169 protein-coding genes, 2 tRNA genes and 19 pseudogenes (2 of these 190 cut by a window edge) are annotated in these 230,686 nt (G+C 71.8%); 117 read left to right on the top strand and 73 right to left on the bottom strand.

All coding sequences use genetic code 11. From position 1 onward, the window contains the following. The 3 genes and pseudogenes from Q3Y56_RS06070 to Q3Y56_RS06060 all read right to left on the bottom strand — a co-directional run. Positions 1 to 755, bottom strand: partial view of an acyl-CoA dehydrogenase family protein gene (locus Q3Y56_RS06070; RefSeq protein ID WP_304460928.1) — the 5' portion only. The gene continues 460 nt to the left of window position 1, outside the view; only the first 755 of its 1,215 coding nucleotides appear in the window; the start codon lies at positions 753 to 755; its stop codon lies off the left edge, out of view. Positions 756 to 761: 6 nt separating this feature from the next. Continuing rightward, positions 762 to 1,783 (bottom strand): annotated as a pseudogene (locus tag Q3Y56_RS06065) (phosphotransferase family protein). An 83-nt stretch (positions 1,784 to 1,866) separates the two neighbouring features. Further along, positions 1,867 to 2,316: a MarR family winged helix-turn-helix transcriptional regulator gene (locus tag Q3Y56_RS06060; RefSeq protein ID WP_304460927.1), complete on the bottom strand. Its 450-nt coding sequence runs from the start codon at positions 2,314 to 2,316 to the stop codon at positions 1,867 to 1,869. A gap of 145 nt (positions 2,317 to 2,461) precedes the next feature. Between Q3Y56_RS06060 and Q3Y56_RS06055 the strand changes: the two genes are divergently transcribed. Beyond that, a complete protein-coding gene (locus Q3Y56_RS06055; RefSeq protein WP_304460926.1) occupies positions 2,462 to 3,964 on the top strand; it encodes an MFS transporter in 1,503 nt (500 codons plus the stop codon). 25 nt (positions 3,965 to 3,989) lie between these two features. On the opposite strand, the gene Q3Y56_RS06050 is transcribed toward Q3Y56_RS06055, so the two are convergent. The 3 genes from Q3Y56_RS06050 to Q3Y56_RS06040 form a co-directional block, all read right to left on the bottom strand. Then, complete coding sequence (locus tag Q3Y56_RS06050) at positions 3,990 to 4,301, bottom strand: DUF202 domain-containing protein (RefSeq protein WP_304460925.1); 312 nt, start codon at positions 4,299 to 4,301, stop codon at positions 3,990 to 3,992. Further along, a complete protein-coding gene (locus Q3Y56_RS06045) occupies positions 4,301 to 4,672 on the bottom strand; it encodes a YidH family protein (RefSeq protein WP_304465488.1) in 372 nt (123 codons plus the stop codon). The genes Q3Y56_RS06050 and Q3Y56_RS06045 overlap by 1 nt, the downstream gene beginning before the upstream one ends. Positions 4,673 to 4,829: 157 nt before the next feature. After that, the gene (locus Q3Y56_RS06040; protein ID WP_304460924.1) at positions 4,830 to 5,357 is read right to left on the bottom strand and encodes an NUDIX domain-containing protein; all 528 of its coding nucleotides are present in this window, start codon (positions 5,355 to 5,357) and stop codon (positions 4,830 to 4,832) included. A 74-nt stretch (positions 5,358 to 5,431) separates the two neighbouring features. Here Q3Y56_RS06040 and Q3Y56_RS06035 point away from each other — a divergent pair, with 74 nt between their 5' ends. Continuing rightward, positions 5,432 to 7,087 carry an FAD-binding dehydrogenase gene (locus Q3Y56_RS06035; protein ID WP_304460923.1) on the top strand — a complete coding sequence of 552 codons (1,656 nt, stop codon included), beginning with the start codon at positions 5,432 to 5,434 and terminating at the stop codon, positions 7,085 to 7,087. Between the two features lie 31 nt (positions 7,088 to 7,118). On the opposite strand, the gene Q3Y56_RS06030 is transcribed toward Q3Y56_RS06035, so the two are convergent. The 3 genes from Q3Y56_RS06030 to Q3Y56_RS06020 form a co-directional block, all read right to left on the bottom strand. Further along, the gene (locus Q3Y56_RS06030; protein WP_369696716.1) at positions 7,119 to 7,502 is read right to left on the bottom strand and encodes a (2Fe-2S) ferredoxin domain-containing protein; all 384 of its coding nucleotides are present in this window, start codon (positions 7,500 to 7,502) and stop codon (positions 7,119 to 7,121) included. 119 nt (positions 7,503 to 7,621) lie between these two features. Continuing rightward, complete coding sequence (locus Q3Y56_RS06025; RefSeq protein ID WP_304460922.1) at positions 7,622 to 7,969, bottom strand: chaplin; 348 nt, start codon at positions 7,967 to 7,969, stop codon at positions 7,622 to 7,624. Between the two features lie 145 nt (positions 7,970 to 8,114). After that, complete coding sequence (locus Q3Y56_RS06020; protein ID WP_304460921.1) at positions 8,115 to 9,992, bottom strand: glycosyltransferase family 2 protein; 1,878 nt, start codon at positions 9,990 to 9,992, stop codon at positions 8,115 to 8,117. A 614-nt stretch (positions 9,993 to 10,606) separates the two neighbouring features. Between Q3Y56_RS06020 and Q3Y56_RS06015 the strand changes: the two genes are divergently transcribed. The 6 genes from Q3Y56_RS06015 (at position 10,607) to Q3Y56_RS05990 (ending at position 27,901) form a co-directional block, all read left to right on the top strand. After that, the gene (locus Q3Y56_RS06015) at positions 10,607 to 12,130 is read left to right on the top strand and encodes an exopolysaccharide biosynthesis polyprenyl glycosylphosphotransferase (RefSeq protein WP_304460920.1); all 1,524 of its coding nucleotides are present in this window, start codon (positions 10,607 to 10,609) and stop codon (positions 12,128 to 12,130) included. Positions 12,131 to 12,402: 272 nt separating this feature from the next. After that, positions 12,403 to 13,596, top strand: coding sequence for a glycosyltransferase (locus tag Q3Y56_RS06010; RefSeq protein WP_304460919.1), 1,194 nt, complete (start codon positions 12,403 to 12,405; stop codon positions 13,594 to 13,596). A gap of 363 nt (positions 13,597 to 13,959) precedes the next feature. Then, a complete protein-coding gene (locus Q3Y56_RS06005; RefSeq protein ID WP_304460918.1) occupies positions 13,960 to 23,400 on the top strand; it encodes a non-ribosomal peptide synthetase/type I polyketide synthase in 9,441 nt (3,146 codons plus the stop codon). After that, on the top strand, positions 23,390 to 25,057 hold the full coding sequence (locus Q3Y56_RS06000; protein ID WP_304460917.1) for an NAD(P)/FAD-dependent oxidoreductase: 1,668 nt from the start codon (positions 23,390 to 23,392) through the stop codon (positions 25,055 to 25,057). The genes Q3Y56_RS06005 and Q3Y56_RS06000 overlap by 11 nt, the downstream gene beginning before the upstream one ends. A 65-nt stretch (positions 25,058 to 25,122) precedes the next feature. Beyond that, on the top strand, positions 25,123 to 26,814 hold the full coding sequence (locus tag Q3Y56_RS05995) for an NAD(P)/FAD-dependent oxidoreductase (protein WP_304460916.1): 1,692 nt from the start codon (positions 25,123 to 25,125) through the stop codon (positions 26,812 to 26,814). Between the two features lie 28 nt (positions 26,815 to 26,842). After that, the gene (locus tag Q3Y56_RS05990; protein WP_304460915.1) at positions 26,843 to 27,901 is read left to right on the top strand and encodes an NADP-dependent oxidoreductase; all 1,059 of its coding nucleotides are present in this window, start codon (positions 26,843 to 26,845) and stop codon (positions 27,899 to 27,901) included. Between the two features lie 73 nt (positions 27,902 to 27,974). Here the strand turns inward: Q3Y56_RS05990 and Q3Y56_RS05985 are convergent, their stop codons facing one another. After that, positions 27,975 to 28,541: a TetR/AcrR family transcriptional regulator gene (locus tag Q3Y56_RS05985; RefSeq protein ID WP_304460914.1), complete on the bottom strand. Its 567-nt coding sequence runs from the start codon at positions 28,539 to 28,541 to the stop codon at positions 27,975 to 27,977. 130 nt (positions 28,542 to 28,671) lie between these two features. On the opposite strand from Q3Y56_RS05985, the gene Q3Y56_RS05980 reads away from it, so the two are divergent. Then, positions 28,672 to 29,082, top strand: a complete 411-nt coding sequence (locus tag Q3Y56_RS05980; protein WP_304460913.1) for a DUF3995 domain-containing protein — start codon at positions 28,672 to 28,674, stop codon at positions 29,080 to 29,082. Positions 29,083 to 29,177: 95 nt separating this feature from the next. On the opposite strand, the gene Q3Y56_RS05975 is transcribed toward Q3Y56_RS05980, so the two are convergent. From Q3Y56_RS05975 to Q3Y56_RS05965, 3 genes are all read right to left on the bottom strand, one after another. Continuing rightward, complete coding sequence (locus tag Q3Y56_RS05975) at positions 29,178 to 31,253, bottom strand: helicase-associated domain-containing protein (RefSeq protein ID WP_304460912.1); 2,076 nt, start codon at positions 31,251 to 31,253, stop codon at positions 29,178 to 29,180. Between the two features lie 190 nt (positions 31,254 to 31,443). After that, the gene (locus Q3Y56_RS05970; protein WP_304460911.1) at positions 31,444 to 31,875 is read right to left on the bottom strand and encodes a protein phosphatase; all 432 of its coding nucleotides are present in this window, start codon (positions 31,873 to 31,875) and stop codon (positions 31,444 to 31,446) included. Between the two features lie 117 nt (positions 31,876 to 31,992). Continuing rightward, a complete protein-coding gene (locus tag Q3Y56_RS05965) occupies positions 31,993 to 33,012 on the bottom strand; it encodes an NAD(P)/FAD-dependent oxidoreductase (protein ID WP_304460910.1) in 1,020 nt (339 codons plus the stop codon). Positions 33,013 to 33,244: 232 nt separating this feature from the next. Here Q3Y56_RS05965 and Q3Y56_RS05960 point away from each other — a divergent pair, with 232 nt between their 5' ends. The 6 genes from Q3Y56_RS05960 to Q3Y56_RS05935 all read left to right on the top strand — a co-directional run bounded on the left by Q3Y56_RS05960 (position 33,245) and on the right by Q3Y56_RS05935 (position 40,526). Continuing rightward, positions 33,245 to 34,174, top strand: a complete 930-nt coding sequence (locus tag Q3Y56_RS05960; protein WP_304460909.1) for a UbiA family prenyltransferase — start codon at positions 33,245 to 33,247, stop codon at positions 34,172 to 34,174. A gap of 92 nt (positions 34,175 to 34,266) precedes the next feature. Then, positions 34,267 to 35,349, top strand: a complete 1,083-nt coding sequence (locus Q3Y56_RS05955) for a type III polyketide synthase (RefSeq protein ID WP_304460908.1) — start codon at positions 34,267 to 34,269, stop codon at positions 35,347 to 35,349. Between the two features lie 7 nt (positions 35,350 to 35,356). Beyond that, the gene (locus Q3Y56_RS05950; protein ID WP_304460907.1) at positions 35,357 to 35,878 is read left to right on the top strand and encodes an isoprenylcysteine carboxyl methyltransferase family protein; all 522 of its coding nucleotides are present in this window, start codon (positions 35,357 to 35,359) and stop codon (positions 35,876 to 35,878) included. Continuing rightward, positions 35,875 to 36,711: an SAM-dependent methyltransferase gene (locus Q3Y56_RS05945; RefSeq protein WP_304460906.1), complete on the top strand. Its 837-nt coding sequence runs from the start codon at positions 35,875 to 35,877 to the stop codon at positions 36,709 to 36,711. Before Q3Y56_RS05950 ends, Q3Y56_RS05945 begins: the two co-directional genes overlap by 4 nt. A gap of 475 nt (positions 36,712 to 37,186) precedes the next feature. Further along, entirely contained in the window at positions 37,187 to 40,147 is a 2,961-nt protein-coding gene (locus Q3Y56_RS05940; protein WP_304460905.1) for a BTAD domain-containing putative transcriptional regulator, read from the top strand. Positions 40,148 to 40,343: 196 nt separating this feature from the next. Further along, complete coding sequence (locus Q3Y56_RS05935; protein ID WP_304460904.1) at positions 40,344 to 40,526, top strand: hypothetical protein; 183 nt, start codon at positions 40,344 to 40,346, stop codon at positions 40,524 to 40,526. Between the two features lie 109 nt (positions 40,527 to 40,635). Here the strand turns inward: Q3Y56_RS05935 and Q3Y56_RS05930 are convergent, their stop codons facing one another. The 3 genes from Q3Y56_RS05930 to Q3Y56_RS05920 are packed head-to-tail and all read right to left on the bottom strand — an operon-like array spanning position 40,636 to position 43,210. Next, the gene (locus tag Q3Y56_RS05930; RefSeq protein WP_304460903.1) at positions 40,636 to 41,409 is read right to left on the bottom strand and encodes a thioesterase II family protein; all 774 of its coding nucleotides are present in this window, start codon (positions 41,407 to 41,409) and stop codon (positions 40,636 to 40,638) included. Between the two features lie 5 nt (positions 41,410 to 41,414). Next, a complete protein-coding gene (locus Q3Y56_RS05925; protein ID WP_304460902.1) occupies positions 41,415 to 42,209 on the bottom strand; it encodes an ABC transporter permease in 795 nt (264 codons plus the stop codon). Then, on the bottom strand, positions 42,206 to 43,210 hold the full coding sequence (locus tag Q3Y56_RS05920; RefSeq protein ID WP_304460901.1) for an ATP-binding cassette domain-containing protein: 1,005 nt from the start codon (positions 43,208 to 43,210) through the stop codon (positions 42,206 to 42,208). Before Q3Y56_RS05920 ends, Q3Y56_RS05925 begins: the two co-directional genes overlap by 4 nt. A gap of 182 nt (positions 43,211 to 43,392) precedes the next feature. On the opposite strand from Q3Y56_RS05920, the gene Q3Y56_RS05915 reads away from it, so the two are divergent. The 13 genes and pseudogenes from Q3Y56_RS05915 to Q3Y56_RS05855 all read left to right on the top strand — a co-directional run bounded on the left by Q3Y56_RS05915 (position 43,393) and on the right by Q3Y56_RS05855 (position 68,700). Further along, the gene (locus Q3Y56_RS05915; RefSeq protein WP_304460900.1) at positions 43,393 to 45,336 is read left to right on the top strand and encodes a non-ribosomal peptide synthetase; all 1,944 of its coding nucleotides are present in this window, start codon (positions 43,393 to 43,395) and stop codon (positions 45,334 to 45,336) included. Further along, positions 45,249 to 48,161 (top strand): annotated as a pseudogene (locus Q3Y56_RS05910) (amino acid adenylation domain-containing protein); the annotation flags it as partial. The gene Q3Y56_RS05915 and the pseudogene Q3Y56_RS05910, both read left to right, overlap by 88 nt. A 23-nt stretch (positions 48,162 to 48,184) precedes the next feature. After that, the gene (locus Q3Y56_RS05905; protein WP_304465486.1) at positions 48,185 to 51,526 is read left to right on the top strand and encodes an amino acid adenylation domain-containing protein; all 3,342 of its coding nucleotides are present in this window, start codon (positions 48,185 to 48,187) and stop codon (positions 51,524 to 51,526) included. After that, entirely contained in the window at positions 51,523 to 53,976 is a 2,454-nt protein-coding gene (locus Q3Y56_RS05900) for a condensation domain-containing protein (RefSeq protein WP_304460899.1), read from the top strand. Before Q3Y56_RS05905 ends, Q3Y56_RS05900 begins: the two co-directional genes overlap by 4 nt. After that, complete coding sequence (locus tag Q3Y56_RS05895) at positions 53,928 to 56,156, top strand: condensation domain-containing protein (RefSeq protein ID WP_304460898.1); 2,229 nt, start codon at positions 53,928 to 53,930, stop codon at positions 56,154 to 56,156. The genes Q3Y56_RS05900 and Q3Y56_RS05895 overlap by 49 nt, the downstream gene beginning before the upstream one ends. Next, on the top strand, positions 56,069 to 59,311 hold the full coding sequence (locus Q3Y56_RS05890) for an amino acid adenylation domain-containing protein (protein ID WP_369696847.1): 3,243 nt from the start codon (positions 56,069 to 56,071) through the stop codon (positions 59,309 to 59,311). Before Q3Y56_RS05895 ends, Q3Y56_RS05890 begins: the two co-directional genes overlap by 88 nt. Then, on the top strand, positions 59,308 to 60,846 hold the full coding sequence (locus Q3Y56_RS05885) for a condensation domain-containing protein (RefSeq protein ID WP_304460897.1): 1,539 nt from the start codon (positions 59,308 to 59,310) through the stop codon (positions 60,844 to 60,846). The genes Q3Y56_RS05890 and Q3Y56_RS05885 overlap by 4 nt, the downstream gene beginning before the upstream one ends. Then, positions 60,750 to 61,406 (top strand): annotated as a pseudogene (locus Q3Y56_RS05880) (condensation domain-containing protein); the annotation flags it as partial. The gene Q3Y56_RS05885 and the pseudogene Q3Y56_RS05880, both read left to right, overlap by 97 nt. Positions 61,407 to 61,483: 77 nt before the next feature. Continuing rightward, positions 61,484 to 63,775, top strand: a pseudogene (locus Q3Y56_RS05875) (amino acid adenylation domain-containing protein); the annotation flags it as partial. A gap of 182 nt (positions 63,776 to 63,957) precedes the next feature. Then, a pseudogene (locus Q3Y56_RS05870) lies at positions 63,958 to 64,038 on the top strand (hypothetical protein); the annotation flags it as partial. Between the two features lie 156 nt (positions 64,039 to 64,194). After that, on the top strand, positions 64,195 to 64,914 hold the full coding sequence (locus Q3Y56_RS05865; protein WP_304465484.1) for a thioesterase domain-containing protein: 720 nt from the start codon (positions 64,195 to 64,197) through the stop codon (positions 64,912 to 64,914). 178 nt (positions 64,915 to 65,092) lie between these two features. Further along, the gene (locus tag Q3Y56_RS05860) at positions 65,093 to 67,636 is read left to right on the top strand and encodes a non-ribosomal peptide synthetase (protein ID WP_304460896.1); all 2,544 of its coding nucleotides are present in this window, start codon (positions 65,093 to 65,095) and stop codon (positions 67,634 to 67,636) included. Positions 67,637 to 67,713: 77 nt separating this feature from the next. Beyond that, entirely contained in the window at positions 67,714 to 68,700 is a 987-nt protein-coding gene (locus Q3Y56_RS05855) for a TauD/TfdA family dioxygenase (protein ID WP_304460895.1), read from the top strand. Positions 68,701 to 68,740: 40 nt separating this feature from the next. Here the strand turns inward: Q3Y56_RS05855 and Q3Y56_RS05850 are convergent, their stop codons facing one another. Beyond that, entirely contained in the window at positions 68,741 to 69,943 is a 1,203-nt protein-coding gene (locus Q3Y56_RS05850) for an IS110 family transposase (protein ID WP_304460894.1), read from the bottom strand. A gap of 207 nt (positions 69,944 to 70,150) precedes the next feature. Between Q3Y56_RS05850 and sbnB the strand changes: the two genes are divergently transcribed. The 8 genes and pseudogenes from sbnB (at position 70,151) to Q3Y56_RS05810 (ending at position 76,606) form a co-directional block, all read left to right on the top strand. Next, on the top strand, positions 70,151 to 71,188 hold the full coding sequence (sbnB, locus tag Q3Y56_RS05845; RefSeq protein WP_304460893.1) for a 2,3-diaminopropionate biosynthesis protein SbnB: 1,038 nt from the start codon (positions 70,151 to 70,153) through the stop codon (positions 71,186 to 71,188). Between the two features lie 40 nt (positions 71,189 to 71,228). Next, a complete protein-coding gene (sbnA, locus tag Q3Y56_RS05840) occupies positions 71,229 to 72,248 on the top strand; it encodes a 2,3-diaminopropionate biosynthesis protein SbnA (protein ID WP_304460892.1) in 1,020 nt (339 codons plus the stop codon). Positions 72,249 to 72,309: 61 nt separating this feature from the next. Continuing rightward, the gene (locus Q3Y56_RS05835) at positions 72,310 to 72,525 is read left to right on the top strand and encodes an MbtH family protein (protein WP_304460891.1); all 216 of its coding nucleotides are present in this window, start codon (positions 72,310 to 72,312) and stop codon (positions 72,523 to 72,525) included. A 37-nt stretch (positions 72,526 to 72,562) separates the two neighbouring features. Then, on the top strand, positions 72,563 to 73,555 hold the full coding sequence (locus Q3Y56_RS05830; RefSeq protein WP_304460890.1) for a clavaminate synthase family protein: 993 nt from the start codon (positions 72,563 to 72,565) through the stop codon (positions 73,553 to 73,555). Positions 73,556 to 73,620: 65 nt separating this feature from the next. After that, positions 73,621 to 74,130 (top strand): annotated as a pseudogene (locus Q3Y56_RS05825) (anthranilate synthase component I family protein); the annotation flags it as partial. A gap of 176 nt (positions 74,131 to 74,306) precedes the next feature. Next, complete coding sequence (locus Q3Y56_RS05820) at positions 74,307 to 75,134, top strand: anthranilate synthase component I family protein (protein ID WP_304460889.1); 828 nt, start codon at positions 74,307 to 74,309, stop codon at positions 75,132 to 75,134. Beyond that, on the top strand, positions 75,131 to 75,739 hold the full coding sequence (locus tag Q3Y56_RS05815) for an aminodeoxychorismate/anthranilate synthase component II (RefSeq protein WP_304460888.1): 609 nt from the start codon (positions 75,131 to 75,133) through the stop codon (positions 75,737 to 75,739). The genes Q3Y56_RS05820 and Q3Y56_RS05815 overlap by 4 nt, the downstream gene beginning before the upstream one ends. An 84-nt stretch (positions 75,740 to 75,823) precedes the next feature. Further along, complete coding sequence (locus tag Q3Y56_RS05810; protein ID WP_304460887.1) at positions 75,824 to 76,606, top strand: response regulator transcription factor; 783 nt, start codon at positions 75,824 to 75,826, stop codon at positions 76,604 to 76,606. A 111-nt stretch (positions 76,607 to 76,717) separates the two neighbouring features. On the opposite strand, the gene Q3Y56_RS05805 is transcribed toward Q3Y56_RS05810, so the two are convergent. The 5 genes from Q3Y56_RS05805 to Q3Y56_RS05785 form a co-directional block, all read right to left on the bottom strand. Beyond that, positions 76,718 to 77,215: a hypothetical protein gene (locus Q3Y56_RS05805; protein WP_304460886.1), complete on the bottom strand. Its 498-nt coding sequence runs from the start codon at positions 77,213 to 77,215 to the stop codon at positions 76,718 to 76,720. Positions 77,216 to 77,424: 209 nt separating this feature from the next. Next, a complete protein-coding gene (locus Q3Y56_RS05800) occupies positions 77,425 to 77,730 on the bottom strand; it encodes a chorismate mutase (protein WP_304460885.1) in 306 nt (101 codons plus the stop codon). Between the two features lies 1 nt (position 77,731). After that, the gene (locus tag Q3Y56_RS05795) at positions 77,732 to 79,105 is read right to left on the bottom strand and encodes a cation:proton antiporter (RefSeq protein WP_304460884.1); all 1,374 of its coding nucleotides are present in this window, start codon (positions 79,103 to 79,105) and stop codon (positions 77,732 to 77,734) included. Then, the gene (locus Q3Y56_RS05790) at positions 79,102 to 79,623 is read right to left on the bottom strand and encodes a flavin reductase family protein (RefSeq protein WP_304460883.1); all 522 of its coding nucleotides are present in this window, start codon (positions 79,621 to 79,623) and stop codon (positions 79,102 to 79,104) included. Before Q3Y56_RS05790 ends, Q3Y56_RS05795 begins: the two co-directional genes overlap by 4 nt. A 113-nt stretch (positions 79,624 to 79,736) precedes the next feature. After that, complete coding sequence (locus Q3Y56_RS05785) at positions 79,737 to 81,278, bottom strand: tryptophan halogenase family protein (protein ID WP_304460882.1); 1,542 nt, start codon at positions 81,276 to 81,278, stop codon at positions 79,737 to 79,739. A gap of 319 nt (positions 81,279 to 81,597) precedes the next feature. Here Q3Y56_RS05785 and Q3Y56_RS05780 point away from each other — a divergent pair, with 319 nt between their 5' ends. Together Q3Y56_RS05780 and trpD are read left to right on the top strand one after the other, a co-directional pair. Continuing rightward, positions 81,598 to 81,810 (top strand): hypothetical protein, encoded by a 213-nt coding sequence (locus tag Q3Y56_RS05780; RefSeq protein ID WP_304460881.1) that lies wholly within the window; start codon positions 81,598 to 81,600, stop codon positions 81,808 to 81,810. A gap of 2 nt (positions 81,811 to 81,812) precedes the next feature. Continuing rightward, complete coding sequence (gene trpD / locus Q3Y56_RS05775; RefSeq protein WP_304460880.1) at positions 81,813 to 82,931, top strand: anthranilate phosphoribosyltransferase; 1,119 nt, start codon at positions 81,813 to 81,815, stop codon at positions 82,929 to 82,931. Positions 82,932 to 83,076: 145 nt separating this feature from the next. Here the strand turns inward: trpD and Q3Y56_RS05770 are convergent, their stop codons facing one another. Beyond that, a complete protein-coding gene (locus Q3Y56_RS05770) occupies positions 83,077 to 83,709 on the bottom strand; it encodes a DUF6875 domain-containing protein (RefSeq protein WP_369696715.1) in 633 nt (210 codons plus the stop codon). 172 nt (positions 83,710 to 83,881) lie between these two features. After that, the gene (locus Q3Y56_RS05765; RefSeq protein WP_304460878.1) at positions 83,882 to 84,154 is read right to left on the bottom strand and encodes a hypothetical protein; all 273 of its coding nucleotides are present in this window, start codon (positions 84,152 to 84,154) and stop codon (positions 83,882 to 83,884) included. Positions 84,155 to 84,369: 215 nt separating this feature from the next. Here Q3Y56_RS05765 and Q3Y56_RS05760 point away from each other — a divergent pair, with 215 nt between their 5' ends. Then, positions 84,370 to 85,806, top strand: a complete 1,437-nt coding sequence (locus Q3Y56_RS05760; RefSeq protein ID WP_304460877.1) for a VCBS repeat-containing protein — start codon at positions 84,370 to 84,372, stop codon at positions 85,804 to 85,806. Positions 85,807 to 85,893: 87 nt separating this feature from the next. Beyond that, positions 85,894 to 86,460, top strand: a complete 567-nt coding sequence (locus tag Q3Y56_RS05755) for an O-methyltransferase (RefSeq protein ID WP_304460876.1) — start codon at positions 85,894 to 85,896, stop codon at positions 86,458 to 86,460. A gap of 108 nt (positions 86,461 to 86,568) precedes the next feature. On the opposite strand, the gene Q3Y56_RS05750 is transcribed toward Q3Y56_RS05755, so the two are convergent. Both Q3Y56_RS05750 and Q3Y56_RS05745 read right to left on the bottom strand, forming a co-directional pair. Then, positions 86,569 to 87,993: an FG-GAP repeat protein gene (locus Q3Y56_RS05750; protein ID WP_304460875.1), complete on the bottom strand. Its 1,425-nt coding sequence runs from the start codon at positions 87,991 to 87,993 to the stop codon at positions 86,569 to 86,571. A gap of 286 nt (positions 87,994 to 88,279) precedes the next feature. Then, complete coding sequence (locus tag Q3Y56_RS05745) at positions 88,280 to 88,831, bottom strand: dirigent protein (RefSeq protein ID WP_304460874.1); 552 nt, start codon at positions 88,829 to 88,831, stop codon at positions 88,280 to 88,282. Between the two features lie 426 nt (positions 88,832 to 89,257). Here Q3Y56_RS05745 and Q3Y56_RS05740 point away from each other — a divergent pair, with 426 nt between their 5' ends. The 14 genes and pseudogenes from Q3Y56_RS05740 (at position 89,258) to Q3Y56_RS05675 (ending at position 110,909) form a co-directional block, all read left to right on the top strand. Further along, positions 89,258 to 90,049, top strand: coding sequence for a 2,3-dihydro-2,3-dihydroxybenzoate dehydrogenase (locus tag Q3Y56_RS05740; RefSeq protein WP_304460873.1), 792 nt, complete (start codon positions 89,258 to 89,260; stop codon positions 90,047 to 90,049). Positions 90,050 to 90,065: 16 nt separating this feature from the next. Continuing rightward, complete coding sequence (locus Q3Y56_RS05735; RefSeq protein WP_304460872.1) at positions 90,066 to 91,262, top strand: isochorismate synthase; 1,197 nt, start codon at positions 90,066 to 90,068, stop codon at positions 91,260 to 91,262. Further along, entirely contained in the window at positions 91,259 to 92,866 is a 1,608-nt protein-coding gene (locus Q3Y56_RS05730) for a (2,3-dihydroxybenzoyl)adenylate synthase (protein WP_304460871.1), read from the top strand. The genes Q3Y56_RS05735 and Q3Y56_RS05730 overlap by 4 nt, the downstream gene beginning before the upstream one ends. Before the next feature lie 5 nt (positions 92,867 to 92,871). Then, positions 92,872 to 93,540 carry an isochorismatase family protein gene (locus Q3Y56_RS05725; RefSeq protein ID WP_304465483.1) on the top strand — a complete coding sequence of 223 codons (669 nt, stop codon included), beginning with the start codon at positions 92,872 to 92,874 and terminating at the stop codon, positions 93,538 to 93,540. Beyond that, entirely contained in the window at positions 93,537 to 93,776 is a 240-nt protein-coding gene (locus tag Q3Y56_RS05720) for a phosphopantetheine-binding protein (protein ID WP_304460870.1), read from the top strand. The genes Q3Y56_RS05725 and Q3Y56_RS05720 overlap by 4 nt, the downstream gene beginning before the upstream one ends. After that, on the top strand, positions 93,773 to 94,624 hold the full coding sequence (locus Q3Y56_RS05715) for a siderophore-interacting protein (protein WP_304460869.1): 852 nt from the start codon (positions 93,773 to 93,775) through the stop codon (positions 94,622 to 94,624). Before Q3Y56_RS05720 ends, Q3Y56_RS05715 begins: the two co-directional genes overlap by 4 nt. 97 nt (positions 94,625 to 94,721) lie before the next feature. Beyond that, positions 94,722 to 95,713 (top strand): annotated as a pseudogene (locus tag Q3Y56_RS05710) (ABC transporter substrate-binding protein). Beyond that, positions 95,710 to 96,732, top strand: coding sequence for an iron chelate uptake ABC transporter family permease subunit (locus Q3Y56_RS05705; RefSeq protein WP_304460868.1), 1,023 nt, complete (start codon positions 95,710 to 95,712; stop codon positions 96,730 to 96,732). Before Q3Y56_RS05710 ends, Q3Y56_RS05705 begins: the two are co-directional and overlap by 4 nt. Positions 96,733 to 96,764: 32 nt before the next feature. After that, positions 96,765 to 97,724: an iron chelate uptake ABC transporter family permease subunit gene (locus Q3Y56_RS05700; RefSeq protein ID WP_304465482.1), complete on the top strand. Its 960-nt coding sequence runs from the start codon at positions 96,765 to 96,767 to the stop codon at positions 97,722 to 97,724. Then, positions 97,721 to 98,506, top strand: coding sequence for an ABC transporter ATP-binding protein (locus tag Q3Y56_RS05695; RefSeq protein ID WP_304460867.1), 786 nt, complete (start codon positions 97,721 to 97,723; stop codon positions 98,504 to 98,506). The genes Q3Y56_RS05700 and Q3Y56_RS05695 overlap by 4 nt, the downstream gene beginning before the upstream one ends. Position 98,507: 1 nt before the next feature. Beyond that, positions 98,508 to 105,161 carry a non-ribosomal peptide synthetase gene (locus tag Q3Y56_RS05690; protein WP_304460866.1) on the top strand — a complete coding sequence of 2,218 codons (6,654 nt, stop codon included), beginning with the start codon at positions 98,508 to 98,510 and terminating at the stop codon, positions 105,159 to 105,161. After that, positions 105,158 to 108,505 (top strand): condensation domain-containing protein, encoded by a 3,348-nt coding sequence (locus Q3Y56_RS05685; protein ID WP_304460865.1) that lies wholly within the window; start codon positions 105,158 to 105,160, stop codon positions 108,503 to 108,505. The genes Q3Y56_RS05690 and Q3Y56_RS05685 overlap by 4 nt, the downstream gene beginning before the upstream one ends. Then, positions 108,502 to 109,902, top strand: a complete 1,401-nt coding sequence (locus Q3Y56_RS05680; protein WP_304460864.1) for an MDR family MFS transporter — start codon at positions 108,502 to 108,504, stop codon at positions 109,900 to 109,902. The genes Q3Y56_RS05685 and Q3Y56_RS05680 overlap by 4 nt, the downstream gene beginning before the upstream one ends. Further along, entirely contained in the window at positions 109,899 to 110,909 is a 1,011-nt protein-coding gene (locus tag Q3Y56_RS05675; RefSeq protein WP_304460863.1) for a 3-deoxy-7-phosphoheptulonate synthase, read from the top strand. The genes Q3Y56_RS05680 and Q3Y56_RS05675 overlap by 4 nt, the downstream gene beginning before the upstream one ends. A 165-nt stretch (positions 110,910 to 111,074) precedes the next feature. Here Q3Y56_RS05675 and Q3Y56_RS05670 read toward each other — a convergent pair whose 3' ends face one another. After that, a complete protein-coding gene (locus tag Q3Y56_RS05670; RefSeq protein WP_304460862.1) occupies positions 111,075 to 112,022 on the bottom strand; it encodes a methionyl-tRNA formyltransferase in 948 nt (315 codons plus the stop codon). A 245-nt stretch (positions 112,023 to 112,267) separates the two neighbouring features. On the opposite strand from Q3Y56_RS05670, the gene Q3Y56_RS05665 reads away from it, so the two are divergent. Further along, the gene (locus Q3Y56_RS05665; RefSeq protein WP_304460861.1) at positions 112,268 to 113,620 is read left to right on the top strand and encodes a lysine N(6)-hydroxylase/L-ornithine N(5)-oxygenase family protein; all 1,353 of its coding nucleotides are present in this window, start codon (positions 112,268 to 112,270) and stop codon (positions 113,618 to 113,620) included. A gap of 109 nt (positions 113,621 to 113,729) precedes the next feature. Beyond that, positions 113,730 to 115,310 (top strand): amidohydrolase, encoded by a 1,581-nt coding sequence (locus Q3Y56_RS05660; RefSeq protein ID WP_304460860.1) that lies wholly within the window; start codon positions 113,730 to 113,732, stop codon positions 115,308 to 115,310. Between the two features lie 73 nt (positions 115,311 to 115,383). On the opposite strand, the gene Q3Y56_RS05655 is transcribed toward Q3Y56_RS05660, so the two are convergent. Then, positions 115,384 to 115,468 (bottom strand) — tRNA-Leu (locus tag Q3Y56_RS05655). 224 nt (positions 115,469 to 115,692) lie between these two features. Between Q3Y56_RS05655 and Q3Y56_RS05650 the strand changes: the two genes are divergently transcribed. From Q3Y56_RS05650 to Q3Y56_RS05640, 3 genes and pseudogenes are all read left to right on the top strand, one after another. Beyond that, complete coding sequence (locus Q3Y56_RS05650) at positions 115,693 to 117,030, top strand: M20/M25/M40 family metallo-hydrolase (protein WP_304460859.1); 1,338 nt, start codon at positions 115,693 to 115,695, stop codon at positions 117,028 to 117,030. Between the two features lie 151 nt (positions 117,031 to 117,181). Then, a pseudogene (locus Q3Y56_RS05645) lies at positions 117,182 to 117,286 on the top strand (chaplin); the annotation flags it as partial. 165 nt (positions 117,287 to 117,451) lie between these two features. Beyond that, positions 117,452 to 118,273, top strand: a complete 822-nt coding sequence (locus Q3Y56_RS05640) for a chaplin (RefSeq protein WP_369696714.1) — start codon at positions 117,452 to 117,454, stop codon at positions 118,271 to 118,273. Positions 118,274 to 118,514: 241 nt separating this feature from the next. Here the strand turns inward: Q3Y56_RS05640 and Q3Y56_RS05635 are convergent, their stop codons facing one another. Beyond that, complete coding sequence (locus Q3Y56_RS05635) at positions 118,515 to 118,703, bottom strand: DUF5703 family protein (RefSeq protein WP_018537156.1); 189 nt, start codon at positions 118,701 to 118,703, stop codon at positions 118,515 to 118,517. Positions 118,704 to 118,750: 47 nt separating this feature from the next. On the opposite strand from Q3Y56_RS05635, the pseudogene Q3Y56_RS05630 reads away from it, so the two are divergent. Further along, positions 118,751 to 119,439, top strand: a pseudogene (locus tag Q3Y56_RS05630) (hypothetical protein). A 333-nt stretch (positions 119,440 to 119,772) separates the two neighbouring features. On the opposite strand, the gene Q3Y56_RS05625 reads toward Q3Y56_RS05630, so the two are convergent. Both Q3Y56_RS05625 and Q3Y56_RS05620 read right to left on the bottom strand, forming a co-directional pair. Next, on the bottom strand, positions 119,773 to 122,595 hold the full coding sequence (locus Q3Y56_RS05625) for a helix-hairpin-helix domain-containing protein (RefSeq protein WP_304460857.1): 2,823 nt from the start codon (positions 122,593 to 122,595) through the stop codon (positions 119,773 to 119,775). After that, positions 122,592 to 123,575, bottom strand: coding sequence for an aldo/keto reductase (locus Q3Y56_RS05620; RefSeq protein ID WP_304460856.1), 984 nt, complete (start codon positions 123,573 to 123,575; stop codon positions 122,592 to 122,594). The genes Q3Y56_RS05625 and Q3Y56_RS05620 overlap by 4 nt, the downstream gene beginning before the upstream one ends. 127 nt (positions 123,576 to 123,702) lie before the next feature. On the opposite strand from Q3Y56_RS05620, the gene Q3Y56_RS05615 reads away from it, so the two are divergent. Beyond that, a complete protein-coding gene (locus tag Q3Y56_RS05615; RefSeq protein ID WP_304460855.1) occupies positions 123,703 to 124,752 on the top strand; it encodes an LLM class F420-dependent oxidoreductase in 1,050 nt (349 codons plus the stop codon). 305 nt (positions 124,753 to 125,057) lie between these two features. Further along, the gene (locus Q3Y56_RS05610; protein ID WP_304460854.1) at positions 125,058 to 125,846 is read left to right on the top strand and encodes a ferritin-like domain-containing protein; all 789 of its coding nucleotides are present in this window, start codon (positions 125,058 to 125,060) and stop codon (positions 125,844 to 125,846) included. Positions 125,847 to 125,875: 29 nt separating this feature from the next. Here Q3Y56_RS05610 and Q3Y56_RS05605 read toward each other — a convergent pair whose 3' ends face one another. Further along, positions 125,876 to 126,868: a magnesium and cobalt transport protein CorA gene (locus Q3Y56_RS05605; protein WP_304465481.1), complete on the bottom strand. Its 993-nt coding sequence runs from the start codon at positions 126,866 to 126,868 to the stop codon at positions 125,876 to 125,878. Between the two features lie 101 nt (positions 126,869 to 126,969). Here Q3Y56_RS05605 and Q3Y56_RS05600 point away from each other — a divergent pair, with 101 nt between their 5' ends. From Q3Y56_RS05600 to mshC, 4 genes are all read left to right on the top strand, one after another. Beyond that, positions 126,970 to 127,680 (top strand): histidine phosphatase family protein, encoded by a 711-nt coding sequence (locus Q3Y56_RS05600; RefSeq protein ID WP_304460853.1) that lies wholly within the window; start codon positions 126,970 to 126,972, stop codon positions 127,678 to 127,680. Between the two features lie 102 nt (positions 127,681 to 127,782). After that, positions 127,783 to 128,367: a DUF3090 domain-containing protein gene (locus tag Q3Y56_RS05595; protein WP_304460852.1), complete on the top strand. Its 585-nt coding sequence runs from the start codon at positions 127,783 to 127,785 to the stop codon at positions 128,365 to 128,367. Then, positions 128,337 to 129,233, top strand: coding sequence for an SCO1664 family protein (locus Q3Y56_RS05590; RefSeq protein WP_304460851.1), 897 nt, complete (start codon positions 128,337 to 128,339; stop codon positions 129,231 to 129,233). Before Q3Y56_RS05595 ends, Q3Y56_RS05590 begins: the two co-directional genes overlap by 31 nt. A gap of 137 nt (positions 129,234 to 129,370) precedes the next feature. After that, entirely contained in the window at positions 129,371 to 130,600 is a 1,230-nt protein-coding gene (gene mshC / locus Q3Y56_RS05585; RefSeq protein ID WP_304460850.1) for a cysteine--1-D-myo-inosityl 2-amino-2-deoxy-alpha-D-glucopyranoside ligase, read from the top strand. A 216-nt stretch (positions 130,601 to 130,816) separates the two neighbouring features. On the opposite strand, the gene Q3Y56_RS05580 is transcribed toward mshC, so the two are convergent. The 8 genes from Q3Y56_RS05580 to Q3Y56_RS05545 form a co-directional block, all read right to left on the bottom strand. Next, complete coding sequence (locus Q3Y56_RS05580) at positions 130,817 to 131,911, bottom strand: PAC2 family protein (protein ID WP_304460849.1); 1,095 nt, start codon at positions 131,909 to 131,911, stop codon at positions 130,817 to 130,819. A 260-nt stretch (positions 131,912 to 132,171) separates the two neighbouring features. After that, positions 132,172 to 132,843: a FadR/GntR family transcriptional regulator gene (locus Q3Y56_RS05575; RefSeq protein ID WP_304460848.1), complete on the bottom strand. Its 672-nt coding sequence runs from the start codon at positions 132,841 to 132,843 to the stop codon at positions 132,172 to 132,174. Between the two features lie 39 nt (positions 132,844 to 132,882). Beyond that, on the bottom strand, positions 132,883 to 133,038 hold the full coding sequence (locus Q3Y56_RS05570; protein ID WP_304460847.1) for a hypothetical protein: 156 nt from the start codon (positions 133,036 to 133,038) through the stop codon (positions 132,883 to 132,885). Between the two features lie 32 nt (positions 133,039 to 133,070). Further along, entirely contained in the window at positions 133,071 to 134,618 is a 1,548-nt protein-coding gene (locus tag Q3Y56_RS05565; protein ID WP_304460846.1) for a PLP-dependent cysteine synthase family protein, read from the bottom strand. Positions 134,619 to 134,777: 159 nt separating this feature from the next. After that, positions 134,778 to 136,391 (bottom strand): glycerol-3-phosphate dehydrogenase/oxidase, encoded by a 1,614-nt coding sequence (locus Q3Y56_RS05560; RefSeq protein WP_304460845.1) that lies wholly within the window; start codon positions 136,389 to 136,391, stop codon positions 134,778 to 134,780. A 4-nt stretch (positions 136,392 to 136,395) separates the two neighbouring features. Then, positions 136,396 to 137,943: a glycerol kinase GlpK gene (gene glpK / locus Q3Y56_RS05555; protein WP_304460844.1), complete on the bottom strand. Its 1,548-nt coding sequence runs from the start codon at positions 137,941 to 137,943 to the stop codon at positions 136,396 to 136,398. Between the two features lie 46 nt (positions 137,944 to 137,989). Continuing rightward, complete coding sequence (locus Q3Y56_RS05550) at positions 137,990 to 138,784, bottom strand: MIP/aquaporin family protein (RefSeq protein WP_304460843.1); 795 nt, start codon at positions 138,782 to 138,784, stop codon at positions 137,990 to 137,992. Between the two features lie 279 nt (positions 138,785 to 139,063). Next, complete coding sequence (locus Q3Y56_RS05545) at positions 139,064 to 139,828, bottom strand: IclR family transcriptional regulator (RefSeq protein WP_304460842.1); 765 nt, start codon at positions 139,826 to 139,828, stop codon at positions 139,064 to 139,066. 244 nt (positions 139,829 to 140,072) lie between these two features. Between Q3Y56_RS05545 and metH the strand changes: the two genes are divergently transcribed. From metH to Q3Y56_RS05530, 3 genes are all read left to right on the top strand, one after another. Then, on the top strand, positions 140,073 to 143,579 hold the full coding sequence (gene metH / locus Q3Y56_RS05540) for a methionine synthase (RefSeq protein ID WP_304460841.1): 3,507 nt from the start codon (positions 140,073 to 140,075) through the stop codon (positions 143,577 to 143,579). Between the two features lie 140 nt (positions 143,580 to 143,719). After that, entirely contained in the window at positions 143,720 to 144,421 is a 702-nt protein-coding gene (locus tag Q3Y56_RS05535) for an HAD family phosphatase (RefSeq protein ID WP_304460840.1), read from the top strand. A gap of 335 nt (positions 144,422 to 144,756) precedes the next feature. Beyond that, entirely contained in the window at positions 144,757 to 146,361 is a 1,605-nt protein-coding gene (locus tag Q3Y56_RS05530; RefSeq protein WP_304460839.1) for an ABC transporter substrate-binding protein, read from the top strand. A 153-nt stretch (positions 146,362 to 146,514) separates the two neighbouring features. Here Q3Y56_RS05530 and Q3Y56_RS05525 read toward each other — a convergent pair whose 3' ends face one another. Together Q3Y56_RS05525 and Q3Y56_RS05520 are read right to left on the bottom strand one after the other, a co-directional pair. Next, a complete protein-coding gene (locus Q3Y56_RS05525) occupies positions 146,515 to 147,186 on the bottom strand; it encodes a response regulator transcription factor (RefSeq protein WP_304460838.1) in 672 nt (223 codons plus the stop codon). Between the two features lie 13 nt (positions 147,187 to 147,199). Beyond that, the gene (locus Q3Y56_RS05520) at positions 147,200 to 148,174 is read right to left on the bottom strand and encodes a RecB family exonuclease (RefSeq protein WP_304465480.1); all 975 of its coding nucleotides are present in this window, start codon (positions 148,172 to 148,174) and stop codon (positions 147,200 to 147,202) included. A gap of 81 nt (positions 148,175 to 148,255) precedes the next feature. Between Q3Y56_RS05520 and Q3Y56_RS05515 the strand changes: the two are divergent. The 3 genes and pseudogenes from Q3Y56_RS05515 (at position 148,256) to Q3Y56_RS33365 (ending at position 151,324) form a co-directional block, all read left to right on the top strand. After that, a pseudogene (locus Q3Y56_RS05515) lies at positions 148,256 to 149,505 on the top strand (site-2 protease family protein). A 28-nt stretch (positions 149,506 to 149,533) separates the two neighbouring features. After that, on the top strand, positions 149,534 to 150,520 hold the full coding sequence (locus Q3Y56_RS05510; protein ID WP_304460837.1) for a tRNA (adenine-N1)-methyltransferase: 987 nt from the start codon (positions 149,534 to 149,536) through the stop codon (positions 150,518 to 150,520). A gap of 456 nt (positions 150,521 to 150,976) precedes the next feature. Further along, entirely contained in the window at positions 150,977 to 151,324 is a 348-nt protein-coding gene (locus Q3Y56_RS33365; protein ID WP_369696713.1) for a hypothetical protein, read from the top strand. A gap of 24 nt (positions 151,325 to 151,348) precedes the next feature. On the opposite strand, the gene Q3Y56_RS05500 is transcribed toward Q3Y56_RS33365, so the two are convergent. Continuing rightward, positions 151,349 to 151,663, bottom strand: coding sequence for a ferredoxin (locus tag Q3Y56_RS05500; protein WP_304465479.1), 315 nt, complete (start codon positions 151,661 to 151,663; stop codon positions 151,349 to 151,351). Between the two features lie 252 nt (positions 151,664 to 151,915). Between Q3Y56_RS05500 and arc the strand changes: the two genes are divergently transcribed. The 5 genes from arc (at position 151,916) to prcA (ending at position 157,642) form a co-directional block, all read left to right on the top strand. Next, positions 151,916 to 153,682 carry a proteasome ATPase gene (gene arc, locus Q3Y56_RS05495; protein ID WP_304460836.1) on the top strand — a complete coding sequence of 589 codons (1,767 nt, stop codon included), beginning with the start codon at positions 151,916 to 151,918 and terminating at the stop codon, positions 153,680 to 153,682. A gap of 291 nt (positions 153,683 to 153,973) precedes the next feature. Continuing rightward, a complete protein-coding gene (gene dop / locus Q3Y56_RS05490) occupies positions 153,974 to 155,485 on the top strand; it encodes a depupylase/deamidase Dop (RefSeq protein WP_304460835.1) in 1,512 nt (503 codons plus the stop codon). 131 nt (positions 155,486 to 155,616) lie between these two features. Beyond that, a complete protein-coding gene (locus tag Q3Y56_RS05485; RefSeq protein ID WP_304460834.1) occupies positions 155,617 to 155,832 on the top strand; it encodes a ubiquitin-like protein Pup in 216 nt (71 codons plus the stop codon). 146 nt (positions 155,833 to 155,978) lie between these two features. Next, the gene (gene prcB, locus Q3Y56_RS05475; RefSeq protein WP_369696712.1) at positions 155,979 to 156,824 is read left to right on the top strand and encodes a proteasome subunit beta; all 846 of its coding nucleotides are present in this window, start codon (positions 155,979 to 155,981) and stop codon (positions 156,822 to 156,824) included. 59 nt (positions 156,825 to 156,883) lie between these two features. Continuing rightward, a complete protein-coding gene (prcA, locus tag Q3Y56_RS05470) occupies positions 156,884 to 157,642 on the top strand; it encodes a proteasome subunit alpha (protein WP_304460833.1) in 759 nt (252 codons plus the stop codon). 135 nt (positions 157,643 to 157,777) lie between these two features. Here prcA and Q3Y56_RS05465 read toward each other — a convergent pair whose 3' ends face one another. Then, on the bottom strand, positions 157,778 to 158,842 hold the full coding sequence (locus Q3Y56_RS05465) for a LacI family DNA-binding transcriptional regulator (RefSeq protein ID WP_304465477.1): 1,065 nt from the start codon (positions 158,840 to 158,842) through the stop codon (positions 157,778 to 157,780). 117 nt (positions 158,843 to 158,959) lie between these two features. Here Q3Y56_RS05465 and Q3Y56_RS05460 point away from each other — a divergent pair, with 117 nt between their 5' ends. From Q3Y56_RS05460 to Q3Y56_RS05405, 12 genes are all read left to right on the top strand, one after another. Further along, positions 158,960 to 160,231, top strand: coding sequence for an MFS transporter (locus Q3Y56_RS05460; protein WP_304460832.1), 1,272 nt, complete (start codon positions 158,960 to 158,962; stop codon positions 160,229 to 160,231). 9 nt (positions 160,232 to 160,240) lie between these two features. After that, a complete protein-coding gene (gene pafA / locus Q3Y56_RS05455; RefSeq protein ID WP_304460831.1) occupies positions 160,241 to 161,602 on the top strand; it encodes a Pup--protein ligase in 1,362 nt (453 codons plus the stop codon). 115 nt (positions 161,603 to 161,717) lie between these two features. Continuing rightward, positions 161,718 to 162,701 carry an FKBP-type peptidyl-prolyl cis-trans isomerase gene (locus Q3Y56_RS05450; RefSeq protein ID WP_304460830.1) on the top strand — a complete coding sequence of 328 codons (984 nt, stop codon included), beginning with the start codon at positions 161,718 to 161,720 and terminating at the stop codon, positions 162,699 to 162,701. Positions 162,702 to 162,757: 56 nt separating this feature from the next. After that, positions 162,758 to 163,129: an FKBP-type peptidyl-prolyl cis-trans isomerase gene (locus tag Q3Y56_RS05445; RefSeq protein ID WP_304460829.1), complete on the top strand. Its 372-nt coding sequence runs from the start codon at positions 162,758 to 162,760 to the stop codon at positions 163,127 to 163,129. A 135-nt stretch (positions 163,130 to 163,264) separates the two neighbouring features. Next, complete coding sequence (locus tag Q3Y56_RS05440) at positions 163,265 to 164,224, top strand: YafY family protein (protein WP_304460828.1); 960 nt, start codon at positions 163,265 to 163,267, stop codon at positions 164,222 to 164,224. 20 nt (positions 164,225 to 164,244) lie between these two features. Further along, entirely contained in the window at positions 164,245 to 165,207 is a 963-nt protein-coding gene (locus tag Q3Y56_RS05435; protein ID WP_304460827.1) for a YafY family protein, read from the top strand. A 13-nt stretch (positions 165,208 to 165,220) separates the two neighbouring features. After that, positions 165,221 to 165,487: a hypothetical protein gene (locus Q3Y56_RS05430; protein WP_304460826.1), complete on the top strand. Its 267-nt coding sequence runs from the start codon at positions 165,221 to 165,223 to the stop codon at positions 165,485 to 165,487. Between the two features lie 56 nt (positions 165,488 to 165,543). Next, on the top strand, positions 165,544 to 165,747 hold the full coding sequence (locus tag Q3Y56_RS05425) for a hypothetical protein (RefSeq protein ID WP_304460825.1): 204 nt from the start codon (positions 165,544 to 165,546) through the stop codon (positions 165,745 to 165,747). A gap of 266 nt (positions 165,748 to 166,013) precedes the next feature. Then, complete coding sequence (tatA, locus tag Q3Y56_RS05420; RefSeq protein WP_304460824.1) at positions 166,014 to 166,298, top strand: Sec-independent protein translocase subunit TatA; 285 nt, start codon at positions 166,014 to 166,016, stop codon at positions 166,296 to 166,298. 77 nt (positions 166,299 to 166,375) lie between these two features. Then, positions 166,376 to 167,314 (top strand): twin-arginine translocase subunit TatC, encoded by a 939-nt coding sequence (gene tatC, locus Q3Y56_RS05415; RefSeq protein WP_304460823.1) that lies wholly within the window; start codon positions 166,376 to 166,378, stop codon positions 167,312 to 167,314. 36 nt (positions 167,315 to 167,350) lie between these two features. Beyond that, entirely contained in the window at positions 167,351 to 168,241 is an 891-nt protein-coding gene (locus Q3Y56_RS05410; protein ID WP_304460822.1) for a diacylglycerol kinase, read from the top strand. 90 nt (positions 168,242 to 168,331) lie between these two features. Continuing rightward, the gene (locus tag Q3Y56_RS05405) at positions 168,332 to 171,163 is read left to right on the top strand and encodes an RNA helicase (protein WP_304460821.1); all 2,832 of its coding nucleotides are present in this window, start codon (positions 168,332 to 168,334) and stop codon (positions 171,161 to 171,163) included. Between the two features lie 51 nt (positions 171,164 to 171,214). Here Q3Y56_RS05405 and Q3Y56_RS05400 read toward each other — a convergent pair whose 3' ends face one another. Both Q3Y56_RS05400 and Q3Y56_RS05395 read right to left on the bottom strand, forming a co-directional pair. Beyond that, positions 171,215 to 172,069, bottom strand: coding sequence for a siderophore-interacting protein (locus tag Q3Y56_RS05400; RefSeq protein WP_304460820.1), 855 nt, complete (start codon positions 172,067 to 172,069; stop codon positions 171,215 to 171,217). A 39-nt stretch (positions 172,070 to 172,108) separates the two neighbouring features. Next, complete coding sequence (locus tag Q3Y56_RS05395) at positions 172,109 to 173,041, bottom strand: 5'-3' exonuclease (protein WP_304460819.1); 933 nt, start codon at positions 173,039 to 173,041, stop codon at positions 172,109 to 172,111. Positions 173,042 to 173,098: 57 nt separating this feature from the next. Here Q3Y56_RS05395 and Q3Y56_RS05390 point away from each other — a divergent pair, with 57 nt between their 5' ends. Then, entirely contained in the window at positions 173,099 to 173,836 is a 738-nt protein-coding gene (locus tag Q3Y56_RS05390) for a helical backbone metal receptor (protein ID WP_304460818.1), read from the top strand. Here the strand turns inward: Q3Y56_RS05390 and Q3Y56_RS05385 are convergent. Beyond that, a complete protein-coding gene (locus Q3Y56_RS05385) occupies positions 173,808 to 175,082 on the bottom strand; it encodes a TDT family transporter (RefSeq protein ID WP_304460817.1) in 1,275 nt (424 codons plus the stop codon). The two genes, Q3Y56_RS05390 and Q3Y56_RS05385, sit on opposite strands and share 29 nt — an antisense overlap. 146 nt (positions 175,083 to 175,228) lie before the next feature. Here Q3Y56_RS05385 and Q3Y56_RS05380 point away from each other — a divergent pair, with 146 nt between their 5' ends. Continuing rightward, positions 175,229 to 176,131 (top strand): LysR family transcriptional regulator, encoded by a 903-nt coding sequence (locus tag Q3Y56_RS05380; RefSeq protein ID WP_304465476.1) that lies wholly within the window; start codon positions 175,229 to 175,231, stop codon positions 176,129 to 176,131. A 149-nt stretch (positions 176,132 to 176,280) separates the two neighbouring features. Here the strand turns inward: Q3Y56_RS05380 and Q3Y56_RS05375 are convergent, their stop codons facing one another. Further along, positions 176,281 to 179,499, bottom strand: coding sequence for an amidohydrolase family protein (locus Q3Y56_RS05375; protein WP_304460816.1), 3,219 nt, complete (start codon positions 179,497 to 179,499; stop codon positions 176,281 to 176,283). Positions 179,500 to 179,769: 270 nt separating this feature from the next. Here Q3Y56_RS05375 and Q3Y56_RS05370 point away from each other — a divergent pair, with 270 nt between their 5' ends. After that, positions 179,770 to 180,705: an alpha/beta hydrolase gene (locus tag Q3Y56_RS05370; protein WP_304460815.1), complete on the top strand. Its 936-nt coding sequence runs from the start codon at positions 179,770 to 179,772 to the stop codon at positions 180,703 to 180,705. 144 nt (positions 180,706 to 180,849) lie between these two features. Continuing rightward, positions 180,850 to 181,206 (top strand): MmcQ/YjbR family DNA-binding protein, encoded by a 357-nt coding sequence (locus tag Q3Y56_RS05365; protein WP_304460814.1) that lies wholly within the window; start codon positions 180,850 to 180,852, stop codon positions 181,204 to 181,206. 140 nt (positions 181,207 to 181,346) lie between these two features. Here Q3Y56_RS05365 and Q3Y56_RS05360 read toward each other — a convergent pair whose 3' ends face one another. Both Q3Y56_RS05360 and Q3Y56_RS05355 read right to left on the bottom strand, forming a co-directional pair. Continuing rightward, positions 181,347 to 182,273 carry a transketolase family protein gene (locus Q3Y56_RS05360; protein ID WP_304460813.1) on the bottom strand — a complete coding sequence of 309 codons (927 nt, stop codon included), beginning with the start codon at positions 182,271 to 182,273 and terminating at the stop codon, positions 181,347 to 181,349. Between the two features lie 107 nt (positions 182,274 to 182,380). Then, complete coding sequence (locus Q3Y56_RS05355; protein ID WP_304460812.1) at positions 182,381 to 183,097, bottom strand: transketolase; 717 nt, start codon at positions 183,095 to 183,097, stop codon at positions 182,381 to 182,383. A 55-nt stretch (positions 183,098 to 183,152) separates the two neighbouring features. Between Q3Y56_RS05355 and soxR the strand changes: the two genes are divergently transcribed. Beyond that, positions 183,153 to 183,614, top strand: a complete 462-nt coding sequence (soxR, locus tag Q3Y56_RS05350; protein ID WP_304460811.1) for a redox-sensitive transcriptional activator SoxR — start codon at positions 183,153 to 183,155, stop codon at positions 183,612 to 183,614. Between the two features lie 60 nt (positions 183,615 to 183,674). Here soxR and Q3Y56_RS05345 read toward each other — a convergent pair whose 3' ends face one another. Continuing rightward, on the bottom strand, positions 183,675 to 183,968 hold the full coding sequence (locus Q3Y56_RS05345; protein WP_304460810.1) for a YiaA/YiaB family inner membrane protein: 294 nt from the start codon (positions 183,966 to 183,968) through the stop codon (positions 183,675 to 183,677). A gap of 247 nt (positions 183,969 to 184,215) precedes the next feature. Between Q3Y56_RS05345 and Q3Y56_RS05340 the strand changes: the two genes are divergently transcribed. Next, a tRNA-Pro gene (locus Q3Y56_RS05340) sits at positions 184,216 to 184,289 on the top strand. Between the two features lie 73 nt (positions 184,290 to 184,362). Here Q3Y56_RS05340 and Q3Y56_RS05335 read toward each other — a convergent pair. Then, the gene (locus Q3Y56_RS05335) at positions 184,363 to 185,601 is read right to left on the bottom strand and encodes a site-specific integrase (RefSeq protein WP_304460809.1); all 1,239 of its coding nucleotides are present in this window, start codon (positions 185,599 to 185,601) and stop codon (positions 184,363 to 184,365) included. Then, positions 185,601 to 185,855, bottom strand: coding sequence for a helix-turn-helix domain-containing protein (locus tag Q3Y56_RS05330; RefSeq protein WP_304460808.1), 255 nt, complete (start codon positions 185,853 to 185,855; stop codon positions 185,601 to 185,603). Before Q3Y56_RS05330 ends, Q3Y56_RS05335 begins: the two co-directional genes overlap by 1 nt. Before the next feature lie 531 nt (positions 185,856 to 186,386). On the opposite strand from Q3Y56_RS05330, the gene Q3Y56_RS05325 reads away from it, so the two are divergent. The 3 genes from Q3Y56_RS05325 (at position 186,387) to Q3Y56_RS05315 (ending at position 187,641) form a co-directional block, all read left to right on the top strand. Further along, positions 186,387 to 186,947, top strand: coding sequence for a hypothetical protein (locus Q3Y56_RS05325; protein WP_304460807.1), 561 nt, complete (start codon positions 186,387 to 186,389; stop codon positions 186,945 to 186,947). Positions 186,948 to 186,984: 37 nt separating this feature from the next. Continuing rightward, positions 186,985 to 187,167: a hypothetical protein gene (locus tag Q3Y56_RS05320; RefSeq protein WP_304460806.1), complete on the top strand. Its 183-nt coding sequence runs from the start codon at positions 186,985 to 186,987 to the stop codon at positions 187,165 to 187,167. 264 nt (positions 187,168 to 187,431) lie between these two features. Further along, the gene (locus Q3Y56_RS05315) at positions 187,432 to 187,641 is read left to right on the top strand and encodes a type II toxin-antitoxin system prevent-host-death family antitoxin (protein ID WP_304460805.1); all 210 of its coding nucleotides are present in this window, start codon (positions 187,432 to 187,434) and stop codon (positions 187,639 to 187,641) included. Positions 187,642 to 188,978: 1,337 nt separating this feature from the next. Here the strand turns inward: Q3Y56_RS05315 and Q3Y56_RS05310 are convergent. Beyond that, a complete protein-coding gene (locus Q3Y56_RS05310) occupies positions 188,979 to 189,512 on the bottom strand; it encodes a tyrosine-type recombinase/integrase (protein WP_304460804.1) in 534 nt (177 codons plus the stop codon). 181 nt (positions 189,513 to 189,693) lie between these two features. Between Q3Y56_RS05310 and Q3Y56_RS05305 the strand changes: the two are divergent. Continuing rightward, positions 189,694 to 189,947, top strand: a pseudogene (locus Q3Y56_RS05305) (transporter); the annotation flags it as partial. A 63-nt stretch (positions 189,948 to 190,010) separates the two neighbouring features. Here the strand turns inward: Q3Y56_RS05305 and Q3Y56_RS05300 are convergent. The 5 genes from Q3Y56_RS05300 to Q3Y56_RS05280 are packed head-to-tail and all read right to left on the bottom strand — an operon-like array spanning position 190,011 to position 194,805. Further along, positions 190,011 to 190,817 carry a hypothetical protein gene (locus Q3Y56_RS05300; RefSeq protein WP_369696711.1) on the bottom strand — a complete coding sequence of 269 codons (807 nt, stop codon included), beginning with the start codon at positions 190,815 to 190,817 and terminating at the stop codon, positions 190,011 to 190,013. Next, positions 190,715 to 191,119 carry a hypothetical protein gene (locus Q3Y56_RS05295; RefSeq protein WP_304460802.1) on the bottom strand — a complete coding sequence of 135 codons (405 nt, stop codon included), beginning with the start codon at positions 191,117 to 191,119 and terminating at the stop codon, positions 190,715 to 190,717. Before Q3Y56_RS05295 ends, Q3Y56_RS05300 begins: the two co-directional genes overlap by 103 nt. Further along, positions 191,116 to 192,096, bottom strand: coding sequence for a site-specific integrase (locus Q3Y56_RS05290; RefSeq protein ID WP_304460801.1), 981 nt, complete (start codon positions 192,094 to 192,096; stop codon positions 191,116 to 191,118). Before Q3Y56_RS05290 ends, Q3Y56_RS05295 begins: the two co-directional genes overlap by 4 nt. Beyond that, complete coding sequence (locus tag Q3Y56_RS05285) at positions 191,999 to 193,597, bottom strand: hypothetical protein (RefSeq protein WP_304460800.1); 1,599 nt, start codon at positions 193,595 to 193,597, stop codon at positions 191,999 to 192,001. Before Q3Y56_RS05285 ends, Q3Y56_RS05290 begins: the two co-directional genes overlap by 98 nt. Next, positions 193,594 to 194,805: a site-specific integrase gene (locus Q3Y56_RS05280; RefSeq protein ID WP_304460799.1), complete on the bottom strand. Its 1,212-nt coding sequence runs from the start codon at positions 194,803 to 194,805 to the stop codon at positions 193,594 to 193,596. Before Q3Y56_RS05280 ends, Q3Y56_RS05285 begins: the two co-directional genes overlap by 4 nt. Before the next feature lie 822 nt (positions 194,806 to 195,627). Here Q3Y56_RS05280 and drmD point away from each other — a divergent pair. From drmD to Q3Y56_RS05235, 8 genes are all read left to right on the top strand, one after another. Beyond that, complete coding sequence (gene drmD, locus Q3Y56_RS05270) at positions 195,628 to 198,645, top strand: DISARM system SNF2-like helicase DrmD (RefSeq protein WP_304460798.1); 3,018 nt, start codon at positions 195,628 to 195,630, stop codon at positions 198,643 to 198,645. Further along, positions 198,642 to 202,661 carry a DNA methyltransferase gene (locus Q3Y56_RS05265; protein WP_304460797.1) on the top strand — a complete coding sequence of 1,340 codons (4,020 nt, stop codon included), beginning with the start codon at positions 198,642 to 198,644 and terminating at the stop codon, positions 202,659 to 202,661. Before drmD ends, Q3Y56_RS05265 begins: the two co-directional genes overlap by 4 nt. After that, positions 202,658 to 203,059: a hypothetical protein gene (locus tag Q3Y56_RS05260; protein WP_304460796.1), complete on the top strand. Its 402-nt coding sequence runs from the start codon at positions 202,658 to 202,660 to the stop codon at positions 203,057 to 203,059. Before Q3Y56_RS05265 ends, Q3Y56_RS05260 begins: the two co-directional genes overlap by 4 nt. Then, complete coding sequence (drmA, locus tag Q3Y56_RS05255; protein WP_304460795.1) at positions 202,978 to 206,415, top strand: DISARM system helicase DrmA; 3,438 nt, start codon at positions 202,978 to 202,980, stop codon at positions 206,413 to 206,415. Before Q3Y56_RS05260 ends, drmA begins: the two co-directional genes overlap by 82 nt. Further along, positions 206,412 to 208,445: a DUF1998 domain-containing protein gene (gene drmB / locus Q3Y56_RS05250; protein WP_304460794.1), complete on the top strand. Its 2,034-nt coding sequence runs from the start codon at positions 206,412 to 206,414 to the stop codon at positions 208,443 to 208,445. The genes drmA and drmB overlap by 4 nt, the downstream gene beginning before the upstream one ends. Next, positions 208,438 to 209,172 carry a DISARM system phospholipase D-like protein DrmC gene (drmC, locus tag Q3Y56_RS05245; RefSeq protein WP_304460793.1) on the top strand — a complete coding sequence of 245 codons (735 nt, stop codon included), beginning with the start codon at positions 208,438 to 208,440 and terminating at the stop codon, positions 209,170 to 209,172. Before drmB ends, drmC begins: the two co-directional genes overlap by 8 nt. Before the next feature lie 1,348 nt (positions 209,173 to 210,520). Continuing rightward, positions 210,521 to 210,778 (top strand): aminoglycoside phosphotransferase family protein, encoded by a 258-nt coding sequence (locus Q3Y56_RS05240; RefSeq protein ID WP_304460792.1) that lies wholly within the window; start codon positions 210,521 to 210,523, stop codon positions 210,776 to 210,778. Positions 210,779 to 211,210: 432 nt separating this feature from the next. Beyond that, the gene (locus Q3Y56_RS05235; protein WP_304460791.1) at positions 211,211 to 211,555 is read left to right on the top strand and encodes a DUF4333 domain-containing protein; all 345 of its coding nucleotides are present in this window, start codon (positions 211,211 to 211,213) and stop codon (positions 211,553 to 211,555) included. Positions 211,556 to 212,023: 468 nt separating this feature from the next. Here Q3Y56_RS05235 and Q3Y56_RS05230 read toward each other — a convergent pair whose 3' ends face one another. Continuing rightward, positions 212,024 to 212,737: a hypothetical protein gene (locus Q3Y56_RS05230; protein WP_304460790.1), complete on the bottom strand. Its 714-nt coding sequence runs from the start codon at positions 212,735 to 212,737 to the stop codon at positions 212,024 to 212,026. A gap of 184 nt (positions 212,738 to 212,921) precedes the next feature. Between Q3Y56_RS05230 and Q3Y56_RS05225 the strand changes: the two are divergent. The 3 pseudogenes from Q3Y56_RS05225 to Q3Y56_RS33360 form a co-directional block, all read left to right on the top strand. Continuing rightward, positions 212,922 to 213,176, top strand: a pseudogene (locus tag Q3Y56_RS05225) (transposase); the annotation flags it as partial. A gap of 586 nt (positions 213,177 to 213,762) precedes the next feature. Then, a pseudogene (locus Q3Y56_RS05220) lies at positions 213,763 to 214,808 on the top strand (LLM class flavin-dependent oxidoreductase). After that, positions 214,759 to 215,115: pseudogene (locus Q3Y56_RS33360) on the top strand (DUF4158 domain-containing protein); the annotation flags it as partial. The pseudogenes Q3Y56_RS05220 and Q3Y56_RS33360, both read left to right, overlap by 50 nt. A gap of 281 nt (positions 215,116 to 215,396) precedes the next feature. Here the strand turns inward: Q3Y56_RS33360 and Q3Y56_RS05215 are convergent. The 5 genes and pseudogenes from Q3Y56_RS05215 to Q3Y56_RS05195 all read right to left on the bottom strand — a co-directional run bounded on the left by Q3Y56_RS05215 (position 215,397) and on the right by Q3Y56_RS05195 (position 218,485). Then, on the bottom strand, positions 215,397 to 215,537 hold the full coding sequence (locus tag Q3Y56_RS05215; protein WP_304460789.1) for a hypothetical protein: 141 nt from the start codon (positions 215,535 to 215,537) through the stop codon (positions 215,397 to 215,399). 121 nt (positions 215,538 to 215,658) lie between these two features. After that, the gene (locus Q3Y56_RS05210; protein ID WP_304460788.1) at positions 215,659 to 216,285 is read right to left on the bottom strand and encodes a hypothetical protein; all 627 of its coding nucleotides are present in this window, start codon (positions 216,283 to 216,285) and stop codon (positions 215,659 to 215,661) included. After that, complete coding sequence (locus Q3Y56_RS05205) at positions 216,282 to 216,596, bottom strand: sigma-70 family RNA polymerase sigma factor (RefSeq protein ID WP_304460787.1); 315 nt, start codon at positions 216,594 to 216,596, stop codon at positions 216,282 to 216,284. Before Q3Y56_RS05205 ends, Q3Y56_RS05210 begins: the two co-directional genes overlap by 4 nt. A 169-nt stretch (positions 216,597 to 216,765) precedes the next feature. After that, the gene (gene gcvH / locus Q3Y56_RS05200) at positions 216,766 to 217,149 is read right to left on the bottom strand and encodes a glycine cleavage system protein GcvH (RefSeq protein ID WP_304460786.1); all 384 of its coding nucleotides are present in this window, start codon (positions 217,147 to 217,149) and stop codon (positions 216,766 to 216,768) included. A gap of 99 nt (positions 217,150 to 217,248) precedes the next feature. Then, positions 217,249 to 218,485: pseudogene (locus tag Q3Y56_RS05195) on the bottom strand (IS110 family transposase). Between the two features lie 386 nt (positions 218,486 to 218,871). On the opposite strand from Q3Y56_RS05195, the pseudogene Q3Y56_RS05190 reads away from it, so the two are divergent. Together Q3Y56_RS05190 and Q3Y56_RS05185 are read left to right on the top strand one after the other, a co-directional pair. Then, a pseudogene (locus tag Q3Y56_RS05190) lies at positions 218,872 to 219,117 on the top strand (VOC family protein); the annotation flags it as partial. Positions 219,118 to 219,150: 33 nt separating this feature from the next. Continuing rightward, complete coding sequence (locus tag Q3Y56_RS05185) at positions 219,151 to 220,089, top strand: pyridoxamine 5'-phosphate oxidase family protein (RefSeq protein ID WP_304460785.1); 939 nt, start codon at positions 219,151 to 219,153, stop codon at positions 220,087 to 220,089. Positions 220,090 to 220,147: 58 nt separating this feature from the next. Here Q3Y56_RS05185 and Q3Y56_RS05180 read toward each other — a convergent pair whose 3' ends face one another. The 3 genes from Q3Y56_RS05180 to Q3Y56_RS05170 form a co-directional block, all read right to left on the bottom strand. Then, the gene (locus Q3Y56_RS05180) at positions 220,148 to 220,429 is read right to left on the bottom strand and encodes a metal-sensitive transcriptional regulator (protein ID WP_304460784.1); all 282 of its coding nucleotides are present in this window, start codon (positions 220,427 to 220,429) and stop codon (positions 220,148 to 220,150) included. Between the two features lie 108 nt (positions 220,430 to 220,537). Next, the gene (locus tag Q3Y56_RS05175; RefSeq protein ID WP_304460783.1) at positions 220,538 to 222,805 is read right to left on the bottom strand and encodes a cation-translocating P-type ATPase; all 2,268 of its coding nucleotides are present in this window, start codon (positions 222,803 to 222,805) and stop codon (positions 220,538 to 220,540) included. A 104-nt stretch (positions 222,806 to 222,909) separates the two neighbouring features. Next, complete coding sequence (locus tag Q3Y56_RS05170) at positions 222,910 to 223,245, bottom strand: heavy-metal-associated domain-containing protein (protein WP_304460782.1); 336 nt, start codon at positions 223,243 to 223,245, stop codon at positions 222,910 to 222,912. A gap of 181 nt (positions 223,246 to 223,426) precedes the next feature. Here Q3Y56_RS05170 and Q3Y56_RS05165 point away from each other — a divergent pair, with 181 nt between their 5' ends. Beyond that, entirely contained in the window at positions 223,427 to 224,428 is a 1,002-nt protein-coding gene (locus tag Q3Y56_RS05165) for a hypothetical protein (RefSeq protein ID WP_304460781.1), read from the top strand. A gap of 91 nt (positions 224,429 to 224,519) precedes the next feature. On the opposite strand, the gene Q3Y56_RS05160 is transcribed toward Q3Y56_RS05165, so the two are convergent. Beyond that, on the bottom strand, positions 224,520 to 224,927 hold the full coding sequence (locus Q3Y56_RS05160) for a heavy metal-responsive transcriptional regulator (protein ID WP_304460780.1): 408 nt from the start codon (positions 224,925 to 224,927) through the stop codon (positions 224,520 to 224,522). A 77-nt stretch (positions 224,928 to 225,004) separates the two neighbouring features. Between Q3Y56_RS05160 and Q3Y56_RS05155 the strand changes: the two genes are divergently transcribed. The 3 genes and pseudogenes from Q3Y56_RS05155 to Q3Y56_RS05145 all read left to right on the top strand — a co-directional run bounded on the left by Q3Y56_RS05155 (position 225,005) and on the right by Q3Y56_RS05145 (position 227,736). Further along, entirely contained in the window at positions 225,005 to 225,736 is a 732-nt protein-coding gene (locus tag Q3Y56_RS05155) for a tRNA-dependent cyclodipeptide synthase (protein WP_304460779.1), read from the top strand. Positions 225,737 to 225,756: 20 nt separating this feature from the next. Beyond that, positions 225,757 to 227,039, top strand: a pseudogene (locus Q3Y56_RS05150) (heavy metal translocating P-type ATPase); the annotation flags it as partial. 10 nt (positions 227,040 to 227,049) lie between these two features. After that, positions 227,050 to 227,736, top strand: coding sequence for a DUF6177 family protein (locus Q3Y56_RS05145; RefSeq protein ID WP_304460778.1), 687 nt, complete (start codon positions 227,050 to 227,052; stop codon positions 227,734 to 227,736). 171 nt (positions 227,737 to 227,907) lie between these two features. Here the strand turns inward: Q3Y56_RS05145 and Q3Y56_RS05140 are convergent, their stop codons facing one another. Further along, on the bottom strand, positions 227,908 to 228,312 hold the full coding sequence (locus tag Q3Y56_RS05140; RefSeq protein ID WP_304460777.1) for a hypothetical protein: 405 nt from the start codon (positions 228,310 to 228,312) through the stop codon (positions 227,908 to 227,910). A 177-nt stretch (positions 228,313 to 228,489) separates the two neighbouring features. Here Q3Y56_RS05140 and Q3Y56_RS05135 point away from each other — a divergent pair. Continuing rightward, positions 228,490 to 228,630: pseudogene (locus tag Q3Y56_RS05135) on the top strand (ADP-ribosylglycohydrolase family protein); the annotation flags it as partial. Positions 228,631 to 228,731: 101 nt separating this feature from the next. Here Q3Y56_RS05135 and Q3Y56_RS05130 read toward each other — a convergent pair. The 3 genes and pseudogenes from Q3Y56_RS05130 to Q3Y56_RS05120 all read right to left on the bottom strand — a co-directional run. Beyond that, the gene (locus tag Q3Y56_RS05130) at positions 228,732 to 229,172 is read right to left on the bottom strand and encodes a DUF6086 family protein (protein ID WP_304460776.1); all 441 of its coding nucleotides are present in this window, start codon (positions 229,170 to 229,172) and stop codon (positions 228,732 to 228,734) included. 53 nt (positions 229,173 to 229,225) lie between these two features. Further along, positions 229,226 to 229,708, bottom strand: coding sequence for a hypothetical protein (locus tag Q3Y56_RS05125; RefSeq protein ID WP_304460775.1), 483 nt, complete (start codon positions 229,706 to 229,708; stop codon positions 229,226 to 229,228). An 891-nt stretch (positions 229,709 to 230,599) separates the two neighbouring features. Next, positions 230,600 to 230,686, bottom strand: a pseudogene (locus tag Q3Y56_RS05120) (FAD-dependent oxidoreductase) (its annotated part continues 264 nt past the right edge of the window); the annotation flags it as partial.

The raw sequence follows: 230,686 nt of genomic DNA, 5'->3' as shown, positions 1-230,686 counted from the left end.
AAGCCGCCGCCCTCCTCGCCGATGAGGTTGGTCACCGGGACCCGCACCCGGTCGAAGACGACCTCCGCGTGGCCGCCGTGGTAGTGGTCCTCGTAGCCGAAGACCCGCATGGCGCGGCGTACTTCGAGCCCCGGCGTGTCCCGCGGGACCAGCACCATCGACTGCTGCCGGCGGATGTCGGCGCCGTCGGGGTCGGTCTTGCCCATCACGATGAAGATCGCGCAGTCGGGGTTCATCGCGCCGGAGATGTACCACTTGCGGCCGGTGATGACGTAGTCGTCGCCGTCGCGTTCGATCCGGGTCTCGATGTTGGTGGCGTCGGACGAGGCGACGTCCGGCTCGGTCATCGCGAACGCGGAGCGGATCTCGCCCGCGAGCAGCGGCTCCAGCCACTGCTTCCGCTGCCGCGCGGATCCGAACTGGGCCAGGACCTCCATGTTGCCGGTGTCCGGCGCGGCGCAGTTCAGCGCGGTCGGGGCCAGCTGCGGGCTGCGGCCGGTGATCTCGGCGAGCGGCGCGTACTGAGCGTTGGTCAGCCCGGCACCGTACTCGCTGTCGGGGAGGAAGAGGTTCCACAGGCCCCGCTTGCGGGCCTCGGCCTTGAGCTCCTCGACCACCGGCGGGGTGTCCCACGGGGAGGCCAGCGCCGCCCGCTGCTGTTCGGCGACCGCCTCGGCCGGGTGGACGTGCTCCTCCATGAAGGAGAGCAGGGCGGCCCTCAGTTCCTCGGTTCGGGCGTCGTATGCGAAGTCCATGGGGCGTCAGCTCTCCTGGAGGGTGGTGAGGCCGTTACGGATGAACACCGGGACGAGCTCGCCGATGCGGTCGAAGCCGGCGCCGACGGTCTGGCCGAGCGTGAAGCGGTAGTGGATGCCTTCGAGGATCACGGCGAGCTTGAACCAGGCGAAGGCCGTGTACCAGGCGATGTCCGAGACGTCGCGGCCGGACCCGGCCGCGTACCGCTCGATCAGCTCGGCCGGCTCGGGGTGGCCGGGCGCGCCCGCGGTGGTGCTGACCGGTGAGTCGGACAGGTCCAGCGGCCGGCTGTACATCACCAGCAGCCCGAGATCGGTCAGCGGATCGCCGAGGGTGGACATCTCCCAGTCGAGGATCGCGGTGATCCGGTCGTCGGCGTCCACCAGCACGTTGTCCAGGCGGTAGTCGCCGTGGACGACGGTGGGCGCGGGGAGCGGGGCAGCGCCTTGGCCAGTGCCTCGTGGAGGGCGTCGATGCCGGGCAGCTCGCGGTCGCGGGACGCCGCCAACTGCTTGCCCCAGCGGCGCAGCTGCCGCTCCAGGAAGCCCTCGGGCCGTCCGAAGTCGGCCAGCCCGGCGGCGCCGGGGTCGACGGCGTGCAGGGCGACCAGGGTGTCCACCAGGCCCAGGATCACCTCGCGGGTGCGCCCCGGTCCGAGGGCGGTCAGCTGCCCGGCGGTACGGTACGGGGTGCCGTCGACCAACTCCATGACGTAGAAGGGCGATCCGATGACGCTCGCGTCCTCGCACAGCAGCACCGGCTCCGGCACGGGCACGGCCGTCGGGTGCAGCGCGCTGATCACCCGGTGTTCGCGCGCCATGTCGTGAGCGGTCGCCAGGACGTGCCCGAGCGGTGGCCGGCGGACCACCCAGCGGGCGCTGCCGTCGGTGACCCGGTAGGTGAGGTTGGACCGCCCGCCCTCGATCAGCTCGGCGCTCAGCGGCCCGTGCGCCAGCCCGGGGCGCTCGCGGTCCAGATGCGCGCGCAGGCGCTCCAGGTCGAGTCCTGGGGGAGTTCCTTGGCTCATGAGAGCCATCATGCCGACCGGTCGGTATGGAGTCCAGGGCGCGCGGGCATCCGGCCGGGGGTCGGCCGGGGTCGCGCGAGGTGTCAGATCGACCGCTCCATGCTGGGGCGCAACCGGTCCAGCAGGGCGTAGAGCGTCGCGCTCTCCTCGGTGTCGAGGGTGTCCAGCGCGCTGTGGGTGGCCTGCATCTCGGCGCGCACCCGGCGGATCGTCTCCAGGCCCTCGTCGGTGATCGTGACGTTCTTCACGCGGCGGTCGGTGGCCGACGGCTCGCGGCGCACCAGGCCGTGGTCCTCCAGCCGGTCCACGATGCCGGTGATGTTGGAGGCGTCGCAGATCAGCCGCTCGGCGAGGCCGCGCATCGGCAGCGGGTCGCTCCGCAGGTGGTCGAGCACCTTGGCCTGGTTCCCGGTGAGGCCGTGGCGCGCGGCGGCGGCGGCGAAGTCCCGCCACTGGGCGGTGCCGATCGCCGCCAGGAGCTCCAGGAGCTCGATCTTCGTGGGGGCTTGCGGGGTGCTGGCGCTGGCGCTCATGCACCGACTGTAACTGAAGGTAATTAAGAATTTCAACCATTAACTTGACCACCTCAATCATTGAGGTCTACCTTTTCCAAGTTGCTTGATGACTTCAAGCATCCGTGTCACCAAGTAACGAGTCGTGAAGGAACGAGAAGGACCCATGAGCCACGCACCAGCCACCGACGCGGCCGAAGGGCGGCGCAGCGAGACGGTGATCGTCTTCGCGCTCAGCCTGGCCGCCATGGTCGTGTCGATGATGCAGACCCTGGTGGTGCCGATCCTCGGCCGCATCCAGACCGACCTCGACGTCACCTCGGCCCAGGTCAGCTGGGTCACCACCGCCACCCTGCTGTCCGCGGCCGTCTTCACTCCGCTGCTGGGCCGCTTCGGCGACCAGCACGGCAAGAAGTCCACCCTGGTCGGCGTGCTGATCGTCATGGTCGCGGGCTCCGTGCTCGCCGCCACCACCCACTCCCTGGCCTGGCTGCTCGTCGGCCGGGTGCTCCAGGGCGCCGCCACGGCGATCTTCCCGCTCGCGCTGTCCGTGCTGCGCGAGGAGGTCCGTCCCGCGAAGCTCCCCGGAGCGATGGCCCTGGTCAGCGGCACCCTCGCGTTCGGCAGCGGCCTCGCCCTGGTCGCCACCGGCCTGCTCACCTCCGGTGACGACGCCGACTACCGCAGCGCCTTCTGGCTGGCCACCGGGCTCGCCGTCACCGCCCTCCTCGCCGTCGTCTTCCTGGTGCCCGCCACCCGCGAGACCACCGGTGGCCGCACGGACGTGCTCGGCGCCCTGACTCTCGGCGCGACCCTCGTCCTCCTGCTGCTCCCGATCACCCAGGGTCACGAGTGGGGCTGGACCAGCGCCCGTACGCTCGGCGGCTTCGCCGGAGCGGTGGTCATGGCCGCCGTCTGGGTCGTCGTCGAGCGCAAGGTGCGCGAGCCGCTCGTCGACATGCGCATGTTCGCGCACCCCCCGGTGCTGTTCGCCAACATCGCCGGTCTGCTCGTCGGCTTCGGGATGTTCGCCCTGTTCATCGGGGTCTCGTACCTGGCGCAGATGCCGTCCGCGCTCGTCGGGTACGGCTTCGACGCCTCCGTGCTCCGCGCCTCCGTGCAGTTCCTGCTGCCCAGCACGATCGTCTCGCTGCTGTCCGCCCCGCTCGGCGGCCAGCTCGTACGGCGCCACGGGCCGCGCCTGGTGCTGATCCTCGCCTCGGTCGTCGGCACCGCCGGATTCGCGTGGATCTCCCTGGACCACTCCCACGCCGCCTCGGTCATCGGCGCGGGCCTGCTGGTCGGCGCGGGCATCAGCCTCGGCTACGCGGCCATGCCCGCGGTGATCGTCGCCAGCGTCCCGCCGCGGCAGACCGGCATCGCCAACGGCATCAACTCCATCGCCCGGTCCACCGGCAGCGCGATCGGCAGCGCCATGATCACCACGGTGCTCGCCTCCAAGGCCGCGGAGAACCTGCCGCCCGGCGCCCCGCAGCTGCCCGCCGAGTCGCAGTTCACCCTGAGCTTCGTCCTCGCCGGAGCCGCGTTCGCCCTGGTCGCCGTGGTCGCGGCCGTGGGGCTGCGCACGATCCGCACCCACGCGGCCGAGGGCGGCTCCGCCGCCGACGAGGCGGGCGCGGAGCGGACCGCCGAACGGGCGGGGGTCTGAGCGTCCGGGCCCAAAGCCCCGCCCGTCACACCAGCACGGTCGCGCCGAGCACCGCCAGCGCGACCGCGCACCCCGCCGCGACCACGGCCGCCCGCGCGGACAGCGCGGGCGGCCGCGGCGCGGCCATCGCCCGGATACGCCGGTGCGCCGCGCCCAGGAATCCCAGCCAGACCAGCGCGATCAGCGCCGTGGCGAGCAGCGGCACCGGGCCCGGCGCGGCCCGCAGCGCGTGCCGCACGCCGAGCACGCACACCACCGCGTACGCCAAGGTCGTACGCCGCCAGGCCAGCCGGGTGCGCTCCGGCTGGAGCCCCGGATCCCGCGCCGCCCCCGCCATCAGCGGGCCCAGCCGAACGCCGCGACCAGCACCATCCCCACCGCGAGCAGACCGACCGTCACCCCCAGCACGGCCGGGAACCGGGAGGCCGGCAGATCCTCGCCGCGCCGCATCGCCCGCTCGCAGCGCACCCAGTGGTTGACGGCCCGTACGGCGCAGACCGCACCGCCCGCCAGCAGGACGGCGGCCAGCGTCAGCCGCCACGGCCGGGCCATGTCGGGCAGGAACTGGTCCACCGCGATGCCGCCGCCCACCAGCGCCAGCGAGGTCCGCAGCCAGGCCAGGAAGGTGCGCTCGTTGGCCAGCGAGAAGCGGTAGTCGGGGGTGGCGCCCTCCGCCCGCACCCGGGTGGGCGCGAACCACAGCCGCACCCCCGCGACGGCGGCGGCGAGCCCGCCGCGGACGGCACCGGACCGATCGCCGGACCGGGTGCCTGACCGATCGCCTGACCGGTCGCCGGATCGGGTGCCTGACCGGTCGCCGGACCGGGGGACGCGGATCATAGGACGAGCTTACGCGCGCGTCCGGTCAGCGGCGGTGCGCCAGCAGCCGCCGGTACGCCTCCATGCCGTCCGGCACCCACTCCCATTCGGCCAGCCGCCGGGCCAGCTCCTCCTCGGTCAGAAAGGCGTGCCACGCCACCTCTTCGGCCTGCGGCGCCACCGGCAGGTCGCAGCGCACCTCGTAGACCCGGCTGAACCAGGTGTGCTCCGGCGTCTCGTACAGAAAGGTGAACAGCGGTGCGGGCGCGGGCAGCCCGCAGACCCCCAGTTCCTCCTCCGCCTCGCGCAGCGCCGCCTCGTCGTAGGACTCGCCCGCGCCGACGACCCCGCCCACGAACACGTCGTACAGGGACGGGAAGACCAGCTTCTGCGCGGTGCGGCGGTGCACGAAGATCCGGCCCGCCGCGTCCCGGGCCAGGACGAACACGCAGCGGTGCCGCAGCCGCCGGGCCATCGCCTCGCCGCGCCGCGCCTGGCCCACCACCTGGTCCCGCTCGTCCACGATGTCCAGGAGTTCATCGGCGGAGCGCGGCTGCTGCTGTGATGCGGACATGGCGCCATACAAGCAGATCACGCGGACACCGCCGGAAGGTTGACGCCCTACCGGGCGGTATGCAGGATCGCTCCATGGCGTACGACGCGGATGTGATCGTGGTGGGTGCGGGGCTCGCGGGGCTCGCGGCCACCGCCGAACTGGCCGAGGCCGGGCGCAGCGTGATCCTGCTCGACCAGGAGCCGGAGCAGTCCCTCGGCGGCCAGGCGCACTGGTCCTTCGGCGGCCTGTTCCTGGTCGACTCGCCCGAGCAGCGCCGGATGCGCATCCGCGACAGCCGCGAACTGGCCTGGCAGGACTGGCTGGGCACAGCGGGGTTCGACCGCCCCGAGGACCACTGGCCGCGCCGCTGGGCCGAGGGTTACGTCGACTTCGCGGCGGGCGAGAAGCGGTCGTGGCTGCACCGCCAGGGCGTACGCCTGTTCCCCGTCGTCGGCTGGGCCGAGCGCGGCGGCTACGACGCCACCGGGCACGGCAACTCCGTACCCCGCTTCCACATCACCTGGGGCACCGGGCCCGGCCTGGTCGCCCCGTTCGAGCGGCGGGTGCGCGCCGGGGCCGCCCGCGGACTGGTCAGCCTGCGCTTCCGCCACCGGGTCACCCGGCTGTCGCGCACCGCGGGCGACGTGGACACCGTCAGCGGCGAGATCCTGGAACCCAGCGACGCGAAGCGGGGCACGCCCACCAGCCGCGAGGTCTCCGGCGCCTTCGAGCTGCGCGCCCAGGCGGTGATCATCACCTCAGGCGGCATCGGCGGCAACCACGACCTGGTGCGCCGCAACTGGCCGCGGCGGCTCGGCACGCCGCCCGAGACCATGATCTCCGGCGTGCCCGCGCACGTGGACGGGGCGATGCTCGGCGTCGCCGAGGCGGCCGGCGCGCGGCTGATCAACCGCGACCGGATGTGGCACTACACCGAGGGCGTGCAGAACTGGAACCCCATCTGGCCGCAGCACGGCATTCGTATTCTCAGCGGCCCGTCGCCGCTGTGGTTCGACGCCCGCGGCAGGCGCCTGCCGGTGCCGCTCTTCCCCGGCTTCGACACCCTCGGCACCCTCGAACACATCATGCACACCGGCCATGACCACACCTGGTTCGTGCTCACCCGCAAGATGATCGAAAAGGAGTTCACGCTCTCGGGCTCCGAGCAGAACCCCGACCTGACGGGAAAGAGCTGGCGCGAGGTGCTGGGGCGCGCGCGATCCGGCATCCCCGGTCCGGTCAAGGCGTTCATGGACCGCGGCGCGGACTTCGTCGTGGAGCGGTCGCTGACCGCCCTGGTGCGCCGGATGAACGAACTCACCAAGGAACCGCTCATCGACGAGGCCGAGTTGCGCCGGCAGATCGCCGCGCGCGACCGCGAGATCGCCAACCCCTACACCAAGGACCTCCAGGTCACGGCGTTGCGCGGCGCCCGCAGATACCTCGGCGACCGGCTGATCCGCACCGCGGCCCCGCATCGCGTCCTCGACCCCGCGGCGGGCCCGCTGATCGCCGTACGGCTGCACATCCTCACCCGCAAGACGCTCGGCGGGCTGGAGACCGACCTGTCCGCGCGGGTGCTCGCCGACGGCGGCACACCGCTGCCCGGCGTCTACGCCGCCGGTGAGGCGGCCGGGTTCGGGGGCGGCGGCATGCACGGCTACCGCTCCTTGGAGGGCACCTTCCTCGGCGGCTGCCTGTTCTCGGGGCGGACGGCGGGCCGCGCGGCGGCGAAGGCCGTGGGCTGAGAACGGGTCGCCGCGGCAGGCTGACGCCGCGTCAGTCCTCCACCGCGGCGCGCACCCGGCGCGAGACGGTGATGGTGTAGAGGTCGAGCACGCCGGGCGGTTCGGCGATCCCGGGGCCGCCCGCGCGGAGCCAGGCCGCGATGTCGTCCAGCGCGTCGTCGTCGTTGACCAGGCCCAGCCAGACGGGCCGCCCGCCGGCCGCCCTGCCCGCCGCCGACGGCTGGACCACCACGACGTTGGCCTGGTCGCAGACGTCCAGGCACTCCGAGGCGCGGACCCGCGCGGCGTCCCCGAGGGCGGCGCGCAGCCGCGGTATCTGGGCCAAGTGGTCGACGCCGGGAATCTTGCGCGGGTCGCCGCAGCAGCAGCCGCGGCAGACCGTCACTCGGCAGGGGGTGGTGGAATCGCTGGTCACCGGCGTGATCCTAGATCCCTGCCCCGAGCCTGTCCGAACCCGGGCCCGCACATCGGGCCGGATGACGGACCGGGCCGCCGGAGAGTGCTCCGGCGGCCCGGTCGCGATGGGGTGTCAGGTCACTTGTTGATGCACTTGCCGGAATGCGCGAAGTTGAGCAGCGCGATGACGGGGACCTGGTTGCCGCACGCGTTGATCGGAACGTTGATCGGCACCTGGATGACGTTGCCGCTCAGGAAGCCAGGCGAGCCCACGGCCACGCCGCTGGCGGAGGCCCCCTTCCCGTGGTCGTGGTGGTGGTGACGCTTCTTGGCCTTCGTCGGGACCTTCTTGTACGTGACGACGTACTTGCCCTCCGCCGCACGGACCTGGCCCTCGTCCGGGGTTGCCGCGGCGACACCTGCGCCAGTGACGACCAGGGCACAGCTGGCAGCCGTCATGCCCGCCGCCTTGACGAATCGCTTCATCGCCATATTCCTCTCACTTGCCGTGAATGGGGCAATCTTCTCAACGAACGGAATCGTCCATGGATGCGCGTTATCACCCGATCGCATCATCGAAGGTGGTGGGTGTCCCGCGGGGGAGCTCGGGCAGGTGCCCGGTGACGCTCGTTCAGATCCGGCACAGCGGGTCCTCTTCCGAGGCCCACGGCGGAGCGGGTCGGGGATCGCCCGGCGGGGCGGCGGGCGGCTCCGGCACGGTGCCCCGTACACCGGCCGTGTCGCTCCGCGCGGTCGGTACGGCTAACGCCGTGGCCCGCACGCGGCCCTTGCGCAGGCCGACCACCCAGACCGCGACCGGCGCCAGCGACAGCACCACGGCGAGCAGCGCCCACACGATCATGGTCGTGTGGGTGTGGCCCAGGACGAAGGAGGCGATGACCGACCCGCCGAAGACGGTGCACCACAGGAGGTGGATGCGGAAGGTGGCCAGGCGGTCCGGGCTCGCGGAGTTCCCCTTGGGTGTCACCACGAACCGGCTCTTGCGCCGCAGCACCGCGTCGTACAGCGACTTGGCGTAGATCGGCGCGGAGAGCGCGGAGAGCACCATCCCGGCCGCTCCCGAGGAGCCCTCCGGTTCATGGGGGCTGACGTTGTGCCGCCGGTTCCACACGTAGAGCCCGATCTGGAGCGCGGCCGCGTCGCCGTAGAGCATCAGCCACACCTCGGGGGAGATGCGCACACCGGCGGCGCCGACGGCGAGGAAGAGCGTGCAGGACAGCGCCGAGAGCAGCCAGTTGAGCGCCGTCATCGGGTAGTAGGCGACCATCAGCCCGTAATTGAGGAACTTGCCGGGCGGCAGTCGCCACGCGCCCTTCCAGAACTGCTTGAGCACCGTCTCGTACGTGCCGCGCGACCAGCGGAGCTGCTGGGTGAAGAAGTCCGTCCAGGACGACGGGCCCTCACCGACGGCGAGGACGTCGGGGGTGTAGACCGAGGACCACTTACGGCCGGTCGCGGGGTTGCGGTGGCGGTGCAGCTCGAAGCCGGTGGCCATGTCCTCGGTGATCGAGTCGTAGAGCCCGCCGATCCCCTTGAGCGCACTGACCCGTACGGCGTTGTTGGTGCCGACGAACATCGCGCCGCCGTAGGCGTTCCCGGCCCGCTGGATCAGGGCGTGGAAGAGGAACTGCTGGCTCTCGGCGGCCTTGGTCACGGGCGCGTCGTAGTTGCCGTAGACCTGGGGACCCACGACGAACGCGACATCGGGGTCGCGGAAGTAGCCGAGCATGCGCTCCAGGAAGTTGGGCAGCGGGACGTGGTCGGTGTCCACGCAGGCCATGAAGTCGTAGCCGTCGCCGTGCGCGTCCAGCCAGGCGTTGTAGTTGCCGTGCTTGGTCTTCGCCCGGAACGCGCCCGACGGCTGGTTCCACTTCGCCACCCCTTTGCGGGAGAAGTGGCGCACCCCCAGCCGCGCGCACAGCTCCTTGGCGGCCGGATCGTCACCCTCGTCCAGCAGCCAGACGTGGACGGTGCCCTGGTGCCGCAGCCGTACCGCGCCCTCCAGCGTGGCCCGGACCATCGACAGCGGCTCCTTGCCGGGCACGAAGCTGGTCAGGAAGGCCACCCGGGTACCGGGCTCGGCGGGCACCGGCACCGGGTCGCGGGCCATGAGCGTGGCGTGGGCGTTGGAGATGACGGTGAACAGGCGGAAGAACTCGATCAGGCCGATCGAGATGACCATCACCAGATCCGCCGCCCGCTCCCAGCCGGGCACGTCCGGGCGCTGCACCCAGTGCGCGGGCTGGAGCAGCCACAGGAGCAGCACCCCCGAGCACAGCGGCGCGGCGCACAGCAGCAGTGCCGCGCGTAAGCGGTGCGGCTGCTTCGCCAGCAGGCTCCGGTAGCGCACGCGGTACGGCCGGCCCGGCTCCGGGTCCACGAGCGGCCCGGCCAGTTTGCTGTATCGGTCGTATGCGTACGCCGGTCTGTCCGGCGCGTCCTCCACGCCCGCCGCGCCGTCGGCACGGACTGGGCTCGGCGATGTCATCAGGCCACTCCCGCAGGGCTGTCAGGGTCGGAACCGCCCGGGTGACCGACGTGACGGCGCTCGTGGTGACGCACGAGCCGACGCACGCGATGTCGCACGGGCGATAAGCCGGACGGGCGATACCATCCGCTGATCGCCCAAGACGAGAATTTAACAATCACAACGGGCTTATCTGCGTAAATCGGACTTGTGGCGCGCCCTGTGACGGTGGCGAACGGGTGATCACTCCGGCGGTCCTGCGGGCGCGTCCTGCCCGATTTACATCTCTGCACATGTAACGATCTAGGGCAATTTGGCGTGCGGAATTCGGAGGACAGTGATGCGTGATTCCTTCCGGGCCGCGCCCGGGGCACGGTTCTCGGCCGACCGCCGCCACCTCGAACGGACGCTGACGATGCCGCGCGTCAGCCGGTCCCAGGGGGTGGCACCGGTCCGCTGATCACCGGCCTGGTGCGCGCCCAGTCGGCCGATGGCCCACGCCGTGTCGCCGCCCGCCCATGGGCCGCCCGACCACGTGCCGGCGCCCTCCCGGCGGCTGCCGTCCGACCGCGTGCCGGCGCCCTCCCGTACGCCGTCGGGCGCCCCCGCTCCGATCGAGGGGAGGCCGACGCGCCATGACCACCGACAACGCGGGCGCGCCCCCGCCCGGGCAGCTCCGCTCGCCGCAGGCGACGGCGCCCCGGCAGGCCGCCGCCGTGCACGCCCCACGGCGCCCCGACTCCGAACCCGGCCCCGCCCCCGCCCGGCGCACCGCGCCCACCCGGGTGGTGCGCGCCACCGCCCGGCTCGTCACCGTCGACTGCGCGGCCGCCGTCGCCGCCGCCGCGCCGCTGCTCGGCGACCCCCGCAGGGCCGCCGTCGCGCTCGGCCCGGCCCTGGCCGCCGCCGTCTGCCTGGCCGCACGCGGCGGCCTCCACCGGCCCGGACGCCAGCTCTCCGCACTGGACGAGGCGCCGCGCCTGCTGCGCCACTGCGCGCTCGCATGGCTGCTGGCGGGCGCCGCCGTCGCGACGATCGATCCGGCCCGAACCCTCCGATGGCCGCTCCTGGCCATCCTCGTGACCAGCCATTGGCTGCTGGTCTGCGTCGGGCGCGGCGTGGTCTACCGGGCGCTGCGCCGCGACCGCCGCCGCCATCCGCGGCCCACGCTGATCGTCGGCTCGGGACCGGCCGCGTGGCGGCTGGCCGAGGCCCTGCACGGACTACCCGAGTACGGCATGCGGCCGGTCGCCCTCATCGCCACCGGTCCGGCCGGTCCGGGCGGAGCGGCCGGACCGGGCGGTCAGGTCGGCCCCGCCGCCGGGCCGGAGTCGGCCCCGTACCCGCTGCCCGTCCTGGACTCGGCCGAGGACATCGCCCGCACGGTCACCCGCAACGCCGTACGGCACGCGGTGTTCACCCGCGGCCCCGAGAGCGCCCCCTCCCGCGCCGCCCTCGTCCGCCTGCTCACCGGGCAGGGCTGCACCGTCTGGCTGCCGGGCGGCGGATCCGACCACATCTGGGGCTACACCTACCGCCGTCTGGACCCGCCGCGCCCCCGCCGCCTGGCCGTCCTCGGCAAACGCGCCCTGGACATCGCCATCGCCCTGCCCCTGCTGCCGATCGCGCTGCCCCTGATGCTGCTGTGCGCCGTCGCCGTACGGTTCTCCGTCGGACGCGGCGTGGTCTTCCGCCAGGAACGGGTCGGCCGCCACGGCCGCACCTTCACCATGCTCAAGTTCCGCACCCTGCCCGCCGGCACCGACGCCGACACCGACGCCGAGGCGTCCGCGACCGTGTGGAACGCCGCCGCCGACCAGCGGGTCGGCGCTGTCGGGCGCCTGCTGCGCCGCACCTGGCTGGACGACCTCCCGCAGCTGTGGAACGTGCTGCGCGGCGACATGAGCCTGGTCGGCCCCCGTCCCGAGCGCCCGCACTTCGTACGGCAGTTCAGCCAGGCGCACCCCGGTTACGCGTTCCGGCACCGGATGCCGGTCGGCATCACCGGCCTGGCCCAGCTGCACGGGCTGCGCGGCGACACCTCCATCGAGGACCGGGCGCGCTTCGACAACCACTACATCGACACCTGGACGCTCTGGGGCGACGTGCGCATCCTGCTGCGCACCGCGCGCTTCGTGCTCCGGCGCGGCAGGAGCTGACATGGCGGCCACCGAACCCCTCCGCGAGCCGGTGTCGGCCGCCGTACCCGGGCGTCGGCCCAGGGCACCACCCCGGACCACCGCAAGGGTCTGATGATGAGGCGCGTCGACGACCGGCGCCGCCGCCCGCTCGGCGGATACACCAGGCGGAGGCGCCGGTAATGAGCACAGGGGACCCGGCGTACGGATGACGCGACGGATGCACTTTGCACGGGATGCACCGCCGCTGTCCGTACGCCGGGTGGCCACACCGAACCGACCGGAGCGCCCGGATGCGAGTCCTGCACATCATCACCGGCCTCGGCGCGGGCGGCGCCGAGCAGCAACTGCGGCTCCTGCTGCGCCACCTGCCCGTACGCTGCGACGTCGTCACCCTCACCGACCCCGGCGCGGTCGCCCACGGGATCCGCGCCGACGGCACGCCCGTCACCCACCTGGGCATGGGCGGCGACCGCGATCTGACCGCCCTGCCCCGCCTGGTGCGGACGATCCGGGCCGGTGGCTACGACCTGGTGCACACCCACCTGACCCGCGCCTGCATTTACGGCCGCATCGCCGCCCGCCTCGCGGGCGTGACCGCCGTCGTCGCCACCGAGCACTCCCTGGGCGGCACCCGTGGCGCGAGCCGCCCGCCGACCGCCGCCCGAGGTCTGTACCTCGCCACCGAGCGGCTGGGCTCGGCCACCGTGGCGGTCTCCGCGACCGTCGCCGACCGGCTGCGCGCATGGGGGGTGCCCAGCAGCCGGATCCACCTCATCCCGCACGGCATCGACGCCCGCCACTTCCGCTTCGAACCCGCGGCCCGCGCCGCCGCCCGCGCCCGGCTCGGGCTCCGGCCGGACCACTTCGTCGTCGGCGCGGTAGGCCGCCTGGTGCCCCGCAAGCGCTACGACCTGCTGCTGCGCGCGGTCGCCGACGTGCCCGGGGCGCGGCTGCTGCTCGTCGGCGACGGACCCGAACGCCACCGGCTGCGCGCCCTGGCCGTACGGCTCGGCGCCACCGACCGGGTGCGGCTGCTCGGCGAACGCGACGGAGCGGTCGAGACCGCGGGGGACCCGCCCGCCGACATCCCCGGCCTCCTGGCCGCCATGGACGTCTTCGTCTCGCCCTCCTCGGCGGAGGCGTTCGGGCTCGCCGTGGTCGAGGCCCTCGCCGCCGGGCTGCCCGTCCTGTACACCGCCTGCCCCGCCGTCGACGAGCTGCCGCCCGAGGCCGCGCCCGGCGCCCGCCGGATCGCCGCCGACCCGGCCCCGCTCGCCGCCGCCCTGCGGGAACACGCCGCCGCGGGACCGCGCCGGCTCCCCGTCCCCCCGGCGGTCGAGCGCTACGCGATCCGGCGCACCGCCCACCGCCTCATGGCGCTGTACGACCGCACGGCCGCCCACGGGCCGGCGGGCTGCGGCAACGGGCCGGTGCCCGCCGCACCGCAGCGGCCGTTCCCCGCCCTGTCCGATCCGAGGAGATGACCGTTCCCCCGGGCCGGTTTCCCGAAGGGGCGACCGTTTCCGCATAGGCCGCTGGCAGGTTCCTGTAGTGGCCGTTGCAGGCGGTCGGCGGCCTGGATAGACATGACGCGGAATCGGATGGCGCACCTCACCCCGCGACGCCGGTTCCCTTCGGCGTGCCCTGACCCCAGCGGGACCGCCGAATGGCGGAGGTCCGGCGCCCATCCCCAGCCGTGCCGGATCTCCGTCCAAACGGAAGTCCGTCCGCCGTTCATTTTGAGTGCCTCTCAAGTCGCTGCGGCTATCAATTGCCACGCAGGACAAAGCACTTGGCGATCGCCATCCCATGCTTCGCGCCGCAGCGCCAGATTCGAGGACTTGACGGTGACGGACCCACGCAATGCCGCATCTCGCGACAAGATAGCGATCATCGGCATCGGCTGCCGACTGCCCGGAAACGCATCGGACTACCGGACGTTCTGGCAGAACCTGATCGATGGCAAGGACTGCATCACCCCGGCACCCGCCGACCGCTACGACGTGGCGACGCTGGGCAGCCGGGACAAGGCCAAGCCCGGCCGGTTCGTCGGCGGCCGCGGCGGCTACATCGACGGATTCGACGAGTTCGACCCGGCCTTCTTCGGCATCAGCCCGCGCGAGGCCCACCACATGGACCCGCAGCAGCGCAAGCTGCTGGAGGTGGCCTGGGAGGCGCTGGAGGACGGCGGGCAGATCCCCGCCGAGCTGGCGGGCGGCGACATCGGCGTCTACGTCGGCGCGTTCACCCTCGACTACAAGATCCTGCAGTTCTCCGACCTCAGCTTCGACACCCTCGCCGCCCACACCGCCACCGGCACCATGATGACGATGGTGTCGAACCGCATCTCGTACTGCTTCGACTTCCGCGGCCCCAGCCTCTCCGTCGACACCGCGTGCAGTTCCTCCCTGGTGGCCGTGCACCTCGCCTGCCAGGCCCTGGCCCGCGGCGAGATCGGTCTCGCGCTCGCGGGCGGCACGCTGCTGCACATGGCGCCGCAGTACACCATCGCGGAGACCAAGGGCGGGTTCCTCTCACCGGACGGCCGGTCGCGCACCTTCGACGCCGCCGCCGACGGCTATGTGCGCGCCGAGGGGGTCGGCGTCGTCGCGCTCAAACGGCTGGACGACGCACTGCGCGACGGCGACCCCGTCCACGCCGTGATCATCGGCAGCGGCGTCAACCAGGACGGGCACACAGCCGGCATCACCGTGCCCAGCGCCGACGCCCAGGTCTCCCTCATCGAGCGGGTCTGCGCCGAAGCCGGCATCGCGCCCGGCAGCCTCCAGTACGTCGAGGCGCACGGCACCTCCACCCCCGTCGGCGACCCGATCGAGGCGGCCGCGCTCGGCAGAGCCCTGTCCATCGGCCGCACCCCGGGCAGCACGACCTACGTCGGCTCGGTCAAGACGAACATCGGGCACACCGAATCCGCCGCCGGCATCGCCGGGCTGATCAAGACCGCCCTGTCCCTCAAGCACCGTACGATCCCGCCGCACATCAACCTGGACCGGATCAACCCGGAGATCGACCTCGACGCGCTGCCGTACCGGATCCCCACCCGGCCCACCGCATGGCCCGACCACGAGGGGCCCGCGCGCGCGGGCGTGAACTCCTTCGGCTTCGGCGGCACCAACGCTCATGTCCTGCTGGAAGAGGCCCCGCCGACGCGCACCCCCCAGCCGTCGTGGGCGGCCGGGGCGGCGGAGCGCACCGGGCTGTCCATCCTCCCGCTGACCGCGCGCGACCCGGCCGTCCTGCCCGAACTCGTCCGCGGCATCCGCCGGGAGCTGGCCGGCGCCCACGGCGCGCCCCCCGTGCCGCTGGCCGACCTCGGCCACACGCTCGCCCACCGCCGCCAGCACCACGAGGCCCGCCTGTCGGTGGTGTACGGATCGCGCACCGGCCTCGACGAGGCCCTGGCCGCCTACGAGCGCGGCGAGACCCACCCCCAGGTGGTCCTCGGTCAGACCCTGGCTCCGGCGCGCCGCCGCCTGGCCTGGGTCTTCACCGGGATGGGCCCGCAGTGGTGGGCCATGGGCCGCGGGCTGTTCGCCAGCGAACCGGTGTACCGCGAGACGGTCGAGCGCATCGACCGGGAGATGGGCAAGCTCACCGGCTGGTCCCTCATCGAGGAGATGCACGCCGAGGAGGCGGACTCCAAGATGAGCCAGACCTGGCTGGCCCAGCCCGCCAACTTCGCCGTCCAGGCCGGACTCGCCGCCCTGTGGAGGTCGTACGGCGTGACGCCCGACGCCGTCGTCGGACACAGCACCGGCGAGGCCGCCGCCTTCTACGAGGCCGGGGTCTACAGCCTCCAGGACGCGGTCACGGTCGTCGTCCACCGCAGCAGGCTCCAGCAGAAGCTCGTCGACACCGGCACCATGCTCGCCGTCAGCCTGACCGAGGAGGAGGCGGCAGCGCGGGTCGCGCCTTACGGGGACGCGGTCTCCGTAGCCGCCGTCAACAGCCCGACCGCGATCACCCTCGCCGGTGACCAGGACGCCCTCGCCCACCTGGCCGCCGAGCTCCAGGCCGAGCAGGTCTTCGCCAAGTTCCTCCAGGTCCGCGTGCCGTACCACAGCGCCCGCATGGACATGATCAAGGACGAACTGCTGTCCTCCCTCGCCGACATCCAGCCCCGGCCCGCCCGGCTGCCGCTGTATCTCACCGGCACGCGGGCCGACGCGCACGGCACCGAGCTGGACGCCGCCTACTGGTGGAAGAACGTCCGCGACAGCGTCCACTTCCGCGCCGCCGTCGACCGCCTCGCCGACGACGGCCACCGCCTCTTCCTGGAGATCGGACCGCACCCCGTCCTCGGTCACTCCATCCAGGAATGCTTCGCGGCCCGCGGCGGCGCACCCGACGAGGCCGTGACGCTGCCCTCGATCCGCCGCCAGGAGGACGAGACCGCCCGATTCACCCTGTCGCTGGCCACCCTGCACAACGCAGGCGTCGACATCGCGTGGGACGTCCTGCACCCCGCGGGCCGCCCCGTGCCGCTGCCGCGCTACCCGTTCAAACGCGACCGCTACTGGGTCGAGCCCGCCCCCGTACGGCAGATCCGGCTCGGCGAGCAGGACCACCCGCTGCTCGGCCGCCGCACCGCCAACGCCGAACCCACCTGGGAAGCCCGGCTCGACGTCGAGACGATGCCCTACCTCGACGACCACCGCATCCAGGGCAACGCCCTCTTCCCGGCCGCCGGCTACCTGGAGATGGCGACCCAGGCCGTACGCGCCATGACCGGTGGCACCCAGGCGGCGCTCGCCGACATCGAGCTGCGCAAGGCCCTGTTCCTCCCCGACGGCGAGGCCAGGACCGTCCAGCTGTCTTTCTCCACCGAAGGCGCCGCGTTCACCATCGCCACCGTCACCGGCGACCCGGACGACCGCACGGTGCACGCGGGCGGCGTCGTACGGGCCGGGCAGCGCCGCCGCGACACCGCCCCGCTGGAGCCCGACGCCATCCGCGAGCGCGCCGACCGCCACCTGGAGGGCCCCGGCGTCTACGCCGCCCTCGCCTCCCTGGGCTACCACTACGGACCGGCGTTCCAGGGCATCGAGGAGGTGTGGATCGGCGCGGACGAGGCACTGGCCAGAATCCGCCCCACCGCGCCCATCGGCGACGACGCCGGCCGCCACCACGTCCACCCTGTCCTGATGGACGCCTGCTTCCAGTCCCTGCTGACCCCGCAGATCCTGCGGGCGGACACCGGCGGCACCGGCATCCGGCTGCCGCTGTCCATCGGCGAGGTCCGCCTCGACCCCGTCGGGGACCAGCCGCTGTGGGCGCACGCCACCCTCACCCACCGGGACGGCGACGAACTCCTCGGCGACATCGCCGTGTACGCCGACGACGGCACGCCACTGGGCCGGATCAGCGGATTCCGCGCCGCCGACGTCGAGAAGGCGTCCACCACCGTCGCCCGCGGCACCATCGACAAGTGGCTCACCGAAGTCGCCTGGACCGAGCGGCCCCTGGCCACCGCGGCCGCCGCGACCGGACCCGCCGACGTCCCGCGCATCGCCGAACCGCCCGCGCGCGGCGGAGGCGGCTGGCTGATCCTCGCCGACGCCCAGGGCATTGCCGACGAACTGGCGGCCCAGATCACCGCGGACGGCGGCCGCTGCCACCTCGTACGCCCCGGCACCGGCTACCACCTCGGCGACGACCGGCGCCACTCCACCGTCGAACCGGGCTCGGCGGCCGACCTCACACGGCTGCTGACCGACCTCGGCGCCGCCGCCGACGGCCCGCCCGGCGGCGCCCCGTTCGACACCGTCGTCCATCTGTGGAACCTCGACCTGCCGCCCCTCGACGCGACCGACCACGCCGCCCTCGCCGCCCACAACGGCACCGGCACCTACTCCCTGATCGCCCTCGCCCAGGCCATGGCGGCCACCGGGGCCGGCGGCCGGCTGCACATCGTCACCCGCGGCGCCCAGGCCGTCCGCCCCGACGACACCGTCGCCCCGCTCGCCGCCCCGGCCTGGGGCGTCGGCCGGGTGCTGTGGTACCAGGAGCTGACCGGCCACCGCGGCACCCTGATCGACCTCGACCCCGCCCACGGCGCGGACCCCGAGGCCCGCCGCGCCGAGGCCCAGGACCTACTGCGCGAGATCGCCGAGGGCGGCGAGGACGAGATCGCCCTGCGCGGCGGCCGCCGCTACACCAGCCGGCTCGCGCAGGCCACCGGCCTCACCCACCCGCTGCCGCTGCGGCTGCGCCCCGACGGCAGCTATCTCGTCACCGGCGCGTTCGGCGCCCTCGGCCGACTGCTGTGCCGCACCCTCGTCACACGCGGCGCCCGCCGGCTCATCCTCGTAGGACGGACCGCCCTGCCACCGCGCGACCAGTGGCGGCACACCGACCCCGACACCGCCGTCGGCCGGAACGTACGCTTCCTCAAGGAACTGGAAGCGCTGGGCGCGCAGCCGATCCCGGCGCCGCTCGACATCACCGACGAGGCGGCCCTGACCGCCTGGCTGGCGGAGTACCGGCGCACCGACGCCCCGCCGATCCGCGGCGTCTTCCACCTCGCCGGCCAGGTCCGCGACACGCTGCTGCCGGAGATGGACCGCAAGGTCTTCGACGCCGTACACGACCCGAAGGTCGTCGGCGCCTATCTGCTCCACCGCCACCTGAGCGAGGAACCACTCGACCACTTCGTCCTCTTCGCCTCCATCGCCTCCCTGCTCACCACCGCGGGCCAGACCAACTACGCCGCCGGAAACGCGTTCCTGGACGCCCTCGCGCACCACCGGCGCGCCCATGGCCTGCCCGCGCTGAGCCTGGACTGGGGCCCCTGGGCCACCGGCATGATCGAGGAACTCGGGCTCATCGACCACTACCGCAACAGCCGCGGCATGAGCTCGCTGTCCCCCGACGCCGGCATGGCCGTACTAGAGCGCGTCATCGGCCAGGACCGGGCCCAGCTGATGGTCGCCACGGTCGTGGACTGGCCCGTCTTCCTCTCCTGGTACGCCTCGCCGCCGCCGCTGGTCGCCGACCTGGCCACCGCGGGGGAGAGCACCGAGGCGGGCGAGACCAGCAGCTTCCTCGACGCCTTCCGCGACGCGGACGAGGAGCAGCGCCAGGCCCTCCTCACCGAGCACTTCACCGGCCTCGTCGCGGGCGTCATGAGCGTCACCCGCGAACAGGTCGACCCCGCCGTCGGACTGGGCGCCCTCGGCCTGGACTCCCTGCTGGCGATGGAGCTGCGGGCCCGCATCCACACCGAACTGGGCGTCGCGCTCCCGGTGGTGGCCCTGCTCGGCAACGCCCCCGTCCACGAGCTGACCGCCCAGCTCCGCGACCAGCTGACGGAACTGGTCGCGGCCGGCGGCGACGGCGGCGCCGACACGGGGGCCGTCGAGGTGTTCACCGACGAGCAGCGCTATCCGCTCACCCAGAACCAGAAGGCCCTGTGGTTCCTCAAACAGCTCAACCCGGACGGCTTCGCCTACAACATCGGCGGCGCCGTGGAGGTACGGGTCGAACTCGACCCGGAGCTGATGTTCCAGGCGGTGCGCACCGTCATCGAGCGGCACCCCAGCCTGCGCGCCAACTTCGTCCTCGACACGGGCCAGGCGGTGCAGAAGATCTCGTCCGCCACCGAGCCGGACCTCGCCCTGTTCGACGTCCAGGACCACGCGTGGGACGACATCCACCAGATGATCATCCGCGAGTACCGCAAGCCCTACGACCTGGAGCGGGACCCGCTGGTGCGGTTCCGCCTGTTCAAACGGGCCAAGGACCGCTGGATCATCATGAAGGCCGTCCACCACATCGTCTCCGACGCCATCTCGACCTTCACCTTCATCGAGGAGCTCCTCGCCGTCTACGAGGGCCTGCGCCAGGGACGGCAGGCCGAACTGTCCCCCGTGACCGCCCGCTACCTGGACTTCCTCAACTGGCAGAACCAGTTCCTCGCCGGACGCGACGCCCGCAGGATGCTCGACTACTGGACATCCCACCTGCCCGCCGAGGTGCCGGTCCTCAGCCTGCCCACCGACAAGCCCCGCCCCGCCGTGCAGACCCACAACGGCGCGTCCGAGTTCTTCGTCCTCGACACCGACCTCAGCGCCCGCGTCCACGCCCTGGCCCGCGAGCACAACGTCACCGTGTTCATGGTCCTGCTCAGCGCCTACTACGTGCTGCTGCACCGGTATTCCGGACAGGACGACATCATCGTCGGCAGCCCCGTCACCGGCCGCACCCAGGAGGAGTTCGCCGGCGTCTACGGCTACTTCGTCAACCCGCTGCCGCTGCACGTGAACCTGGCGGGCACGCCCACCGTCGCCGAGCTGCTCCAGCAGGTCCGCGAGACCGTCCTCGGCGGCCTGGACAACCAGGAGTACCCGTTCGTGCTGCTCGTGGAGAAGCTCGGCCTCCAGCACGACCCCAGCCGCTCGGCCGTCTTCCAGGCGATGTTCATCCTGCTCACCCACAAGGTGGCCACCGAGAAGTACGGCTACCGCCTGGAGTACATCGAACTCCCTGAAGAAGAGGGCCAGTTCGACCTCACGCTGTCCGCCTACGAGGACGAGGCCGAGCGGCGCTTCCACTGCGTCTTCAAGTACAACACCGACCTGTTCCTGCCCGCGACCATGCGGCGCCTGGTCGCGCACTACGTCAACGTCCTCGACGAGCTGACCCGGGCCACCGGGGACCGGCCCGTCCGGCAGCTCGACATGCTCGCCCACGAGGAGCGCGCGCACATCCTCGGCACCTGGAGCGGCGCCGGGCACACGGTCGATCACGGCACCCCCGTCCACCAGCTCATCAGCCGGGCCGCGGCCGAACACCCCGAGGCCATCGCGGTCTCCGCGCCCGCCGAGTCCGGCGCCACCCGGCGCATGGCCTACGCCGAACTGGAGCGGCGCGCCCGCCATGTGGCCGGGCGGCTGCGCGAGCGCGGCATCCGCGACGGCGCGGTGGTGGCGCTGTGCCTGGACAAGTCGCCCGAACTCATCGTCACCCTGCTGGCCGTGCTCAAGGCGGGCGGCGTCTACCTCCCGCTGGACCCCGACCACCCGGCCGACCGGCTCGCCGACATGATCCAAGGCGCCGGCGCCGCGCTCGTCGTGGCCGACGACTCCGCACGCGACCGGCTGACCGGGCTGACCACCGACGTCGCGTCGCTCACCGAACTGCACCGGCCGCAGGACGCGGCCACCGAGGCGCCCGACCTCCCGGTCACCACCGGCCCGGACGACCCGGCGTACGTCATCCACACCTCCGGCTCCACCGGCCGGCCCAAAGCCGTCCAGGTCAGCCACCGCAACCTGGCCTCGGCCTACGCCGCCTGGCGCCGGGAGTACGGCCTGGACCGCGCCCCCGGTGTCCACCTCCAGATGGCCGGCTTCTCCTTCGACGTCTTCACCGGCGACCTGGTCCGGGCCCTGTGCTCCGGCGGCACCCTGGTCCTCGTCGGCCGCGAACTGCTCTTCAACACGGTCAGGCTGTACGAGACCATGCTCGCCGAGCGGGTCGACTGCGCCGAGTTCGTGCCCGCCGTCGTCCGCGGCCTGATGGCCCACTGCGCCCGCGAGGACAAGCGCCTGGACTTCATGCGGCTGCTGATCGTCGGCTCCGACGCCTGGAAGGTCGAGGAGTACCAGCGGCTGCGCGACCTGTGCGGGCCCGGCACCCGCGTGATCAACTCCTACGGGCTCAGCGAGGCCACCATCGACAGCACCTACTTCGAAGGCCCGGCCGACCATCTGGAGCCGAGCCGCATGGTGCCCATCGGACGGCCCTTCCCCAACAGCACCCTGTACATCCTCGACGAACAGCGCCGGCCGGTCGCCCCCGGCGTGCCCGGCGAACTGTGGATCGGCGGCGAGGGCGTCGCACTCGGCTACGCCGGCGACCCGGAGCAGACCGCGGAGCGCTTCGTCACCCTGGCACCCGCCGCCGACTCCGCGGCCTTACGCCTGTACCGCACCGGCGACCTCGCCCGCTGGGACGCCGAAGGCGGCGTGGAACTGCTGGGCCGCGCCGACAGCCAGGTCAAGGTACGCGGCCACCGCGTCGAGCTCGGCGAGATCGAATCGCAGCTGGCGCTGTGGCCGGCGCTCGCCGAGGCCGTCGTCACCGTGACGCGGGACGTCGTCGGCGAGACCGCGCTGTGCGCCTACTGCGTCCCGGCCGCGGGGGAGACCCTCGACCGGCGCGCGCTGCGCCGGCACCTGGCCGGGTACCTGCCGACGCATCTCATCCCGACCCACTTCGTGGAGCTGCCCGCGCTGCCGCTCACCCCGAACGGCAAGGTCGACGCCGCCGCGCTGCCCGCTCCGCGGACCGACGCCGACGACCAGGCCCACGAACCACCGGTGACCTTGTACGAGGTCCGGATGGCCGAGCACTGGAAGGCGCTGCTCGACCTGGAGCAGGTCGGCCTCGGCCATGACTTCTTCGAGATCGGCGGCAGCTCCATCAAGCTGATCGAGCTGATCTACAACCTCCAGCGCGAGTTCGCCATCACCATCCCGGTCAGCCACCTGTTCAAGGTGACGACCCTGCACGGCATGGCCAAGACCGTCGAGCACATCATCACCGGCAGGATCGCCGGGGCCCAGCCCTACCTGAGGTTCAACGCCACGCAGCAGCGGGACGGCGACACCCGGACCATCTTCGGGTTCCCGCCGGCCGGCGGACACGGCCTGGTCTACCGCCAGTTCGCCGCCCACCTGCCGGAGTTCGACTTCGTCGCGTTCAACTACCTCGACGGCGACGCCAAGGTGACCCGCTACGCCGACCTCGTCGAGTCCCTCCAGCCGGACGGCTCCTGCGTCCTGTTCGGCTACTCGCTCGGCGGCAACCTCGCCTTCGAGGTCGCCAAGGAGCTGGAGGGGCGCGGCCGGCACGTGCCAGGCGTCGTCATCATGGACTCGTACCGCATCGCCGAGGCGTTCGAGCTGGGCAGCGAGCACTTCGCGGCCTTCGAGCAGGAGCTCGGCGAGCACCTGCGCAAGCACACCGGCTCGGACATCGTCGCCAAGGAGACCCTCGACCAGGCCAGGGAGTACATCTACTTCTGCAGCCGCACCCCCAACCTGGGCGCGGTCAGCGCCCCGGTCAGCGTCATCTCCGACCAGGAGAAGGCGGCGTTCTACGCGGCGGGCGAGCGCGGCACCTGGCACGGCAGCTCCACCACGTCCACCGCGGTGCTCCAGGGCTTCGGCCGCCACGCCGACATGCTCGACCCGGAGCACATAGCGCACAACGCCGACCTTCTCCGCGACGCCCTCACGGGAGGTGACACGCGTGCCGCGTGACAACGGACCGGTCTGGAGCCGCCGGGACCGCGCCCCCGGAGCCAAGCCCAGGGTCCTCATCATCGGAGCCGGCATCAGCGGCATGGCCACCGGCTGCTACTCCCAGATGAGCGGGATGGAGACCCGCATCCTCGAAAAGCACGTCCTGCCCGGCGGCTGCTGCACCGCCTGGGCGCGCGACGGCTACATCTTCGACTACTGCATCGAGTGGCTGACCGGCACCGGAGCGAACAACGACGCTGCCCGGATCTGGCGCGAGCTCGGCGCCCTCGACGGCAAGACGATCGCGAACTTCGAGATGTTCAACACCGTCGTCGGGGAGGACGGCCGCTCGGTGACGTTCTACAACGACCCCGACCGGCTGGAGCGCCACCTGCTGGAGATCTCGCCCGTGGACGCGCCGCTGATCCGCGGCTTCTGCCGGGACCTGCGGCGCTTCATCAACGTCAACCTCTACCCGTTCCTCACACCGCCGCCGCTGCGGACGGCGCGCGAGAAGCTCAGCATGCTGCGCACCGTGCTCCCGGCCTTCCGGCTGTTCTGGCGCACCGCCGCCACCTCCATGGAGAAGTGGTGCGGCAAGTTCCAGGACCCCCTGCTGCGCAAGGCGTTCCCCAACATCTTCTACCAGGACCACGAGGTCTTCCCGCTGCTGCCGTACCTGTTCAACATGGCCAGCGCGTACCACGGCAACGCCGGCTTCCCGCAGGGCGGATCGCTGGGCCTGGCCCGGTCCATCGAGGAGCGGTACACCTCGCTGGGCGGCCGCGTCGACTACCGCGCGCGCGTCGCCAACATTCTCGTCGAGGACGGCCGCGCGATCGGTGTGGAACTCAAGAACGGCACCCGGCACTACGCCGACCACGTCATCTCGGCCTGCGACGGATACACCACGATCTACGGCATGCTGGGCGGGCGATACACCAGCCCCACGATCGACACGCTCTACAACGAGATGCTCCACGAACCGGACATCCTGTATCCGGGGGTGGTCTCCGCGTTCGTGGGCCTGGACGGCGACGTCGACCCCGACGCCCGGCACGCCACCACCTATCTGCTGTCCGAGGAGGACAGCAAGGAACTCCCGGCCGTGATGCAGAACAGCATCGTGGTGCAGCTGCGCTCGCGCTACTCCGACGGGTTCGCCCCGCCCGGCAAGTCGGTGATCCACTGCACCTACTTCAGCGACTTCGACTACTGGAAGACGCTGCGCAGCACCGACCGCAAGGAGTACTGGGCCCGCAAGCGGCAGGTCGTCGACTTCGTACGGACATTCCTGGAGCGGCACCATCCGGGGATCGGCGACCGCATCGAGACGGTCGACGTGGCCTCACCGGCCACCACCCTGCGCTACACCGGCAACTTCAACGGGTCCATCCTCGCCTGGAAGTCGTTCACCAAAGCGGAGGACCTGGCGAACAAGCTGGTCAACAAGGACCGGATGCGCCTGCCGGGGCTGCGGGGCTTCTCCATGACCGGGCAGTGGATCGGCGGTGGCAGCCTGATCCGCACCGCCTCCGCGGGCCGCTACGTCACCCAGTACGTCTGCGAGGAGCTGGGGCTCGGATTCCGGGCGTGGGAGAGCCCCGGCGGCGAACCCTGGCACCGCGACAAGCTCGGCTATCTGCCGCAACTGGACACGTGGCCCGTCGGCTAGCCGACCACCAGAAGGACCCGAGGAGGTCTTGGGCAATGTCGCGGACGCGACGGAACAGAGAAACAATGATCATCATCGGCGGCGGCATCGGCGGACTCTCCACCGGCGCCTACGCGCAGATGAACGGGTACCGGACCCAGATCTTCGAGATGCACGAGATACCGGGGGGCTGCTGCACCGCCTGGGACCGCGGCGACTTCACCTTCGACTGCTGCATCAGCTGGCTGCTCGGCAGCGGCCCCGGCAACAGCGAGATGCACCAGATCTGGCTGGAACTCGGTGCGCTCCAGGGCAAGCAGATGCGCCATTTCGACGTCTTCAACATCGTGCGCGCCACGGACGGCAGGGCGGTCTACTTCTACTCCGACCCGGACCGGTTGCAGGCCCACCTGACCGCGATCTCGCCCGCCGACGGCAAGCTGATCCGGCAGTTCTGCGACAGCCTGCGCGCTTTCCGCAGGTGCATGACCGCCTATCCGTTCCTCAAACCGGTCGGCCTGATGGGCCGGTTCGAGCGCTACCGGATGCTGGCGTCCTTCCTCCCGTACGTCAACGTCCTGCGCAAATCCATGGCGACGATGATGTCGGACTTCTCGGCGAGGTTCCGGGAGCCGCTGCTGCGGGAGGCGTTCAACTTCATCCTCTACGAGAAGCACCCCGGCTTCCCGCTGCTGCCGTTCTATTTCCAGCTCGCCTCGCACGCCAACCATTCGGCCGGGGTTCCCGAGGGCGGCTCGCTCGGCCTCTCCCGGTCCGTCGAGCAGCGCTACCTGCGGCTGGGCGGCAAGGTGACGTACAACGCCAAGGTCGAGGAGGTCCTCGTCGAGAACGACCGGGCGGTGGGCGTGCGGCTCAGCGACGGCAGCGAGCACCGCGCCGACATCGTGGTGTCGGCGTGCGACGGCTACACCGCCACGACGAAGCTCCTCAAGGGCTGCTACCTCCAAGGGGAGTACGAGGACCTGTTCACGCACACCATCAAGGAACCGGGCCAGGTCTTCCCCGGCTACGTCATGCTGTTCCTCGGCCTGAGGCAGCCTTTCCCGCAGGGCGAGCCGTGCACGACGTTCCTGCTGGACCAGGTGCAGGCGGCGAAGCTGACCGGTCTCCGCCATCCGAGCGTCAACGTCCAGTTCCGCAGCGTGCACTACCCGGAGCTGTCGCCGCGCGAGACGACGGTCGTCTACGCCACGTACTTCTCCGAGACCGCCCCCTGGCGGGCCGTGAACGAAGGACGCCCGGAGCAGAACACCCGAAGGCACCGGGGAGAGACCGTGCACACCCTCCCGCTGCGGCACGGGCGCGGCTATTACGCGGCCAAGCACCAGGTGCGCGATGCGCTGGTGGAGTTCCTGGACGAGCGGTTCCCGGGGTTGCGGGAATCCATCGCGGTACGCGATCTGGCGACCCCCCTCACCCAGGTCCGGTACACCGGGAATTACGACGGGTCCATCGCGGGCTGGCTTCCCTTCGGCGAAAGCAGCGAGGCGCTGGAGGAACTCACCAAGAAGCACGGGCCGAAGCTGCCCGGACTGGAGAACTTCTACATCTCCGGTGTCTGGGCCACCACGGGCGGCCTCATCAGGGCCGCGGCCGCCGGACGGCAGGTCATGCAGTTCGTCTGCCGGGACGACGGCAAGGAGTTCACGGCCACCATCGACGACAGCGCGCCTCCGCCGACCCATGTCGTCATTCCCGTAGGAGGGCAGACACCCTCCCCGCACCACCGCGAGCCGATCCCGTCCACCGCACGCTGATCCGTCCACCGGGCACGGAAAGGACAGAATGAAGATCGAGAAATGGGTGGTCCGCAAGCACGTCGAGGGCGTACCTGACGTCGACGACGTCTACGAGAAGGTGGTGGAGGAGGTCGACGTCCGGCTGCGCGACGACGAGATGCTCCTCAAGACCCGGTACGTCTCGCTCGACCCCTATCTGAACGGCCTCGCCCAGATGACGCCGATCGGTGACTGGGCGCGAGGGCTGTCGATCATGGATGTGCTGGACGCGGGGCCTCGCGCCCCCTTCCGCCCCGGCGACGTGGTGGAGGGGTTCGGCGGCTGGCGCAGCCACGTCGTCAGCGACGGCAAGGCGTATGTGTGGGAGCCCAACGACTTCTTCCGGTTCGACGTCACACCGATGCGCAAGCTGGACCCGGCGGCCTACGACGAGACGCTGCCGATCACGACGGCGCTGGGTGTCCTGGGCGTGGCGGGGCTGACCGCCTGGGGCGCGATGACGAAGTTCTTCACCGTCCGGCCCGGTGACACGGTCGTGGTCAGCGGCGCGTCCGGCGCCATCGGAAGCCTCGTCGGCCAACTGGCCAAGCGCGCCGGCGCCCGCGTCGTCGGCACCACGGGCACCCCGCAGAAGGCGGCGTACCTCACCGGCCTGGGCTTCGACGCGGTCGTCCACTACCAGCAGGGCGACGACGTCGAGAAGGTCCTCCCCGCGCTGCGGGACGCGGCCCCGAACGGTGTCGACAAGTACTTCGACAACATGGGCGGCGGCATCACGGACGCGGTGTTCACCATGCTCAACCGGTACAGCCAGGTCGCGGTGTCCTGGCAGTGGGACACCACCGTCGGCGGCGACCGGTACGGCCCGCGCCTGCTGGAGTACATCCTGCGCCCGCGCACCACCATCCGCGGCATCTACGCCCAGGACTGGTACACGGAGGCGGACTTCGCGGCGCTCCACGCCGAGGTGGGCGACCTGGTCCGCCGGGGTGAGATCGCCTACCACCAGACCGTCCACCAGGGGTTCGACGCGATCCCCGGCGCCTATCGGAGCCTGTATGTGGACCGTGCGTCGACCCGGGGGAAGGTGATCGTCCAGCTCTAGCGCGGGCGCGTACCCCCGCGGTTCCGTCCGCGGGGGCGCCGCCCCGCGGTCAGGCCCCGGCCGGCGGGACTGCTCAGCGCGGAGAGTCGAGCAACCACCTCGTTGTCAGTTCCTGGACGTCGGCACGGCTGCGATCGCCGTTGTCGGCGAAGATGAACCGGTCGGCGATGTACAGCGAGAAGGTGATCAGGCAGCGTGCCTCGACTTCGTCCTCGTCGGCGCAGAAGGCGCGGAACAGCGAACGCAGGTAGTCCATGTGGCGGTTGTCGACGCGCCGAACGCGTTCGGCGACCGCCGGATCGCGCCGGGCCCAGTCGCGAATCGCCAGGTCGGTCGTGATGTCCGTGTCGAGCCCGTCACCGGTGTCGACGATCGCGAACAGGTGGCGCAGCCGGGCTTTCGCGTCGCCGCCTTCCTTCTCGACGCGTGCTTCCAGGTCGTCGGTGATCTCGCGTTCCCAGCGGTCGAGCATCTCCTCAAGGAGGGCGCGCCGGTCCGAGAAGTATCCGTAGAAGCCGCCCTTGGACACGCCCAGAGCCTTCGCCAGCGCCTCGATCTGGACGGCATCCGGGCCGCCTGCCGCGAGCGCACGCAGTCCTTCGTCGATCCACTTGTGACGCGGGGTGCGAGCCACCGCCATGATCTGCTCCGTTCTGCTTCGATCACCCATCTGTACGGCATCGTATAGATGGGTGCTAGGCTCTCATTTATACGATGCCGTATAGATGAGGGAGTCGGAGGCGCTGAGTATGGTCCGCACGGTGGTCCCTATGGTGTTGGCACTTGTCCTCATGGCAATCGGCTTGTTGCACTTCATCTGGGCGTTCTCCCCCTGGCCGATGAAGGATGCGATGACGTTCACCAAGACGATCGGCGGCAGCGACGATGGCAGGATGCCGTCGGCGCCGAGCACCGTTCTGGTGGGCCTGGCGCTGATCGGTGGCGCTGTGCTCACCCTCATGGTGAACGAGTCCATCCCGGCAATCGGCCCGGAATGGCTGCGATTGGTGGGCATGTACGGCTTGACGGCGGTGCTGCTCGCCCGTGGCCTGGGTGGTTACTTCATGAACTCCGGAGCGGCCGGCGAATTCCAGCGGTTGAACTCTGTCCTGTACTCGCCACTGTGTGTGGCACTTGCCGCCCTGGGCGGCATTGTCGCGGTATCCGCGAGCAGGCGTTAGCCTCGGGCCTTCATGCGAGGGGCGCCTTCCGGGGGATCACGTAAGCAGAAATCACCTCTGACTCCCCGTCCCCCGCCGGGTCGCCGCCCGCGCTGTCAGTCCGGGGCCGCGAGCAAGCGGGTGGCCAGCTCGGCGAGTTCGGGGGCGGGCGGCCGGGGTGCGCGACCGCCCGCGCGGGCCGCGGCGTCGCGGCGCGGGCGCGGGACCGCGGCAGGCTTCGCGCTCGCGGGGCCCGCGCGCCGCGGCTCCGGGCGCTCGGTGTGGAGACTTCCGTCGGCCTCCTCGCCGACCGGCGCGTATCCCTCGGCGCGCAGGACCGCGAGGGTCTCCTCCAGCGGCACGGGGGAGAGCAGCACCGTCGGGGTCAGCGGGCGCAGCCCGAGCCCGGCCAGTCGGCGGTGAGCGGCGACCTCGGCCAGCAGCTCGGGCTCCACGCCGTGGATGACGCAGCCCGCCCTGGCGACCCGGATGCGACCGTGGCGGCGGGCGGTGTCGGCGATCAGATACGTCAGGGGCTGGGGGAGTTCGCCCGTCGCGATGGCGGCCAGATCGGCGGTGATGGCCTGCGCGTCGCGGTGCTCGTCCAGCGCCCTGCGGACGGAGGCCGCGCTGAACCGCCAGACCGAGGCCGTCCCGCGCGCCTCCCGCGTGGCGACCGCGTCCAGGACGGCGGCCAGGTGAGCCGAGGGGACGCCGGGGACCACCGCTGTCAGGTCCGCACCGATCCGGGCGCGGTCGACGGCCGCGGGCAGCAGGCGCCGCGCGCAGGCCGACAGGTCCTCCGGTGCGCCGTCCCTCACGGTGTCATCCGCACCCTCCGCGTGCAGGGCGGCGCCGAGCGGGGAGAGCCCGCCGTGCGCCAGCACGCCGAGGAGTCCGGCCTCGCGCACCAGCGCGGCGAACGGCGCCGCTTCCTGCGGACGCGCCGGAGCGAGCGGATGATGCCAGGCCAGCACCCTCCCCCAGGCGGCCGGGTCCCGGACGCCGCAGGTGGCGGGAAGGCGCGCCGCCGCCGCGAGCAGGCCGCGGCGGAGCCGGGCGCACGCCGCGACGGGCGGTGCGGTGTCCAGCGCGGGCAGCGGCCTGCCGTCCGCGTCGTGGGCGCGCGTCGGCTCGCGGCCGAGGGCCCACCAGGCGCGCAGCAAATGGACGTACTGCTCGGCCGGTTCCCGCGCGGCCCACGCGTCGTACGCTGCGGTGACCGGCACCGCCTCCCCGTCGCGGGCCACCAGGCCGCCCGCGTACGCGCACGCCAGCACCAGCCGCACCACCGGCTCCGGGCACTGCGCCGCCCCGCCCAGCCTGGCCAGCTCGCGGGCACCGATTCCGCCGCCGCGCAGCTGAGCCGGGGGCCGGCGCGCGCACACGGCGAGCAGCGCGGCGGCGTGCCCGGTCAACTCCGCGGCGAGGGCAGCCGCCTCGCGCGCCACGTCGGCGGGGTCCAGCGGGCGCAGGTCGGGCTTGGGCGGCAGCGGGTCGAACGGCGCGTGCCAGCCGGGGCCGCGCAGGGCCAGTGCGACCTCGGCGGGCATGACGGCCTGCGACCCGAAGCGCGGGCGCACCAGCAGGGCGCGGTCGGTGGCCCACCGCTCGTCGCCGTACCGCGGCCCATGGGACGCGAGGCCCTCGGGCCCGCCCTCGCAGCGCTCGTACAGCAGCTTCCGCGTCCCGTCCGGCGCCGTGTCCACCAGCGCCCTGACCCGCTCGGGATCGCGGTGGTGCTCCAGGACCTGTTCGAGGCGCTCGGCCTTGGCCTTCGCGGGGGCGCGGCCCAACACCTCGGCGATCTGGCGCAGTTCCTCGGAGCTCCGGTCGGACAGCAGCGCGCCGAGCCGGGCCTGGAGTCCGAGCGGGGCCGGCCACCGCTGGTGCAGCGCGGGTGCCATACGCAGCCGCCCATCGGCCGAGGCCCACACCAGTGCGTGGTCGCCCAGGGTGCGCAGCGCCGCCGCCAGCGGCCCCTTGTCGCAGGGTGCGCCCAGCAGCTTCTCAAGCGCGCTGCCGGATACGGGAGTTCCCAGCGCGGCCAGCGCCTCGGCGGTCTGCAGCACGGGCAGCGGCAGCAGCGGGACGACCCGCGCCACGGCGGCGGGCCGCAGCAACCGCTCGGCCAGTTCGCCCAGCGACCGCGGCCGCGGCCCGCCCACGGCATCGGGGCGCGCGGCCAGCACCCGGCACAGCCGCTCGGCGCCGAGCGTCCGCAGCCAGGCGGCGAGCGCCGGACCGGGAGACGTGCTGATGGGGGATCACCACCTCAACCTGCCGAAGCGCCGTGACGGATGAGGCGCCCACCGTAACGGCTCCGTCGGACGGCCACCTCACGGATCAGCGAACTCGTCCACGGCGGTCGCGCGATGCCGGCTACGGGTGGAAGCGGGAGACGAAACGGCGCTGCCAGGGCGTCTCGACGGCGCGCGGGGCGTAGTGCTCCCGGACGTAGGCGACCGCCCGGTCGCCCGGCACCCCGTCGAGTACGGCGATGCAGGCCAGCGCGGTGCCGGTGCGTCCGTGCCCGCCCGCGCAGGCGATCTCGACGCGCTCGGCCTCGGCGCGCGCCCATGCTTCGCGTAGCGCGTCGGCGGCCGTACCGCGGTCGGACGGCAGCCAGAAGTCGGGCCAGCGCACCCATCGGTGCTCCCATGCCACGGCGGGGGGCCGGTGACCCAGCAGGTAGAGCGCGAACGCGGGCCGCGGGCCCTGCGGAAACGGGTGCCTCAGGCCGCGGCCCCGGATGAGCCGGCCCGAGGGCAGTCGCAGCACACCGGCCGCCGAGGACTCCCATGTCGAGGACATGGTGTGAGCGTAGCCCCCACTGTCGGGGCCATGGTGCGAGCGTAGCCCCCCCGCCGACGCACACCTGGCTCGTGTCCCCGCTCGGATTCTGCGCTCCGCTCAGGTTCTGTGCTCCGCTCAGGCGAGCGCGCCGACGGCCCGGCGGAAGGCTGCGGGCCAGCGGGCCGCCGCGGGAACGATGCGAGGAGCCAGCAGCGGGTGGTGGCGGGCCCGCAAGAGGGCCGCGGTCAGGAGGCGGTGGCGGCGCGAGGCCCGGCGCCACGCCGCCTCGTACGCCTCGGGGCGGTCGCGGCGCACACAGTCCACCAGGGCGGCGGCACCGGCGAGGGCGAGCGCGATGCCCTCGCCGGTGAGCGCGTCGACGTAGCCGGCGGCGTCGCCGACCAGCAGCACCCGGCCCGCGACCCGGCGCCGGGCGCTCTGCCGCATCGGGCCGGCCCCGCGCACCTGGCCGGGCGCCCCCGCGGCGAGCCGGCGGACCAGGTGCGGGAAGCGGGCGAGCTGCTCGTCGAAACCGCCACGACGGGTGGTCAGGAGCGCGACACCGACCAGTTCCCGGCCGACCGGCGTGATGTACGCCTCCGCGTCCGGGCCCCAGTGGACCTCGACGCAACTGCTCCACGGCGCGACCTCGTAGTGCCGGCGGAGCCCGTACCGGGCGGGGGAGGGCGCCGCGGCCTGGAGGCCGAGCGCGCGGCGCACGGGCGAGTGCAGGCCGTCGGCGGCGGCCAGGTAGCGGGCGGCGATCCCGGCCGCCGTGACCCGGTCGCCGCGCTGGACGACGGGGCCCGCGGGCCGGGGCAGGACGGGGATGCCGAGGGCGGCGGCGCGGGCGGCGAGCGCGCCGTGCAGGACGGTGCGCCGCACGCCGAGCCCCGGGCCGGTGGCGGCCGGGAACGCCGCTTCGGCGGTGTGCCTGCCGTCGAGGTAGCGGATGCCGCGCAGCGGCCGACCGGCGGCCGCCACGCCGAGGGCGCGCAGGGCGTGGACGGCGCCGGGCATCAGGCCCTCACCGCAGGCCTTGTCGATCGGCGCGGGACGCGGTTCGAGGACCGCGACGTCCAGCCCGGCGCGCGCGGCTCCGATCGCACAGGCCAGCCCGGCCGGGCCGCCGCCGGCGACAAGCAGGTCGATCACGACCGCCGACTCTAGGGGCTGTACCGCCCGATTCCCTAAGACATGTGCCATTCGGGGTACTTCGCCATCCGGCCGGGTCCGGCGGCGCGCCGTTCCCGGCCACGTGGACGTGTCGTTCCGTACGCTCCGCCGGATGGAGACCGGGAACCGGGACGGGGGCTGTGAGGGGGGCCGGACGGGTGCTGTGAGGGGGACCCGGGCGGAGGCGCGGAGGGAGGCTGGGGCGGGTGCTGTGAGGGGGGTCGGGGCGGAGGCACGGAGGGAGGCCGGGACGGGGGCCGCCGCGCGTGCGTGTCTCACCAGGCCGCGTCCCGCCGCCGTCCAGGGCCTGCTGGGCGCCTGCCACCCCCTGCCCGCCCTCGCCGTGACGGTGATGGCCACCGCCCTGGGCATCGCATGCGGCCACTCCTGGCAGACCTGCGCGCTGGTCGGCCTGGCCGTCCTGTCCGGCCAGTTGTCGATCGGCTGGAGCAACGACTGGTTGGACGCGCGCCGGGACCTCGCCACCGGCAGAGCGGACAAGCCCGTCGTGACCGGGCGTGTGGGCCCGCGCGCGGTCGGGTGCGCCTCCGCCGCGGCTCTGACCGCCTGCGTCCCGCTGTCCCTGGCCGCCGGTCTCCCGGCCGCCGCGGCGCACCTGTTCGGCGTCACGGGAGGCTGGCTCTACAACCTCGGCCTGAAACGGACCGTGTGGTCGTGGCTGGGCTACGCGATGGGCTTCGGCTCGCTGCCGGCGTTCGTCGTCCTCGCGCTGCCCGGCCACCCCCGGCCCACCTGGTGGACCTTGGCGGTCGGCGCCCTGCTGGGAGTCGGGGCGCACATCGCCAACGTCCTGCCCGACATCCCGGACGACCTGGCCACCGGCGTACGGGGCCTTCCGCAGCGCCTGGGCGCCACCGGCGCACGCCTGCTCGCCCCGCTGCCCCTCCTGGCGGGCATCGCCGTCCTCGCCTTCGCGCCGCCGGGCCCCGCGGGCGCCGCAGGCTGGTTCGCCCTCGCCGCCGGAACCGTGCTCACCGCCGCCGGGATCGTCCACCCGGCCCGCGGCAGCCGCAGCCGCGCCCCCTTCCTCACCGCGATCGCTGTGGCCGCGATCGCGGTCGCCCTGGCGTTCTCCCGTGCCGCGTCGATGACATGTCCGCATGCCCCATCGGTGACATGACCCCCTGCCACCCGGACGCGGGTGGAGATCCCACCGGAACGGCCGCCGGCGCTCTAGGCTGCGGATCTTCGACACGTCAGAAGAGGCCCCGCATGCTCCCCCCGACCTCAGCGTCCCCGCGCCTCGCCGCGGTGGGCACCGCCCTCCCTCCACGCGTGTACCGACAGGAGGACATCACCGCCAGATTCGTCGAGCACTGCCTGCCCGCCGGGCATCCCGGCCGCCGGACCATGGCTCGCATCGCGGACAACTCGGGCGTGCGTACCCGCCACTTCACCCTGCCTCTGGAGCGCTACCCCCATCTCGACGACTTCACCGAGAGCAACGACATCTGGATCGCGAACGCCCTCGACCTCGGCGAGCGGGCGTTGCGCGGCGCGCTGGGCGCCGCGGGTGTCGACGCCGACGAGGTCGACCTGATCGTGACCACGACCGTCACCGGCCTTGCCGTGCCGTCCCTGGACGCCCGCCTGGCGCGGCGGGTCGGCCTGCGCGAGGACGTCAAGCGCCTGCCGCTGTTCGGCCTCGGCTGCGTCGCGGGCGCCGCGGGCGTCGCCCGCCTCAACGACTACCTCCGGGCGTGGCCGGACCAGGTGGCCGTGCTCCTCTCCGTCGAGCTGTGCTCGCTGACCTTCCAGCCCCGCGACACCACGATCGCGAACTACGTCGCCACCAGCCTCTTCGGCGACGGGGCCGCCGCCGTCGTGGCCGTCGGCGCCGACCGCGCGGCCGATGTCCGAGGGCCGCGGGTGCTCGCCACCCGCAGCCGCCTGTATCCCGACAGCGAGCACGTGATGGGCTGGCACATCGGCGCGAACGGGTTCCGCGTCGTCCTGTCCTCCGACGTCCCCGCCATCGTCGGGAACTTCCTCCCCAAGGAGGTGCACGCCTTCCTCGACGACCACGGCCTGGCGCCCGGCGACGTCGTGACCTGGCTGTGCCACCCGGGCGGGCCGAAGGTCATCGACGCCATCACCTCCTGCCTGGACCTGCCCGCCGGCGCGCTCGACCGCACGCGCGCGTCCCTGGCCCGGGTCGGCAACCTGTCGTCCGCCTCGGTCCTGCACGTCCTGCGCGACGCGATGGCCCACCAGCCGCCGCCTCCGGGCAGCCCCGCGCTGATGATGGCCATGGGCCCCGGCTTCAGCTCCGAACTCGTCCTCCTGCGGTGGTGAGATCCCCGTGACCAGCCAGCTGTGGTTCACCCTGCTCACCGCCGCCGTCGCGGCCGAACGCCTCGCCGAGCTCGCGGTCGCCACCCGTCACACCCGCTGGGCCCGCGCCCGCGGCGGCGTCGAGCACGGCCCCGGCCACTACCCCGTGATGGTCGCCGTCCACACCGGACTGCTCGTCGGCATGCTCGCCGAAGTCCACCTGGCGCACCGGCCCTTCCTGCCGTACGCGGGGTGGGCGGCGCTGGCCCTCGCGGTCGGCGCCCAGGCGCTGCGCTGGTGGTGCGTCGCCACCCTCGGCAAGCGCTGGAACACCCGCGTCATCGTCGTCCCCGATCTGCCCCTCGTCGCGAGCGGGCCGTACCGTCTGCTGCGCCACCCCAACTACCTCGCCGTCGCCGTGGAGGGCGCCGCCCTGCCCATGGTCCACACCGCGTGGCTGACGGCCGCCGCCTTCACCGCGGCCAACGCCGCCGTGCTCGCGGTACGCCTGCGCGTCGAGAACACCGCCCTCGGGCTGGCCTCGCCATGACGCTCGATCCGGTGGCCCGTACCGCCCGGCTCACCGCCGCCGCGCGGGCCCGGGAGTCGGCCCGTGACGACCGGCTGTTCGACGACCCGCTCGCCGCCGTTCTGGCCGGGGACACCGGTCGCGCGCTGCTCGCACCGCTCGGCGACGCGTCGGTGATCGCCGTGCGGACCCGGTTCTTCGACGACGCGGTCACCCGGCTGTTCCGCACCGGCACGGACACGGGCACCGACCTACGCCAACTGGTCCTGCTCGCCGCCGGCATGGACACCCGCGCATACCGGCTCGACCTGCCCGCCGACACGGTCCTCTTCGAGTTGGACCGGCCGGAGTTGCTTGACCTCAAGGCGCGCCTGCTCGCCGGGGTCCCGGCTCCCGCTCCCGTCCCGCGCTGCATCCGGCGGACGGTCGGCGTCGATCTGGCCGACGACTGGCCGGCCGCGCTCGCAGCCGCCGGCTTCCACCCGCACCGGCCCACCTGCTGGCTCGCCGAGGGGCTGACTCCGTATCTGGAGGAGAGCGCCGTCCACCGGCTACTGGACCGGATCACCGCTCTCTCCGCGCCGGGCAGTCATCTGCTCACCGACTTCGTCGGCCGGTCGCTCCTGGAAAGCCCCCGGGCCCGCCCGATGCTGGAAGCGCTCGCCCGGTCCGGCGCCGCCTGGCACTTCGGTACGGAGGAACCGGAGCTGCTGCTGGGCGACCGGAACTGGCGCGCCGAGGTGACCCGCGTGGCCGTGGCAGGCCGGGCGATGGGCCGCCGGCCGGACTCCGTCGACGCCGAACGCACAGCACCGGACGCGCCCCAGGGCTATTTCGTCCATGGGAGCCGATGACCGTCCGGCGGCACCAGCCAAAGGCCGCGCGGGCTGATGCCGAGCGCCTGGCGCGGAATCGACGCCTCCGCGCTCCTTTACCCGAAGTGCCCGTCCGCTCGTTGGAAACTCAGGGGTGGAAACCAGCCATCCTGACTCGGCTGAGGGAACTGCTCGCAGCCGATATCGGCCAAGAGTGTCCGGGCTCCCGCACCGGGCGGCGCCGGCGCACGACGACCGCAGGTCCGTGTATACGTCATGCTTCTATGCGCCCTTGACTGCCTTGCGCTCTGCATGCTTCGCGGCAGTCGCGTGCCGGTGGGTCGTCGACCCGGAATCGGTGGCGGTGACCATGCGGTCCCGACGGAAACGCGAGCAGCGACAACCGATCGAACTACAGAACGGGATGACTCGTTCCGCCCTTCCGGCCCCCGATCCTGACCGGAAGCATGCGTCATGATCTACGAGAGTTGATCCGTAGGGCGGGGGAGATCCTGTGGGGGCACGACTCGGATTCAGAGTTCTCGGACCATTAGCCGTAACGGCGGAAGGGCGGAGCGTCCCGGTGGGAGGGGCCCGGCAGCGGGTCATTCTCGCCTTGCTGATCCTCAGCCCGGGACGGGTGGTTCCGGTTGACACCCTGGTCGACGTCGTCTGGAACGGCAGACCGCCGGCGACCGCCCGCACCCAGGTCGCCATCTGCATCGCCGCGCTGCGCAAGGCGTTCAAGGCGCAGGGCGTCGAGGACGACGTGATCGTCACAGCCCACCCCGGCTATGTGCTCAACACCGAGGGGCACGACGTCGACTGGGTCGACTTCGCCACCCGCGTCGGGGAGGCCGAGCAGGAGGCCAAGGAGGGGCGGCTGCTCGAAGCGGCGCAGCACTACGCGCAGGCGCTCGCCCTGTGGCGCGGCCCGGCGCTCTCCGGGGTGGTGGGCCAGCCGGTGGAGGACGAGGCCGCCCGTCTGGAGGAGTACCGGCTCAACGCCCTCGACGACGCGACCGCCGTACGGCTGGACCTGGGCCAGCACCAGGAGATCGTCCCGGAGCTGGCCGCCGTCGTACGGGAGCAGCCGCTGCGCGAACGCACGCTCAGGCACCTGATGCTGGCCCTGTACCGGTCGGGACGGCGGGCGGAGGCCATGGAGGCCTTCCGCAATGCGCGCAAGCAGTTCATCGACGAGCTGGGCCTCGAGCCGGGGCCCGACCTGCAGCAGCTGCACGACGCGATCCTGCGCGACGACAGCTCCCTCGACGCGCCCGGCACCGCGCCCGCCGCGCCCACCCAGACCGAGTCGACGGTGGTGCCTTCCGAACTTCCGCCCGACATCCCGGGGTTCATCGGCCGGGACGCCGAGCTCGCCGGTCTCGACTCCCTGGTCTCCGACGGCGGGGGCGGCCACGGGCCCAGGGTCGGCCTGATCACCGGGGCGGCGGGGATCGGCAAGACAGGACTGGCGGTGCGCTGGGCCCACCGGGTCCACGAGCGCTTCCCCGACGGCCGGCTCTACGCCGAGATGCGGGGCTACGACGGGCACCACACGCCCACGGGGGCGGGCGACGTGCTCAGCCGCTTCCTGCGGTCGTTCGGGGTGCCGAGCGACCAGATCCCGTCCGGTCTGGAGGAGCGGACCGCGCTCTACCGGTCGCTGCTCGCGCACCGCAAGGTCCTCATCGTCCTCGACAACGTGCGCAGTTACGCGCAGATCAAGGACCTGCTGCCCGGGGTCGGCGAGTGCTGCGTCGTCATCACCAGCAGGGAGCAGATGGAGGAGCTGGTCACCTGGCCGCCGCGGGCCAGGGTGCACCTGGGCCTGCTGGCCGAGCCGGAGGCGGTCGGGCTGCTCGCCGCCATCGTCGGTGAGCCGCGGATCGCGGGCGCCCCGGCCGACGCGGCCACGCTCGCGGGGCTGTGCGACCGGCTGCCGCTGGCCCTGAGGATCGTCGCGGCCAGGCTGGCCTCCAAGCCGCACTGGACGGTACGGCACATGGTGACCCGGCTCCGCGACGAGCAGCGCCGGCTCGACGAACTCAGCCAGGGCGAGTCCCAGGTGCGGGCGAGCCTCGAACTGAGCTACCGCTACCTCTCCGACGGCGCGGCCAGCCTGTACCGCAGGCTCGGGCTGCTGACCGCCCCGGACTTCGCCGCCTGGTCCGCGTCCGCCCTCCTCGACATCGAGGCGCTGGAGGCCGAGCGGCTCATCGAGCAGCTCGTCGACGCCCAGTTCCTGGAGGTGGTCGGGGTCGACGCGACCGGCCACATGCGCTACCGGTTCCAGAACCTGCTGCGGCTGTACGCCGGCGAGCGCGCGGCGCAGGAGGAGACCGCCGAGCAGCGGTGGGCCGCCCGCGACCGGCTTTTCCGTACGTACCTGACCCTCGCGGAGGACGCCCACCGCCGGGAGTACGGCGGCGACTTCAGCGTGCTCCACGGCACGGTGGAGCGCTGTCCGCTGGACGCCGAGCTGACCGACGAGCTCCTGGTCGCGCCCCTGGAGTGGTTCGAGGCCGAGCGGCTCTCGCTGCGTGCCGTCATCGACCAGGCGGCCGAGCTCGGCATGGACGAGCTCGCCTGGGACCTGGCGATCTCGATGGCGGTGCTCTTCGAGACCCGCAACTACATCGAGGACTGGCGGCTGTGCGCCGAGCGCGCCCTTGCGGCCACCCGCGCCGCGGGGAACCCGCGCGGGGAGGCCGCGATGCTGACCGACCTCGGCGCCGTCGAGCTGCGGCTGCGCAACCTCCCGCAGGCCGCCGCGTACCTGACGGAGGCGCTGGCCCTGCACGTGCGGGTCGGTGAACGCCACGGCGAGGCGCTGACCCTGCGGCACCTGGCGATCCACGACCGGATGCAGGGCGACCTGGACACCGCGATGCGGCGCCTCCTCACGGCCCTGGGCGTCTTCCAGGCGGTGGGCGACCGGTCGTCCGAGGCGCACGCGATGAACAACATGGCGCAGATCGAGCTGGACCTCGGCAGGCCGGAGGCCGCCATCCGGCTCGGCCTGGAGGCGGTCCGGCTGTCGGAGAGCATCGGCCGGGGCGGGGCCCGGGGCGTGGCGCAGAGCACGCACCGGCTCGGCTGGGCGTACCTGGCGCAGGGGCGTCCGGACCAGGCGGAGGAGGCGTTCCTGCGTGTGGTGCACATCGTCAAGGAGAAGTCCGACATCGTCGGCCTCGCGTACGCGCTGTTGGGCCTCGGCGAGACCCGGCTCGCCGCCGGCGCCGGGCAGCAGGCGCTCGACACCCTGACGGACGCCCTGGACATCGCCTCGCGGATCGACAGCCCGCTGGTGGAGGGGCAGATCAACCTGGCCATCGGCGGCGCGCTGCGCGCCCTGGACCGGCCCGGCGGCGAGGAGTACCTGCGGGCAGCGCAGGCCATCTTCGACCGGATCGGCGCCCGGCCGTGGCAGGAACGGGCCGCGCAGGCGCTCAACTCGGCGGCATGCTGAGCGAGGCGGCGGCCGGCCCGGGACGAATGGCTCCGGCCGCCGCTCTCCTGCCGCCGCTCCGGACTGGAGGTTTTCCCCCATGTTCGGGGATGCCCGGCACCGGTAGCGTTCGTCCCGTCACACTTGGTTCATGACGGGGGCAGGGGAGGGGTGAGCGATGGATGCCACGGCTGGGGCCGTCATCACAGCTGCTGTCATGCTCAGCTGCACGATGTTCATCGTGGCGGCGCTGTTCTGGTTCTCCACGGGGCACACGCGTCGGCGGTACGCGGCCGTCGAGCGGCTCGCCGTGGAGCAGAAGGATCTGCGGAACGAGCTGGCCGAGGTCTCCGGCCGCATACGGGCCATCCAGCGGCTGCTCGAGGACCCGGTCGACTAGCGCGGTGACCGGGCAGGCCCCGCTGGCCGAGCGCTGAGAGGAAACCCGTACCGGCCGCGGGGGATCGGCCGGTACGGGTGGTATGGGTGGTACGGGGGAGTAGCGGGGGTCAGACGGCGGTCAGGGCCGCGAGTCGCGCGCCGATGTCGCCGACCAGGTCGGCGGCGTGCTCCACGAGGTAGAAGTGGCCGCCGCCCGCGAAGCCGCGCGCGGTGAAGGCGCCGGGGCTGGTGCCGGCCCAGGCCAGGACGGACTCGGCGGGCACGTCCGGGTCGGCCTCGCCATAGAACGCGGCCACCGGGACGCCGACTTCGCACAGCTCGGCCTCGGCCGCGTAAGCGTCCAGGAGCCGGTAGTCGGCGCGGATCGCCGGCAGCACGAGGTCGAGCAGCTCGGGGTGGTCGAGCGCGGCGGCCAGCGGCCCGCCGCGCCGTCTGACGTCGGCGACCAGGGCCTCGTCGTCGGCGAGAGGGAACGCGCGGAGCCGGTGCGGTGCGGCGCGCCCGGAGACCATCAGCAGGTCCGGAACGCCCGACGTCCGCATGCGCAGCGCCACTTCGTACGCCACCGAGGCACCCATGCTGTGGCCGAAGAACGCCGTGGGCAGTGCGGGCAGCCCGCCGAGCGCCGCGGCGACCGAGTCGGCGAGCTCCGCCATGCCGGACGCCGGTTCGTCGAGGATCCGGTCCTCGCGGCCCGGGTAGCGCACCGCGAGCAGTTCGATGTCGGGAGCGAGCCACCGCGGCCAGTCGCGGAAGAAGCCGGCCGCGCCGCCGGCGTGCGGGAAGCAGACGAGGCGGACGCGGGGCCGGCCCGCGGCGTGCAGCGTACGCAGCCAACGGGAGCTCAGGGAGCCGGGGGAGGGAGGCGGGGCGGTGGTCATCCCGGTCACCTCCGCCTGCGGAACCGGCGGGCGGACAGCGGAGCCAGGACCGCGATCATGCCGAGGCTCCAGGCCAGCGCGGCGATCACGTGCTCGCCCGCCGGGCCGCCGGTCATCAGGGCGCGGGAGGAGTCGACCACCGAGCTCATCGGGTTGTGGGTGACCAGATAGCCCAGCCAGCCGGGCATCGTGTCCGGCGCGACGAAGATGGAGCTGCCGAACTGCAGGGGCACCATCGCCAGCATGCCCACGCTCTGCACGGTCTCGATGGTGCGTGCCGTGAGCCCGATCAGGGCGTGCAGCCAGGCCAGCGCGATCCCGTACAGGAGGATCAGGGCGATCGCCGCCGCCGCCTGGAGCGGTCCGGTCCGCACCCGGAAGCCGATCAGCAGGGCGAACGCGAACACCACGAGCAGGCTGACCAGCATCCGCAGCGCGTCCGCGAGGATCCGGCCCGCGAGGACCGCCGAGGGGGCCATCGGCAGGGTGCGGAACCGGTCCATGACGCCGTTGTTGAAGTCGACGTTGAGGCTGATGCCGGAGGTGCGGGACGCGATGGTGGTGGTCAGCGCCATGATGCCGGGCATCACGTACTGGCGGTAGGCGCCGCTGCTGCCGGAGATCGCCCCGCCGAAGATGTAGACGAAGATCAGGGCGAAGACGACCGGCATCAGCGTGGCGTCCAGGACCTGGCCCGGACTGCTCAGCACCTTGCGCAGATTGCGCCGCGTGATGGCCAGCGTATGGCTGGCGGCCCGGCGGGCGCCCGGGATGCCGCCGGTGGCGAGGGCCGTGCTCATGCCGCGCTCCTGGCGGTCTCGGCGCCGGTCCGGCCGGCGGCGGTCAGGGACGTGACCGGGGCGGCGCCGGTCAGCGTGAGGAACACGTCGTCGAGGCTGGGGACCTGGGTATCGATCCGGGCCACCGGGATCCCGGACGCGCCGAGCACCCGGACCGTCTCGGTGACCAGCCGACCCTCCCGGTCCAGCGGCAGCCGGACCAGGCCCTCCGCCTCGTCCACCCCGACCGGGCCGATCCCGGCCAGCTCCAGGGCGCGGCGCATCTCGGCGAGGTCGCCGCGCCGCTGCGGGGTGATGTGCAGCACCGGTCCGCCGATGCGCTCACGCAGTTCGGACGCGGTGCCGGAGGCGATGACCTCGCCCTGGTCGATGACGACGATCGCGTCGGCGAGGGCCTCGGCCTCCTCCATGTACTGCGTGGTGAGCAGCACCGTGGTGCCCTTCGCGGCGAGGCCGCGCACCTCGTCCCACAACTCGTTGCGGCTGCGCGGGTCGAGCCCGGTGGTGGGCTCGTCGAGGAAAAGGACTTTCGGGTCGCCGAGGAGGCTCGCGGCGAGGTCGAGCCGCCGCCGCATTCCACCGGAATAGCCTTTCACGGGGCGCCCGCCCGCCTCGGTGAGACGGAATCGCTCCAGCATCTCGTCGGCGCACGAACGGGCCTTGGCGCGGCCCATGCTGAGCAGCCGGCCGATCAGATAGAGGTTCTCCCAGCCGGAGATGTCCTCGTCCACGGCGGCGTACTGCCCGGTCATCCCGATCAGGCAGCGCACCTCGCGGGCCTGCCGTGCCACGTCGTAGCCGTGGATGAGCGCCTTCCCGGAATCCGGCTTGACCAGGGTGGACAGCATGCGGACGGTCGTCGTCTTGCCGGCTCCGTTGGGGCCGAGAAGACCCAGGACGGTGCCCTCGGGCACCTCGAAGGACACCCCCCGCACGGCGCGGGTGCCCCCGTATGTCTTGGCCAGGTCTTCTACGCGTATGGCAGGGGTCGTGATCGTCATCGGATCCTCTCGGTGTCCGCGGGAACAGCGGCGATGGGAGGCTAGGACGTTCTTCTATCGATGGCTTATCGAAAGGGCTCGACGCGGCGGCGCGGCAGTCGGAAACGTTCTTGATAACGCCATGAAAGGGCGGCTTCTTAACGTCCACCGACATGTGGAACGCGAATTGAGGAGTCGGATCCATGTCTGGTGTGGCGATACGGGACCTGGGGCCGTCCGAGCCGGTCGGGGCGCGGACCGGTCTGCTGCGACGGCTCGCGGAACACGCGGCCCGCACTCCCGACGGCATCGCGGTGTCGGGGGCTCGAGCGCGCTGGAGTTACCGCGAGTTCGAACGGGAGACCGCGCGGCTCGCCGACCGGCTGCGGCACGCGGGGATCGGGGCCGGGGACACGGTCGCGATCCACGCGCGGCGCACGCCGGCCCTGGCCCTGGCGCTGGTGGCGGTCGCGCGCAGCGGCGCGGCGTTCGTGGTGTGCGACGCCGCGCACCCGGCCGGGCGGCTCCGCCTCCAGGCCGAGCAGGCCGCGGTGCGGGCCTGGATCGCCTGCGACCCGCGGGGGATCCCGGACGGGCTCGCGGACGGGCTGCCGGTACTCCTGGCGGCGGGCGCCGGAACGCCCGCCTCGGACGGCGAAACGTCCGCCGGGGGCGTCGAAACGGCCGCCGCGCGCGGCGAAACGGCCGCCCGGCGCGGTGAGTCGGCGGCCGCCCCGCTCGGTGGCGCCGCCTACGTCGCCTTCACCTCCGGTACCACCGGGCGGCCGCGCGGCGTCATCGGCGACTGGGAACCGGTCGAGCACTTCATCGAGTGGTACGTCGCCACGTACGCGCTCGACCGGACCGTGCGCGGCGCCGTGCTCTCCGGACTCGGCCACGACCCCCTGCTGCGGGATGTGTTCGTGCCGCTGTGGACCGGCGGGACGGTCGTGTTCCCCGAAGCCGACGTACGCGAGGCCCGGGCGGTCGCCCAGTGGCTCGCCGACGAGCGGATCACCCTCGTCCACCTGACGCCCGGCCTCGGCGACGCGCTCGCCGACAGCGCGCCCGAGGGCGGCTGGCCGAGCCTCCACCTGGCCGGATTCGGCGGTGAGCCGCTCACCTGGCGCACCGTCGACGCCTGGACGGGACACGCGCCGAAGGCCCGCGTCCTCAACCTCTACGGCACCACCGAGACCCCGCAGGCCGTCTCGGTGTACGCCGCCGCCGACCCCGGCCGCCCCGCCCCGGCGCGGCAGGGCTCCCGCGTGCCGCTCGGACCCGGCATCGACGGGGTCGAGCTCATGGCCGACGGCGGCGAACTGGTCGTCCGCACCGCCTACCTGGCGCGCTACGCCGACGACACCGCTCCCGAGGGCTTCGGCGACAGCTACCGCACCGGCGACCTGGTGCGCCCGCTGCCCGGCGGCGCCTGGGAGTTCGCGGGCCGCCGCGACCAGCAGACCAAGATCCGCGGCCACCGGGTGGAGCCCGCCGAGACCGAAGCCGTCCTCCTCGCCGCGCCCGGCGTCGCCCAGGCCGTCGTCACCGTGAGTGGCGAGGCCCTGGTCGCCCATGTGGTGGCCACGCCCGGTCGCGACGTACCGGCGGACGAGGCCCGGCGGTTCGCGGCCGACGACGTACGGCGGTTCGCGGCCGAGCGGCTGCCCGAGTACGCGGTGCCCGCCCGGGTCGTCGTCCACGACGCGCTGCCGCTCACCCCCAACGGCAAGGTCGACCGGGCCGCGCTCGCCGCGCCCCAGGCGGACACCACCGGCGGGCGGGCCCCGGCGAACCCGCGCGAGGAGGCCCTGTGCGCCCTGTTCGCCGAGGTGCTCGGCGTCCCCCGGGTCGGCCCGGACGACGACTTCTTCGCCCTCGGCGGCCACTCGCTCAAGGCCAACCGCCTCGTCAACAAGGTGCGCCGGCTCCTCGGCGCGGCCCTCCCGGTCGGCGCGGTCTTCGACGCGCCCACCCCCGCCCGGCTCGCCCGCGGGCTCGACGCGGCCACCGGCGGTCAGACGGTCCTGGCCCCGCGGCCCGCCCGGAGCGGCTCCCGCTGTCCAGCGCCCAGCGCAGGCTCTGGTTCCTCCAGCAACTGGACGCCGACGACACCTCGTACAACATCGCCCTCACCCTCAAGCTGACCGGCCCACTCGACCGGCGGGCGCTCGCCGCCGCGCTCGGCGACCTCACCGACCGGCACGAGGTGCTGCGCACCGTCTACCGCCAGTACGGCGGCGAACCCCGCCAGGTCGTGCTCCCCGCCGCGCGGCCCGAACTGCACACGGTGGACACCACCGAGGCCGAGCTGCCCGCCGAACTCACCCGCCAGGCCCGGCACCGCTTCGACCTGGCCGCCCAGCCGCCGCTGCGGACCGTGCTGCTGTCCACGGGGCCCGAGCGCCACGCCCTGCTCGTCCTGGTCCACCACATCGCCGCCGACGGCGCCTCCTTCGGCCCGCTCGGCCAGGACCTCTCCGCGGCCTACACCGCCCGGCTCGCCGGACACGCCCCCGACTGGGACCGGCTCCCCGTCCAGTACGCCGACTTCACCCTGTGGCAGCGCGCCGTCGAGCGCCCCGAGGACGACCTCGCCTACTGGGCGGGCCGCCTCGCCGGGCTGCCCGACGTCCTGGAGCTGCCCACCGACCGGCCGCGGCCCGCCGTGGCGTCCGGGCGCGGCGGGCAGGTGCGGTTCACCGTGGCGGCGGACCTGCACACCCGGCTCACCGACCTCGCCCGGGCCACCGGCACCACCGTGTTCATGACCGTACGGGCGGGCCTGGCCGCGCTGCTCACCCGGCTCGGCGCCGGCACCGACGTCCCCGTCGGCACCGCCACCATCGGCCGCGCCGACGACCTCCTCGACGGGCTGATCGGCTGCTTCGCCAACACGGTGTGCCTGCGCACCGACACCTCCGGCGACCCGAGCTTCCGCGAACTGCTCGGCCGGGTCCGCGCGGGCGATCTCGCCGACCTCTCCCACCAGGACCTGCCGCTCGACCGCGTCGTGGAGCACCTCAACCCGGCCCGCTCTCTCGCCTACCACCCGCTGTTCCAGACCATGCTGACCTTCCAGGGCGCCGAGCACACCCGCTTCGCGCTGCCGGGCCTGGAGGTGGCCACCGACACCGCCGACCGCCGCGCCGCCAAGGTCGACCTGTCCTTCCTCTTCGAAGAGGAAGGCGACGCCCTCGCCGGCACCCTGGAGTACGCCACCGACCTCTTCGACCACGAGACCGCCGAGCACCTCGCGGCCCGCCTGGTGCGCCTCCTCGGCGCCGCCACCGCCCGGCCCGAACTCCCCATCGGCGACCTGGAGATCCTCGACGCCGCCGAGCGCGACCGGCTCCTGGTGGACTGGAACGACACCGCGCACCCGGTCGCCGCGGCCACCCTGCCCGAGCTGTTCGAGGACCAGGTGCGGCGCACCCCGGACGCGATCGCCGCCGAGTACGCCGGAGTGGGCCTGACGTACCGGGAGCTCAACGAGCGCGCCAACCGGATCGCCCGCCGCCTCATCGGCCTGGGCGCGGGCCCCGAGACGTACGTGGCGGTCGCCCTGGAGCGCTCCCTCGACCTCGTCGCCGCGCTGCTCGGCATCGTCAAGGCGGGCGCCGCCTACCTGCCCCTGGACACCACCCACCCGGCCGACCGGATCGCCTTCGTCCTCGACGACATCCAGCCGGTCGCCGTCATCACCACCACGGCCGTGTCGGCACAGCTGCCCATGGACGCGGAGCAGGTGCTGCTGGACGCCGCCGGCACCCAGGCGGACCTGCGGGCGACGGCCGCCACCGACGTCACCGACGCCGAGCGCACCGCCCCCTCGCCCCCGCCCACCCCGCCTACGTCATCTTCACCTCCGGTTCCACCGGCCGCCCCAAGGGCGTCGTGGTCGAGCACCGGTCGCTGGGCGCCTACCTGGCCTGGGCCCGGCACGCGTACGACAGCGCCGGCGGGCGGGCCCTGGTGCACTCGCCGGTCTCCTTCGACCTCACGGTCACCGGGCTCTTCGCCCCGCTCACCGCGGGCGGCACGGTCCAGCTCGTCGAACTCGACGGCCGCGCACGGGCCCAGGCCCCTCGCACCCAGCCGGACTTCGTGAAGGCCACCCCCAGCCATCTGCCGCTCCTGATCGAGCTGGACGGCGGCTTCTCACCGGCCCGCCAGCTCGTCCTGGGCGGCGAGTCGCTGATGGGCGAGGTGCTCGACCAGTGGCGGGCCCGGCACCCCGAGGCGACCGTGATCAACGAGTACGGGCCGACCGAGACCACCGTCGGCTGCACCGAGTACCGCATCCGCCCCGGCGAGCGCGTGCCGACCGGAGTGGTCACCATCGGCCGCCCGGTCTGGAACACCAGGATGTACGTCCTGGACGCCCGGCTGCGCCCGGTCCCCGCCGGGGTGCCCGGCGAGCTGTACATCGCGGGCGACCTGGTCACCCGCGGCTACCACGGGCGCCCCGGGCTCACCGCGGCCCGCTTCGTCGCGGACCCGTTCGGGCCCCCCGGCGCCCGGATGTACCGCTCCGGCGACCTGGCGCGCTGGAACCGGGGCGGCCTGCTGGAGTTCATCAGCCGGGTGGACCACCAGGTCAAGGTGCGCGGCTTCCGCATCGAGCCGGGAGAGATCGAGGCCGTGCTCGGTGCCCACCCCGCCGTACGGCAGGCGGCCGTCGTGGTGCGCGAGGACCGGCCGGGCGACAAGCGGATCGTCGCCTACGCCGTGCCGGAGAGCCCCGCGTCGCAGAGCCCCGCCCCGGACGACCTGCGCGCCTGGGCCGCCGAGCGGCTGCCCGAGTACATGGTCCCGGCGGCCGTCGTCCTCCTCGACGCGTTCCCCGCCACCGCCAACGGGAAGCTGGACCGCGCCGCCCTGCCCGCGCCCGAGGACCGGCCCGCCGCACCCGGCGGTCCCGCGCCCCGCACGGCCCGCGAGGAGATCCTGTGCGGACTCTTCGCCGAGGTGATCGGCGCCGACGAGGTCGGCGTGGACGCCAACTTCTTCGACCTGGGCGGCCATTCGCTGCTCGCGACCCGGCTGATCGGCCGCATCCGGGTGGTCTTCGGAGCCGAGGTCTCCCTCCGTACGCTCTTCGAGGCGCCCACGGTGCGCGAGATGGCGGCCCGCATCGACACCGCCGAACGCGCCCGTACCCCGCTGCTGCCGCAGCCGCGCCCCGAGCGCCTCCCGCTCTCCCCCGCACAGCGCCGCCTGTGGTTCCTGGGCCGGCTGGAGGGCCCGAGCGCGACCTACAACGTGCCGCTGGTGCTGCGCCTCGACGGCTCACTGGACGCGGCGGCGCTGCGCGCTGCCCTCGGCGACGTCGTGGCCCGCCACGAGAGCCTGCGCACGCTGCTCCCCGAGGACGGGGGAGTGCCCCGGCAGGAGATCCTGCCCGCCGGCCGCGCGGGCGTGGCGCTCCCCGTCGAGGAGGGCACCCCCGAGGAGCTGGACGCGGCGCTCGCCCGGGCGGCCCGGCACGCCTTCGCGCTGGACGCCGAACTCCCCCTCCGCGCGACCCTCTTCCGGTACGGGACGCGGCGGCACGCCCTGCTGCTCCTGATCCACCACACCGCCGCGGACGGCTGGTCGACGGGACCGCTGCTGCGGGACCTGTCGCAGGCGTACGCGGCCCGCCTCGACGGGCACCCCCCGCGGTGGGACGCACTCGACGTGCAGTACGCCGACTACGCGCTGTGGCAGCAGGAGGCGCTGGGGTCCGAGGACGACCCGGACAGCCCGCTCTCCCGCCAGATCGCCTACTGGACCCACCAGTTGGCGGGCATGCCGGAGCTGATCGAGCTGCCGCTGGACCGGCCCCGCCCGGCCGCCGCCTCCCATCGCGGCGAACTGGTGCCCTTCCACGTCGGAGCCGACACGCACCGCGCGCTCACGTCCCTGGCCCGTACCACCGGCACCACCGTGTTCATGGTGTTCCACGCGGCCCTCGCGGCGCTGCTCACCCGCCTCGGCGCGGGCACCGACGTGCCGGTGGGCACGGCGGTCGCCGGGCGCTCGGACCAGGCTCTCGACGAGCTCGTCGGGTTCTTCGTGAACACGCTGGTGCTGCGTACGGACACCTCCGGCGACCCGTCCTTCCGCGAACTCCTCGAACGCGTCCGGGAGGTCGACCTCGCGGCCTTCGCGCACCAGGACGTGCCGTTCGAGCGTCTCGTCGAGGTCGTCAACCCGGTCCGCTCCCTCGCCCACCACCCCCTGTTCCAGGTGATGCTCGTCCAGCAGGAGGACGCGGAAGGGCAGCTGGCGCTGCCGGGCGCCACCGGCCGGGTCGAGGACCTGAACGCGGGCGTCGCCAAGTTCGACCTGATCCTCAGCATCCAGGAGGACAGCGGCACCGGCGGCATCGGCGGGAACCTCGGCTTCGCCACCGACCTCTTCGACCGCCCCACCGCCGCCGCCCTCGGCGACCGCCTGGTACGGATCCTGGAGACGGCCGCGGCCGACCCGGACCAGCGCGTGAGCGACCTCCGCGTCGTCACCGAGGAGGAGCGCCGCACCCTGCTGCACGCCTGGAACGACACCGCGCGGGACATCCCGGCGGGCTCCCTGCCCCGGCTCTTCGCCGCGCAGGCCGCCCGGACCCCCCACGCGACCGCCCTGCGGCTCGGCCCGGACACCCTCACGTACGCCGAACTCGACCGCCGCGCCAACCGGTTCGCCCATCGGCTCATCGCCGAGGGCGTGGGCCCCGAATCCCGGGTGGCGCTCTTCCTGGAGCGCTCCTTCGACGCGGTCGTCGCGATGATCGGGATCCTCAAGGCCGGCGGCATGTACGTGCCCCTCGACGTGCGCTACCCGGCCTCCAGGCTCCGCGTCATCCTCGACCAGGCCGCCAGCACGCTGGTCGTCACCGACCGCACCGACCTCGAACTGCCCGCAGACGTACGCGTATTGGCCCCGTCGGCCGACGGGCAGCCCGACCACGACCCGGCCGTGCCGGTCCACCCCGGGCAGCTCGCCTACGCGATGTTCACCTCCGGATCCACCGGCACCCCCAAGGGAGTCGCGGTCGCCCACGCGAACATCGTGGCGCTCGCCGCCGAGGGCTCCTTCCACGGCGGCGCCCACCAGCGCGTCCTGCTGCACTCGCCGCTCGCCTTCGACGCGTCGACGTACGAGCTGTGGGCGCCGCTGCTCGCGGGCGGGGAGGTCGTCATCGCGCCGCCGGGCGAGGTGGACGTCGACGCCCTGAAGAGGCTGCTGACCGGCGAGACCGGAGAGCCGCTGACGGCGGCCTTCTTCACCACCGCGCTGTTCAACCTGCTCGCCGAGGAGGAGGGCGACCCGCTCGCCGGGCTGCGCGAGGTGTGGACCGGAGGCGAGGCCGGCTCGGTCACGGCCATGCGCCGCGCCGTCGACCGGTGCTCCGGCACCCAGGTCGTGCACGTGTACGGGCCCACCGAGTCCACCACGTTCGCCACCCGGCACCTGGTCCGCCGGCCCTACGACTACCGGGCCACCCCGCCCATCGGCGGCCCCATGGACAACACCACCGCCCACGTCCTCGACGATCGGCTGCGGCCGGTGCCGGTGGGGGTGCCGGGCGAGCTGTACATCGGTGGCGCTGGGTTGGCGCGCGGTTATCTGGGGCGTGCGGCGCTGACGGCGGGCCGGTTCGTGGCCAGTCCGTACGGGCCGCCGGGGGCGCGGATGTACCGCACGGGCGACGTCGTGCGGTGGCGAGCCGACGGCCAGTTGGAGTTCGTCGGCCGGGCCGACCACCAGGTGAAGGTGCGGGGTTTCCGTATCGAGCTGGGGGAGATCGAGTCGGTGCTCGCGGCGCTGCCGGGCGTGGTGCAGGTGACGGTCGTGGTGCGGGAGGACCGGCCTGGTGACAAGCGGATCGTGGCCTATGTGGTCGGCGACGCGGAGTCGGACGCGTTGCGTGCCGGGTCGGTGGAGCGGCTGCCGGAGTACATGGTGCCGTCCGCCTTCGTACGGCTCGACGCGCTGCCGCTGACGCCCAACGGCAAGCTCGACCACAAGGCGCTGCCCGCCCCGGAGTACGGGACTGCGGGCCCCGGCCGGGCCCCGCGCACCGCGCAGGAGGAGATCCTGTGCGGCCTGTTCGCCGAGGTCCTGGGGCTTGAGCAGGTCGACCCGGAGGCCAACTTCTTCCAGGTCGGCGGCCATTCGCTGCTCGCCACCCGCCTGATCAGCCGCATCCGCTCGGTCTTCGACGCCGAGGTCACCATTCGCACCCTGTTCGAGAACCCGACGGTGGAGACCCTCGTGGGCCGCCTCGCGGGTGCCGAGAAAGCCCGGCCCAAGCTGCGGCCGATGAAGAGGTCTAAGGAGACGTCATGATTCCGCTCTCTTACGCACAGCGGCGGCTGTGGTTCCTGTACCGCCTGGAGGGCCCGAGTGCGACGTACAACGTGCCGCTGGCGCTGCGTCTCGACGGGCCTCTGGACGCCGAGGCGATGAGCGCGGCAGTCGTCGACGTGGTGGCGCGGCACGAGAGCCTGCGGACGGTCTTCCCGGCCGTCGACGGGGTGCCCCGACAGGACATCCGGCCCGCCGAGCGGGTCACCGGGCTGCTGAACACCGTGGCGGTCGCGGCCGCCGACCTGGAGGCCGCTCTGGAGGAAGCCGCCCGGTACGCCTTCGCGCTGGAGACCGAACTCCCCTTCCGGGCGACCCTGTTCCGGGTCGACGGGGAGCGGGACGTGCTGCTGCTCGTTCTGCACCACATCGTGGCGGACGGCTGGTCGGCGGGTCCGATGCTGCGGGACCTGTCGCAGGCCTATGCGGCCCGTCTCGGCGGGTGCGCCCCAGGGTGGGACGCACTCGATGTGCAGTACGCGGACTACGCGCTGTGGGAGCGGGAGGTGCTGGGTTCGGAGGACGACCCGGACAGCCTGCTCTCCCGGCAGGTCGCCTACTGGCGGGAGCAGCTGGCGGGTGTGCCGGAGCTGGTCGAGTTGCCGCTGGATCGGCCGCGTCCGGCGGTGGCGTCCCACGCCGGTGACGAGATCGACTTCTTGATCCCTGCCGGTGTGCATCGGTCGCTGTCGGGGCTTGCTGCGGAGTCCGGGTCGACGATGTTCATGGTGTTGCACGCGGCGTTGGCGGCGTTGTTGACGCGGCATGGTGCGGGGACGGATGTGCCGGTGGGGACGGTGGTCGCCGGGCGTTCGGATGAGGCTCTGGAGGATCTGGTCGGGTTCTTCGTGAACACGCTGGTGCTGCGTACGGACACCTCGGGTGATCCGTCGTTCCGTGAACTCCTCGAACGTGTCCGGGAGGTCGACCTCGCGGCCTTCGCGCACCAGGACGTGCCGTTCGAGCGTCTCGTCGAGGTCGTCAACCCGGTCCGGTCCCTCGCCCACCACCCGCTGTTCCAGGTCATGCTTGTCCTGCAGAACAACGCCGAAGGGCAGCTGGCGCTGCCGGGCGTCACCGGCCGGGTCGAGGACCTCGCCGTCGGCACGGCCAAGTTCGACCTCACCTTCACCCTCCACGAGCGGCACACCGCCGACGGCACCCCCGACGGACTGGCCGGATCGCTCACCTACGCCACGGATGTGTTCGACCGGGGTTCGGTCGAGGTGTTGGTGGGGCGTCTGGTGCGGTTGCTGGAGTCGGTGGCGGGTGATCCCGGGCGTCCGGTGGGTGAGTGGGATGTGCTGGCTCCGGGGGAGCGGGCGCGGCTGCTGGAGGAGTGGAACGACACCGGCTGTGAGGTTCCGGCCGGGTCGCTGGTGGAGTTGTTCGAGGAGCGGGTGCGGTGTGCTCCGGGTGCGGTGGCGGTGGAGTTCGGTGAGCTGGCGCTGTCGTATGGGGAGGTGAACGCGCGGGCGAACCGGCTCGCCCGCTGTCTGGTGGGTGTCGGGGTCGGTCCCGAGCGGCGGGTGGCGGTGGCGTTGCCGCGGTCGGTGGATTGGCTGGTGGCGGTGCTGGCGGTGATGAAGGCGGGTGGTGCGTATGTGCCGGTGGATCCGGACTATCCGCGGGACCGGATCGGGTACATGCTGGCGGACGCGGAACCCGTCTGCACGCTGGCGACGGCGGCGACTGCCGGGGTGCTGCCGGAGGGCGTGAGCCCGATCCTGGTGGAGGGCCTGGAGCTGGGTGGGTTCGATGCGGCGGATCTGTCGGATGCCGAGCGCCTCGCGCCGCTGCTGGTGGGCTCTCCGGCGTACGTGATCTACACCTCCGGATCGACCGGGCGCCCCAAGGGCGTCGTCGTCACCCACGCCGGCATCGCCGACTTCGCGTACTCACAGATCCGCTCCTGTGACGTCACCGAGGACAGCCGGGTGCTGAAGTTCGCCTCGCCGAGCTTCGACGCCACCGTGTGGGAACTGGTCCTGGCGCTGCTTTCGGGGGCGCGGCTGGTGCTGGCGCCGGCGGAGGAGCTGCTGCCGGGCGAGCCGCTGGCCGGGGTGCTCGCCCGGCACGGGGTGACGCACGCGCTGCTGCCCCCGGCGGCCCTCGCGGTGCTGCCGGACGACGGGCTCCCGGACGGGATGACGCTGGTCGTGGGCGGCGAGGCGTGCCCGCCGGCGATGGTGGGCAAGTGGTCGCGAGGCCGCCGCATGATCAACGCGTACGGCCCGACCGAGGCCACCGTGGTCGCCACCATGAGCGGCCCGCTGTCCGGGGCCGTCACGCCACCCATCGGCACCCCGCTCCCCAACTCCAGTGCGTACGTGCTGGATTCGGGGCTGCGGCCGGTGCCGGTGGGGTGCCGGGTGAGTTGTACGTGGCGGGTCCCGGGTTGGCGCGCGGGTATCTGGGGCGTGCGGCGCTGACGGCGGGCCGGTTCGTGGCCAGTCCGTACGGGCCGCCGGGGACGCGGATGTACCGCACGGGCGACGTCGTGCGGTGGCGAGCCGACGGCCAGTTGGAGTTCGTCGGCCGGGCCGATCACCAGGTGAAGGTACGCGGATTCCGCATCGAGCTGGGTGAGATCGAGTCGGTGCTCGCGGCGCTGCCAGGAGTGGCGCAGGCGGTGGCCGTGGTGCGGGAGGACCGGCCTGGTGACAAGCGGATCGTGGCCTACGTGGTCGGCGACGCCGAGTCGGACGCGTTGCGTGCCGGGTCGGTGGAGCGGCTGCCGGAGTACATGGTGCCGTCCGCCTTCGTACGGCTCGAGGCGCTGCCGTTGACGCCCAACGGGAAGTTGGACCACAAGGCGCTGCCTGCCCCGGAGTACGGGACTGCGGGCCCCGGCCGGGCCCCGCGCACCGCGCAGGAGGAGATCCTGTGCGGTCTCTTCGCCGAGGTCCTCGGCCTCGAACACGTCGACCCGGAGGCCGACTTCTTCCAGCTCGGCGGCCATTCGCTGCTCGCCACCCGCCTGATCAGCCGCATCCGCTCGACCTTCGGTGTGGAACTGATGGTCCGCGCCCTCTTCGAGGCGCCCTCGGCGGCGTCGCTGGCCCGGCGCCTGGACGGCGCCGACCGCGCCCGCTCGGCACCCACGGCGCGGCCGCGGCCGGAGGAGGTACCACTGTCCTTCGCGCAGCGGCGGCTGTGGGTGCTCGACCAGGTCGAGGGCGGCGGAGTGACGTACAACGTGCCGCTGGCGCTGCGTCTCGACGGGCCTCTGGACGCCGAGGCGATGAGCGCGGCAGTCGTCGACGTGGTGGCGCGGCACGAGAGCCTGCGGACGGTCTTCCCGGCCGTCGACGGGGTGCCCCGGCAGGACATCCGGCCCGCGGACCAGGCGGTTCCCGCGCTCGACGTCGTCGAGACCGCACCGGACGGCCTGGACGCGACCCTGGACGAGGCAGCCCGCCACGCTTTCGCGCTGGGCTCCGAGCTGCCCTTCCGGGCGACCCTGTTCCGGGCGGGCGCCGAACGGCACGTACTGCTGCTGGTCCTGCACCACATCGTGGCGGACGGCTGGTCGGCGGGTCCGCTGCTGCGGGACCTGTCGCAGGCCTATGCGGCCCGTGCCGAGGGCCGGGCCCCGCAGTGGGACGAGCTGCGCGTCCAGTACGCGGACTACGCGCTGTGGCAGCGGGAGAGCCTCGGCTCGGAAGACAGCCGCGACAGCGTGATCTCGCAACAGCTGGCCTACTGGAAGGACCAGCTGGCGGGTGTGCCGGAGCTGGTCGAGTTGCCGCTGGACCGGCCGCGTCCGGCTGTCGCCACCCACACCGGTGAGGACATCGATTTCTTGATCCCTGCCGGTGTGCATTCGTCGCTTTCGGCGCTTGCGGCGGAGGCGGGGTCGACGATGTTCATGGTGTTGCACGCGGCGTTGGCGGCGTTGTTGACGCGGCATGGTGCGGGGACGGATGTGCCGGTGGGGACGGTGGTCGCCGGGCGTTCGGATGAGGCTTTGGAGGATCTGGTCGGGTTCTTCGTGAACACGCTGGTGCTGCGTACGGACACCTCGGGCGATCCGACCTTCCGTGAACTCCTTGAACGTGTCCGGGAGGTGGACCTGGCGGCGTTCGCGCATCAGGATGTGCCGTTCGAGCGTCTGGTGGAGGTCGTCAACCCGGTCCGGTCCCTCGCCCACCACCCGCTGTTCCAGGTCATGCTCACCCTCCAGTCGCAGGAACCCGCCACCCTTCGGCTGCCCGGGTTGCGCACCGAGGTGTCCGGGCTCGACGTCGGGGCCGCCAAGTTCGACCTCGCGTTCAGCCTCAGCGAACAGCGGGGCGAGTCGGGTGACCTCGCCGGCATCAGCGGCAGCGTCGTGTACGCCACGGATGTGTTCGACCGGGGTTCGGTCGAGGTGTTGGTGGGGCGTTTGGTGCGGTTGCTGGAGTCGGTGGCGGGTGATCCCGGGCGTCCGGTGGGTGAGTGGGATGTGCTGGCTCCGGGGAGCGGGCGCGGCTGCTGGAGGAGTGGAACGACACCGGCTGTGAGGTTCCGGCCGGGTCGCTGGTGGAGTTGTTCGAGGAGCGGGTGCGGTGTGTGCCGGACGCGGTGGCGGTGGAGTTCGGTGAGCTGGCGCTGTCGTATGGGGAGGTGAACGCGCGGGCGAACCGGCTCGCCCGGTATCTGGTGGGCGTCGGGGTCGGTCCCGAGCGGCGGGTGGCGGTGGCGTTGCCGCGGTCGGTGGATTGGCTGGTGGCGGTGCTGGCGGTGATGAAGGCGGGTGGTGCGTATGTGCCGGTGGATCCGGACTATCCGCGGGACCGGATCGGGTACATGCTGGCGGACGCGGAACCCGTCTGCACGCTGGCGACGGCGGAGACCGCCGGGGTGCTGCCGGAGGGCGTGACCCCGATCCTGGTGGAGGGCCTGGAGCTTGGCGGGTTCGACGCGGCGGATCTGGCGGATGCCGAGCGTGTCGCGCCGCTGCTGGTGGGCTCTCCGGCGTACGTGATCTACACCTCCGGATCGACCGGGCGCCCCAAGGGCGTCGTCGTCACCCACGCCGGCATCGCCGGCCTGGCCACCGGTCAGATCGAACGTTTCGGGGTCGCGGCCGACAGCCGGGTGCTCCAGTTCGCCTCGCCCAGCTTCGACGCGGCGGTCTCCGAGGCCTGCATGGCCCTGCTCTCGGGGGCGCGGCTGGTGCTGGCGCCGGCGGAGGAGCTGCTGCCGGGCGAGCCGCTGGCCGGGGTGCTCGCCCGGCACGGGGTCACGCACGCGACGCTGCCCCCGGCGGCCCTCGCGGTGCTCCCGGACGGTGCGCTGCCCGACGGCATGACGCTGGTCGTGGCGGGCGAGGCGTGCCCGCCGGCGATGGTGGGCAAGTGGTCCCGGGGCCGTCGCATGATCAACGCGTACGGCCCGACCGAGACCACCGTCTGCGCCACCATGAGCGCCCCGCTGTCCGGCGCCGTCACCCCGCCCATCGGCACCCCGATCGTCAACGCCCGTGTCTGGGTCCTCGACGATCGGCTGCGGCCGGTGCCGGTCGGGGTGCCGGGTGAGCTGTACGTGACGGGCCCCGGGCTGGCGCGCGGGTATCTGGGGCGTGCGGCGCTGACGGCGGGCCGGTTCGTGGCCAGTCCGTACGGGCCGCCGGGGGCGCGGATGTATCGCACGGGCGACGTGGTGCGGTGGCGCGCCGACGGTCAGTTGGAGTTCGTCGGCCGGGCCGACCACCAGGTGAAGGTGCGGGGTTTCCGTATCGAGCTGGGGGAGATCGAGTCGGTGCTCGCGGCGCTGCCAGGAGTGGCGCAGGCGGTGGCCGTGGTGCGCGAGGACCGGCCCGGCGACAAGCGGATCGTGGCCTACGTGGTCGGCGAGGCGGCGGTGGATGCGTTGCGGGCGGCGGCGGTGGAGCGGCTGCCGGAGTACATGGTGCCGTCCGCCTTCGTACGGCTCGACACGCTGCCGTTGACGCCCAACGGGAAGTTGGACCACAAGGCGCTGCCCGCCCCGGAGTACGGGCCTGCGGGCCCCGGCCGGGCCCCGCGCACCGCGCAGGAGGAGATCCTGTGCGGTCTCTTCGCCGAGGTCCTCGGCCTCGAACACGTCGACCCCGACGTCGACTTCTTCCAGCTCGGCGGGGACAGCATCCTCGCCATCCAGCTGGTCAGCCGCGCCCGCCGCGCGGGCCTGGTGTTCTCCGCCCGCGACGTGTTCGGGCACCAGTCGGCCGCCAAGCTGGCCACGGTCGCCCAGGCCGCGCCCCAGGCCGGTGCCGACACCGCCGCGGACGACGGCGTCGGCGAGGTCGTCGCCACGCCGATCATGCACTGGCTGCATGAGCTCGGCGGCGCCTGGACCGGGTTCAACCAGTCGATGACCGTCCAGGTGCCCGCGGGCGCCGACGGGCAGCGGCTCGCCGAGGTCCTCCAGGCCCTGCTCGACCGGCACGACGCCCTGCGTCTGCGGGCCGGGCGGGACGGCGGCGGCTGGCGCCTCGACGTGCGGGAGGCCGGCGAGGTAAGCGCGGCGGACCTGCTGCGCCGCGTCGACGCCGGCGCGTTCGACGGCCGGTCCGGCGCCACCGAACACGACCGCCAGGTCGACGCGCACGGGCCCGACGGCCCGGACCTGGCCGACCTGATGGCGGCCGAAGGAGAGGCCGCCCGGCTGCTGCTCGACCCCGAGCGGGGCGCGGTGATCCGCTTCGTCTGGTTCGACCGGGGCGCGGACCGCCCCGGCCTGCTGCTGATCCTCGCCCACCACCTGGTGGTGGACGGAGTGTCCTGGCGGATCCTGCTGGCCGACCTGGCGGCGGCCTGGCGCGGCGAGGAACTCGCCCCGGTGCCGGTCTCCTTCCGGCGCTGGGCCCGGACGCTGGCTGGCACGGCCGCCGGGCGGCGCGGTGAACTCCCACTCTGGCAGGACGTCATGGCCACCCCGGACCCGCTGCTCGGCACCCGGCCCCTCGACCCGGCACGGGACACCGCGGTCACCGCCCGCTCGGTCTCCCTGACCCTGCCCGCCGAGGTCACCGGCCCGCTGCTCACCACCGTCCCGGCGGCCGTGCACGGCGGGGTGAACGACGTCCTGCTCACCGGCCTCGGTATCGCCGTACGCGACCACCGCCGGGCGCGGGGCGTGGACGCGCCGGCGCTCCTGGTGGACCTGGAGGGGCACGGCCGCGAGGAGATCGCGGAAGGCGTCGACCTCTCCCGCACCGTCGGCTGGTTCACGTCGCTCTACCCGGTGCGGGTCGAACCGGGCGACGCACCCCCCGCCGGCGCGCTGAAGCGGGTCAAGGAGCAACTGCACGCCCTGCCCGACCACGGCATCGGCCACGGCATGCTCCGCCACCTCGACGCGGACGCGGCGGCCGCCCTGTCCGGACGGCCCGCACCGCAGATCGGCTTCAACTACCTGGGCCGGTTCCCCGCGGCCGCGCCCGCCGGCGGGGCCGGGGACACCGCCGGGGCCGGGGACTGGGCACCCGTGTCCGGGCTGCCCTCGCCGTCCCCCCGCGACCCGGACATGCCGGTCGCCCACGCACTGGAGATCAACGCCGTCACCCGGGACCTGCCCGGCGGGCCCGAACTGACGGCCACCTGGACCTGGCCGCACGAGCTGTTCGACGAGGCCGAGGTGCGCGCCCTGGCCACTGGCTGGTTCGACGCCCTGCGCGCTCTCGCCGACAGCGCGCGGGACCCCGACGCGGGTGGATTCACCCCGTCCGACCTGGCCCTGGTGAGCCTGAGCCAGGACGAAATCGACGACCTGGAAGCAGAATTGAGGGACATCGCATGAAGACATCGGGCCTCGAGGACGTCCTGCCGCTCTCGCCGCTGCAGGAGGGCCTCCTCTTCCACGCCCTGGCCGAGGAGCCGGAGACCGACTCCGCCGGCGCCGACATCTACACCACCCAGCTGGTCCTCGACCTGACGGGACCGCTGGACGCGCCACGCCTGCGCGCCGCCGCCGCGGCCCTGCTGCGCCGCCACGCCAACCTGCGGGCCGGCTTCCGCCAGCGGGCCAACGGCCAGCCGATCCAGGTGGTGCACCGGGAGGTCCCGCTGCCCTGGCAGGAGACCGACCTCACCCGCCTCCCGGCCGGCGAGCGCGACGACGTCCTGCGGGCGATCCTCGCCGACGAGCGGGCGCACCGCTTCGACCTGGCGGCCCCGCCGGCGCTGCGCTTCCGGCTCGTCCGCCGCGAGGAGCGGCTCCACTCCCTCGTCCTGACCAACCACCACATCCTGTGGGACGGCTGGTCGGCGCCGGTACTCCAGCGCGAGCTGCTCACCCTGTACGCCGGCCACGGCGACCCGGCCGCGCTGCCGCCCGTCAGCCCCTACCGCACCTACCTCGCCTGGCTCGCCCGCCAGGACCGCGCCGCCTCCGAGGAGGCATGGCGGCGGGCGCTCGACGGACTCGCCGAGCCGACCCTCGTCGCCCCCGGCCCGGAGCGGAAGCCGGTCCAGCCGGAGTACCGCACCGTCGAGCTGCCCGAGGAGCTCACCGCCCGGCTCGTCGCCGGCGCGCGGGCCGACGGGCTGACCCTGAACACCCTCCTGCAGGGCGTATGGGCCATGGTGCTCCGCGAGCTGACGGGACGTACGGACGTGGTGTTCGGGTCGGTGGTGTCCGGGCGGCCGCCGGAGATCTCCGGCATCGAGACCATGGTGGGACTGTTCATCAACACCGTCCCGGTCCGCGTCCGGCTCGACCCCGACCTCCCGCTCACCGAGGCACTCGGCCGGCTCCAGGACGAGCAGGCGCTGCTCCTGGACCACCAGCAGCTGCGCCTCGGCGACGTGCAGCGCATCGCCGGCGCCGGGGACCTGTTCGACACCGTGCTGACCGTCGAGAACTACCCGGGTGGCGAGGCCGCCCCGCCGTCCTACGACGGAATACGGGTCGCGCAGGTGTCCGGCCAGGACGCCGCGCACTACCCGCTGCGGCTGATCGCCGGCCTGGTGGGCGGACGGCTCCTGGTGCGACTGGAGTACCGGCCCGACCTCTACGAGCCGGCCGCGGCCGAGGCCGTGCTCGACCACGTGGTGCGGCTCGTCGAGGCCGTCGCCGACCGGTCCGGGCTCACCGTCTCCCAACTGCCCCGGCTCTCCGACGACGCACGGGCACTGCTGCCCGGCCGCGCCGCGCCCGCCCCGAGGACACACCCGCCGACGCCCCGGCCGCGCCGCGGCGGGCCGGCGGGGCAGCGGGCCCCACCCCGCAGCAGGAGATCCTGTGCGGCCTGTTCGCCGAGGTCCTCGGGCACCGGGACTTCGCCGCCGACGACAACTTCTTCGACCGGGGCGGGCATTCGCTCTCCGCGCTGAAACTGCTCGGCCGGGTCCGCGCCGTCTTCAGCGCCTCGCTCCCCGTACGCGTCCTGTTCGAGGCACCCACCCCGGCCCTGCTCGCCGACCGCATCCGGCAGGCCGCCGGCGAACCGGCCCGCTCCGAACCGGTCGCGGGCCCGCGGCCCGAGCGGATCCCGCTCTCCTTCGCCCAGCAGCGGCTGTGGTTCCTGCACCGCGTGGAAGGCCCCGGCGCCGCCTACAACGTGCCGATGCCGCTGCGGCTCACCGGCGACCTCGACCTGCCCGCGCTCACCGCCGCCCTCGGCGACCTGGCCGAGCGCCACGAGAGCCTGCGGACCGTCTTCCCCGACGACGCGGGCGTCCCCCACCAGCTCGTCCTCGACGGGGCGAAGCCGCCGGTCGAGGTCGTCGAGACCACCGCCGAGGACGCCGCCGACGTGCTCACCGAGGCCGCCCGGTACGCCTTCGACCTCACCACGGAGATCCCGCTGCGCGCCACCGTGCTGCGCCTGTCGGAGCGCGAGCACATCCTGCTGCTGCTCGTCCACCACATCGCGGCGGACGGCGGCTCGGTCGCCCCGCTCCTCGGGGACCTCGCCGCGGCCTACACCGCCCGGCACGCGGGACGGCGCCCGCATGGCGGCCGCTGCCCGTGCAGTACGCGGACTACACGCTCTGGCAGCGCGACCTGCTCGGCGGCGAGGACGACCCGGACAGCCTGCTCGCCCGCCAACTGGACTTCTGGCGCGCCGCGTTGCAGGGGGCGCCCCTCCAGCTCGACCTGCCCGCCGACCGGCCCCGGCCCGCCACCGCCGACCACCGGGGCGGCATGGTCGAGTTCGCCCTCGGCGCCGACGCCCACCAGGGTCTTGTGGAGCTGGCGCGGTCCTGCGGCTGCACCGTGTTCATGGTGGTGCAGGCCGGACTCGCCGCCCTGCTCAGCCGGATGGGCGCCGGTGACGACATCCCGCTCGGCACCGCCGTGGCGGGGCGCGGTGCCCCGGCCCTCGACGGACTCGCCGGCTTCTTCGTCAACACCCTCGTCCTGCGCACCGACACCTCCGGCGACCCCGCCTTCCGGGAACTGGTGCGCCGGGTCCGCGAGGCCGACCTCGCCGCCTACGCGCATCAGGACCTGCCCTTCGAGCGGCTCGTGGAAGCGGTGAACCCGGTGCGGTCCGCCGCCGTCCACCCCCTCTTCCAGGTGATGCTGGCCTTCCAGAACAACGCCGGGCCGAGCATGGAGCTGCCCGGTCTCACCGTCGGATTCGAGGGCGTCGGCACCGGCACCGCCCGCTGCGACCTGTCGTTCAGCGTCGCCGAGACCCAGTCGGCCGACGGCGCCCCGGGCGGGATGCGCGGCATCGTCGAGTACGCCTCGGCGCTGTTCGACGCGGAGACCGCCCAGTCCCTCGGCGACCGGCTCGCCAGGCTGCTCGCCTCCGCCGCCGAGGACCCCGGCCGTCCGCTCAGCCGGCTCGCCCTGCTCTCCGCCGAGGAGGAGCGGCAACTGCGCATCGGATGGGAGGAGTCCGCGGCCGTCGTGGACCCCGACACCCTGCCCGCGCTGTTCGAGCGGCAGACGGCGAAGTCCCCCGACGCGCCCGCGGTCCAGTGCGGCGCCGCCACCCTCAGCTACGCCGAACTCGACGCCCGCGCCAACCGGCTGGCCCACCGCCTCGTCGACCTCGGGGCCGGCCCCGAGCGGTTCGTCGCGCTCGCCCTGCCCGCCTCGGTCGACCTGGCCGTCGCGATCCTCGCGGTCGCCAAGTCCGGCGCCGCCTACGTGCCGCTCGACCCCGACTACCCGGCGCAGCGGCTCACCCTGATGCTCGCCGACACCGCCCCCCGGGCCGTGCTCACCACGGCGGAACTCGCGGAGCGGCTGCCCACGACCGAGGCCCCGGTGGTGCTCATGGGCGACGACGCCGCCCACCCCGCGACCGCGCCGCGGCCCGCCCTGCGGCCCGAACACCCGGCGTACGTCATCTACACCTCGGGCTCCACCGGCACCCCCAAGGGGGTCGTGGTCACCCACGCCGGGCTCGCCGGGCTCGGCGCGAGCAGCCGCAGCGACCACGGGGCGGGGGAGGGCAGCCGGATCCTGCAGTTCGTGTCGCCCAGCTTCGACGTGTCGGTGGCCGAGCTGTGCATGGCGCTGCTCACCGGGGCCTGCCTGGTCATCCCCGAACAGCGGCCGGTGGGCGCCGAACTGGCCGCCTTCCTCGCCGAGCAGCGCATCACCCACGCCCACCTGCCGCCCGCCGTGCTCGCCGGGCTGCCGGAGACCGAGCTGCCCGACCTCGCCACCCTGATGTCCGGCGGGGAGGCCTGCACCCCGCAACTGGTGGCCCGCTGGGCGCCCGGCCGCCGTATGGTCAACGCCTATGGCCCCACCGAGGCCACCGTGGAGGTGACGTACGCCCTCCAGGACCCCGACGACCCCGCGTCGGCCCGCTCCATCGGCCGCCCCGTCCCGGGCATGCGGACCTACGTCCTCGACCGGGCGCTGCAGCCGGTGCCGCCCGGCGCCCCCGGCGAGCTGTACATCGCCGGGCCCGGCGTCGCCCGCGGCTACCTGAACCGCTCCGTGCTCACCGCCGGCCGCTTCGTCGCCGACCCCTGCGGCCCGCCCGGCGGTCGCATGTACCGCACCGGAGACCTGGTGCGGCGCACCCGGGACGGCCGGCTCGACTTCATCGGCCGCACCGACGGCCAGCTCAAGCTGCGCGGCTTCCGCATCGAGCGCGGCGAGATCGAGGCCGCGCTGCTCGAGGCCCCAGGCGTCACCCGCGCCGCCGTCGTGATCCGGGAGGACCGGCCCGGCGACCCGCGCCTGGTCGCCTACGTGGTGCCCGGGCCCTCCCCCAGCGCGACCGCCGGGGGTGCCCCCAGGGCCGACACCGCCGACGTACTCGGCGCGCTCCGCGGCCGACTCCCCGACCACATGGTGCCGTCCACCGTCGTCACCCTGGACACGCTGCCGCTGACGCCCAACGGAAAGCTGGACGAACGCGCCCTGCCCGCCCCGGTGGCGGAGACCGGCACCGGCCGCCCCCGCGCACCGCCCGCGAGGACCTGCTGTGCCGGCTCTTCGCCGAGGTGCTCGGCGTGGAGCGGGTCGGCATGGACGACAGCTTCTTCGAGCGCGGCGGCCACTCCCTGCTCGCCGCCCGGCTGGCCGGGCTCATGGGCCAGGTGCTCGGCGCCGAACCGTCCGTCCGGGAGATCTTCGAGGCGCCCACGCCGGCCCTGCTGCTGCGGCGGGTCGACGGCGAGGGCGGCGGCGCGGGCAACGGCTTCGCCCCTCTGCTGCCGCTGCGCACCACCGGCACGCGCACCCCGCTGTTCTGCGTGCACCCGGTGGGCGGGCTCAGCTGGTGCTACTCGGGGCTGCTGCGCACCCTCGACCCCGAACAGCCCGTGTACGGAATCCAGTCCGCGGGCCTCGACGGCACCCGGCCCGCCGCCCGCTCGCTGCCGGAGATGATCGACGGCATCATCGAGCAGATGCGCACCGTCCAGCCCCACGGCCCCTACCGGCTGCTCGGCTGGTCCCTCGGCGGCACGCTCGCGCACCTGGTCGCCGCCGAGCTCCAGCAGCGCGGCGAGGAGGTCGACCGGGTGGTGCTCCTGGACGCCTTCCCGGTCGAGGAGCACCGGCGGCACGAGATGGACGTGGCGCAGGTGCTGCACGACCTGTGCCAGGCGTACGCCAAGCTGCACGGCGACGACCCGGACGACGTGCCGGACGAGCCCGCCGCGGTGCGCGCCCGCATCGTGGGCTACATGGGGCGCAGCGAAAGCGAGCTGCGGCACCTCGACGACGGGCAGCGGGCCGCGGTCCTGGACGTCCTGGTGAACAACGTGTGCCTGATCTCGCCCGCCGAACCGCCGCTCTTCAAGGGCGACCTGCTCCTGGTGGCGGCCACGGAGAACGTCCGCGCATGGGCGGACCAGAGCGCCTGGGAGCCGTATCTGACCGGTGTCATCGACCGTGTCGAGGTCGCCGCGACCCACGAAGGCCTCGCCGCCCCGGCCCCCGCCGCCGAAACAGGCCGCATCCTCTCCACGCGTCTGTAGATTCCGTACGCCTCAGCCCGGTGGTGGCGGTCGGTTCAACCGGCCGCCACCACCGGGCTTTTCCGTGCGCAATGGCCGGAACAGGACCGATATTCCACCGATAAGGCGGCTCAATATCGTCGAATTCACCGACGTGGCGCCGGGGGATTCGGCCCACACGAAACGGCTGGCATTCCCGATGGAGGCGACACTCGTGGTGAACGGGGACGGGGCGGACGAGGTCGGCGGCGCGGCCGCCCGGGAGTACTGGCGCGATGCCGTCCGCGCCGGGGGATTCACGCCTATGCCGGGCTGGGCCGCCGAGCCCGGGGACTCCGGCACGGGCGAGATCTGGACGGAGCTGGACGGCGTCGAAGGCGGCGAGGGCGACGGCATCGGCGGGACCGCGGACGTCACCGCGCCGCTGCTGCTCGCCGCCCACGCCAAGGTCGTCGCCGCGCTCACCGGCGACCGGGAGACCATCACCGGATTCCAGCCCGCGGGCGGCAGCGCCCTGATGGCCCGGGTGACGGTCGACGACGGCAGCTGGCACGAGCTCACCGAGACCGCCGCCGCCACCCTGCGCGCGATCCGCGGCTTCGCCGCACACGCCCCGCACACCCCGCTGCCGCTGTTCGAGGCGCTCGCCGCGGAGCGGGCGGCCGACCTGCCGGTCGAGCTGCCCCGCGGCGTCGTGCTCGGGGTGGCCGTCGACGGGGCACGGCTGCTCGTCCGGCACCGCGCCGACGTCCTCGACGCCACGGCGGCCCGGCGCGTCGCCGGGTACTACGCGACAGCGCTGCGGCGGGCCGTCACCGAGCCGGACGCCCCGCACCACGCGCGACACCTGCTCGGCGAGGAGGAGCTCCGCTTCCAGTGGGAGCGGCTCGCCGGCCCCGAACGGCCGCTGCCCGACCGGCGCTTCCACGAGCTGTTCGAGGAGCAGGCCCGGCTGCGCCCCGACGCCGTCGCGGTGGTGCACGGCACGCGCTCACTGACGTACGGCGAACTCAACCGGCAGGCCAACCGCGTCGCCTGGCAGCTGCGCCACGAGGGGCTGTGGAACGAGGACGTGGTCGCGGTCGTCACCGAGCGCGACCTGGACTGGGCGGCTGCCGTGATCGGCGTGTTCAAGGCGGGCGGAGCCTATCTGCCCGTCGAACCCCACTTCCCCGCCTCCCGCGTCGAGGCCATGCTGCGGCGCAGCGGCTGCCGGCTCGTCCTGACCGCGGGAGAGGTCTCCCCGACGCTCACCGAGGCCGTCGCGGCGATCGGCGACCGCGGCGACGCCCCCGCCGTCCTGCGGATCGACGAGCTGCCCGACCGACTCGCCGACCACGACCCGCGGTTCCCGGTCGCCGCCGACGCGCTCGCCTACATCTACTTCACCTCCGGCTCCACCGGCGAGCCCAAGGGCGCGATGTGCGAGCACGCCGGATTCGTCAACCACCTCCTCGCCAAGATCGAGGACCTGGAGATCACCGCGGACACCACGGTCGCGCAGACCGCACCCCAGTGCTTCGACATCTCCCTGTGGCAGCTGGTGTCGGCGCTCGCCGTCGGCGGACGCACCCACATCATCGAGCAGGAGGCCGTCCTGGAGATCGGCCGGTTCACCGACATCCTGCGGTCCGGGCGCATTCACGTGGTCCAGCTCGTGCCCTCCTACCTGGAGGTCCTGCTCACCTACCTGGAGGGGCGGACCGGCCCGCTGCCGGACCTGCGGATGGTCTCGGCGACCGGCGAGGCGCTCAAGAAGGAGCTCGTCGAGCGGTGGTTCGCGGCGTTCCCGCAGGTGCCCCTGACCAACGCCTACGGCCTCACCGAGACCAGCGACGACACCAACCACGAGGTGATGCGCAAGCCACCCGAGGGACCGTCGGTGCCGCTCGGCCGGCCCGTGCGCAACGTCCGCGTCCAGGTGGTCGACGAGCGGCTGCGACCGGTGCCCGCCGGCGCCCCCGGCGAGATCGTCTTCCACGGCGTCTGCGTGGGCCGCGGCTACGTCAACGACGAGGAGCGCACCCGGGCCGCCTTCCTGCCGGACCCGGCCGCGCCGGGCCACCGCGTCTACCGCTCGGGCGACTTCGGGCGATGGGCGCCGGACGGGCGCCTGGAGTTCCACGGCCGCCGGGACGCCCAGATGAAGATCCGGGGCTTCCGCATCGAGATCGGCGAGATCGAGGACCGCATGATGCGGGCGGACGGCGTGCGCGACGCGGCGGTGGTCGCCGTCGGCAGCGGCGACGAGCGCTTCCTCGTCGGCCACTACACCACGGCCGACGGGGGCGAGACGGCCGGGCTGCGCGACCACCTCGCCGCCGCGCTGCCGTCGTACATGGTGCCCGCGCGCCTGGTCCGCGTGGACGCGATGCCGCTCACGGCCAACGGGAAGATCGACAAGAAGGAGCTGGCCCGCCGGGCCGCCGGACCGGACGCCGCCGCGCCGGGCACCCCCGCCGCCGGGCCCGAGCTGCCCGCGACGGACACCGAGCGCCGCCTGGCCGAGCTGTGGAGCGCGGTACTGAAGGTGCCGGCCCACCGCATCGCCCGCGACGCGCACTTCTTCGAACTCGGCGGCACCTCCCTGACCGCGGTACGGCTCGCCATCGGCCTCGACCGGCTCGTCACCGTCGCCGAACTGGCCGCCCGACCCGTCCTCGCCGACCTCGCGGAGCTGGTCGACGCGCGCGCCGCCGAGCCGTCCCGACGCGCCGGCGGTGCCCTGCCGGCCGCGGTCTGACACCGGCCGCGTCCTGCTGCCGCGCATCCGCTCCGCGTACCCGTATCGCGTATCCGCATCGAGAGAGAGACCGGAAGATGACGTCCGTCCTTGACCTCACGGCCTCCGTACCGGCCGCCCTCCCCGGCCGGCTGCCGGTGATGACCGCCGACGGAGCCGACACCCCGCCCGCCTGGGCCGCGGCCCACCGCGGCGCCGTGCGCGCCGCGGTCGACGAGCACGGGGCGGTGGTGGTGCGCGGCCTGCGCCCCCGTACCCCCGAGGCCGTCGCGGAGATCGCGGCCGCGTTCGGCATCGAGGCGATGCCGGAGCGCGAGGCGTTCGCGCCGCGCCGCACCCTCGCGCCGGGCGTCCTGTCCTCCTCCGAGTGGCCGCCCGACGAGCCGATGTGCATGCACCACGAGCTGAGTTACGCCGCACAGGTGCCCTCCCTCGCCCTGTTCGCCTGCCTCACCGCGCCCGGCGACGGCGGCGCCACCGCCGTCGCGGACTCCACTGCCGTGCTGCGCGCCCTCCCGCCCGAGCTCGTCGAGCGGTTCGACCGCGTCGGCTGGCGGCTGACCCGCACCTACCGCGAGGTCGGCGTCGCCTGGACCGAGGCGTTCGGCACCGACGACCCCGGCCAGGTGGACGCCTACTGCGCCCAGGAGGGCATCGCCCACGAGTGGCTGCCCGATGGGGCGCTGCGCACCCGACAGCGGCGCGCCGCGGTGGTCACGCACCCGGGCAGCGGGCGGCCCGTCTGGTTCAACCAGGCGGCCTTCCTCAACGAGCTGACCCTCGACCCGATGGTCCGCGAGTACCTGACCGACGTGTACGGGCCCGACTCGCTGCCGTTCAACACGGCGTACGGCGACGGGGAACCCATCCCGGCCGAGGCGGTCGACACCATCAACCGGGCCTACCAGGACGCCACGTGCCGCGAACCGTGGCGCACCGGCGACGTCCTGCTCGTGGACAACCTGCGCATGGCGCACAGCCGCGAGCCCTACGAGGGCGACCGCGAGATCGCCGTGGTCCTCGGCAACCCGGTCCGCCTGCCCGGCCATGTGCTCGCGCCCTGACCGGCCCCACCACACCCAACGGAGAATCTCAATGATCGTGTCAAGCCGTCTGCGTGATCGGCGGGGCGGAGGTGAACAGCCTCTTGTCACGCAGCATCGCCCAGAGCACGTCGACCCGACGGCGGGCAAGTGCGAGCAGGGCCTGGGTGTGCAGCAGCCCCTCGCCACGCTTCTTGAGGTAGTAGTCCCGCGACGGGCCCGGCCGCATCATGGCGGACTGCGCGGACATGTAGAACAACCAGCGCAGGCGCCGGTTGTAGCGTTTGGGCCGGTGGTAGTTGCCGGTGCGGCGGCCGGAGTCGCGAGGCACCGGGGCCAGGCCGGCATGCGAGGCCAGGCGCCCAGCGTCGCGGTAGCCGGACAGGTCGCCGACGATCGCGACGAACTCGGCTCCGAGGATGGGGCCCATGCCGGGCATGGACTCGATGATCTCGGCGCGGTCGTCGGCGCGGAAGGTCTCACGGATCTCCCGGTCGTTGTCCTTGATCCGCTCGTCCAGGGCCAGGAGCTGGTGGGCCAGGTCGCAGACCAGCTTGGCGGCCCGCTTCTCGCCGGGCAGGACGGTCATCTGCGACTGGGCCGCTTCCACCGCCTTGGTGGCGACGGCCTGGGCGCTGCGGACCTTGCGGCGTTCCAGCCAGGTAGTCAGCCGCTTGACGCCGATCCGGCGCAGGGCGGCCGGAGTCTGGTACTCGGTCAGCATCACGACCGGGCCCTTGGCCGCGGAGTAGTCGAAGGCCCGCTCCAGGGCCGGGCAGATGCCCACCAGCAGGTCACGGAGCCGATTGACCAGCCGGACGCGGTCGGCGATCAGATCCGCCCGGTAGTGAGTGAGCACCTGGAGGGTGGTGACCAGCTCCGGGGGCGTGTCCAGTGGGGCGAAGTCCCGTCGCATGCGGGCCTGGTCGGCGATGACCCGGGCGTCCTTGGCGTCGGTCTTGCCCTCGCCCCGGTAGGCGCCGGTCATCCGGTTGACAGTGCGGCCGGGCACGTAGACCACCTGCTGCCCGTGGGCAACCAGCAGAGCCAGCAGCAGCGTGGACGCACGGCCGGAGATATCCACCGCCCACCGCACCTCATCCGCCCGCTCGCGGGCCGTCTCGATGAGCGTGAGGATCTGCGCTTCGTCGTTGATCACTTTTGTCGAGAACAACGTCTGACCGTCGGCGTCGACAGCGGCCGCCCAGTGGTGCCCTTTGCCTGCGTCGATGCCGACCCATATGCGCGCGTGAGGCGTGCTCAACGTTGCTCCGTTCCTCCATGACCAGCACTCCCATGGCCCGGAGAACACTCCGCCGACAGGTCCCTAACCAGCGATGACCGCAGTTCTCAATCAGCAGTCGGAGCGTCCCGGAGGACCGGGCGGCCATTCTCCGGAAGCCATCAACGGCAAACACCCATCAGCCACACCCGGTCCTCCCGGACCGCCTCACATTCTTAGGGAACACCCATGTCCTCACCCACCGCGGCACCGCCCGACTTCGCCGTGATCTCCGGTGCCCAGGTCGACCGCGTGCTCGGCGGCCGGCACCGGGAGGTCACCGGCATCATCGAAGCGGCCTACCGCGCCCACGGCGCCGGCGACACCGTCAACCCGCCCTCGTACTTCCTGCGCTTCCCCGACCGGCCGAGCTCCCGCATCATCGCGCTGCCCGCCTCCGTCGGCGGCGGCATCGGGGTCGACGGGCTCAAGTGGATCTCCAGCTTCCCCGAGAACGTCGCGGCGGGGCTGCCGCGCGCCTCGGCCGTGCTGATCCTCAACGACCCCGCCACCGGCTACCCGCTGGCCTGCCTGGAGAGCTCCATCATCAGCGCCGCGCGCACCGCGGCCTCGGCCGCGCTCGCCGCGGACCGGCTCTCCGCGGGCCGGGCGCGCCCCCGCCGCGTCGGCTTCTTCGGCGTCGGACTGATCGCCCGCTTCATCCACGCCTTCCTGGCCGGCACCGGCTGGGAGTTCGACGAGACGGGCGTGTACGACCTGAGCCGAGAGCACTCCGAGGGGTTCGCCGGCTACCTGGAGCGCTCCGGCGCCCCCGGCACCGTCACCGTGCACGAGAGCGCCGAAGCGCTCATCCGCTCCAGCGACCTCGTCGTCTTCGCCACCGTCGCGGGCGAGCCGCACGTCGAGGACCCCGCGTGGTTCGATCACCATCCGCTGGTCCTGCACGTCTCGCTGCGCGACCTGGCGCCCGAGGTGGTCCTCGCCGCGACCAACGTGGTGGACGACGTCGAGCACTGCCTGAAGGCGAACACCTCCCTGCACCTGGCCGAACAGCGCACCGGCCACCGCGACTTCGTGCACGGGACCCTGTACGACGTGCTGGACGGCACCCTCCGACCCCCCGCCGACCGGCCGGTGATCTTCTCGCCGTTCGGCCTCGGGATCCTCGACCTCGCGCTCGGCAAGCACGTGTACGACACCGTGCGCGAGGCGGGCGAACTCTCCGTCGTCGACGGCTTCTTCCACGAGATGCGCCGCTACGGCTGACCGCCCGCCCTTCTTGGCCACACCTGACGCGGGAGGACCCATGCCGATCATCTCGGCCCCGCAGGAATTCAACGAAGACGATCTCTACGTCGATCTCCGGCCGGTACTCGGCTCGTCGATCTACCTCAAATGCGAGGGCTTCAATTTCAGCGGATCCATCAAACAGAAGGCCGCGCTCTCGATGATCGAGGCGGCCGAGCAGAGCGGGGTGCTCAAAGAGGACTCGATCCTGGTCGAGTCCTCCTCCGGCAACCTCGGCGTCGCACTGAGCATGATCGCGGCCAGCAAGGGCCACCGCTTCCTGTGCGTCACCGACTCCCGCTGCAACCTCGCGGCCCGGCGCCTGATGGAGGCGCTCGGCGCGGAGGTCCGCATCGTCACCGACCCCGACCCCGAAGGAGGCTTCCTCGGCGCGCGGCTCGCCCTGGTCCGCCGGCTGTGCGCCACCGACCCCCGGCACGTCTGGCTCAACCAGTACCGCAACGCCGACAACTGGCGCGCCCACTACCGCTGGACCGCGCCGCCGATCGCCCAGCGCTTCCCCGGCGTCGACGTGCTCTTCATCGGCGCCGGCACCACCGGCACGCTGATGGGCTGCGCCCGCTGGTTCAAGGAGCACCGGCCCGACGTGCGCATCGTCGCGGTGGACAGCGTCGGCTCGGTCACCTTCGGCCGGCCGCCGGGGCCCCGGATGATCCCGGGGCTCGGCGCGGGCGTACGGCCCGCGCTGCTCGACGAGTCGTTCGTCGACGACGTGGTGATCGTCCCCGAGTCCGAGACGGTCCGCATGTGCCACCGGCTCGCCGCCCGCGGCTTCCTCTTCGGCGGCTCCACCGGGACCGTCGCGGCGGGCGCGTCCCAGTGGCTCGCCCGGCAGGACGCGGACCGCACCGGCCTGGTCTCCGTGGCGATCTCCCCGGACCTGGGAGAGCGCTATCTCGACACCCTCTACCAGACCAACTGGGTGCAGGGGGTGTACGGCGACGAGGTGGCCGGAGTCGGCGCGAAGCCGGGCGTCGAGACCGTCGGCACCGCCGAAGCCGTCGAGTCGGCGGCCTGACACCACATCGATACCCGCCATCCGATGTCCACGACATTCCGAAAGTCCGAAAGGAACAGCCATGAGCAACCCGTTCGACGACCCCGAGGGCCGTTACCACGTGCTGGTCAACGACGAGGGCCAGTACTCCCTGTGGCCGGCCTTCGCCGACGTCCCCGCCGGCTGGCAGGCGGTCCTGGAGGACGCCGGCCACGACGAGAGCCAGGCGTACGTCGCCGCCCACTGGACCGACATGCGCCCGCGCTCCGTCGCCGAGGCGATGGCCCATGCCGGTTGAGCCCACGACCGTTCGGCAGCTCAGAAAGCGATAGGACATGACACTCGCACTCGACTCCTCCACCGTCGGCGCACCGGCCCGGACCCTGACCGTCGGGCCGGGCGACGCCGACTGGATCACCGGCCTGGCCCGGCGCCTCGCCCCGGTCGCCGCCGGACGCATCGACACCCCCGAGTGGGTCGCCGCCGCCCGCGACGCCTGGTGCGACCTGCCCGCCGGCCTCCGCCGCGGGCTGCGCGCCTTCCGCCGCGACTCCGGCCCCTCCGGCGCCCTCCTCGTCCGCGGCCTCCCGGTCGACGAGCCCGCGCTGCCCGACACCCCCACCGGCCGCGGCTCGGTGCAGCACACGGCCACGGTGCCCGCCGCCGTCCTGCTGACGGTGGCCGCCGGCCTCGGCGACCCGGCCGCCTTCCGCCCCGAGAAGTCCGGCGCGCTGGTCCAGGACGTCGTCCCGGTGCCCGGGCAGGAGGAGTTCCAGGGCAACGCCGGATCCGTGCTGCTCTCCTTCCACACCGAGAACGCCTTCCACCCGCACCGCCCCGACTTCGTGATGCTGCTGTGCCTGCGCGCCGACCACGAGGGCGTCGCCGGGCTGCGCACCGCCTGCGTACGCCAGGCGCTGCCGCTGCTGAGCGAGGCGGGCCGGACGGCGCTGCGGAGCAAGGAGTTCGTCACCGCGGCCCCGCCCTCCTTCGGCACGGTGGCCGGCGCGAGCACGCCGCACGCGGTGCTGACCGGAGCGCCCGACGACCCCGACGTACGGGTCGACTTCGCCGCCACCCGCGCCACCACCCCCCGCGCGGCGCGCGCCCTGGACGAGCTGAACGAGCTGTTCGACCTGACGGCGCAGACCGTCCGGCTCACCCCCGGTGACCTGGCGATCGTCGACAACCGGGTCACCGTCCACGGCCGCACCCCCTTCCGGCCCCGCTACGACGGCCGGGACCGCTGGCTCCAGCGCAGCTTCGTCCTGACCGACCTGCGCCGCTCCCGCGGACTGCGGGCCCGCGACGGCTACGTACTCGACTGACGACCGGTCCGTCCGACGACGCGCCCTGACCGTCCGACGACGCGCCACGACCGAATGGGACGCCCGTGACCACACTGCTCGAACCACCGACCCCGACCGCGGAACCGGGGCCCGCGGCCATCGACGTACACGTCGAGGAGACGCCGCTGCCGCACCACGAACCGCTCGGTCTGTACACGGCCCTGTGCGAGCGGTTCGGGAAGGAGGACGTCTATCTCCTGGAGAGCCTCGAGGGACCGGTGCAGGACCGCGGATCGGCCGTGGTCGGGTACGGCAGGCTCGCCGAGATCGAGGTCCACGCGTCCCATGTGCTGGTGCGCGGCGGCGACCGCCTGGCCCGCGCGCTGCTCGACGCGGCCGACGTACTGGGGATGACCTCCCTCGCGCCGGCCGCGCGCGGGTTCACCCGCCCCGGCCAGGTGTGGGAGCTCCTCCGCGCCACCCAGCGGCTCTTCCGCGTCCACACCCAGGCGCCGCCCGCCACCTTCGCGTTCGGCTTCCTCGCCACGCTCGGGTACGGGGCCGCCTGGCACATGGAGGAACTGCCCGAGCGGAGCACCGGCACCGACGGCCCGGACTGCGTGTTCACGCTCTTCCGCGACACGGTCCACTACGACCTCGCCACGAACGAGGTGCGCCATCTGCGGGCGCACGCCGCCGAGTTCCCGCCCCCGACCCGTACGACATCGCGGCGGCCGCCCGCAGACCGCCCGCCGACGCGGCCGTCCCCGAGGCGCCCGAGCCGCGCTCGGTGCGCGACAGCACCGACAAGGAGACCTTCCTGGCCCGGGTCGAGCGCTGCCTTCGCCACATCGGCGTCGGCGACGTCTACCAGATCCAGATCGGCCACAGCATCGAGGTCGCCACCGACCTCGAACCGCTCCAGGTCTACCGTCGGCTGCGTGCCCGCAACCCGTCGCCGTACATGTACCTGGTGCCCAGAGCCGGCACCACCCTGATCGGGGCCAGCCCCGAGGTGCTCCTCGCCGACGACGGCGAGCGCCTCGTGATGCGGCCCATCGCCGGCACCGCCCCGCGCAGCGGCGACCCGGAGACCGACGAGCGGCGCGTCGCCGCCCTCCGCGCCGACGAGAAGGAACGCGCCGAGCACATCATGCTCGTCGACCTGTGCCGCAACGACATCGGACGCGTCTGCCTGCCGCGGACCCTGGAGACCGAGCGGCTGATGACGGTCGAGACGTACTCCCACGTCTTCCACCTCGTCTCCACCGTCTCCGGCCGGCGCGACCCGGCACACGACACCTGGTCCGCGCTGCGCGCCTCCTTCCCCGCCGGCACCGTCACCGGGGCGCCGAAGATCCGCGCCATGGAGCTGATCCAGGGCCTGGAGGACGGGCCGCGCGGGATGTACGCGGGCGCGGTCGGCCTCGTCGACCTGCGCGGCTGGAGCCGGTTCGCCCTGTGCATCAGGACCGTGGTGCACGACGGCACCGGCTACCGCACCCAGAGCTGCGCGGGCATCGTCGCCGACTCGACCCCCGAGGGCGAGTGGCGCGAGACGCTGCACAAGATGGCCGCCGCCCACTGGGCGCTGACCGGAAAGGAACTGCTGCCGTGAGGGTCCTGGTGGTCGACGCGTACGACAGCTTCACCCACATCATCGACCAGTACCTGCGCGGCCTCGGCGCCGACACCGAGGTGGTGCGGTCCGGCACCCGGTCCACCGAGGCCCTCGTCTCGCGCGCCCCGGACGCCGTGGTGCTCGGCCCCGGCCCGGGCCATCCCGCGGACAGCGGCCATGTCGAGCTCGTCCACGCCTTCGCGGGGCGGGTGCCGCTGCTCGGCATCTGCCTGGGCCACCAGGCGATCGGCCTGGCCTACGGGGGCCGGGTGGTGGTCGCGGACCGGGTCCGGCACGGCAAGACCAGCACCGTACGACACGACGGCACCGGCCTGTACGAGGGCCTCGGCACGGAGATGACCGCGGCCCGCTACCACTCGCTGATCGTCGCCGAACCGCTGCCCGAGGCGCTCGAAGCCACCGGGCACGCCGCGGACGACGGCTGCGTGATGTCCCTGGTCCACCGCCGACTGCCCGTCTGGGGGATCCAGTTCCATCCGGAGAGCGTGGCCACCTCGGGCGGGTCGCGGCTCCTGGAGAACTTTCTGACTGCCGCCCGAGAGCACACCGCCGCCCGAGAGCACGCCTCGCTGCACGTGTGAGGCACCGTCCCGCACTGCTCCAACCGGTCCCACCCACGATCGCCCCGCGCCCCGACCAGGCGCGGGGCGAAGGAAGTGATCCCTATGCGCATTGTGATCGCCGAAGCCTCCACGGTCCTGCGGGCCGGCCTGGCCCAGGTGCTGGACGGCGGCGGCCACCGGGTCGCCGCCGCCGCGCCCGGCACAGCCGAGCTGCCCGCCCTCGTCGCCCGGCACCGGCCCGACGCCGTCGTCGTCGGCGTCCGGCCCGCCGGCCCCTTCGGCGGCGACCACTCGGTGGAGGACGTGCTCACCGCGCGCCGGACACGGCCCGGCACGGCCGCGCTGCTGTACAGCGCGGCTCCCGAACCCGGCCTTGCCGCCCGGCTGTTCGCTTGCGGGCGGGAGCGGACCGGCCTTGTGCTGCGGGATCACATCACCGAGTCGGAGGCGCTGTTCGCCGCCCTCGGCAGGATCGCCGCCGGCGGCTCGGTCGTCGACCCGAGGGCCGTCGCCCCTGGGGACGTCGGCGCGCCCGCGCCGCCGCCGGACCCGGCCGGGCCGGCCGCCCGCGCCGACCTGGCCGCGCTGAGCGCCCGGGAGCTGGACGTCCTGCGCCTCATGGCCCAGGGCCGGACCAACAGCGCCATCGCCGACGAGCTGTGTGTCTCCGCCGGCACCGTGGAGAAGCGGGCCGCCGCGGTCTTCGGCAAGCTGGGCCTGCCGGGCGGCGATCGCGACAACCGCCGGGTCCTGGCGGTCCTGCGCTTCCTCGACGCCCAGCGCTCCCGGACCCCCGCGTTCGTCGACGCGCCCGCCCGGGCGACCCCCTTCCTCGTCCGGCGCGCGGCCGCCCGCCCCGTCTCCCGGGCCAGGGCGGCGGCGTAGCGGTCCGCGTACACCTGTGCCCCCGGCGGACAGCTCCCGTCGGGGGCACAGCTGTGGGGGTACGAGCGGGGGGCGAGGCAGCGGGGCTCAGAGGCCTTCGCCGAGGTCTGGTCAGACGCTTTCGCCGAGGTGCCGGCGGACCATGGCGCACTGCCACCGGGTGATGTGGATGACGACCCACGGCAGCACGAAGAAGGCCACCACGCCGGACGCGAAGTGCAGCGCCACCGCTCCGGCCGGGGTCGGGCCGCCCCACGCGTCGGTCGGGTAGGACTCCCAGCCCCAGATCGGGTACGTCAGGTTGCGCGCGGAGACGATGATCCAGCCGACCGCGGCAGCGAACGACAGGGCGGTCAGCACCAGGTTCACGAAGAAGAAGACAGCGCCGTTCCGCAGCCGTCCCGTCCTGCGCCGCAGGACGGTCTCGCCGAAGAAGACCCGCAGCCGCATCCGCTCGAACGCCGGCCCGGCCACCGCGACCGCGCCGAGCGCGCCCAGCAGGATCAACGGGCCGAGCGCCTTGTGCCCGCTGTCGTACGCGGCCTTCATGAGGACCTGGAGCCCGAGGATCAGGGCGAGGGGGAGCGGCAGGAACAGGGCGAACAGCATGTGCCGCCATGTGCCGCGCCGGAACGGAAGCGATAACAGGCCACCGCGCTCCGATCGGGAAGCCGCTGCGGACTGCCCGGCCGGGGGGTGGAGCGGGTGAGGTACGGCACGGTGGATTTCCTCTCCTGGAACGGGAAAAGGTGCCCCGGCCCACGAGGGCGGAGGCACGCCCGAAGGGGCCGGCGGCCGCCGGCCCCTTCGGGCTGGGGTCAGGCAGCGGCGCGAGCCATCTGCGGGGCGGGCTCGGAGCGGACGGCTCCGGCGCGCTCGGCGCGGGCCAGCGCCAGCAGCTCCAGGGCGATCGAGGTGCCCGGTCGGCCGAGGGCCTCTTGGTACCGGCTGAGCACCTCGTTCTCGTCGGCCAGTTGGAACTCGCGCAGCCCCGCGAGCCGGCGCAGCGTGCGCAACTGCTCGACGACGGCGCCGCGTTCGCGTACCAGGTCGATGATCTCCTGGTCGAGGGAGGCCAGGCGCGCCTTCCGCTCGGCCATCCGCCCGGAGTCGATCGGTGACATGTCAGACCTCCACAGGAGTGCTGTCGACAGGGAGACAAGCTACGGGAGTCGGCGAGGCCGCCGAAGCGGTCGGCGGAACCAGGGACTTGGGCTCGGCGGACGTGGGCTCAGGGGTACTGGGGGCAGGGATCGTGGACTTCGCCGCGGTCGCGCCCAGAGCCGACAGGAGCGGCCCGGTCATCGCGGTGGTGACCAGCGCCATCAGGACGAGGGTGGTCAGGCCCGCGGAGCTGATCAGACCCGCCTGCCAGCCGATGCCGGCGACCACCAGCTCGGTGACGCCGCGGCAGTTCATCAGTGCGCCGAACTGCAGAGCCTCGGCGCGGGGGAGACCGATCAGCCACGCCGCGCCGCCGGCTCCGATGAACTTGCCCGCGGCAGCGGCGAGTACGACACCCACCAGCACCAGCCAGTGCCAGGCGCTGAACCCGAGCTCGCCGACGGACACGCTGAGCCCGACCCCGGCGAAGAACAGCGGGAGCAGCAGCGCCTGGGTGAAGCCCTGCAACTGCTGGTGCATCCGGGCGGCGGCCGCGGAGCCGCGCGGCACCGCCATGCCGAACAGGAACGCGCCGATCACCGGATGCAGCCCGATGATCTCGGTCAGACTGGCGTAGCCCAGCGCCCCTGCGAGCAGCAGCGGCAGCACCAGGCGCTCGACGCGCTCGTTCCCCTCGGCGCGTGAGAGGAAGGCCGCGAGCAGCGGACGGACCAACAGCCGGGTGGAGGCGACGAGGGCAAGCACCAGGGCGGCGGTGACCGCCACGTCCCCGGTGCCCCCGGTGCCGCTGAGCGCCAGCACCGCGGTCAGCACCAGCCAGGCGATGCCGTCCCCGAACGCCGCCGTGACCAGGGCGAACGAGCCGATCCTGGTGGTGTCCAGGCCCATGTCGACCAGGATCCGGGCGAGGACCGGAAGTGCCGTGACCGACAGGGCGAGCCCGAAGAACAGCAGGTAGCCGGTGTGCTGCCCGTCGTCGCCGCGTAGCACGTCCGGTGCCGCCGCCGCGATGCCCACCCCCATGAGGAACGGCAGGCCCATGCCGCCGATGACCGCGGCCCCCACCGCCGACCTGCCCGCCCGCACCCGTTCCAGGCGGAGCTCGCAGCCGAGCAGGAACATGAAGGTGACCAGGCCCAGTTGCGCGGTGGTGGTCAGCGTCGTCGTGACCTCCTTCGGCAGCAGCCACTCCTTCGCCTCCGGCCACACCCAGCCGAGCGCGGAGGGACCGAGCAGCAGGCCGCCGAGGATCTCCCCGATGACCGGGGCCTGGCCGAGCCGGCCGAGCAGCGAGCCGAGCAGGTGGCTGATGAGGACGACCACGGCGGCCGCGAGCAGAAAGCGCGCCAGCGGATCCGCGTGCAGACTCGTCATGACGCCACCCCCTCCCGAGCCGGCACCGGCCCCGGCACCTCGCCGCCGGGCCAGACGGCGAATCCGCGCGCGCCGTAGAGCAGCGGCGCGCCCGACTCCTGGACGACGGCGGTCACCTCGCCCATGACGACTGTATGGTCGCCGACTTCCGCCCATTCCGACACGTGGCAGTCGGCCACCGCGAACGCGTCGCGGGTCAGCCACGGCAGCCCGGCGTCGGGCGAGGGGCACCACTCGACCTCGGCGAACCGGTTCGCGGCCGGTCGGGCGAACACCTCCGCCGCGCGCTGCCCGCCGTGGTGCAGCAGGTTGACCGCGAAGGCGCCGTACGCGCGCAGCGCCCGTAGCGTCTCGCCGCGCGTGGTCAGGCACACCGACAGGGTCGGCGGGTCGGCCGTGACGCTCGCGAGCGACGAACACGTCAGCCCGCGCGGCCGTCCGTCGGCGCCGTACGTCGTGACGACGGCGACGCCGGTCGGGAAGGCGCTCATCAGTGCCCGGAAGTCGGCCACGGGCACGGGTGGAGCCTTCCACGGGTGGGGCCGGGGCACCGCGTGCGGCTGGGCGCCGACCGGTACCGGGGAGAGCCTGGACATACTCTGTCGCCCTTCGTGAGGTCAGGGGTTGGGCCTCAGTGGATCGAGGAGAGGTACTCGCGGCAGCTGGGCAGCGCCTGTACCAGGCGGCGCGCGTCGGTCTGCACCGCGGCCAGTTCCGCGCGGGCCCGGGCCGGGTCGATGTGGGCGAGGGCGGGCCGCGCGGCGGCCGGCTCGTGGCCGAGGCCGAGCAGCATCGTGATCCACGAGTACTGCTCGAAGCCGTGGTAGTGCGGGTAGATGGTGTGCTCGTCGAGCAGGTGCGAGGAGGCCAGCTGAAGCTTCTCCGCCAGGCCGTCCGGCTGCCGGCGGATCTTCGCCTCCTTCCAGTACGGCGTGTCGTCGCGCGTCGCGGCCGCGTAGTGCAGCACGAGGAACTCCTTGACGCCGTCCAGGACATGGGAGACCCGGCTGTTGTAGTCGGCGGCCAGCTGCGGGTCCCAGTTCTCGTCCGGGAAGTGCTTCACCAGCTGCTCGATGCCGTGCTGGATGAAGAAGATGCCGGTCGACTCAAGGGGCTCCACGAAGGCGCTGGACAGCCCGATGGCGACGCAGTTGTTCACCCAGGAGCGCTCGTTGCGGCCGATGCGCATCCGGATGTGGTTGGCCTCCAGATCGTCCTGCCCGGGCGCGGCGAACGCGCGCAGGGTGCGCTCCGCCTCCTCCGGGCTGCAGAACTCGTCGGAGTACACATAGCCGGTGCCGTTCCGGCCGAAGAGCGGGATCGTCCAGATCCAGCCGGCGTCCATGGCGGTCGCCGTGGTGTACGGGTTCATGCCCCGCTCGGCCTGGTCCGGCTGCGGCACCCGCAGCGCCACGGCCCGGTTGTTGGGCAGGACGTCCTGGAAGGAGACGAACGGCTCCGCCAGCTTCTGGTTGATCAGCAGGCCGCGGAAGCCGGTGCAGTCGATGAACAGGTCGCCGGCCAGCGCGCCGTGCTCACGCGTCATCACCTGCGTGATCCAGCCGCGCTCGTCCGCCTGCACGTCCACCACGTCGTCGATCACATGGCGCACGCCGCGCTCGGTGCCGTACCGGCTGAGGAACTGCGCGAGCAGACCCGCGTCGAAGTGGTACGCGTACGGGAACTGGGCGCGCTGCTCCTCCAGGGTGGAGCGGCCGAGCGAGCCGTCGAGCCCCTGCGCGAACAGCGAGCCGTCGAGCATCCGCGGCGAGCGCTGCGCCTCGCAGAGCGCGGGCGTGACGAAGCACGCCTGGTCGAACGGGACGTCGCGGTCGCCCTCCGCCAGCCACCAGTCCGCGAGGGTGAAGCCGTCGGACGTCCGCAGCCGCTCGAACGGGTGGTAGAAGTGGTCGCCCGCCTTCCGCCAGTTCTCGAACCGGATGGCCAGCTTGTACGAGGCCGCGCAGTGCGGCATCCAGTCGCGCTCGTCGAGGCCGAGATAGTCGAAGAAATGCCGGACGGTGCTGAAAGTCGCCTCGCCGACACCAATGCTCGACACCCGGTCCGATTCGACCAGGGTGACGTCGACACGATCTCCGAACGCCGCCTTGAGATAAGTGGCGCTCATCCAACCGGCGGTGCCGCCGCCCACAATGACAACTGACCTGATCACGCTGCATCTCCTGTTCGGGAAGTCCGGTAGTCCACAACGATGCGGTGAAGCTATCGACGTGCGCTTTCCTTTCGTTATCGCGTCCTTTCGGTCGGGGCTTCGGCGCCCGGACGCCCGTTCGGTGGCAGGTCGGCACAGGTCGGGACGGGCGGGGGCGGGCGCGGACCGGCCGTTATCGCCCCCGGCGCGGCTCCCGAAGCGGGGACGATAACGACGTGAAGCCGGGCCTTCCTAACGTCTTCCTCGTACCGCGGAGGCCGCCGCCGCGAAAAGGGGCGACCCGCCGCAGAAAGCTTTTTTCACGAGGGGGATCCACGTCATGAAGTTCACTCGGAGCAATCGCATTCGGAATTCCGCGGGCCTGCTCGTCGGCGGAGCAGCGATCCTCGCCACCCTGCAGGTCGGCACCGCCGGTGCCGGGCTCGCCGCAGGTGACGGCGCGGACCGGGGGTTCGCGTCCTCCGCCACGGCCCTCGACGCGGCGGCAGCCGCGCACAACGGCTCCGGCCCCGGCAGCGAGGACTGGGGCTGACGATGACCGCGGGACGTGACGGCCGGTCGCCGGCCGAGGACCGGTCGCCGGCCGGCCGCGGGAGCCGGTCCTGGCCCCGCCTCCTCGGGAGCGTGCTGCGCGGCCAGGACCTCGCCGAGGCCGACACCCTCTGGCTGATGGACACCGTGATGCGCGGGGAGGCGACCCCCGCGCAGATCGCCGGACTCCTGGTCGCGCTGCGCGCCAAGGGCGAGACGGTGAGCGAGTTGGAGGGGCTGGCGAACGGCATGCTGGCCCACGCTGTCCCGCTCCGGGTGGCCGGGGACACGGTCGACGTCGTCGGCACGGGCGGCGACGGCGCCTGCACCGTCAACGTCTCCACGATGTCCGCGATCGTCGCGGCCGGCGCCGGCGCCCGGGTCGTCAAGCACGGCAACCGGGCCGCCAGCTCCCGCTCCGGCTCCGCCGACGTCCTGGAGGAGCTCGGGGTGACGCTGCGGCTGCCCGTGGACCGGGTCGCCGAACTCGCCGAGTCCGTCGGCATCACCTTCTGCTTCGCGCCGGACTTCCACCCGGCGATGCGGCACGCCGCGGCGCCCCGCCGCGAACTGGGGATACCCACGATCTTCAACGCCCTGGGCCCGCTGACCAATCCGGCGCGGCCCCGTGCGCTGGCCGTCGGCGTCGCGGACGCCCGCCTGGCGCCGCTGATCGCCGGGGTCCTGGCCCGGCGCGGCGTCACCGCCCTGGTCTTCCGGGGCGACGACGGCCTGGACGAGCTCACCGTGACCACGACCTCGCGGGTGTGGTCCGTGGCCCACGGACAGGTCCGCGAGGAGCGCTTCGACCCCCGGGAGATCGGTGTGCCGCTCGCCCCGGCCGAGGCGCTCCGCGGCGCCGACGCGGCCTACAACGCGGAGGTGGCGCGGCGGGTCCTCGCCGGGGAGCGGGGCCCGGTCCGCGATGCGGTGCTGCTCTCGGCGGCGGCGGCACTGGCCGCGGCCACCCCGGACGACAGGCCGCTCGCCGACCGGCTGGCTCCCGCCCTCGCGGCGGCCGCCCGGTCCGTCGACTCGGGCGCGGCGCGGGCCGTCCTGGACCGCTGGGCCGCGGCAAGCGGGACGGCCGTGGCGGGCGAGGGGTACGCCGCGGCGGCGTAGTACGGAGAACATGGCTGTGGGCGGGGCAGGAGCCCCGCCCACAGCCATGCCGTCGTGTCATGAAGGAACAGGTCCGCGGGAAAACCAGTCGGCGCACCCGCCGCAAGGGCCAGGTGCGCCGACAGAGGCCGCGCCGTACGGCTCCTCAGGCCGCGGCCGACTCCAACTCCCGCAGCTCGTGAAGCACGTCGGCCTCGGCGGCTTCGAGCTGCTCGGTCCAGTAGTCGTTGAGCTGCCCTTCGAAGATGTTCCGGAAGACGCGCAGACACCACAGCCGATCGGCGGGCACCCGCTCGTGCTTCACGAAGAAGAACAGGTCGGCAGGGACGATGTGACGCATCCCGAGCAGCGGCAAGGGGCTGGTGAACGGGCGGAAGTCGTCGTTGTGCAGCCCTATGGTCTCGTGCTCCGGCCAGAAGTCACCGAGCATGTAGCCGGCCTCCACCCATTCCGGCTTGAGCGCGGCATGCACCCGGCCCACCATCGCCTTCAGCTCGTCGGCCGGCAGCCCGTACGGCACCACCATGTTCACCAGGTAGATCCGGTCGGACCCCACCCCCTCGGCCCGCTCCCGCAACTCACCCAGCAACTCGCGGGCCAGCGCCATCAGCGCCTCGTCGCCCTCGGCGGCGTCGAACTCGACCATGTGAACGTAGTCGCGGCGCAGGGCCTTCACCATGTACGGGCATACGACACCGCTCCTGCCGAGGTCAGGATGGGGGGCGGGAGCGTATGCCGTGAGCCAGTCACGAGCCTCGGTTGTCAGGTCACCGGACATGTGCCCTCATTTCCGTCGTCGGCATGATTCGGATTGGCTGCCAGGCTAGGTTTTGCCGATATCCACCCGGCATCGCCCGCCTTTCACAGCGGCCGGGGAACTGGTCCCGCCGCCATCTCGCCAAAAGACATGCCGTCACGACGTGAGGGCGCCATGACGCGGCGAACGCGCCTCAGTGGTCGGTCACGAGGCAGTAGACGGTGGGGCCGAGGGGAAGTCCGGCGACGTTGATATGGGGCATTCTCTTTCCGGGGTGGCAGGCGCGGCCGATGTCCGGGATGTTGCTGATGATGGTTCCGAGCCCGTCCGCCGACGCCGGTGCGGCCGTGGCGAAGAGGGTGGCGACGAGGACGGCAGCCAGGCCCACGCCGCGGCGTGCCCGCCGGGTGCGGCGGGTGCGGCGGGCAGAGCGTGCGGGGTGTGCAGGGCGTACGAGAAGCGTCATCAGGCACTCCGAAACGATCTGTGCGGGGGGTTCGAGGCCTGACAACGACGTGATCGGCCGGAGGACACGTGCCGTTCCGCCATCCTGGCGCCCCGTACCGCCGGTCGTGGGCGCGGCCGCACACCCGGCCTACGTCCGGCGGCCCGGTCCCGACCGAGACAGGGCCTTGCCCCGGCCGTTACGGGTTCGTGAGTTGCGGTTCGCAGACTTGCGCCATGCACCGCCACCCCCGCCGCCTCGTCGCCGCCCTGGTCTGCCTCTGCGTGACCACCCCGCTGTTCACGGCCTGCTCGGGCGGCGGCGGCAAGGCGGCGCAATCGTCTCCATCCCCCTCGAAGCAGGACAAAAGCGGAACCAACCGGGACGATGTCAACGGCGACGGGCACGCCGACGTGGTCGTCAACGGCTGGTACCGGGCGCGGAAGACCGGGTTCGGAGGGTGGGACCGCAACTGCGTCGTCGCCCTCGCCGCACCCGGTGGCCTGGAACCGGGCGCGGCATTCCGCGTCACGGAGCGCTTGCCCGAGCTCGACCCCAGGATCACCAACGGACCGATCGGGTACGACAGCTCAACCCAGTTCACCGGGGATCTGGATGACGACGGCTACGCCGACGTCGTGGCGAGCGACATGGTGCCCGACCCCAGCGGGGAGTACGCGCCCGAGCAGCGCATTGTCTGGGGCGGTCCCGACAGCCCCAGGGGCACCACCGAACTGCCCGCCGACGTGGACCGCGCCACCGCCGCCGGTGACTTCGACGGCGACGGCGCCCTCGACCTGCTGACTCTCGCGGAGCCCAACGACAGCGAGTCCGCCCCGACCAAGCCGCAGCCCGCCACGGTCCTGCACGGCCCGCTCAGCGGCGACGGCGCGGCCCGCACCACCTCGACCACCGACGTGGGTTACAAGGGCTGGGCGCCGGTGGCCCACACGGTCGTCGGCGACTTCGACGGCGACGGCAGGGACGACCTGGTGACGAAGGCCGAGTATGACGAGGAGGACGCGCGCCTGGAGGAGGGCCTGCCGGAAGACGTCATCGACGCCACGTTCTACCGGGGAACGGCCAAAGGGCTGAAGCCCGCCGGGTCCGTCCCCGGCATCACGAACGGCTCCATCCCCGTCGCCACGGGGGACTTCGACGGCGACGACAAGCAGGACATCCTCGCGAGAGGCCAGGACGACGATCAGGCCGTCGCCGTCTACGGCAGCGACAAGGGCCCCGGCCGGGCCAAGGCCCGCGCCGCCGGGCTCGGGAAGCTGAAGGTGGGCTACGACCTCGCGGTAGGCGACATCAACGGCGACGGCCACGACGACATCGCGACCGAGACCCGTGCCAAGGACCCCCGCATCGGCGAGGTGACGGTGGTGCTCGGCGGCAAGGACGGCCTCAGCGCGGCCCGCACCATCACCATCGACCGGCACGCGATCGGCCTCGGCGGCTCCCCACGGAGCAAGGGTGACCGCGACGACTTCGGCTGGGACCTGTACCTCGCCGACCTCGACACCGACGGCCGCGACGAGCTCCTCATCGGCACGTTCGGTTTCCGCAAGCCCCGCAAGGACGCCGGCTACTGGATCCTGCGCGGAACGGAGAACGGCCCGTCGAAGACGGACCGCCGCTTCGTCAAGACCAAGGACTTCGGCAGGAGCTGACCACAGGAGCCCGTTCCCTTTCGCGCCGAACTCCGTGCGGACGCCCCTGCCGGCGGGTAGCGTCATGTTCACGGTGAAGGGGGGATCATGGCAGAACGTGCGGTTCCGCCTGGCGTGGTGGCCGCGGAGCGTGTCGCGTCCGAGGCGGGATTCAAGAAGAGTTGCATCCCCGAGGTGGGCAGGTTGCTCAGGCTGGCCGCTGCTGCGAAGCCCCACGGCACCATCGCGGAGAGCGGCACCGGCTCGGGAGTGGGCACCGCCTGGCTGCACAGCGGCCTTGGCGCCGGTGCACGCCTGGTTACCGTAGAACGTGACGAGGAGCTGACCCGTCGAGCGGCCGGCGTCTTCGCGGACGACAAGCGCGTCACCATTCTCACCGGGGACTGGCGACTGCTTGAGCAGCATGCCCCCTTCGATGTCTTCTTCTGCGACGGCGGGGGCAAACGCGACGATCCTCAGGGGGTCGTCGAGCTGCTTGCTCCCGGTGGCCTTCTCATCCTGGACGACTTCACCCCCTCGCCCCATTGGCCGCCTCGTTTCGGCGGCGAAGTGGATGAGCTCCGCCTGTTCTACCTCACTCATCCAGCCCTGGACGCCACCGAAGTACTCACCACACCAGCCAGTTCAGCGGTCGTCGCGGCACGCCGCCTCTAGCCAAGAGGGCTTCACGCAGGGGCGGCTCTGCCTACGGCTTCCACGCCACCGTCACCACAGTCACGATCCGACCCTGGCTCAGAGCACGATCCGTCGGACAGGACAGACCTAGCGGTTGATCGTCCCGCCGAACTCGACCGCTCCGCGCAGTCCCAGGCTGCCTGGCGTCACCGAGAGGATCGGGAGCGGGTCGCCCTCCTCGCGGGACTGGAAGTCCCAGACACCGCCCGAGCTCGCGTTCTCGCCGGGCGCGCCCACGGTGATGTCGAGGTAGTTGTCGCCGTTGTAGTCGCCGCTGGCGACGGCCCCGCCGAAGCGGTCGCCCGCCTCCGCCGTACCGGGCACCCGCTCGGTGCTCTGGGTGCGGGGCGAGCCGACCGGCGTGCCGTCCTGGAGGATGGAGAGGGAGTACCAGGCGCCTGCCTTCGCCTGCGTGCCGACCCCCTCGTGGCTGACGCCGACGACCAGCTCGTCGTGGCCACTCCGGTCGACGTCGGCGACGGCGAGCGCCGCGCCGAAGTTGTCCTCGGCCTCGGCGGTACCGCCGACGGCCCGGGAGGACTGCGTGGCGCACGTGGCGATGCCGCCGAGGGTGGTACCCGGCTTACCCAGGATCACGGCCACCGCGCCGCCGAGGCGGTCCTCGCAGAGCGTGCTGTCGGCCTCCGGGTTGGCCTGGACGAGACCGATGGCGAGGTCCGTCCTCTGGTCGCCGTTGAGGTCACCGGCGACGAGGGCGGAACCGTGGTCGCCGGTGGACCAGATCCCCTTCCAGTCGCCCGATGCCTTGCTGAGGACATGTGTGCCGGCCATCTCCATGCCGTCGTACGTCACCGCGAGGTCGTCGCTGCCGTCGCCGTCGAAGTCACCCGTGGTGACGGCCTGGGGAGCGGCGAACTGGTACCCCTCGATGAGGGACGTGGTGGTGGACGAGTCCGCGGTGAACGGCCCCCGGCGCAGCTGCATCGCGCCGCCCTCCTCGCCGGCCGTGCTCAGAGCGAGGTCCTTGTGGCCGTCGTGGTCGTAGTCGCCCACCGTCAGCAGCCTGCCGAGCCGGCCGTCGGCCTCGCCCTTGGCGGCGGTGAGCCCGCTGTTGAAGCCGGTCGCCGAGCCCCACAGGACGGTGGCGGTGCCCTCGCGGTTGGTTCCGGTGCCGGTGAGCTGTTCGCCCGGCGCGGTGACGGTCAGGTCGCTGTAGCCGTCGCCGTTGAGGTCGGCGGCGGCGACCGCCGTACCGAACAGGTCGCCCGCCTCGGCGGTGCCCGGAACCCCGGTGGTGTCCTGGCTGATGGTGGTGGAGCCCTTCCCGCCGAGGCCCTTCGGGCTGCCCCACACCACGTTGACGAAGCCGGCCTTGGCCTTGCCGCCGACGGCCGCCTTCGGCATGCCGACCGCCAGGTCCGCATACCCGTCGCCGTTGAAGTCGCCCTTGAGACCGGACGGGGCCGCGGAGGCGGTGCCCGCGCTCAGGCCGGATATGGCGAGGACGGCGGTCGAGCAGAAGATGGCCGCCGAGAAAGTCTTTCTGCGCAAGTGGATCTCCATGAATCCGTGAGGGGGGTGCGTGGGTCTGCGTGTGTGGGGCGGGCAGCTCTGTGCAGTGAAGCGGGATTTCTGGTGTGTGACACGCGAGCCGTACGCACGGTTGTACGCGGGTGTCGCCGAAGTGAACGAGACGTAGATCGCGCCTATCGGCATGCCGACGCCCCAGGGGCCCAGACGGAATGCCCCAGTCCGAACATTGCAGGCTGGATGCCCCGGACCGATCGCGGTCCGGGGCATCCGGTTGGTGAATCGGGTCGGCCTCCTGGTGGTCCGGTCAGTGGCCGGTCACATGGAACGTGAGATCCCAGGTCGCCGGGGTCAGGACTCTCAGCCTCATCTCGCCGTGCGCCTCGCGGAACTCCTCGGTGCCTCCGGTGATGGCGTTGGTGACCGGACTGGGCGTCGGGATTCCGGCCTGCTCGCCCTGGACGGTGATCTGTCCTCGTCGGAACACCGCGGAGATCGAGCACTGTCCGGCATTGCGCTCCAGGTCGGTGATGACGCAGAACCCGCCGAAGCGGCCGACGACGCGACCTGCCGGTCTCTCGGTCGACAGCAGGTTCCCGCTGAAGACGAACTGGTCTCCGACGCTACGGCCCGGCGCACCCAGATCGACCTCTTCGCCGACCAGCAGATTGGCCTCCACATGGATGACGCGGGCGCCTGTCGCCGGGGAGGGGTTGACGGGGCGGGGCGCGGGCGGCCGGCCCCGGCTGCCGTCCTGTTCGACCCCGGGAGGCACGAAGCCACTGATCGTCAGCGACGCCAGAACGGCAGCGCCCGTGGTCAGAGCGGCATACCGGATCCGCCGCTTGCCGATGCTCATAGTGTTCTCCTGCTCCCCGGAAGTGCCTCCACTCCGCGTGCGGCTTCTTCCGCTCTGGTCAGGTGGATCCCGTTGGGAAATGCCGATTTTCACCGTAGTGCGACATGAGCAGGCGTGCCGCCGGACGCGGCTGTTCGGGTGGGCGCTCCCACAGCTGAAGAACGCCGGCCCGGCGCGGCTGAAGCCGACGGCCGGCGAGCACCGGGCCGGCAAGTTCGGGCAGGTCAGGTCGTCAAGTGCACCGCCGTGCTCCGCTTGAGGCCGATCGCGTAGGGCAGCGCAGCGATATGACGCAGGGGCATACGACACACCGTCACATGACGGGACGTCATGTGATGCGAGGTCGCGCGGCACGTAGATCGCTTGCACACACCCCACATTGTTAATTAGGTTAGCCTTACCTAGCAAAATGGGGGAGGGGAGAGCATGCCGACTGGGAATGCGGGGGTCGCGGGCTCGGTCGCCCTGGTTACCGGGGCGGCCAGAGGGATCGGCGCGGCCGTGGTCGACGGACTGGTCCGCGAGGGCGCCACCGTCGCCGCCGTCGACATCGACGCGGACGGTCTGGCGGATCTCGCGGACCGGTTACACGGGCGGGTCGTGCCCTTCACCGCCGACGTGGCAGACGCTTCCGCGGTCGCCGATGTCGTCGACAGGACCGAGCACGACATCGGGCCGATCGGCATCGGGGTGTCTGTGGCGGGCATTCTGCGGCCGGGACCGCTGTGCGAGACCACGGACGAGGACTGGGCGGACACCTTCTCCGTGAACACCACCGGGGTGTTCGTCGTCCTGCGCGAACTGGCCCGCCGGATGGTGCCCCGCGGGCGCGGCTCGCTGGTGACCGTCACGTCCAACGCCTCGGGCGTGCCGCGCACGGGTATGGGCGCGTACGCCGCCTCCAAGGCCGCGGCCACCATGCTCACTCGCTGCCTCGGGCTCGAGGTGGCCCGTCACGGCATCCGGTGCAACGTGGTCTCGCCCGGCTCGACCGATACCCCGATGCAGCGTCAGCTGTGGACGGACGAGACGGAGGGGGCCGATCTCGGGCGCGTGATCGCGGGCACCCCCGAGCAGTACCGGGTGGGCATTCCGCTGGGTCGCATCGCCGACCCCACCGACATCGCCGACGCCGTGCTGTTCCTGGTCTCCGACCGCGCCCGGCACATCACCATGCAGAACCTGTTCGTCGACGGCGGCGCGACCTTGCGCGCCTGAGGAAGGAATCGCTGACGTGTCCATACCCGCGCTGGTGCGCCCCAGACCCGTGTACCGAGCGGCCGACCTGCTGGCCGCCTACCTGCCCGGCTCGTTCTACTTCTCCTCTGCAGGGGGGACGCTGCTCGCCGACGGCGTGCACGCTCGGGTCCGGCCCGAGGGCGGGGAGCATGCCCTGGCCGCGGCCGAGGCGCTCCGTGCGGCCGCGGCGGCGGGGGTGTCCGAGCCCGTGGTCGCCGGGGCGGTCGGGTTCCGGCCGGAGGCGGAGGCGGGCCTGGTGGTGCCCGCCGTGGTGCGGCGTGCGGGCGCCCCCGTGGGCGTGCGGGCCCCCGACGCCGAGTCCGGGACGGCGTGGACGGTCGCCCCGCGCCCCGAGCCCGCGGCCTACGTCGACGGCGTCCGCCGGGCACTGGAGCTGATCGACCGTGGCGACCTGCGCAAGGTCGTGCTGGCCCGCTGCCTGGAGCTGACCGCCGACGCCCCTGTGTGGGTGCCCGCGCTGCTGGCCCGGCTGGTGCGGGCGGACCCGGCAGCCTACGCCTTCGCCGTCGACGTCACCGCGCCCGGCGACTCCGCCCCGCGCACGCTGGTCGGGGCCAGTCCCGAGCTGCTGGTGTCCCGGCGCGGCGCGACCGTGGTGGCCAACCCGCTGGCCGGGTCGGCCCCCCGGTCGGGCGACGAGGCGCTCGACCGTGAGCGGGTCGCGCGGCTGCGTGACTCGGCCAAGGACCTCGGCGAACACGCCCACACCACCGCGCAGGTGGCCGAGGTACTCGGCCGGTTCTGCGTCGACCTGGAAGTGCCCGCACGGCCCGAGGTGATCGGCACGCCGACGATGTGGCACCTGTCCACCCGGATCACCGGACGGCTGGCGGACCCGACCGACCCTGCCTGCTCGGCGCTGGGACTGGCAGAGGCGCTGCACCCGACCCCCGCGGTATGCGGCGTGCCCGAGGCCGGGGCACGCGCGGCCATCGCGGACCTGGAACCGGAGGACCGCGGCTACTACGCGGGGATGGTCGGCTGGACCGGTCTCGACGGCGACGGCGAGTGGGCGGTGACGATCCGCAGCGCCGAGGTGTGCGACCGGACGGTCCGCCTGTTCGCCGGGGCCGGGATCGTCGCGGGCTCGGACCCCACGGCCGAACTGGCAGAGACCGGTGCGAAGTTCCGCACGCTGCTGCGTGCCCTCGGCCTGGAGGATGTGGCGTGACCGCGGACCACGTGCCCTGGCCGTCGGAGGTCGCCGCGCGCTACCGGGCCGCGGGCCACTGGCGCGGACAGACCTTCGGAGCGCTGCTGACGTCGCTGGCCACCGCGTACGCCGAACGGACCGCCGTCGTGGGTGGGGACAGCCGGTGGACGTTCGCCGAGCTGGACGAGCGGGCACACCGGATCGCGGCGGGCTTAGTGGAGTCCGGGCTCGCGCCCGGCGACCGGGTCGTGCTGCAACTGCCCAACATCCCGGAGTTCCTGCCGGTGGTGTTCGGGATGTGGCGTGCGGGCGTGCTGCCGGTGTTCGCACTGCCCGCGCACCGGCACAGCGAGTTGCGGCACTTCGCCGCGCACAGCGAGGCCGCCGCCATCGTCACCGTCGGCGAGCACGAGCGACACGACCACGCGGCGACCGCCCGTGCCGTCGCGTCCGAAGTGGACTCCGTACGGCGGGTTCTGGTGGTCGGGTCGGAGGAGTTCGACGGGCTGGCCGCGACGGCGCCGCGCGAGCTGCCCGACCCCGACCCGGAGGGTGTGGCGTTCCTTCAGCTCTCCGGTGGGAGCACCGGGTTGCCGAAGCTGATCCCGCGCACCCACGACGACTACCTCTACAGCGTCCGCGAGAGCGCCCGGATCTGCGCACTGCGCCCGGACAGCGTCTACCTGGCCACGCTGCCCGTGTCGCACAACTATCCGCTCAGCTCGCCGGGGGTGCTGGGCGCACTGTACGCGGGCGCGGCCACGGTCATGGCACCGCGGCCGGACGCGGACACCGCGTTCCGGCTGATCGAAGCCGAGCGGGTCACGATCACCGGGGTGGTGCCGCCGCTGGCCGCCGCGTGGGTGCAGGCCGCGGCCCGCACCGACCGTGACCTGTCCTCTCTGGAGGTGCTGCTGGTCGGCGGCGCCAAGTGCGGGCGCGAGTTGGCCGAGCGGATCGGCCCCGCGCTGGGCTGCCGGCTGCAGCAGGTGTTCGGGATGGCGGAGGGCCTGGTCTGCTACACCCGCCTGGACGACCCCGAGGAGATCGTGCTCGGCACGCAGGGCCGCCCCATCTCGCCCGACGACGAGATCCGCGTCGTCGACCCGGACACCGACGCCGACGTGGCGCCGGGGGAGACGGGTGCGCTGCTGACCCGCGGCCCCTATACGATCCGCGGCTACTACCGGGCCGAGGAGCACAACACCACCGCGTTCACCCCGGACGGCTTCTACCGGACCGGCGACCTGGTGCGCCGCACGCCCTCCGGGCAGCTGGAAGTCGTCGGCCGGGCCAAGGAGCAGATCAACCGGGGCGGGGAGAAGGTCGCGGCCGAGGAGGTCGAGAACCACCTGATGGCCCACCCGGACGTGCTCGACGCCGCCGTCGTCGCGGTGCCGGACCCGTACCTGGGCGAGCGGACCTGCGCCTACGTCGTGCCCGCCGCGGGCGCGTCGCCCACCGGGCCGGAGCTGCGCAGGTTCGTGCGCGAGCGCGGGGTGGCCGCGTTCAAGGTGCCGGACCTGGTCCAGGTCGTCGAGCAGTTCCCGGTGACCGGCGTCGGCAAGACCAGCAAGCGCGAGCTGAGGGCGGCCCTGGCCGCGCTCGCGACGAAGGAGTGATGAGTGTGTCCCTGCCCGAGATCCGGCCCTATCCGCTGCCCGCGGCCGCCGAGCTGCCCGCGGGGCGGGTGGGATGGCGGCCTGATCCGGCCCGCGCGGCCCTGCTGGTCCACGACATGCAGCGCTACTTCCTGGCGCCGTACGCCGGTGCGCCGGTGCCCGAGATGACCGCGAACATCGCGCGGTTGACCGAGGCCGCCCGTGAGCGGGGGATTCCGGTCTTCTACACGGCGCAGCCCGGCAGGCAGGCCGCCGCGGACCGTGGGCTGCTCACCGAGTTCTGGGGCGACGGCATCGGCGCGGTGATCGACTCCGACCCGGAGGCCGTGGACATCGTCGCCGCGCTCGCCCCGGCCGAGGCCGACACCGTACTGGTCAAGTGGCGCTACAGCGCGTTCCAGCGCAGCACGTTCGCCGAGCAGCTGGCCGCGCTGGGCCGTGACCAGCTGCTGATCACCGGCGTCTACGCGCACATCGGCTGCCAGGCCACCGCTGTGGAGGCGTTCATGCGCGACGTCCAGCCGTTCCTGGTAGCCGACGCGGTCGCCGACTTCTCCCGCGAACGCCACGACCAGGCGTGCGAGTACGTCGCCCAGCGCTGTGGCGTCGTGACCACCACCGCCGACGCGCTGACCGCGCTGTCGGAGCCGATCCCCGCAGGAGCCACCCGATGAACCAGAACCTGTCGCCCGAGCGGGTCCGCGCCGACGTCGCGGAGCTGCTGGACTGCGACCCCGCCGAGATCGCGCCCGAGGAGGACCTCTTCGACCGCGGCCTGGACTCGGTGCGGATCATGACCCTGGTCGAGCGCTGGCGTGCCGAAGGGGCGGCCACACTGGAGTTTGCCGACCTGGCCGAGCGGCCCGAACTGGGGCACTGGACGGCGCTGCTGACCGGTGGGGCCGCATGAGCCGGGTCGACCACCGGCACCGGCACCTGGACCGGATCGCGGAGGTCCGGGCCGGCCTCCACGCCGAGAAGGTGGGCTACCCGATCCGCATCCGGGAGACCGAGGTCGTACGCACCGCCATGGTCGGCGCCGGCCTGCTGCGGGTGACCCTGGGCGGAGCGGGCACCAAGGGGTTCGAGGCCCACTCGCCGGATGAGCACGTGAAACTGATCTTCCCGGAGCCGGACGGCTCGCTGCGTCTGCCCGAGCCGAACGGGACGATGCTGCGCTGGCCGCGGCCGGCGCCCACCTCACGGGAGTACACCGTGCGCCGCTACGACCCGGTCGCGGGCGAGATCGACATCGATATCGCCCCGCACGACGGCGGCCTCGCGTCGGACTGGGCGAGTGCGGTCCAGCCGGGCGCTGTCGTGCACGTCGCCGGGCCGCCCGGCGGGCTGATCGTCCCGCACGCCTACGACCGCTACCTGCTCGCGGGCGACATCACGGCGCTGCCCGCGATCGCGCGCCGGCTGGAGGAACTGCCCAGGGGCGCGAGGGGCTGGGCGTTCGTCGAGGTCGCCGACGCCGCCCAGGAGATCGAGCTGTCCGCGCCCGAGGGCGTCGAGGTGCGCTGGCTGCACCGCGGCGACCGCCCGGCGGGCACCGGCGACGCGCTGGCGCGGGCCGTGACCGCCGTGGCCGTGCCCGAGGGCGAGCGGGTGTACGTGTGGGCCGCGGGCGAGGCGGGGCAGATCAAGCCGCTGCGTCGCTGGGTCCGCGACGAGTTGCGGCTGGAGAAGGCCGACCACGACATCACCGGCTACTGGAAGCGTGGCGTCGCCGACTTCGACGACGACGACCACTGACCGCCCGGCGCGTCGGCCGGGGACAGACGTCGTACCCCTGCGCGGTCGCCCCACCCGAAAGGCCGTCAGGCCTCACCTGAGCAACAAGGAGCTTCGCATGTTCATACGTAGATCGTCGGGCCTGGTCGGTGCCCTGGCCCTCGCCCTGGCCCTGACCGGGTGCGGGTCGGGGGCGGGGCGGACGCCTCCGCGAAGGGCAAGACCCGGGTCTTCGCCGCGGACAACGGCAAGATCACCATCCCCGCCGACCCCAAGCGCGTGGTGGCCACCGGCTATGCCGTGCCCGCCCTGATCGAGGCCGACGCGCCGCTGGTCGGGATCTCGTCATGGAAGCGCGGGGAGCCGATGATGAGCAAGGAGGACCTGGCCACCTACAAGAAGCTCCCCAAGGTGGCGGGCGAGCAGGCGGCCGAGACCAACTACGAGGCCGTCGCCGAGGCCGACCCCGACCTGATCGTCATCGGCGTGCCCGCACCGGTGCTCGGCGACATCGACGTCAAGCGGCTGGAGTCCATCGCCCCGGTCGTGGCGATCGGCCCGACCGCGCCGTCCGCGTGGCGCGAGCTGTCCCACAAGCAGGCCGACGCCGCCGGCGCGCTCCAGCAGTTCGACGCCACACAGGCCGAGTACAAGGCCAAGGCCGCCAAGCTGGCCAAGAAGTACAAGGCGGTGCTGCCCCAGCTCAAGCTGGGCCACGTGGGCTCGTACGGCGAGGTCGCCAAGGGCACCTTCCAGCGCGAGTTCGGCGGTTCGTGGGGCACCAACGTCGCCGAGGACATCGGCGCGAAGTACTACGGCAAGGTCAAGAAGTCCGGCCCCGGTTCGCGCTCGGTCAGCGAGTACCCGTCCATCGAGGAGCTCCCGGCCTCGCTCCGCGAGGCGGACGTCATCACCTACTCGGTCAAGGCCGACGGCAGCGTCCCCGAGGCGGTGCGGTACGCCATGGACTCGAAGCTGTGGAAGAACCTGCCCGCCGTCAAGGCCGGGAAGACCTTCCCGATCCGCTACACCGAGGCCGCGACCTACGGGCAGGCCATGCAGACCCTGGACGCGATCGACACGTCGTTCGCGCCGCTGCTGAAGCGGTGACCGTCGCAGGCCGCGCGTCCGAGGCGGCGGGAACCAGGCGGGCCGTGTCCCAGGTCGGGCTGCTCGTCGGCGGACTGGTGCTGCTGGCGGCGGTCGCCGTGCTCAGCATCGGCGTCGGCGCCCGCTCGGTCCCGCCCGCCGAGGTCGTGCGCGCGCTGCTGGACTTCCAGGGCACCGACGACCACGTGATCGTGCGGGACGTCCGGGCGCCCCGCGCGCTGCTGGCCATCGCGGTGGGCGCCGCGCTGGCGGTGGCGGGCGCGCTGATCCAGACGCTGGCCCGCAACCCGCTGGCCGAGCCCGGCATCCTCGGGGTCACCGCGGGCGCCGGGTTCGCCATCACCCTCGGCTCGGGGCTCGGCCTGGCCACCGGGCAGGCGGGCGAGCTGGGCTGCGCGATCACCGGCTCGGTGCTCGCGGCGCTGCTGGTCGCCGCGGTCGGGCGACTCTCGCCGCTGCGCCTGGTGCTCACCGGCGTGGCCCTGACCGCGGTGCTGAGCGGCGTCGCGATGGGCATGCGGCTGATGCACCCGGACCTCTTCGACACGTACCGGTTCTGGTCGGTCGGGTCCCTGGCGGCCCGCGAACAGGCGCCGCTGGCCCTGCCGTTGACCGCGATCGGGGTGTCCCTGCTCGGCGCGCTGCTGCTGAGCCGGGCGCTCAACGCCCTGGCGCTGGGCGAGAGCGTGGCGCATACGCTGGGTGCGGGCGTGGCCCGGGTACGGGCCGCCGCGCTGGTGCTGATCACCGTGCTCAGCGGGGCGGCGACGGCGGTGGCCGGGCCGATCCTGTTCGTCGGGCTGATCGTGCCGCACCTGGCCCGCAGGCCCGCGGCGGGCTCGGTGCCGTGGCTGATGCTCTACACGATGGTGCTGGGTCCGATCCTGCTGCTGGTCGCCGACATCGGGTCGCGGGTGCTGCTGCCCACCGGCGAGGTGCCGGTGGCCATCGTGACCGCGTTCCTCGGCGGCCCCATGCTGATCTGGGCCGTTCGCCGCTACGGGGCGGGATCGCTGTGACCGCGCTCGGACTGCGGGCCGAACGCCGCACGGTGGTGCTCGTCGCGGTGCTGGTCGCCCTGGTGCTGGGCCTGGGCCTGCTCGGGCTGTGCTACGGCGCGTCCTGGTCCACCCCCGGCGAGGTGTTCGCCGTACTGACCGGGGCCGAGCCCTCCGTGGTCATCTGGGACTGGCGGCTGCCGCGGGTGCTGGCCGCCCTGGTCTTCGGCGCCGCGCTCGGTGTGGCCGGGGCGGTCTTCCAGAACCTCACGCGCAACCCGATGGGCAGCCCGGACGTGATCGGCCTCGACGCGGGCGCCTACACCGGCGCCCTGGTCGCCATCACCGTGCTGTCGGGCACGTCCGCGCAACTGGCCGCCGGCTCGGTGATCGGCGGACTGGTCGTCGCGGCCGTGATCTACCTGCTGTCGTTCGACCGGGGCTTCTCCGGGCTGCGGCTGGTGGTGATCGGCATCGCGGTCAACGCGATGGTGACCGCGATCAACTCGTGGATCGTGCTGCGCGCCGAGCTGGAGGTGGCGATCGCCGCGGTCGGCTGGAGCGCGGGCTCACTCAACGGCGTGGGCTGGGACGATCTGGGGATTCCGTTCTCGGTGATCGCCGTGCTGCTGACCCTGATGGCCACGCGGGCGCACGCCATGCACCAGGCCGCGCTCGGCGACGCGATCGCGGTGACCACCGGGGTCGGGCTCGACCGGCTGCGGCTGCTGATGGTGCTGGTCGGCGTCGGCTGCACGGCCACGGTGACCGCGGTCGCCGGGCCGATCGCGTTCATCGCCCTGGCCGCCCCCCAGATCGGCCGCAGGCTCGCGGGCGCGGCCGGAGTGCCGCTGCTTCCGGCCGCGCTGACCGGGGCGGTGCTGCTCCAAGGCGCCGATCTGCTCGCCCAGATGCTGCTGGCGCCCGTCGCGCTGCCGGTGGGCGTGGTGAGCACCGCGATCGGCGGTTGCTACCTGATCTGGCTGCTGACCAAGGAGGTGAGGCGAGCGTGACCGCACGCCTGACCGCGCGGGAGATCACCCTGCGCTACGGAGACCGGGTGGTGTCCACACGGCTGAGCCTCGACGTCCCCGACGGCGCGTTCACCGCCATCGTGGGGCCCAACGGCTGTGGGAAGTCAACCCTGTTGCGCGCGTTCGTCCGGCTGCTGCGCCCCGACAGCGGGCACGTGGAGCTCGACGGCCGCGAGGTCGGCGGCTACCCGGCCAAGGCCCTGGCCAAGCAGCTCGGCTTCCTGCCGCAGGACCCGCAGGCCCCCGACGACATCAAGGTCCGTCAACTCGTGGGCCGGGGACGATTCCCGTACCAGTCGCTCCTCGCCCTGTGGTCGAAGGAGGACGAGAAGGCCGTCACCGACGCGATGGCCGCCGCGGGTGTCACCGAGCTGGCGGACCGGCCGGTGCAGGAGCTGTCCGGCGGACAGCGGCAGCGGGTGTGGATGGCCATGGTGCTCGCCCAGGAGACGCCCTACCTGCTGCTCGACGAACCGACGTCGTTCCTGGACATCACCCACCAGTACCAACTGCTCGGCCTGCTGGCCAGGTTGCGCGACCAGGGCCGCACGGTCATCGCCGTCCTGCACGACATCAACCAGGCCTGCCGGTTCGCCGACCATCTGGTCGCCATGAAGGACGGCCGGGTGGTCGCCGAGGGAGACCCCACGGACATCGTGGACGCCGGGCTGATCAAGGACGTCTTCGACCTGCCGAGCGTCATCATCCCCGACCCGGTGACGGACACGCCGATGGTCGTCCCCACCCTGCAAGGAGAGTGAGTTGAGCACCCCAAGCGTGTCCCCGGACGGACCGCTCGCCCTGACCAGCGCCCAGTTGGGCATCTGGAACGCGCAGCGCCTCGAGCCGGACTCGCCGTACTACCTGGTCGGCGACGTGGTGGAGATATCCGGCGGCGAGCCGGTCGACGTGGACGCGCTGGTCGAAGCGGTGCGGGCGACCACCGAGGAGGCCGAGACCCTGCGGCTGCGGGTGTACGACACCCCGGAGGGGCCGCGCCAGGCGGTCGGCGACGAGCCGGTCGAGCCGCCCCGGGTGGTCGACGTCAGCGGCGAGGCCGATCCCGTCGCCGCGGCGGGCGCGCTCGTCGACGCCGAGCGGGTGCGGGTGGCCGCGGAGTGCCGGGGGATGGTGGACCGGCCCCTGTACGCGCGCACCGTCATCCGGCTGTCCGACCGCGAGGTCTGGTACACCCAGCTCGGCCACCACCTGGTCTTCGACGGCTACACCGCCGCGATGCTCGCCCGCCGCACCGCCGCCCGCTACACCGCCCTGGTACGCGGGACCGAGCCGCCGAAGTCGACCTTCGGCGCCTTCGCCGCCCTCGTCGCCGCCGACCGGGCCTACCGGGACAGCGACCGGTTCGCCGAGGACCGCGCGTACTGGGTCGACCGGTTCACTCCGCTGCCCGACCTCGGGGATGTCGACGCCGCCGCGGGGCCGCCCGACCGCACCCTGACGACCCGCGCCGTCGTCACGCCCGACGAGACGGCCCGGCTGCGCGAGTTCGCCGACCAGGAGGGCGTCACCTGGGGCGAAGCCCTGATCGCCGGCTACGCCGCCTTCCTGCACCGCATGCTGGGCCGCACCGACGTGGTGTTCGCGCTGCCGCTGATGTGCCGGGCGGGCTCGACCGAGCTGCGCACCCCCGCCATGGCGGTCAACGTGCTGCCGCTGCGGGTGACCGTCCGCGGCGGGGACAGGCTCGGGGAGCTGAGCAGGCGGGTCGCCTCCGCCATGCGCGAGATGCGCGACCACCAGCGGTACCGGGGAGAGGACCTGCCGCGGGACCTCGGCGTGCCCGGCGCGGGCGCGCTGCTGCACGGACGCGGGATCAACCTCAAGGCATTCGACCTGGCGATCGACTTCTCCGGGGCCACCGGGGTGATGCGCAACGTCGCGGGCGGTCCGCCGGAGGACATGGGTCTGAGCGTCCTGCCGACCCGCGACGGCGGGCTGCTGCTCGGCTTCGAAGTCGACGCCAGGACCGGCGACCAGGCCGCGGTCGACAGCAAGCTGTCCGGGCTGCGGGCCCTGCTGGCCGGGCTCACCGACGGCCTGCCCGTGGGACAGATACCCCTGGCCGACGACGTGGAGCGGCTCCTCGCGGACTGGGCGCCGCCCGCCCTGCCCGGCACGCCGCTGGACGTGCCGACCGCCTTCGACGCGATGGTCGCCGCCGATCCCGGGCACACCGCCCTGGTGTGCGGCGAGGACCGGTTGTCCGCCACGGACCTGGCGGGCCGGGTGCACCGGCTGGCCCGTGCGCTGCGGGCCCGCGGGATCGGGCCTGACGACATCGTGGCACTGGCGCTGCCGCGCTCGGCCGACTCGGTCGTCGCCCTGCTGGCGGTGCTGGACGCGGGCGCCGCGTTCCTGCCCCTGGACGCCACCCACCCGCCCGAGCGGCTGCGCGAGCTGATCGACGACACCCGCCCCGCGCTCGTGCTGACCGCCGGCGCGGTCGACGGGCTGCCGTGGAACACCCTGCTCGTCGAGGCCGCCGGTCTGTCCGGCGCACCGCTGACGGCCGATGAACTGGCCGCGCCCCGGCACCCCGAGCACCTCGCCTACGTGATCCACACCTCCGGGTCGACCGGACGCCCCAAGGGCGTGCTCGGCCGGGTCGGCGGCCTGGCGGGGCTGCTGCACCACCAGCGGTCGACGGTCGTCGCGGAGGCCGAGCGGGCCGCGGGCAGGCGGCTGCGCGCCGCCCACACCTACTCGTTCGCCTTCGACTCCGCGTTCGACCACCTGGTGTGGCTGCTGTGCGGGCACGAACTGCACGTCTACGACACCGAGACCACCCGCGACGCCGACGCCCTGCTCTCCGCGTACGCCCGCGACGGCATCGACATCGTGGACACCACGCCGTCGATGGCCGCGCCACTGGTCGACGGCGGCCTGCTGGACCGGCGGCCGACGCTGCTCGTCCTCGGCGGGGAAGCCACCCCGCCCGCGCTGTGGCGGCGGGTCGCCGAGTCGGGGATCACCGCGCGCAACATGTACGGGCCGACCGAGGCGACCGTGGACAGCACCACCGCTCGGATCGACGGCGACGAGCCGACGATCGGCCACCCGCTCGCGGGCACCCGGGTCCTCGTACTCGACAACGCCATGCAGCCGGTGCCGCACGGCACGGCGGGCGAGCTGTACCTGGCCGGGCCGCATCTGGCCCGCGGCTACCTCGGCGCGCCCGGGGCGACCGCCGAGCGCTTCGTCGCCGACCCGTTCGGCGCGCCGGGCGAGCGCATGTACCGCACGGGCGACCTGGCCCGGTGGGTGCCCGGCCGGGGCCTGGAGTACCTGGGCCGGGGCGACGGGCAGGTCAAGATCCGCGGCCACCGGGTGGAGACCGGCGAGGTGGAGGCCGCGCTCGGCGCGGTGCCCGGGGTCACGGCGGCGGCCGCCACGGTGCGTTCGGGCCGGCTGATCGGCTACGTCGTGTCCCCCTCCGTCACCGGGGACGCGGTCCGCGCCCACCTGGCCGAGCGGCTGCCCGAGCACATGGTGCCCGCGGCGGTCGTGGTCCTCGATGAACTGCCGGTCACCTCCAACGGCAAGCTCGACCGCGCCGCCCTGCCCGCGCCCGCCACCTCCGGCGGCGGTCGAGAGGCAAGCACCGAGCGGGAGAAGCTGCTGTGTGCGGTCCTCGCCGAGGCGTTCGAGGTCGAGCGGGTCGGTGTGGACGACGACTTCTTCGCTCTCGGTGGGGACAGCATCACCGCGATCACCATCAGCAGCAGACTGCGGGCGATGGGCGTCGAGCTGCGGCCACGGGATCTGCTGGCGCGCCGCAGCTTCGCCGCTCTGGCCGCCTCCGCCGAAGTGGTGGAGGACACCGCCCAGCCCATCGACGACCCGACCGGGCCCGTGCCCGCGCCGCCGATCGTGCGCGCCCTGCTCGACCCGCACCCGGACGTGGACACCGTCGCCGGATACGCGCAGTGGACCGCGCTGCGCGTCGACGAACTCGCCCACGACGACCTGGCCATGGGCGTCCAGGCCGTGCTCGACCACCACGACGCGCTGCGGCTGCGCGCGGGCGACGGCCTGGAGGTGCTGCCCCGCGGTTCGGTGCGCGCCGTCGTCAACGAGGTGCACGGCGAGGAGGTGACCGCGCTGGCCGAGCGCCTCGCCGGTGAACTCGACCCGCGCGCGGGCGACTTGCTGCGTGCCACCCTGGTGAGGACCGGCGACGGCACCCCGGACCGGCTGGTCGTCGTCGTCCACCACCTCGCCATGGACGGCGTCTCCTGGCGTGTCCTGCTGCCCGACCTGCACACCGCCTGCACCGGCGGCACGCTCGACCCCGTCGGCGCGTCCTGGCGGCGGCACGCGCTGCTCCTCGCCGAGCAGGGTGTTTCCGGCGCGCGACAGGACGAACTCCCCTACTGGCGGGCCGCGCTCGACTCCGCGTCCCGCCTGGGCGCCCGCCCCCTCGACCAGACGCGGGACACCGTGTCCACCGCCCACCGGTCGGTCACCGTGGCCTCGCCCGAGGTCACCGAGGCGCTGCTGACCACCCTGCCCGCCGCCTACCGCGCCGGCGTCGACGAGGTGCTGCTCGCCGCGCTCGTGCTCGCCCTGCGGGAGTGGGGCGTGAGCGGCGACGCGACGACCGTCGCGATGGAGGGCCACGGCCGCGAACACCTCGACCTGGCTCGCACGGTCGGCTGGTTCACCAGCGAGTACCCGGTGCGCGTACCCGCCGTCGGCGACGTGGGGCGGGTGCTGCGCGCGGCCAAGGAGGCGCGGCGCGGCGTCCCCGACGGCGGCATCGGCTACGGCGTACTGCGCTCCCTCGACCCGGCGGTCGACGCCGAGTTCACGTCGGCCCCTCCGCCGGACGTACTCCTGAACTACCTGGGCCGGTTCGCCGCGCTGCCCGCTGCGGGCTGGCGCCTGCCGGAGCGCGACGCCTTCTCGGTCGTCGAGCCCGACGCCAAGGCCCTCGAACAGGTCCTCGCCCTCAACTGCTTCGTCCACGAGGAAGGCGCCCCGCAGCTCGCCGTCGAGTGGACGGCCGCGACGCTGGTGCTCGGCACCGACGTCGTGGCGGCCCTGCAGACCGCCTGGGCCGAGGCCCTGGAAGCGCTGGCCGAGCACGCGCGCCACACCACCGGCGGACTCACCCCGTCGGACCTGCCGCTGGTCGACCTCGACCAGAGTGCGATCGACGCCCTCGAACGCACGGGCCGCATCGCCGACGTCCTGCCCGCGACCCCGCTCCAGGTCGGGCTCTCCTTCCACACCCTGGTCCGCGACGACCAGGACACCGACGTGTACGTCGTCCAGGCCGTGACGACCCTCGTCGGCGAGCTGGACCCGGACCGGATGGCCGAGGCCGCGCGCGAACTGCTGCGGCGCCATTCCGCGCTGCGCGTGTACCTGGGCACGGCCGGGGACGAGGTCGTGCAGGTGATCCCCGCCGACGTCGCTCTGGACTGGCGCCAGGACGACCGGTTCGAGGAGGCCGCCCGCGAGGAGCTGGAGCGGCCGTTCGACCCGGCGAACCCGCCCCTGATCCGCTTCCTGCTGTCCCGTATCGGCCCCGACGAGCACAAGCTGGTGATCACCAACCACCACGCCCTGCTGGACGGTTGGTCGATGCCGCTGGTCGGCCGCACCCTGCTCGCCATCTACGCCGAGCTGGGCGGCGGCCCCGCCGCTCCCGCCGCCCCTCCGCTGTCGGAGTACTTCCGCCGGCTGGCGGGCCGGGACCGTGAGGCGTCGCTGGCCGCGTGGCGGGACGCCCTTGCCGGCGTCGACGACGCGACGCGCCTTGCCCCCGCGAGCACCGGGACCGGCGTCGAGCGGCCCGGCCGCGTGACCGTCGGGCTGGGCCGCGCGTTCAGCGACCGGCTGCGCGCCTTCGCCCGCGAGCAGGGCGTCACCCTGACCACGGTGCTCCAGACGGCGTGGGGCCTGCTGCTGGGCAGGCTCACCGGACGCCGTGACGTGGTGTTCGGCTGCCCGGTGTCCGGGCGGCCCGCCGAAGTCGACGGCGTGGAGTCGATGATCGGCCAGCTCGGCACCACGATCCCGGTGCGCGTTCGGCACACCCAGGACCAGACCGCGCGGGATCTGATGGCGCACGTGCACGCCGAGAGCGTCGCCCTGACCGAGCACCACCACGTCGGTCTGCCCGAGATCCAGCGGGCGATGGGCGTCGGTGAGCTGTTCGACACGATGCTGGTGATGGAGAACTTCCCGCTGTCCAGCCGGAAGCGTACTCCGCTCGCCCCCGGGCTCGACCTGGCCGGGGTGGACATCACCGACGCCACGCACTACGCGCTGACCGTGATCGTGATTCCCGACGACGAGATCACGATCGGCCTCGGCTACCAGCCGCACGCCTTCGCCGAGGCGACCGTACGCGACTACGGCCGCTGGCTGCACAACCTCCTGCGGGAGATCGTCGACGACCCGGCACGGCCCGCGATCCGGCTGCCCGCACTCGCTCCCGACGAGCGGGAGCGGATGCTGCGTACCGGCACCGAGGTCGTCCCCGCCAAGGCCCGCGGCCACTGGCTGGACGAGTTCGCCGCCTGGGTGCGCCACAAGCCCGACGCCGAGGCCCTGGTCTGCCGCGACCGCAGCCTCAGCTACGCCGAGCTCGACCGGCAGGCCAACCGCGTGGCCCACGCGCTGATCGAGCGCGGGGTACGGCCCCAGGACCCCGTCGCGGTCCTGCTCGGACGTGACGTCGAGATGACCGTGGCACTGTTCGGCGTGGCCAAGGCGGGCGCGGTGTACGTACCGATGGACGCGAGCTACCCACGGGACCGGCTGGCGTACATGCTCGACGACAGCGCCCCGGCTGCCGCCGTGACGACCGGCGCCGAACTGCCCGCCGAATGCGGGATCCCGGTCCTGCGGCTCGACGACCCGGCCACGCTCGCGTCCGCACCGGACACCGACCCGGTCGAGGCGCGCGCGAAGCTCACCGACGACGCCCTCGCGTACGTCATCTACACCTCCGGCACCACCGGGCGGCCCAAGGGCGTCGGCATCACCCACCGCGGCGTACCCGACCTGATCGCCCTCCAAGAGGAGGTCGTCGGGATCACCGAGCACGACCGGTACCTGCACTTCGCCTCGACCAGCTTCGACGTCGCGTTCTGGCAGACCATGGTGCCGCTGCTGTCCGGCGGCACGTCCGTGATCGCACCCGAGGAGGTGCGCGTCCCCGGCGACGAACTGATCGACTACATCGCCGAGCACCGCGTGACCGGCGTCAACCTGCTGCCGTCGTTCCTGGCCGCGATGCCCGACGACCGCACCGTCGACCCCGACGTGTTCTTCATGGTCGGCGCCGAGCGGCTCGACCCCGCGCTGGCCCACCGCTGGGGAGGGGGCGCAAGGCGCTGTTCAACGCCTACGGGCCCACCGAGGTCACCATCAACTCCGTGACCTGGCACTACGACCCGGACGACGCCGGGCCGCTGCCGATCGGCCGCCCCGACCCCAACGTCCGGGCCTACGTCCTGGACGGCGGGCTCCAGCCCGTCGGCGTCGGCGTCACGGGTGAGCTCTACCTCGGCGGGCCCAGCGTGGCCCGCGGCTACCTCGGCCGCCCCGGGCTGACGTCCGAGCGCTTCGTCGCCGACCCGTTCGGCGCGCCGGATGGGCCCCTCCTGCCCGAGGGAGGGCAAGGAGGGAGGATGTACCGCACGGGTGACCTCGTGCGGTGGCGGCCCGACGGGCAGCTGGTGTTCCTCGGCCGCGTCGACCACCAGGTCAAGATCCGCGGCTTCCGGGTCGAGCTGGGCGAGATCGAGTCCACGCTGACCCGCCACCCCGACGTCCGCGCCAGCGCGGTCATCGTGCGCGAGGACCGGCTCGTCGGCTACGTCATCCCGACCGACGGCGCCGACCTGGACATCGCGCAGGTGCGCGAGTACCTGGCCGGCGAGCTGCCCGACCATATGGTGCCGACGGCGTTCGTGGAGATCGACCGGCTGCCGCTGACCCCCGGCGGCAAGCTCGACCCCGCCGCTCTGCCCGCCCCCGAGACCGCGGCCGCCGCGCGCCGCGAGCCCGCGACCGAGGCCGAGGCGGTTCTGCTCGGCGTGTTCCAGGACGTCCTGGGCACCGACGACATCGGCCCCGACGACGACTTCTTCGCCATCGGCGGCGACAGCATCGTGTCGCTGCAAGTGGTCTCACGGGCCCGGCGCCAAGGCCTCGGCCTGACCGCGCGGGACGTGTTCGAAGGAGAGACGGTCGCCGGCATCGCGGCGCGCGCCCGCGCCCTGGACGGCGATACGGCACCCGCGACCGGGGACGCGCCGCTGACCCCGATCATGCGGGACCTGCTGCGCCGCGCCGGGTCCGCCGCGGACGGGTTCTGCCAGTGGGTGGAGATCTGTGTCCCGCCGGGCGGCGACGAGACGACCTGGCGGGCCGTGCTCGACGCGCTCCTGGCCCGGCACGACGCGCTGCGGGCCCACCTGGTCGACGACGCTCTGCGCGTCACGCCGGTCGGCGCCGTGACCGGCGCCGAGGTGCTGACCCGCGTACAGGCGACGGACGGCCTGCGCGACCTGATCGCCTCCCACGTCGCCGCGGCCCGCGCGTCGATGGACCCGCGCACCGGTCCGCTGCTGCGCGCGGTGTGGGTGGACGCCGGGCCCGACCGTCCGGGCAGGCTCGTCCTGATCGCCCACCACCTGGTCGTCGACGGCGTGTCCTGGCGCGTCCTGCTCGACGATGTGGAACACGCCTACTCCGGTGGAGCGCTGGCCCGGCACGGCCAGTCGTTCCTCGGCTGGGCGCGTTCGCTGCGCGACGCCGACCGGCGGGCCGAACTGCCGCACTGGCAGCGGATGACCGCCACCCCGGCGCTCACCCGGCCGCTCGACCCCGCCCGGGACACCGCGGCCACCGCGGCGCACCACGAGATCTGGCTCGACGCCGACGCGACCCGCGCCCTGATCACGACCCTGCCCGCCGCCTACCGCACCACCCCGGACGCCGTGCTGCTCACGGCACTTGCCCAGGCGATAGGGGCCTGGCGCGGAACGCCGGAGCTGCTGGTCGCGCTGGAGAGCCACGGCCGCCCGACGCAGGTCGACCTGTCCCAGACCGTCGGCTGGTTCACCGCCGTCCACCCCGTACGGCTCGACGCGGGCGACGACGTACGGGCAGTTAGGGAGCGGCTGCGCGCCCAGGGCGACGGCCTCGGCTACGGCATCCTCACCGCGGCGGGTCTGCTGGACCCCGTGGAGCCGGAGGTCGCCTGGAACTACCTCGGTCAGTTCCCCGGCGCCCCGACCGACGAGACGCCGTGGCAGCCGGCCCCGGACGCCGACCCGCTCGGCTCCGGCGGCACCGACGAACTGCCCCTGCCGCACAGCCTGATGGTCAACGCCCTGGTACGCGACGACGCACTCGGGATCCGGATCACCTGGCCGTCCGCGCTGTTCACCCCCGCCGAGATCGAGGACCTGGCCGAGCACCTGCGGACCGCGGCCCTGAACACCGCCGCCGCACCGGAGATCAGGGCGCTCGACCGCGATCGCCCGGTCGCCGAGGTGCAGCCGCTCACCCCGCTCCAGGAGGTGATGCTGCGGCACTCGCGCACCGAGCGCCCCGACCCGTACACGGTGCAGTCGACGTTCTCGCTCGCCGGTCCGCTCGACATCGAGGCCCTGCGGGCCGCGGGTGCGGACCTGCTGGCCCGCCACCCGAATCTGGGCGCGGTGTTCCCCGCCGACCTGGCGGTGATCCCCAAGGAGCCCCGGCCGGACTTCCGGGTGTCCGACGGGCCCGCCGATGAGGTGATGGCGGCCGACCTGGCCGAGCCGTTCGACCTCGCCGAAGGCCCGCTCCTCCGCCTGACCGTGATCCGCTGCGGCCCCGAGCGCGCCGACCTGGTCCTGACCAGCCATCACGTGCTCTCCGACGGCTGGTCGGCCCCGCGCATCCTCACCGAGCTGTTCGTCCTCTACACCGCACGCGTCCAGGGCCGGGAGCTGGACCTGCCCGCACCGGTGCCGTTCGCCGACTACCTGCGCTGGCGCGCCGACCATGAGCCCGATCTCGGCGCCTGGGCCGCCGAGCTGGACGGCCTGCCCGAGGGCGACTACCTGGTGGCCGCCGCCGAACCCGGCCCGGCCTGGCAGGAGCCCGAGCTCATCGAGTTCGACGCGGCCCTCGTCGCCGACCTCACCGACCTCGCCGCCCGGCGCGGCCTGACGCTCAACACGCTGGTGCAGGGCGCCTGGGCCGTGCTGCTGGCACGGCGCTCCGGCCGCGCCGACGTCTGCTTCGGCGCCATGGTCGCCTGCCGTCCGCCGGAGCTGGAGGGGGTCGAGGAGATCATCGGTCTGCTGGCCAACACCGTGCCCGTACGGGCACGGCTCGACGGCACGCTCGCCGAGACGCTCGCCGACCTGCAGGCCCGGCAGCGGACACTGGTCGAGCACCACCACGTCGCCCTCACCGACCTGGAGCGGCTGACCGGGCGGGCGAGGCTGTTCGACAGCCTCGTGGTGTTCGAGAACTATCCGGTCGACCCGGACCGTCTCCGCGAACCCACCCCCGGGCTCACGGTCGTCGAGACCCGCTTCCGCGAGGCCACCCACCACCCGGTGACCCTGACGGTCATGCCGGACGGCGACGGCTGGACGGGCGTGCTCGCCCACCGGGCCGGGGTGGACGTCGACGGTCTCGCCGCCGAACTGCTCGGCCTGCTGCGCACCCTGGGCGGCCACCTCGACGCCGACGTGCTCGACCTCCTGGAGCGGCGGTGAGCGAGAAGACCGCACCACCGCCCGCCAAGGTTGACGCGGACCTCCTGCGGATCGCGTTCATCCTGGTCCTGGGCACCTTCATGGCCACGATCGACGCCACGATCGTCAGCGTCGGCATCGACACCCTGGCGGAGGACTTCGGCGCCTCCGTCACCGAGATCCAGTGGGTCTCCACCGCCTACCTGCTGGCGGTCGTGGCCGCCGTGCCCGCGTCCGGCTGGCTGGCCGGCCGGTTCGGCGGCCGGCGCACCTGGCTCGCCGCCGTCGGCGTGTTCCTGCTCGGCTCGCTGCTGTGCGCGCTGGCCTGGTCGGCGCCCAGCCTGATCGTGTTCCGGGTGGTCCAGGGACTCGGCGCCGGGTTGCTGCCCGCCACCGGACAGGCGCTCCTGGCCCGCATCGCGGGCAGGGAGCGCACCGGGCGGGTGATCAGCATCGTCTCGGTCGTCCCGCTCCTCTCCCCGGTGTTCGGCCCGTTGGTCGGCGGCTCCATCCTGGCCGTGGCGCCCTGGCCGTGGCTGTTCCTGGTGAACCTGCCGATCGGCACGGCCGCTATCCTCCTCGCCCGCCGGTACGTCCCCGAGGTGCCGCCTGCACCGCAGCGGACGGCGTTCGACCTGCGGGGGGCGGCGCTGCTCTCACCCGGCCTGGCCGTGCTGGTGTTCGGGCTGACCGAGGTCGCCCACGGCCGCACCCTCCCGGCCGCGCTCGGCATCGCGGCGGGCCTGGCGATGCTGGTCGCCTTCACCGTCCACGGCCTGCGCACCCGCGCCACCCCCCTGGTCGACCCCCGCCTGTTCACCCGGCCGCCCTTCGGCGCCGCCGCCCTCGCGCTGCTCGTACTGGGCGCGTCCGTGTTCGGCACGATGTTCCTGCTGCCGCTGTACTTCCAGACCGGCCGAGGACTGTCGGCGGGGGAGGCCGGGCTGTTGCTCGCCCCTCAGGGGCTGGGCGCGGCGGCCGGGTCGGTGCTGGTCAATCGCACCATCGACAAGGTCGTGCCCCGGACCCTGGTGGTCACCGGCATCGTGCTGATCGTCGCGGGTACGGTCCCGTTCACCCAGCTCGGCCACCAGCCCCCGGACGTCGTGATCGTCTCGGCGCTCGCGGTCCGGGGCGTCGGGATGGCCATGATCGGCGCGCCCGTGATGAACATCGTCTACAGCCGCATCGAGCCCGAACACCTGCCCCGCGCGTCCGGAGCGCTCAACCTGCTCAACACCGTCGGCGGCTCCGTCGGCACCGCGGCCCTCGCCGTGGTCCTGCAGAACCGGCTGGCCGCCCGCGGCCCGGACATCTCCTGGGCCTTCGCCGACACCTTCTGGTGGGTGCTCGGTTTCTGCCTGCTCGCCGCCGCCGGGGCCACGAGGCTGCCCCGAACCCACGTCAGGAAGCCATGATGCACCCACTGCCCACACCGGCCGATCTCGCCGCAGCCCACCCCCTGCCCCAGGCGACAGCCGAAGCCGTGGCCCGCCATCGCGACACCATCGCCGCCGTCCTCGCCCGCCGGGATCCTCGTCTGCTCGTGGTCGTCGGCCCCTGTTCGGTCCACGACACCACCGCCGCACTGGAGTACGCCGGCCTGCTCGCCACCGCCGCCCGACGCCTCGCCGACGACCTGGTCATCGTCCTCCGCGCCTACCTGGAGAAACCCCGGACCGTCACCGGCTGGACCGGCCTGCTCACCGCTCCCACGCTCGACGACAAGGGTGACCTGGCAGCCGGTCTGCGCCTCGGCCGGTCCTTCCTGACCGAGGCCGCCGCCACGGACCTGCCCCTGGCCTACGAGTTCGTCGACCCCGCCCTTTCCCCGTACGTGGCCGACACGGTGTCGTGGGCCGCCATCGGTGCGCGAACCGTCGCCAGCCAGCCGCACCGCCACCTGGCCTCCTGGCTTCCCATGCCGGTCGGCATGAAGAACTGCGTATCGGGCCGTACCGACACCGCCATCGCCGCCGTCCAGGCCGCCGCCCACCCCCACACCTTCCCCGCCGTGTCCTTCGACGGCCGCCTCGCCACCCTCCACAGCACCGGGAACCCCGACACCCACCTGGTGCTCCGCGGCGGCCCGACCCCCAACTACGACAGGGCGAGCGTGGCGCAGGCCCGCTCGGCCCTCGCAGCAGCCGGCCTCCCTCAGCGCATCGTCGTCGACGCCTCACACGGCAACAGCGGCAAGGACCACAACCGCCAGCCTGCCGTCATCGCCGAGCTGGCCCAGCAGATCAGCGACGGCGACCCCTCCCTGGCCGGCGTCATGATCGAGTCCTTCCTGTCCGATGGCAGACAGGACCCCGCGGCGGAAACACTCCGCCCTGACCTCAGCGTCACCGACCCCTGCCTCGGCTGGTCCCGCACCGTCCCGCTGCTCGACACCCTCGCGCTGGCCTCCCGTCGCCGGTAGCCGCCTCGGCGGCTGGTTCGTGTCGATGGGGCGATGCCGCGCTCGCCGAAAGAGCGCCGAAAAAGCATCGCCGCCGCGCGGAACGAGTGATCCGCACGGCGGCGACGACCGGTGCCCCGGGGCCATGGCGGGGCACCGGTGGATCAGTCGGCGGAACGCAGCTCGTCAGGGACGGCTGGTGAGGTAGCCGCCCATCGAGGTGAAGTAATCGGTCGCGGGCATCTCGCGGCCGTCCTCGGTGCGTACGCGCGTGATGGCCAGGCCGTGGTTGCGCCCCCTGCGCGCGTCGGCTCCGGCGACGACCACCACCCCGTCACCCTCGCGGTAGAAGATGCGGCCGGGAGTACCGCCGTAACGGCCCTGGGACACGACCGCGGCCAGGACCTCCAGACGCTTGCCCTGGTGGAAGGTGAACGCGCTCGGGTACGGGGCGGACTGGGCCCGGACCAGGCGCTCCAGGTCTTGTGCGGGCCAGTTCCAGTCGAACCGGATGTCGTCTTCGGACCGCTTGTGGAAGAAGCTCGCCTTTGACCGGTCCTGCTGGGTGAACTCCGTCTGTCCGGAGGCGATGAGGCCGAGCGCGCCGGTCGTGACCGGGGCGATGAGGTCGACGGTCTTGTGGAACAGATCGGTGGCCGTGTCCGTCGGCCCGACCGTCACGGCCCGCTGGAGCACGATGTCACCGGCGTCGAGCTCGTCGTTCATCATGTGTGCGGTGACGCCCACTTCGGGCTCGCCGTTGATCAGGGCCCAGATCAGCGGGGAGAAGCCGGCGTATGCGGGCAGGAGCGAGTCATGGACGTTGAGCGTGCCGCGGCGGGGCAGGTTGAAGATCCGCGGGGGAATCCACGTCCGCCAGTTGTTGGCCACGATGATGTCCGGGTCGGCGTCCTTGAGCCGCTCGAACAGTTCCTCGTCGTCCGGGCGGTTGCGGATCAGTACCGGAACGCCGTGCTCTGAGGCGAGGTCGGCGACCGAGTCGCTCCAGATCTTCTCGTAGGCGTGCTCGCTCTTGGGGTGGGTCACGACCATCACCACGTCGTGCTCGGAGTCCAGGAGCGCTTGCAGGGTGCGGTGGCCCCAGGTCTGATATCCGAACATGACGACCCGCATCGGGTTCCTCCTCTGAAGAGCGATCGATCAGGGCCAAGTAAAGCAAGCCTTACCTAAGGGTGCAACGAGCCCGATCCCCAGTGCGGTTGCCGTCGTGAACGACGACCTATCTGTTTTTGACGTGTCGACAGGTTGGTCGGATCAGGTTAGCTTTGCCTAAGTTCCGCTGGGGCGCCGCTCGTCGGCGTGCCCTCCTCCCGACGCTCTTCGACGCCTGACAGGCGCTGCCCGCACGATGGAGTGACATGTCACAGGCTCTTCCTGGCGACGCACCGGTGATCCACGACCTCATAGGCATCGGCTTCGGGCCGTCCAACGTGGCCATGGCGATAGCGCTCAGTGAGCACAACGCACGCATCGGGAGGCAGGAGGCGGTCACTGCTCACTTCTTCGAGCGGCAGCCGCGCTTCGGCTGGCACCGCGGCATGCTGTTCGACGACGCGACCATGCAAGTGTCCTTCCTCAAGGACCTGGTGACGCTGCGCAACCCGGCCAGCGAGTTCAGCTTCCTGTGCTACCTGCAGAGCGAGGGGCGACTGATCGACTTCATCAACCAGAAGAACCTGTTCCCCCTGCGGGTGGAGTTCCACGACTACTTCGAGTGGGCCGCGGCGAAGGTCGACGACATGGTGTCCTACGGGCACGAGGTGGTCGCCGTGCGGCCCGTCATGCGCGACGGAGCCGTGGAGTACGTGGATGTGACGTCCCGTTCGGGATCGGAATCGGTGGTCCACCGGGCCCGCAATCTCGTGATCGGCACGGGCCTGCGGCCGTACATGCCGGCGGGCGTCCGGCGAACGGACCGGGTCTGGCACAACTCCGACCTGCTGACACGGGTGGACAGCCTGGAAGGCACCGGCCCGTCCCGCTTCATCGTGGTCGGCGCCGGCCAGAGCGCCGCCGAGAACGTGGCGTACCTCCACCGGCGCTTCCCCGAGGCCGAGGTCTGCGCGGTCTTCTCCCGCTATGGCTACAGCCCGGCCGACGACAGCGGCTTCGCCAACCGTATCTTCGATCCCGCGGCGGTCGACGAGTACTTCACGGCCCCGGACGAGACCAAGCGCAGGCTGATCGGCTACCACGGCAACACCAACTACTCGGTGGTGGACATCGACCTGATCGATGACCTGTACCGCCAGTCGTACCAGGAGAAGGTCCTCGGTACGGAGCGGCTGCGGTTCCTCAACGTGTCGCGGCTCACCGACGTGGTCGAGGCCCCGGACAGGGTCCGGGCAACGGTCGAGTCGCTGGTCACGGGGGAGAGGACTCCGCTGGATGCCGACGTCGTGGTGTACGCCACGGGCTACCGGCCCGCGGACGCCTCCGGCCTTCTCGGCGAGGTCGAAGGGTACTGCCACCGCGACGACGAGGGCCGGGTCCGGGTCGAGCGCGACTACCGCGTCACGACCGACCCCGCACTGCGGTGCGGCATCTACCTCCAGGGCGGCACCGAGCACACGCACGGCATCACGTCGTCCCTGCTGTCGAACACCGCGATCAGGGTCGGCGAGATCCTGGAGTCGATCCTCGACCGGCGTCTGAAGTCCGCCACCGACGAGGCCCGGCAGCTCGCCGACGAGATCGGCACGCCCCGCTAGGCGTTCCCGCGACGTCGCGCGCCGCCTCGGCCTGTGCCTGCCGCGCCCAAGCGCCCCGCCATGGCCGGGCACACCGCCGTGACCGACACCCTCCAGGAGGGAACCGCCCATGCTTACCACGAGGCTGACGAACGCGAACATCCTCACCATGGACCCGGACCATCCGCTCGCCCACGACCTGGGCATCTGGCGCGGCCGGATCGTGGGACTGGACGACGCGGTGGCCTCACTTCCGTCAGACGAGGTGATCGACCTTCAGGGCGCCACCGTCCTCCCCGGGTTCATCGACAGCCATGTGCACCTGGCCTGGACCGGTCTGAAGGCGAGCGCGCCGAGTGTGGCACCGTGCGAGCGGGTCGAGGACGTGCTCGCGGTCGTGGAAGAGGCCGCCTCCCGGAAAGGTGCGCCCGGCGACTGGGTGGATATCGGCGGGTACGACCAGCGAGCTCTGGGACGCCATCTGACTGCCGCCGAGCTGGATCAGGTCAGCTATGGGCGCAAGGTGTTCATGATGCACGACTCAGGACACGCCTGTGTGGTCAACAGCGCCGTCCTGGATCTGCTTCCGGCCGACGTTCCGCACCGGGAGGGCTTCCTGGCCGAGGGCGCCATGGCCGCCGCCCGGCGGCTGCGTCTGCCGTACTCCCAGGAGGAGCTCGCGGACGCGATCGAGTACGCCGCCCGGACGTGCCTGGCCGAGGGGGTCACCGCCTGCGCCGAGGCGGGCATCGGGGGCGGCCTGTTGGGCCACAGCCCGATCGAGGCAGGCGCCTACCAACTACTGCGCGATCAGGGCCGCCTGCCCCTGCGGGTGCAGCTCATGGCGGCCGCCGACGCCCTGCGGCCCCTCGCCGCCCACGAGGCCGACGGTGTCCCCCGCGCCCTGGACCTCGGCCTGCGCACCGGGTTCGGCGACGACTGGCTCTCCGTGGGCGCGCTCAAGATCTACACCGACGGCGGCATGATGGCCCGCACCGCCGCGCTCACGACCCCGTACGCCGGCATGGAACACACCGGGCAGCTCCAGGACGACCCGGAGCGCCTCGCGGACACCATCGTGGACGGCCACCTCGCCGGATGGCAGCTCGCCGTCCACGCCATCGGCGACCGCGCTGCCGACCTCGCCCTGGACGCCCTGGAACGGGCACAACGCATCCGGCGGCGTCCGGACGCCCGGCACCGCATCGAACACGCCGGCCTGATCCGGCCCGACCAACTGCCGCGCTTCGCACGGCTTGATGTGAGCGCGGTGATCCAGCCGAACTTCCTGCGCTACTTCGGCGACGACTACGCCTCGATCATGGGCGAGGAGCGGGCGCCGTGGATGTACCGGGGTCGGGGGTTCCTGGATCACGGCATCACCCTCGTGGGCAGCTCCGACCGTCCCGTCACGGACGGCTCACCCCTGCGGGCCATCCAGTTCATGGTCGAGCGCGCATCCTCGTCGGGCCAGGCGATCGGTCCGGACGAGGGCATCGCCGTGGACGAGGCCCTGCGCGCGTACACCGTCGCCGGAGCGTACGCCTGCCGCTGGGAGGACAGCGCGGGCAGCCTCACCCCGGGCAAGCGCGCCGACCTGGTGGTGCTGGGGGACGACCCGCGGCGCGTCAGCTCCTCGCGCATCGGTGACATCCACGTCGTGGCCACGTTCGTGGACGGTCGTAAAACGGAGGGGGCGAAGCCGCTGTGAACTGTCCTCCAACGCGAAAACGCGGATCGTGACCCGTGAGTCACAACCCGCGCCCGCCATGTGTGCAATTGCGTGTCCGAGGGGGGACTTGAACCCCCACGCCCGATAAAGGGCACTAGCACCTCAAGCTAGCGCGTCTGCCATTCCGCCACCCGGACCAGGTGTCTGCCGTCGCGGCCCTTGGCCGTTCCGACGTGGAAAACCATAGCAAACTTCCGGACCGGCTCGATCACGCGATCGGCGGCACACGATCTTGTGTGTCGCGTGCGTGGCGGGCGCATTGCCGCCTTGGGCTGGGTGGGCGGGCGCGGGAGGATGGCGGGTGGGCCCCGCTGGGGTTCATGCGGGCGCGGCCCGCAGGAGCGAACCATGAGGAGGCAGTGTGAGTGAGTCGATTTCGGCCACGGCGCGCGGCGGTGCCGTCACGGGTGAGGACGAGGTCGTCGATCTGTGCCGCGATCTCATCCGGATCGACACCAGCAACTACGGGGACGGCACCGGTCCCGGCGAGCGTGCCGCCGCCGAGTACGTGGCCGAGAAGCTCGCCGAGGTCGGGCTGGAGCCGCAGATCTTCGAGTCGGACCGGGGGCGGGCCTCGACGGTGGCGCGGATCGCGGGGGAGGACCCGTCCCGGCCCGCGCTGCTCATCCACGGGCACACCGACGTCGTACCGGCCAACGCGCACGACTGGACGCACCATCCCTTCTCCGGGGAGATCGCCGACGGGTGCGTGTGGGGGCGGGGCGCCGTCGACATGAAGGACATGGACGCGATGACCCTCGCGGTCGTGCGGGACCGGCTGCGCAGCGGCCGCAAGCCGCCGCGGGACATCGTGCTGGCGTTCCTCGCCGACGAGGAGGCCGGCGGGGTGTACGGGGCGCGGCACCTGGTCAACGAGCACCCGGATCTCTTCGAGGGGGTCACGGAGGCGATCGGCGAGGTCGGCGGGTTCTCCTTCACGGTCAACGAGAACCTGAGGCTCTATCTGGTCGAGACCGCCCAGAAGGGCATGCACTGGATGCGGCTCACGGTGGAGGGCACCGCGGGGCACGGGTCGATGACCAACACCGACAACGCGATCACGGAGCTGAGCGAGGCGGTGGCCCGGCTCGGCCGGCACAAGTTCCCGGTCCGGGTCACCAAGACCGTGCGGTCCTTCCTGGACGAGCTGTCGGACGCGCTGGGCACCCCGCTCGACCCCGAGAACATGGACGAGACGCTCGCCAAGCTGGGGGGCATCGCGAAGATCATCGGCGCCACCCTGCAGAACACCGCCGCGCCGACCATGCTCGGCGCCGGGTACAAGGTCAACGTCATCCCGGGGCAGGCCACCGCGCATGTCGACGGAAGGTTCCTGCCCGGTTACGAGGAAGAGTTCCTCGCCGATCTCGACCGGATCCTCGGGCCGCGGGTCCGGCGGGAGGACGTGCACGCGGACAAGGCGCTGGAGACGAGCTTCGACGGTGCCCTGGTCGACGCGATGCAGGCGGCGCTCAAGGCGGAGGACCCGATCGCCCGTGCCGTTCCGTACTGCCTCTCGGGCGGCACGGACGCCAAGTCCTTCGACGACCTCGGGATCCGCTGCTTCGGGTTCGCGCCGCTGAAGCTGCCGCCGGAGCTGGACTTCGCGGGCATGTTCCACGGTGTGGACGAGCGGGTGCCGGTCGACGGGCTGAAGTTCGGCGTGCGGGTGCTCGACCGTTTCCTGGACAATTGCTGAACAAAGCTCACGTTTTGCCGAGATTAGCCGGAACGGGTGAATGGGGGCGTCGTTTCGTAGCCTGATTAACCCCTCCTCGTTACAGGGAGTGCGGCCCGAGGTGTGCGGTCGCGCGCTGTGTGACAAGGAGGAATTGGTGATCGGGAAGGTCGTCATCCAGGTGCCTGTGCATGTTCCGATGCGCCTGTGCGGCAACACGATCGACCTGATCGCGCTGGTCAATCCCACCTTCGGTCACACCTGCACCAACGAGTGACGTTGCGTCACAACCCCTAGGGGTGTGATCCCGGGCGGTCCCGGAGTGCGCGCCGCGTGCTCCGGGACTCCTCAGGTTCTACGCACGGGCGCTCTGCCCGCGCGTATTTCAGTACGAGGTAAGGCAGAGGAACGACCCATGCGTCAGGTTGCGAGAAATAGTCTGATGACCGTTGCGGCAGCGGGGAGTGTGCTCGCCGCGGCCGCCGGCTATGCCCACGCGGGCTCGGGCGCCGGTGGGGCCACCGCTTCGAACTCGCCGGGCGTCGCGTCCGGCAATTCGATCCAGGTCCCGGTCAACGTGCCGGTGAACGTCTGCGGGAACACCGTCGACGTGATCGGTGTGCTCAACCCCTCGGCGGGCGCCAACTGCAGCAACAGCGGCGGCGGGGCCAAGGCCGGCGGATCCCATGCCGGCAAGGGCGGCAAGGGCGGCAAGTCGAACCCGGGCAAGGGGCGCGGCGGCGGCTCGAAGGGCGGCCACGCGAAGGGCAGCGGTTCGCAGGGCGGCGCCGTCGCCAAGGGCGGCACGCACGGTTCGCCCGGCGTCCTCTCCGGCAACACCGTGCAGGTGCCGATCAATGCTCCGGTGAACGTCTGCGGCAACACCGTCGATGTCATCACGCTCGCCAACACCGCGCTGGGCGGCGACTGCAAGAACAACGCCGGAAAGTCCGGTTCGCACGGGCACGGCAAGGGTAAGGGCAAGCCCAAGCCGCACCACCCGAAGACCCCGATGCCGCCGAAGTCCTCCGACGACTCGGACAGCTCGGACGGCTCGGGCAGCTCGCACGGCTCGGATGACTCGAAGGGCCGCCGCGGCGGGACGTCGGGGAACACGGGCAGCACCGGGCCGCAGCTGGTGGGATCCGAGCAGCTCGCGGAGACCGGTGCCGGTCCGGCGGTGGGCGTACTCCTCCCCGCCGGCGCGGGCATGCTGCTGGCCGGCGCGGTGCTCTTCCGCCGCGCCCGCGCTCAGCAGCAGTAAGCGCCGTCGCCATGCCTCCCGCGGCCCGGAATGACGCCGCGGCCCGGCCGCACGCCGTAGCACGGCGGCCTGCCGGAATCCGGCCGCACGCCTGAGTGCGGCCGCACGCCCGAGGACGGCGGCGCTGAGCGCCGCACCGGCACGGCACAGAGCGGGCTCCGTATCCGCGGGGCCCGCTCTTCCCTTACCAGCACCGGTCCCTCACCAGGACCGGTCCCTCACCGGGACCGGGGTGAGCGTCCTACCAGGTGGCACGCAGCTGGCGGATGATCCGACGTCGCAGCCGCACTCTGCGGCTGCCGTCAGGGTTCAGCCGCAGTCGGTCCAACTCCCAGTGTCCGTACTCGGCGTGGTCGGTCAGCAGGCGAGTGGCAGCCTTGCGCGAGACACCCCTCGGCACGTACACATCACAGAATTCGTATTCCGGCATCGCATCTATTGTGCGGGAACTGCCCCGATACGGATAGCGTCTGCACTATGTCTGATGCTGCGCAGCCATCCGCTGCCGAGGTACGCGCCGCCGCCGAAGCGGTGAAAGCCGCGCTGGACCGCCACCTCGACGCTGTCGAACGGCGGTCGGGCGAGGACGACCCGGCCGTCTACGCCGCGTTCAACGAGCTGGCGGCGGCAGCCGAGGCGTATGACGAGCTGCTCTACGACGCCTACGACGAGGTCACCCCCTTCGAGATCCCCGGCGACGGCAGCATGCCCGCCTACGCGGGGCCGGAGGAACCCAGCGCCCTGAGCGTGCTGATCCGCCGGGACTACGCGGTCCTGGAACCGCAGCGGCTGATGTCGCAGGCCCAGCGGGTCGCCGACCTCGATCCGGACGCGAGTCCGGGCAACGGTGCCTCCGGCGGTCCGGGGGTTCCGCCGGGAGCAGCGTGCACGCGGCGCTCGGTGTGTTGTTCGGCGAGTACGAGCCGGACGAGATCGCCTCTCGGCACAAGGAGTTCGGGCTGGAAGAGGGCGACTCGACCCTGTGGGTGGCCGCGGCGGACGATCTCGCCGAGCCGGGGGAGTGGCTGACGGCACCGTTCGACCAGGTGGACCCGCAGCGGGTCGTGTGCCGGTTCGATGTCAGTGAGGTCTTCGACCGGGAACTCGACAGCGAGGATGACGACGCGGACGAGGACGACCTGGAGGTGCTGGGCCCCGGAGGCTGAGCCGCCTCCGGGCCGCGATTTCGCGGGACGCGATTCCGGGGGCCGCCCCGACCCCGACCCCGCCCCTGGCCCTCGCCTTCGGTGGTGTACGGGATCAGCCACCGGCCGGCTCGGCGTACGGCATCCGCCGCTGGTCGCGCCCGGGTACGGATCCGGCACCGGTCGGGGCGGGGTGCGGCGCCCGCCGCTGTCCGGGGCGGGTACGGCACCACTCACGTCCGGAGTACGGATCCGGCACCGGCCGCACGCGCGCGCGTACGGCGACTCACCGCCGGTCGCGTCCGCCCGCCTGCGGGGACGTGACCGGCGGGCATCACCGGTGAGCGGGACCGGTCACCCGGCGGGCTGGCGCTGCGCCTCCAGCAGCGACCGCAGCCGGGTGGTCCGGTCCGCGGCCGGGACGTGTGCGACCGCTTGGGGCAGCGCCTCGTCCGCGCCGTGCACCACGGACAGGTGGCGCTCGCCGCGACTGAACGCGGTGTAGACCCAGGCACGGGTCAGGCCCGCCGTCGCGTCGCCCGGCAGTACCACCACGGCCGCGGGCCAGCGCGTCCCACCCGCCTGGTGCGCCGTGACGGCCCAGCCGTGCCGCACGGCGTCGCCGACGCGCTCGCGCGGTACGGTCACCGCCCCGCCCGCGCAGTCCAGGTGGAGTCCCGCGGCGTCCGCGGAGACCACGGTGCCCGGCACGGCACGCCCCGGCGCCGGGACGTACACCACACGGTCGCCCGGGTCGAACCCGCCGAACCGGCCGGGGCCGGGATTCAGCCGTTCTTTCAGCGCCGCGTTGAGCGCCCGGGTCCCGGCCGCCCCGCCGTGCCCCGGGGTGATGACCTGGGTCAGCTCCGGCGGTACGCCGATCGCCCGCGGCACCGAGTCGGCGACGAGCTGCACCGTCCGGTGCACCGCTTCCCCGGCGTCGCGCACGGGGACGATCACGACCTCCTTGCCGGGTGCCTCGACCTGGTTCAGCTCTCCGATGCCGATCCCCGACACCAGCTCCCCGATCGGGCCGGGATCCGGCGTACGGGAGACGACCTGCGGACAGCTGCGGGCCGCCAGCAGATCCGCGAAGACCCGGCCCGGACCGGCCGACGCGAGCACCCCCGGGTCGCCGCTGAGCACCAGCCGGGCACCGTCCGGCAGCGATTCCACCAGCATCGCCGCGGTCTCCACGTCGAGCTGCGGAGCGTCCAGAACGGCGAGCAGGTCGAGCGCGAGCGCGCCGTCCTCGTCCCGCCCGGGCCCTTCCCGGCCGGACAGCAGCCCGGTGACGGTGAGCGCCACCGGCTCGTCGGCGTCCGGCGCGCCCGCGTCCCGCGACGCGTCGCGCATCCCGTCCAGGGCCGCGGCCAGCCGCTGCCTGCCGTCGTGGCTGTGCGCGGCCGCGTACGCCCGCAGGCCCAGCGCGCGGGCCGCGGCGACCAGGGCGGCGGGTTCGGCGCGCGCCGCCTCGCCGCCGCTGTGGGCGACCAGACCGTGACCGGCGGCCGCGCGGATCAGCTCGGCGGCGGACGGGGACGGCGCGGCGGCGGCCGCCGCCGACCAGGCGTCCTCCGACCCACCCGAGGTGCCGGGACGGCCGTCGCCGCGCCGGCCGCCCGCCGCCGGCTCGGCCTGGTCCGCAGCCCGCTCGTCCTCGCCCGGCGCGGCCCCGTCGCTCGATGCGCCCGTGCCGCCGGATGCGGCCGCGCCGCCCTGTCCGAAGGTGTTGACCAGCCGGGTCAGGCCGTCTGCGAGGCTCTCCTCGGCGAGGGCGTACCGGTCCAGCCCCAGCAGCACCCGCACCGGCGGCGCCTCGTCGTCCTCGTCCGAGCCCGGCTTGGTGCCTCCCGGGCCGCCGATCGCGTCGTGGAAGACCAGCACGCCGCCGTCGCCGATCGCGGTACGCAGCGCCTCGTCCGGATCCGGCACGGCTCGCTTCGCCAGCGCCTCGCGCACCGCGGAGGCCGCGAGCGCGGTGTGCCCTTCGAGGGCGGACCGCTCCAGCAGCCAGCCGATGAGGGCCTGGGCCCGGCGCTCGTCGCCCGGTCCGCAGGCCGCGCCGAGCAGCGCCCGCGCGAACGAGTCCGCCTGTTCAGGGCGGACACCGGGGACGGCGAGCAGCCGCCAGGGGTCCTCGCGGAGTGCCTCGGCGGCCTGCTCGCCGAGTGCCTCGGCGACCGGCACCGCGAACTGCTCAGGCGCGCCGCCCGCGGCGAGCACCTCCCGGATGCCCGCGGCGTCGCCGAGTGCCGGCCGAGGGGGCAGGGTGGGCAGCGGGCCGCCGCCGTGCGGACGCGGCGCGGCCGGGCCGCCCCCGACGGCCGACCGCCCGGAACCGGCATCCGGCCCAGTGGCGGAGCCCGGCCCGGTGGCGGCATGCGGCCCAGAGCCGGTCGGCGCGGGCCCAGGCCGACCACCGGAGCCTGGACCGCCCGGTGTCCCCGCGATGGACCCGCCGGGCTGCGCGCCCGCGGCGCGCCGGGGCTGGGCGGGCCGAGCCGGCGCCTGCTCGGTGAAGAACGACGCCGCCGATCGCTCGCCGCTCTCCACTGCCCGCACGGCGGCGGCCAGGGCCTCCGCGGCGGCCGACCTCTTACGGCCGCTCCCGGTCGCCTCCGCCGCACCGGCCGGGGTCCCGGCGGAGCCCGTGGACCGCGCCCCCTCGGCGGATCCGGTGGCAGCGGCGGGCCGGAGGCTCTCGGCAGGCTCGGGGCTCTCAGCGGCCCCGGTGTCTGCGGCAGGCTCGGTGGCTTCGGCGGATCCGGTGTCTGCGGCAGACCTGGTGGCTTCGGCGGCCCCGGTGTCTGCGGCAGACCTGGTGGCTTCGGTGGACGCGGTGTCTGCGGCAGGCCCGGCGGCCTCGGCAGCCCCGCTGCCCTCGGCCGAACCGGCCGCGGGGCCACCCGCCGGGCCCGCGGCGCCGGCGCCCACTTCCCCGGCGCCTTCGTTTACGCCTCCGCTGCTCGCCGCCCCGGCGCCGTCGGGTGCCGCAGAGGCATCCTCCGCCGCATTGTCTCCGCCGACTGCGGCCAGGACAGGGGCCGCACCCTCGATCGGGGTCTCACCCCCGGCCGCGGCCCGGGGTTCCGTCCCCGTCGCGGGGTCCGGATCGGGCACGGGCTCCTCCTCGGGCGCGGTGGCGGCCTCGCCGGCGAGGTGGTCGGTACTCACAGGGTGCTCCAGTCCTGATCGGGATAGCGGTGCACGGGCGCCGACACGTCGTCCAGCGCCTGGCAGATCTCGTGGGGAAGCGTAAGGGCCTCCGCTGACAACGCCGCTCTGAGCTGCTGCGCGTTGCGTGCGCCGACGATCGGGGCGGTGACGCCCGGCCGGTCCCGCACCCAGGCCAGTGCCACCTGCAGCGCCGTCGTCGCCAGGCCGTCGGCGGCCGTCGCGACGGCGTCGACGATCCGGCTCGCCTCCTCGTCCAGGTACGGGGCCACGAACGGCGCCAGGTGCTCGGACGCCCCGCGCGAGTCGGTGGGGGTGGTGTGCCGGTACTTGCCCGTCAGCACCCCTCGGCCGAGCGGGGAGGACGGCAGCAGCCCCAGCCCCAGGTCCAGCGCCGCGGGGAGCACTTCCCGCTCGACGCCGCGCTGCAGCAGCGAGTACTCCATCTGCGTGCTGGCGAGCCTGGTGTGCGCGCCGGGTGCGGCGAGTTGCCAGGTGGCGGCCTTGGCCAGCTGCCAGCCGCAGAAGTTGGACACGCCCACGTAGCGCGCCCGCCCGCTGCTGACCGCGATGTCCAGAGCCTGGAGCGTCTCCTCGAGCGGGGTGAGCGGGTCGAAGGCGTGCACCTGCCACAGGTCCACGTAATCCGTCCCGAGCCGCGCCAGCGACGCGTCCAGCGCGTCCAGCAGATGGCCGCGCGAGCCGTCGAAACGCCGCTCGGGATCCGGGACGCTGCCCGCCTTGGTGGCGATGACCAGGTCCCGGCGCGGTATGAGGTCTTCGAGCAGCTGGCCCAGGAGGTACTCGGCACCGCCGTCGGCGTACACGTCGGCGGTGTCGACCAGCGTCCCGCCGGCGTCCCAGAACGCCTTGAGCTGGTCGGCCGCGTCGTGTTCGTCCGTGTCCCGTCCCCAGGTGAGCGTGCCGAGCCCGATCCGGGAGACGCGCAGACCCGTACGGCCGAGGTGCCTTGACTCCATGGGCGATGAGATTACTTGGCTCCCGAAGGGCCGTGGCGGCCTGTGGATAACGTGACACTGACGTATCCCCGCACCGCGCGCTAGAGTCCCCGGAACAGGGACGTTACTGCTCGGTAAGGGGAGCTGCATGAAGCTCGGAATCAATCTCGGCTACTGGGGCGCCGGGATGGACGCGGACAACCTCGCGGTCGCCCGCGAGGCCGACAAGCTCGGCTACTCGGTCTGCTGGGCCGCCGAGGCCTACGGCTCCGACGCCGCGACGGTGCTCTCCTGGGTGGCTGCCCAGACGGAGCGGATCGACGTGGGTTCCGCGATCTTCCAGATCCCGGCCCGTACCCCCGCGATGACCGCCATGACCGCCGCCACCCTCGACTCCCTCTCCGGCGGCCGCTTCCGCCTCGGCCTCGGGGTCTCCGGCCCGCAGGTCTCGGAGGGCTGGTACGGGACGAAGTTCGACAAGCCGCTCGCCCGCACCCGTGAGTACGTGGAGATCGTCCGCAAGGCGATGTCACGTGAGCGGCTGACCCACGAGGGCGCCCACTGGACCCTCCCGCTGCCCGGCGGCCCCGGCAAGCCGATCAAGCTCACCGTGCACCCGGTGCGCGAGCACATCCCGCTGTACATCGCCGCCATGGGCCCCAAGAACCTGGAGCAGACCGGCGAGATCGCCGACGGCGCGCTGCTCCTCTTCTTCGCCCCCGAGCACGCGGAGGAGACCACGCTCGGCTCCCTGCGCGCCGGCCGGGCGAAGGCGGGCAAGGACCTGGACGGCTTCGACGTGGTGCCGACCGTGCCGCTCGCGCTCGGCGAGGACGTCGGCGCCCTGGCCGACCAGTTCCGGCCGTACACCGCGCTCTACGTGGGCGGCATGGGCAGCGCCAAGCAGAACTTCTACAACCAGCTCGCGCGGCGCATGGGGTACGAGAAGGAGGCCGCCGAGATCCAGGAGAAGTACCTGTCCGGTGACAAGAACGGCGCCGCCGCCGCCGTACCGCACGAGCTGATCGACTCCACCGCGCTGCTCGGCCCCGTCGAGCGCGTCGCCGACCGTATGCAGGCGTACGCCGAGGCGGGGGTCACCACCCTGTCCCTGACTCCGGCGGGCTTCACGCTGGAGGAGCGGGTGGCCGGCCTGCGGGCGGGCGTGGCGGCGCTGGAGCGCGCCGGTCTGGCCTGACAGACCGCCGCGCCGCGCGGAACAACGGACCGGCGCGCCGCGCGCGGAACAACGGGCCGGAGTGTCCGCCGCCGCACGACGCGCGGCGCAAGCTCTGCGGCCGTGGTGGGGGCTCGGGGGTCTTCCCCGCCACGGCCGTCACGCAGCACAACGCCGCCCCGCCCGCCGCGGTTACGCGCCGCGCCTTACGCACACCCGCCCGCCGGATCCGCCGTTCGGCCGACCCGGCGGGCCTCCCTGTTGCCGCCTCTCGATGCGGGCATTTGACTGATTCTTCTGGAACGTCATGCACGGAGGTGGCTGTGGTGCTCTCGGCGAAAAGTCTCTTCCAGGAGATCCTCGACAACGACCACTCGTTCCAGCTCTTCTGCTCCATCGCGGCCAGCGGCGAGGCCCAGGGCGGTTGGGAGAACGGCCGGATCGCCGCCCTGGTGCCGGACAGCCAGCGTGCGCTCGCGCCCAAGATCGCGCGACACGGGGCGGACGAGGACAAGCACGGCAGGATCTTCAACGCCCTGCTGCGCAAGCGCTCACTGGAGCCGGTCGAGGTGCCGCGCGAGGCCGACTACACGATGCTCCTGGAAGCGCGCGGCATCGGCCTCGCGCACGACAAGCTCCGCCGCGACGAGCCGCTCACCGAACACGACATCGTCATCTACCTCGCCCACAGCCGGGTCACCGAGGAACGCGCCTCCGCCCAGATGCGGCTGCTGCGGAAGCACTTCGGGAACCATCCCGACATCGGGCGCGCGGTCAAGATGATCTCCCATGACGAGGACAACCACCTCGCCTACTGCCACGAGGAACTGCTGCGCCTGGCCGCCGCCGGGCACGGACGGCTCATCCAGGCCACCCTGCGCGAGGCGGCGCTGACCGAGATCGAGGTCTACCGCGACGTCAGCCTCGCGGTGATGGCCCATATGGGCCGCATCCTCGGCTGGCCGCGCGCCAAGGCGGCGGTGCTCGCCGCGGGCATCCGCGCCGCGTACGCCGTCGAGCGCTTCGCCGGGTGGCGGCGGATGGTGACGCTGCGGATGCCGGAACGGCTCGACGCGCTGGGCGGCCCGGCCACGACGGCTCCGGAGTTCGCCTGACCGCGGTCCGCCGGTCGGCCTCAGCTCCGTCACAGCCAGCCGCGCCGCTTGAAGAACCGGTGCAGTAGCAGTACGGAACCGACCATGAGGACCAGGACGGCCGGATACCCCCAGGGCTGCGCCAGCTCCGGCATGTGGTCGAAGTTCATGCCGTAGATCCCCGCCAGCATCGTGGGTACGGCGATCATCGCCGCCCAGGCCGAGATCTTGCGCACGTCGTCGTTCTGCCGCACGCCCACCTGCGCGAGATGCGCGGCCAGCACATCCGACAGCAGCCGGTCCAGGCCGTCCACATGCTCGTTCGCGCGCGTGAGGTGGTCGCCGACGTCGCGGAAGAACGGCCGCGAGCCCGCGTGCACGAACGGCACCCCGCCGCCGGCGAGCCGCGCCATCGGATCGTCCAGCGGGCCCGCGGCCCGGCGGAACTCCAGCACCTGCCGCTTGAACGAGTAGATCCGCCCGGCCGTGAACGCCAACCGGCCGCTCTCCGGAGAGAAGACGTCCGCCTCCAGCTCGTCGAGGTCGATGTGGAGCTCGTCCGCGACCTCCAGATAGTGGTCCACCACGGCGTCGGCGACTGCGTACATCACCGCCGTGGGGCCGTGCCGGAGCACCTCCGGCGTGCGCTCCAGCCGCTCCCGGACCACCCCCAGCGGATTGGCCTCGCCATGCCGCACGGTCACCACGAAGCAGTCGCCGACGAAGACCATCAGCTCACCCGTGGTGACCGCGCTGTACTTGTCCTCGTACTGGACCGGCTTGAGCACCAGGAACAGCGAGTCCTCGTAGACCTCCAGCTTGGGCCGCTGGTGCGCGGACAGGGCGTCCTCCACGGCCAGCGGATGCAGCCCGAAATCGCTGCTCACCATGGCGAACTCCTCTTCGGTCGGCTCGTACAGGCCGATCCACAAGAAGGCGTTCCGGGCCGCCCGCGCCCGGTCGAGGGCCGCTGAGAAGTCCGCGGGCCCCTCGATACGGCGCCCGTCCTGATAGACGGCGCAATCCACGATCACGCGGCGTATTCTTCCGCCAACCCGGCGGGGGCGCACGTCCGCCGTGCGAGCCCGCGGCGCGCACCGGCACGGCCGGCCGCAACCCTCCCGCCAGGCCGTAGGGTGGCGGCATGCCCACGCTGATCCTCGTCCGGCACGGCCGGTCCACCGCCAATACCGCCGGGGTGCTCGCGGGCTGGACACCCGGCGTCACCCTGGACGAGCGCGGCGCCAGGCAGGCGGCCGAGCTGCCCGCGCGGCTGGCGCGGCTCCCGCTGGCTGCCGCCGTCTCCAGCCCGCTCCAGCGCTGCCAGGAAACCCTCGCCCCGCTGCTCGCCGCACGGCCCGGGCTGCGCCTGCACACCGACGACCGGATCGGCGAGTGCCATTACGGCGACTGGTCGGGGCGCAAGCTCAAGGAGCTGTCCGACGAGCCGCTGATGGCCGTCGTGCAGCAGCACCCGTCCGCCGCCGCGTTCCCCGGTGGCGAGTCGCTGCGGGCCATGCAGGCGCGCGCGGTCGACGCCGTACGCGAGTGGAACGCCCGGATCGAGGCCGAGCACGGCTCGGACGCGATCTATCTGATGTGCTCGCACGGCGACATCATCAAGTCCCTCGTCGCCGACGCGCTCGGGCTGCATCTGGACCTCTTCCAGCGCATCTCCGTCGAGCCCTGCTCGGTCACCGCGATCCGCTACACCGAGCTGCGGCCCTACCTCGTACGGCTGGGCGACACCGGCGACTTCGGCGGTCTGGAGCCGCGCCCGGACGCCTCCGACGACGCCGCGGGCGGCCCCCGCGGCCCCGAGGCTCCGGTGGGGGGCGGCGCGGGAGCGCCGTGATCTCGGTGCGCAGTAGGGTGGGTGCCGCGGCGTCGTCGAAGGAGCGGCGCGCTTGTGAACCAGCAGCCGTAGCACCCGAACGAAACAAGATGGAGCAGGACGTTGTCCCGTCAGGTGTTCCTCTACGACCCGCCGGAGCGGTTCGTCGCCGGTACGGTCGGGCTGCCGGGCCGCCGTACCTTCTTCCTGCAGGCGTCGGCGGGCGGCAGGGTCACCAGTGTCGCGCTGGAGAAGACCCAGGTCGCGGCACTCGCCGAGCGGATCGACGAGCTCCTTGACGAGGTCGTACGGCGCACCGGCGGCAACGCGCCGGTGCCCGCGGTGGCCCCCGCCGAACTCACCGACACCGCACCGCTGGACACCCCTGTGGAGGAGGAGTTCCGGGTCGGCACGATGGCCCTGGCCTGGGACGGCGACGAGCAGCGCATGATCGTGGAGGCGCAGGCGCTGGTCGAGCTGGACGCGGACTCCGAGGAGGACCTGGCGGAGGCCGAGGAGCGGCTGCTGCAGGACGAGGTGAACGGCCCGCCGATGCTGCGGGTCCGGCTCACCGGCACCCAGGCCCGCGCGTTCGCCAAGCGCGCCCTGGAGGTCGTCAACGCCGGGCGCCCGCCGTGCCCGCTGTGCAGCCTGCCGCTCGACCCGGAGGGACACGTATGCCCGCGCCAGAACGGATATCGCCGCTGAGCGGGACGCCCCCGACGGTGCCGGAGCCTTCCGGACCCGCCGATCCCGGCGCGGCCCCGGAGCCCGCGGCCGCGCCGTCCGCGCTCGACCTGCTGGCGCGCGGCGAGCTGACGGTGCGCGGCCAGATCCGCACGGCGTCCAACGCGGTGCTCTATTGCACCGTCACGTACGAGGGGCACAGCGCCGCGTGCGTGTACAAGCCGGTGGCCGGGGAGCGCCCGCTGTGGGACTTCCCCGACGGCACCCTTGCCGAGCGCGAGGTCGCCGCGTACGAGCTGTCCGAGGCCACCGGCTGGGGGCTGGTCCCGCCGACCGTGCTGCGGGACGGGCCGTACGGGCACGGCATGTGCCAGCTGTGGATCGAACCGTCCGCCGACGGCGACGCCCCGGAACTGCTCGCGCTGGTCGAGGGCGAGCAGCCGGAGCCCGGCTGGAAGGCCGTCGGCTTCGCCGAGGTCGAGGGCGGCACCGCGCTGCTGGTGCACGCCGACGACGTACGGCTGCGCCGGCTGGCGGTCCTCGACGCGGTGATCAACAACGGCGACCGCAAGGGCGGCCATCTGCTGCCCGCGGCCGACGGCCGGGTGTACGCGATCGACCACGGCGTCACCTTCAACGCCGACGACAAGCTGCGCACCCTGCTGTGGGGCTGGGCCGGCGAGCCGCTGACCGAGGAGGCCGTGGCGGTCCTGGAGCGGCTGTCCGCCGCCCTGGCCGACGGCGAGCCGCTCACCGTCCGGCTGGCCGAGCTCATCACCCCGGCGGAGATCGCGGCGGTGCGCGCACGGGTCGCGGAGCTGCTGCGCACCGGGCGGCACCCCGAGCCCAGTGGGCAGTGGCCGGCCATCCCCTGGCCTCCGGTCTGACGGCTCTCCCGGTGCGGATGCCCCACCCGCCGCGCTCTGGCATATGCACGCCGGAGGCCGTTCGCGCAAGACCGCCTATTCGGCCAAGAGCGCGATCCGGTTCGTATCCGGAACAGGCGTCCGGTTACGCTCAAGACATGTATGCCTGGCCCGCTTCCGAGGTTCCCGCCCTGCCTGGCAGTGGCCGCGACCTGAGGATCCACGACACCGCGACCGGGGGTCCGATCACCCTCGACCCCGGTCCCGTCGCCCGTATCTACGTCTGCGGGATAACCCCGTACGACGCCACCCACCTGGGGCACGCGGCGACCTACAACGCGTTCGACCTCGTCCAGCGCGTGTGGCTCGACACCAAGCGGCAGGTTCACTACGTCCAGAACGTCACCGACATCGATGATCCGCTGCTGGAGCGGGCCACGGCGAACGGTGACGACTGGACCGACCTCGCCCAGCGGGAGACCGAGCTCTTCCGCGAGGACATGACCGCCCTGCGCATGCTCCCGCCCACCCACTACATCGGCGCCGTCGAGGCGATCCCCAAGATCGTGCCGCTCGTGGAGCGGCTGCGGGACGCGGGCGCCGCCTACGAGCTCGACGGCGACATCTACTTCTCCGTGGAGTCCGACCCCTCCTTCGGCAGCGTCTCCCGGCTGGACGCCGAGGCCATGCGGCTGCTGTCGGCGGAGCGCGGCGGCGACCCCGACCGGCCGGGCAAGAAGAACCCGCTCGACCCGCTGCTGTGGCTGGCCGCCCGGCCCGGCGAGCCGAGCTGGGACGGCGCCTCGCTCGGCCCGGGACGCCCCGGCTGGCACATCGAGTGCGTGGCCATCGCCCTGGAACACCTGGGCATGGGCTTCGACGTGCAGGGCGGCGGCTCCGACCTCGCCTTCCCGCACCACGAGATGGGCGCCTCGCACGCCCAGGTGCTGACCGGAACACGCCCCTTCGCCAAGGCGTACGTCCACGCCGGGCTGGTCGCCCTGCACGGCGAGAAGATGTCCAAGTCCAAGGGCAATCTCGTCTTCGTCTCCACGCTGCGGCGTGCCGGGGTGGACCCGGTCGCGATCCGGCTCGCGCTGCTCGCGCACCACTACCGGTCGGACTGGGAGTGGACGGACGACGTGCTCGACCAGGCCGTGGCACGGCTGGGCCGCTGGCGGGCCGCGGTGTCGCGGCCGGACGGACCGTCCGCCGAGGCGCTGGTGGAGGAGATCCGCGCCGCGCTGGCCGACGACCTCGACGCCCCGGCGGCGCTCGCCGCGGTCGACCGCTGGGCGGCGGCCCAGGAGTCCGACGGCGGTACGGACACGGGGGCGCCCGGCCTGGTGTCCCGCGCGGTCGACGCGCTGCTGGGCGTGGCGCTGTGACCGTGCCCGGTACGCGCGTCGTACCGGGCACGTAAGCGGACGCGCTACGGAGGCCGTGCCCGCCCGGTGCCCCGGCACCGGGCGGGGGGCCCGCACCCGCACCGGGTACCACCCGGCCGGGAGGGCACCGCGCGCCCGGTGCGCCGCCGCCGAACAGCACAAGGGCGCTCCCCCCGACCGGGGGAGCGCCCTTCGACATTCCGGGTGGGGCGGGGGTCAGCCCTCGTCGCCGTCCTCGCCCTCGCCGTCCCGTGATGGCCCGTCGCCGCCGGGTCTCTCGCCGTCGTCCCGGCCACCGCCGTTCTGCCCTTCCGTACCGTCCCCTGACGGCCCGTCGGACGGCCCGTCCTTGGGGGAGGGCTTCGCCGGCCGGGTCCGGCCGCTGGTCGAGTCGCGCAGGTACGCGCCCGAGTCCCGGCCGTCGGCGACCGCGCCGGTCTCCGTGGCATGCCCGCCCGGCCCCGGCTGCCCGTCCCGCCGCCGCAGATAGCGCTCGAACTCCCGGGCGATGGCCTCGCCCGACGCCTCCGGCAGGTCGGCGGTGTCGCGCGCCTCCTCCAGCGACTGCACGTACTCGGCGACCTCGCTGTCCTCGGCCGCCAGCTGGTCGACGCCCAGCTGCCAGGCCCGCGCGTCCTCCGCGAGCTCGCCCAGCGGGATACGGACGCCGATCAGGTCCTCCAGGCGGTTGAGCAGCGCCAGCGTCGCCTTCGGGTTCGGCGGCTGCGAGACGTAGTGCGGTACCGCCGCCCACAGGCTCACCGCCGGGACCCCGGCGTGGGTGCACGCCTCCTGGAGGATGCCCACGATGCCGGTCGGACCCTCGTACCGCGTCTCCTCCAGATCGAGGGTGCGGGCCAGGTCGGGGTCGGAGGTGACGCCGCTGACCGGCACCGGCCGGGTGTGCGGGGTGTCGCCCAGCAGCGCACCGAGCACGACGACCATCTCCACGCCCAACTCGTGGGCGAAGCCCAGGATCTCGTTGCAGAACGAGCGCCAGCGCATGCTCGGCTCGATCCCGCGCACCAGCACGAGATCGCGCGGCTTGTCGCCGGTTCCGGCGCGGACCACGGACAGCCGGGTCGTCGGCCATGTGATCTTGCGGACCCCGCCGTCCAGCCACACCGTGGGCCGGTTCACCTGGAAGTCGTAGTAGTCCTCGGCGTCCAGGGCGGCGAAGACCTCGCCCTTCCATTCCCGGTCCAGGTGCCCGACCGCGGTGGAGGCGGCGTCTCCGGCGTCGTTCCAGCCCTCGAAGGCACAGATCATGACCGGGTCGATCAGCTCGGGAACCCCCTCAAGCTCGATCACCCAGCGCCTCCTTCCGACCGGGGCGGACGGGTCCGTGCCACCGCCGGCTGCAGTTCCGTTGCGTGCGGTCCCAGCCTACGGCTTCCAGGGCCTTCGGCCGCAGCCTTGTCCAGGAAGGGGACGCAGATTCATCGGACGTGTTATCCCATGAATTCGTTCACATCGGGACACCGGCGCCCACAGGGGCTTAGACATCGGATCACCGTGAAAGGTCCGATGTTCCTGCCGTGGTGACGGGGTGGCCTGTCGGGGGGCCTCGGTCACAGCGCGGCGCGCAGCCAGTGTTCGGCGCTCGCGACGTGGACCGTGGCCCACGACCGGGCCGCCTCCGCATCCCGGTCGCGCAGCGCGGCCAGGATCGCGCGGTGCTCGTACAGGGTGCGGGCGGCCGCGCCGTTGCGGGTCAGGGTGCGCCAGACGCGGGTCCGGCTGGTCGGCCCGGACAGGCCGTCCAGCAGCGAGCAGAGCACACCGTTGCCGGACGCCCGGGCGATGCGGTGGTGGAATTCCACGTCGCAGGCGACCAGTTGGCGCACCGAGGGCCGCGGGCCCAGCGCGTCCAACTGCGCCGACAGCTCGTCCAGCTCCGCGTCGGTGATCCGGGCACAGGCCAGCGCGGTCGCCGCGGGCTCCAGGACGCGCCGGACGGCCAGGAACTCCAGCGCCGTGTCGTCCTGGTGGAAGTCGACGATGAAACCGAGCTCCTGGAGCAGCAGTTCGGGGTCCAGGCTGGTGACGTAGGTGCCGTCGCCCTGCCGCACGTCCAGGATGCGGATCAGCGACAGGGCCCGTACCGCCTCGCGCAGCGAGTTGCGGGACAGCCCCAGCTCCGCGGCCAGTTCGCTCTCCTTGGGGAGGCGGTCGCCGGGCCGCAGCGCACCCGAGACGATCATGTCCTTGATCTTCTCGATCGCCTCGTCGGTGACCGCCATGATGGGCCTCCCCGTAAGACGTCCGATGTCTGGCTCTCATTATGGCCCGGTGGGCGGCCCGGCCATGGCGTCGTCGCCGACCCGGGCCGGTACGGACCGGTCCGATCGCGCCGCGCGCAGCTCCCGGATCAGTTCCCAGCGCGGCGCAACCACCGCCACGTACAGGGCGAGTTGGAGGCGTTCGCGGCGCCCCATAGCCGCGCAGATGCCCCCCGCCGCGGCGTCTCTCAGGCCCCGACAGGCGCCGCCGCGGCATCCGTCACGGCATCCGTCACGGCGTCTGTCGTGTCGTCCGAAGCGGCGTCCGGCGCGGTCTCCGGCGCGGTGCCCGGCCCGTCGGCCGCCGCGTCCTGGGCACGCACCAGCGCCGCCAGGGCGGCGCGGCCGACCAGCGCCCGCGCCCGGCCGTCGAACAGCACCACGGCGGTCTCCGCGGCGTGCCCGTCCAGCGCCGCCAGGGCATCGGCGGCCGGCTCGCCGCTGCCGAAGGCGGGCGGCGCCGGGGCGAGATGGTCGCGCAGCGCGTCGTCCGGGTGCGCCGCCCCTGTGGCCAGGGACTCCCGCAGCAGCCGCGCGGTGACGCTGCCGAGGATCTCGGTGCCCATGACGGGGCGGTCCGGTCGCTCCGGCACCATCGTCACCAGCGCCGCCGTGTCCGCCCCGCGCCCGTCGGGCCGCTTCTCGCCGGCCCGTTCCTCCAGGGTCGCCAGCGTCTGACCGACGGTGGCCGAGGGGCGCAGGGACAGCCCCAGCGGCGTGCTCGGGGCGTCGCCGACCACCGGCCCGGTCCCGTCGCCGTCGAGGAAGCCCCAGTGCCGCAGCCACCCGTCGTCGTGGACCTTGGAGAGATAGTTGCGCCCGGAGTCCGGCAGCACCACGACGACCAGGTGCTCCGGGCCCAGCTCGGCGGCGACGCGCAGCGCGGCCGCCACCGCGGTGCCCGCCGAGCCGCCCGCCAGCAGGCCCTCCTCCCGCGCCAGCCGACGGGCCGTCAGCAGCGACTCGCGGTCGCCGATCCGCTCGAAGCGGTCCACCACCGACCGGCGGTAGACGTCCGGCCACCGGTCCTCGACGGTCTCCGGATGCAGGTAGTGCCCGATGCTCTCCACGAAGTACGGGCGGCCGTCGCCGCCCGAGTACCGGGATGCCTCGGGGTCGGCGCCCACCACGGTGACCCGCCCGCCGCCGGCCTCCTTGAGGTACTCGCCCGCCCCGGTGATCGTCCCGCCGGTGCCGACCCCGGCCACCAGGTGCGTGATCCGGCCGCCCGTCTGCCGCCAGATCTCCGGGCCCGTGGTGCGGTAGTGGGCCACCGGGTTGGCGTTGTTGTCGTACTGGTTGGCGTGCCAGCCGCCGGGCGTCTCGGCCGCGATCCGGACCGCCGTGTTGAACACGTGGTCGGGGTGCTCCAGCGGCAGGCCGCTGCGGCACAGCACGACCCGCGCCCCGTACGCCCGCAGCACGGCGACCTTCTCGTCGCTCGTCTTGTCCGGCAGGACGAACACGCAGCGGTAGCCGCGCTGGGCGGCCACCATCGCAAGTCCCACCCCCGTGTTGCCCGAGGTGCCCTCCACGATCGTGCCGCCGGGCCGCAGTTCCCCGGCCTCCTCGGCCGCCCGCACCATCGCCAGCGCGGCCCGGTCCTTCACGCTGCCGCCGGGGTTGACGTACTCCAGCTTGGCGTAGACGGGTGCGGTGAGACCTGCGGTGATCCGGTTCAGACGTACCAGCGGGGTGTCGCCCACGGCGTCGGTCAAAGATGCGTACGCGTCCATGTCGGTCACTGTCCCAGCAGCTCCGCCGGCTCCGACGGAGATCCGCCGAACATGACCGTATCGGGGGTGCCGCCCTCCGAACGCCCGGACTGTCGTCATACGAACGCGAGGGGAGTGGCCCGCGCACGGGCCCCTCCCCTCGGCGGGTTCGGTCGGCGATCAGCTCTGCCGGGCGTCCAGCAGGCTCTGGACCTTGGCGCGGACCTCGTCCGTGTCCAGGCCGCGGATCGTCAGCGTGGTGCGGCGGCGCAGCACGTCCTCCGCCGTCTCGGCCCACTCCAGGTCACGGGCGTAGACGACCTGTGCCCAGATCTCCGGGGCGTCGGGGTGGATCCGCTCGGCCAGCGCCGGGTCCTCGTTGGCCAGCCGGGCGATGTCGAAGGACAGCGAGCCGTAGTGGGTGGCCAGGTGGCGGGCGGTGTCGGCGGCCATCCGCGGGCCGGGCGTACCGCCGTCGACCAGCAGCCGGTGCGCGACCGCCTGCGGGTTGGCCAGGCCCGGCAGCGGCATGTGCTTGGGCAGCTGGGACAGCGGCTCCATGTCGTCCGCGAGCGGCCGGCCCGGCAGTTGGGCGAGCTTGTTCATGACGGTGCGGCCGATGTGCCGGAAGGTCGTCCACTTGCCGCCCGCGATGGACAGCATGCCGCCCTTGCCCTCGGTGACGACCGTCTCGCGCTTGGCCTTGGCGGTGTCGCCCGGGCCGCCCGGGAGCACCCGCAGGCCCGCGAACGAGTAGGTGATCAGGTCGCGGGAGAGCTGCTGGTCGCGGATGGAGAACGCGGCCTCGTCCAGGATCTGGGCTATGTCCTTGTCGTTGACCTGGCAGTCCGCCGGGTCGCCCTCGAACTCCTCGTCGGTGGTGCCGAGCAGGAGCATGTCCTCCCAGGGGAGGGCGAAGGTGATGCGGTACTTGTCGATGGGGGTCGCCAGCGCGGCCTTCCAGGGGGAGGTGCGCTTGAGGACCAGGTGCGCGCCCTTGGACAGGCGGATGGACGGCGCCGCGTTCGGGTCCTCCATCCTGCGCAGGTGGTCCACCCACGGGCCGGTGGCGTTGAGCACCAGGCGGGCGTCGACCCCGAACTCGGTGCCGTCGGTGCGGTCCTTGAGTTCGGCGCCGGTGACCCGGCCGCCGGTGAAGCGCAGCCCGGTGACCTCGGCGTGGTTGAGGACGGTCGCGCCTGCCTCGGCCGCCGCGCGCACCGTCATCAGCGCCATCCGGCTGTCGTTCATCTGGCCGTCGCCGTAGACCGCGACCGCCTTGAGGTTGTCGGTGCGCAGCTCCGGCACGTCCCGCGCGGCCCGCTCCGGGCTGATGACGTGGCCGACGCCGTCCCGGAAGGCGGAGAGCGCGGAGTAGGCGAAGACGCCCGCGCCGAGCTTGGTGGCGCCGTGCGGGCCGCCCTTGTACACCGGCAGGTAGAAGGTGAGCGGGTTCGCCAGGTGCGGGGCGACGGTACGGGAGACCGCGCGCCGCTCGAAGTGGTTCTCGGCGACCAGCTTGACCGCGCCGGTCTGGAGGTAGCGCAGGCCGCCGTGGAGCAGCTTGGAGGAGGCGGAGGAGGTGGCGCCGGCGAAGTCGCCGGCGTCCACCATGGCCACCCGCAGTCCGGACTGCGCGGCGTGCCAGGCGGTGGTGATGCCCAGAATGCCGCCACCGATCACCAGGAGGTCGTACGAAGCCTTCGACAGCTGTTCCCGGGTCTCGGCGCGGCTCGGGTTCGAGCCGGCAGCCGGGTGCGCACCGAGGGCCGGGGCGCTCTGCAGGGTGGTCATATGATTACTCCTCGTCCTCGATCCAGCCCATGGTCCGCTCGACGGCCTTGAGCCAGTTCTTGTACTCGCGGTCGCGTACGTCCGCGTCCATACGGGGGGTCCACTCGGCGGCCCGGCGCCAGTTGGCGCGCAGGGCGTCGGTGTCCGGCCAGAAGCCGACGGCGAGACCGGCGGCGTAGGCGGCGCCGAGGCAGGTCGTCTCGGCGACCATCGGGCGCACCACCGGCGCGTCCGCGAAGTCCGAGATGGTCTGCATCAGCAGGTTGTTGGAGGTCATGCCGCCGTCGACCTTGAGCGCGGCCAGCTCGACGCCGGAGTCCTTGGTCATGGCGTCGGTGATCTCGCGGGTCTGCCAGGCGGTGGCCTCGAGCACGGCGCGGGCGATGTGCGCCTTGGTGACGTACCGGGTCAGACCGGCGATCACACCGCGGGCGTCCGAGCGCCAGTACGGGGCGAACAGGCCGGAGAAGGCCGGCACGAAGTAGGCGCCGCCGTTGTCCTCGACGGAGCTGGCGAGCGTCTCGATCTCGGCCGCGCTCTTGATCAGGCCCATCTGGTCGCGCATCCACTGCACCAGCGAACCGGTGACGGCGATGGAGCCCTCCAGGGCGTAGACCGGCTTCTGGTCGCCGATCCGGTAGCCGACCGTGGTCAGCAGGCCGCTGTAGGAGTTGATGACCTTCTCGCCGGTGTTCATCAGCATGAAGGTGCCGGTGCCGTAGGTGGACTTGGCCTCGCCCTCGGCGAAGCAGGTCTGGCCGAACAGTGCCGCCTGCTGGTCACCGAGCGCGGAGGCGACCGGGACGCCGTCCAGGACGCCGCCCTTGACGTGCCCGTACACCTCGGCGGAGGAGCGGATCTCCGGCAGCACGGCCGCCGGGATCTCCATGGAGGACAGGATCTTCTCGTCCCACTCCATGCTGTGCAGGTTCATCAGCATGGTGCGGGAGGCGTTGGTGACGTCGGTGACGTGGTGGCCGCCGTCGACACCGCCGGTGAGGTTCCAGATGACCCAGGAGTCCATGGTGCCGAAGAGGATCTCGCCGGCCTCGGCGCGCTCGCGCAGCCCGTCGACGTTGTCCAGCAGCCAGCGGACCTTGGGGCCGGAGAAGTACGACGCGAGCGGCAGGCCGGTCTCGCGGCGGAAGCGGTCCTGGCCGACGTTGCGGCCGAGCTCCTTGCACAGGGCGTCGGTGCGGGTGTCCTGCCAGACCAGGGCGTTGTGCACCGGCTCACCGGTGTTCTTGTCCCACAGCAGGGTGGTCTCGCGCTGGTTGGTGATGCCGATCGCCTTGACGTCGGCGGCGGTGATCCCGGCCTTGCTGATGGCGCCGGCGACGACCTCCTGGACGTTCTGCCAGATCTCGGTGGCGTTGTGCTCCACCCAGCCCGGCTTGGGGAAGATCTGCTCGTGCTCCTTCTGGTCGACGGAGACGATGCGGCCGTCGCGGTCGAAGACGATGCAGCGGCTGGAGGTGGTGCCCTGGTCGATCGCCGCGATGAACGGGCCGTGGCCGTGCGAGGTGGCGCCGGTGGTGTGGGTCTCGGTCATGGTGTGTCGCTCTCCTGCGAAGTCTGTGGGAACGGGGGCGTCGGGCTCAGACGAAGGCCAGCTTGTAGAGGCCGCCGGCCAGGGCGGCGCCCACGAGCGGGCCGACGACGGGAATCCAGGCGTAGGCCCAGTCCGAGCCGCCCTTGTTGGGCAGCGGCAGGAGGGCGTGCGTGATGCGCGGGCCCAGGTCGCGGGCCGGGTTGATGGCGTAGCCGGTGGGGCCGCCCAGCGACAGGCCGATGCCGACGACGACGAACGACGTGGCCATCACACCGAGGACGCCGAGGCCGTTGCCCTCGTTGTTGAGTCCCTGGGTGAGGATCGCGAGGACGAGCACAGCGGTGCCGATGATCTCGGTGGCCAGGTTCTGCACCGTGTTGCGGATCTCGGGGCCGGTGGAGAAGACGCCGAGCACCGGGCCGGGGGCGTCTGCCTGCTGCTTGACGGCCGCCGCCGTGTCCTGCGCGCCCGGTCCGCCGACGATCTCGTGGTCGGTGAGGTGCGCGGTGAACTGACCCAGGTAGGTGACCCAGACCAGCGCGGCGCCGACGATCGCGCCCAGCATCTGGGCGGCGATGTACAGGGGGACGTCGCCCCATTCCGTACCGCCCTCTATCGCCAGGCCGAGAGTGACGGCAGGGTTGAGGTGGGCGCCGGAGAGGGGGGCGGAGATGTACGCGGCGGTGAGCACGGCGAAGCCCCACCCGAAGGTGATGGCGAGCCACCCGGCGTTCCGGGCCTTGGAGCTCTTGAGCGTGACGGCGGCGCACACGCCGCCACCGAGCAGGATGAGTATGGCGGTACCGATGGTCTCGCCGATGAAGATGTCGGAGCTGGACACCCGCGACTCCTTTGTCCTTCGTCCAGGGGAAGGCGAACCCCGGGTCCCTCCGGTGGTCCGCGCCCTCTCGGTGAGGGCGTTGGTCGGCCCGCGGCGAGTCCACCATAGCGAATATTGTCGTCAGGTGTTCGACAATGCCGACCGATGAACGGCAGTTTTCTGCACCGTGAAGAGAGCGTCAAGGGTCGCGAGAAGCGAAAACCCGCTGGTAACCCAACCGTGATGATCCGTACGAGGGGCGGCCGAGCGGTGCCCGGAAGCGGGTCGAGAGCCGCTGATTCAGAAGCGGCTGGCGCCCAGGTCGCGGGAGATGGCCCGCGCGTAGTCCCGTACCGCCGCGACCAGCTCGGACCGCAGCTCGCCGGCCACGCAGACCCGCTCCACCGCGCCGGTGATGCCCACCGCGCCCACCGGCATCCGTCGCCGGTCGTGGATGGGGGCCGCGACGGACGCGACGCCCTCCCAGGTCTCCTCGACGTCCGCGCCCCAACCGCGGGCCCGCGTGAGGTCCAGGACGTTCTCGAACTCCTCCAGACCCGTCACCGTGTGGTCGGTGAAGGCCTTGCGCTCGCCCTCCGCCGCCTCGCTGTGCGCCACGGGGTCGTACGCCGACAGGACCTTGCCCAGGGCCGTGCTGTGCAGCGGCTGCATGGCGCCGACCTCCAGCACCTGGCGGCTGTCGTCCGGCCGGAAGACGTGGTGGACGATCAGCACCCCCTGCTGGTGCAGCACGCCCAGATAGACGCTCTCCCCGCTGGACCGCGCCAGGTCGTCGGCCCATACCAGCGCGCGGGCGCGCAGCTCGTGCACGTCCAGATAGCTGTTGCCCAGGCGCAGCAGCTCGGCGCCGAGCTGGTAGCGGCCCGAGGCCGCGTCCTGCTCCACGAAGCCCTCCTGCTGGAGGGTGCGCAGGATGCCGTGCGCGGTGCCCTTGGCCAGGCCCAGGGCGGACGCGATGTCGGACAGACCGAGCCGGCGCTCGCCGCCGGCCAGCAGACGCAGCATCGCGGCCGCGCGCTCCAGCGACTGGATGGTCCGTGCCATCGCGAAACCTCCCCAGGTAAGCGGTTCGACAATGCTGAACACTATCGGTCCATGCCGACCTCTCGATAGCTGGGAGAGCCGCGGACGATCAAGGTCGACCGCGTTCCCGTCAAGGGGCAGGCCCCAAGTGTCCCGCGTGGTGGAACACTCGAGCCGCCCGGACCCCCGGCGGCTACTCTGGCCAGGTGCGCCTCCTCGCGGAGCCGCAAAGCCGACAGCCGTCGCACCTCAGGGAGTCCATTCCATGGCCGCACAGACGCCGCCGTCCACCACCAGCAGCAGCCGAGCCGACGCGCTTCGCCGGGCACTCGCCACCCGTGTGGTGGTAGCCGACGGGGCGATGGGCACGATGCTCCAGGCGCAGGACCCCTCCATGGAGGACTTCCAGCAGCTCGAAGGCTGCAACGAGATCCTGAACGTCACCCGCCCGGACATCGTCCGATCGGTGCACGAGGAGTACTTCGCGGTCGGTGTCGACTGCGTGGAGACCAACACCTTCGGCGCGAACCACGCCGCCCTCGCCGAGTACGACATCGCCGACCGGGTCTTCGAGCTCTCCGAGGCCGGCGCCAGGATCGCCCGCGAGGCCGCCGACGCGTACTCCTCCGGCGGACAGCAGCGCTGGGTGCTCGGCTCGATGGGCCCGGGCACCAAGCTCCCCACGCTCGGACACGCCCCGTACACCACCCTGCGCGACGCCTACCAGGCCAACGCCGAAGGCATGATCGCCGGTGGCGCGGACGCGCTGCTCGTGGAGACCACCCAGGACCTGCTCCAGACCAAGGCGGCGATCCTCGGCGCCCGCCGCGCGCTGGAGGCCACCGGCGCCGACCTGCCGGTGATCTGCTCGGTCACGGTGGAGACCACCGGCACCATGCTGCTCGGCTCCGAGATCGGTGCCGCGCTCACCGCGCTGGAGCCGCTGGGCATCGACATGATCGGGCTGAACTGCGCCACCGGCCCGGCCGAGATGAGCGAGCACCTGCGCTACCTGGCCCGGCAGTCCCGGATCCCGCTGTCCTGCATGCCCAACGCCGGTCTGCCGGTCCTCGGCAAGGACGGCGCGCACTACCCGCTCACCCCCTCGGAGCTGGCCGACGCCCAGGAGACCTTCGTCCGCGAGTACGGACTGTCCCTGGTCGGCGGCTGCTGCGGCACGACCCCGGAGCACCTGCGCCAGGTGGTGGAACGGGTCCGCGACCTCGCCCCCGGCCCGCGCGACCCGCGCCCCGAGCCCGGTGCCGCCTCCCTCTACCAGGCCGTCCCGTTCCGCCAGGACACCTCGTACCTCGCGATCGGGGAGCGGACCAACGCCAACGGGTCGAAGAAGTTCCGGGAGGCCATGCTCGCCGGCCGCTGGGACGACTGCGTGGAGATGGCCCGCGACCAGATCCGCGAGGGCGCCCACATGCTCGACCTGTGCGTCGACTACGTCGGCCGGGACGGCGTCGCCGACATGGAGGAACTGGCCGGGCGGTTCGCCACCGCCTCCACCCTGCCCATCGTGCTGGACTCCACCGAGGTGGACGTGCTCCAGGCCGGGCTGGAGAAGCTCGGCGGCCGCGCGGTCATCAACTCCGTCAACTACGAGGACGGCGACGGCCCCGAATCGCGGTTCGCCCAGGTCACCCGGCTCGCCGAGGAGCACGGCGCCGCGCTGATCGCGCTGACCATCGACGAGGAGGGCCAGGCCCGTACGCCCGAGAAGAAGGTCGAGATCGCCGAGCGGCTCATCGCCGACCTCACCGGCAACTGGGGCATCCGCGAGTCGGACATCCTCATCGACACCCTGACCTTCACCATCTGCACCGGTCAGGAGGAGTCCCGCAAGGACGGCATCGCCACCATCGAGGCGATCCGCGAACTCAAGCGACGCCACCCGGACGTCCAGACCACCCTCGGCCTGTCCAACATCTCCTTCGGCCTCAACCCGGCCGCCCGGATCCTGCTCAACTCGGTGTTCCTCGACGAGTGCGTGAAGGCCGGGCTCGACTCGGCGATCGTGCACGCCTCGAAGATCCTGCCGATCGCCCGCTTCGACGAGGAGCAGGTCACCACCGCCCTCGACCTGGTCTACGACCGCCGCACCGAGGGTTACGACCCCCTCCAGAAGCTCATGGAGCTGTTCGAGGGCGCGACCACCAAGTCCCTCAAGGCGAGCAAGGCCGAGGAGCTGGCCGCGCTGCCCCTGGAGGAGCGGCTCAAGCGGCGCATCATCGACGGCGAGCGGAACGGCCTCGAAGCGGATCTCGACGACGCGCTCCAGGACCGCCCCGCCCTCGACATCGTCAACGACACGCTGCTGGACGGCATGAAGGTCGTCGGCGAACTCTTCGGCTCCGGCCAGATGCAGCTGCCGTTCGTGCTCCAGTCCGCCGAGGTCATGAAGACCGCGGTCGCCCACCTCGAACCGCACATGGAGAAGTCGGACGCCGAGGGCAAGGGCACCATCGTGCTCGCCACCGTCCGCGGCGACGTCCACGACATCGGCAAGAACCTCGTGGACATCATCCTCTCCAACAACGGCTACAACGTCGTCAACCTCGGCATCAAGCAGCCGGTCTCGGCGATCCTGGAGGCCGCCGAGGAGCACCGGGCCGACGTCATCGGCATGTCCGGGCTGCTGGTGAAGTCCACGGTGATCATGAAGGAGAACCTGGAGGAGCTGAACCAGCGGAAGATGGCCGCCGACTACCCGGTCATCCTCGGCGGCGCCGCCCTCACCCGTGCCTACGTCGAGCAGGACCTGCACGAGATCTACGAGGGCGAGGTCCGCTACGCCCGCGACGCCTTCGAGGGCCTGCGGCTCATGGACGCCCTCATCGCGGTCAAGCGCGGCGTGCCCGGCGCGACCCTGCCCGAGCTCAAGCAGCGCCGCGTGCCCAAGCGCGCCGCGGTCGTCACCGAGCCGGAGCCCGAGCAGGGGCCGGTGCGCTCCGACGTGGCCACCGACAACCCCGTCCCCGAGCCGCCGTTCTGGGGCACCCGCGTCGTCAAGGGCATCCAGCAGGCCGACTACGCCTCCTGGCTGGACGAGGGCGCGCTGTTCAAGGGGCAGTGGGGGCTCAAGGAGGCGCGCACCGGCGGCCCCAGCTACCAGGAGCTGGTCGAGACCGAGGGGCGGCCGCGGCTGCGCGGCTGGCTGGACAAGCTGCACACCGAGAACCTGCTCGAAGCGGCCGTCGTCTACGGCTACTTCCGCTGCGTGTCCAAGGGCGAGGACCTGGTCCTCCTCGGCGAGGACGGCGCCGAGCTCACCCGCTTCACCTTCCCGCGCCAGCGCCGCGGCCGCCGGCTGTGCCTGGCCGACTTCTTCCGGCCGGAGGAGTCCGGCGAGACCGACGTGGTCGGCCTGCAGGTGGTGACCGTCGGTTCCCGGATCGGCGAGGCCACCGCCGAACTGTTCGCCGCCGACTCCTACCGGGACTACCTGGAGCTGCACGGGCTGTCCGTGCAGCTCGCCGAGGCACTGGCCGAGTACTGGCACGCCCGGGTCCGCGCCGAGCTGGGCTTCGGGGGCGAGGACCCCGAGGACGTGGTGGACATGTTCGACCTGAAGTACCGCGGCGCGCGCTTCTCCCTGGGCTACGGCGCCTGCCCCGACCTGGAGGACCGCGCGAAGATCGCCGACCTGCTCCGGCCGGAGCGGATCGGGGTGCAGCTGTCGGAGGAGTTCCAGCTGCACCCGGAGCAGTCCACCGACGCGATCGTCATCCACCACCCGGAGGCCAAGTACTTCAACGCGCGGTAGCCAGCGCGGTGACGTACCGGCCGGAAAAACGACGGGCGTGATCGACGAGCCCGACGTAAAATGGACGATCCGGTAGAGGCCGGTCGCTCTTCGTACGCGGAGGGCGACCGGCCTCCGCGTCCCTTCATGGAGGTGTCTGGATGACCAGCAGCGTCCCCCTCGTCGCCACCCGCCCGGCCGGCGGTTCCGGGCTCCAGGCGGTGCTCCTGGACATGGACGGCACCCTCGTGGACACCGAGGGCATCTGGTGGGACGCCGAGGTCGGCATCTTCGCCGAACTGGGGCACGTGCTGCCCGAGGAGCACCGGGAAGTCGTCGTCGGCGGCCCGATGACCCGCAGCGCCTCGTACCTGATCGAGGCCACCGGCGCGGACATCGCGCTCGCCGACCTCACCACGCTTTTGAACAGCCGGTTCACCGAGCTGCTCGACGGCAACGTGCCCCTGCTGCCCGGGGCGCGGCGGCTGCTGGCCGAGCTCGCCGCCCACGGCGTGCCGACCGCCCTGGTCTCCGCCTCCCACCGGCAGGTCATGGACCGGATCCTCGGCACGATCGGCACCGAGCACTTCCATCTGACGGTCGCGGGCGACGAGGTCGAGCGGACGAAGCCGCACCCGGACCCCTACCTCCTGGCCGCCGCGGGACTGGGCGCGGATCCGGGGCGCTGCGTGGTCATCGAGGACACGCTGACGGGTGTGGCGGCCGCGGAGTCGGCGGGCTGCCCGGTGGTCGCGGTGCCGTCGGTGGTGCCCATCGAGCCCGCCCCGGGCCGCGCGGTCGTCGCTTCACTGGAAGAAGTGGACCTTCCTTTTCTGCACGAGCTGATCACGCTAATGCGCTGAGTCGCATACGGTGCGTGCCGCCGTATTCGCCGAAGGAATGCGAGAGGCGAATTCCGGTGATCGCGACAGGAGCAGTTCCGTGACGTTTCTCACGGTGCTCCGAATCGACAGGGTGGCCGCGATGTGCTGCGGACCCCGTTTTTCGAGGGGAACGTACCCCCTTGTGTCCGGATTGGTGGCACCTCGAGTGAAACGTTCCGGCGTCCGGATATCGATCACCCGGTGACGTTATCGCGGCGTGATTTCCCCTCAACTCCACTGTGTTTCGGTGGTCCTGGCGGCGCCGACTAATCTCATCGCGAGCACGTTGTACGACCGCAGGGAGACTCCCGACAATGAAGCGCAAGACGTTGGTGCTGCCGGCCATAGCGGGCCTGCTGACATCCGTACTCACCGCCTGCGGGGGGACGGACGAGTCAGGCTCCGATGGCGGAACCATCGTCGTCGGGACCACCGACCGGATCGAGGCCACCACCGGCGGCCCGGCGCCGCTGGACCCCGCCCAGGCCTACGACGCCGCCTCGTGGTCCGTCATGCGCAACACCTTCCAGACGCTGATGCGGCTGCCCCGGTCGGGCACCGAGCCGGTCCCCGACGCCGCGGAGAGCTGCGGCTTCCAGGACCGGCAGAGCGAGCAGTACCGCTGCAAGCTGCGGTCCGGACTGAAGTTCGCCGGCGGTCACGCGCTGACCTCCGAGGACGTGAAGTTCTCCCTCGACCGGGTGCGGAGCATCCACCACGAGAGCGGCCCGGAGTCGCTGCTGTCCAGCATCGACAAGGTGGAGACCCCCAGCGAACGCGAGGTCGTCATCCACCTCTCCGCGCCGGACGCCACCTTCCCCTCCAAGCTCACCACCCAGGCCGCCGCGATCGTCGACAGCGAGGTCTACCCCAAGGGCGGCCTGCTCAAGGGCTTCGAGGTCACCGGATCCGGCCCGTTCGAGGTGGAGACCGAAGAGCAGGACAACCGCCTGGTCAAGGCCGTCTTCACGAAGAACCCGGACTACAAGGGCGACCTGGAGCCGAAGAGCGCGAAGATCGAGATGCGCTTCTTCGAGGACTCCGCCCAGCTGGAGAAGGCGCTGACGGACGGCGACATCGACCTCGTCAACCGCGAGCTCGACCCCGACCAGATCGAGAAGCTGCAGTCCGGGGAGGTCGAGGGCGTGCGGGTCACCGAGTCCGCCGGCCAGGCCGTCCGCTACCTCGCCTTCAACACCGAGGCCGCACCCGTGCGGAACAAGGCGGTCCGGCAGGCCATCGCCCACATCGTCAACCGCCAGAACCTGGTCCGCGACGTCCACAAGCGCACCAGCGACGCCCTGTACTCACTGGTTCCGGCCGGCACCCTCTCCCACACGAACTCCTTCTTCAACGAGTACGGCGACGCCGACATCGCCGCCGCGCGCCGGGTGCTGAGCCGCGCCGGGATCCAGACCCCGGTGAAGCTGACCCTGACGTACTCCACCGACCACTACGGTCCGTCCACGGCCAAGGAGTACGCGGCCCTCAGGGACCAGCTCAACGCCAGCGCCCTGTTCTCCGTGAAGATCAAGGGCGTCAAGTGGACCGAGTTCCGTCCGGCCGCCGGTGCGGGCAAGTACGCCGCCTTCGGCATCGGCTGGTTCCCGGACTTCCCGGACGCCGACAACTACATCGCGCCGTTCGTCGGCAAGCAGAACTTCCTCAAGTTGGCCTACCGCAACAACGCCATCGACGACCAGCTGCTGCCCCGCACCCGTCAGCAGGCGCAGCGCTCGATGGCCGTCAAGGACTTCCAGCGGATCCAGAACCTGGTCGCGCAGGACGTGCCCCTGCTGCCGCTGTGGCAGGTCAAGCAGTACCTGGTCGCCCAGGACGACATCACCGGCGTCGAATACGCGCTGGACTCCGCCGCCATGCTCCAGCTGTGGGAGCTGAGCCGCGGCGTCAAGGGCTGACGACGCCCCGCGTCGAGGGCTGACATACGCGCGAGGGGCGCGGGCCGGGTGCACACCGCGGAGGCGGTACGCATCCGACCCGCGCCCCTCGCGCTGTGGGCGGGCGGACGGCCCGCCGGCGGATGAAGGGCCGCCGACGGGCGGACGGCCCGGCTACTGAGCGCCGGGACGGACCAGCCCGCTCTCGTACGCGTACACCGCGGCCTGCACCCGGTCGCGCAGGCCCAGCTTGGTCAGCACATGGCCCACGTGCGTCTTCACCGTCGTCTCGCTGACGAACAGGTCCGCGGCGATCTCCGCGTTGGACAGCCCGCGCGCCACCAGCTTGAGCACCTCGACCTCACGGTCGGTGAGCGTGTGCAGGGTGTCCGGCACCGACTCCTCGCCGGACGGCAGATGGCCCGCGTACTTGTCCAGAAGACGGCGGGTGATGCTCGGCGCCAGCATCGCCTCGCCGGCCGCCACCACCCGGATCGCCTGCACCAGCTCGTTGGCCGGCGCGTCCTTGAGCAGGAAGCCGCTGGCCCCGGCCCGCAGCGCCTCCACCACGTACTCGTCGAGGTCGAACGTGGTCAGCACCAGCACCTTCGCGGGCCCGTCCCGGCCGGGGCCGGTGATCTGCCGGGTCGCCTCGACACCGTCCATCCGCGGCATCCGGATGTCCATCAGCACCACATCGGGCTGCAGCGCCCGCACCTGGTCCAGGGCCTGCAGGCCGTCTCCGGCCTCGCCCACCACGGCCAGATCCGGCTCGGCCTCCAGGATCATCCGGAAACCGGTGCGCAGCAGTGGTTGGTCATCGACGAGCAGAACGCGGATAGCCACGGGGTCTCCTTCGCTAGACCTGCCCCATTCTGCCCTGGCCCGCCCCGCCGGACGGTGCCGGGATGATCTCCAAGGGGTACGGCGGGGGAGTGCCGCCGAACTCCGGGCACCGCGCCTGGTGGTCGCACCAGTCGCACAGCCTGGTCGGGCGCGGCCGCCAGTCACCGGACTCGGTGGCCAGCCGGATCGCCTCCCACAGGGCAAGCAGCTTGCGCTCCACCCCGCGCAGGTCGCCCTCGTCCGGGTCGTACGTGACCACATCGCCGCTGCCCAGATAGACCAGCTGCAACCGGCGCGGCACCGCGCCGCGCAGCCGCCACAGCACCAGCGCGTAGAACTTCATCTGGAACAGCGCCTCTCCCGCGAACTGCGGGGCGGGTGCCTTGCCGGTCTTGTAGTCGACGATCCGCACCTCACCGGTCGGCGCGACGTCCACCCGGTCGATGAACCCCCGCAGCGTCAGCCCGGACTCCAGCACCGTCTCCACGTACAGCTCGCGCTCGGCGGGCTCCAGCCGGGTCGGGTCCTCCAGCGCGAACCACCGCTCGACCAGCCGCTCCGCGTCCCCCAGCCACTCCGCCAGCCGTTCGGCGTCCTGGCTGCCGTCCTCCCGAGCGAACAGCTCCGCCAGCTCCGGCCGCCCCGCCAGCAGCCGCTGCCACTCACCCGGCACCAGCGCACGGGCCCGCGGGGCCGTCCGCTCCGCCGCCGGGGAGTCGAAGAGCCGCTCCAGGACCGCGTGCACCACGGTCCCGCGCGTCGCCGCGGCGCTCGGCTTCTCCGGCAGCCGGTCGATCACCCGGAAGCGGTACAGCAGCGGACACCGTATGAAGTCGGCCGCCCGCGACGGCGAAAGCGACGTCGGCCGCGCGGCGTCGGCGGCGCGGGCGGCGGCGGATCCGGCCGCTGAGGGCTCTTCGGCTGTCCCGGTGACGGTTCCCATGGCGAAGACCCTACGGCCCGCCACTGACAGCGGGCCGCATACCATCGACGGCAGAGGCCCTCGCACTGCATGATCGTGGGACCGTACCAAACGGGTGCGGGGGGATGTATCCGACGAGGGGACACCGTGGACAACAGCGGGCAGCGCAAGTCCGGCGGCGGGGGAGCCGACCCCGCGACCGGACCCCACGGCGAGAAGCCGCAGCGCCCCCGGGAGGTGGGCGGCGGCTTTCTCATGGGGCGGCCGTTCGGCGTCCCCGTCTACGTCGCCCCCAGCTGGTTCCTCGTCGCCGCCCTGATCACCTGGGTCTTCGGCGACCAGCTCGACCGCGTACTGCCCGAGCTCGGCGCCGCCCGGTACCTGGTCTCGCTCTTCTTCGCGGTCGCCTTCTACGCCTCCGTACTCGTCCACGAGCTGGCGCACACCGTGGCCGCGCTCCGCTACAAGCTCCCCGTCCGCCGGATCCAGCTGCAGTTCTTCGGCGGCGTCTCGGAGATAGAGAAGGAGACCGAGACCCCGGGCCGGGAGTTCGTGCTGGCCTTCGTCGGCCCGCTGCTCTCCCTGGTCCTGTCCGGGCTGTTCTACCTGGCGATGCAGCTCGTCGAGCCGCGCACCGTGCCCGGCGTCCTGCTGGCCGGCCTGATGATCTCCAACCTCATCGTGGCCGTCTTCAACCTCCTCCCCGGCCTGCCGCTGGACGGCGGCCGGATGCTCCGCGCCGTCGTGTGGAAGATCAGCGGCAAGCCGATGACCGGCACCGTGGCCGCCGCCTGGACCGGCCGGGCGCTGGCCGTCACGGTGCTCATCGGGCTCCCGCTGCTCAGCCAGGCGGGCGGGTTCAGCGACGACGCGGAGGGCTTCGGCAGCTTCGAGTCCCTCACCGACGCGCTGCTGGCCGCCATCCTCGCCGCCATCATCTGGACCGGTGCCGGGAACAGCCTGCGCATGGCGCGGCTGCGCGAGCGGCTGCCGGACCTGCGGGCCCGTACGCTGACCCGGCGCGCCGTCCCCGTGGCCGCCGACACCCCCTGTCCGAGGCGCTGCGGCGCGCGAACGAGGCCGGGGCGCGGGCCCTGGTCGTGGTGGACGGGCACGGCGTCCCCACCGCCGTGGTGCGGGAGGCGGCCATCGTCGGCATCCCCGAGCACCGCCGCCCCTGGGTCCCGGTCAGCGGCCTCGCCCAGGATCTGCGGGACGGCATGAAGGTCTCCGCCGAGCTCACCGGCGAGGAACTCCTCGACACCCTCCGCGCCACCCCGGCCACCGAGTACCTCGTGGTCGAGGAGACCGGCGAGATCTACGGCGTGCTGTCCACGGCGGACGTCGAGCGGGCCTTCGTGGCGGCCATGGCCCGCCCCCAGCCCGCAGGCAAGTGAGTCCGAAAAAGACCGGTAGGCTGTTCACATGTCCGAACCGACCGGTGCCGCCCGCCGTCGCGGGCCCTTCAAGGTCGGGGACCAGGTCCAGCTCACCGACCCCAAGGGACGCCACTACACGTTCACGCTCGAAGCCGGGAAGAACTTCCACACCCACAAGGGTTCCTTCCCTCACGACGAGCTGATCGGCGCCCCCGAGGGCAGTGTTGTCCGTACCACCGGGAACGTCGCCTACCTCGCGCTGCGCCCGCTGCTCCCCGACTATGTCCTGTCCATGCCCCGCGGCGCCGCCGTGGTCTACCCCAAGGACGCGGGGCAGATCCTGGCCTTCGCCGACATCTTCCCCGGCGCCCGCGTCGTCGAGGCGGGCGTGGGCTCCGGATCGCTCAGCAGCTTCCTGCTCCGCGCCATCGGCGACCAGGGGATGCTGCACTCGTACGAGCGGCGGGCCGACTTCGCCGAGATCGCCCAGGCGAACGTGGAGCGCTACTTCGGCGGCCCGCACCCCGCCTGGCGGCTGACCGTCGGCGACCTCCAGGACAACCTGTCGGACACCGACGTCGACCGCGTCATCCTCGACATGCTCGCGCCCTGGGAGTGCCTGGAGGCCGTCTCCAAGGCGCTCGTCCCCGGCGGCATCCTGTGCGCCTACGTGGCCACGACCACCCAGCTCGCCCGCACCGTCGAGGCGATCCGCGACTTCGGCACGTTCAACGAGCCGGCCGCCTGGGAGTCGATGATCCGCAACTGGCACATCGAGGGCCTGGCCGTCCGCCCCGACCACCGCATGATCGGCCACACCGGCTTCCTGCTCACCGCCCGCCGGCTCGCCGACGGCGTCGAGCCCCCGCTGCGCCGCCGCCGGCCCGCCAAGGGCGCGTACGGCGAGGACTACGCAGGCTGGGGCGGCGCGAAGGACACCGCGGGCGGCGGCAAGGACGCCACCGCGGGCGACGCCAAGAGCGGCAAGGACGACGCCGCCGACAGCTCCGGCGGCCCCGCCGGGCAGGGCTGATCCGCCCCGCCTCCAACACCTCTGCGCAGCCACCGACTTCCCGTACCGGAAGCCGGTGGCTGCGGCGTTAGCGGGCCCTGGCCGGAAACGCCGCCCCGGTAGTTCCCGCCGACTGTGACATGTGGCACCATGCTGGGCACCCCCAGCCGCAGCTCTCACAGGAGTCACCCCGCGTGCAGCCTCCGGCAGGCGCAGAGTCCTCTACTGCGTCGTTCCCGCCACCCCATGGCCCTGATCTCCCGCACAGCCGTCCCCGGCCGGTGCACTGGCTCGCCACCGCGGCCGCGCTGACCGGCGTGGTGGCCGCGGCGTCCGTCCTCCAGCCATCGGGCGCCAAGGCGTCCGCCGCGCGCGCCCGGGCCGGTGCCCCGGCCCCCTGACGCCCGACCCCCGCGCCGTGGCGCCCGACCCACCGCCGCCCGCTACCCGGTCGACTGCGGTCCGACCCGGCTGGACGTGGTGCAGCGAGCCTCGGGCGATCTCGACGGCGACGGGACCCCGGAGACGGTCGCCGTGGTGCGCTGCCACACCGAGACGGGCACCCCGCCCAGCGGGATCTACGTGCTGGCCGCGGCCGCCGACGGGGGCTTCCCGCCCCGGATCGTGGAGACGTTCCTCGACCCCAAGGAGGGCATGAGCGTCAGCGGCTTCGCGCTGCGCGGCACGACGGTCTCGGCCACGTTGCTCGGCTACTCCTCGACCGAGGTGCCGCGTTGCTGTCCCGACCTGCAACGCAAGGTCAATTGGCGGTGGCAGGACGGGAAGTTCGTCCTCAGGGCCCTGCCGGCCGCGGGGAGTGTCTGACAGGTCACCGTACGAGGTCGCGGATCACTCGGCGTCGGGTCCGTAGACCTCGACCCGGTCCGTGACGCGGCGTACGTGGATGCATTCGCCGGGGCACTCGCGCGCGGAGTCCACCACGTCGGCCAGCAGCGGCAGCGGGACCGGGGTGACGGCACCCTTGTCCTGAAGCAGCTCGTCGTCGGCGCTCTTGACGTACGCCAGCCCGTCGATGTCCAGCTCGAAGACCTCGGGCGCGTACTGGGCGCAAATACCGTCCCCGGTGCACAGGTCCTGGTCGATCCAGACCTCCAGAGCGGCGCCGTCGGAGCTGGTGACGAGGTCTTCCCTCTGCACGGTCATATAGAGCCTGCCGTTTCTGCGGACATGTACCAGCATGGACTAAAAGAAGCCAGCACTGGCGGGTGTTGACCACTCAGACGATACAACCGGTCGCTTTCCGATGTTGTTGGGTGGGTATCACCTGCTGTGAGGACGTGCGCAAGGGTGAAGATCGGACACACCCTGTTCGGGTTTGTGATCTAGGGGTTTCAACCCGCACCGGCCCAGGTAGGGTCAGGAAGCGTCCAGCTCCCCTTGGAGGAGGTGAGGACCGTGGCAGCCCACGACGACGACAGCAACCGCGGCATCCGGCCCGGGCGGGGGTCTGAAGACCCCGCCGGTCAGGTTGCCTACCTAGAGCAGGAAATCGCCGTCCTGCGACGCAAGCTCGCCGACTCTCCGCGTCACACGAGGATTCTCGAAGAGCGGATCGTCGAGCTGCAGACCAACCTGGCGGGCGTGTCCGCACAGAACGAGCGGCTCGCCAGCACCCTCCGTGAGGCCCGCGACCAGATCGTGGCACTCAAGGAGGAAGTCGACCGGCTCGCGCAGCCGCCGGCCGGCTTCGGGGTCTTTCTGCGGGCGAACGAGGACGGCACGGCCGACATCTTCACCGGAGGCCGGAAACTCCGGGTGAACGTCAGCCCGAGCATCGAGCTCGAAGAGCTCCAGCGCGGCCAGGAAGTCATGCTCAACGAGGCGCTCAACGTGGTCGAGGCCATGGAGTTCGAGCGCGCCGGGGACATCGTCACCCTCAAGGAGATCCTCGAGGACGGCGAGCGCGCCCTGGTGATCGGGCACACCGACGAGGAGCGGGTGGTGCGGCTCGCCGAGCCGCTGCTGGACACCACCATCCGGCCCGGTGACGCCCTGCTGCTGGAGCCCCGATCCGGCTACGTCTACGAGGTCGTACCGAAGAGCGAGGTCGAGGAACTCGTCCTCGAAGAGGTCCCGGACATCGACTACACCAAGATCGGCGGCCTGGGGAACCAGATCGAGCTGATCCGGGACGCGGTCGAGCTCCCGTACCTCTACCCCGACCTCTTCAAGGAGCACGAACTGCGGCCGCCCAAGGGCGTGCTGCTGTACGGCCCGCCCGGCTGCGGCAAGACGCTCATCGCCAAGGCCGTCGCCAACTCCCTTGCCAAGAAGGTCGCCGAGGTGACCGGGCAGCCCGCGGGGAAGAGCTTCTTCCTCAACATCAAGGGCCCCGAGCTGCTCAACAAGTACGTCGGCGAGACCGAGCGGCACATCCGCCTGATCTTCCAGCGGGCCCGGGAGAAGGCGAGCGAGGGCACACCCGTCATCGTCTTCTTCGACGAGATGGACTCCCTCTTCCGCACCCGCGGCTCCGGAGTCAGCTCGGACGTGGAGAACACCATCGTTCCGCAGCTGCTCTCCGAGATCGACGGTGTGGAGGGCCTGGAGAACGTCATCGTGATCGGCGCCTCCAACCGCGAGGACATGATCGACCCGGCGATCCTGCGCCCCGGCCGCCTCGATGTGAAGATCAAGATCGAGCGTCCGGACGCGGAGGCGGCCAAGGACATCTTCTCCAAGTACCTGACCGAGACCCTGCCCATCCACGCGGACGACCTCGCCGAGCACGGCGGATCCCCGAAGGCCGCGGTGGCGGGCATGATCCAGTCGGTCGTCGAGCAGATGTACGCCGAGTCCGAGGAGAATCGCTTCCTTGAGGTGACGTACGCCAACGGCGACAAGGAGGTCCTGTACTTCAAGGACTTCAACTCCGGCGCCATGATCCAGAACATCGTGGACCGGGCCAAGAAGATGGCCATCAAGGCCTTCCTGGACCACGACCAGAAGGGTCTGCGGGTCTCCCATCTGCTCGCCGCCTGCGTGGACGAGTTCAAGGAGAACGAGGACCTGCCGAACACCACGAACCCGGACGACTGGGCCCGGATCTCCGGAAAGAAGGGCGAGCGGATCGTCTTCATCCGCACCCTGGTCACCGGAAAGCAGGGCGCGGACACCGGACGCTCCATCGACACGGTGGCGAACACCGGTCAGTACCTGTAGCACCGCGGTCCGGCTGCGGATGCCCATGGCAGCCCCCCGCCGAGGGGCGGTCGGGGAAGGGCATCCGCAGCCGGACACGCGTTTCCGCATGGATCTGCGCGGATCTGCATGGATGAACCGGACCGGAGCAATGACCGAAATGATCTCCCACCGGGCGCGCGGCCGTTCTAGGCTCGTCGGTACCGCCGCGACGCGCTGTGGGGGATCAGGGCCGACCGCACTCGGACCGGATGCGCAGCGGGACTTGAGCGCCGACCCCGCCTGGGGCCGCCGCCGGGCAAGGAGGGCCGCATGACCGTACGGCGCGTGATGGGGATCGAGACGGAGTACGGGATCTCCGTCCCGGGTCACCCGAACGCCAATGCCATGCTCACCTCATCCCAGGTCGTCAACGCCTACGCGGCGGCGATGCACCGGGCGCGCCGCGCCCGCTGGGACTTCGAGGAGGAGAATCCGCTGCGGGACGCCCGCGGCTTCGATCTCGCCCGTGAGTCTGCGGACGCCAGCCAGCTCACCGACGAGGACATCGGCCTGGCGAACGTGATCCTGACCAACGGCGCGCGGCTGTACGTCGACCACGCGCACCCGGAGTACAGCGCCCCCGAGGTCACCAATCCGCGGGACGCCGTGCTCTGGGACAAGGCGGGCGAGCGCATCATGGCCGAGGCCGCGCTGCGGGCCGGCCAGCTCCCCGGCGCCCAGCCCATCCATCTGTACAAGAACAACACCGACAACAAGGGCGCGTCCTACGGCACGCATGAGAACTACCTCATGAAGCGCGAGACCCCGTTCTCGGACATCGTGCGCCATCTGACGCCCTTCTTCGTCTCCCGGCAGGTGATCGCCGGCGCGGGCCGCGTCGGCATCGGCCAGGACGGCCATGGGCAGGGCTTCCAGATCAGCCAGCGCGCGGACTACTTCGAGGTCGAGGTGGGGCTGGAGACCACCCTCAAGCGGCCGATCATCAACACCCGGGACGAGCCGCACGCCGACGCCGAGAAGTACCGGCGGCTCCACGTGATCATCGGGGACGCCAACCTCTCCGAGATCTCGACCTACCTCAAGCTGGGCACGACGGCCCTGGTGCTCTCGATGATCGAGGACCGCTTCATCGCCGTGGACCTCGCTGTCGACCAGCCGGTACGGACCCTGCACCAGGTGTCGCACGACCCCTCGCTGCGCCATCTGATCACGCTGCGTAGCGGACGGACGCTGACCGCGGTGCAGCTTCAGATGGAGTACTACGAGCTGGCCCGCAAGTACGTCGAGGACCGGTTCGGCGCGGACGCCGACGAGCAGACCCGCGATGTGCTCTCCCGCTGGGAGGACGTGCTGGGCAGGCTGGAGAACGATCCGATGAGCCTGGCGGGCGAGCTGGACTGGATCGCCAAGCGGGAGGTGCTGGAGGGCTACCGGCGGCGCGACGGGCTGGACTGGGACGCGGCCCGGCTCCACCTGGTCGACCTCCAGTACGCGGATGTGCGCCCCGAGAAGGGCCTGTACAACCGCCTGGTGGCGCGGGGCCGGATGAAGCGGCTGGTGGACGAGCGGGACGTGGACCGGGCCCGTACGCAGCCGCCGGAGGACACCCGGGCGTACTTCCGCGGCCGCTGCCTGGAGCAGTACGCCGACGACGTCGCGGCCGCGTCCTGGGACTCGGTGATCTTCGACCTGCCGGGTCGTGACTCTCTGCAGCGGGTGCCCACCCTGGAGCCGCTGCGGGGTACCCGGAACCACGTCAAGGAACTGCTGGACCGCTGCCGTACGGCCGAGGACCTGGTCCGGCTGCTGTCGGGGGGCTGAAACAGCCCTCCGCCGGGAATCATCGAAGTGGCCCCGCGTTGTAAAAGTGCGGGGCCGATGTCGGACCCGGCTTGTAGGGTCTGATCTTGACCGATCCATTCAAGCTGGGCGGACCGAGCGGGGTGAGGTAGATGGCGACCAAGGACACCGGAGGACAGCAGAGGGCGACGCGTTCCACCGAGGAGGTCGAGGAGCAGGCGCAGGACGCGCAGGCGGCGGAAGACCTCAAGGAGCGCCAGGAGAAGCTGTCGGACGACGTCGACTCCGTGCTGGACGAGATCGACGACGTCCTGGAGGAGAACGCCGAGGACTTCGTGCGTTCCTTCGTGCAAAAGGGCGGCGAGTAGGGCGATCCGGACATCCGTGCCGTGCCGGAGGCCGACCGTCCCGGTACGGCGCGGATGACACCGTCGGCCACGGGTATGGTCCGTGCAGTGTGACAAGATCGGCCCGACGCCAGGCGGCGGGCGACCACCTACCTGGAAGGAATGGTGTGGAAGCCAACACCCGTAGCACAGGGCGTCTGCCAGCGGCCTTCCTGACGCCCGGCTCGTCCTCGTTCATGGACTTCCTCGGCGCGCAGGCGCCGGAGCTGCTGCCGGGGAACCGGCCGCTGCCGCCCGTGCAGGGCGCCGTGGAGGCCCCGCACGGTACGACGATCGTGGGGGCGACCTTCCCCGGCGGCGTGGTGCTCGCCGGTGACCGGCGCGCCACCATGGGGAACGTCATCGCCCAGCGCGACATCGAGAAGGTGTTCCCCGCCGACGAGTACTCGGCCGTCGGCATCGCCGGGACCGCCGGTCTCGCGGTGGAGATGGTCAGGCTCTTCCAGCTGGAGCTGGAGCACTTCGAGAAGGTCGAAGGGGTCCAGCTCTCCCTGGAGGGCAAGGCGAACCGGCTCTCCACGATGATCCGCAGCAACCTCGGCATGGCCATGCAGGGCCTGGCCGTGGTGCCGATCTTCGCGGGCTGGGACGTCGACCGCGAGAAGGGCCGGATCTTCTCCTACGACGTGACCGGCGGACGCTCCGAGGAGGTCGGCTTCGCGGCCACCGGCTCCGGCTCGATCTTCGCGCGCGGCTCCCTCAAGAAGCTGTACCGCGAGGACCTGACGGAGGAGCAGGCCGCGACCGCCGTGGTCCAGGCCCTGTACGACGCCGCCGATGACGACTCGGCCACGGGTGGGCCGGACCTGGCCCGGCGGATCTATCCGATCGTCACCGTGATCACCGACGAGGGCTTCAAGCGGCTCACCGAGGCCGAGGTGTCCGAGATCGCCCGTGCCGTCTACGAGCGGCGGCTCGAGCAGCCGGACGGCCCGCGGGCCGCCCTGCTCTGAGAGACGGGACGATCGGGATGCATTCGCCAGTGACAGTGACAGAAAGGGACGGATAGCCGGTGACGACGCCGTTCTATGTATCACCCCAGCAGGCCATGGCCGACCGGGCCGAGTACGCCCGCAAGGGCATCGCACGGGGCCGCAGCGTCGTCGTGCTGCAGTACGCCGACGGCATCGTGTTCGTCGCGGAGAACCCGTCCCGGGCGCTGCACAAGGTCAGCGAGATCTACGACCGCATCGCGTTCGCGGCGGTCGGCAAGTACAACGAGTTCGAGAACCTCAGGATCGGCGGTGTGCGCTACGCCGACCTGCGCGGCTACACCTATGACCGGGACGACGTGACCGCCCGCGGCCTGGCGAACGTGTACGCGCAGACCCTGGGCACCATCTTCTCCAGCGCGGCCGAGAAGCCGTACGAGGTGGAGCTGATCGTCGCCGAGGTCGGGGAGGGCCCCGAGGACGACCAGATCTACCGCCTCCCGCACGACGGCTCGATCGTCGACGAGCACGGGTCGGTCGCGGTCGGCGGCAACGCCGACCAGATCAGCAGCTACCTCGACCAGCGGCACCGCGAGGGCATGACGCTGGCGGAGGCGCTCAAGCTCGCGGTCGAGTCCCTGGCCCGCGACACCAACGGCGGCGAGCGCAGCCTCACCGCCGAGCAGCTGGAGGTCGCCGTCCTGGACCGGACGCGACCCCAGCAGCGCAAGTTCAAGCGCATCCTGGGCCGCCAGCTCTCCCGCCTCCTGGCGGACGAGAGCGCGGCCGCGGAGCCCGAGGACGAGTCCCCCGAGAGCTCCGAGGACTCAGACGCATAACCGCCTGACGGCCGGTTGTGGGCAGTCGTTCCGGAGGGCGGAACGGGTGGGCACAACCGGCCACCGGGCCTGCAGACGGGCACGAGACGGTGGGGACCGCTCAGGGGCCCGCCGCCGAGCACGCCAGAGTCATGCTTACCCGGCGCGGTCCTTGCCCGCCATGGCGGGCGGCGGCGCCGTGGAGCCCCGCGCCACCAGCTCCACCGGCAGCTCGCCCCCGCCCGCGGCCCTCCCTTCCAGCACGGCCAGCAGCGCCGTCATCCCGCGCTCTCCCACCTCCTCGGCCGGCAGCCGTACCGTCGTGAGTTCCGGCTCCAGCGCCGATGCCAGCGCCAGATCGTCGAAGCCCGTCACCGAGACATCGCCGGGCACCCGCAGCCCGAGCCGCCGTGCGGCCTTGCAGGCGCCCGCCGCCAGGATGTCGTCGTCGCACACCAGCGCCGTGGGCCTCGGACCCGGGCCTGACAGTGCCCGCTCCGCCGCGCGCCGCCCGTCCTCCACTCCCAGCGCCGCCGGCTCGGTCCGTACCTCCGTGCCCGGCACGGTGCCGAACGCCTCGGCCAGCGCCCGCGCTCGGACCCGGAAGGTCCAGGAATCGATGTCCGCGGCGATGTGCGTGACCCGCCGGTGCCCCAGGCTCAGCAGATGCTCCGCGATCAGCCGCATGCCGCCCGCGATGTCGAGGTTGACGGTCGCGGCCGCTGCCGCGTCGGCCGGATCGCTGTCCAGCATCACCAGCGGCAGCCCCCCGCCCCGTACGGCGGCGAGCGCCTCGGCCGCCATCGAGGAGGCGATCACACCGTCGAGGGAGGCACGGGCGGAGTCGAACGGGTCGCTGGCGGGCCGGATGCCCGCGGGGGAGGGGTACAACACCACCCCGAAGCCGTGGTCGGCCGCCACGCGGGTCGCACCGGTGTAGACGCGGGCGAAGAATTCCGTCGTCAGGGCGGGCACGACCAGCAGCGCGGTCCTGGTGCGCCCGAGCCGCAGACTGCGGGCGGCGAGGTTGGGCCGGTACCCGAGCTCCCGCGCGGCGCCCCGCACCGCCTCGGCCGTGCGCTCCGAGACCCGGCCGCGCCACTTGTCCCCGAGGACCAGGGACACGGTCGCCTGTGAGACGCCCGCGGCCCGCGCCACGTCCCGGCTCGTCACTCGGGTCCCCGCCGTCTCCGCCACGATCGCCTCCGCCTCCGCGCTCATCCACCGCGCGGTCATCTCGGTGGACCCGCGGCGAGCTGACATGGTACGTATAACCCCCGGAGGTTATACGTAAAACCTCCGCGCTCTGAGAGTGATCAAGGGAAGAGGGGGCACACCATGGCCGCTGGATACGGAGAGCTGCTGCGCACCCGGTACGCGGTGCGGCTGCTCGCCGGGACGCTCATAGGCCGCCTGCCGAACGCCACCGCCTCGCTCGCGATCGTGCTGTTCGTGCGGGCCGAGGGCGGCAGCTACGCCCTCGCCGGAGCGCTCTCCGCGGTCTACGGCGTCGGCAACGCCATCGGCCAGCCGCTGCTGGGGCGGGCCGTGGACCTGCTGGGGCAGCCCCGGGTGATGCTCCCCTCCGCCGTGCTGTCCGCGCTCGGGATGGCCCTGTTCGCCTCCGTCGGCACCGACCCGCTGCCCGTCGCCTACGCGGCCATGCTGGTCGCGGGATTCTTCACGCCCCCGCTGGAAGGCGGCCTGCGGGCCCTGTGGCCCGATGTCCTCAAGCGCGACGACCGCATCCACGCCGCCTACGCGCTGGACGCCGTGGCCCAGGAAGTGATGTTCGCCGTGGGGCCGCTGCTGGTCACCCTGCTGGTCGCCGGCTGGTCGGAGGCCGCCGCGCTGCTCGTCATCAATGTGATCGGCGTGGCGGGCGCGCTCTCCGTGGTGACCTCGGCGCCGTCCCGGCAGTGGCGGTCCGCGCCCCGCGAGGCGCACTGGCTCGGCGCCCTGCGCTCGCCCGGACTGGTCGTCCTCATCAGCGCGTTCTTCTTCGTCGGCACGGCGATGGGCGCCATCGCCGTGGCCTCGGTCGCCTACGCCGACGAGCACGGCGGCGGCATGGTCTCCAGCTATCTGCTCTCCGGGTTGAGTACCGGCGCGCTGATCGGCGGCGTGGTCTACGGCGCCCGCCAGTGGTCCGGTGCCCCCGAGCCCCGGCTGCGGCTGCTGGTGGCGGCCCTGGCGCTGGGCTTCCTGCCGCTGGCGCTGGTGCCCGGCGTGCCCGCCATGACCGCCCTCGCCCTGCTCTCCGGGGTGTTCCTGGCCCCGGCCCTGGCCTGTGCCTTTGTCGTGGTCGACCGGCACGCGCCCAGCGGCACCGTCACCGAGGCGTTCTCCTGGCTGGTCACGATGTTCGTCGTCGGCGCGTCGGTCGGCTCGGGGGCCGCCGGACCCGTCATCGAGGCCGGTGACGTGGCCGCCGGATTCGCCGTCCCGGGGGCGGCTGGAGCGGTGGCGCTGCTGGTCCTGGTGGCCGCCCGGCGCTTCCTCGCCCCGGTGAGCGGGCGCGGGTCCCGCCCCGTCGCCGGTGATCTCCCGGCGGAAAATGATCGAAACGGTGCTGTCGAACCCGGTTTCAGAGCAGGCCATCAGGCGTAATGTTCAGTCATGGACCGCCGCATTTTCGGGCTGGAGAACGAGTACGGCGTCACATGCACGTTCAGGGGACAGCGCCGACTGTCTCCTGACGAAGTGGCGCGGTACCTCTTCCGCCGTGTCGTTTCCTGGGGCCGCAGCAGCAATGTCTTCCTGCGCAACGGCGCCCGCCTCTATCTCGACGTGGGATCGCACCCGGAATACGCAACTCCCGAGTGCGACAACGTGACCGAGCTGGTCACCCACGACAAAGCGGGCGAGCGCATCCTCGAAGGACTCCTCGTCGACGCCGAAAAACGCCTGCACGAGGAAGGGATCGCGGGCGACGTCTACCTCTTCAAGAACAACACGGACTCCGCCGGGAACTCCTACGGTTGCCATGAGAACTACCTGGTGGCCAGGCACGGCGAGTTCTCCCGGCTCGCGGACATCCTCATCCCGTTCCTGGTGACCCGCCAGCTGCTGTGCGGCGCGGGCAAGGTGCTGCAGACCCCGCGCGGCGCCGTGTACTGCGTCAGCCAGCGCGCCGAGCACATCTGGGAGGGCGTCAGCTCCGCCACCACGCGCTCCCGACCCATCATCAACACCCGTGACGAGCCGCACGCCGACGCCGAACGCTACCGCAGGCTGCACGTCATCGTCGGCGACTCCAACATGTCCGAGACGACCATGCTGCTCAAGGTCGGCGCCACCGACCTGGTGCTGCGCATGATCGAGGCGGGCACCGTCATGCGGGACCTCACGCTGGAGAACCCGATCCGGGCCATCCGCGAGGTCAGCCACGACATCACCGGACAGCGGAAGGTGCGGCTGGCCAGCGGCCGCGAGGCGTCCGCCCTGGAAGTCCAGCAGGAGTACTACGAAAAAGCCGTCGATTTCTGCGAGCGCCGCGGGATCCGCACCGGCACGGTGGAGCGCGTCCTGGAACTGTGGGGCCGCACCCTCGAAGCGGTGCGCACGGAGAACCTCGACCTCATCGACACCGAGATCGACTGGGTGATGAAATACCGGCTCATCGAGCGCTATCGGGCCAAGAACAACATCACGATGTCGCATCCGCGCATCGCGCAGATAGACCTCGCGTACCACGACATCCACCGCCGCCGCGGGTTGTATTACCTTCTGGAGAAGCGCGGTCAAGCGGCCCGGATCTGCAACGACTTGAAGATCTTCGAAGGCAAGTCGGTGCCACCGCAGACCACCCGGGCCAGGCTGCGCGGTGATTTCATCCGCCGCGCCCAGGAGCAGCGCCGCGACTTCACCGTCGACTGGGTGCACCTCAAGCTCAACGACCAGGCGCAGCGCACCGTGCTGTGCAAGGACCCGTTCCGTTCGGTGGACGACCGGGTGGAGAAGCTCATCGCCGGCATGTGAGGCGGCTTGCGCCGAACGCCCGACGCGGGCCCCGCACGTTCCTCGTGCGGGGCCCGCGCCACGTCGTAGAGTGACGCGCATTGCCCCCCGCAGGCTCTACTGAACGAGGACCTCCGTGCGCCGACGATCCGTACTCCTTGCCGTACCCGCCGGGCTGCTCGCGCTCGCGGGCTGCGGTGACGACGACTCAGACAAGGGCGAAAAGACCTCTCCCAAGCCGGAGAGCCCGTCGGCGCAGCCGACCGCCAAGATGGATGGCCCTGTCCCGGCGCTGCTCGGCGGGACGAAATTCGGCGAGCGGCCCGAGGTCGCCAGGGGTGTCGGCAAGGGGCCCGGCAAGCTGGAGACCAAGACCCTGGTCGCCGGCCGTGGCCCCGTCGCGGCCAAGGGCGACTACATTCAGGTGAACTACCTGGGCCAGATCTGGGACACCGGCAAGGTCTTCGACACCACCTGGGACAAGGGCCGCAACCCCTTCGTCTTCCGGGTCGGCGCCGGCGAGGTCGTTCCCGGCTGGGACAAGGGTCTGGAGGGGAAGAAGGTCGGCAGCCGCGTCGAGCTGGCCATCCCGCCGGAGCTCGGATACGGCCCGCAGGGCCGGCCGCCCGTCATCAAGGGCACCGACATCATGGTGTTCGTCGTCGACGTCGTCGGCGTCTTCAACAGCAAGAGCTCCGCACACGGCAGCAAGGTCGCCCAGGACAACAAGGACCTGCCGAAGGTGGGGGACGACACCGACGGCAAGGCGCCCGCCATCACGGTGCCCAAGACCAAGGCGCCGAAGAAGCTCGTCTCGGCCTATGTCCTGGAGGGCGACGGGCGGGAGGTCAAGGAGACCGACACCGTCCTCCTCCAGTACAGGGGTGTCCTGTGGGACGGCGGCAAGGAGTTCGACTCCACGTATGCCAGCAAGGCCCTGGCCAAGTTCAACCTGCCGGAGCTCGTCCCGGGCTTCCGCGACGGGCTCAAGGGCAAGAAGATCGGCAGCCGCGTGCTGCTGGTCATGCCGCCGGAGCTCGCCTATGGCAAGGAAGCGCGCGACAAGATCCCGGCCAACTCCACCCTGGTCTTCTCCGTCGACATCCTGGCCGTCTCGTAGTACGGCCGTCTGACAGACTGGGCAGGTTGCCCACCACGTAACAAGGAGCAGTTTTCGTGAGCATCGACAAGCCCGAGGTCGACTTCCCGGGCGGCGAGCCGCCGAAGGACCTGGAGATCAAGGACATCTGGGAGGGTGACGGTCCCGTCGCCAAGGTCGGGGACACCGTCCAGGTGCACTACGTCGGCGTCTCCTTCTCCACCGGCGAGGAGTTCGACGCGAGCTGGAACCGGGGCACCCCGCTGGCGTTCAAGCTGGGTGGCAAGCGGGTCATCCCCGGCTGGGAGCTGGGCATCCAGGGCATGAAGGTCGGCGGCCGCCGCCAGCTGATCATCCCGCCGCACCTGGCCTACGGCGACCAGGGCGCCGGCGGCAAGATCGGACCGGGCGAGACCCTGATCTTCGTCTGCGACCTGGTCGCCGTCTGAGCCGCCAGTCCGGCGTCTGAGACGAGATCGTCCTGAGACCGAGGGCCCCCGCCGGACGGCGGGGGCCCTCGGCTTTCACCTTGCGTCCCCGTAGCGGTACGGTCACCGTCGAGGGGTCGAGAAGAAGGGGCGTCGATGGCGATTGCCAAGGCCGAGCGGCTGATGAACCTGGCGCTGTGCCTGCTGGGGACGCGGCGTCCGCTCACCAAGCGTGAGCTGCGCGGCTCGATCGAGGCGTACCTGCAGGCGGGGGCGGACGACGCCTTCAACCGCATGTTCGAGCGCGACAAGGACGACCTGCGCGAACTCGGCCTCGTCATCGAGACGGTGGAGAGCATCGACGGCGAGATCGGCTACCTCGCCCGCCGGGACAGCAACCGCCTGCCGCCCATCGCCTTCGACGCCGAGGAGGCCGCGGCCCTGGGGCTGGCCGCCAAGGTCTGGCAGCAGGCCCGGCTGGCCGGCGCGGCCAGCGGCGCGCTGCAGAAACTGCGCGCGGCCGGGATGCCGCTCGCCGACGATCCGTACGGCACCGACGGGCCCAGCGCCCTGGAGCCGCGCATCCCCGCCCACGAGGCCGCCTTCGAACCGCTGATGCTCGCCTGCCGCGACCGTCGGCCCGTCGTCTTCGACTACCGCAAGTCCAGCGCCGCCCACCCCGAGCGCCGCCAGGTCGAGCCGTGGATCCTGGAGTGCTGGCGCGGCCACTGGTACCTCGTCGGCTGGGACCGTGAGCGGCAGGCGGAGCGGGTCTTCCGGCTCTCCCGGATCATCGGCAAGGTCCGCTCCCGCGCCGGTGCCTTCACGGCCGAGGTGCCCGACCACGTCACCGTACGGGAGACGGTCGAGAGCTGGGCGGGGGAGATCGCCACCGGCACCGCCCGGATCAGGCTGCGCTCCGGCCACGGCTATCCGCTCCGGGCCAGGGCGCTGACCAGCCGCCCGGTGGACGACGGCTGGGACGAGCTGGAGATTCCGTACGGGCACGGGCTGGACGCGTGGCTGGTGGAGTTCGGCCAGGACGTGGTCGTCCTCGAACCCGCCGAACTGCGTGCCGACGTCGTCGACCGGCTGCGCGCCGTGGCCAAGGGCTGAGAGGGACGGACCGACTTCACATGGCCACGAACGCCATCGACCAGACCCGCCGGATGCTGTCCCTCGTGACGTACCTGCGGGAACGCCCCGGCGCGCACGTCAGCGACGTCGCCCGGGCCTTCGGGATCAGCGAGGACGAGCTGATCGCCGACCTCGACGTGCTGCCGATGTGCGGCACCAGCTTCCGCGGCGGGGACCTGCTCGACATCGACACCGACGGCGACCGCATCTGGTGGCACAACCCCGACGCCACCGGCTCCAGCGCGGGCGAGCCGCTGCGGCTCGCCGCCGACGAGGCGACCGCGCTGCTCGTCGCCGCCCGCGCCGTGGCCACCCTCCCCGGCCTGCGCGAGAGCGACCGGCAGGCGCTGCTGCGCGCCACCGCCAAGCTGGAGGCCGCGGCGGGTGAGGCCGCCGGTGCCAGCTCCCGGCTGTCCGTGACGTTCGAGTCCGAGGGCGGGGTCTTCGCGGACATCGACCGGGCCATCGCGGAGCGGCGGCGGGTCTGGCTGCGCTACTACTCGCCCGCGCGCGACGAGCTCACCGAACGCGAGGTCGACCCGATCCGGCTGTTCGCCGTCGGCCACACCTACGTCGAGGCGTGGTGCCGCCTGTCGGAGGCGCGCCGTACCTTCCGGCTGGACCGGGTCGCGGAGATCAGGCTGCTGGACGAGGCGTCCGACCCGCCGCCGATCGAGCCGCGGGACCTGTCCGAAGGGCTGGTGCAGCCCGCCGCCGAGGACCCCGAGGTGGTCGTCGAGGTCGGGCCCGGCGGCCGCTGGGTCGCCGAGTACTACCCGCACGACAGCGCCGACGAGCTGCCGGACGGGGGGCTGCGGATCACCCTGCGCACCCCCGACCCCGGATCGCTGCGCCGCCTGGCGCTCCGGCTGGGGCAGGACGGCCGGATCGTCTCCCCGCGGGACCTGGCGGACAGTGCCCGGGACGCGGCGCGGCAGGCGCTCGCGGCGTACGGCGAATGAAGGGACGCACAACGTGACCGCTGAGGCGAACGCCGCCTCGTCCGACCCCGCCGCTTCCCACCCGGTGGTCTTCAAGGCGGGCTGTCCTGAGTGTCGCGGCCAGTTCGAGCTGGCCGCCGGCGCGCTGCGGCTGGCGATCGGCGCGAGCGACAAGACCACCTTCTACTCCTTCACCTGCCCCCGCTGCGGCTCCGCGGTCCGCAAACGGGCCGGTGAGCGCATCGTCGAGCTGCTCACCGGCGGCGGCGTACGGACGCTGCGGCTGCACTCCACCGCGTGATCGCCGCGGCGAAGCGTCCTGGTGGACGCGGCGCGGCGTCCCGGTAGGCTCCTGTCATGCTCTGGCCGATGCTTGCCCTCGCCCTCTCCTTCTGCGGAATCGCCGTGCTCGGCGTCCTGGCCGTACGGGTCTTCGTCGAAGTCCGGCGGCTGGCCCGGCAGGTGGCGGAGAGCTCGGACCGCATCGCCCGCGCCTCCGCCGACCTGGAGCGGGCCGCCCTCCCGCTCGCCGGCCACGTCGACCAGGTCCGCCGGGACTGACGGCAGCGCCGCCGGGACCGGCGGCACGGCGCGAGCACTGGCGAAGGGTGGCGCTCCAGGGCGCCCGCTCTTGCCGGTGGTGGCTGCGAGGTAGGCTGCAAAGACGCTGCACTGCCGGCGAACACCGTCCGCAACCGGGCGTATGCAAGGGCATTGCCCTGTGTTCACCCCCGCGGGTTACGATCGCTGGCAGCACTAGCACGCCCGTCCGATCCCCACCCGGCAGGCAGTAGGTACGCCGCCCTGGCGAGAAGGTAGTAGCACACATGAACCTGAGGCCCGCTGAGATCGTCCTGATCCTCGTCGTCATCCTGCTGCTCTTCGGTGCCAAGAAGCTCCCCGACATGGCTCGGTCCCTCGGCAAGTCGGCCCGCATCCTCAAGAGCGAGGCCAAGGCGATGAAGAAGGACGACGAGGGGGCCGCAGCCGGTGCCCCGCCCGCCGACCCGGCGGCCCACCAGGAGCCCGCGCCGAAGACCATCCAGGCAGCTCCCGGCGATGTGACCAGCTCCCGCCCGGTCACCGAGCCGAACCGCACCACCCAGAGCTGACGCCAGCCGAGAGAGCCGCCGCACCGGCGCCGACGTGATCTGTCGGCGACGGGCTCCGTACGAGACGAGGACGTGGGTTGCTCAAGTCTGCCCGCAAGCAGCAGAAGGACCCCGAGGGGCGGATGCCTCTCGCGGAGCATCTGCGAGAGCTGCGCAACCGGCTGCTGAAGTCCGTGATCGCGATCGTCGTGTTCACGATCATCGGGCTGATCTACTACAAGCAGATCGCGGAGTTCATCACCGACCCGGTGATCGACAGCGTGGGGTGCCCGGACGGCAAGACGCTGAACCCGGACGGTTCGTCCTGCGTGCAGGTCACCGCCAACGGTCTGCTGGCCCCGTTCACGATCATGTTGAAGGTGGCCCTGGCGACCGGCGTCGTCGCCGCCAGCCCGGTCTGGCTCTACCAGCTCTGGGCCTTCCTCGCGCCCGGGCTGCACGGTCACGAGAAGAAGTACGCGCTCAGCTTCGTGGCCGCCGGCGTGCCGCTCTTCCTGGGCGGCGCCTACCTCGCGTACGCGATCCTGCCGACCTCCGCCGGTGCGCTCGTCGGCCTCACCCCCGAGGGGTGGAACAACCTCTTCCCCGCGGACGAGTTCCTCGACATCGTCACCCGGCTGGTGATCGTCTTCGGTCTCGCCTTCGAGCTGCCGCTGCTGCTGGTGCTGCTCAACCTCGGCGGAGTGATCACCGGGAAGCGGATGCTCAGCTGGTGGCGCTTCATGGTGGTGGGCATCACCGTCTTCGCGGCCGTCGCCACCCCGACCGGCGACCCGCTGACCATGTCGGTCCTCGCGGCCCCCATCATCGTGCTGTACTTCGGCGCCACCGGAATCAGCCTCGTCAACGACCGCCGCAAGCGCCGCGGCAACCCCGACGCCGGGCTCGGCGACGACGAGGCATCCGACCTCGATCTCACGCCGTCGCGGATCGACGACGTCGAGCCGGTCGCCGCGGCCCGCGACGCCGACCACACGGATCCGGCCAGGCGCAACGGCTACGACGACTTCACCTGATCCGGCACCGGCGGGCCTACCGATAGGGTCCCGCTCGTGACCAGCGACATCACCCTCTTCGTCAACCCGACGGCGGGCCGCGGGCGCGGTGCGCACGCGGCCCCGCCCGCCGCCCGGGTGCTGCGCGACGCCGGGTACACCGTCCGTACGGTGCTCGGCGCCGACGCCGACGACGCGTTGCGGCGCGCACGCGCGGCGGTGGCGGGCGGTACGGGCGCGCTGATCGCCGTCGGCGGTGACGGCATGGTCTCGCTCGCGCTCCAGGCCGTGGCCGGGACCGGTACGCCACTGGGCGTGGTGGCCGTCGGCACCGGGAACGACTTCGCGCGGTCCCTCGGACTGCCCGTGCGCGACCCGGCCGGGGCCGCCCGCCGCATCGCGCGGGCGCTCAAGGAGGACGGCGGGCGCGAGACCGATCTGGGCCGGGCCGGGGACACCTGGTTCGGCACCGTCCTGGCCGCCGGCTTCGACTCCCGCGTCAACGACCGCGGCAACCGCATGCGGTGGCCCACCGGACGGTTCCGCTACGACATCGCGATGCTCGCCGAACTGGCCGCGCTGCGCCCGATCCCGTTCCGCGTACGCCTGGACGACGGGCCCGAGCAGGAGGTCGAGGCCACGCTGATCGCGGTGGGCAACACCGGCTCGTACGGCGGCGGGATGCGGATCTGCGCCGATGCCCGGCCGGACGACGGCCTCTTCGACGTCACCGTCGTCGGGCCGTGCCGCCGCGCCACCCTGCTGCGCGTCTTCCCCCGGGTCTACAAGGGCACGCATCTGACGCACCCCGCGGTCACGGTGCACCGGGTCGCCGCCGTCTCGCTGGCCGCCGACGGCATCACCGGGTACGCGGACGGCGAGCGGGTCGGCGCCCTGCCCCTCACCGCGCGTACCGTTCCGGGCGCGGTCCGTGTCCTGGGCGCCTGACCGGCCCGTCCCCGTGGTCCGCGGGCCGTTCGGTGCTCTGTGGATAAAGATCGTGCGTTGTCACAGGTGGCCGGTAGTCTCGTAGACACGATGACCGACGAGCTGACTCCCGCCGAGCGCTACGCCGCGGCCCGCCGCCGGGCCGCCGAGGAGGCCACCGCGCTGGCCCCCTTCCGAGCGATGTACGACTTCGATTTGGACCCCTTCCAGATCGAGGCGTGCCAGGCCCTTGAAGCCGGCAAGGGCGTGCTGGTGGCCGCGCCCACCGGCTCCGGTAAGACGATCGTGGGCGAGTTCGCCGTCCACCTGGCCCTCACCCAGGGCCGCAAGTGCTTCTACACCACCCCGATCAAGGCGCTGTCGAACCAGAAGTACACCGACCTGGTCCGGCGCCACGGCGTCGGCCGGGTCGGGCTGCTCACCGGCGACAACAGCATCAACCCCGACGCGCCGGTGGTCGTGATGACCACCGAGGTGCTCCGGAACATGCTGTACGCGGGCTCGCAGGCGCTGCGCGGCCTCGGGTACGTGGTGATGGACGAGGTGCACTACCTGTCCGACCGCTTCCGGGGCGCGGTCTGGGAGGAGGTCATCATCCACCTCCCCGACTCCGTCACGCTCGTGTCGCTGTCCGCGACCGTGTCCAACGCCGAGGAGTTCGGCGACTGGCTGGACACCGTCCGCGGCGACACCGAGGTGATCGTCGCCGAGCGCCGACCCGTGCCCCTGTTCCAGCACGTGCTCGCGGGGCGCCGGATGTACGACCTCTTCGAGGAGCGGAGCCAGCAGGACGGCGGGCAGGGCACCGGCCGCCGCGAGGTCAACCCCGACCTGGTGCGGCTCGCCCGCATGGAGAACTCCCGGCCGAGCTTCGGGCGTGACAAGCGCCGCGGGCGCAACAACATGCGGGAGGCCGACCGGGAGCGCGAGCGCCGCCAGCGCAGCCGCATCTGGACGCCCAGCAGGCCCGAGGTCATCGACCGGCTCGACGCCGAGGGGCTGCTGCCCGCGATCACCTTCATCTTCAGCCGCGCGGGCTGCGAGGCCGCCGTGCAGCAGTGCCTGTACGCGGGGCTGCGGCTCAACGACGACGCGGCGCGCGCCAAGGTGCGGGCCATAGTCGAGGAGCGCACGGCGGGTATTCCGGACGAAGACCTGCACGTGCTGGGCTACTTCGAATGGCTGGAGGGGCTGGAGCGGGGCGTCGCCGCCCACCACGCGGGCATGCTGCCGACCTTCAAGGAGGTCGTGGAGGAACTGTTCGTCCAGGGCCTGGTGAAGGCGGTGTTCGCCACCGAGACGCTCGCGCTGGGCATCAACATGCCGGCCCGCTCGGTGGTGCTGGAGAAGCTCGTCAAGTGGAACGGCGAGCAGCACGCCGACATCACGCCGGGGGAGTACACGCAGCTGACCGGCCGTGCGGGGCGGCGCGGCATCGACGTCGAGGGCCACGCGGTGGTGCTGTGGCAGCGCGCCATGGACCCGACCGCACTGGCGGGCCTCGCGGGCACCCGCACCTATCCGCTGCGCTCGTCCTTCAAGCCGTCGTACAACATGGCGGTCAACCTGGTCTCGCAGTTCGGGCGGCACCGCTCGCGCGAGCTGCTGGAGACCTCCTTCGCCCAGTTCCAGGCCGACAAGGCGGTCGTCGGCATCTCCCGCCAGGTGCAGCGCAACGAGGAGGGGCTCGCGGGCTACCGCGACTCCATGACCTGCCACCTGGGCGACTTCGACGAGTACGCGCGGCTGCGCCGCGAGTTGAAGGACCGCGAGACCGAACTGTCCCGGCAGGGCGCGGCACAGCGGCGCGCGGCCGCCGCCGTGGCGCTGGAGAAGCTCAAGCCGGGCGATGTGATCCATGTGCCGACCGGCAAGTACGCGGGCCTGGCACTGGTGCTGGACCCGGGCCTCCCGGCGGGCCGCACCAACGCCCACCGCGGATACGAGCACCACGACGGCCCCCGGCCCCTGGTGCTCACCGCCGAACGGCAGGTCAAGCGGCTGGCCTCGATCGACTTCCCGGTCCCGGTCGAGCCGCTGGAGCGGATGCGCGTACCGAAGTCGTTCAATCCGCGCAGCCCGCAGTCCCGCCGGGACCTGGCCTCCGCGCTGCGCACCAAGGCCGGACACCACGACGTGCGGCGCCACCGCAGGGAGCGTTCGGCCGCCGCCGACGACACCGAGATCGCACGGCTGCGCGCCGCGATCCGCGCGCACCCCTGCCACGGCTGCGCCGAGCGGGAGGATCATGCCCGCTGGTCCGAGCGGTACCACCGCCTGCTGCGCGACACCCGGCAGTTGGAGCGGCGCATCGAGGGCCGTACGAACACGATCGCCCGCACCTTCGACCGGATCTGCGCGCTGCTGTCGGAGCTGGGCTATCTGCGCGGGGACGAGGTCACCGAGGACGGCCGCCGGCTGGCCCGGCTCTACGGCGAACTCGACCTGCTGGCCAGCGAGTGCCTGCGGGACGGGGTGTGGGAGGGGCTGGGGCCCGCCGAGCTGGCGGCGTGCGCCTCCGCGCTGGTCTACGAGGCGCGGCAGGCCGACGACGCGCTGCCGCCGAAGCTGCCCGCGGGCGCCGCCAAGCAGGCCCTGGGCGAGATGGTGCGCATCTGGGGCCGGTTGGACGCCCTGGAGGAGGAGCACAAGATCAACCAGGCGGAGGGCGTCGGGCAGCGCGAGCCGGACCTGGGCTTCGCCTGGGCCGCGTACCGCTGGGCCTCCGGCCACGGCCTGGACGAGGTGCTGCGCGAAGTGGACATGCCCGCCGGCGACTTCGTGCGCTGGTGCAAGCAACTCATCGACGTCCTGGGGCAGATAGCGGAGGCGGCGCCGGACGGCGGCACGGTGCGCAGGAACGCCCGCCGGGCGGTCGACGGACTGCTGCGCGGCGTCGTGGCGTACAGCTCGGTGGGGTAGTCCGAGGGGTTCGAGGACCGGGGTCCAGGGCGGACCCCGGTCGCACCACACCTACGCGGCGGTCTGGCCGCTGCCCTCCTGCTCGGCCTCGACCCGCGCGTTCCACTCCCTCTTGGACGCCTGCCAGCCGTCCTCGTCATGGCCGCGCCGCCAGTAGCCGGAGATCGACAGCCATTCGCGGGTGATCCCGCGCTCCAGCCGCAGATGCCGGCGCAACTCCTTCACGAACCCCGCCTCGCCGTGCACGAACGCCTGCACCTGGCCGGGCGGGAACTCCAGGGCCCGAACGGCTGCCACCAGCGCCTCGCCGACCGGCGCGGCGCCCCGGTGCAACCAGACGATCTCCGCACCGTCCGGTGCGGTCAGCTTCTGCTCCTCCGCCGGGCCGGCGACCTCGATCAGCGCCCGGACCGGCACCCCGTCCGGTGCGCGCTCCAGTGAGGCGGCGATGGCGGGCAGCGCGCTCTCGTCGCCCGCCAGCAGATGCCAGTCGGCCTCCGCGCCCGGCACATAGGCGCCGCCGGGGCCGAGCAGGTCGATCTCCATGCCCGGCGTGGCGGCGGCCGCCCAGGGCCCGGCCAGCCCCTCGTCGCCGTGGACGACGAAGTCCACCGTCAGCTCGCGCACGTCCGCGTTCCACTCGCGCACGGTGTACGTACGCGTCCGCGGCCACTGGTCGCGCGGGAACTCGTCGCGGATCCGGCGTATGTCGAACGGCTCGGGGTAGTCGACGCCCTCCACCCGGAAGAGCAGCTTGACGTAGTGGTCGCTCCACTCGCCCGCGGCGAACCCGGCCAGGCCGTCGCCACCGAGCACGACCCGCACCATGTGGGGGGTCAGACGTTCCGTACGCACCACGCGCCCCCGGTGGAGCTGCGGTGCCTTGCGGACGGGACGGTCAGCCACGGGTCCTCCCGATCAAGGAAATAGTTAGGATTACCTAACCTAACAGGCTCCGCTGTGCAGCGTCGTGAGCAGGCGCTGCAATGAGCCACCCAGCCCCCACCGCTCCGCAAGCCTCTCCAGCTCCGCCGGGTCCCGCGGCGTACGCGGCAGGGCCGGGTCCACCGGGGGCAGGGCGATGTCGGAGGCCACCCGCACGACCCGCGGCGCGACCGCGACGTACGGGCGGGCCTCGGCCAGGCGCTTGCGCTGCGCCGGGGTCAGCTTCGAGGCCGGGTCGTCGACCGCGGCCATGATCCCCGCCAGGTCGCCGTAGGCGGCGAGCAGCTTCGCGGCCGTCTTCTCGCCGATCCCCGGTACGCCCGGCAGGCCGTCGCTGGGGTCGCCGCGCAGCAGGGCCAGGTCCGCGTACCCCGAGCCGCCGACGCCGTACTTCTCGCGCAGCAGCGCCTCGTCCACCGTCTGCAGCGTGCCGACTCCCTTGAGCGGATAGAGCACCCGGATCCGCCGCTCGTCGTCCACCAGCTGGTACAGGTCGCGGTCGCCGGTGACGATGTCCACCGGCCCGGTCGCACGGGCGGTCAGGGTGCCGATCACGTCGTCCGCCTCGTACTCCGCGGCGCCGACGCGGGCGATGCCGACCGCGTCCAGCACCGCGTCGATCACCGGCACCTGCGGCGAGAGGGTGTCCGGGACCTCCTCCTCGTCCGGCAGCCCCTCCGGGGTCTCCTCGGCGACCCGGTGGGCCTTGTACGTCGGAATCAGCTCGACCCGCCAGTGCGGCCGCCAGTCGAAGTCCATGCAGGCGACCAGGCCGTCCGGCTGGTGGTCCCGCACCAGCCGGTCGATGAAGTCCAGCAGCCCGCGGACGGCGTTCACCGGGGTGCCGTCGGGGGCCCTGACCGAGTCCGGGACCCCGTAATAGGCGCGGAAGTAGAGGGAGGAGGTGTCGAGGAGCATCAGGCGTCGCGTCACCCCTCGATCATGCCGCACACCACTGACAGCGACGGGGGCACGGCATACGGTGAGGCGATGAGCAACCGCCCCGCTGTCCGGCGCGTGGTCTCCCTCGTGCCTTCTCTTACTGAGGCCGTGGCCGCCACCGCCCCCGAGCTGCTGGCCGGAGTCACCGACTGGTGCACCCATCCACCCGGTCTGCGCGCGGCGCGCGTCGGCGGGACGAAGAACCCGGACACCGCCCGGATCGCCGCCCTCGCCCCGGACCTCGTCATCGCCAACGAGGAGGAGAACCGGGCCCCCGACCTGGCCGCGCTGCGCGCCGCCGGACTGGAGGTGCTGGTCACCGAGGTACGCACCCTGGACCAGGCGTTCACCGAGCTGGCGCGGGTCCTGGTGGACGGCTGCGGGCTGCCGCGCCCCGACTGGCTGGACGTGGCCGAGGCGGCGTGGCGGGACGTCGCCCCCGCCGCCCCGGTGCGGCGCGCCGTCGTACCCGTATGGCGGCGGCCGTGGATGGTGCTGGGCCGGGACACCTTCGCGGGCGACCTGCTGGCGCGGCTGGGAGTGGAGCACCTGTTCCGCTCGCACAGCGAGCGCTATCCGCGTATCCCGCTCGACGAACTGCGCGCGCGGGGCGCGGACCTGGTCGTCCTGCCGGACGAGCCGTACCGCTTCACCGCCGAGGACGGCCCGGAGGCCTTTCCCGGCCTGCCCGCCGCCCTGGTCAGCGGACGGCATCTCACCTGGTACGGGCCCTCGCTGGCCGAGGCGCCCGCGGTGCTCAGCGCCGCGCTGCGGACGGCACGCTGACACGGGCCGGTGCGGGAGCGGCCGCAAGGCCTGGGACGGAGGAAGGAGCGGGAGCGGCCGCAAGGCCCGGGACGGAGGCAGGGGCCGCGGCAAGAGCCCCACGAGCGACGGCCGGGGGCGCGGCAGCACCGGCACCGGGCGTGGGCGCGGCAGAGGCCGCACCGGCGCCGACCGGGGGCGCGGCGGGGCCCGCGTTCGGGGGCGCGAGCAGCGTCCCGCGCGCCACCCCGAGCGCCGTGCGCACCGCGACCACGGACCACGCGCCCACCAGCACCGCGTACAACCCCACGGCCAGCCATGTCAGCGCGTGCAGCCCGGTGGGCCGCGCCAGCCCGGCCGCGCCCGTGACGCACGTACCCAACGGGAAGGTGAAGCCCCACCACGTCATGGCGAACGGCATGCCGCGCCGCAGCGCCCGCACCGCCAGCGCCCCGGCCAGCGCCAGCCACAGCAGCGCGAACCCCAGCACCGGGACGCCGTACGCCACGGCGAAGTACCCCCCGTGGACACCGGCCGGGGCCGCTTCCGCCAGATGGGCCGCGGCCGTCACGGACTGGCCCAGCGGCCCCAGAACCAGAAACAGGGTCGGGGTGAGCGCCGGAGCGGGCGCGCCGTGCCGCACCAGCCGGAGGAACACCGCGGGCAGGATCAGCAGCACCGCCATCAGGCTGAGCCCGAACAGCGCGTAGCAGCCCAGCAGCAGGGCCAACCGCCCTTGCCCGGCCGGAACGTGAGCCGCCAGCGCGGGCCCCAGCGCCGCCGCCACCATGGGCGGGACGACCGGCAGCAGCCACACGGGCGAGGCGTCCTGCGCGCCGATCCGGTGCCGCGTGATCATCAGATACGGGATTCCGGCCGCCGCCGCCAGCCCGATCACGGTGCCCGCGGTCCACAGCACCGCGTCCACGGCGACGGCCGCCCGCACGCCGATCACGTCCGCACCGACGGACAGCGTCCCGCCGCCGACCGCGAGCAGCGCCATCGACACGCAGCCGTAGAACGGCGCCACCGCCGGATCGAGAAGATGCGCCCGCGCCTGGTCGCGATGGCGCGCCCAGTGCGCCGCGCGGGCCGCGAGCAGCACCACCAGCGCCACCGCCGACAGCGCCCACACGGCCTCGTACGCGATACGCGACCCGGGGACGCTTGGTAGCGCGGCACCCGCGTTCGCCACGATGGCCGTTCCCATGACGACCGCGTACCAGTTGGGGCCGAGATACCGGAGGTTGCGTGACGAGATGCGCATGGAGATCACCCTCCTCGCGCGCCGCACGGCCCACCAGACCTCATGTCTCTATGACGGCATAAAGTGGGCTTATGAGCGACGCCGGCAGCGCACGGGAACCGACGGAACGGCCGCCCGAGGCCGCCGCCCCGGCCTTCGGCACGCCGATCACCCACCGCGTCCCCGATCTGGGCGCCCTGGAGCTGCTGCTCGCCGTCGCCCGCCTGGGCAGCCTCGGCCGTGCCGCCCGCGAGATGGGCATCACCCAGCCCGCCGCGAGCAGCCGCATCCGCGCCATGGAGCGCCGCCTCGGCCTCGCCCTCGTCGAACGCTCGCCGCGCGGCTCCCGCCTCACCGAGGCCGGGACGCTGGTGACGGACTGGGCGCGGCGGATCGTGGAGGCGGCCGAGGCGTTCGACGCGGGGGTCCACGCGCTGCGCGACCGGCGCGACTCCCGGCTGACGGTGGCCGCCAGCATGACGATCGCCGAATACCTGCTGCCCGGCTGGCTGATCGCGCTGCGCGCCATGCGGCCCGGCACGGCCGTCTCCCTGCTCGCGGGGAACTCCGCCGCCGTCGCCGCGCACCTGCTCGCCGGGGAGGCGGACCTGGGCTTCGTGGAGGGCCTGGACGTCGCCCCCGGCCTGGACGGCGCGGTCATCGGCCGCGACCGGCTCGCCGTGGTCGTCGCGCCCGACCACCCTTGGGCGCGCCGCCGCGTCCCCGTCAGCCCCCAGGAGCTCGCCGGAACCCCGCTCGTCCTGCGCGAACGCGGCTCGGGCACCCGCCAGGTCCTCCACGAAGCCCTCGCCGCGTACGGGGGCCTCGCCGACCCGCTGCTGGAACTCGCCTCCACCACGGCCGTGAAGGCCGCGGCGATCAGCGGCGCCGGACCCGCCGTCCTGAGCCGGCTGGCCGTCCGCGAGGAGCTGGCGGCCCGCCGACTGGCCGAGATACCGCTGGCGGAGGTGCGGCTGCGCCGCGACCTGCGCGCGGTCTGGCCCGCCGGGCAGCGCCCGGCGGGCCCGGCCCGCGACTTGCTGGGTCTCACGCGGTCGGCGGAGCGCTAGAACCGCCCCCCCGGACCGCCGTCCCCTGGTCTCACGGACCGCCGGACCCCCGGGGCGCCGTCCCCCCGGTTCCCCGGACCCCCGGAGGGCTGCCGGCTCCCCGGACCGCCGCCCCCGGACCCCCGGAGGGCTGCCGGCTCCCCGGAGCGCTACCCCATGTCGCAGCAGCTGTCCCGCCGCAGCATCCGGCCGACCTCCAGCCAGCGCCGCACCGGTGCGCCCCCGCGTACGGACGCCGCCCCCGGAAACGCCCCGACCAGGTCCCGCGTGCTGTACGGCACCCCGCCGCGCAGCACCGACTCCGTCCGTACGAGCGAGTCGAAGTCGGTGAACGGGTCGCCGTCCACGACCACCACGTCCGCGGCCTTGCCCACCTCCAGCGTGCCCAGATCGCGCTCCGCGCCGAAGACTCGAGCCGGCAGCACGGTCGCCGTACGCAGCGCCTCGGCCGGCGACAGCCCGTACCGGTGCAGCGCCCGCAGCCCCAGGTGCAGATGCAGACCCACCGGCACCAGCGGGGCGTCCGTGCCCAGCGCCACGAGCCCGCCGCGCTCCAGTACCCGCCGGTAGACGCCGATCTCGGTGCGCAGCGTGGCGAGTTGCGCGGCGGTGGGCGGCGTACCGGCGAGCTGGCGGACCAGGGCGGTGTCCCACGGCGGCATCAGCCGGGTGACCCGCTCGTCCTCCGCCAGCGCCGGATCCGCCCCGATCAGCGGCTGGGCGGTGAAGGGGGTGGCGATCATCCGGAAGTCGGTCGCCGTGTAGATCTCCGTCAGGTCCTGGTAGGCGTGGCCGGTGGCCGACGTGGCGTGACCGTACTCCAGCCGCTGCGTGGCCTGGAGGTGGGTCGTGAGGTCCTGTCCGAGCTGCACCCCCGGCGAGCACAGGTGGCTGCCCGTGCGCACCCCGAGCCGGTCGTGGGCGAAGCGCGCGGCCTCCTCCATCACCCAGCCCGGGGCCCGGACATACGTCTTGACGAAGTCCCAGTCGAGGGCCGCGCCGCGCTCCAGCGAGCGCCGCAGTCCCGCGCGGGTCCGGTGCGCCCGCCCCATGCTGTAGGCCACGCGCGGGCCGTCGAGCAGTTCGCCGCAGGTCAGCAGCCGGGGACCGGCGAGCGCACCCGCCGCGACCGCCTCGCGGATGCGGGCCTGTTCGTAGGAGAAGCCGCCGAGCGAGACGGCGGTGGTGATGCCGTACGCGAGCTGCAACGCGGTCTGGCGGCCGCCGTAGGTGTACTGCCAGGGGTGCGTGTGCGCGTCCCACAGCCCCGGCAGCACGGTCCGGGCGGACGCGTCGACGCGGCGCCGGGCGGCCCGGCCCGCCCGGTGCGGCTCGACGGCGGCCACCCGCCCGCCGCGCACCACGAGGTCGACGTCCTCCCGGACCCGGTCCCCGGTGCCATCCCAGAACCGGCCCGCGTGGACGACCGTGTCGACGGGTGCCGGCCGCCGGTGGTCGAGCGGGACCCGTACCGTACGGGCCGTCCCGCTCGCCACGTCCAGCAGCCGCAGCCTGCCCGCCGACAGATACAGGACGGTGCGCCCGTCCCCGGACCACGACGGGTGGTCGGCGGGCTCGTCGGTCAGCCGCCGCGGCTCCCCGTCGGGCGTGCCGTCCTTCCGCACCGGCAGCAGCCACAGCGCCGATTCCGCGATGACGGCCATGTGGCGGCCGTCCGGGGACCATACGGGGCCCGAGTCGTAGCGGTCGGACAGCGACAGGTGCGGGGCGAGCGCGTGCAGCCGCGCCGCGCCACTGGCCGCGTCCACCACCCGGATGAGGTTGTAGCCCTCGCGGAAGCGCTGGTTGAGCCGGTTGCGGTCGCAGAAGGCGATGCGGCGGCCGTCGGGCGACCAACTCGGCCGGCCGGGCAGCCCGCCGCCGCCGAGTGCCGCGACCAGCACCCGCTCCGCGCCCGTCGCCAACTCCCGCACAAGGAGATTTCCCGACATGTCGATACAGGCGAGCCGGGTGCCGTCGGGGGAGAGCGCCGGATGCACCCGGCCACCGGAGGCGAGTACGGTCTCCGCGCCACCGGCCAGCTCCCGGCGGCGCACCGCGAGCAGCCCGTCGCGGTCGTCCGCGTACACCAGACCGTCGCCGTCGGGAGTCCAGACGGGGCCGAGCAGATAGCGGGTGGGATCGGCCCGGACGATCCGGCGCGGGGCGCGGCCGCCCGTGACGTCCGCGACCCACAGGGAGTTGAGCGCGGCGAACGCGACCCGCCGCCCGTCCGGGGAGAGGGCGGGCAGATGCAGGGCGCGCACCGGGCGGATCCCGCCACCGGCCTCGATGTCGTACCGCTTGACGCGGTACCGGGGGCGGTCCACCGGTAAGGCGGCCGTGAACGGGATGGTCTCGGCCCGCTCCGGGGCGTCGGGCCGGACGATCCGGAACCGCCCGCCGACGGTCAGCAGCAACTCCTCCCGCGAGATCCAGCGCGGCGGTACGGGAGCCACGTCCCCGTCCACCGCGACGGCCGCGCCGTCCACCACGAGCGTGCACGAGCCCGCGGGGGCGGGGGTGGTGCGCAGACAGGCGAGCCGGCCGCCCGGCGAGACGGCGGGCGCCATCAGCTGGGCCGCGGCCGGCTCGCTGTGCTCCAGCCGCACGGGGCCGCCGCCGTCGGCCGGTACGGAGGCGACGGTACGGGCGTCGAGCGTGGTCCCGCCGGCCGGTGCCGCCGTCGGTGTCGCGCGGATGAAGAGCACCCGCTCGCCGTCGGCCGACCAGGTGGGGTCGAAGTCCTCCCAGGCGCCGTCCTGGAGCGGCCCTTCCTGCCCGGGGACCCCGGTGAGCCGGGTGAGACCGCCCGTGGCCAGGTCGAGCACCCACACCCGGTAGGGGCTGCCGGCCACGGGATCGCCGCCGCGCTCGGACGCGAAGGCGATCCGGGTGCCGTCGGGCGACCAGGCGGGGCCGCGGTCGTCCCACGGGCCGTCCGTTCGCTGCCGCACATCGGAACCGTCCGGCCGCATCGTCCAGATGTGGAATCCGCCGCCCCGGTACGCGCACAGCGCGATCAGCGCACCGTCGGGGGAGAAGACCGGACGGTTCGGTTCCAGCCCGGCCGGGGTGAGCGCCGTGGCCGCGCCGCCCTTCCGGGGCACCGACCACAGCACGTTCTGTATCTCGGCGACCAGCCGGTCACCCGAAGGGGCCAGCGTGGCCGCGCCGTTGGTGGCCGCGGTGAAGGAGAGCGTGGCGCCGTGCGCCTCGGTGGCCGCGGCCGAGGCCGGCGGCAGAACGGCGGCCGCACCGGCCGCGGCGGCGGTTCCCGCCGCCGTCTGCAGGAAGCCTCTGCGGGACAGGGCGAAGGGGGCGCGACGAGGCTCGGGGCCGGTCGGGGAAACGTCCGTGGACTCCAACGGTCCTCCTGTGACACGGGAGTTGTGCGGTCCGGGTGTGGGGCGTGAGGTGACGTTCGTCGTATCGGTTGCCTACCACACAGACCTAAGTCGCAACACAATGCGCAGTTGGCCTTGGCTTATGCGCCACGCGAAGGGAGAGTGTGCTCCCGGAAACCGATCCCGACCCCAACCCACCACCCGCCGCGACCTCAGAACGCACCATTCGACGTCAGAAGTCACCCATCCCGACCGCAGAAGTCACCCCAACGGCCCAGGAGACGACACGGCATGCCCGCCACCGGCACCCCCCACCGCACCGGTCATCTGCACGCCCCCGACGGCGTGCGCGTCGCCACGTACACGTGGCTGCCGGAGAACGGTCAACCGCGGGCCCTCGTCCAGATCGCCCACGGGGCCGCGGAGCACGCCCTGCGCTACGACCGGTTCGCCCGCTTCCTCGCGGCGCACGGCTATGCCGTCATCGCCTCCGACCACCGCGGCCACGGCGCCACCGCCCAGACGGCCGGCGGCTACGGCGTCGTCGGCGAGGACAGCTGGCGCGCCATCGTCTCCGACCTGCGCGCCATCGGCGACCAGGCGCGCGCCGAGCACCCCGGCCTGCCGCTGGTCCTGTTCGGCCACAGCCTGGGATCGATGTTGGCGCGGGACAGCGCGCAGGAGTACGGCGAGGAACTGGCCGGGCTGATCCTGTCGGGCACGTTCCGGTCGTTCCCGGGCGTGGAGACGGAGGAGGCGGTCGCGCACGTCGAACGCGAGATCGCGCAGCGCGGCCGTACCGCCCTGTCCACCTTCATCCCCGCGCTCTTCGCGTCCTTCAACGACCCGTACGAGTTCGGGACGGGCTTCGAGTGGCTGTCGCGGGACGCGGCCGAGGTCGCGGCGTACGCGGCGGACGAGCGCTGCGGCTTCCCGTTCAGCGCCGGGCTGTCGCTGGACTGGGTGCGCGCGGTGCGGAAGATCAACGACCCGCGGAACCAGGCCCGGATCCCGGCGACGCTGCCGGTGCACATCGCCGTGGGCACGGAGGACCCGTGCAACCAGCGCATGACCCTGGTGTACGAACTCCTGGAGGACTTCCGCTACATCGGCACCCGGGACCTGACGTGGAAGAGCTACCAGGGCGCACGGCACGAGATCCTCAACGAGACGAATCGCGACGAGGTGCAGGAGGACCTGCTGGCGTGGCTGGACCGGCACGTGTGACGGCTGCCGGGGCGCGTTGTCAGTGGGCGGGGCTACGGTCTTCGTAGTCGCATGACGTCGTGTTCGTCATGCGTATTCGTCGTCGTATGAGCCGTGCGAGCGGTTGGCACGCCGTACGCAGGTGACCGCTGGAACGGAGGGCCCATGGCCACCGCCGAGGACGTCCGCACGATCGCGCTCGCGCTGCCGGAGACGGAGGAGAAGCTCGCCTGGGGCATACCGACCTTCCGGGTGAAGGGGAAGATCTTCGCGTCGCTGGCCGACGACGACGCGTCCGTGGGGGTGAAGTGCCCCGTGGAGGAGCGCGCGGAGCTGATCGCGTCGGAGCCGGAGAAGTTCTTCATCCGCCCCGGCCACGACGACGCCTTCGCGTGGGTACGGGTCCGGCTGGCGGCGCTGGACGACACCGCTGAACTGCGGGACATCCTGCACGACTCGTGGCGCCAGGCGGCTCCGCGCAAGCTCGCGGAAGCGTTCCCCGGCGGCGTCGCCGAGGGGTGAGGCGGCCGGGGCGGCACCGGCGCGACGGGGCCCTGACGCGCCGGTGCCGCCCCGGCACAGGCGGTACGTCGCGCCCGGCTGCCCGTCGGGCCGCCCGTTCGGCTGACTGACTGGTCGACCAGCCGGCGCCGGCCGGACGATCAGCGGGCGGCGGCGAGCGGGAGGAAGGCGGAGACCCGCTCGCGCAGCGAGGCGGGGTCGAGCCCCTGCCCGGCCAGATGCTCCTCGATCGTGCCGTAGCGGCGCAGCTCGCGACGGCCGACGCCCAGGCCGAGCACACGGTGCGGGATGTCCCCGAGGGCATCGTTCGCGGCGGCCGTGGAGGTGCCCGCGAGGTACGGCTCGACGAGGACGACGTCCGCCGCGGCGGTGGCTCCGGCGGCGCGACGTACGGCGGCACGCAGCGACCGGCCGTCGAAGGGCCGTACGGTCGTGGCGTACAGCACGGTGACGTCCAGCCCCGCGACGGCCGCCAGCACGCTGTCGAGCATGGGCCCGACGGCGACGACCACGCCGCCGCTGCCCTCGCGCACGGTGTGGAACCGGTCTCCGGTGACCGGCAGCCCGACGGTGTTGACGTGCGCCGACAGCCGTACGTACACCTTGTCGTCACCGGCGGCGGCAGCGTGCCGCAGCAGGACCTCGGCCTCGTCGGGGTGACCGGGCACATGGACGGTCCAGCCGTCCAGCGTGTCCAGCAGGGCGACGTCGCCGGGCGCCATGTGGGTGAAGCCGCCCGCCGGCCAGTCGTAGGACCCACCGGCGCTGACCAGGACACCTCCGGTCCCCTGGTGCCCGAAGTCGAGCTTCACCTGCTCGAAGGGCCGCTCGACCAGAAAGCTGGCGAAGGTGTGCATGATCGGCCGCAGCCCGGTCAGCGCCAGCCCGCCGCCCACGCCGATGAGCAGTTGCTCGCGGATCCCGACGTTGATCACGCGGTCGGGGTGGTCGCGGGCGGCGTCGGCGAACCCGTCCTTCCCGATCTCGGCCAGCACGACGGCGAGCCGCGGGTCGTCGTCGAGGAGGCGGGAGGTGACGGCGGCGAAGCGCTCGCGCATGGTGTCCATGGAAGATCCTTTTCAGGACGCAGAGGAGTGGATGAAGAGCGAAGAGCAGAGGAAAGAGGGCGAAGCGGAAGGAACAGAAGGAAAAGAGCCCAAAAGTGGAGGGGGGCTCAGTAGCCCTTGGCCTCGACGCGGGCGACGACGGCGTGCGGCCGCCCGGGGTGCGGGGCGGTGAAGGCTGCGTACAGGGCGTCGTGATCGCGCCCGTCGACGGTCGCGGCGGTCCATCCGGCGGCCTCGAACCGGGAGGCGATGCCGCCGCGCCAGCCATGGGTGGCGGAGGAGTTGTCGATCACCAGTGTGTGCAGTCGCTCCAGCCCGGCGGCGCCCGCGTAGGCGATGGCCTCGTGGTTGCTGCCCTCGTCCAGCTCGGCGTCGCCGATCAGCACCCAGACCGCGGGTTCGTCGCGCCCCTGGGCGCGCAGCCCCAGTGCCGTCCCGACGGCGAGCGGCAGCCCGTGCCCGAGCGATCCGCTGCCGATCTCGGCGCCCGGCACGAGCATCCGGTCAGGGTGGTGCCCCAGCGGCGACTCGTAGGAGCCGAAGCCGGACAGCAGGGAGACGGGGAAGAAGCCCTTGGCGGCGAGGACCGCGTAGTACGCCATCGGCCCGTGGCCCTTGGAGAGCAGGAACCGGTCCCGGTGGTCCGCGTCCGGGGCGCCCGGGTCGACACGCAGCACGCGGTCGTAGAGCACCCAGAGCGCGTCGAGGGTGGAGGTGGCGGCGGGGCCGTGCTTCTCGTCTCCGGTCATCGCGCTCATCAGCCGCGGCAGATCCGCGTACTCGTATCCGCCCTCAACTGCTGGGGAAGTCGTCGTCGAAGTCATGAGGCAACCCTGCAACTTGAAGTCGACTTGAAGTCAAGCGCTAGGCTCCGGGGCCATGACCTCGAAGCATGACCGGCTGACCATCGGCGAACTCGCCGCCCGCAGCGGCCTCGCGACATCCGCGCTGCGCTACTACGAGGAGGTGGGCCTGATCCACGCCGAACGCACGGCCGGCGGCCAGCGCCGCTTCCCGCGCGCCACGCTGCGCCGGGTCGCCTTCGTCCGCGCGGCGCAGCAGGTGGGCCTGTCCCTGGACGAGGCCCGCGCGGCGCTCGCCCGCCTGCCGGAGGACCGCGCCCCCACCGCCACCCAGTGGAACGCGGTCGCCCGCACCTGGACCCACCGCATCGACGAGCAGATCGCCGACCTGGAGCGGCTCAAGCTCAGACTGACCGGCTGCATCGGCTGCGGTTGCCTGTCGCTGCGGAAATGCGGGCTCTACAACCCGGAGGACGAGGCGGCGGACGCCGGCGCCGGCGCGCGCTACCTGCTGGGGGACGACCCGAAGCCCTCCTGACACACGACGGCCCGCCGCCCACCCCGGAGGGCGGGACCGGCGGGCCACCGCTGGTCGGACTCAAACGTTCCCCGGCTTGAACACGTCCTGCTCGATCAGCAGCTTGTCGATCCGTGCCTTGTCCACCCGGTTGGTCACTTCCTCGACCTCCTGCCGGTCCCGCACGCACTTGGCTAGCGTGAAGCTGGACGTCACCACGAACACCAATCCGAGCGCGAGGAACCCCCGCTCCCAGGTCCCGAGCGGCAGCTTGACGATGCCGTACGCCACCGCGGCCAAGGAGATCCCGAACGAGATCGCGGCCTGGACGAAGAAAGCGGTGGTCGTCGGCCGCTGGATGGAAGGAGTTGTCATGCACGTAGGGTGCGCGCTCCGTGACGCAAGCACATGAGTACTCCTACTCAGACCGGCCTGAGCCCCCGCACGCGATCACCAAACGTGATCACCACACCTGATCTTTGCGGCACTCGCCCGAGAAGATCACGGCGCGCCCCCACCGCCACGAAGCACGACGACGGAGGTGGAGGCGACCACCCCTTGAAGTGCGGTATTGTTCTCATGCGCGGTCGGCGAGGGGAAAAACCCCGAGCCGAGCAAGCACCGGGACGTGGCGCAGTTTGGTAGCGCACTTGACTGGGGGTCAAGGGGTCGCAGGTTCAAATCCTGTCGTCCCGACGGTGCAGAGAACAGCCCGCTGATCAGGAAGAAATTCCAGGTCAGCGGGCTATTTTGCGTTACGGCCGCAAGATCATCTGACGATGCGTAGATGGCGCTGCGGGGCGGGCTCTGGGACCAGTTTGGGACCAACGGCCTTTTGACCGCCCGCGAGGTAGCTGCTCAGTGCAGCGCCGGCCAGGTGGATCGACCGCTTGCTGGGATGCAGGTAGCGCTGGGTGGTGGTGATCGATCCGTGCCCGGCGATCTTCTGCAGGACATGGATCGGAACCCCGGCGTCGGCCATCCATGTCAGGCCGGTGTGCCGCATGTCGTGGCGGCGCAGGTGCTCGTAGCCGAGCTTGAGGACGACCTCGTCCCAGTGGGTGGCGTCCCGCAGGACCGCGGTGGTGATCCGGCCCCCGCGCGGGCCGGTGAACAGGCGGGCCATGGGGTCGTGGCCCACTGCGTCCAGGCGTGCCGCGACCAGGGGCCGGATCTCCGGGATCAGCGGTACGGTGCGGCGGCGCTTGCCCTTGGTGCCCTTGTCGATGAGCCCGCCGGGTCCCGGTGTGGTCTGACGGCACACCTCCCAGGTCCAGGCGTCGCGGTCGATGTCCTGGACCCGGACCCCGGAGACCTCGCCGATCCGGGCCGCGGTGCAGCCGGCGAACCGGACGACGCTGCCCCAGCCCAGGAACTGGTCGGCCGAGCGTTCTACCAGCGCATCGGCGAGGGTCTCCAGCGCCTTGTAGTCCGGCAGCGCGAGGGAGCGGGGGTCATCGAGCTCGTCCTCGGCCTGCTGGTAGGTCCTCTGCCAGCCGGTGATCTGCGCCGGGTTGACCTCGATGATGCCGTCGCGCACCGCCTGCTGCATCACCCGGGCCAGGGGTGCGATGGTGTTCTTCACGCTGGAGCGGCCGTGTCCGTCGGCGATCCACCCGTAGACGGCGCGGTCGATCACGCCGTGGCTGACGGTGGGCACCTGCAGGTGGCCGAGGGTGGGGACCACGCGCAGCCGCCAGCCGGCGCCGTAGGGGTCCATGGTCTTGGCTTCCAGGCCGCGCATCGCCAAGTCCCAGTACTCATCGCCATACTCGGCCAGCGACATCGTCGCCATCGCAGGGGTGGCGCCACGGCTGGCGGCACGTACCATGCGATCGACCCATGCCTGTGCGGCGTCTTCGTCCGGCAGCATCTCCGAGCGCGAGAGCCGTTTCTTCGTCTCAGGGTCGAACCAGCGGACCCGGGCCCGGTGCGGGTTGGGGAAGCCGGCGCGGTACTCCACGTCGACCGTCAGTTTCACGCCTATCGGTGGCGTCTGCTGCGCCATCAGGCCGCCTTCGCGGGCTCGACGCGGCGGTCGGTCAGCCACTGCTGGACATCGATGGCGCTGTAGAGGATGTGCCGCCCGGACATCACGATGAAAGGCGGGCATTGCGGGGGCTTCACGGTGCGCCAGCGGCGCACCCTGGAGGGGTCAACCTTCAGGAGTCGGGCAAGTTCATTGGTGCTGTAGGTGTCGCCTGCCAACAGCTCGGAGGAGGCGGCGGTTGCGGTTATAGCGGGTGGTGCGGTGTGGGGCATGTACGTCCTGTGTGCGGAATTCTGGCTCTGCAATGTGGTGAATCGCTGACATTGGCATTTGCGGGTGCACGACACAGCATCGGAGCACTTTGGGGGAGCGGTTTTTCTTGCCTGGGGAGGCTCGGATATCACGGCACCGCCGACCTGGATATGCAGCTGTGCTCGGAACCAGGTCCTTGGAATGGTCCGGGACCGGGTCTAGCTCGGCTACGGTGCGGCGTATCAGCGGCTCATCCGGCGTCAGCTCGTCGAGCAGGCGGGTGGTGGCGTGTGCAGTTGTTGTCTGGTCTTGTGCTGCCTTTCGACGTATTGGTCAGGGACTGACGGCGGACCATCTATGATGCGGCGGATCCCCGGTTTCGCTAACCGGGGATCCCGTGCTATAAGCGCCGAGCCGGTACGCAGGAAGAGGGGGAAGGATCATGAGCACGCCTGTATTCCGGGCGTCCACCCTCATGGCAGGGAAGAGCCCGCAGGGAACGAGTGTCCTGATCTCCGGCGCCTCGGGCGGACGGTCCCTACGATGTGTCCGTGAGGAATACCAAGGCGTTCAAGGAAGCTGTGGCGAAGACTCTCTCGGAGCTTGCCCGCCGCGGCGTGACCGCCCGTCCGGGCGCGGTCGCGGACACCATCGAACAGAACATGCGCAAGGTCGCCGAGCAGCTGGGCATTCAGGGGCGTTCCGTCTGGAGTTACTTCGACGCAGCGGCGCTCGCGGACCGTATCGCCCAGCAGCAACGAGAGTTCGAAGAGAGCAGCGCCGAGGCCGGCGTGGGCAAGGCGCCGATGCCACCCGTCGACAATCCTGAGCTGGCTGTCATCCTTGCTGGTGTTCCGGACGCGCTGGAACAGACCGGCGGTGACTTGTATGGCGTCATCGTCAACGTCGCTGTGAACGCGTGGATGGCAGGCCACATCCATGGCGAGGACGGTTGCTCGGGATGCAAGGACAGTCGAGGCCCTGCCGGTCACAACTGGCAGGCTCGGATGCAGGCCATCACCTCTATGCAGCCCGACATCACCAAATGGTTCGACCGTGACGTGTGGACCGCCGCACTCCGCGACACCGGTTACAGCGTCACCCGCAGCTGACGGCGGCACGGCCCGTAGGGCGTGTCTGATGGGGTCGGTGACGGCTAGCATCGTGGATCGCGACGCCTATAGCGACACCGAGTTCGCCAACGAGGACGAAGAGCCCGAGGGCCAGATCCTCGCCCGCTCCCTGCGCCTGTCTCTCGACGGCGACGCCGCGATCATGCTTCTCGCCCCCGAGGACGTCTACGGAGCGGACGAGGCCGGCCGGGTGGCTTGAGGTCCGTGATGAGGCACTGCTGTGACAGCGTCATGTCGTGGTGCGTCAGAGCCGCCCTGGGGCGCGGTGCGACGTAGCTGCGGGCCGTGGGGTGATGTGTGGATGTGACGGTGCCGGACACGTCGCAAGGACGCGTGCGACCTGCGATGACGCATCGGACGCATCATTTTTCGGCCCCCGGCCTGAGGGCCGCCCATAGTTCTACGCGTGCGGGTGTAGCCGAGTCGGCCGCGCCGACGAATCGAATCGCGTACCTTATGCGATATGAATGCGACGCCTCCCGTCGGCGACCAGATCACCGCCACGGACCTGAACCGCGCCTTCCCCGAGCGGATTCGGGCCGCGAGCGAGGGGCGCCCCCAGCACGTCAGCCGCAACGGCCGACCCGCTGTGATCATCGTCAGCGCGACCCAATACGCGGAGTCCGTGATCGAGAGCGGCCCCTGCCCGGCGGAGAGCAGCGGTACACCCTGACCCAGGCAAAGCACGCCATGGGGACGATCATTCAGGACGTGCGCGAACTGCGGTGCGCTGCGCTCCTGGTGAAGCGCGGAAGGCCGATTGTGGCCGCTGTCCCGGCCGAGCGATTCAGCGTCTGACCCGTCTTCAACTGCGCCCCCGGCTTTGCCGCCGGGGGCGCAGTGCCGCTTCCGCTGCATAGGGTCACGAATGGATAACATTCAATGGTGAATCGCGTAAGGTGCGCGATTTGTGGTTTGCGTCTGAAGTGTGCCGCCCGACCCCGGTCAAGCGGGCCGCGGCGGTGGAGGGCTGGCGCGGGGCCCAGGAGGTGGCCGCCCGCCGTCACCGCATCCAGCAGGTCCGTGCCCGCACCTAGCCGGTTCGACGGCGACTGGGAGGCCCCCGCGTCGACTCCATGGGCCGCGACAGGGCGGAGCGCATCTATGGCTCCGGCCCGGTGCGGCGCGCCCTTCAGCTCCAGCGGCGCCCGCAGCTCGCTGATGACCTACGGACGCCGGTAGGAGGCCGGGATGACCGAGGCAAGCACCCCCATCGAGCGGTCGGCCGGGGATGGCCGGAGCTGTCCGGCGTCGACCTGGCCTAAGTCGCGCTTCGCACCGCCCGCGAAGCGGCGAAGGAGCGCGGCGCCACCCGAAGCCCGCCCGCCGCGCCATCGCCGTGATCGGGGCGTACGGCGCGACGGCCGGGACCCGCAGGCGTTCGCCGCCGTGCTCCAGGGCCTTGATGGTCGACCGTGCCTGGGGGCTCCTGGCGGCACGGTGCTGGACCTTCGGTCGGACTCCCGCGTACGCCACGCAGTTCCGGCTGATAAGCGCCTGGATCGTCGCCGCGGCGAAGGAGGTGGCCGGCACCGGCGCGGTCCGCAGGATCCGAGTGGCGATTACAGGTAATGTCGGCTCCCTCTGGGCTAGATCCAGAGGGATCGCCGTGAGCGAGGCCATGGCGGGGCGGAGGGCAGCAGGCGGGCAGGAGCCGAAGGAGACTATGTCGCCTCTTTGCCGACTCGCGACCCTGAGGTGAGTGCACTCAAGTTGACTGTGAAGAGTTGTCCCCTGAGGGCTGGCAGTCCCACCCTCGGCGAAGGGGCAGAGTCGCGGATGCGCTTGTGGTGCGCGTTATGTGCGTTACGGGCGATATCTTGACGCTGAGATGACGCTCGTTTGACGCACGCTCGACGCTTGTTCTGGCGAGTCGTCAGGCATAGACGGAGCCGCCCGCTGTCCCGAGCGATTCGGGACAGCGGGCGGCTCCGTTGCGCTTTAGCGGGCCCCTCTGCGGCTACCTGCGTCCCGGGCGTGGAATCCGCCGCGGCGGATGGCCTGAGGGCCTTACTGGGTGCTCTGCCGCAGCTGGGCGGCGATGGTTTCGCGGCCCGGTCGCCGACCGGAGGGGAGCGCGAAGACTGGCCCGTGTTCGCGCTCGCCCATGACCTCTCGGAGTAGCGTCGCTGCCTGCTCACTCAAGGGCACTGTGCGGCGCCGGCCCTTTGTGGCTTCGGGGAGCTCCTGTTCGCGGCGGTCGACGGTGACGTCTTCGACGTTGAGGGCGAGGGCGTCGTCGAGGCGCAGTTCGTTCTCCCAGAGGAGGAGTGCGAGCGCGCGGAGATGTGCTGGGATGTTCTCGTTGCTCGTGAACGCTGCGAGCTCCTGAGCCGAAGACAGTGCCTCACCGCTGGCGAGGTCCGTCCGGTGTCCTCGGCCCGGGCGGTTGTTTCGGGCTTCCTCGGGTTCGGTCTTGTCGTACAAGAGGGCTCCAGTTTCCAGGTCGCGGTCTACTGCCTCCAGCGAGGCGAGGAGGCGGCGCGCGTATGAGGGGCTGACGTTCCAGGCGGCGGCGCACTGCTGAGTGGTGGCGAGTGGCATGGCTCCCTCTGGACGGTGACTCGCAACGTATGCACGGGGTGTGCGTAAGTCAGCGGCAGGTGCACTGTGGCTGCTCCTGGCGGAGGAGCAGCCGCCGGTTTGTAGAGGCCGTCGCCGGGTCGGGAAATAATCCTGATGGGCTGTGGCGTTTTCCTCCGGCATCAAGATCGGGGAGGGAAAGGTGTCGGGCCTGAAGCTGTTCAACACGGAAAGCGGCGTGACCGAAGTCGCGCCGCGTCTTGCCGAGGTCGAGGCAGATGTGCAGGACCTCATCGAGACAAATATGGAGACGATGCTCGGGGTGCGCTTCTGGCGAGCGAGTACAGCACGGGGCCCGTCCACGGGGGCCGGATCGATTCGCTGGGCATCGACGAGAACGGCGCTCCGGTGATCGTCGAGCACAAGCGGAGTACCGACGCAGGCGTTTTCTCTGAACCGAGCTTCCCGTCTCTCATCCGTGAAGACCCTTGGGTGAAGACGCCGTGGAGCCGGGTTCGGCTACGAGGCTTCGCCTAACCGTCGGGGAACCCACCAGGTCGCCGATGCCCAGGGGCCGTTTCGATCGTCCAAGCCATCCGTGACCGCAAGGACAGTGAGCGGCCCCAATGACACGACCTCGGCTGATCTCGGCTCACCGTTTTCGATCTCAAGGAGGACCGTGGCATCGAAGCTGAATTCAATACCTGGAGTGAGAGATTTTGGAGCTGAAGGCTGCATGAAGCGTTCGAAATTTGCGGCCGCCTGCCATCTGAGTTGTGCGCTGACCCAGAGGCGGTCTCCGACCTTATAGGTCTCGGTCCTTTTCACGTCATGAGAGCCTAGGGCCACCGAGCCATAGGGAATAGCGGTGTAATTGGGATCCCTAGGGATCCGGGGCAACAGGCGGGCAAAGACATCCGCTTCCGTGAGTGCAATATGCACGGCGTAGACGACAACCGGCCCCTTGAGCATTCTGGCCAGCTCTGCTGGCTTCTGCGTCCGTTCGGCAAGTTCGCGCAGAAGCTGATCGATTCCACCGTGCAACAACCTCAGCCTCCCCGCGCCGCTGCCCAACTCTCGCTCCGCCTCCTCGCGCAGCACGGCGTGGAAGTCATCCTTGCCAAAATCTCCATCTTGCGAGACGAACCACACTGGGGCATCAGTCGAGCGTGCGCATTCCAGGAGTGTGAGCCAGATTGTGACGTCCCTGGCACCACGGGCCTTCATCGGTTTCCCGTTACCGACCTCCCAGACTTGTTCGGCCGGCGCGATCCTGTTTGCTTCTCGGCGTAGAGCTTCCTCAGCGGCTCCGGAAGGAGTTGGCAAGATCTTGAAACTCTTACCGAGGGCGGCCTGCTGTTTTGCGGCGGCTGCATCTGCGGAAAGCCTCTCAAGGGGTGGGACAACAGGTCTTGGTCGAATGCCTTATCGAGGGTGGCAAGTGCCTTGCGAGCCGTTGTGAGAGCCTGCTCCACTCGGTGTCGGTAGTGAGCGACATGCTCCACCACGACCATCTCCGGAATCGCCAAGCTTTGTTGCTGTAGCTCAGCAATTTTGCGAAGCATGCCCAGCACAGCGCCGTGCGGGAACGCCACATGTTCAAGCTGATTCGTATCGAGAACGATCAAGAGCGGTCTCCTGGAGTGGTACGAGCCGTGGTCTTCGCGAAGGGTGGCATGCCAAGGTCGACACCAATGCCGGTTGCGCACCGCCTGTTGAGTTGGGCGAGCTTGTCCTCGGCCCCGGCGAGACTAATACGAAGTCCTTCGACTTCCCCGAGCCATCCTTCACGGTCGGCTTCGGCGATACGGGCGAGGAGGTTGTCTCGGATCTCGACGAGTAGGTCACGCTGGGCCGGGTCGGGCCAGAGCATCGGACAGCGGACGCAAGCGTGTTCGTGGATGCAGGGCGTGCCGAAAGCGCGGCCGCATGCACCGATGGAGACCTTGCGTCGCTCGAAGTGGCCGAGGAACTCCTGCCATTCATCATCGGTGGGCACGCGGTATTCCTCGCTTGGGCGGAGGGACCGGCGGCGGGCTAGGAAGGCCATGTGTGCCTGGATCGCCTCCTCGGGGTAGACAGCCTTGTAGCCGAGAGTCACGTTGATGTCCTGGTGCCCGGCGATCACCTGGGCGATGTGCGGCGGCAGCCCGTTGAGGACAGCATCGGTGATGAACAGCCGTCGGAAGTCGTGTGGTGTGTAACGGAGCGGGGCGCCGGCGGCGTCGGTCAGACCGGTGTCGATGAGCGCCTGGTCCAGCATGGTGCGGACGGTTTCGTCGGTGAACGCCCGGTCCTCGCCGCAGATGCGCCGTTGGAACAGCAGTGGGGCGGGCTCCTGCCACACGCATTCGCCGCGGTCGTAGGAGGGGACCAGGGGAACGGCGCCGGTGGTGTTCCGGACTCGGCAGATGATCGCGCTGAGGACGTCGGCGAGCTCGGGGCTGACCAGCAGGAGCCGCTCGGTGTCCGTTTTGGACGGAACGATCTGCAGAAGGGGGACAAGTTCACCGGTCGTGGGCAGCCGGTATTGGACCAGGCTGTGGTGGCTGAGTTCCAGCAGCTCCTCGATGCGGATGCCGGTGGCCCGCAGGACCTCGACCACCGCCCAGGTCCAGAAGGCGCGCTCGTCCTCGAGTCCCAGATCGCGGCGTTTTCCGGTGTGTGGGTCCTCGGCCCAGATCCGGCCGGCCGTTCCGTGCGGGACCACGGCGCGTACGAGTTGCTGACCGGCAGCGGTGAATTCCTCGCCGGGGTCGGCATGGCGGGCTGCTTCCACTACCGCGGCGGCGTCCCTGCGGCGCTGGTCGACCGAGCGGACGAGGATGGGCAGGACAGGCAGGCGCTCGCGGGTGCGGGGCGTCCATCCTGGCTCTGCGCCGTCGTTGTATTTTGCGGTTCTCCAACTCGTCAGCCCTCACCGGGCTCGGTGCCACCCAAGGGCCCCAGCGGCCGGGGTCTTCCAGGGCCCACTGGGCGAGATCGAGGTAGAAGGCCCGCACCTGGGTGAGCGTGTCCCGGTGGTTGAGCCTCTCGACCTTGGTGCTCGTGCGGCGGCCGTCGGGGGTGGTGACGGTCTTGTCCTTGGTGCGGGTCCTCTGCTTCCACTGCCCGATGACGTCCGGGGCGAGGCGGAGGCTGTCGGCGTCGGGGTGGTGGTGCTCGATGTCCTGCCAGAAGCGTTTGCCGAGGTGGTAGGAGAGGGACTTCAAGCTGTTGTAGTCCAGCGCGGGCTGACGTTCACGGAGATAGTCCACCAGGAGGTCACGGACAGCACGGCAGCGCAGGCCATAGCGGTCGATCAGTTCTTCCGGGGTCCGTTGTCCCAGGTTGCGGACCTCGCGCAGATTCCGCGGGGCATCCTCTCCGAGGGCTCCGAACTGGTGAAGCAGGCGGTAGAACACCTCGGTCCCCGCCATCGCCCGCTTGAGCACCACGGCTTGGGTCTCAAGAAGTTCCAGGACGTCCCCGATGATGATGTCGGCGATCGTGCCGCCCTTCGCCGCGAGGATGAGGGCGCTGCGGCAGAGCGTTGTAGTGACGGCGCCCGGCCGCACGCCGTGAGCTTGAGCACCCAGCTCTCGCAAGCGCTCAAATCCGTCTGGGTCTCGGCTGTGTGCCATGGAGCGGACCAGCACTCCTTGGCGGCTGGCCCCGGCGGCCAGCCAGTCCACCGAAGGCCGCAGCAGCTCAGCACTGATCAGCGTCGTCAGGGCCCGGCCCACCACCGGCATGCGCCAGTCTGCCCTCAGGCCGCGCTCGTGAAGCCATTGCTTGATCACCGGCCGCCAGGCGGCACCGGCCTGCTCGATGCCGCTGGCCTTCCACCGCTCCTGCCAAGTCTGCCCGGGCTGATCTTCCAGCCAGTCCAGCACCATGACGATGCCGTGCTTGTGGTGCAGTTCGCTGCCGGCGTTCTCCAGCGTGTAGGGCGGCCGGGACAGCAGCCGGGCCGCCTCGGCGCGGGAGCGCTCGGTGCCCGGCCAGTTGTTGGGAACACTGCGGGCGGGGAAGCGCTGCCGGGCGACCATCGCGCAGGTGAATTGAGGCTCCAGTCCAGCAGCCGGTGTGCGGCGGCTGGCGCTCGGCGACGAGGTGATGGTCATCGGGCACCGGTTCCGAACAGCACATCGAGGCTTTCCGGCCGGTAGTCGGCTGCCGGAGGTGGAGCGATGCGGGCGGCTGCCTGCCGTGTCTGCTCAGCATGGTGGGCCAGCAGCCGCCGGATCACCACTTCCTTGCGAGGCGTGAGGTAAAGCTGTGTCGTGGTCAACTGAGCGTGTTCGAGGACGAATTGGACGTCGGTGAGGGGGAGGCTCGGGTCCTCGGCCATCCGGTACGCGGCGGTGTGACGCAGCGCGTGCAGCGTCGCGGACGTCCCCGCTTGGGCGTTCGCCCGCTCGAACATGCGATGAACCGCGTGGTAGGTCAGCGGCCTCGATGGGGAACGCAGGGTCCACCACAGCGGCAGGCGTCGCCCGCGCGGGATCGCGTTGTCCATCTCCAGCTGGTAGAGCCGCAGCCAGACGAACGCATCGGTCGAGGCGGGGAGTTCTTGGACCTCGCCGGTGCCCTTGCGGACCACCGAGATCAGCTGACGCCCCGGATCGGTACCGGCCTGCCAGGCGCTGAGCAGTTCGCTGGCACGCGCGCCGGTGGAGATGTAGAAGGCGACCAGGGCCCGGTCGCGGTGCGACGGGAGCCGGGCGAAGATCTCGTTAAACTCCTCGTCGGGGACGCTGCGGGGCACCCGCTTGGGCACTCTCGGCCGGTAGAGCCCGGTGCGTTCGTTGCGGGACGGGTCCATCGGGTTGTGGTGGGCGTGGGCCCGCCGACCGCGACGTGCTCGGTCCAGCGGGAACGGGTTGAGGACCGGTCCGGTGCCGATGTCGCGGTGGAAGTCGTAGAAACTCCGCAGCACTGTCTCACTGTGCGCTCGCACCGATGGTGCGTACGGCTTGCCACCTGCGGCCCACCGGCCCGCCTCGCTCGGGCGTCGCCAGTGCGGGCGCCTCGGCTGGCCGGCGACTTGAAGCCAGCGCGAGAAGTCCCTCGCCTCGAGTCGGCTCGCTCGGTCCCACGGCACCTTGACAGCCCAGAGGAAACGGAACCAGCGCAGCAGGTCCATCCCGTAGGAACGGGCCGTCGCCGCCGAGCGACCGGCTCCTTGCAGGTCCCGCAGGAATGCGCGCGCTCCTTCAACCGGCTCCCCGGCGGGGTCGATGAGCCGGTAGGGCTCCCACGGATCATCCATGGCCACCAGTTCCCCGACCAGAGGGACGGACAGGGCCGCCAGGTCTCGCGATGCCTCCATGGCCGACTCAACGACGCTTCCGCCAACAGGTCACTGACCTGCGGAAACTCCGCTACTAGTTCAGTCAACAGGTCCTGGTCGCGGTTGCGCTTGTATTCGACGATGACCGGCGTGCCGTTCTCGTCTAGCCCGAGGGAGTCGATCCGGTCTCCGTGATGGCCGGTGCCGTACTCAGTCGCCAGGAAGCGGATGCCGAGCATCGCCTCCATGTTGGCTTCGATCAGCCGCTGCAGCTCGACCTCCACCCTCACGGACGCCCCCGGCACCTCCGTCGCCTGCCCGCCTCTCACCCTGAAGACCTTCAGGTTGCTCATGAGCCCTCCCCACCCCACCTTGATCGCTGGAAGTAACAATCGAGGTCAGGGAGGCATTTATTCCACTAGGGGACCTTGACCAAGCGCGTCCTGGTCGAGATCGCGCGAGGGTGCGGGCGGAAGCCCGCACCGACTGGCCCCTGCCAAGATGTCCCTTCCGTAATCCGCTGACCACGGTGTCCGTGAGTCCTGAGGACTTGCAGCGGGCCGTAGCCAGGTCGGAGATACTGGTACTTGTGTGACCCCTGCGGCCTGACGCTATCCCTATGTGCCTGGGTGGTTACGCTCCGGCAGTGACGGTATTGGTTAAGGAGTCTGCCCAGGTGGCGACCGCGACGGAGTATCCGCAGGGATCGGCGAGCAGCACCCCGAATACGGCGGCCATTCCGCCGGTCCCAGAGCCGGGTCAGGTCGTAAAGGTCCGGGGCTCGACCTGGGCAGTGTCCGACATCCAGAAGCAGGGCCTTCCCCGTAGCCCTGCTGACGAGGGGCGCCGGGCCTGACGCATGTGGTCGGCCTGCAGTCGCTGGACGAGGACCGGCTCGGGCAGGAACTGACGGTGGTCTGGGAGCTGGAGGTCGGGCACACCGTCGCCCCGAACCAGGGCCTTCCGGAGACCGTGCGGGCGGAGGCGTTCGACGACCCGAATACTCTCGCCGCGTTCGTGGATGCGGTCCGCTGGGGCGCGGTCACTTCGGCGGACGCGAACTCTTATCAGGCCCCTTTCCGGAGCGGCGCCAATGTGGAGGCGTACCAGCTCGTGCCGCTCAGCCGTGCGCTGCAGTCGTCGCGTACGAACCTACTACTCGCGGACGATGTCGGTCTGGGCAAGACCATCGAGGCTGGCCTCGTCGTGCAGGAGCTGTTGCTGAGGCACCGTGCGCGATCCGTGGTGATCGTGTGCCCGCCGAGCCTGTCGCTGAAGTGGCAGGATGAGATGCGGGAGAAGTTCGGCCTCGACTTCGTCATCGTCAACAGTGAGCTGATGGCGAAGGTGCGGCGGAGCCACGGGCTCAACGCCAACCCGTTCCGGCTCTTCCCTCGCGTGATCGTGAGCATGGCGTGGCTGCCGTCGCTGCGGGCGCAGCGTTTGCTGCGTGACGTGCTGGCGGATGTGCGCAGCTCGGGGACGGCCAGGCGATACGCGTTTGATGTGCTGGTGGTCGACGAGGCGCACCACGTGGCGCCAGCCAGCCCGACGACGGCGCCGGGGCAGCGTGGCTACGCGGTGGACAGCAAGCGGACGACGGCGACGATGAGACTCGCGGAAGCGTGCGAGCACCGGCTGTTCCTGAGCGCGACGCCGCACAACGGCTATTCGGAGTCGTTCACCGCCTTGTTGGAGATGATCGACGGTCGCCGGTTCACTCGCGGCGCGAGCATCGATGAGCGCGCGCTGAAGGAGGTGATGGTGCGGTGGCTGAAGACCGATCTTCCGGACAAGGGGTTCAAGACCCGGAAGCTGGGGACCCTCCCGTTCACGCCGTCGGAGGAGGAGCAGCAGCAGTTCGCGCGGCTGGAGCGGCTGCTGGCGGATAGCGCCCGGGCGAACAGCAAGGGCTCGGGCGGCGACATCGTCGCGATGCTGTTGAAGAAGCGTTTCCTGTCCAGCCCGTGGTCCTTCGCCCGCACTCTTGAGCTGTACGAGGGCTCGGACGGGGGTGACCGGCAGCTTCGGATGGACGACGAAGACCAGTACTACACGGAGGTGCTGGGTAGCGGTCAGTCGGACGAGGAGGAGGGTGCGGCGGAGCACCCCGAGTTCACCGCGCTGCGCCACTCCAAGGGCTCAGACCCTCTGGTCGCGGCCACCAGCAGCGAGATCGCCTCGCTCATCGAGTGGGGGCGCCGGTATGAGCACAAGCCGGACTCCCGGCTGGAAGAACTGCTGACCTTCCTCGCCGCGGTCTGCCGTCCGGACGGCACCCACTGGACCAAGGAACGCGTCGTGGTGTTCACGGAGTACGCGGCCACCCTCGAATGGATCGAGCGCGTCCTGCGGCAGCGCGGCTACAACGACGTACTGGAGGTCATCCAGGGCTCGACCCCGACCGAGGAGCGAGAGAAGATCCGCGCCCGGTTTACCGAGAGCCCGGACAAGCACCCGGTCCGCGTCCTGCTCGCTACCGACTCCGCCGGCGAGGGCATCGACCTGCAGACCCACTGCCACCGACTGGTCAACTTCGACATCCCCTTCAACCCGTCCCGCCTGGAGCAGCGCATCGGCCGGATCGACCGGTACGGGCAGATCAAGAACCCGGAAATCGTCCACTTCGTACCGGTCTCCGGCTCCACGACATACGACGCCGACATGAAGTTCATGGGGATCATCGCGACCAAGGTCGGCCAGGCTACCGAGGACCTCGGCAAGGTCAACCAGGTCATCGACGCCGAGGTGCAGGAGCACTTCGCCCCCACCCGAACGACGCGTAAAGCCCGGCTGACCGCACCGGACGACGGCAACGAGGTGATCACCCGCGTGCTGGCCGGCGGGATGGAGCTGAACCGCCAGCTCACCCAGCTTTCGGAAACGTACGACGAGCACAAGGCCGCCATGCACCTCACGCCCGCGAACGCCCGCCGGGTGGTGGACACCGCGCTCACCCTGACCTCTCAGCCCCCGCTCGTCGAGATCGGCGACGACCGCACCGAGGCGCAGGTCTTCGAGATCCCGAACCTCGGCCGCTCCTGGCAGCCGGCCCTGCGCGGCCTGGACACCCGCCTGGAGCCGGGCGTCCCGCGCCCCATCACCTTCGACGACCAGGCTGCTCAGCAGCGCACCGACCTGGTCCACATCCACCTCGGGCATGCCCTCATGCAGCGCGCCACCCGCACCCTGCGCTCCGCGCTGTTCAGCACGGACTCCCCGGTACACCGGGTCACCGCCGTCATCGCCCCCGGCCTTCCCGAGTCCTGTGTGGCCGCCGTCTCCCGGCTTGTCTTGGTCGGACGCGGCGGGCTGCGACTCCACGAGGAGGTATTCCTCACCGGCGTCCGGCTACGCGGTCAGGCACTCGCCGAGTCCAAGGTCGAGCAGGTCCTCGACGAAACCCTCGACTCCGAGGATCTGCTCCTGGCCGATGAGAAGGTGCGTGCTCACCTCGCCGAGCAGTGGAACGACGACGGTTCCCGGCTGCGCACACGCCTGCTGACCGCAATGGAACGCAAGAGCGCCAGCCGCCAGGAGAAGGTCACCGAAGCGCTCACACAGCGCCGGGACTCCGACATCAAGCGTGCCCATGAGATCTTCGACGCCTTCCGGCTCAACCTGCGCGGGTCCCGCGACCGCCTGGAGCAGGCCATCCGCGCCGAGGAAGAGCTGTTGTTCACTGACGACCAGCAGAAGCAGCGACGCCGGGACCTGCACCACATGAACGAGCGCCTCGACAGCCTGGACGACGAGGAAGCGCGTGAGATCGCCTCGATCCAGGAGCGCTACAGCGACATCAGGCCCTATGTGTCTGCCGCCGCGGTCGTGTTCGCCCTCACCCCCGAAGACGCGAAGAACGGAATGGTCAAGGCATGAGCCGCCGCTACCCCCAGACCGCCGCCGACCTGCACCGCGCCTGGCTCGAACTCGTCGACGCGGACGGCCCGTTCCTCGCCGTCCCCGCCTTGGAGCGCGTCTACCCCCAGGGCATTCCCCAGCCCGACGCCCGGGCGCTCAACGCCATCAAGGACGCCAAGCCGGCCTTCGAGAAGGCATGGGAGAACTGGGACGAGCACCCGGGGGAGGAAGCCGCTCTCGCCCTGTACCGCGAGGCCCGCGACACCTGGGTCGACCTCGTCCTGCGCCAGGGGCTGCGCTGGGGCGCTTCCTACACAGTGCCCGCCCCAGCCGCCGCCGAGGTCCGCTCGCCCGACTACGCCGTCACCGTCCGCGCCGACGGCGCCCTCGTCCAAGGAGACACCACCGGGGCCCTCGTCCTGGTCACCGACCCCACGGACTCCCCGCGCGATCCGCTCACCGACGGCTGGTCGGCCAGCCCCATCGACCGCATGGAAGAGCTACTACGCGCCTCAGGTGTGCCCATCGGCGTCGTCACCGACGGCCGCTGGTGGGCGATCGTCAGTGCCCGGCCGCAAACCATGGTTGCCTCCGGCATCGTCGACGCCCAGACCTGGATCGAAGAGCCCCAGACCCGCAACGCCTTCATCGAACTCCTCCAGCGCCGCCGCCTGGTCGGCGGCAAGCAGCAGGACCGGCTGACGGAACTCTTCGGCGAGTCCGTCACCGCCGCCGAGAAGATCACCGAAGCGCTCGGCACACAGGTCCGCCGCGCAGTCGAACTCATCGTCCAGGCCCTGTCCGAAGGTGCCCTGGACGCACAGCGACGCGGCGAGCCCGACCCGCTGCCGGCGGCAAGGGGCGAGGTCTACGAGGCCGCCGTCACCGTCATGATGCGCGTCGTCTTCCTCCTCTTCGCCGAAGAGCGCGGGCTGCTGCCCCAGAGCCGCCTCTTCGCGATGGGATACGGCATCAGCGACGAACTCGACCTCCTCGACGCCCGCGAGAAGGAGGAGGGCGAACAGGCCCTCGACGCCACGTTCCTGACCTGGCACCGGCTCCTGGCCACCTCCCAGGCCCTGTACCGGGGCGCGAGCTTCGAGGACCTGCGCCTGCCCGAGTACGGCGGCTCCCTCTTCGACTCAGCCCGCTTCCCCTTCCTCACCGCCTGCGACTCCCAGGACACCCTGGCCATCATGGTCAGCGACCGCGTGATGCTCGAAGTCCTACGCGCCGTCCAGATCGCCCAGCTGCCCGGCGGAGCACGACGGATCTCCTTCCGCGACATCGACGTCGAACAGATTGGCTACATCTACGAGGGTCTGCTCGGCTACTCCTGCGAACCCGCCGAAGAGATCATCGTTGGCCTGACCGGCAGCGCGGGATCCGAACCCGAGATCCCCCTCGCCACCCTCGAAGAACTCAGCCACGCCAAGCGCACCGAGACCGCGCTGGCCGACGCGATCCTCGCCTGGATCAAGCAGCACCAGCCGGCCGCGAAACCGTCCAGCAAGGCCGCCCTCACCAAGGCGCTGAAGGCGGGCGACACCCTCGACGACACCGAGATCGCCCTGCGCGACGTCACCGACGACCCCGAACTGCGCGACCGGTTGCGCCCGTTCATCGGGATCATCCGCCGCGACCTGCGCAATCGACCTCTGGTGGTCGAGCCCGGTGGCGTTTTGCTGGTGGAGACCCCCTCGCGCGCCTCGGCGGGCGCGCACTACACGCCCCGCTCGCTGGCCGAGGAGGTCGTCCGGTACGCGCTGGAACCTCTCGTCTACTCGCCCGGACCACACCAGACCGCGGACCAGGACGCGTGGCGGCCGATCGACTCCGACCAGATCCTCGACCTGCGCATCGCCGACATCGCCTGCGGCTCGGGCGCCTTCCTCGTGGCCGCGGCACGGTACCTCGCTGCCCGGCTCGTCGAGGCGTGGCAGCGCGAGGGCGTGGCGTACGGAAGGACACCGCACGACCTGCACGTCCACGCGATAAGGACCGTCGTCGCGACCTGCCTGTACGGAGCCGACATCAATGGCATGGCCGTGGAGATGTGCAAGCTGTCGCTGTGGCTGGTGTCGCTGGACCCGAAGCTTCCGTTCTCGTTTGTTGATGACAAGGTGCTGCATGGCAACGCGTTGCTCGGTCTGACCGACGCCGACCAGCTGCGCCGCCTTCACATCGACCCCGCCGCGGCCGGCAACCAGTTCAGCATCTTCGCCCTGGACGTGGACGACATCCTGGACCAGGCCAGCCGTCTGCGCCGCCAGCTCGCCACCGAGGTCGACGACAGCGACCCGCAGCGCTCGGCTGCTACGAAGCGGCGGCAGTTCCGCCGGTACCAGGAGCTGACGGCTCAGCTCGCCGACGTCGCCGATGGGGTGATCGCGGCTGGGCTCCGCCTGGGCGGAAAACCCGGTAAGCAGTTGACGGCGGCGTACGAGAATCTATGCATCGCGGTCGAACGCGCCTATCCCGCCGGGGGTGAGGATGCGGACCGGACCATGCTCGAAGGTATCCAGGAGGCTGGGCTCACGCCGACGGTGAGGACGGATTACAAGCGATGGAAGCCGTTGCACTGGATCCTGGCTGTGCCGGATGTGATGGAGGGGGGCGGGTTCCATGCCATCATCGGTAACCCTCCCTTCCTGACAGCCACGAAGATCTCTCCAGCCGTTAGTTCGCAGGTGCGGGAATGGGCAATCTGGCAGATCGCGCGCGGTAAGAGCGGGAAAGCCGATCTTGTCGCCTACTTCTTCACGCGAGCGCTCCAGCTATTGTCTCGAAAAGGCGTTATCGGGTTGATTGGAACTAACAGCATCGCCCAGGTCGATACCCGGAAAGTTGGGCTGGCCACCCTACTGGAGAGCGGGATGGAGATTTACCGCGCGGTGCGGAGTCGACCCTGGCCCAGCGGTGATGTCTCCCTCGAATACGCCGTAGTCTGGGCGACGCGCCACACGCTTTCTCCTGCGGCTCAAAGGGTTTTGGACGAGAAGGACGTCAGCGCCATTTCTAGCCTCCTGGAGGCGACTAGTAGTAGCTTGGGAGATCCCCACCGGCTCGACGAGAACAAAGATCAAGCATTCCTCGGATGCAAGCTCCGGGCCGAGTTCGTGGTGGACCGCGACACCGGACTTCAGTGGATCCAGCGAGACCCGAATGCCGAACGGGTCGTGCGGCCCTATTTCACTGGCGATGACATCAACAAAATGGTCGAACTCGACAGCGAACGGATGGCAATTGATTTTACCGGTCTTTCGCAGGCAGAAGCGGCTAGTTTCACGGAACCCTTCGAATACCTGCGAAACGCAGTGCGCGTGCAGCGGCAGTCCGCAGGATCGGCGGGATCATGGGATAATTGGTGGAAATTGGATCGACCTGCGGATAGCATGCGATCTGCGACAAAGAAGTACCGCGAAGCATTGGCCTTTGCCGAGGTGTCGTCGACCATTATCCCAAGGCGCATTCAGCTAGGGCCACTCTTTAATCATAAAGTTGTGATCATTGCTACCGATTCCTACGCTGAGCAGGCTGTGTTGTCGTCGTCGGTCCACTGGCTGTGGGTGGCCCGGTACAGCAAAACCAATCGGGTGGACCCCAGCTATTCCCCCAGCGTGGCCTACGAGACCTTCCCACGGCCACTGCCGACCGTTGCTTTGGAGAAGCTGGGACGCATCCTGGAAGAGGTACGGCGCGAGATCATGACGCGCCGGAACGTTGGGCTCACGTCTCTGTACCGCCTCGTCAACAATAAGGGTCAAGTCGATGACGGCGACACCGATGTGGCTCGGATGCGGCAGCTCCATATTGAGTTGGACCAGACAGTGCTAGACGCCTACGGGTGGGGCGACCTCGCCCTGGATCACGGCTTCCACTCTTATCGACAAATGCCGCGTTGGACCGTCAGCCCGGCAGCCAGGGAGATGATCCTGGACCGACTCCTTGAAGAAAACCATCGCCGTGCCGCGAAACGCGCTGTCGGGCCCACCGGAACGCATGAAGCCAACGAGGAGGGGGACGCCGAGTGACCACATTCCAGCGCGGCAGCGCCCAGCCCGCAGCGAAACCCAGCGCCGCCCAGACCACACCCTTCAAACTCGCACTCGAACCCGACGACCGTTCCTGGACCGTCCGCGAGAACCTTGTCGACATCCTGGAGCGTGAGCTCCTCGGCCCGGCCAATGGCCCGGACGAGATCCTCGACGGTGTCCCCGACTCGGCGTATCTGATCGGCCGGATAGCGCCCGTACGGCTCACCGCTGGCCAGGACGACCCCGGCGAGGCGGGGTCGGACGACGCCGCGACCGACGTGGGCGACGCTGTGGATGCTGCCGAGAGCCGGGGGTGCCGCTTACCGCCGTCGACGACAGCAGCGCGAGTTCGGACGAGGACGAGGTCGAGGACCAGCCGCAGAAGCGTGGGCTGATGATTCCGGCGTCGATGGGGTTGCGCTTCCAGATCCCTGACGATCTGGACGAGTTCACCGTGACCGCCTCGTGGGGCACGTACGAGCCGGTGAAGGAGAAGCGCGGGGAGGGCACCGAAGACGGCGGGGGTGAGGGCGCGGCACCCGCTCCGGCTCTCCGTCGTTTCCAGCGCACCCCGCACGCCATAGCGAAGGCGATCAAGGTTGCCGACCTGAGGTCGTCCCGTACGACCGAGATCGTACTCAAGGACAAGGTCCTGCTTCGGGTGGATCGTTACGACGACTCCGAGCGTGGCTGCCGGCTGATCGAGGTGGCGTTGTGCAATGACCGGGAGACGCCTCGCAAGATCCCGGTCGAGGCGTGGCTGTACCAGACCAAGCTGTCGGTGTCGGCCGGTGGCGCTGAGGTGTTCCTGCCGGTCAATGACGTACTCCTGGACACGCGCGAGGAGCCGGACGACGAGCTGCGGCGGCTGCGGCTTCAGTACCGCAACCGTCTGGAGTTCGCCCATGGCCGGACCTGCTCGGTGGACTGGGAGGTAGCCGAGGGAGCGCGCAGGGCCAGTGAGGTGTGGACGACGTGGCTGCCGGTGAGCGAGACGCCGCAGACGGCCGCCGAGGAGATCGGCGCGGCCCTGCTGGACATGCGGAAGCTCCAGGAGGCGTCGACCGACGAGCTGCGTACGGGTCTTGAGCCGATCGTCGCGGGTTACACGGCCTGGCTGGACGGCGAGGAGCAGCGGGCCAAGGCTCTCCCGGAGCATCTGCGATCCGAGGGACTGGACGCAGTCACCGAGGCACGCCGGGTGCAACGCCAGCTTGAGGACGGTCTGAAGCATCTCCTCGGGGACGAGGAGGCATTGCGCTGCTTCCGGTTCATGAACCGAGTGATGGCCGATCAGCGCGTGCAGTCGCAGGTCGCAGAGCGGCGGGCGAGCAAGCCCGAGGAGAGCATCGATGAGGCCCGCAAGGCGATCCTCGCGGAGAAGGGGGCCTTGGCCCATTCGTGGCGTACCTTCCAGCTCGCCTTTGTACTCATGCAGTTGCCGTTGCTGTCCGATCCGGCGGCCGAGAAGCGGTCGGGAGATCTGGCCAAGGCGCAGCTGCTGTTCTTCCCGACTGGTGGTGGCAAGACGGAGGCGTATCTGGGTCTGGCCGCGTACACGTTCGCGATCCGTCGACGCCAGGGCGTCGTAGACGCCTTCGACGGTCCGCTGGACGGGCGGTCCGGGGTCGCCGTCCTCATGCGGTACACGCTGCGCCTGCTCACCGCCCAGCAGTTCCAGCGCGCCACCGCCCTGGTGTGCGCCGCGGAGCTGGCGCGGCGCGATGATGTGGCGACGTGGGGGGACGAGCCGTTCTGGATCGGGCTGTGGGTCGGTACCGATGTGAGCCCGAAGCGGTACGACGAGGCCGCCGAGCAGTTGCAGAAAGCCCATGGGGGCCGTGGCTATCGGCTGACGGTGCTGCAGATCCAGCGCTGCCCGTGGTGCGGGACGCGGGTCGAGGCGCGCGATGTGCGCACGGAGCCCGCGCTGCGCCGGGTGTACGTGTACTGCGGGGACGAGCTGGCCGACTGTCCGTTCGCCGACGGCGGTGAGGTCCCGGACGGGCTGCCGGTGCTCACAGTGGACGAGGAGATCTACCGGCTCGCGCCGGCGTTCGTCATCGCCACCGTGGACAAGTTCGCCCGCCTGGCGCGGGAAGGCGAGGCCGCCTCGCTGTTCGGGCACGTCTCGCGGCGCTGTGAACGGCACGGATACGTACATCCCGACTATCAGCAGTGCGACATCAAGGACGGCAGCAAGCATCCCAAGAAGGACGGCTGGCTGGCGGCCCCCGTTCACCCGGCCACGCGGCTGCGGCCCCCGGATCTGGTCATTCAGGACGAGTTGCACCTGATCACCGGGGCACTCGGCACGACGGTGGGCCTGTTCGAGGTGGCCATCGACGTGATGACCGACTGTCGGACGAAGGACGGGCGCCCGGTGCGTCCGCTGCTCGTCGCCTCCACGGCCACCGCCCGTAACGCGTCGGAGCAGGTGCGTGCGCTGTACGGGCGCGACGTCACCATCTTCCCGCCGCAGGTCCTGGACGCCGGGAACACGTACTTCTCCAAGGAGATCCCGGTCTCTGAGAAGCACCCGGGGCGCCGGTACGTCGGGATCAGCACGACCGGGGTGCGCTTGACCACGGCGGAGATCCGGGTCGCCGAGGTGCTCCTGGCCGGCGGGCAGCTGCTCCTCGACCGCTCCGGCAGCGTGGCCGATCCGTACATGAGCCTGGTCGGCTACTTCAGCGCCACCCGTGAACTCGCCGGCATGGCCCGGTACATGAGCGACGACATCCAGACCGCGCTCGCCAAGGGCCGCCCCTGGTCGAAGCTCCCCCGCCGCACCGGCACCGACTACGGTTCGCTGCACGTCGCCGAGCTGACCTCGCGCGTGGCCAGCGCGGACATCACCGCGACCCTGGACCAGATGGCGACGGCGTTCGACCCGGGCTTCGACTCCACCGCTGGCAAGCGGAACCGGCGCGCGCTGCGGGAGGCGAAGAAGCCGGAGCCCACGCGTGAGGTCAATCCGTACGACGTGGTCCTGGCCACCTCCATGCTCCAGGTGGGCGTGGACGTGACCCGCCTCGGGCTGATGCTCGTGGTCGGGCAGCCGAAGAACACCGCGGAGTACATCCAGGCGTCCTCCCGTGTCGGCCGTACGGCGGACCGGCCGGGTCTGGTAGTCGCGCTCGGGAACTGGGCGCGGCCGAGGGACCTCGCCCATTTCGAGCAGTTCCGCCACTACCACGAGACGTTCTACGCCCAGGTGGAGGCGCTGTCGGTGACCCCGTTCTCGGTGACCTCGCTGGAGCGCGGCCTGGACGGCGTGCTGGTCAGCGTCGCCCGTGTCCTGCAGGCGGCCAAGGCCAGCCAAGGGCTGTCCCCGGAGGGCGGGGCGGCCCGTATCGAGGCCGAGCAGCACTTCGCGGGCGAACTCGTCGACGCCCTCGTGCGTCGCGTCGCGCGAGCAGGCGACGAGGATGCCGCCACCCGCGCCCGCCTGCGCCTTGAGAACCGGCTCGACCAATGGGGCAAACGACGCAAGAGCCTCATGGAGGATCGTAAGTCGCTGGTGTACGAGAGGGTTCTGGACGACGGTCGGCACGACGCGCTGATGATGAGCGCGGAGAACGCCAAGGCGGGCATCGATACCCGTGATGCCGCGCCGTTCATCGTGGCGAACTCGATGCGCGAGGTGCAGCCGGAGATCAACCTCCTGGTGAGCCCGATCAAGGAGCGACTGGTGTACCGCGCACCCGGCCATGCCCCTCAGTGGAAGATGCCGGAGGACAACTCGTGAGTGACGAGACGCGCTTCGTCTACGACGTCGCCCGCGCCGTCGACCCGCTGGGCGACCTGGAGCAGGAGGCGGAGAAGGCGACCAAGCACAACCGTGCCAAGGTCGGCTCTGCCCGCCCCTCCTCCCTGCTGTACACCTACGGCCCCGGCGCGATCATGGACTTGCCGCAGTTCACGATCATGCCCACCGGCCTGGACGACTGGGACCGCATCTGGCGGCGCCGCGACTCCGCGCCCCCGCAGATCCACGCCCCGCGCCTGCGTGATGTGGTCCGGATGATGCTGCGTTCGCCCGACGTGCAGCTGCGGCCGTATCCCTGGCAGCCGAAGAAGCACAGCCGGTCCGCCGAAGGCAACGACCTCGGAGTGCCCTCCCGGGTCTTCCCACAATGGCTGCGGTGCACGGGCTGCGACATGCTCGGACTGCTTGCCCAGTTCGACTATCGCAACACGCACCCCTTCCGCACCGACCTGGCCGTCTTCGAGCACGCCAAGTGCACGGGCCGCGCGGGCGCCGGCACTCGTAAGCCGATGCGCCGCACCGCCATCCCGGCCCGGTATCTACTGGCCTGCGTCGACGGACACCTGGACGAGTTTCCGTACGACCTGTGGGTGCACCGCGGACAGCCGTGCAACCAGGCGCAGCTGCCCGCTCTGAAGATGGTCGACCGGACCGCCGGCAAGGGCGCCTCGGCAGTGATCCACTGCGCGTCCTGCGACATGCGGCGGCCCATGAACGAGGCCCAGGGCGAGGCCGGCAGGGCGAAACTCCCGCAGTGCCGCGGACGCCACCCCCACCTGGACGCCTTCGAGCCCAAGGGCTGCCGCAACGAGACCCGGCTGATGCTCGTCGGAGCATCCAACCTGTGGTTCCCGGCCACACAGTCGATCATCGTGATGCCGGAGTCCCAGGAGGAGGAGGCCAGCGACCTGGCCGACCGGGTCCGCACCGCGCTGGGCGACAAGCTCGCCAAGTACCGCGACAACCTGGACCTGATCCGGGACCTTCTCGGCATGGACGGCGGCGTCGACGTCACCGGCCTGTCCGACCACGACCTGGAGCAGGTCCTGCAGGCCGCCTCCGCCCCCATCGACACCCCGGAGGAACAGGAGGAGAAGCTCCGCGACTGGGACCCGGTCGACCTCCTCGTCCCCGAATGGCGTTACCTGCTGCGGGACATCGTCGGCACGCGCGTCGAGGACCCCAAGAGCGGGCTCACCCTCGCCACTCGTAATCGGGGTGACGCCTTGCAGTCTGAGATCACCCGTGTGCTCGCGGTCGAACGCCTCCGCAAGGTGAATGCCTTGGTCGGCTTCACCCGTATCGACGACATGGACCGCGTCGGCGACCTCCCGCGCCGCCTGGCCCCACTCACGCGTACGTCCCGGCCGAGTTGGACCGTGGCCACCGAGGACCGGGGCGAAGGCATCTTCCTCCAGCTCGACGAGAACGCCGTCGCCGCATGGGAGAAGCGCGTCCTGGACACCGACCTGTGGAAACTCCACCGCGAGGCGCACCGCAGGAACTTCGAGCGGCGCTTCTCCGACACAGCGGGCCAGATCGACCCCGACAGCCGACTGAAGCCCCCGCGCTACTGGCTCGTCCACACCCTCGCCCACATCCTCATCCGCGAACTCGCCCTGACCTGCGGCTACTCGGCCGCCAGCCTCAGCGAACGCCTCTACGCATGGCCCGCCGCCGAAGGCCGCGACCCCGCGGCCGGCCTTCTCATCTGCACCACCGCCTCAGACAGCGACGGCACCCTCGGCGGCCTCGTACAGCTCAGCGAGCCAACACGCCTCCAGCGGGTCGTCGGCAGTGCGCTGCGCAAGGCCGCACGCTGCTCCTCCGACCCCATCTGCTCCAAGCGCACCCCACAGGATCCCGAGGACTTCCTCCACGGCGCCGCCTGCCATTGCTGCGTCATGGCCTCGGAGACCTCCTGCGAGCGCGCCAACCGCTTCCTCGACCGTCGCTTCCTCCTTGACCTGCCCGGCAGCGACCTCGGCTTCTTCCAGGCCCATGACTGACACGGACGCGCCACGGCAGCTCGGTCGGCTCCTGACCGGAACCGAGGCCAAGGACATAGCGGACCGCCTTGCCGACGGCGACACCTTGACCACCGCGCTCAAGGTCGTCGCGGTCGGCCAGCGAGCAGAGGTCCGGCGGCTACTGGAGGCGGTGGCCCGAGACGCCGGAGCGACATGCCAGCAGGTTCTCGTCCTGCGGGCGATCGAGGGGGCACGGGCACTGCCGACCACCCTGTCACCGCTGTGGACCATGCCCGGACACCTGGCCCAGAGCGGGCCGCTCACCACTTCAGTCACCCGCCTCGTGGACAGCGCCCGCCACGCGATCACCTGCTCGACCTTCAACTTCCAGCGCAGCTCGGCGCTCTGGGCGTCACTGCGGACGGCCGCACAGCGCGACGGCGTTGCCGTCCGCGTCTACATGGACACCCGGGCCGCCGACGGCAGCGGACAACACTGGTCCCCGTCGACCACAGAGGTAGCCGCGCACCTGGCTCCGGCCGAGGTATGGCGGACCAAGGAATTCGACGGCGAGTACGTCCGCAATCACGCCAAGTTCCTCGCCATCGACCATCACCTCCTTCTGGTCACCAGCGCGAACTTCTCCCGGAGCGCAGAGCACAACAACGTCGAGTTCGGCGTCCTCATCGACAACCCGAACCTCACCGAAGCCGTCGAGCGCGAGCTGCGGGAGGCAGAGGGGGCCCTATACGAACAGATCTCCTGACGCGCCCGGTCCTGGGCGCCCGCCAGCCGGGGGTCGGGCCTGCCGGAAGAGGCCAGGGAGGGAGCGGCGCGGGGCACCGCATGTTGTGGCCTTGTTCGAAACCGACAACCAGGGCCCGGGTGAGGGGCTGATGTCGCGGCCTGGAGCTGAGGCATCACGGAAGACGACAGGGGGAGCACAAGGGGAGCGCGGACGCTTTTGGACGGTGCATCACCGGGCGTGCGTGGAAACCTGGGTGATGCGACGGTCGGCGATTCGGACTCGCCTACCGCATCGGGCATCATGAGGCGGCAGCCCGTATCGGGCCTCTCACATGCCTCTCACGGATTGCGTGTCACGAGGCAGCAGTGCGCAGCTCGGCCGGTGGATGAAACAGGCCCTGGCCCATGGACTATGGACATTGCGGACTGCCCATCACCCTTGTTCGAACACTGGGGGTCAAGGGGTCGCAGGTTCAAATCCTGTCGTCCCGACGGTGTAGTCGCAGGTCAGAGGCCGTTTCCGATCATCGGGAGCGGCCTTTGGCGTGCACGTGTTTGCTCCCACGTGGGAGCCCTCTGGGAGCGCTCGTGCTCCCATGCTCCCAAGACGTCAATCGTGCCCATTTTGTCCGTCGCTCGATCCGGTCGATGTGCCCGGCGGATCGCGGCGGTAGGGCGCGGTCGTCAACCGTACGCTGTCGCTGTCGTCCGTTCGTGATGGGCGGATATGGGTGCGGCGTGACTGCCGGGAGTCAATTGCCCCTTGTCGCCCGGCCGTGCGTCTTGACCGGTCCAAGATCGGCTTTGCTCCCAAGCGACTCCCTGGCCCACGGGTTGGAGAGTGTGGCGGGATGGCGTCGGCGAGATATCTGAGCAGCTCACGGCGGTTGAGGGCGTTAGCCTCGGTCGTCGGTTCGGTTCACGGTGAGGCGATGCCCCTTGTCGGTTGCCGTCTTCTGTTGACTCCCGGAGGCGGGAGCGGCGTTGGTGACTGCTGTGGGCCTGGCGATCGCCGTTGTTCGCCTCATGCGACGGGGGATACGGCACCCCGGGGGCGACCGATGAGCGGGTGCTTCGCGGCTCGCTGCCTCCGTGCTGTCTCGAAGGACTTGGTCGGCAACCAGGACTCCAGTCGTAGATCGTGATCTTCAGCGTCGGAGGTCTCTCTGGTGGCGGTAGTGGTCGGCTTGGTGGGGGTGTGGGGGCGGCACGTAAAGTGCCCGGATGGTCGGGGTACCAGAGGCATTCGCGCGGAGCACCATCGAGCGTGAGAGAGCCCGGAGTGGCGGGGCTGGCCGAACTTCCTCGGATCGTGGAGGAGTTGTTGGGGCGCTGCCGGGGCGTGCGGATGGCGGGGTCATGCATGGGTGGTCGGGCTCGTCGTGCCGGTGCGATGGCGGGCCGAAGGGACGGCTGTGTTGAAGGTGTCGTTTCCGCATCCCGGTAATGTTCGTGAGCCGGACGCGTTCGCGGCGTGGGGCGGGCGCGGTGCTGTCCTGCTGTACGAGCGCGACGACGAGTGTTTCGCGATGCTGCTGGAACGGGTCCACGCGTCGACCTTGGCCTCAATCGCCGCCTGGCCATCCCCGCGTCGCCTGGCCGGCTACGGTCACGGGCGGCGGTGACCGGGGCCGCGGATCCCCGCGGAGCCCACACTGAGCCTGTGAAGCACTGGTCCGTTGGCCGCAGGTTCGAGTCCTGGGTAGGAGTCACAACCGAGGGCTGGTCGTACCGGACCCCCTGCTACCTACGGAGACGCCCTGATTATGACGATGTCGGCGCGTCTGCCGAAGACGCGGGCCCGTTGATGGCCAAGGAGGGTCTGGGGCTCTCTCCTCGCCCACGGGATCGCGGCAGCCGCTCGGTGGCCTCGCAAGCAGCCAAGAAGCACAGGTGAGGGTGGGAGATTCATCAATGCCCGGCGAGCCCGTCGTCGGAGCCCTTCGTCCAGGCCGGCCCGGGGATGCCAAGATCGAAGGCCGGTCATGTCCGCGTCAGCTCTGTCGGTGTGCTGCCCGGGTCCTTCCTGCCTTGATCACCTGGACCGGAGTCCAACCATGGCCATATCCCGGGTGTCCGCAGCAGCTTCGATACTCTCAACCGTCGCTGTCGGCGCGCTGCTCGTGGGCTGTTCCTCATCGAGCACACCGCAACTGTCTGCGGACAAGCTTGCCACCAAGGTCGCCGAGATGCTGGCTGCGGAAAAGGGCCTGTCAAAGCCGCAGGTCACATGCCCCGAGGACCTCGTCGGCAAGGTCGGCACCACCACCCGGTGCACGCTCACAGCGGACGACGGCAGCACCTTGGGCGTGACGGTCACCGTGAAGTCGGTCGATGGCTCCGAGGTCAACATCACGGCCAAGGCCGACGACACGGTTACCCCGGCGCCATCATCGAGCTGACCATTGATTCGGGTGATACCGCCCGATGCTGAGACTCAGCCAGGAGCTCCTCGACCCCGATGACCAGCCGCTACTCCAGGAGACTCATGGTCTGGTCGATCGCCGGTACGCGATGGTCGACGTCCCGGTATCCGGAGCTGTAGCAGCCGGCGCGGACTGCTCCTTGGCTGCGTAGGTGAGGACGACTCGCCGACAAAGCCAGTCCCTGAGGGCTACCCGGCGGATCACGGGCGGAGCCAGAGCCGGAGGGCGGCAACAGTGACGGTGCCGTCCCGTCGGACACCGCCTAAGACCACCGAGTCCTGTGGGCCTTCCGCCTCGCCTTGCCCCCCGTAAGAGCGCCCACCTCCTGCGGCATGCCGGGCCGCCCGCTGGGCCGACAACTACGGCAGCCCCGTGATCCATTCACGCGCGCACCGGGCCTGGCACCGAGGAGCGCACGCATGCGCCGAGCCGCGTGGCACGACATCAGTCGAATCGGGCCGCGAAGCGCCGCCGCAGGTCGCTGTAGTCCCAGGCGGGGAAGAGCCCGGGAAAGTGGTCCAGCATCGCTGCAAGGCCGGTGCGGATGTTCTTGAAGTACGGATCGGTGAACGGGACCTCGTCGGTAAACAGGTACTGCCACCCGTACGTGCCCTTGGTCAGAACCAACTGTTCCAGGTATCCGCTGTAGGTGAGATCCAGCCGTACCAACTGCTGGCTCCACCCCTGGACCTCGTTCATGTCCATGTCGTAGTACCAGATCTCCAACGGGTCGGTCTGCCGCTGGATCCGGATCGCCGCGAGCTGTCCTGCCGCCGTGAGCGGGGTGTCGTCGATGACACGCAACTCGGGGCAGAGCTCGGCCCCCGGCCAGCCGGAGGGGATCAGATCGGGCGGATACTTCCTCACCGCGGTGAATAGATCGGTGATGCGGAACTCGCCACCCAGCTCCGGCAGACCCACCCCGGGTGCGCTCCGCCAGAGGTTGGCGAGCTCGGTGATGCGTGGGCTGTTCACGCACAGTTCGGAGCTGAACACCACGCCGTCCCACTCAGGTAGGTAGCTGAACAGCACCGGCGTCCTCTCGAAGATCTGGCCCAGCTCGCCGGTCAACGACCGGTCCACCGCCAGGTGCGGGCAGTCCTGCAACTCCTGTTGGGTCTTGAGTAGCCGTTGCTCGATCGGAGTGGGGGCACGCATGGGCCGAGCCTAGCCAGGCGGCGTCATCTCCGCCCACCGAACTGCAGGTCGATGATCTCCATAACTGGGACATAGCGCGTAGTTCGGCTACGAATCGGCAGTCGCCGTGACATGCGGGCCTTCGCGAGTCCGCGATGATCCACCGGACAAGCCTTAGGTCGGCGAGACTCTTAAAGTGGCGCAGAAGAGGAGAACTGGCGCGCGGCTGGCCGACAAGGCCTACTCGTCCCGGGTGATCCGCTGCCACCTGCGGCGGCGCGGAATCCGGGCGGTGATCCCGCAGCCCGCCGACCAGGCCGCCAACCGAACGCGGCAGGGCAGCCGTGGCGGCCGCCCGCCGGCCTTCGACCGTGAGGCATACAAACAGCGAAACACCGTCGAACGCTGCATCAATAAGTTCAAGCAGTGGCGCGGCCTGGCCACTCGCTATGACAAGACCGCCATACCTCACCAGCACGAGGCATACGCCGCCCTCGTCGCCGAGGCCGCCAAGTACGAGAGCCACATGCTCCGGGTGTACCTCAGCACCATCGACCCCGGGATGCAACGCCGCTGGAACGACACTCTCACCACCCAGGACAACGAAGCCCTTGTTTTCGCCGCCGCAGCCGTCCGCCTCGAAGGACCGGCGCATCTCGCTGATCTGGCCCACGGGATCGAACGCGCTCGAATCACGTCTACGGCGCCGTGCTGGAACTCCAGGATGCCGAGGACCCCGTCACGTCTCCCGCGAACGCGAAGTTCAACGAGCGGCACAACACCTTCAAGGACAGGGCAAAGGCGTTCGTCGAAGCCGCCAGCGCACACCTCAACGGCTCGGATGGTCGTCAATGGACCTATGCTTCAACTCCGCATCGTCAGCTTCGGATACGGATCCGGAAGCCCTGGCCCGCCTGTGACCTCCTCTTCGACGCCCCGCCACCTCGGCCCGCCCGCGCACTGGGGAGCATGATCTTGACCATGGACGACAGCGAACTGCAACTGGAGTGGTTCAGCCACCTCACTCGACGGCGAGGGGAGCCGCCATGCGGACCGGAATCGTCATGACAGCAGGGCCGGGTGTGGAACACCTGGCCGCCCGGGCGGAGGAACTCGGCTTCGACAGTTTCTGGGTGTACGACACGCCGATGATCCACGGCGATCCGTTCGTGAGTCTCGCACTCTGCGCCAAGTCCACCCACCGGATCAGGCTCGGCATCGGTGTCACCTCACCGGCACTGCGTTCCGCGCCCGCCGCGGCGGCGGCCGTCAGCAGCCTCAACGCCCTCGCCCCCGGCCGCATCGTCTGCGGGGTCGGCACCGGCAACACGGCGCGCCGTACGCTCGGCATGCGGCCTACGAAGATGGCGGAGCTGGAGTCGTTCACGGCCGCCCTACAGGATCTCACCGCGGGCCGCGAGTCGGACTACCGCGAGGGGACCCGGTCCAGCAGGGTGCGATTCCTGCACGTCGGGCCGTACGTCAACACCGAGGCTCCCGTGGAGTTCGTCGTGGCCGCGTTCGGCCTGAAGGCTGCCGCGGTCGCCGGCCGGCTCGGTGCGGGAGTGATCTCCTTCGGGATGCACGACCCCGCGGCCTGGTCCGCCCTCGGCCAGGCCCGGCGGGCGGCGGCGCGGGACGCGGGCAGCGCCGAGAAGACCCGTTCGTATCTCATGTCCTCCCTGCATGTCCTCGCCGACGGCGAGGACCGCTACGGCGATCCGGTCAAGGACTCGATGGGGCACATCGCACTGAGCGCACTGATCCTTGGCGCGGAGAACCCCGCCTTCCGCGCGGCCCTCCCTGTAGAAGAGGCCGCAGCTGTCGACCGTCTGCTCCAGTCGCGCGGCACCGCCCCCACCGATCCCAAGCTTCACCAGGCGCTCTACCGCAACTACCTGGGTCGGCTGTCCCCGAGGACCGCGAGCTCATCGTGCCCTCCCTGGTGGACAAATTCGGCCTGGTCGGTACCAGGGGCGAGGTCACCGAGCGGATCAACGTGCTGGAGAAGTCGGGGGTCGACGAGCTGGTGATCCAGCCCGTTGTGGACCCGGAGACCGAAATGGCCGAGCTCGCACGGCTGCTGGCCTGACACTCAGCGAAGGACGGCCGTCGGATCGTCCAGCGGGCCGCTTGGGCTGCGGTTCGCGGTCGAGCAACTCGGCGTCGATCCGGTCGAGTGGTCCGCGTACGGGGTGCGGAAGCAGAGCCGCTACGAGCATGCCTGGGAGATCCGGGACGCCTTCGGCTACCGCGAGTTCGGCGAGGCCGAGTCGGAGGTCACGAGCGTTCCTGGCGGCGCGGGTGTGGCGTCGGTGGAGGGGCCGCGGGCGCTGTTCGACCGGGCGGTGGTGTGGCTGGTGGAGAACCGGGTGCTGCTGCCGGGGATCACGACGCTGACCCGGCTGGGTGGCCGAGACCCGGGCCCAGGAGATGGCCGAGCGGTACCGGACTGGACTCGGCGGTGCCCGGTGAGCTGCGGCAGGCGATGGTACGGGATGGGCTCGAAGGGGCCGAGCCTGCGGGACCTGGAGGAGACGCGGAAGACCGCGACGATGCTGGCCACGGTGAGGCACCTGGAGACCGCCTCTGTGGACGACGCCCTGGACCTGCTCGACGTGCTGATGGGCAGCCGTCGATGCCCCGCGCTACGTGCGGGGCACCGACCCCCGCCATCGGGTCAGGCACGCATGAGGGCGCGGTCCGGAGCGATGGTGACGTGGCTGTCGACAGGGGTGCCGAAGTTGAGGAAGATCGCCGGAACCGTGCCAGCAGCGTCGTTGCTGGCGAGGGCGGAGCGCTCTGGCGAACAGCGTCGCATCAATCGCCAAACTCCTCGGGGTCTCCGTCGGCACTCTCTACAACCACATCCCCGACCTGCAGGAGCTGCGGGCGAGCCGACTCCCGCGCCACATCGAGCCCATCGCCCGCTGAACCGTCTGTCACGTGGCCACGGCGACGGCGTCGTGGTCGGCGAACAGTTCTTGGAGTACCTCTCGGGTGCTGTCCATCGCGGTGACGATGGAGACGCACAAGCCCAGCGCGCGGGTGGTGTCCGCCGGCGACAGGGAGCTGTCCAGTCCGTGAACGAGCCGATTGCGGATGCGGCGGGCGCTCGCGCGGACGGCGAGGGTGAGCGTGGTGGCCAAGCTGCCGTTGAGGTTGTTCTCGCTGAGGCGGTGGTGGAGGCAGGCGATCCGGGCGTCGAGCTGGCCGTGCAGTAGGTAGGTTTCGCCCGACGCGGTGGCCATGAAGTCGTCCAGGAGGTCCGTGGCGCGGTGCGCGTCGGCGACCACGTCCACCAGCGTCTGCGTCCTGGCACCGCCGGCACCGCCGGCACCGGCGGCTTCGGACGGCGGCACCGGCAGGGTGCCGGGGACTTCCACCTCCTGGTACGCGGCATAGGGATCCGGCTGCCGGGGAAGCGGAACTTCCCGGCTGGGTGCCGCGTGCCAGTACACCAAGCCCCAGCCACACTCTGCGTCCAGGCTCTCCTCGATCGCCCGCAGCACACCGGCCTCCGCCGCGGCCAGCAGAGCGTCGAGCGCTGCGTCGGCGTCGTGGTTCATCGTGCACCTCCGGATGTCAGGCCCAGCGCTTCCTTGGGATGAGCACGAGCACGTGCGAGGTTCTGACGAACCGCCGCGGGCTGCATGCCCAGTGCCCCACCGATCTCAGCGGTGGTGAAGCCGTCCAGATGCCACGCCATCACCTGACGCTGCTTCATCGGCAACCGGCTCAGCGCCGCGTAGACGCGGGCCTCCTCCTCGCGCAGCACCACCGCGTCCAGCGGGCAGGAGAACACCGCCCGATCCGGCCCCTCGTCGGTCAGTTCCTCCTCCAGCCGCGGGGACTGCCGCAGATACAGGCGGATCGCCACGGTGCGCAGCCATGCGGCGCGGGGTCTCGATGATGTGCCAGGAGGAGAACGCCTCGATGAAGGCTTCCTCATGCTGTTGTCAATGCGGCTTCGAGTGATCGTGGCCCGTTCCGGGGCCTGGCCTGGATCTCCTGTTGGAGCGGCGGCCCGGCAGCCGCCGCTCCAGCCCTTACTCGCCGATGGCTGCCCGATAGCCCGCGGCATCGAGAAGGTTGTCGAGCTCTGCCACGTTGGACGGCCTCAGCTTGAAGATCCACGAGCCGTACGGATCGTTGTTCACCTCTTCGGGGCTGCCGGCAAGGTCCTCGTTCACGGCGAGAACCTCTCCCCCGACGGGGGCGTAGATGTCGCTGGCGGCCTTGACGGACTCCACGACCCCAGCTGCGTCGCCAGCCGCGAAGACCTTCCCGACTTCGGTCAGCTCAACAAAGACGACGTCGCCAAGCGCTTCCTGCGCGTGGTCGCTGAGGCCGACGCTCACAGTGCCGTCGCTCTCAAGGCGTACCCATTCGTGGCTCTCTGCGTAGCGCAGTTCGACAGGGATGTTGGACACGGGCGTTCTCCAATCAAGGCGATGGCCACACGGCCGCTGCCATCTTGCACGACAGAGAGCAACCCCTTGATCACTTTCGGGCGAAGTCGCTGGTCGCAGTCAAGCGGTTGCAGCAGCCGGCGGTGTGACCTGGTACTGCCGTCGGTCACGAATCAGGGCCCACAGGACGTTGACACGCCGGCGGGCCAGGGCGAGCACGGTCTGGACGTTGTTTCTTCCCCTCGGCGCGTTTGCGGTCGTAGAACTTCCGCGAGTTCGGGTCGCAGCGGACACTGACCAGCGCGGAGGTGTAGAAGACCCGCTGGAGCCGCCGGTGGTAGGTGACCGGCCGGTGGAGGTTCCCGCTGACCCTGCCCGAGTCGCGGGGTGCGGGGCGACGCCGGCGAAGGCCGCCAGTGCGTCAGGGGAGTCGAAGCCGTCCAGGCCCCCGCCGACGGCGGCCAGGAACTCTGCGCCGAGCACAGTGCCGATTCCGGGGACGCTCAGGACGATGTCGGCGAGCTCGTGTTCGCGAAACCGGCCCTCGATGAGCTTGTCGATCTCGGAGGTCTGCTCGTTGAGGGCCATCACCTCCTCGGCCAGGGTGTGGACCAGCTTCGCGAAGGTCTTCTCCCCGGGGACGGAGGTGTGCTGCCGCTCAGCGGCCTCAACTGCCGTTTCTGCAAGGTACTTGCGTTTCTAACCTTGCGGTTGGCCAGCCACTTGGTCAGCCGCGTGATGCCGGCCCGGCGGATCGCGGCCGGGGTCTGGTGGCCGTTCAGCAGCTTGAGCGGGCCGGTGTTGGTCACATCCAGGGCTCGCTCCAGGGCCGGGAACATGCTCAGCAGGGTGCCGCGCAGGCGGTTCACCACGCGGGTGCGGTCCTCTACCAGGTCGGCCCGGCGTCCGGTCAGCAGCTTGAGTTCGATCGCGGCTTCGTCGCCGGGGCGGATGGGGCGCAGATCGCGGCGCATCCTGGCCTGGTCGGCGATCACGTAGGCGTCGCGGGCGTCGGTCTTGCCCTCGCCGCGGTAGCCGTCGGATGCCCGGTTCACCAGGCGCCCGGGGATGTAGAGGACTTCCTGGCCGTGGTTGACCAGCAGGGCCAGCAGCAGCGCGGGCTCGCCGCCGGTCATGTCGATGGCCCAGGTGACCTGCCGCCCGTCGGCCAGGTCGAGGACGTCGCCGATCAGCTTCAGCAGCTCGGTCTCGTCATTGGCGACCCGCCGCGACAGCAGGGTCTTGCCGCGGCGTCCAGCGCGAGGCCGTGGTGATGGCCCGTGCCGCTGTCGATCCCCGCCCATATTCCTGACGTGCTTGTTCGTTCGGCTCGTACCACGGACGACTTCGCCGGCATTGCTCTACGCAGCGACTTGATGCAGCGACTTGTTCGCACTTCCTAATCGGCGGCCGAGTCGTCGTGGGGTGTCGGGCGGCGAAGCCTGCAGAGTCACAAGTCAGCAGCCGCCTGATAGCAACACCCGGCACCCCTGGGTGACCCAACCCTACGAATGGCTCGATCAACCCGATCAGAAGGTAGAGCCGTCTGACTGCGATGACGTGGCCGTCGTAATAAATTCTGCGATCGGACGTAAGAGACCGTGAGGCTCGTGCCTCGCACGTCTACTTAGGAGAGCCCTCCATGAGCATGGGCAACTGGGTATGGCCCGGCGCCGTAGAGCGAAGACCACGCCTTCGGAATTGCCCCGCGGGTGCGGGGACGACCCCTTCGACGGCAGCCGGGCCGGGCAGCACCACCTCTCCTTCGAGGTGGACGCCATTGCGGAGGCCCGCGCCGCCGAGGAGCTCCTGCGCGAACTCGGCGCGGACTTCGCCCATCACGGCGTGGTCGCCCACGGCGAGGGTGCCTCCTCCGGAGGGATCTTCTTCACCGACCCGGACGGCACCCGCCTGGAGATCTACGCAACCACCGGGGCCGAGGACGCCCCCGTGCCCTCAGCGGCGGCTCCCACCTGCGGTTTCTTCTAGTCAGAACTGGCACTGAGAGGAAGGGGAGCAGCCATGACCGGCAGCCCGAGTCCGAGTCCGAGTCCGAGTCCGTACGGGCCTGGGGAGCGTGCCGTGCAGCGCCGGGCCGGAGTGATCGCCCAGGCCGATCACTCCGGGCTCGCCATCGGCAACGGCATCCGGGATGTGGCCGCGGCCTTCCTCGGGCTTCAGCCGATGCTGGTGATCGGTGCGGCGGATCAGGGCGGACAGGTGTGGAGTTCGCTGCTCACCGGTCCGCCCGGGTTCGTCACCGCCACCGGCCCGCACTCCATCGGCATCACCGGCCGGGTGCACCCAGGCGATCCGCTGGCCTCCACCCTGGCGAAGGGCCCCACGAGCATCGGCACCATCGCCCTGGACCCACGTACCCGGCGCCGGATGCGCCTCAACGGCACAGCCCGACCGTCCGCGCGCGGGCTGGCCGTGGAGGCGAGGCAGGTCTTCTCCAACTGTCCCAAGTACCTGCAGAAGCGGTTGCTGGAGGAGGCCGTACCGGGCCGGGCCCCCGGCGCTGTGCGCCGAGCCGCCGTGCTCAGCGAGGCGCAGACGGACGCCATCCGCACTGCCGACACCTTCTTCATCGCCACCGTGAGCGCCGGGGACGGTGCTGCGGCCACGTCCGGCCCCGCCGACGCCAGCCACCGCGGCGGCCTGCCCGGCTTCGTTACCGTGGTCTCGCCCACCCGGCTGAGCTGGCCGGATTATCCGGGCAATGCGATGTTCCTGACCCTGGGCAACCTGGAGGCCGATCCGCGTGCCGGGCTGCTGTTCGTCGACTGGGTGTCCGGAGACACCCTGCAGCTCACCGGCACCGCCCGCACCGAGTTCAGCGAGTCCGGGCGCACCGTTCACTTCGCTCTCGACGAGGTGGCCTGGACCCCGGCCGCCAGCCCACTGCGCTGGTCCGCCCCGGAGTATTCGCCCGCCCACCCTCCCCTGAGGGGAGCGTGAACGCCGCATCGGGGTCAGCCTCCGCTGACTGGCCCCCGGTCCAGGGGCCTGCCACCCCTCAGGCGCGGACCAGGCGTGCGATGGCCTGGGTCGCCTCACTCACCTTCGACCGTGCCTCGTCGCCGCCCTGGGTGAGGGCCTCGGAGACGCAGCAGTTGAGGTGTTCTTCAAGGAGGGTGAGGGAGCAGGACTGCAGAGCGGCGGTGGTGGCTGATATCTGGGTGAGGACGTCGATGCAGTACGTGTCCTCCTCGACCATGCGCTGAAGTCCGCGTACCTGCCCTTCGATTCGGCGCAGGCGCCGACGGATCTTGTCCTTGTGGTCCTCGTAACCGGCCATGGGAGTCCTCATCTCGTGGGTGCAGGGATGCCAATGAGCGCGGTGTGCCAGTGAACGCGGAAGGGCGGACCGGGTCGCCCGGTCCGCCCTTCCGCGGTGGTCTCCGGGTCAGCCGGTGGTGGGCTGGAAGCGGCGGAGGCGGAGGCTGTTGCCGACGACGAAGACGGAGGAGAAGGCCATGGCGGCTCCGGCGATCATCGGGTTGAGGAGGCCGGACGCGGCCAAGGGGAGGGCGGCGATGTTGTAGGCGAAGGCCCAGAAGAGGTTGGACTTGATGGTGGCCAGGGTGCGGCGGGCCAGGCGTATGGCGTCGGCGGCTGCGCGCAGGTCGCCCCGGACCAGGGTGAGGTCGCCGGCTTCGATGGCGGCGTCGGTGCCGGTGCCCATGGCGAGTCCCAGGTCGGCCTGGGCGAGCGCGGCGGCGTCGTTGACGCCGTCGCCGACCATGGCCACCGAACGCCCCTCGGCCTGGAGCTTCTTGACGACGTCGACCTTGTCCTGCGGCATGACCTCGGCGAGGACCTCGTCGATGCCGACCTCGCGGGCGACGGACTCGGCCACGGCCTGGTTGTCGCCAGTGAGCAGGATCGGGGTCAGGCCCAGGGCGCGGAGCCGCCGGATGGCCTCGGGGCTGGTGTCCTTGACCGCGTCGGCGACCTCCAGGACGGCGCGGGCCTGGCCGTCCCAGGCGACCGCGATGGCGGTGCGTCCGGCCGCCTCGGCCTCCGCTTTGGCCCCAGCCAGCGCGGCGGGCAACGTCATCGCCCACTCGCTCAACAGCTTCTCGCGTCCCACGAGCACCGCGTGTCCGTCGACGACGCCCTGGACGCCGAGGCCGGGGATGTTCGCGAAGTCCTCCGGGGTGGGGAGTGCGCCGATCCGCTGGGCGGCGCCGGTGGCGACGGCCTGGGCGATGGGGTGCTCGGAGGCGTGCTCCAGCGCGCCGGCCAGTCGCAGCACCTCCGCCTCGGTGACGTCGTCGGTGGTGTGGATGGCGAGCAGGGTCATCTGGCCGGTGGTGACGGTGCCGGTCTTGTCCAGGACGATCGTGTCGATGGTGCGGGTGGTCTCCAGGACCTCGGGGCCCTTGATGAGGATGCCGAGCTGGGCGCCGCGCCCGGTGCCGACCATGAGGGCGGTAGGGGTGGCCAGGCCCAGGGCGCAAGGGCAGGCGATGATCAGTACGGCCACGGCCGCGGTGAACGCAGCGGTGAGACCGGCGCCGTTGCCGAGCCAGAAGCCCAGGGTGGCCAGCGCCAGGGTGATGACGACGGGGACGAAGACGGCGGAGATCCGGTCGGCGAGCCTCTGGGCGGCGGCCTTGCCGTTCTGCGCGTCCTCCACCAGCTTGGCCATCCGCGCCAGCTGGGTGTCGGCGCCGACCCGGGTGGCCTCGACGACCAGGCGGCCGCCGGCGTTGAGCGTGGCACCGGTGACGCTGTCGCCGACCGCGACCTCCACCGGCACGGACTCACCGGTGAGCATGGAGGCGTCCACGGCGGAGGCACCCTCGACGATGACGCCGTCGGTGGCGATCTTCTCGCCGGGCCGGACCACGAACCGGTCGCCGACCACCAGCTGCTCGGTGCGGATCAGCTCCTCGCGCCCCTCCCGCAGGACGGTGACCTCCTTGGCGCCCAGCTCCAGCAGGGCCTTGAGGGCGGCGCCCGCTTTGCGCTTGGAGCGGGCTTCGAAGTAGCGGCCGGCGAGGATGAAGGCGGTGACTCCGGCGGCGGCCTCCAGGTAGATGTTTCCGGCGCCGTCGGTGCGGTTGATGGTCAGCTCGAAGCCGTGGGTCATGCCGGGGGTTCCGGCGGTGCCGAGGAAGAGGGCCCACAGGGACCACAGGAACGCGGCGCTGGTGCCCACCGAGATGAGGGTGTCCATGGTGGCCGCGCCGTGCCGGGCGTTGGTGAGGGCGGCGCGGTGGAACGGCCAGGCTGCGTACGTCACCACCGGCGCGGTGAGGGTGAGGGACAGCCACTGCCAGTACTCGAACTGCCAGGCCGGGACCATGGCCAGAACGATCACCGGGACAGCGAGCATCACGGCGGTGATCAGCCGCTGCCGCAGCGGCCGCAGCTCGTCGGCCTCCTCGGCCGCCGGGGCCTGCGTGCCGCCTGCGTCGGGGGTCCGCGTACGGGCGGGGGCAGGCGGGGCGGCGGTATAGCCAGTGGCCTCCACGGTGGCGATCAGGTCCTCGACGCTGATGTCACCGGCGTAGTGGACCTTGGCCTTCTCGGTGGCGTAGTTGACGGTGGCCTCGACCCCGTCCATGCGGTTGAGCTTCCTCTCGATCCGGGCGGCGCACGAGGCGCAGGTCATCCCGCCGATGGCGAGTTCGACCTCGGCCGTCTCGGTAACCGTGGTGGTCATCACTGCTCCTCGGGCTTGAGGGGAGGGTGGGTGGGTGCCGGAGCCCGGTGGGGGCGGCCGGGCTCCGGCGATGGGTGGAGGTGGTACGGGAGTGGAGCGCCGGATCAGGCGGCGCGGCCGGTGACTTCGTATCCGGCCTCGTCGACGGTGGCGGCGATCAGGGCGTCGTCCGGCTGACCGGAGGTGGTCACGGTGACCTGCCCGGCGGCGAGGTCCACCTCGACGGCCAGCACGCCCTCCAACGCCCCGATCTCCTTGGTGAGCGTGGCCTTGCAGTGCCCGCAGGTCATTCCAGCGACGTCGTAGACGGTGCGGGCGCCTTCGGCCGCCGCCTTCGCGCCGCCGCCGCTGCTGGAACAGCTGTGGTCGGGGGTACAGCAGGACGACGCGGGCGTAGCGGTCTCTTCGGTGGCGGCGGTGACGGTTGCGGTGGTGGACATGGCTTCCTCCTGAGTTGGCGCTGATACCCCGTGGGGGTATCGCTCGGCGATGTGGTCATGTATACCCCCGCCCCGTATCTCGGTGCAACACTTTCCCGGGCTTGACTTCATACCCCTGGGGGGTATCTTCGAGGTTCGTGGAGCCGCCGATCGAAAGCGGCCATTGCGAAGGGACCGCCTCATGAACACAGCTGTGAAGACCGGAGCGTTCGTCGCCGCACTCGCCGCGGCGTTCGGTGTCGCCTACGGAGCGGGGGCGGCGATGGATCCGGTCGCGGACCCTGAGCCCGCCGCCCACGCCCACCACGGCGCACACGACAAGGAGGAGAGGACGGGGAAGAAGGGGGAGACGGCGGCGGACGCCGGGCACGCGGCGGGCGGCCTGCAGATCTCCGAGAGCGGATACACCCTGGACCTGGACACCCCGCGCATCGCGTCAGACCGCAGCACCGAAGTCCGCTTCTCGGTCCGCGACGCCGCCGGGCGCAAGGTCACCGCGTACCGGAAGGCCCACGGCAAGGAGCTGCATCTCATCCTCGCCGGCCGCGATCTGACCACCTACCAGCACCTACACCCGGCCCGCGCGGCCGACGGCACCTGGCGCACCGACGTCAAGCTGCCCAAGGCGGGCGACTACCGGCTGTTCACCGACTTCACCCCCGCCGCCAAGGGCGCCGGGAACCTCACCCTGGGCGCGGACCTGGCCGTGTCGGGTACGTACCAACCGGCAGCGCTGCCCAAAGCCACCCGCACCACCACAGTGGACGGCTACACCGTCAACCTCGAAGGTGACCTGACCCCCGGAAAGGCCCGCGAGCTGACCCTCAAGGTCGCCAAGGACGGCCGCGAGGTCACCGACCTCCAGCCTTACTTGGAGGCGTACGGCCACCTGGTGGCCCTGCGCTCGGGCGACCTGGCTTACCTCCACGTCCACCCGGGCGGCCACCCGGGCGACGGCGTCACGAAGCCAGGCCCGGCGATCTCCTTCACGGCCACCGCGTCCAGCTCCGGTACGTACCGCCTCTTCCTGGACTTCAAGCACAACGGGACGGTCCGCACTGCGGCCTTCACCCTCCCGGCTACCGCCCCAGACGGCGAGGAGAAGGCGGCCCTCGCCCCGCACGGCGAGGAGAAGAGGGAAGCGACCTCAGCCGAGACCGCGGAGGGTGGCCACCAGCACTGACCGAGGGCGAGGCCGGGCGCGGTCGGTGCCCACGCCGCGGCGGGGGATCCAGGCTGGCTCGTGACCGGCGTGCCCATGAAATCCTTGCAGTTCATTCTGAAGCGGCGCTTTCGATGATCCGGCACACCACGGCATCGTCCCCGCGGTCGGCGGCTCGGCCGGCCTGGGCGCGGGTCCGCTGAAGGGTGACGCGCAGGGCTTGGAGGTCAGCGATGCGCCGGTCGATGTCGGCGAGGTGCTGGTCGAGGAGATCGGTGACGAATCCGCAGGGCTGCTCGCCGCGGCGCTGGAGGTCGAGGATTTCCTTGATCTCTTTGAGGCTGAGGCCGAGGGCCTGGGCCTGGCGGATGAAACCGAGGACGAGGACGGCCTGAGCGGTGTAGGTGCGGTAGCCGGGGGCGGTGCGTTCGGGCGGGTCGATGAGGCCGTTGGCCTCGTAGAGGCGGACGGCCTTGGGGCTGAGTCCGGTCTGGGCGGCGATGCGGCCGACGGTGAGCATTGCGGGTCTCCGCTCGCGGGGTGCGTCTCCGGTGTCGGCTTGACATTGCCCTAAGGACAAGGTTTTAGCGTGCGGGCATGAGTACCGATCAAGGGGACGGCTGTCCTGCGATGACGGTGGAGCTGTTGAGCGACGCGTGCGCGGCGGCGGTGGAGCGGGGCGAGCATGCCTGCTTCGGGATAAGTCCGTTCAACAGCTACTTCTCCACGGCCCGGATCCGCGAGCTTGCGGCGTGGGGGCTGGGGCGCTTCGAGCGCGTGGATTTCTTCGTGCCGGACGCGCCGAGTGCCTTCACCTTCGAGGCTTTGGACTGTTCGCCGGAGAAGGCCGCGTGGAAGGCGCGCAGGCAGGGCCAGTACACCCGCAACAAGATCGCCACGGCGCTGGGTTCGCTCGGGGTGACCGATCCCGGGGCGCGCGTGCTGGGCTGGCCCGAACTCGAGGGCAACGCGGCCTTCGGCCGACTCCATGAGCACGGGCTGAAGCGGTACGCCCAGGACCTGGGCTTCCGGGATGCGTGCCACAAGGCCACCGGCTGGGTGCTGGCCGGGAAGCTGCCCGACGGTCAGCAGTCGGACGAGGAGCAGGTCGAGCATGCTGTGCGCTACTTCCTCGCCGAGCTCCCGATGTTCCTCGACTCCTCGTCCATCGTCGGCGCCGAGGCGTCGGTCTTCTGCTATCACCAGCCGCCCGATGTGCTGCGTCGCCTGTATGCCGGTGAGTTCGGATGGCGGCCCGCCGCTGGGCAGGGCTTCGCCGTGGTGGCTCCGGCCGGACCATCACCGGCTCCCGTTCCCGTACGAAACTGACAGTGAGAGGAGTCATCGCCATGGCCACCACCGCGCAAGCCGGCGTCGGGCACACCATCGAGCTGGCGATCACCGGGATGACCTGTGCCTCCTGCGTGGCGCGGGTCGAGCGGAAGCTGGGCAAGCTGCCTGGGGTGAGCGCCACGGTGAACCTGGCGACGGCGACAGCGCATGTGACCCGCGAGGACCCGGCGGTCGACGTGGCGGAGTTGGTCGCCGCTGTCGAGGCCATCGGTTACGGCGCCGAGGTGGTCGGGAGCGGCCCAGGGGAGGCGGAGGAAGCCGAGGTCGTCGACGCGTGGCCGTTCCACCGGGCTGCGGCGCTGAATCTGCGGCACGGCTCGGCGACGATGGACACCCTGGTGTCGTTGGGCGTCGCGGCCGCGTATCTGTGGAGCGTGGGCACCCTCGCCGTGGGCGGGGAGCACCTGTATCTGGAGATCGCGGTCGTCCTGACGGCGTTCCTGCTGGCCGGGCGGTTCTTCGAGGACCGGGCCAAGCGGCGGGCCGGGGAGGCGATCCGGGCGCTGATGGACCTGGGCGCCAAGGACGTCGGTGTGCTGCGCGGCGGAGTCGAGGTGCGTATTCCGGTCGAGGAGTTGACGGTCGGGGATCTGTTCGTGGTGCGGCCCGGGGAGAAGATCGCCACGGACGGACAGGTCGTCGAGGGCGCTTCGGCGGTCGACGAGTCGCTGCTGACCGGGGAGAGCGTGCCGGTTGAGGCCGAGCCGGGATCGCCGGTCACCGGCGCCACCGTCAACAGCCACGGACGGCTGGTCGTACGCGCGACGCGGGTCGGGGCGGACACCAAGCTGGCGCAGATCGCCGCGCTGGTGGAGCGGGCACAGACCGGCAAGGCCGCGGTGCAGCGGCTGGCGGACCGGGTCTCGGCGGTGTTCGTCCCGGTCGTCATCGCCCTGGCGATGGGCACGTTCGGCGTGTGGATGCTGACCGGAGCTGCGGCGGCGACCGCACTCGCTGTGGCCATCGCCGTGGTGATCATCGCATGCCCATGCGCGCTCGGGCTCGCCACGCCCACCGCGCTGATGGTCGGCACCGGGCGCGGGGCGCAGCTCGGGCTGCTGACCGTGGCCCGGAGGCGCTGGAGTCGACACGGCGGATCGACACCGTCGTACTGGACAAGACCGGCACCATCACCGAGGGGAAGATGCGCCTGATCGACGTCGTACCGGCCGAAGGTGAGGACGCGGAGGAGGTGCTGCGGCTGGCCGGGGGTCTGGAGGACGCCAGCGAGCACCCCATCGCCAACGCCGTCGCGAGCGCCGCCCGGGAACGCCTCGGCGGACAACCCGGTGGCGGAGCGCTTCAAGGAGTTCGCGACCACCGGCGAGCGCCAGCTCCTGCTCTCCCTCCACACCCGCCATCCGGCCGACGACCAGCTCGTGCTCGCCGGTGCGCTGGAGGAGGCGTACCGGACGCTGACCGGCGCGCCACCCGCCGGCTGGGGCACGGCCGAACCCGCGTCCCTCCCGTGGTCCCGCCGCCAGCTCACCGACGTCGCCCGCGACCGCGCGCCCGACCCCACCTGGACGGTCGTCGTCGGCGACCCCCGGTCCCGGCCCGCCATCGCCACCCTGACCGTCTCGCGCACCACGGGCGGCGTGGAGGAGACCCTGACCCTGGCCGTCGGCTACGCCCCGGACGAGGATCTGCCCCTGGAGGACCTCCCCGCCCTCGCCGACCGTCTCGTACGCGAACACCGCCTGGTCTCGATGCTCGCCCAAGTACGCTCCGGCCGCCGGGACCTGACCGCGCCCGCGCACTTCGAACCACCACCGGTGCCCGTGGGCTTCGCCCTGGGCCCCGAGGACGTCCACGAGATCGGCCCCACCCACGCCCGCCGCCCACCACAGTCCACCCAGCCGACCGAACTGGGACCCGCGGCCCGCCCCGGCCTCTACTACCCGCTCGGCGACGGCACGTCAGGCGCGGCCTGGGCCGCGTTCGAACAACTCGTACGGCACCTCCGGACGCAGTGACGGGAGGGCACTCCTCCCGCGGCAAGTCACCGAAGCCCTAGGTGGCGCGTTGGCGGAGAAGCGGTCGTTGACCTGGGAGTCGGCGCTGCGCCTTTGCGCATCACATGGCCGGGTCCTTCCCGGCGCGGCGCTCCGATCCGAGGGCGGCTGCGCCAGCGCTTACGGCGGCGGTCAGCGCGAGGCCCAGCACGGCTGGGTTGACGTAGCCGGGAACGGATTCGGCGGCGTAGCTTCCGCCGCCATTGGTCTCGCAGACGAACCGGAGGGCATGTAGTCCACGGTGTAGTCGACGACGCTCAACGTTCGCTCTTCCCCGCCCGGTGTCCGGCAGGGCCGAAGCGGTGAGGAGCCGGTGCCGCCGTCCTCCGCCTCCAGGACCGCACCGGCGACATGGAGCAGGCCCCAGGTGTACAGGGCGGCCGCGGCGGCACCCAGGAGGGCGGCGAGGCTCCGGAGCCGCACCTCTCGGTCGGCACGCCGGATGCCGACCCTGCCAAGGGTGCCGAAGCCGTAGCCGACGAAGGCGAAAGAAGCGACCAGCCCGGCCGGGATGAACAGCAGGAGCAGGAACACCATCCGCCGAGTCCACCAGGACGGGATCACGATGGCTGTGAGGGAGCCCATAATTCCGGCAACAGAGGCGTCACAGCTCACGCAAAGAGCCGGGCCGACCGCTCCGGGGCCGACCAGGTTGCCGCTTACACGGCTACTCCGCTACGGGCAGGCACGCCCTTCCCGCAGGAACAGAGGGGCACCGACACGGTCGCCGCCGTCATCGATGGCCTCGCCGGAGTTGTCCACGGATACGACGCCATTCCCACGCGCTGGACGGAGCCACTGCACATACCCCTACCGGGCGCAGGACAATGTGTCCTGCGCCTGCCCGACCTCATCAGCGCCCTGCGGGGAAGGACGAATGCGGAGACGAGAAGCCAGCCGAGTCGGGCCGAGAGTCCTGATTTCCTGCGGCTTCCTTCTGCGTCGCGAGGCGGCTGTCAGCGCGCCATCATGCGGTCCAGCTCCCGCGCCTTCTCGCGCAACCGGTGCGCCCATGCGTCCTCGTCGGCGTATCCAGATACCGCTGGTTCCGCTGGGGCCTGTACGTCCGCGAGCCCGCCGTCCGGGCCGATGACGGTTGGCGTCCAGCACACGCCAACGCCGGCCCGATCCGCCAGGACCAGCATGGTGGCAACGAATCCCTCGGAGAGAGCCGGCACGATGGAGTGGTGCGTTCGTCTGTACTGAGTCAGCAGGGCATGGACGAAGACGCCGAGGGCGGCCGGGTCGATCTGACACTCATCCGCCTCCATGGGCCCGATGCCGGAAGCGAGGCCCAGTTCCGCCTCGAACACCGCCACCTGCCGCAGGAACAGCCTGGACGCCCCGTTGGACGGGTTCCACAGCGTCTCCTCGCCCATGTCGAAGTACTGACTCATCGCGGTGTCCCCCTGTCGCGCGTGTCACACCCCACTCATCTATCAGACGAGCCTTAGCCGTCGCGATCGTTCTGGGGGCGGCCGCGGAGGGAGGAGAGGACGAGGCAGCCGTAGCGCGTGGTCAGGAGCGCGGCGGTGGCGGCGAGGGCTGCGGTGGTGGCGGCGATGAGGTGCCAGGGGTTCTCGTCGCCGAGGACTTGGAGAATGCCCAGGGCGGTGCCCAGGGGGAGACCGAGGATGGTCAGGATGCCGAGGGCGCCGCTGATCTGCTGGTTTTCCTGGGTTTGGATGAATCGGTTGTGGTCGGCGGCTTCGGCGAGGATTTCGGTGAAGCGGTCGGGAAGGCGGTATTGGTGCTGGTAGGCGATGAGGAGGTCGTTGGCGGTGCCGTGGGTGGTGAGGTGCTGGCGCCAGTAGGTGCTGCGGAAGTGGGCGATGCGGCGTTCCAGGGTGGACAGGCGGTGGGCTTCGCCGGGGCCGGTGAAGACGTGGGCGAGGTCTTCGGTCAGGCGGTCGATATGGGTGCGCTGGATCATCCCGAACAGGAGCGCGTCGAGGAGGGTGTCGAGCGGGAGTCCGGTGGCCAGTGGGGAGGCGCTGGTGCCGGGGCGGTGGGCAAGGGAGCGGAGGGTGTCGAGGAGCGCGGGGCCGGCGATGGACAGGTGGAGGACGGCCAGGGCGCGTTCGGGGCGTCGTCGGTGGGGGCGCGCAGGATCTCCACTCCGTCGACGGTGATGGGGCCGTGTGTGTGGCCGGTGTTCCGGTGCCAGCGAGTGGCGTGTTCCGGGGCTCCATAGAGGACCCGTGCGGCTGTGGGGGTGAAGTAGGTGCGGCGCGTGTCGGTGGTCGTGGTCCTGGCACCGTACGCGAAGGGCATAGGGCCTTCGCTCCAAGGAGGGTCGGCGGGCAGGCTTGCCGGAAGTGGGGCGTAGGGATGAACCCGCCGCGGACCACGTGCCGATCCAGACCGCGCCGTCCGCACTTGTTGTAGTAATCGGAGTCGCCCCGGGCCTGACCGATGGCGGTCATGCAGGTCTCCTCGCGCTGGCCACGGTGGACCCGGCGCACCACCCGGGAGCCGGGGCCAGGGTCGTACCGGACGGCCACCGTGCGGCCGGTGATCTCCACGGTGACGCAGCGCTGCGTAGTGGCGGCCGCGGTGGAGGCGGGGGCAGCAGGGAGAAGCCGAACAGCTCGTGCACGCGAGTGCGACGGCGGTCAGGGAGCGGGTAGCAGATACGCGTTCTCCTGGGCCGGTGACAGATGACCACCAGGCCCAACCCGACGCCCTGCCCGACGGCACGCTGGTTCACCCGTTTGCAGGGCGAGGATCGACGCCCGCCAGGCTGCCGGGAGTAGCGGACGGCGGAGGCGCAGCAGAGCTGTGTCTCCTGCGCCGTGGCTGTACCAGTGCTACTGCTCGTCAGTCACTGACGCTCGGACGAGGTCGCCGAGGTGGTCTCGGCCACCAGCTGAGCTACCTCACGCGCGCAACCCCACGACAGGGTCACCCC

The organism is Streptomyces sp. XD-27 (assembly GCF_030553055.1).
Lineage (GTDB): Bacteria > Actinomycetota > Actinomycetes > Streptomycetales > Streptomycetaceae > Streptomyces.
Note: the sequence above shows the minus strand (reverse complement) of the source record. Positions and strands in the feature narration are given on the sequence as shown.

Excerpts from the sequence above, each read along its gene's own strand:
- Q3Y56_RS05665 (WP_304460861.1), top strand. The coding sequence starts at position 112,268 with ATGTCACAGGCTCTTCCTGGCGACGCACCGGTGATCCACGACCTCATA.
- Q3Y56_RS05985 (WP_304460914.1), bottom strand. The coding sequence starts at position 28,541 with ATGGCGGTGGCTCGCACCCCGCGTCACAAGTGGATCGACGAAGGACTG.
- Q3Y56_RS06025 (WP_304460922.1), bottom strand. The coding sequence starts at position 7,969 with ATGAAGCGATTCGTCAAGGCGGCGGGCATGACGGCTGCCAGCTGTGCC.
- Q3Y56_RS05230 (WP_304460790.1), bottom strand. The coding sequence starts at position 212,737 with ATGCGTGCCCCCACTCCGATCGAGCAACGGCTACTCAAGACCCAACAG.
- Q3Y56_RS05860 (WP_304460896.1), top strand. The coding sequence starts at position 65,093 with ATGGAGGCGACACTCGTGGTGAACGGGGACGGGGCGGACGAGGTCGGC.
- Q3Y56_RS05570 (WP_304460847.1), bottom strand. The coding sequence starts at position 133,038 with ATGGGGCGCCGCGAACGCCTCCAACTCGCCCTGTACGTGGCGGTGGTT.
- Q3Y56_RS05370 (WP_304460815.1), top strand. The coding sequence starts at position 179,770 with ATGCCCGCCACCGGCACCCCCCACCGCACCGGTCATCTGCACGCCCCC.
- Q3Y56_RS05970 (WP_304460911.1), bottom strand. The coding sequence starts at position 31,875 with ATGTCCTCGACATGGGAGTCCTCGGCGGCCGGTGTGCTGCGACTGCCC.
- Q3Y56_RS05755 (WP_304460876.1), top strand. The coding sequence starts at position 85,894 with ATGGCAGAACGTGCGGTTCCGCCTGGCGTGGTGGCCGCGGAGCGTGTC.
- Q3Y56_RS05945 (WP_304460906.1), top strand. The coding sequence starts at position 35,875 with ATGACGCTCGATCCGGTGGCCCGTACCGCCCGGCTCACCGCCGCCGCG.
- Q3Y56_RS05565 (WP_304460846.1), bottom strand. The coding sequence starts at position 134,618 with ATGGACGCGTACGCATCTTTGACCGACGCCGTGGGCGACACCCCGCTG.
- Q3Y56_RS06010 (WP_304460919.1), top strand. The coding sequence starts at position 12,403 with ATGCGAGTCCTGCACATCATCACCGGCCTCGGCGCGGGCGGCGCCGAG.
- Q3Y56_RS05180 (WP_304460784.1), bottom strand. The coding sequence starts at position 220,429 with ATGGCCGGTTACGAGGACCACAAGGACAAGATCCGTCGGCGCCTGCGC.
- Q3Y56_RS05855 (WP_304460895.1), top strand. The coding sequence starts at position 67,714 with ATGACGTCCGTCCTTGACCTCACGGCCTCCGTACCGGCCGCCCTCCCC.
- Q3Y56_RS05545 (WP_304460842.1), bottom strand. The coding sequence starts at position 139,828 with ATGGCACGGACCATCCAGTCGCTGGAGCGCGCGGCCGCGATGCTGCGT.
- Q3Y56_RS05930 (WP_304460903.1), bottom strand. The coding sequence starts at position 41,409 with ATGACCACCGCCCCGCCTCCCTCCCCCGGCTCCCTGAGCTCCCGTTGG.
- Q3Y56_RS05155 (WP_304460779.1), top strand. The coding sequence starts at position 225,005 with ATGAGTACCGATCAAGGGGACGGCTGTCCTGCGATGACGGTGGAGCTG.
- Q3Y56_RS05285 (WP_304460800.1), bottom strand. The coding sequence starts at position 193,597 with ATGACCATCACCTCGTCGCCGAGCGCCAGCCGCCGCACACCGGCTGCT.
- Q3Y56_RS05385 (WP_304460817.1), bottom strand. The coding sequence starts at position 175,082 with ATGCGCATCTCGTCACGCAACCTCCGGTATCTCGGCCCCAACTGGTAC.
- Q3Y56_RS05535 (WP_304460840.1), top strand. The coding sequence starts at position 143,720 with ATGACCAGCAGCGTCCCCCTCGTCGCCACCCGCCCGGCCGGCGGTTCC.
- Q3Y56_RS05740 (WP_304460873.1), top strand. The coding sequence starts at position 89,258 with ATGCCGACTGGGAATGCGGGGGTCGCGGGCTCGGTCGCCCTGGTTACC.
- glpK (WP_304460844.1), bottom strand. The coding sequence starts at position 137,943 with ATGACCGAGACCCACACCACCGGCGCCACCTCGCACGGCCACGGCCCG.
- Q3Y56_RS05185 (WP_304460785.1), top strand. The coding sequence starts at position 219,151 with ATGACCGGCAGCCCGAGTCCGAGTCCGAGTCCGAGTCCGTACGGGCCT.
- Q3Y56_RS05765 (WP_304460878.1), bottom strand. The coding sequence starts at position 84,154 with ATGACGCTTCTCGTACGCCCTGCACACCCCGCACGCTCTGCCCGCCGC.
- Q3Y56_RS05520 (WP_304465480.1), bottom strand. The coding sequence starts at position 148,174 with ATGGTATGCGGCCCGCTGTCAGTGGCGGGCCGTAGGGTCTTCGCCATG.
- Q3Y56_RS05345 (WP_304460810.1), bottom strand. The coding sequence starts at position 183,968 with ATGACAACTCCTTCCATCCAGCGGCCGACGACCACCGCTTTCTTCGTC.
- Q3Y56_RS05835 (WP_304460891.1), top strand. The coding sequence starts at position 72,310 with ATGAGCAACCCGTTCGACGACCCCGAGGGCCGTTACCACGTGCTGGTC.
- Q3Y56_RS05335 (WP_304460809.1), bottom strand. The coding sequence starts at position 185,601 with ATGGCGCAGCAGACGCCACCGATAGGCGTGAAACTGACGGTCGACGTG.
- Q3Y56_RS05210 (WP_304460788.1), bottom strand. The coding sequence starts at position 216,285 with ATGAACCACGACGCCGACGCAGCGCTCGACGCTCTGCTGGCCGCGGCG.
- sbnB (WP_304460893.1), top strand. The coding sequence starts at position 70,151 with ATGTCCTCACCCACCGCGGCACCGCCCGACTTCGCCGTGATCTCCGGT.
- Q3Y56_RS05800 (WP_304460885.1), bottom strand. The coding sequence starts at position 77,730 with ATGTCACCGATCGACTCCGGGCGGATGGCCGAGCGGAAGGCGCGCCTG.
- Q3Y56_RS05620 (WP_304460856.1), bottom strand. The coding sequence starts at position 123,575 with ATGGAGTCAAGGCACCTCGGCCGTACGGGTCTGCGCGTCTCCCGGATC.
- metH (WP_304460841.1), top strand. The coding sequence starts at position 140,073 with ATGGCCGCACAGACGCCGCCGTCCACCACCAGCAGCAGCCGAGCCGAC.
- Q3Y56_RS05720 (WP_304460870.1), top strand. The coding sequence starts at position 93,537 with ATGAACCAGAACCTGTCGCCCGAGCGGGTCCGCGCCGACGTCGCGGAG.
- Q3Y56_RS05310 (WP_304460804.1), bottom strand. The coding sequence starts at position 189,512 with ATGCCACTCGCCACCACTCAGCAGTGCGCCGCCGCCTGGAACGTCAGC.
- Q3Y56_RS05640 (WP_369696714.1), top strand. The coding sequence starts at position 117,452 with ATGACCGTTGCGGCAGCGGGGAGTGTGCTCGCCGCGGCCGCCGGCTAT.
- Q3Y56_RS05170 (WP_304460782.1), bottom strand. The coding sequence starts at position 223,245 with ATGTCCACCACCGCAACCGTCACCGCCGCCACCGAAGAGACCGCTACG.
- Q3Y56_RS05830 (WP_304460890.1), top strand. The coding sequence starts at position 72,563 with ATGACACTCGCACTCGACTCCTCCACCGTCGGCGCACCGGCCCGGACC.
- Q3Y56_RS05160 (WP_304460780.1), bottom strand. The coding sequence starts at position 224,927 with ATGCTCACCGTCGGCCGCATCGCCGCCCAGACCGGACTCAGCCCCAAG.
- Q3Y56_RS05995 (WP_304460916.1), top strand. The coding sequence starts at position 25,123 with ATGATCATCATCGGCGGCGGCATCGGCGGACTCTCCACCGGCGCCTAC.
- Q3Y56_RS05990 (WP_304460915.1), top strand. The coding sequence starts at position 26,843 with ATGAAGATCGAGAAATGGGTGGTCCGCAAGCACGTCGAGGGCGTACCT.
- Q3Y56_RS05780 (WP_304460881.1), top strand. The coding sequence starts at position 81,598 with ATGAAGTTCACTCGGAGCAATCGCATTCGGAATTCCGCGGGCCTGCTC.
- Q3Y56_RS05425 (WP_304460825.1), top strand. The coding sequence starts at position 165,544 with ATGCTCTGGCCGATGCTTGCCCTCGCCCTCTCCTTCTGCGGAATCGCC.
- Q3Y56_RS05760 (WP_304460877.1), top strand. The coding sequence starts at position 84,370 with ATGCACCGCCACCCCCGCCGCCTCGTCGCCGCCCTGGTCTGCCTCTGC.
- Q3Y56_RS05460 (WP_304460832.1), top strand. The coding sequence starts at position 158,960 with ATGGCCGCTGGATACGGAGAGCTGCTGCGCACCCGGTACGCGGTGCGG.
- Q3Y56_RS05935 (WP_304460904.1), top strand. The coding sequence starts at position 40,344 with ATGCTCAGCTGCACGATGTTCATCGTGGCGGCGCTGTTCTGGTTCTCC.
- Q3Y56_RS05600 (WP_304460853.1), top strand. The coding sequence starts at position 126,970 with ATGCCCACGCTGATCCTCGTCCGGCACGGCCGGTCCACCGCCAATACC.
- Q3Y56_RS05770 (WP_369696715.1), bottom strand. The coding sequence starts at position 83,709 with ATGTCCGGTGACCTGACAACCGAGGCTCGTGACTGGCTCACGGCATAC.
- Q3Y56_RS06035 (WP_304460923.1), top strand. The coding sequence starts at position 5,432 with ATGGCGTACGACGCGGATGTGATCGTGGTGGGTGCGGGGCTCGCGGGG.
- Q3Y56_RS05130 (WP_304460776.1), bottom strand. The coding sequence starts at position 229,172 with ATGAGTCAGTACTTCGACATGGGCGAGGAGACGCTGTGGAACCCGTCC.
- Q3Y56_RS05635 (WP_018537156.1), bottom strand. The coding sequence starts at position 118,703 with ATGCCGGAATACGAATTCTGTGATGTGTACGTGCCGAGGGGTGTCTCG.
- Q3Y56_RS05140 (WP_304460777.1), bottom strand. The coding sequence starts at position 228,312 with ATGGTGTTCCTGCTCCTGCTGTTCATCCCGGCCGGGCTGGTCGCTTCT.
- trpD (WP_304460880.1), top strand. The coding sequence starts at position 81,813 with ATGACCGCGGGACGTGACGGCCGGTCGCCGGCCGAGGACCGGTCGCCG.
- Q3Y56_RS05175 (WP_304460783.1), bottom strand. The coding sequence starts at position 222,805 with ATGACCACCACGGTTACCGAGACGGCCGAGGTCGAACTCGCCATCGGC.
- soxR (WP_304460811.1), top strand. The coding sequence starts at position 183,153 with ATGACCTCGAAGCATGACCGGCTGACCATCGGCGAACTCGCCGCCCGC.
- Q3Y56_RS05165 (WP_304460781.1), top strand. The coding sequence starts at position 223,427 with ATGAACACAGCTGTGAAGACCGGAGCGTTCGTCGCCGCACTCGCCGCG.
- Q3Y56_RS06040 (WP_304460924.1), bottom strand. The coding sequence starts at position 5,357 with ATGTCCGCATCACAGCAGCAGCCGCGCTCCGCCGATGAACTCCTGGAC.
- Q3Y56_RS05390 (WP_304460818.1), top strand. The coding sequence starts at position 173,099 with ATGAGCAACCGCCCCGCTGTCCGGCGCGTGGTCTCCCTCGTGCCTTCT.
- dop (WP_304460835.1), top strand. The coding sequence starts at position 153,974 with ATGACCGTACGGCGCGTGATGGGGATCGAGACGGAGTACGGGATCTCC.
- Q3Y56_RS06050 (WP_304460925.1), bottom strand. The coding sequence starts at position 4,301 with ATGGCGGGGGCGGCGCGGGATCCGGGGCTCCAGCCGGAGCGCACCCGG.
- Q3Y56_RS05125 (WP_304460775.1), bottom strand. The coding sequence starts at position 229,708 with ATGATCCAGCGCACCCATATCGACCGCCTGACCGAAGACCTCGCCCAC.
- Q3Y56_RS05560 (WP_304460845.1), bottom strand. The coding sequence starts at position 136,391 with ATGACCACCCTGCAGAGCGCCCCGGCCCTCGGTGCGCACCCGGCTGCC.
- Q3Y56_RS05405 (WP_304460821.1), top strand. The coding sequence starts at position 168,332 with ATGACCGACGAGCTGACTCCCGCCGAGCGCTACGCCGCGGCCCGCCGC.
- Q3Y56_RS05215 (WP_304460789.1), bottom strand. The coding sequence starts at position 215,537 with ATGCGACGCTGTTCGCCAGAGCGCTCCGCCCTCGCCAGCAACGACGCT.
- Q3Y56_RS05315 (WP_304460805.1), top strand. The coding sequence starts at position 187,432 with ATGAATGCGACGCCTCCCGTCGGCGACCAGATCACCGCCACGGACCTG.
- Q3Y56_RS05575 (WP_304460848.1), bottom strand. The coding sequence starts at position 132,843 with ATGGCGGTCACCGACGAGGCGATCGAGAAGATCAAGGACATGATCGTC.
- Q3Y56_RS05805 (WP_304460886.1), bottom strand. The coding sequence starts at position 77,215 with ATGCTGTTCGCCCTGTTCCTGCCGCTCCCCCTCGCCCTGATCCTCGGG.
- Q3Y56_RS05235 (WP_304460791.1), top strand. The coding sequence starts at position 211,211 with ATGGCCATATCCCGGGTGTCCGCAGCAGCTTCGATACTCTCAACCGTC.
- Q3Y56_RS05920 (WP_304460901.1), bottom strand. The coding sequence starts at position 43,210 with ATGACGATCACGACCCCTGCCATACGCGTAGAAGACCTGGCCAAGACA.
- Q3Y56_RS05360 (WP_304460813.1), bottom strand. The coding sequence starts at position 182,273 with ATGGACACCATGCGCGAGCGCTTCGCCGCCGTCACCTCCCGCCTCCTC.
- Q3Y56_RS05795 (WP_304460884.1), bottom strand. The coding sequence starts at position 79,105 with ATGACGAGTCTGCACGCGGATCCGCTGGCGCGCTTTCTGCTCGCGGCC.
- Q3Y56_RS05590 (WP_304460851.1), top strand. The coding sequence starts at position 128,337 with ATGCCCGCGCCAGAACGGATATCGCCGCTGAGCGGGACGCCCCCGACG.
- Q3Y56_RS05355 (WP_304460812.1), bottom strand. The coding sequence starts at position 183,097 with ATGACTTCGACGACGACTTCCCCAGCAGTTGAGGGCGGATACGAGTAC.
- mshC (WP_304460850.1), top strand. The coding sequence starts at position 129,371 with ATGTATGCCTGGCCCGCTTCCGAGGTTCCCGCCCTGCCTGGCAGTGGC.
- Q3Y56_RS05980 (WP_304460913.1), top strand. The coding sequence starts at position 28,672 with ATGGTGTTGGCACTTGTCCTCATGGCAATCGGCTTGTTGCACTTCATC.
- Q3Y56_RS05810 (WP_304460887.1), top strand. The coding sequence starts at position 75,824 with ATGCGCATTGTGATCGCCGAAGCCTCCACGGTCCTGCGGGCCGGCCTG.
- Q3Y56_RS05510 (WP_304460837.1), top strand. The coding sequence starts at position 149,534 with ATGTCCGAACCGACCGGTGCCGCCCGCCGTCGCGGGCCCTTCAAGGTC.
- Q3Y56_RS05675 (WP_304460863.1), top strand. The coding sequence starts at position 109,899 with ATGATGCACCCACTGCCCACACCGGCCGATCTCGCCGCAGCCCACCCC.
- Q3Y56_RS05330 (WP_304460808.1), bottom strand. The coding sequence starts at position 185,855 with ATGCCCCACACCGCACCACCCGCTATAACCGCAACCGCCGCCTCCTCC.
- Q3Y56_RS05955 (WP_304460908.1), top strand. The coding sequence starts at position 34,267 with ATGCTCCCCCCGACCTCAGCGTCCCCGCGCCTCGCCGCGGTGGGCACC.
- Q3Y56_RS05745 (WP_304460874.1), bottom strand. The coding sequence starts at position 88,831 with ATGAGCATCGGCAAGCGGCGGATCCGGTATGCCGCTCTGACCACGGGC.
- Q3Y56_RS06015 (WP_304460920.1), top strand. The coding sequence starts at position 10,607 with ATGACCACCGACAACGCGGGCGCGCCCCCGCCCGGGCAGCTCCGCTCG.
- drmC (WP_304460793.1), top strand. The coding sequence starts at position 208,438 with ATGACTGACACGGACGCGCCACGGCAGCTCGGTCGGCTCCTGACCGGA.
- Q3Y56_RS05615 (WP_304460855.1), top strand. The coding sequence starts at position 123,703 with ATGAAGCTCGGAATCAATCTCGGCTACTGGGGCGCCGGGATGGACGCG.
- Q3Y56_RS05365 (WP_304460814.1), top strand. The coding sequence starts at position 180,850 with ATGGCCACCGCCGAGGACGTCCGCACGATCGCGCTCGCGCTGCCGGAG.
- Q3Y56_RS05265 (WP_304460797.1), top strand. The coding sequence starts at position 198,642 with ATGAGCCGCCGCTACCCCCAGACCGCCGCCGACCTGCACCGCGCCTGG.
- sbnA (WP_304460892.1), top strand. The coding sequence starts at position 71,229 with ATGCCGATCATCTCGGCCCCGCAGGAATTCAACGAAGACGATCTCTAC.
- Q3Y56_RS05900 (WP_304460899.1), top strand. The coding sequence starts at position 51,523 with ATGATTCCGCTCTCTTACGCACAGCGGCGGCTGTGGTTCCTGTACCGC.
- Q3Y56_RS05925 (WP_304460902.1), bottom strand. The coding sequence starts at position 42,209 with ATGAGCACGGCCCTCGCCACCGGCGGCATCCCGGGCGCCCGCCGGGCC.
- Q3Y56_RS06055 (WP_304460926.1), top strand. The coding sequence starts at position 2,462 with ATGAGCCACGCACCAGCCACCGACGCGGCCGAAGGGCGGCGCAGCGAG.
- Q3Y56_RS05670 (WP_304460862.1), bottom strand. The coding sequence starts at position 112,022 with ATGCGGGTCGTCATGTTCGGATATCAGACCTGGGGCCACCGCACCCTG.
- Q3Y56_RS06020 (WP_304460921.1), bottom strand. The coding sequence starts at position 9,992 with ATGACATCGCCGAGCCCAGTCCGTGCCGACGGCGCGGCGGGCGTGGAG.
- Q3Y56_RS05915 (WP_304460900.1), top strand. The coding sequence starts at position 43,393 with ATGTCTGGTGTGGCGATACGGGACCTGGGGCCGTCCGAGCCGGTCGGG.
- Q3Y56_RS05660 (WP_304460860.1), top strand. The coding sequence starts at position 113,730 with ATGCTTACCACGAGGCTGACGAACGCGAACATCCTCACCATGGACCCG.
- Q3Y56_RS05280 (WP_304460799.1), bottom strand. The coding sequence starts at position 194,805 with ATGGAGGCATCGCGAGACCTGGCGGCCCTGTCCGTCCCTCTGGTCGGG.
- Q3Y56_RS05500 (WP_304465479.1), bottom strand. The coding sequence starts at position 151,663 with ATGACCGTGCAGAGGGAAGACCTCGTCACCAGCTCCGACGGCGCCGCT.
- tatA (WP_304460824.1), top strand. The coding sequence starts at position 166,014 with ATGAACCTGAGGCCCGCTGAGATCGTCCTGATCCTCGTCGTCATCCTG.
- Q3Y56_RS06060 (WP_304460927.1), bottom strand. The coding sequence starts at position 2,316 with ATGAGCGCCAGCGCCAGCACCCCGCAAGCCCCCACGAAGATCGAGCTC.
- Q3Y56_RS05715 (WP_304460869.1), top strand. The coding sequence starts at position 93,773 with ATGAGCCGGGTCGACCACCGGCACCGGCACCTGGACCGGATCGCGGAG.
- Q3Y56_RS05465 (WP_304465477.1), bottom strand. The coding sequence starts at position 158,842 with ATGAGCGCGGAGGCGGAGGCGATCGTGGCGGAGACGGCGGGGACCCGA.
- Q3Y56_RS05440 (WP_304460828.1), top strand. The coding sequence starts at position 163,265 with ATGGCGATTGCCAAGGCCGAGCGGCTGATGAACCTGGCGCTGTGCCTG.
- Q3Y56_RS05435 (WP_304460827.1), top strand. The coding sequence starts at position 164,245 with ATGGCCACGAACGCCATCGACCAGACCCGCCGGATGCTGTCCCTCGTG.
- Q3Y56_RS05885 (WP_304460897.1), top strand. The coding sequence starts at position 59,308 with ATGAAGACATCGGGCCTCGAGGACGTCCTGCCGCTCTCGCCGCTGCAG.
- Q3Y56_RS05530 (WP_304460839.1), top strand. The coding sequence starts at position 144,757 with ATGAAGCGCAAGACGTTGGTGCTGCCGGCCATAGCGGGCCTGCTGACA.
- Q3Y56_RS05485 (WP_304460834.1), top strand. The coding sequence starts at position 155,617 with ATGGCGACCAAGGACACCGGAGGACAGCAGAGGGCGACGCGTTCCACC.
- pafA (WP_304460831.1), top strand. The coding sequence starts at position 160,241 with ATGGACCGCCGCATTTTCGGGCTGGAGAACGAGTACGGCGTCACATGC.